At 61.9% G+C, this 230195-nt stretch carries 208 protein-coding genes and 1 pseudogene (1 of these 209 cut by a window edge); 109 read left to right on the top strand and 100 right to left on the bottom strand.

From position 1 onward, the window contains the following. A protein-coding gene (gene tcuC, locus JMY24_RS10590) for an MFS transporter (protein WP_128590048.1) crosses the window boundary here: on the top strand, window positions 1–713 show its 3' portion. It extends 586 nt beyond the left edge of the window; 713 of the gene's 1299 nt are visible here — the last part of the coding sequence; the start codon falls outside the window, past its left edge; it ends in the stop codon at window positions 711–713. Between the two features lie 52 nt (window positions 714–765). After that, complete coding sequence (locus JMY24_RS10595; protein WP_128597046.1) at window positions 766–1548, top strand: substrate-binding domain-containing protein; 783 nt, start codon at window positions 766–768, stop codon at window positions 1546–1548. 41 nt (window positions 1549–1589) lie between these two features. On the opposite strand, the gene dctA is transcribed toward JMY24_RS10595, so the two are convergent. The 10 genes and pseudogenes from dctA to JMY24_RS10640 form a co-directional block, all read right to left on the bottom strand. Next, a complete protein-coding gene (gene dctA, locus JMY24_RS10600; RefSeq protein ID WP_128597047.1) occupies window positions 1590–2918 on the bottom strand; it encodes a C4-dicarboxylate transporter DctA in 1329 nt (442 codons plus the stop codon). Further along, window positions 2915–3883 (bottom strand): LysR family transcriptional regulator, encoded by a 969-nt coding sequence (locus JMY24_RS10605; RefSeq protein ID WP_128597048.1) that lies wholly within the window; start codon window positions 3881–3883, stop codon window positions 2915–2917. The genes dctA and JMY24_RS10605 overlap by 4 nt, the downstream gene beginning before the upstream one ends. A gap of 341 nt (window positions 3884–4224) precedes the next feature. Continuing rightward, window positions 4225–5250, bottom strand: coding sequence for an anthranilate 1,2-dioxygenase electron transfer component AntC (gene antC, locus JMY24_RS10610; RefSeq protein WP_128597049.1), 1026 nt, complete (start codon window positions 5248–5250; stop codon window positions 4225–4227). A gap of 14 nt (window positions 5251–5264) precedes the next feature. After that, window positions 5265–5753 carry an anthranilate 1,2-dioxygenase small subunit gene (antB, locus tag JMY24_RS10615; RefSeq protein WP_128597050.1) on the bottom strand — a complete coding sequence of 163 codons (489 nt, stop codon included), beginning with the start codon at window positions 5751–5753 and terminating at the stop codon, window positions 5265–5267. 4 nt (window positions 5754–5757) lie between these two features. After that, window positions 5758–6357 (bottom strand): annotated as a pseudogene (locus JMY24_RS10620) (anthranilate 1,2-dioxygenase large subunit); the annotation flags it as partial. 319 nt (window positions 6358–6676) lie between these two features. Next, complete coding sequence (locus tag JMY24_RS10625) at window positions 6677–7012, bottom strand: hypothetical protein (protein ID WP_128597051.1); 336 nt, start codon at window positions 7010–7012, stop codon at window positions 6677–6679. Window positions 7013–7104: 92 nt separating this feature from the next. Next, a complete protein-coding gene (locus tag JMY24_RS10630) occupies window positions 7105–7413 on the bottom strand; it encodes a hypothetical protein (protein ID WP_128588858.1) in 309 nt (102 codons plus the stop codon). Window positions 7414–8042: 629 nt separating this feature from the next. Then, entirely contained in the window at window positions 8043–9074 is a 1032-nt protein-coding gene (locus tag JMY24_RS10635; RefSeq protein ID WP_128597052.1) for an MBL fold metallo-hydrolase, read from the bottom strand. A 162-nt stretch (window positions 9075–9236) separates the two neighbouring features. Further along, a complete protein-coding gene (locus JMY24_RS39355; RefSeq protein ID WP_328809181.1) occupies window positions 9237–9416 on the bottom strand; it encodes a carboxymuconolactone decarboxylase family protein in 180 nt (59 codons plus the stop codon). Beyond that, window positions 9401–9769 (bottom strand): carboxymuconolactone decarboxylase family protein, encoded by a 369-nt coding sequence (locus JMY24_RS10640; RefSeq protein ID WP_328809182.1) that lies wholly within the window; start codon window positions 9767–9769, stop codon window positions 9401–9403. The genes JMY24_RS39355 and JMY24_RS10640 overlap by 16 nt, the downstream gene beginning before the upstream one ends. Before the next feature lie 98 nt (window positions 9770–9867). Between JMY24_RS10640 and JMY24_RS10645 the strand changes: the two genes are divergently transcribed. The 5 genes from JMY24_RS10645 (at window position 9868) to JMY24_RS10665 (ending at window position 14123) form a co-directional block, all read left to right on the top strand. Continuing rightward, on the top strand, window positions 9868–10752 hold the full coding sequence (locus JMY24_RS10645; protein ID WP_128597053.1) for a LysR family transcriptional regulator: 885 nt from the start codon (window positions 9868–9870) through the stop codon (window positions 10750–10752). Between the two features lie 921 nt (window positions 10753–11673). Then, window positions 11674–11862 (top strand): hypothetical protein, encoded by a 189-nt coding sequence (locus JMY24_RS10650; RefSeq protein WP_128588854.1) that lies wholly within the window; start codon window positions 11674–11676, stop codon window positions 11860–11862. Between the two features lie 854 nt (window positions 11863–12716). Further along, the gene (locus JMY24_RS10655) at window positions 12717–13070 is read left to right on the top strand and encodes a DUF1428 domain-containing protein (protein WP_201702002.1); all 354 of its coding nucleotides are present in this window, start codon (window positions 12717–12719) and stop codon (window positions 13068–13070) included. Window positions 13071–13198: 128 nt separating this feature from the next. Further along, complete coding sequence (locus tag JMY24_RS10660; RefSeq protein ID WP_128597055.1) at window positions 13199–13576, top strand: nuclear transport factor 2 family protein; 378 nt, start codon at window positions 13199–13201, stop codon at window positions 13574–13576. Between the two features lie 253 nt (window positions 13577–13829). Next, a complete protein-coding gene (locus JMY24_RS10665) occupies window positions 13830–14123 on the top strand; it encodes a barstar family protein (protein ID WP_128588851.1) in 294 nt (97 codons plus the stop codon). Between the two features lie 335 nt (window positions 14124–14458). Here the strand turns inward: JMY24_RS10665 and JMY24_RS10670 are convergent, their stop codons facing one another. Beyond that, window positions 14459–15295, bottom strand: coding sequence for a hypothetical protein (locus JMY24_RS10670; protein ID WP_128597056.1), 837 nt, complete (start codon window positions 15293–15295; stop codon window positions 14459–14461). A 169-nt stretch (window positions 15296–15464) separates the two neighbouring features. Here JMY24_RS10670 and JMY24_RS10675 point away from each other — a divergent pair, with 169 nt between their 5' ends. The 9 genes from JMY24_RS10675 to JMY24_RS10715 all read left to right on the top strand — a co-directional run bounded on the left by JMY24_RS10675 (window position 15465) and on the right by JMY24_RS10715 (window position 30538). After that, window positions 15465–16385, top strand: coding sequence for a LysR family transcriptional regulator (locus JMY24_RS10675; protein ID WP_201702003.1), 921 nt, complete (start codon window positions 15465–15467; stop codon window positions 16383–16385). A 94-nt stretch (window positions 16386–16479) separates the two neighbouring features. Then, a complete protein-coding gene (gene tcuA / locus JMY24_RS10680) occupies window positions 16480–17889 on the top strand; it encodes an FAD-dependent tricarballylate dehydrogenase TcuA (RefSeq protein WP_201702004.1) in 1410 nt (469 codons plus the stop codon). After that, on the top strand, window positions 17876–19090 hold the full coding sequence (gene tcuB, locus JMY24_RS10685) for a tricarballylate utilization 4Fe-4S protein TcuB (RefSeq protein WP_201702012.1): 1215 nt from the start codon (window positions 17876–17878) through the stop codon (window positions 19088–19090). Before tcuA ends, tcuB begins: the two co-directional genes overlap by 14 nt. Before the next feature lie 66 nt (window positions 19091–19156). Continuing rightward, the gene (gene tcuC / locus JMY24_RS10690) at window positions 19157–20473 is read left to right on the top strand and encodes an MFS transporter (protein ID WP_128597342.1); all 1317 of its coding nucleotides are present in this window, start codon (window positions 19157–19159) and stop codon (window positions 20471–20473) included. Between the two features lie 426 nt (window positions 20474–20899). Beyond that, a complete protein-coding gene (locus JMY24_RS10695; protein ID WP_201702014.1) occupies window positions 20900–22198 on the top strand; it encodes an ATP citrate lyase citrate-binding domain-containing protein in 1299 nt (432 codons plus the stop codon). Between the two features lie 10 nt (window positions 22199–22208). Then, complete coding sequence (locus JMY24_RS10700; protein WP_128597343.1) at window positions 22209–24908, top strand: CoA-binding protein; 2700 nt, start codon at window positions 22209–22211, stop codon at window positions 24906–24908. Window positions 24909–25848: 940 nt separating this feature from the next. Then, window positions 25849–28014 (top strand): TonB-dependent receptor, encoded by a 2166-nt coding sequence (locus tag JMY24_RS10705; RefSeq protein ID WP_236597382.1) that lies wholly within the window; start codon window positions 25849–25851, stop codon window positions 28012–28014. A 1051-nt stretch (window positions 28015–29065) separates the two neighbouring features. After that, a complete protein-coding gene (locus tag JMY24_RS10710) occupies window positions 29066–29383 on the top strand; it encodes an ArsR/SmtB family transcription factor (RefSeq protein ID WP_128591859.1) in 318 nt (105 codons plus the stop codon). Window positions 29384–29476: 93 nt separating this feature from the next. After that, complete coding sequence (locus tag JMY24_RS10715; protein ID WP_128597346.1) at window positions 29477–30538, top strand: alkene reductase; 1062 nt, start codon at window positions 29477–29479, stop codon at window positions 30536–30538. Window positions 30539–30682: 144 nt separating this feature from the next. On the opposite strand, the gene JMY24_RS10720 is transcribed toward JMY24_RS10715, so the two are convergent. After that, window positions 30683–31210, bottom strand: a complete 528-nt coding sequence (locus JMY24_RS10720) for a GNAT family N-acetyltransferase (protein WP_128597347.1) — start codon at window positions 31208–31210, stop codon at window positions 30683–30685. Window positions 31211–31342: 132 nt separating this feature from the next. On the opposite strand from JMY24_RS10720, the gene JMY24_RS10725 reads away from it, so the two are divergent. Beyond that, window positions 31343–31990: a VTT domain-containing protein gene (locus tag JMY24_RS10725; RefSeq protein ID WP_128597348.1), complete on the top strand. Its 648-nt coding sequence runs from the start codon at window positions 31343–31345 to the stop codon at window positions 31988–31990. A gap of 83 nt (window positions 31991–32073) precedes the next feature. On the opposite strand, the gene JMY24_RS10730 is transcribed toward JMY24_RS10725, so the two are convergent. Continuing rightward, window positions 32074–32535 (bottom strand): VOC family protein, encoded by a 462-nt coding sequence (locus JMY24_RS10730; RefSeq protein WP_128591865.1) that lies wholly within the window; start codon window positions 32533–32535, stop codon window positions 32074–32076. A 79-nt stretch (window positions 32536–32614) separates the two neighbouring features. Continuing rightward, window positions 32615–32872: a hypothetical protein gene (locus tag JMY24_RS10735; RefSeq protein WP_201702016.1), complete on the bottom strand. Its 258-nt coding sequence runs from the start codon at window positions 32870–32872 to the stop codon at window positions 32615–32617. A 193-nt stretch (window positions 32873–33065) separates the two neighbouring features. On the opposite strand from JMY24_RS10735, the gene JMY24_RS10740 reads away from it, so the two are divergent. Then, window positions 33066–33485, top strand: a complete 420-nt coding sequence (locus tag JMY24_RS10740; protein ID WP_128595085.1) for a hypothetical protein — start codon at window positions 33066–33068, stop codon at window positions 33483–33485. Between the two features lie 143 nt (window positions 33486–33628). Here JMY24_RS10740 and JMY24_RS10745 read toward each other — a convergent pair whose 3' ends face one another. Further along, on the bottom strand, window positions 33629–33850 hold the full coding sequence (locus JMY24_RS10745) for a DUF2795 domain-containing protein (protein ID WP_128587413.1): 222 nt from the start codon (window positions 33848–33850) through the stop codon (window positions 33629–33631). A gap of 211 nt (window positions 33851–34061) precedes the next feature. On the opposite strand from JMY24_RS10745, the gene JMY24_RS10750 reads away from it, so the two are divergent. The 3 genes from JMY24_RS10750 (at window position 34062) to JMY24_RS10760 (ending at window position 37123) form a co-directional block, all read left to right on the top strand. Beyond that, entirely contained in the window at window positions 34062–36230 is a 2169-nt protein-coding gene (locus JMY24_RS10750; RefSeq protein WP_201702018.1) for a response regulator, read from the top strand. Between the two features lie 63 nt (window positions 36231–36293). Continuing rightward, entirely contained in the window at window positions 36294–36509 is a 216-nt protein-coding gene (locus JMY24_RS10755) for an FmdB family zinc ribbon protein (RefSeq protein WP_128587410.1), read from the top strand. An 86-nt stretch (window positions 36510–36595) separates the two neighbouring features. Then, entirely contained in the window at window positions 36596–37123 is a 528-nt protein-coding gene (locus JMY24_RS10760; protein WP_201702020.1) for a low affinity iron permease family protein, read from the top strand. On the opposite strand, the gene JMY24_RS10765 is transcribed toward JMY24_RS10760, so the two are convergent. The 5 genes from JMY24_RS10765 to JMY24_RS10780 form a co-directional block, all read right to left on the bottom strand. After that, window positions 37120–37755, bottom strand: a complete 636-nt coding sequence (locus tag JMY24_RS10765) for a ParB-like protein (RefSeq protein WP_128595087.1) — start codon at window positions 37753–37755, stop codon at window positions 37120–37122. The two genes, JMY24_RS10760 and JMY24_RS10765, sit on opposite strands and share 4 nt — an antisense overlap. Before the next feature lie 53 nt (window positions 37756–37808). Beyond that, window positions 37809–38102 (bottom strand): DUF6723 family protein, encoded by a 294-nt coding sequence (locus JMY24_RS10770; RefSeq protein ID WP_128587406.1) that lies wholly within the window; start codon window positions 38100–38102, stop codon window positions 37809–37811. A gap of 166 nt (window positions 38103–38268) precedes the next feature. Next, the gene (locus JMY24_RS39240) at window positions 38269–38394 is read right to left on the bottom strand and encodes a hypothetical protein (protein WP_013591865.1); all 126 of its coding nucleotides are present in this window, start codon (window positions 38392–38394) and stop codon (window positions 38269–38271) included. A 58-nt stretch (window positions 38395–38452) separates the two neighbouring features. Further along, window positions 38453–38890, bottom strand: a complete 438-nt coding sequence (locus JMY24_RS10775; RefSeq protein ID WP_128595088.1) for a GFA family protein — start codon at window positions 38888–38890, stop codon at window positions 38453–38455. Between the two features lie 217 nt (window positions 38891–39107). Beyond that, window positions 39108–39653, bottom strand: a complete 546-nt coding sequence (locus tag JMY24_RS10780; protein WP_128587402.1) for a DUF4142 domain-containing protein — start codon at window positions 39651–39653, stop codon at window positions 39108–39110. A 295-nt stretch (window positions 39654–39948) separates the two neighbouring features. On the opposite strand from JMY24_RS10780, the gene JMY24_RS10785 reads away from it, so the two are divergent. Next, window positions 39949–40122, top strand: a complete 174-nt coding sequence (locus tag JMY24_RS10785; RefSeq protein WP_164853500.1) for a hypothetical protein — start codon at window positions 39949–39951, stop codon at window positions 40120–40122. A 73-nt stretch (window positions 40123–40195) separates the two neighbouring features. Beyond that, window positions 40196–41281: a glycosyltransferase family 4 protein gene (locus JMY24_RS10790; protein WP_128595090.1), complete on the top strand. Its 1086-nt coding sequence runs from the start codon at window positions 40196–40198 to the stop codon at window positions 41279–41281. 57 nt (window positions 41282–41338) lie between these two features. Here the strand turns inward: JMY24_RS10790 and JMY24_RS10795 are convergent, their stop codons facing one another. Further along, a complete protein-coding gene (locus JMY24_RS10795) occupies window positions 41339–41746 on the bottom strand; it encodes an Hsp20/alpha crystallin family protein (RefSeq protein ID WP_128587398.1) in 408 nt (135 codons plus the stop codon). Window positions 41747–41769: 23 nt separating this feature from the next. After that, window positions 41770–42210, bottom strand: coding sequence for an Hsp20/alpha crystallin family protein (locus JMY24_RS10800; protein ID WP_128587396.1), 441 nt, complete (start codon window positions 42208–42210; stop codon window positions 41770–41772). Window positions 42211–42460: 250 nt separating this feature from the next. On the opposite strand from JMY24_RS10800, the gene JMY24_RS10805 reads away from it, so the two are divergent. After that, window positions 42461–42940, top strand: coding sequence for a hypothetical protein (locus tag JMY24_RS10805; protein WP_128587393.1), 480 nt, complete (start codon window positions 42461–42463; stop codon window positions 42938–42940). Window positions 42941–43089: 149 nt separating this feature from the next. On the opposite strand, the gene JMY24_RS10810 is transcribed toward JMY24_RS10805, so the two are convergent. Beyond that, window positions 43090–43320: a hypothetical protein gene (locus JMY24_RS10810; protein ID WP_201702021.1), complete on the bottom strand. Its 231-nt coding sequence runs from the start codon at window positions 43318–43320 to the stop codon at window positions 43090–43092. Between the two features lie 53 nt (window positions 43321–43373). After that, window positions 43374–45722 (bottom strand): hybrid sensor histidine kinase/response regulator, encoded by a 2349-nt coding sequence (locus JMY24_RS10815; protein ID WP_201702022.1) that lies wholly within the window; start codon window positions 45720–45722, stop codon window positions 43374–43376. 323 nt (window positions 45723–46045) lie between these two features. Here JMY24_RS10815 and coxB point away from each other — a divergent pair, with 323 nt between their 5' ends. From coxB to JMY24_RS10845, 6 genes are read left to right on the top strand one after another with little or no spacing between them, the layout of a single operon-like run. Further along, window positions 46046–47131, top strand: coding sequence for a cytochrome c oxidase subunit II (gene coxB / locus JMY24_RS10820; protein WP_201702023.1), 1086 nt, complete (start codon window positions 46046–46048; stop codon window positions 47129–47131). Further along, a complete protein-coding gene (gene ctaD, locus JMY24_RS10825; RefSeq protein ID WP_128596893.1) occupies window positions 47128–49077 on the top strand; it encodes a cytochrome c oxidase subunit I in 1950 nt (649 codons plus the stop codon). The genes coxB and ctaD overlap by 4 nt, the downstream gene beginning before the upstream one ends. Further along, window positions 49074–49724, top strand: coding sequence for a cytochrome c oxidase subunit 3 (locus JMY24_RS10830; protein ID WP_201702024.1), 651 nt, complete (start codon window positions 49074–49076; stop codon window positions 49722–49724). Before ctaD ends, JMY24_RS10830 begins: the two co-directional genes overlap by 4 nt. Window positions 49725–49736: 12 nt before the next feature. Beyond that, window positions 49737–50069, top strand: a complete 333-nt coding sequence (locus JMY24_RS10835; RefSeq protein WP_128586286.1) for a hypothetical protein — start codon at window positions 49737–49739, stop codon at window positions 50067–50069. Next, window positions 50042–51010, top strand: coding sequence for a cytochrome c oxidase assembly protein (locus JMY24_RS10840; protein WP_201702025.1), 969 nt, complete (start codon window positions 50042–50044; stop codon window positions 51008–51010). The genes JMY24_RS10835 and JMY24_RS10840 overlap by 28 nt, the downstream gene beginning before the upstream one ends. Then, window positions 51007–52311, top strand: a complete 1305-nt coding sequence (locus JMY24_RS10845; RefSeq protein ID WP_128596894.1) for a c-type cytochrome — start codon at window positions 51007–51009, stop codon at window positions 52309–52311. Before JMY24_RS10840 ends, JMY24_RS10845 begins: the two co-directional genes overlap by 4 nt. 45 nt (window positions 52312–52356) lie before the next feature. Here the strand turns inward: JMY24_RS10845 and JMY24_RS10850 are convergent, their stop codons facing one another. After that, entirely contained in the window at window positions 52357–52866 is a 510-nt protein-coding gene (locus tag JMY24_RS10850; RefSeq protein WP_128596892.1) for a GNAT family N-acetyltransferase, read from the bottom strand. Window positions 52867–53191: 325 nt separating this feature from the next. Here JMY24_RS10850 and JMY24_RS10855 point away from each other — a divergent pair, with 325 nt between their 5' ends. The 3 genes from JMY24_RS10855 to JMY24_RS10865 all read left to right on the top strand — a co-directional run bounded on the left by JMY24_RS10855 (window position 53192) and on the right by JMY24_RS10865 (window position 56602). After that, window positions 53192–53725 (top strand): CinA family protein, encoded by a 534-nt coding sequence (locus tag JMY24_RS10855; protein WP_128596891.1) that lies wholly within the window; start codon window positions 53192–53194, stop codon window positions 53723–53725. A 92-nt stretch (window positions 53726–53817) separates the two neighbouring features. After that, entirely contained in the window at window positions 53818–55866 is a 2049-nt protein-coding gene (locus tag JMY24_RS10860) for an NAD(+) synthase (protein WP_128596890.1), read from the top strand. A 148-nt stretch (window positions 55867–56014) separates the two neighbouring features. Next, window positions 56015–56602, top strand: a complete 588-nt coding sequence (locus tag JMY24_RS10865; protein WP_128596889.1) for a hemerythrin domain-containing protein — start codon at window positions 56015–56017, stop codon at window positions 56600–56602. Window positions 56603–56656: 54 nt separating this feature from the next. Here the strand turns inward: JMY24_RS10865 and JMY24_RS10870 are convergent, their stop codons facing one another. Continuing rightward, entirely contained in the window at window positions 56657–58963 is a 2307-nt protein-coding gene (locus JMY24_RS10870) for an FdhF/YdeP family oxidoreductase (protein ID WP_201702026.1), read from the bottom strand. Between the two features lie 227 nt (window positions 58964–59190). Here JMY24_RS10870 and JMY24_RS10875 point away from each other — a divergent pair, with 227 nt between their 5' ends. Together JMY24_RS10875 and cydB are read left to right on the top strand one after the other, a co-directional pair. Further along, entirely contained in the window at window positions 59191–60642 is a 1452-nt protein-coding gene (locus JMY24_RS10875; RefSeq protein ID WP_128596888.1) for a cytochrome ubiquinol oxidase subunit I, read from the top strand. Beyond that, a complete protein-coding gene (gene cydB, locus JMY24_RS10880) occupies window positions 60623–61639 on the top strand; it encodes a cytochrome d ubiquinol oxidase subunit II (RefSeq protein WP_128596887.1) in 1017 nt (338 codons plus the stop codon). The genes JMY24_RS10875 and cydB overlap by 20 nt, the downstream gene beginning before the upstream one ends. Window positions 61640–61949: 310 nt before the next feature. Here cydB and JMY24_RS10885 read toward each other — a convergent pair whose 3' ends face one another. Continuing rightward, the gene (locus JMY24_RS10885) at window positions 61950–64598 is read right to left on the bottom strand and encodes a glucose/quinate/shikimate family membrane-bound PQQ-dependent dehydrogenase (protein WP_201702028.1); all 2649 of its coding nucleotides are present in this window, start codon (window positions 64596–64598) and stop codon (window positions 61950–61952) included. A gap of 170 nt (window positions 64599–64768) precedes the next feature. Here JMY24_RS10885 and JMY24_RS10890 point away from each other — a divergent pair, with 170 nt between their 5' ends. The 4 genes from JMY24_RS10890 (at window position 64769) to JMY24_RS10905 (ending at window position 66641) form a co-directional block, all read left to right on the top strand. Then, a complete protein-coding gene (locus tag JMY24_RS10890; protein ID WP_128595095.1) occupies window positions 64769–65176 on the top strand; it encodes an NUDIX hydrolase in 408 nt (135 codons plus the stop codon). A 71-nt stretch (window positions 65177–65247) separates the two neighbouring features. Continuing rightward, the gene (locus JMY24_RS10895; RefSeq protein WP_128595094.1) at window positions 65248–65475 is read left to right on the top strand and encodes a hypothetical protein; all 228 of its coding nucleotides are present in this window, start codon (window positions 65248–65250) and stop codon (window positions 65473–65475) included. Between the two features lie 48 nt (window positions 65476–65523). Next, window positions 65524–66051 (top strand): hypothetical protein, encoded by a 528-nt coding sequence (locus tag JMY24_RS10900; RefSeq protein WP_128595093.1) that lies wholly within the window; start codon window positions 65524–65526, stop codon window positions 66049–66051. 77 nt (window positions 66052–66128) lie between these two features. Next, window positions 66129–66641, top strand: a complete 513-nt coding sequence (locus JMY24_RS10905) for a hemerythrin domain-containing protein (protein WP_128586358.1) — start codon at window positions 66129–66131, stop codon at window positions 66639–66641. A gap of 132 nt (window positions 66642–66773) precedes the next feature. On the opposite strand, the gene JMY24_RS10910 is transcribed toward JMY24_RS10905, so the two are convergent. Beyond that, complete coding sequence (locus tag JMY24_RS10910; RefSeq protein ID WP_128595092.1) at window positions 66774–67274, bottom strand: YciE/YciF ferroxidase family protein; 501 nt, start codon at window positions 67272–67274, stop codon at window positions 66774–66776. A gap of 160 nt (window positions 67275–67434) precedes the next feature. Between JMY24_RS10910 and JMY24_RS10915 the strand changes: the two genes are divergently transcribed. The 3 genes from JMY24_RS10915 (at window position 67435) to JMY24_RS10925 (ending at window position 70415) form a co-directional block, all read left to right on the top strand. Then, window positions 67435–68310, top strand: coding sequence for a manganese catalase family protein (locus JMY24_RS10915; protein ID WP_128586356.1), 876 nt, complete (start codon window positions 67435–67437; stop codon window positions 68308–68310). A gap of 220 nt (window positions 68311–68530) precedes the next feature. After that, complete coding sequence (locus tag JMY24_RS10920) at window positions 68531–69403, top strand: PIG-L deacetylase family protein (RefSeq protein WP_236597383.1); 873 nt, start codon at window positions 68531–68533, stop codon at window positions 69401–69403. Between the two features lie 64 nt (window positions 69404–69467). After that, a complete protein-coding gene (locus JMY24_RS10925) occupies window positions 69468–70415 on the top strand; it encodes a glycosyltransferase family 2 protein (RefSeq protein WP_201702029.1) in 948 nt (315 codons plus the stop codon). A gap of 66 nt (window positions 70416–70481) precedes the next feature. Here JMY24_RS10925 and JMY24_RS10930 read toward each other — a convergent pair whose 3' ends face one another. Continuing rightward, window positions 70482–73169 (bottom strand): ATP-binding cassette domain-containing protein, encoded by a 2688-nt coding sequence (locus JMY24_RS10930; RefSeq protein WP_128598592.1) that lies wholly within the window; start codon window positions 73167–73169, stop codon window positions 70482–70484. Between the two features lie 480 nt (window positions 73170–73649). On the opposite strand from JMY24_RS10930, the gene JMY24_RS10935 reads away from it, so the two are divergent. The 8 genes from JMY24_RS10935 (at window position 73650) to JMY24_RS10970 (ending at window position 82937) form a co-directional block, all read left to right on the top strand. Further along, on the top strand, window positions 73650–74945 hold the full coding sequence (locus tag JMY24_RS10935; protein ID WP_128598591.1) for a glycosyltransferase family 4 protein: 1296 nt from the start codon (window positions 73650–73652) through the stop codon (window positions 74943–74945). A 110-nt stretch (window positions 74946–75055) separates the two neighbouring features. Beyond that, complete coding sequence (locus tag JMY24_RS10940; RefSeq protein ID WP_128598590.1) at window positions 75056–75661, top strand: D-glycero-alpha-D-manno-heptose-1,7-bisphosphate 7-phosphatase; 606 nt, start codon at window positions 75056–75058, stop codon at window positions 75659–75661. Then, entirely contained in the window at window positions 75658–76932 is a 1275-nt protein-coding gene (gene waaF, locus JMY24_RS10945; RefSeq protein ID WP_201702030.1) for a lipopolysaccharide heptosyltransferase II, read from the top strand. The genes JMY24_RS10940 and waaF overlap by 4 nt, the downstream gene beginning before the upstream one ends. Before the next feature lie 24 nt (window positions 76933–76956). Then, window positions 76957–78702: a carbamoyltransferase family protein gene (locus JMY24_RS10950; RefSeq protein ID WP_201702031.1), complete on the top strand. Its 1746-nt coding sequence runs from the start codon at window positions 76957–76959 to the stop codon at window positions 78700–78702. Beyond that, window positions 78699–79778, top strand: a complete 1080-nt coding sequence (locus JMY24_RS10955; RefSeq protein WP_201702032.1) for a glycosyltransferase family 2 protein — start codon at window positions 78699–78701, stop codon at window positions 79776–79778. Before JMY24_RS10950 ends, JMY24_RS10955 begins: the two co-directional genes overlap by 4 nt. Further along, complete coding sequence (locus JMY24_RS10960) at window positions 79775–80914, top strand: glycosyltransferase family 9 protein (protein ID WP_201702033.1); 1140 nt, start codon at window positions 79775–79777, stop codon at window positions 80912–80914. The genes JMY24_RS10955 and JMY24_RS10960 overlap by 4 nt, the downstream gene beginning before the upstream one ends. After that, window positions 80904–81860, top strand: a complete 957-nt coding sequence (locus JMY24_RS10965) for a glycosyltransferase family 4 protein (RefSeq protein WP_128596525.1) — start codon at window positions 80904–80906, stop codon at window positions 81858–81860. The genes JMY24_RS10960 and JMY24_RS10965 overlap by 11 nt, the downstream gene beginning before the upstream one ends. A gap of 57 nt (window positions 81861–81917) precedes the next feature. Beyond that, entirely contained in the window at window positions 81918–82937 is a 1020-nt protein-coding gene (locus tag JMY24_RS10970) for a UDP-glucuronic acid decarboxylase family protein (RefSeq protein ID WP_128596524.1), read from the top strand. On the opposite strand, the gene JMY24_RS10975 is transcribed toward JMY24_RS10970, so the two are convergent. Further along, entirely contained in the window at window positions 82916–84664 is a 1749-nt protein-coding gene (locus tag JMY24_RS10975; RefSeq protein ID WP_128596523.1) for a RecQ family ATP-dependent DNA helicase, read from the bottom strand. The two genes, JMY24_RS10970 and JMY24_RS10975, sit on opposite strands and share 22 nt — an antisense overlap. Before the next feature lie 316 nt (window positions 84665–84980). Here JMY24_RS10975 and JMY24_RS10980 point away from each other — a divergent pair, with 316 nt between their 5' ends. Then, entirely contained in the window at window positions 84981–85238 is a 258-nt protein-coding gene (locus tag JMY24_RS10980; RefSeq protein ID WP_128596522.1) for a hypothetical protein, read from the top strand. A 152-nt stretch (window positions 85239–85390) separates the two neighbouring features. Here the strand turns inward: JMY24_RS10980 and JMY24_RS10985 are convergent, their stop codons facing one another. The 6 genes from JMY24_RS10985 to JMY24_RS11010 all read right to left on the bottom strand — a co-directional run bounded on the left by JMY24_RS10985 (window position 85391) and on the right by JMY24_RS11010 (window position 89044). Further along, window positions 85391–86002: a hypothetical protein gene (locus tag JMY24_RS10985; RefSeq protein WP_128596521.1), complete on the bottom strand. Its 612-nt coding sequence runs from the start codon at window positions 86000–86002 to the stop codon at window positions 85391–85393. Between the two features lie 91 nt (window positions 86003–86093). Then, entirely contained in the window at window positions 86094–87263 is a 1170-nt protein-coding gene (locus JMY24_RS10990; RefSeq protein WP_128596520.1) for a zinc-dependent alcohol dehydrogenase, read from the bottom strand. A 146-nt stretch (window positions 87264–87409) separates the two neighbouring features. After that, entirely contained in the window at window positions 87410–87712 is a 303-nt protein-coding gene (locus tag JMY24_RS10995; protein ID WP_128586567.1) for a hypothetical protein, read from the bottom strand. Beyond that, a complete protein-coding gene (locus JMY24_RS11000) occupies window positions 87709–88083 on the bottom strand; it encodes a phage holin family protein (protein ID WP_128596526.1) in 375 nt (124 codons plus the stop codon). The genes JMY24_RS10995 and JMY24_RS11000 overlap by 4 nt, the downstream gene beginning before the upstream one ends. A 108-nt stretch (window positions 88084–88191) precedes the next feature. Beyond that, window positions 88192–88476, bottom strand: coding sequence for a CsbD family protein (locus JMY24_RS11005; RefSeq protein WP_128586569.1), 285 nt, complete (start codon window positions 88474–88476; stop codon window positions 88192–88194). A gap of 367 nt (window positions 88477–88843) precedes the next feature. After that, window positions 88844–89044 (bottom strand): hypothetical protein, encoded by a 201-nt coding sequence (locus tag JMY24_RS11010; protein WP_128586570.1) that lies wholly within the window; start codon window positions 89042–89044, stop codon window positions 88844–88846. On the opposite strand from JMY24_RS11010, the gene JMY24_RS11015 reads away from it, so the two are divergent. The 7 genes from JMY24_RS11015 (at window position 89021) to JMY24_RS11045 (ending at window position 96463) form a co-directional block, all read left to right on the top strand. Then, window positions 89021–89392, top strand: coding sequence for a hypothetical protein (locus JMY24_RS11015; RefSeq protein ID WP_128596519.1), 372 nt, complete (start codon window positions 89021–89023; stop codon window positions 89390–89392). The genes JMY24_RS11010 and JMY24_RS11015 overlap by 24 nt on opposite strands. Before the next feature lie 40 nt (window positions 89393–89432). Further along, entirely contained in the window at window positions 89433–91472 is a 2040-nt protein-coding gene (locus tag JMY24_RS11020; RefSeq protein WP_128596518.1) for a TonB-dependent receptor plug domain-containing protein, read from the top strand. Window position 91473: 1 nt separating this feature from the next. Next, window positions 91474–92004, top strand: coding sequence for a YfiR family protein (locus JMY24_RS11025; protein WP_128596517.1), 531 nt, complete (start codon window positions 91474–91476; stop codon window positions 92002–92004). Next, the gene (locus tag JMY24_RS11030; RefSeq protein WP_201702035.1) at window positions 92001–93935 is read left to right on the top strand and encodes a putative bifunctional diguanylate cyclase/phosphodiesterase; all 1935 of its coding nucleotides are present in this window, start codon (window positions 92001–92003) and stop codon (window positions 93933–93935) included. The genes JMY24_RS11025 and JMY24_RS11030 overlap by 4 nt, the downstream gene beginning before the upstream one ends. Before the next feature lie 89 nt (window positions 93936–94024). Next, a complete protein-coding gene (locus JMY24_RS11035; RefSeq protein ID WP_128586575.1) occupies window positions 94025–94477 on the top strand; it encodes a MarR family winged helix-turn-helix transcriptional regulator in 453 nt (150 codons plus the stop codon). A gap of 29 nt (window positions 94478–94506) precedes the next feature. After that, window positions 94507–95070 carry an isochorismatase family protein gene (locus JMY24_RS11040; protein ID WP_128586576.1) on the top strand — a complete coding sequence of 188 codons (564 nt, stop codon included), beginning with the start codon at window positions 94507–94509 and terminating at the stop codon, window positions 95068–95070. A 52-nt stretch (window positions 95071–95122) separates the two neighbouring features. Then, on the top strand, window positions 95123–96463 hold the full coding sequence (locus JMY24_RS11045; RefSeq protein ID WP_201702036.1) for an MFS transporter: 1341 nt from the start codon (window positions 95123–95125) through the stop codon (window positions 96461–96463). A gap of 6 nt (window positions 96464–96469) precedes the next feature. Here the strand turns inward: JMY24_RS11045 and JMY24_RS11050 are convergent, their stop codons facing one another. Continuing rightward, a complete protein-coding gene (locus JMY24_RS11050; RefSeq protein WP_128596514.1) occupies window positions 96470–97993 on the bottom strand; it encodes a CoA-acylating methylmalonate-semialdehyde dehydrogenase in 1524 nt (507 codons plus the stop codon). A gap of 323 nt (window positions 97994–98316) precedes the next feature. Between JMY24_RS11050 and JMY24_RS11055 the strand changes: the two genes are divergently transcribed. After that, a complete protein-coding gene (locus JMY24_RS11055) occupies window positions 98317–99726 on the top strand; it encodes an MFS transporter (RefSeq protein ID WP_201702038.1) in 1410 nt (469 codons plus the stop codon). 19 nt (window positions 99727–99745) lie between these two features. On the opposite strand, the gene JMY24_RS11060 is transcribed toward JMY24_RS11055, so the two are convergent. After that, entirely contained in the window at window positions 99746–100816 is a 1071-nt protein-coding gene (locus tag JMY24_RS11060; RefSeq protein WP_128596513.1) for a hypothetical protein, read from the bottom strand. Window positions 100817–100987: 171 nt separating this feature from the next. Here JMY24_RS11060 and JMY24_RS11065 point away from each other — a divergent pair, with 171 nt between their 5' ends. Together JMY24_RS11065 and JMY24_RS11070 are read left to right on the top strand one after the other, a co-directional pair. Further along, window positions 100988–101899 (top strand): LysR family transcriptional regulator, encoded by a 912-nt coding sequence (locus tag JMY24_RS11065; RefSeq protein WP_128596512.1) that lies wholly within the window; start codon window positions 100988–100990, stop codon window positions 101897–101899. 132 nt (window positions 101900–102031) lie between these two features. Continuing rightward, on the top strand, window positions 102032–103174 hold the full coding sequence (locus JMY24_RS11070) for a DSD1 family PLP-dependent enzyme (RefSeq protein WP_128596511.1): 1143 nt from the start codon (window positions 102032–102034) through the stop codon (window positions 103172–103174). A gap of 18 nt (window positions 103175–103192) precedes the next feature. Here JMY24_RS11070 and hpaR read toward each other — a convergent pair whose 3' ends face one another. Beyond that, window positions 103193–103600: a homoprotocatechuate degradation operon regulator HpaR gene (hpaR, locus tag JMY24_RS11075; protein ID WP_042277081.1), complete on the bottom strand. Its 408-nt coding sequence runs from the start codon at window positions 103598–103600 to the stop codon at window positions 103193–103195. A gap of 192 nt (window positions 103601–103792) precedes the next feature. On the opposite strand from hpaR, the gene JMY24_RS11080 reads away from it, so the two are divergent. From JMY24_RS11080 to JMY24_RS11125, 10 genes are all read left to right on the top strand, one after another. Then, the gene (locus tag JMY24_RS11080) at window positions 103793–104566 is read left to right on the top strand and encodes a fumarylacetoacetate hydrolase family protein (RefSeq protein ID WP_128596510.1); all 774 of its coding nucleotides are present in this window, start codon (window positions 103793–103795) and stop codon (window positions 104564–104566) included. Further along, window positions 104563–105321, top strand: coding sequence for a fumarylacetoacetate hydrolase family protein (locus JMY24_RS11085; protein ID WP_201702046.1), 759 nt, complete (start codon window positions 104563–104565; stop codon window positions 105319–105321). The genes JMY24_RS11080 and JMY24_RS11085 overlap by 4 nt, the downstream gene beginning before the upstream one ends. A gap of 28 nt (window positions 105322–105349) precedes the next feature. After that, window positions 105350–106807, top strand: coding sequence for a 5-carboxymethyl-2-hydroxymuconate semialdehyde dehydrogenase (gene hpaE / locus JMY24_RS11090; protein WP_128596509.1), 1458 nt, complete (start codon window positions 105350–105352; stop codon window positions 106805–106807). 62 nt (window positions 106808–106869) lie between these two features. After that, the gene (hpaD, locus tag JMY24_RS11095) at window positions 106870–107733 is read left to right on the top strand and encodes a 3,4-dihydroxyphenylacetate 2,3-dioxygenase (RefSeq protein WP_128596508.1); all 864 of its coding nucleotides are present in this window, start codon (window positions 106870–106872) and stop codon (window positions 107731–107733) included. A gap of 20 nt (window positions 107734–107753) precedes the next feature. Then, window positions 107754–108155 (top strand): 5-carboxymethyl-2-hydroxymuconate Delta-isomerase, encoded by a 402-nt coding sequence (locus JMY24_RS11100; protein WP_128596507.1) that lies wholly within the window; start codon window positions 107754–107756, stop codon window positions 108153–108155. Between the two features lie 42 nt (window positions 108156–108197). Then, a complete protein-coding gene (gene hpaH, locus JMY24_RS11105) occupies window positions 108198–109001 on the top strand; it encodes a 2-oxo-hept-4-ene-1,7-dioate hydratase (protein ID WP_020068294.1) in 804 nt (267 codons plus the stop codon). Window positions 109002–109009: 8 nt separating this feature from the next. Next, entirely contained in the window at window positions 109010–109813 is an 804-nt protein-coding gene (gene hpaI, locus JMY24_RS11110) for a 4-hydroxy-2-oxoheptanedioate aldolase (protein WP_128596506.1), read from the top strand. Window positions 109814–109899: 86 nt separating this feature from the next. After that, entirely contained in the window at window positions 109900–110235 is a 336-nt protein-coding gene (locus tag JMY24_RS11115) for an ArsR/SmtB family transcription factor (protein ID WP_128585939.1), read from the top strand. Beyond that, a complete protein-coding gene (locus tag JMY24_RS11120; RefSeq protein ID WP_128596505.1) occupies window positions 110232–110759 on the top strand; it encodes an SRPBCC family protein in 528 nt (175 codons plus the stop codon). Before JMY24_RS11115 ends, JMY24_RS11120 begins: the two co-directional genes overlap by 4 nt. Before the next feature lie 24 nt (window positions 110760–110783). After that, the gene (locus tag JMY24_RS11125; protein ID WP_128596504.1) at window positions 110784–111200 is read left to right on the top strand and encodes a DUF1801 domain-containing protein; all 417 of its coding nucleotides are present in this window, start codon (window positions 110784–110786) and stop codon (window positions 111198–111200) included. A 56-nt stretch (window positions 111201–111256) separates the two neighbouring features. On the opposite strand, the gene JMY24_RS11130 is transcribed toward JMY24_RS11125, so the two are convergent. Next, window positions 111257–113407 carry a tetratricopeptide repeat protein gene (locus JMY24_RS11130; protein ID WP_128596503.1) on the bottom strand — a complete coding sequence of 717 codons (2151 nt, stop codon included), beginning with the start codon at window positions 113405–113407 and terminating at the stop codon, window positions 111257–111259. Window positions 113408–113619: 212 nt separating this feature from the next. Here JMY24_RS11130 and JMY24_RS11135 point away from each other — a divergent pair, with 212 nt between their 5' ends. The 3 genes from JMY24_RS11135 (at window position 113620) to JMY24_RS11145 (ending at window position 118126) form a co-directional block, all read left to right on the top strand. Further along, window positions 113620–114021 carry a DUF2946 domain-containing protein gene (locus JMY24_RS11135; RefSeq protein WP_128596502.1) on the top strand — a complete coding sequence of 134 codons (402 nt, stop codon included), beginning with the start codon at window positions 113620–113622 and terminating at the stop codon, window positions 114019–114021. Between the two features lie 91 nt (window positions 114022–114112). After that, a complete protein-coding gene (locus tag JMY24_RS11140) occupies window positions 114113–116551 on the top strand; it encodes a TonB-dependent receptor (protein ID WP_128596501.1) in 2439 nt (812 codons plus the stop codon). Window positions 116552–116608: 57 nt separating this feature from the next. Beyond that, the gene (locus JMY24_RS11145; RefSeq protein WP_201702048.1) at window positions 116609–118126 is read left to right on the top strand and encodes a PepSY-associated TM helix domain-containing protein; all 1518 of its coding nucleotides are present in this window, start codon (window positions 116609–116611) and stop codon (window positions 118124–118126) included. Between the two features lie 43 nt (window positions 118127–118169). Here JMY24_RS11145 and JMY24_RS11150 read toward each other — a convergent pair whose 3' ends face one another. The 4 genes from JMY24_RS11150 to JMY24_RS11165 all read right to left on the bottom strand — a co-directional run bounded on the left by JMY24_RS11150 (window position 118170) and on the right by JMY24_RS11165 (window position 122339). Beyond that, complete coding sequence (locus JMY24_RS11150) at window positions 118170–118502, bottom strand: DUF2322 family protein (RefSeq protein WP_128596500.1); 333 nt, start codon at window positions 118500–118502, stop codon at window positions 118170–118172. A gap of 80 nt (window positions 118503–118582) precedes the next feature. Next, window positions 118583–120499, bottom strand: coding sequence for an SMP-30/gluconolactonase/LRE family protein (locus JMY24_RS11155; RefSeq protein WP_128596499.1), 1917 nt, complete (start codon window positions 120497–120499; stop codon window positions 118583–118585). An 81-nt stretch (window positions 120500–120580) separates the two neighbouring features. Further along, the gene (locus tag JMY24_RS11160) at window positions 120581–121222 is read right to left on the bottom strand and encodes a DsbA family oxidoreductase (RefSeq protein WP_128596498.1); all 642 of its coding nucleotides are present in this window, start codon (window positions 121220–121222) and stop codon (window positions 120581–120583) included. 118 nt (window positions 121223–121340) lie between these two features. Then, window positions 121341–122339: an SDR family oxidoreductase gene (locus tag JMY24_RS11165; protein WP_128596497.1), complete on the bottom strand. Its 999-nt coding sequence runs from the start codon at window positions 122337–122339 to the stop codon at window positions 121341–121343. A gap of 173 nt (window positions 122340–122512) precedes the next feature. On the opposite strand from JMY24_RS11165, the gene JMY24_RS11170 reads away from it, so the two are divergent. Then, window positions 122513–124348 carry a thiamine pyrophosphate-requiring protein gene (locus tag JMY24_RS11170; RefSeq protein WP_128596496.1) on the top strand — a complete coding sequence of 612 codons (1836 nt, stop codon included), beginning with the start codon at window positions 122513–122515 and terminating at the stop codon, window positions 124346–124348. A 153-nt stretch (window positions 124349–124501) separates the two neighbouring features. Next, entirely contained in the window at window positions 124502–125086 is a 585-nt protein-coding gene (locus tag JMY24_RS11175; protein WP_128596495.1) for a glutathione binding-like protein, read from the top strand. A 208-nt stretch (window positions 125087–125294) separates the two neighbouring features. On the opposite strand, the gene JMY24_RS11180 is transcribed toward JMY24_RS11175, so the two are convergent. After that, window positions 125295–126395, bottom strand: a complete 1101-nt coding sequence (locus JMY24_RS11180; RefSeq protein ID WP_128596494.1) for a lactonase family protein — start codon at window positions 126393–126395, stop codon at window positions 125295–125297. A gap of 43 nt (window positions 126396–126438) precedes the next feature. Beyond that, window positions 126439–127989, bottom strand: coding sequence for a methyl-accepting chemotaxis protein (locus JMY24_RS11185; RefSeq protein WP_201702050.1), 1551 nt, complete (start codon window positions 127987–127989; stop codon window positions 126439–126441). 288 nt (window positions 127990–128277) lie between these two features. Here JMY24_RS11185 and JMY24_RS11190 point away from each other — a divergent pair, with 288 nt between their 5' ends. Then, window positions 128278–129951, top strand: coding sequence for an FAD-dependent oxidoreductase (locus JMY24_RS11190; protein ID WP_128596492.1), 1674 nt, complete (start codon window positions 128278–128280; stop codon window positions 129949–129951). Window positions 129952–129954: 3 nt separating this feature from the next. Here the strand turns inward: JMY24_RS11190 and JMY24_RS11195 are convergent, their stop codons facing one another. From JMY24_RS11195 to JMY24_RS11230, 8 genes are all read right to left on the bottom strand, one after another. After that, window positions 129955–130647, bottom strand: a complete 693-nt coding sequence (locus tag JMY24_RS11195; protein WP_128586253.1) for an OmpA family protein — start codon at window positions 130645–130647, stop codon at window positions 129955–129957. 45 nt (window positions 130648–130692) lie between these two features. Further along, window positions 130693–131457: a flagellar motor protein gene (locus JMY24_RS11200; protein ID WP_128586254.1), complete on the bottom strand. Its 765-nt coding sequence runs from the start codon at window positions 131455–131457 to the stop codon at window positions 130693–130695. Between the two features lie 89 nt (window positions 131458–131546). After that, complete coding sequence (locus JMY24_RS11205; RefSeq protein WP_128596491.1) at window positions 131547–132782, bottom strand: Crp/Fnr family transcriptional regulator; 1236 nt, start codon at window positions 132780–132782, stop codon at window positions 131547–131549. 233 nt (window positions 132783–133015) lie between these two features. Next, the gene (locus JMY24_RS11210) at window positions 133016–133867 is read right to left on the bottom strand and encodes a carbohydrate ABC transporter permease (RefSeq protein ID WP_020068273.1); all 852 of its coding nucleotides are present in this window, start codon (window positions 133865–133867) and stop codon (window positions 133016–133018) included. 10 nt (window positions 133868–133877) lie between these two features. Next, window positions 133878–134864: a carbohydrate ABC transporter permease gene (locus tag JMY24_RS11215; protein ID WP_201702052.1), complete on the bottom strand. Its 987-nt coding sequence runs from the start codon at window positions 134862–134864 to the stop codon at window positions 133878–133880. A 246-nt stretch (window positions 134865–135110) separates the two neighbouring features. Then, window positions 135111–136364 carry an ABC transporter substrate-binding protein gene (locus JMY24_RS11220; RefSeq protein WP_128596490.1) on the bottom strand — a complete coding sequence of 418 codons (1254 nt, stop codon included), beginning with the start codon at window positions 136362–136364 and terminating at the stop codon, window positions 135111–135113. Between the two features lie 89 nt (window positions 136365–136453). Then, on the bottom strand, window positions 136454–138439 hold the full coding sequence (locus JMY24_RS11225) for a beta-galactosidase (RefSeq protein ID WP_128596489.1): 1986 nt from the start codon (window positions 138437–138439) through the stop codon (window positions 136454–136456). Between the two features lie 11 nt (window positions 138440–138450). Continuing rightward, complete coding sequence (locus JMY24_RS11230; RefSeq protein ID WP_128596488.1) at window positions 138451–139602, bottom strand: ABC transporter ATP-binding protein; 1152 nt, start codon at window positions 139600–139602, stop codon at window positions 138451–138453. A gap of 190 nt (window positions 139603–139792) precedes the next feature. Between JMY24_RS11230 and JMY24_RS11235 the strand changes: the two genes are divergently transcribed. The 5 genes from JMY24_RS11235 (at window position 139793) to JMY24_RS11255 (ending at window position 145459) form a co-directional block, all read left to right on the top strand. Then, a complete protein-coding gene (locus tag JMY24_RS11235; protein ID WP_128596487.1) occupies window positions 139793–140824 on the top strand; it encodes a LacI family DNA-binding transcriptional regulator in 1032 nt (343 codons plus the stop codon). A 429-nt stretch (window positions 140825–141253) separates the two neighbouring features. Continuing rightward, window positions 141254–142258 carry a sugar ABC transporter substrate-binding protein gene (locus JMY24_RS11240; RefSeq protein WP_020068267.1) on the top strand — a complete coding sequence of 335 codons (1005 nt, stop codon included), beginning with the start codon at window positions 141254–141256 and terminating at the stop codon, window positions 142256–142258. 86 nt (window positions 142259–142344) lie between these two features. Further along, entirely contained in the window at window positions 142345–143331 is a 987-nt protein-coding gene (locus tag JMY24_RS11245) for an ABC transporter permease (protein WP_128586413.1), read from the top strand. 73 nt (window positions 143332–143404) lie between these two features. Further along, entirely contained in the window at window positions 143405–144202 is a 798-nt protein-coding gene (locus tag JMY24_RS11250; RefSeq protein ID WP_128586414.1) for an ATP-binding cassette domain-containing protein, read from the top strand. 24 nt (window positions 144203–144226) lie between these two features. Continuing rightward, entirely contained in the window at window positions 144227–145459 is a 1233-nt protein-coding gene (locus JMY24_RS11255; protein ID WP_413231243.1) for an ROK family transcriptional regulator, read from the top strand. Between the two features lie 15 nt (window positions 145460–145474). Here JMY24_RS11255 and JMY24_RS11260 read toward each other — a convergent pair whose 3' ends face one another. Next, the gene (locus JMY24_RS11260) at window positions 145475–148573 is read right to left on the bottom strand and encodes a transglycosylase domain-containing protein (protein ID WP_128596486.1); all 3099 of its coding nucleotides are present in this window, start codon (window positions 148571–148573) and stop codon (window positions 145475–145477) included. A 193-nt stretch (window positions 148574–148766) separates the two neighbouring features. Further along, window positions 148767–149816, bottom strand: coding sequence for a LysR family transcriptional regulator (locus JMY24_RS11265; RefSeq protein ID WP_201702054.1), 1050 nt, complete (start codon window positions 149814–149816; stop codon window positions 148767–148769). A 200-nt stretch (window positions 149817–150016) separates the two neighbouring features. On the opposite strand from JMY24_RS11265, the gene JMY24_RS11270 reads away from it, so the two are divergent. From JMY24_RS11270 to JMY24_RS11280, 3 genes are all read left to right on the top strand, one after another. Next, window positions 150017–150949: a dihydrodipicolinate synthase family protein gene (locus tag JMY24_RS11270; RefSeq protein WP_128596485.1), complete on the top strand. Its 933-nt coding sequence runs from the start codon at window positions 150017–150019 to the stop codon at window positions 150947–150949. 102 nt (window positions 150950–151051) lie between these two features. Next, window positions 151052–152341, top strand: coding sequence for an NAD(P)/FAD-dependent oxidoreductase (locus JMY24_RS11275; RefSeq protein WP_128596484.1), 1290 nt, complete (start codon window positions 151052–151054; stop codon window positions 152339–152341). Window positions 152342–152564: 223 nt separating this feature from the next. Next, entirely contained in the window at window positions 152565–153275 is a 711-nt protein-coding gene (locus tag JMY24_RS11280) for a TetR family transcriptional regulator (RefSeq protein ID WP_128591996.1), read from the top strand. Between the two features lie 88 nt (window positions 153276–153363). On the opposite strand, the gene JMY24_RS11285 is transcribed toward JMY24_RS11280, so the two are convergent. The 3 genes from JMY24_RS11285 to aroQ are packed head-to-tail and all read right to left on the bottom strand — an operon-like array spanning window position 153364 to window position 156145. Then, entirely contained in the window at window positions 153364–154731 is a 1368-nt protein-coding gene (locus JMY24_RS11285; protein ID WP_128596483.1) for an MFS transporter, read from the bottom strand. A 59-nt stretch (window positions 154732–154790) separates the two neighbouring features. After that, the gene (locus tag JMY24_RS11290) at window positions 154791–155681 is read right to left on the bottom strand and encodes a shikimate dehydrogenase (protein ID WP_236597384.1); all 891 of its coding nucleotides are present in this window, start codon (window positions 155679–155681) and stop codon (window positions 154791–154793) included. Between the two features lie 8 nt (window positions 155682–155689). Beyond that, window positions 155690–156145 carry a type II 3-dehydroquinate dehydratase gene (gene aroQ / locus JMY24_RS11295; protein WP_128591049.1) on the bottom strand — a complete coding sequence of 152 codons (456 nt, stop codon included), beginning with the start codon at window positions 156143–156145 and terminating at the stop codon, window positions 155690–155692. A gap of 376 nt (window positions 156146–156521) precedes the next feature. Here aroQ and JMY24_RS11300 point away from each other — a divergent pair, with 376 nt between their 5' ends. The 3 genes from JMY24_RS11300 (at window position 156522) to JMY24_RS11310 (ending at window position 159482) form a co-directional block, all read left to right on the top strand. Next, entirely contained in the window at window positions 156522–158405 is a 1884-nt protein-coding gene (locus JMY24_RS11300) for a bifunctional sugar phosphate isomerase/epimerase/4-hydroxyphenylpyruvate dioxygenase family protein (protein WP_128596481.1), read from the top strand. 322 nt (window positions 158406–158727) lie between these two features. Further along, on the top strand, window positions 158728–159060 hold the full coding sequence (locus JMY24_RS11305; RefSeq protein ID WP_027777613.1) for a hypothetical protein: 333 nt from the start codon (window positions 158728–158730) through the stop codon (window positions 159058–159060). A gap of 164 nt (window positions 159061–159224) precedes the next feature. Further along, the gene (locus JMY24_RS11310; protein ID WP_128596480.1) at window positions 159225–159482 is read left to right on the top strand and encodes a hypothetical protein; all 258 of its coding nucleotides are present in this window, start codon (window positions 159225–159227) and stop codon (window positions 159480–159482) included. A gap of 8 nt (window positions 159483–159490) precedes the next feature. Here JMY24_RS11310 and JMY24_RS11315 read toward each other — a convergent pair whose 3' ends face one another. From JMY24_RS11315 to JMY24_RS11340, 6 genes are all read right to left on the bottom strand, one after another. After that, a complete protein-coding gene (locus JMY24_RS11315; RefSeq protein ID WP_027777611.1) occupies window positions 159491–159820 on the bottom strand; it encodes a hypothetical protein in 330 nt (109 codons plus the stop codon). A gap of 10 nt (window positions 159821–159830) precedes the next feature. Next, a complete protein-coding gene (locus JMY24_RS11320) occupies window positions 159831–160598 on the bottom strand; it encodes an AraC family transcriptional regulator (RefSeq protein WP_128591046.1) in 768 nt (255 codons plus the stop codon). Between the two features lie 158 nt (window positions 160599–160756). Then, window positions 160757–162037: an FAD-dependent oxidoreductase gene (locus tag JMY24_RS11325; RefSeq protein WP_201702058.1), complete on the bottom strand. Its 1281-nt coding sequence runs from the start codon at window positions 162035–162037 to the stop codon at window positions 160757–160759. A gap of 13 nt (window positions 162038–162050) precedes the next feature. Continuing rightward, window positions 162051–162344 (bottom strand): 2Fe-2S iron-sulfur cluster-binding protein, encoded by a 294-nt coding sequence (locus JMY24_RS11330; protein WP_128596478.1) that lies wholly within the window; start codon window positions 162342–162344, stop codon window positions 162051–162053. Continuing rightward, window positions 162337–163470, bottom strand: coding sequence for an NAD(P)/FAD-dependent oxidoreductase (locus tag JMY24_RS11335; protein WP_201702169.1), 1134 nt, complete (start codon window positions 163468–163470; stop codon window positions 162337–162339). Before JMY24_RS11335 ends, JMY24_RS11330 begins: the two co-directional genes overlap by 8 nt. Further along, the gene (locus JMY24_RS11340; RefSeq protein WP_128596477.1) at window positions 163467–164528 is read right to left on the bottom strand and encodes a proline racemase family protein; all 1062 of its coding nucleotides are present in this window, start codon (window positions 164526–164528) and stop codon (window positions 163467–163469) included. Before JMY24_RS11340 ends, JMY24_RS11335 begins: the two co-directional genes overlap by 4 nt. A 369-nt stretch (window positions 164529–164897) precedes the next feature. On the opposite strand from JMY24_RS11340, the gene JMY24_RS11345 reads away from it, so the two are divergent. Next, entirely contained in the window at window positions 164898–165803 is a 906-nt protein-coding gene (locus JMY24_RS11345) for a dihydrodipicolinate synthase family protein (protein ID WP_128596476.1), read from the top strand. Between the two features lie 15 nt (window positions 165804–165818). On the opposite strand, the gene JMY24_RS11350 is transcribed toward JMY24_RS11345, so the two are convergent. Further along, window positions 165819–166541, bottom strand: a complete 723-nt coding sequence (locus JMY24_RS11350) for a response regulator transcription factor (RefSeq protein ID WP_128590900.1) — start codon at window positions 166539–166541, stop codon at window positions 165819–165821. Between the two features lie 395 nt (window positions 166542–166936). Between JMY24_RS11350 and JMY24_RS11355 the strand changes: the two genes are divergently transcribed. Together JMY24_RS11355 and JMY24_RS11360 are read left to right on the top strand one after the other, a co-directional pair. Beyond that, window positions 166937–168238: an MFS transporter gene (locus tag JMY24_RS11355; RefSeq protein ID WP_128596475.1), complete on the top strand. Its 1302-nt coding sequence runs from the start codon at window positions 166937–166939 to the stop codon at window positions 168236–168238. A 202-nt stretch (window positions 168239–168440) separates the two neighbouring features. Further along, on the top strand, window positions 168441–169952 hold the full coding sequence (locus JMY24_RS11360) for an MFS transporter (protein ID WP_201702059.1): 1512 nt from the start codon (window positions 168441–168443) through the stop codon (window positions 169950–169952). A gap of 136 nt (window positions 169953–170088) precedes the next feature. Here the strand turns inward: JMY24_RS11360 and JMY24_RS11365 are convergent, their stop codons facing one another. The 5 genes from JMY24_RS11365 to JMY24_RS11385 all read right to left on the bottom strand — a co-directional run bounded on the left by JMY24_RS11365 (window position 170089) and on the right by JMY24_RS11385 (window position 172247). Next, on the bottom strand, window positions 170089–170361 hold the full coding sequence (locus JMY24_RS11365; protein ID WP_020068246.1) for a hypothetical protein: 273 nt from the start codon (window positions 170359–170361) through the stop codon (window positions 170089–170091). 73 nt (window positions 170362–170434) lie between these two features. Next, a complete protein-coding gene (locus JMY24_RS11370; RefSeq protein WP_128591804.1) occupies window positions 170435–170866 on the bottom strand; it encodes a DoxX family protein in 432 nt (143 codons plus the stop codon). 139 nt (window positions 170867–171005) lie between these two features. Next, window positions 171006–171470, bottom strand: a complete 465-nt coding sequence (locus JMY24_RS11375) for an RbsD/FucU family protein (RefSeq protein ID WP_128596472.1) — start codon at window positions 171468–171470, stop codon at window positions 171006–171008. Window positions 171471–171496: 26 nt separating this feature from the next. Beyond that, a complete protein-coding gene (locus JMY24_RS11380) occupies window positions 171497–171829 on the bottom strand; it encodes a hypothetical protein (RefSeq protein ID WP_201702061.1) in 333 nt (110 codons plus the stop codon). A 49-nt stretch (window positions 171830–171878) separates the two neighbouring features. Beyond that, window positions 171879–172247 (bottom strand): nuclear transport factor 2 family protein, encoded by a 369-nt coding sequence (locus JMY24_RS11385; protein ID WP_128596471.1) that lies wholly within the window; start codon window positions 172245–172247, stop codon window positions 171879–171881. A 221-nt stretch (window positions 172248–172468) separates the two neighbouring features. On the opposite strand from JMY24_RS11385, the gene JMY24_RS11390 reads away from it, so the two are divergent. The 4 genes from JMY24_RS11390 to flhC all read left to right on the top strand — a co-directional run bounded on the left by JMY24_RS11390 (window position 172469) and on the right by flhC (window position 176180). Then, window positions 172469–173347 carry a helix-turn-helix domain-containing protein gene (locus JMY24_RS11390; RefSeq protein ID WP_236597385.1) on the top strand — a complete coding sequence of 293 codons (879 nt, stop codon included), beginning with the start codon at window positions 172469–172471 and terminating at the stop codon, window positions 173345–173347. A gap of 177 nt (window positions 173348–173524) precedes the next feature. Next, window positions 173525–174748: a YeeE/YedE family protein gene (locus tag JMY24_RS11395; protein WP_201702063.1), complete on the top strand. Its 1224-nt coding sequence runs from the start codon at window positions 173525–173527 to the stop codon at window positions 174746–174748. A gap of 528 nt (window positions 174749–175276) precedes the next feature. Then, window positions 175277–175597 carry a flagellar transcriptional regulator FlhD gene (flhD, locus tag JMY24_RS11400; protein WP_006052742.1) on the top strand — a complete coding sequence of 107 codons (321 nt, stop codon included), beginning with the start codon at window positions 175277–175279 and terminating at the stop codon, window positions 175595–175597. 13 nt (window positions 175598–175610) lie between these two features. After that, the gene (gene flhC, locus JMY24_RS11405; protein WP_128592026.1) at window positions 175611–176180 is read left to right on the top strand and encodes a flagellar transcriptional regulator FlhC; all 570 of its coding nucleotides are present in this window, start codon (window positions 175611–175613) and stop codon (window positions 176178–176180) included. A 159-nt stretch (window positions 176181–176339) separates the two neighbouring features. Here flhC and JMY24_RS11410 read toward each other — a convergent pair whose 3' ends face one another. The 10 genes from JMY24_RS11410 to JMY24_RS11455 all read right to left on the bottom strand — a co-directional run bounded on the left by JMY24_RS11410 (window position 176340) and on the right by JMY24_RS11455 (window position 190444). Beyond that, the gene (locus tag JMY24_RS11410) at window positions 176340–177671 is read right to left on the bottom strand and encodes an Nramp family divalent metal transporter (protein ID WP_128596469.1); all 1332 of its coding nucleotides are present in this window, start codon (window positions 177669–177671) and stop codon (window positions 176340–176342) included. 61 nt (window positions 177672–177732) lie between these two features. Next, window positions 177733–178935, bottom strand: coding sequence for an acyl-CoA dehydrogenase family protein (locus JMY24_RS11415; RefSeq protein WP_236597386.1), 1203 nt, complete (start codon window positions 178933–178935; stop codon window positions 177733–177735). A 199-nt stretch (window positions 178936–179134) separates the two neighbouring features. Further along, entirely contained in the window at window positions 179135–179791 is a 657-nt protein-coding gene (locus JMY24_RS11420) for a methionine ABC transporter permease (protein ID WP_128596467.1), read from the bottom strand. After that, window positions 179784–180944, bottom strand: a complete 1161-nt coding sequence (locus tag JMY24_RS11425; protein WP_128596466.1) for a methionine ABC transporter ATP-binding protein — start codon at window positions 180942–180944, stop codon at window positions 179784–179786. The genes JMY24_RS11420 and JMY24_RS11425 overlap by 8 nt, the downstream gene beginning before the upstream one ends. 13 nt (window positions 180945–180957) lie before the next feature. Beyond that, window positions 180958–182364, bottom strand: coding sequence for an LLM class flavin-dependent oxidoreductase (locus JMY24_RS11430; RefSeq protein WP_128596465.1), 1407 nt, complete (start codon window positions 182362–182364; stop codon window positions 180958–180960). A 42-nt stretch (window positions 182365–182406) separates the two neighbouring features. Then, window positions 182407–183246, bottom strand: coding sequence for a MetQ/NlpA family ABC transporter substrate-binding protein (locus tag JMY24_RS11435; protein ID WP_128596464.1), 840 nt, complete (start codon window positions 183244–183246; stop codon window positions 182407–182409). Between the two features lie 224 nt (window positions 183247–183470). Further along, entirely contained in the window at window positions 183471–185066 is a 1596-nt protein-coding gene (locus JMY24_RS11440) for an efflux transporter outer membrane subunit (protein WP_128596463.1), read from the bottom strand. A gap of 13 nt (window positions 185067–185079) precedes the next feature. After that, entirely contained in the window at window positions 185080–188265 is a 3186-nt protein-coding gene (locus JMY24_RS11445; protein ID WP_128596462.1) for an efflux RND transporter permease subunit, read from the bottom strand. A 70-nt stretch (window positions 188266–188335) separates the two neighbouring features. After that, window positions 188336–189544, bottom strand: coding sequence for an efflux RND transporter periplasmic adaptor subunit (locus tag JMY24_RS11450; protein ID WP_128585748.1), 1209 nt, complete (start codon window positions 189542–189544; stop codon window positions 188336–188338). Between the two features lie 45 nt (window positions 189545–189589). Then, a complete protein-coding gene (locus tag JMY24_RS11455) occupies window positions 189590–190444 on the bottom strand; it encodes an alpha/beta hydrolase (RefSeq protein WP_128585749.1) in 855 nt (284 codons plus the stop codon). Between the two features lie 172 nt (window positions 190445–190616). Between JMY24_RS11455 and JMY24_RS11460 the strand changes: the two genes are divergently transcribed. Continuing rightward, window positions 190617–191621: a LysR family transcriptional regulator gene (locus tag JMY24_RS11460; protein ID WP_128585750.1), complete on the top strand. Its 1005-nt coding sequence runs from the start codon at window positions 190617–190619 to the stop codon at window positions 191619–191621. Between the two features lie 223 nt (window positions 191622–191844). After that, entirely contained in the window at window positions 191845–192159 is a 315-nt protein-coding gene (locus JMY24_RS11465) for a DUF4148 domain-containing protein (RefSeq protein ID WP_128585751.1), read from the top strand. Between the two features lie 257 nt (window positions 192160–192416). Here the strand turns inward: JMY24_RS11465 and JMY24_RS11470 are convergent, their stop codons facing one another. The 5 genes from JMY24_RS11470 to JMY24_RS11490 form a co-directional block, all read right to left on the bottom strand. Continuing rightward, window positions 192417–193490, bottom strand: coding sequence for a purine-nucleoside phosphorylase (locus JMY24_RS11470; protein WP_128596460.1), 1074 nt, complete (start codon window positions 193488–193490; stop codon window positions 192417–192419). A gap of 156 nt (window positions 193491–193646) precedes the next feature. Continuing rightward, on the bottom strand, window positions 193647–194552 hold the full coding sequence (locus tag JMY24_RS11475) for a cation diffusion facilitator family transporter (protein ID WP_128596459.1): 906 nt from the start codon (window positions 194550–194552) through the stop codon (window positions 193647–193649). A 157-nt stretch (window positions 194553–194709) separates the two neighbouring features. Continuing rightward, on the bottom strand, window positions 194710–199563 hold the full coding sequence (locus JMY24_RS11480; RefSeq protein WP_128596458.1) for an NAD-glutamate dehydrogenase: 4854 nt from the start codon (window positions 199561–199563) through the stop codon (window positions 194710–194712). Between the two features lie 155 nt (window positions 199564–199718). Next, window positions 199719–200555: an alpha/beta fold hydrolase gene (locus JMY24_RS11485; protein WP_128596457.1), complete on the bottom strand. Its 837-nt coding sequence runs from the start codon at window positions 200553–200555 to the stop codon at window positions 199719–199721. Further along, complete coding sequence (locus tag JMY24_RS11490; protein ID WP_201702065.1) at window positions 200552–201586, bottom strand: M14 family zinc carboxypeptidase; 1035 nt, start codon at window positions 201584–201586, stop codon at window positions 200552–200554. The genes JMY24_RS11485 and JMY24_RS11490 overlap by 4 nt, the downstream gene beginning before the upstream one ends. A gap of 299 nt (window positions 201587–201885) precedes the next feature. Between JMY24_RS11490 and JMY24_RS11495 the strand changes: the two genes are divergently transcribed. The 3 genes from JMY24_RS11495 (at window position 201886) to gabD (ending at window position 205729) form a co-directional block, all read left to right on the top strand. Next, window positions 201886–202722 carry a DMT family transporter gene (locus JMY24_RS11495; RefSeq protein ID WP_128596455.1) on the top strand — a complete coding sequence of 279 codons (837 nt, stop codon included), beginning with the start codon at window positions 201886–201888 and terminating at the stop codon, window positions 202720–202722. Window positions 202723–202967: 245 nt separating this feature from the next. Then, on the top strand, window positions 202968–204257 hold the full coding sequence (locus tag JMY24_RS11500; protein ID WP_201702067.1) for a 4-aminobutyrate--2-oxoglutarate transaminase: 1290 nt from the start codon (window positions 202968–202970) through the stop codon (window positions 204255–204257). Between the two features lie 11 nt (window positions 204258–204268). After that, a complete protein-coding gene (gene gabD, locus JMY24_RS11505) occupies window positions 204269–205729 on the top strand; it encodes an NADP-dependent succinate-semialdehyde dehydrogenase (RefSeq protein ID WP_201702069.1) in 1461 nt (486 codons plus the stop codon). A gap of 69 nt (window positions 205730–205798) precedes the next feature. On the opposite strand, the gene JMY24_RS11510 is transcribed toward gabD, so the two are convergent. Together JMY24_RS11510 and JMY24_RS11515 are read right to left on the bottom strand one after the other, a co-directional pair. Further along, entirely contained in the window at window positions 205799–206122 is a 324-nt protein-coding gene (locus tag JMY24_RS11510) for a DUF4148 domain-containing protein (RefSeq protein WP_128596452.1), read from the bottom strand. A 110-nt stretch (window positions 206123–206232) separates the two neighbouring features. After that, entirely contained in the window at window positions 206233–207243 is a 1011-nt protein-coding gene (locus JMY24_RS11515) for a GlxA family transcriptional regulator (RefSeq protein ID WP_201702071.1), read from the bottom strand. 406 nt (window positions 207244–207649) lie between these two features. On the opposite strand from JMY24_RS11515, the gene JMY24_RS11520 reads away from it, so the two are divergent. The 6 genes from JMY24_RS11520 (at window position 207650) to JMY24_RS11545 (ending at window position 213022) form a co-directional block, all read left to right on the top strand. Next, window positions 207650–208615: a choline ABC transporter substrate-binding protein gene (locus JMY24_RS11520; protein WP_128586599.1), complete on the top strand. Its 966-nt coding sequence runs from the start codon at window positions 207650–207652 to the stop codon at window positions 208613–208615. A gap of 46 nt (window positions 208616–208661) precedes the next feature. Beyond that, window positions 208662–209591 carry a beta-keto acid cleavage family enzyme gene (locus JMY24_RS11525; RefSeq protein WP_128596451.1) on the top strand — a complete coding sequence of 310 codons (930 nt, stop codon included), beginning with the start codon at window positions 208662–208664 and terminating at the stop codon, window positions 209589–209591. Between the two features lie 74 nt (window positions 209592–209665). Continuing rightward, window positions 209666–210631 (top strand): L-carnitine dehydrogenase, encoded by a 966-nt coding sequence (locus JMY24_RS11530; RefSeq protein ID WP_201702073.1) that lies wholly within the window; start codon window positions 209666–209668, stop codon window positions 210629–210631. Window positions 210632–210711: 80 nt separating this feature from the next. Further along, the gene (locus tag JMY24_RS11535; RefSeq protein ID WP_201702075.1) at window positions 210712–211221 is read left to right on the top strand and encodes a thioesterase family protein; all 510 of its coding nucleotides are present in this window, start codon (window positions 210712–210714) and stop codon (window positions 211219–211221) included. Continuing rightward, entirely contained in the window at window positions 211214–212161 is a 948-nt protein-coding gene (locus JMY24_RS11540; protein ID WP_128596448.1) for an alpha/beta hydrolase, read from the top strand. Before JMY24_RS11535 ends, JMY24_RS11540 begins: the two co-directional genes overlap by 8 nt. 363 nt (window positions 212162–212524) lie before the next feature. Continuing rightward, window positions 212525–213022 carry an acyl-CoA thioesterase gene (locus JMY24_RS11545; RefSeq protein WP_128586595.1) on the top strand — a complete coding sequence of 166 codons (498 nt, stop codon included), beginning with the start codon at window positions 212525–212527 and terminating at the stop codon, window positions 213020–213022. 23 nt (window positions 213023–213045) lie between these two features. Here JMY24_RS11545 and JMY24_RS11550 read toward each other — a convergent pair whose 3' ends face one another. From JMY24_RS11550 to JMY24_RS11585, 8 genes are all read right to left on the bottom strand, one after another. Continuing rightward, entirely contained in the window at window positions 213046–214476 is a 1431-nt protein-coding gene (locus JMY24_RS11550; RefSeq protein ID WP_128596447.1) for a sensor histidine kinase, read from the bottom strand. A gap of 23 nt (window positions 214477–214499) precedes the next feature. Then, on the bottom strand, window positions 214500–215471 hold the full coding sequence (locus tag JMY24_RS11555) for a response regulator (protein WP_128596446.1): 972 nt from the start codon (window positions 215469–215471) through the stop codon (window positions 214500–214502). 300 nt (window positions 215472–215771) lie between these two features. Then, window positions 215772–216446, bottom strand: a complete 675-nt coding sequence (locus tag JMY24_RS11560) for an HAD family hydrolase (RefSeq protein ID WP_128586593.1) — start codon at window positions 216444–216446, stop codon at window positions 215772–215774. 58 nt (window positions 216447–216504) lie between these two features. Continuing rightward, window positions 216505–217107, bottom strand: coding sequence for a DUF2894 domain-containing protein (locus tag JMY24_RS11565; RefSeq protein WP_201702171.1), 603 nt, complete (start codon window positions 217105–217107; stop codon window positions 216505–216507). A gap of 226 nt (window positions 217108–217333) precedes the next feature. Continuing rightward, complete coding sequence (locus tag JMY24_RS11570) at window positions 217334–217981, bottom strand: OmpA family protein (protein ID WP_128586604.1); 648 nt, start codon at window positions 217979–217981, stop codon at window positions 217334–217336. 5 nt (window positions 217982–217986) lie between these two features. After that, entirely contained in the window at window positions 217987–220518 is a 2532-nt protein-coding gene (locus tag JMY24_RS11575; RefSeq protein WP_128596425.1) for a DUF802 domain-containing protein, read from the bottom strand. Between the two features lie 10 nt (window positions 220519–220528). Further along, window positions 220529–221428 (bottom strand): DUF3348 domain-containing protein, encoded by a 900-nt coding sequence (locus tag JMY24_RS11580; protein WP_201702076.1) that lies wholly within the window; start codon window positions 221426–221428, stop codon window positions 220529–220531. Between the two features lie 177 nt (window positions 221429–221605). Next, complete coding sequence (locus tag JMY24_RS11585; RefSeq protein ID WP_128586392.1) at window positions 221606–222253, bottom strand: helix-turn-helix domain-containing protein; 648 nt, start codon at window positions 222251–222253, stop codon at window positions 221606–221608. 106 nt (window positions 222254–222359) lie between these two features. Between JMY24_RS11585 and JMY24_RS11590 the strand changes: the two genes are divergently transcribed. Both JMY24_RS11590 and JMY24_RS11595 read left to right on the top strand, forming a co-directional pair. Then, window positions 222360–223646, top strand: a complete 1287-nt coding sequence (locus JMY24_RS11590) for an MFS transporter (protein WP_128596421.1) — start codon at window positions 222360–222362, stop codon at window positions 223644–223646. Between the two features lie 222 nt (window positions 223647–223868). Continuing rightward, window positions 223869–225101 (top strand): NAD(P)/FAD-dependent oxidoreductase, encoded by a 1233-nt coding sequence (locus JMY24_RS11595; protein ID WP_128596423.1) that lies wholly within the window; start codon window positions 223869–223871, stop codon window positions 225099–225101. 64 nt (window positions 225102–225165) lie between these two features. Here JMY24_RS11595 and JMY24_RS11600 read toward each other — a convergent pair whose 3' ends face one another. Both JMY24_RS11600 and JMY24_RS11605 read right to left on the bottom strand, forming a co-directional pair. Continuing rightward, window positions 225166–225438 carry a hypothetical protein gene (locus JMY24_RS11600; RefSeq protein ID WP_128586389.1) on the bottom strand — a complete coding sequence of 91 codons (273 nt, stop codon included), beginning with the start codon at window positions 225436–225438 and terminating at the stop codon, window positions 225166–225168. Window positions 225439–225550: 112 nt separating this feature from the next. Then, window positions 225551–226996 carry a putative bifunctional diguanylate cyclase/phosphodiesterase gene (locus JMY24_RS11605; protein ID WP_128596419.1) on the bottom strand — a complete coding sequence of 482 codons (1446 nt, stop codon included), beginning with the start codon at window positions 226994–226996 and terminating at the stop codon, window positions 225551–225553. 256 nt (window positions 226997–227252) lie between these two features. Between JMY24_RS11605 and JMY24_RS11610 the strand changes: the two genes are divergently transcribed. After that, window positions 227253–228203 carry a LysR substrate-binding domain-containing protein gene (locus JMY24_RS11610; RefSeq protein WP_128596418.1) on the top strand — a complete coding sequence of 317 codons (951 nt, stop codon included), beginning with the start codon at window positions 227253–227255 and terminating at the stop codon, window positions 228201–228203. 99 nt (window positions 228204–228302) lie between these two features. On the opposite strand, the gene mctP is transcribed toward JMY24_RS11610, so the two are convergent. Next, on the bottom strand, window positions 228303–229784 hold the full coding sequence (mctP, locus tag JMY24_RS11615) for a monocarboxylate uptake permease MctP (protein WP_128586386.1): 1482 nt from the start codon (window positions 229782–229784) through the stop codon (window positions 228303–228305). After that, window positions 229781–229978, bottom strand: coding sequence for a DUF3311 domain-containing protein (locus JMY24_RS11620; protein ID WP_020068194.1), 198 nt, complete (start codon window positions 229976–229978; stop codon window positions 229781–229783). Before JMY24_RS11620 ends, mctP begins: the two co-directional genes overlap by 4 nt. Between the last annotated feature and the right edge of the window lie 217 nt (window positions 229979–230195).

A 230195-nucleotide genomic window follows, 5' to 3' on the forward strand; every position in this document is an offset into this window, starting at 1 on the left:
TCGTCGGCTGCATGATCGTGCCGTTCATCTTCATGCTGCGTCGTAATCTGCAGGAGACCGAGGAGTTCAAGGCGCGTCAGCATCGTCCGAGCATGAAGGAGGTTTTCCGCACGCTGGTCCAGAACTGGACCGTGGTGATCGCAGGCATGATGCTGGTGGCGATGACCACCGCTAGCTTCTATCTCATCACGGTCTACGCGCCGACTTTCGGCAAGACGGTTCTGCACTTGAGCACCGCCGACAGTCTGCTCGTGACGCTGTGTGTCGCCGTGTCGAACTTCGTGTGGCTGCCTATCGGCGGTGCCCTCTCCGACAGGATCGGTCGCCGGCCGCTTCTCGTCGCGATGACGGTGCTCGCCATCGCGACTGCGCACCCGGCACTGTCGCTGCTCGCTCACGCGCCGAGCTTCCTCAACATGCTGCTCGCCCTCCTCTGGCTCTCGTTCATGTACGGCATCTATAACGGCGCGATGGTCGTCGCATTGACCGAAGTGATGCCGGCACAAGTACGCGTCGCGGGCTTCTCGCTTGCCTATAGCCTCGCGACGGCGGTATTCGGCGGCTTCACGCCGGCGATCTCGACGGCACTCATTCACATGACCGGCGACAAGGCCGCACCCGGCTACTGGATGAGCTTCGCCGCTGCGTGCGCCCTCATGGCAACGTTCGCACTCTATCGCCGCCGCGCAGCGACGCTGACTCCGGCGCACTGATCCGGTCTCGCTCCGCAAACAGCTACACACACAATCCGACACGACTACGATCATGAGAAACCTGCTTCTGAAACTGTGCGCCGCCGCACTCGTTGCAACCTCGGCCGCCGCTGCGAACGTGCAAGCCGCCGATCTGCACGTCATGAGTTCCGGCGGCTTCACCGCGGCATACAAGGTGCTCGGCCCGAAATTCTCAACCGAGACGGGCAACACGCTCGATACCGCGCTCGGTCCGTCCATGGGCAAATCGCCCGAAGCGATCCCCAACCGGCTGGAACGTGGCGAGCCGGCGGACGCCGTCATCATGGTCGGATATGCGCTTGACGATCTGATCCAGAAAGGCAAGGTCATCCCCGGATCGCGGGTCGAGCTGGCCGATTCGCGCATCGGCATGGTCGTGCGCGAAGGCGCGACGAAGCCCGATATCAGTTCCGTAGACGGGCTCCGGCAGACCCTGCTGCATGCGAAGTCGATCGCCTATTCGGACAGCGCCAGCGGTGTCTATATCGAGCGGGAGTTGTTCAAGAAGCTCGGCATCGAGGATCAGGTCAAAGCGAAGGCCAAAATGGTCCCGCGCATCCCGGTGGCCTCGGTCGTGGCGAACGGCGACTACGAAATCGGCTTCCAGCAGGTGAGCGAGTTGCTGCCCGTCAAGGGCGCGACCTTCGTCGGCAAGATTCCCGAATCGCTGCAGTCAGTCACTCGTTTCGCCGCCGGCGTTCCGGTCAGTGCACAGCATCCGAAGGAAGCGAAAGCGCTCCTCGACTATCTCGCTTCGCCCGGCGTCCAGCCAGAAGTGACATCCACCGGGCTCGATACCGTTTCCGCTCATTGACGCAAATCTGACGGAAGGCTTGCTTCGATGCGGCCTTCCTGTCAGGTCCCCGGGGTTCGTCTCGCTGAGTCCTCGGAACCGTCCGCGCCGCCTGGCGCTGCCGCTGCCGCTGCCGCTGCCGCCCCGAGCATCCGGGCGAGACGCGCCCGATCGCACGCACCTTCCCACATAGAAACGAAGATCACTGCGCAGGCGTTGCTGATCACGCTCGTCAGGGCGCGCGCCTCGGACATGAAGCGGTCGATGCCCACCAGTAGCGCCACACCGGCTACGGGCAGATCCGGGATCACCGTCAGCGTGGCGACAAGCGCCACCAGTCCGCTACCCGACACGCCGGCCGCCCCCTTTGACGTGAGCAGCATAACCGCGAGCATCATCGCGATCTGCGGCGCGGAAAGTGGCACGTCGCACGCCTGTGCAATGAACACCGAAGCGAGCGTCAAATAGATCGCGGTGCCGTCCAGATTGAACGAATATCCGGCGGGCAGCACGAGCCCCACGACTCCCTTGTCGCAACCGAGCGCCTCGAGCTTCACGATCAGGCGCGGCAGCACAGGCTCCGTGGAAGATGTCGCGAGAACGATGAGCAACTCCTCGCGCATGTAGCGCAAGAGCCGCCAAAGCGCGAAACCATGCAGCCGCGCGAGCGGAGCGAGCACCAGCGCAATAAACAATAGGCATGCCACGTAGAAGGACACCATCAACATGCCGAGGGAGCCGACCGAGCGGATGCCGAAACGGCCCACCGTGAACGCCATCGCGCCGAATGCGCCGAGCGGTGCAAGTCGCATGATCATCGCGAGGATGCGAAAGAGGATCTGAGCGATGCCGTCGATCAGCGCGAGCACTGGCCGGCCGGCCTTCGGACAGGAATTCAGCGAAAAGCCGAAGAGCAGCGAGAGCAGCAGCACTGGCAGCACTTCGCCCTTGTCGAAGGCGCCGAGCATCGTCTCTGGGATGACGCTCAGCGCGAATGCGACCAGGCCGCCCGGCTGTGCGTGCTTCACATATTGCGCGAGGATGCTCGCGTCCAGACGGTGCGCGTCGATGTGCATACCCGCGCCCGGTCGCAGAACGAAGGCGGTCACGAGCCCGAGCGCTAGCGCCACGGCGGTGAGCAAATAGAAGAGCGCCAGCGCCTGAAAGATCGTGCGCCCGATCGCCTTACCGCTCGCAAGCGACGTGATCCCCAGGACGATCGTACAGAAGACGATCGGCGCGATCATCATCCTCACAAGGCCGACGAAGCCATCGCTGAAGGGCTTGAGCAGCGCGCCCGCTTGCGGCAGGAAATGACCGATCGCGACGCCGAGCACCATGCCCAGCAGCACCTGCACATAGAGCGAACGAAGCGGTCTTGCCAACCTCACGATGCGGTTTTCCTGGCTGGTCGTTCTTTCGCGGACGTGTTGACGTCGGAACCATCGCCTCCCTCGACGCCGCCCTGCCTCATCTCGACAATCGTTCTGTGAAACTCCTGCGCGGCCGGAGTAAGCGGACGCCCCCGGCGCCTCACGATTCCCACGCGCCGCTTCACCACAGGTTCGACAAGCGGCACGCTCGTAAGGATGGGATGATCGCGGCCGGGCATGGCCATCGACGGCACAGCGGCGACACCGAGCCCCGCTTCAACGAGGCCAAGCATGGTCGTGACGTGACGGGTCTCACACACGCTCGGCGCGCGCGGCGCCACCGCCGAGAGTGCCTGATCGAGCAGCAGACGGTTCCCGGAAGTCTTGTCCACCGAGACGTATTCATGCTCGTAAAGCTCGTTCCAGGTGACGCGCTTCTTGCGCGCGAGCGGATGATCGCGACGGCAGGCGGCAACGAAGCGCTCCTGCAGCAACACCTTGAACTCGACCTCGGACTCCTGGCTACCCATGAAACTCACGCCGAAATCGGCCTCACCGCTGATGACAGCGCCAAGCACCTCATTCGCGCTCGAATCCAGCAGCTTCACCCTGATGCGCGGAAAACGGCGATGGTAGCTTGCGACGACGTTTGGCAGAAAATAGTACGCCACCGAAGGCACGCAGGCGATGGTCACATGACCCAGCCGGCTAGACGATACATCGCGGATGCCGAGCAACGCGACGTCGAGATCGTCGAGCAGTTGTTCGGCGCTCGGGGCGAACACGCGGCCAACGGTCGTGAGCGTAACGCTGCGCGTGGTGCGCTCGAAGAGACGCACGCCGAGCGCTTCCTCGAGTTTCTCAATGCGACGGCTCAAGGCCGGCTGGGAGATGCTGACAGCCTCGGCGGCCTTGCGGAAGCTCCCCAGTTCCACCACCGCGCGAAACGCCTGCAAGTCGTTCAAATCGAAATTGACGCCCACGAGTCACTCTCCACATCCTAGATGTGCTCATTTTGCATGACGCGGCGGCGGTTTTTGTATGTCGATAAGTCTCTGTGCGTACAAAAAACTACGCACTTCGCTTTCTAGTGGCGACGCCGGTGGGCGCCCACGACTTCTCGTTGGCAAACCGGCAAAACTGCACACTTAGCCAGCCAATCTCAATAGGCTGATGTCGTCTTCGGAACACAAGTTCGCACCCGCCGCGCCTAGCACCGCCCCGAGCAATGCGATTATTTGGGGGCTAATCATGCGGGCAATCTGGACTCTCCATGATGGTCGTCAAGGAAGCGCGCAATCCTGCCGGTACGAAAAGCATCCGTCTAACCTCCGGTGCTCGCGAACTTTTCAAAATGCAGCTGAAAATCTTGAAGGCCGGAGATCGCCGACCACTTCCTGATCGCTTCGACCATCGGGGGCGGACCGCATACGTACATGTCGAAAGGTCGCGCAGCTAGTGCCTTCGCGTCGAAATGATCCGGAATGTACCCTGTCTTTCCCCTCCAATCGGGCGACGAATTCACGACCACCGGCACGTATGAGAACCCCTCAATACGATCGATATACCCTTTCAACCGTTCAGACTCGCACAGATCGCCGACGTTGTTCACCCCGTAGTACAGCGTGACGGGCTGACGGCAGCCACCACGCGAAGCCATCTCATCCAGCATGCCGAGGAACGCCGAAAGGCCCGTTCCGCCCGCGACCATCACAAGCGGACGCTCGACGTGTCGCAGGTAGAAAGTCCCAAACGGCGCTTCGATGTCGATTGACTGACCGGGCGTACAGCGTTCGCGCAGGTAATTGCTCATGGCGCCATCAGGCAGCAGCAGGATAAGAAACTGCAACTGATTGTCATGATTGGGCTGATTCGCGAACGAATAGGAACGCCACGCGTCAGTCTCCGGTACGAGGAGGCGAGCATACTGCCCCGGCAGAAAGTCCAGACGCCTGCTCACGGCACCTGCGTCGAGATGCAGAATGGCCGTCGAGTCGGACACTTTCTGCACGCGGGTGACGGTCGCCGTCATGCGACCTGTATCCTCGGTACGGCATAGCGTCGAGTCAAAGTCAAAGAAGAACGAGGCATCCGATCTGACTCTGGTCTGGCACGACAGCATATTGCGTTGCGCAAGGTCCTCTGCAGAGAGCGCTTCATCGTCCACATAGTCCTGTGCATATTCGCCCGATTCACAGCGTCCCTTGCACGTGCTACAGACGCCTTCGCGGCAGTCGAATGGGATCTTCACGCCATTGCGCAATGCCGCGTCCAGCAAGATCTCGTTTGCGCCGACATCGAAGAACAATGTCTTTCCATCGGCAAAACTGAAGGCCACCTTGTGATTCATCTCGATGCCCTCGATTACAGATGGTAAAAGTCGAGGACCGCGTTGATGCGGTCATTGAGCAGCAGTGCGTGTTTGCTCACGATCTTCCAGCTATCGCCGTCGGCACGCAGTTGGTAAGTCCCGTGGCCGAAATAGTGCTCCGACACGCCATGACGCGCGTAAAACGTTGCCCAGTTGACCTTTGCTTCCGTCAACCCGCCCGGCCCGCCAGAAACACGTACATTGCTGATTTGATGGAGGGTACGCGGTAACGGTGTCGACGCGGCCGATTTGCCGGTGCGCAGTCGAAACACACGATCTTCCAGTCCGGAGCGGTTCGCATAGTAGATCAGTGACAGACCACGCCGGGGATCTGTCGTGTACTCGAATTCCGAATCCCACTGCGGCACGTGGAATTCGCATTGCTCGTCAAAGAGGGCGAGGTAAGCATCCCAGTCCCGCGCATCGCAAAGTTCGGATTTGCGATAAAAGAATTGTTCAATCGAATGCTGCAACGGGTTCATGATCTCAGACCTCCTTGACGCTCAATGACTTCTGCCGCAACCCTTTCAGCAATAGCGCCTGCCATGCGCCGTGCTGGTTCACATACAAACCTTCATGCGTGAACTCGGAACCTGTTAGTGCGGGTGAAATGCCCAACAACGTGCTGTTAGGTGTTTCCTGTTCGATCCATTTGTGATGGCCCCGCGAAATGTCGCTCCAGCGCTCAAGGCGCGCCTGAAAGCCCCGCTGCGCTTCACGAAACTCCACAAGATCGTCCGGTGTGCCCATGCCCGACACATTGAAGAAATCCTCGAACTGGCGGATGCGGCTCTCACGATCCTTATCCGACTCGCCTTTCACGCCGATGCACTGGCTGATCACCTCGGTCTTATTCCACGCGACTGGACGCACGATGCGCAACTGCGAGCTGATCTGGTCCATGAAGAAAAGACTCGGATATACGTTCAGGTTGCGCAGCCGATGCATCATCCATTCAGCGCGCTGCGTGCCGTACTCCTGAACGAGGCGCGGCATCACACTCGCATAGCCGGGTCGCACCTCCGGATTTGGCATGTCACTGAATAGCACCGAATGCCCATTACGGAACGAGAACCAGCCGTCGTCGACGGCTTGCCCCAGTGGCTTCACTCATCCTGCGGTCAAGGGCATCTACCCCCGGTTTTTGCCCGCAGTCGAGCTGCTAGTGAAAGGTCACGTCAGTCTTATCGATTGACAATGCAAGACTACCGGGGCCCGCTACGTCGGCATTGGCGATCGGCGTGCCTTCAGCGACTGTTCGTCTCAACTGTTCGCTTGAATGACCACCTTCCCTCGGACATGACCTGCCGTACTTTTTGCGAGTGCTTCATCCGCACCTTCACCTTTCGCAGAAGGTCGCCAGGTTGCTGACCGGTCTTTAGCCTTTTATGGCGCCCTCGTTCCATCACTTCCCCGTTTTCCTATGGTTCAGTCGAGAAGGCGAGTGGCGAGCGTCTGCCGGCCGCTGTCTTCCCCGCTTAATCAACTCCGCGTGATTCATTCCAGCGAAGCTTACTGTGCCTTCTTCCAATGACTCACCGAGCGCGCGCGGCAGTTCGCGCTCGTCATCAAACTGCGGATCGTTCTCGTAACGATAGGCCCGCAGTCCACCAACGTTCACGAGGATCAAATCCAGTTTGCGATGAACATCCCGCAAGAGCGTGTTGAGACACCAACCGTGCGCAAACCAGAGGACGATTGCAGACCCGATGATGGTCCTCTCCATACCAGAGTCGAACATCTTGCAATCCTCAGTAGGCAGAGGACATTTTCCTGGTTGCCACTGTTTATGTGTCGATACTGCTTGCCCTATCGGTATGCACTTCGATACGGTCAGCCCGCGGGCGCCTCATCCGCGCTCTCGGAACTGTCGCGCGCCATCCGTCGATTCGATGGAGTCGACAGGACGGAATCGATGAACGTATGCGCTCGGCTCTCCCCATACCTGGAGGCCTGCTCCTCCGAAAGAAACTCCAGTTGCTCTGGGAAACTTACCAGGTCGCACTCCGGATGACGGGTTGACGCGACCTGCCAGGACACGCGGTAGCGCCGGGATATACCGCCGAATGCACGACAGTTGGACGGGGTGACGTGAACTTCGATGTAGCAATCGCGGTACGGCGCATACGTCTGGGTGGACATGACTTTTCTCCCTGAAGAACACATAGCGCAAGTCAATGAGCCGGCCGCATCCAATGTGCCTGCCGAACAGGCTCAGGGAACTACCTGCCCGCAAAGATCGTACAAATCAGGAGTCAAAGCCATGAGCAATACACAACAGGAAACGCCAAGCGCCAAGCGCGCGATCGAGGCCAGGCAACCCGCCGCTCATGAAGCTGCCCCGCTGAATTCTGACGAGAAAGCCGAGTGGCAAGAATTCCAAGATTGGGCGTGGAAAAAAGAAGGTGACCCGGTAGGGCAAATGGAATGCCGGTCATTCGGACACGTGTCGGTCCACAACAGAAACCGTCCTTCTGCCCCTAGTGCGGCGGCAGGATCGTGGTCAAAACGGGAGAGACGACGTGACGCTCGCCGGCGTTCCCGTCAATCCATTTGGTCGCCCACTCGACCGCACGGTCAATTGCGACCTTTCGATCACTGAAGGCGCCGAGATCGTCCGCGTCTGCAACAGACCTTTGCGCATGAGTATCCGTGATGCGCTCCAGAACGCGAGCGCGTTTTCGGTGCGTCTCCGGACGTGGGGTCATCCGTCACTCTGGCGTGCGCCGCGGCCGTCATAGCACCTCCCATCAAGGCTACCCTGTCATGAACTAACCCGCTCCAAGACCGGCATAGACCATTTTCGTGAACTGATCGCCGTTGAACACGAAATTCCCCCATCTGGCATCAAAGGCGGCTGTCGGCTTTGCGGCGATAATTTCGTCAAGCGCCTTGCCTTGCTGCTTCAACGCTGCGACGTTATTGCGTACAGTGACCAGCATGTCACGGAACGCGATCAGGTCAGTTCGCGTGCCTATCGGGCCATGCCCTGGGACCACTATCGTATGATCGCTTGTACGAGCGACTGCTTCGTTGGCCCAATGGATTGCCCCATCGATGCTGCCACCGTCTTCATTGTCGATGTACGGATAAATACCATTCCAGAACGTGTCGCCAAGCGCCAGCACATCGGCCTCCTGGAAATACACCCACAAGTCGCCATCCGTATGGCCGCCTCCGAAATGTTGCACTTCGATCCTGCTTCCCGCGAAGGAAAACGTCTTTTCGTTATCGACCAGGCACGTGGGGCGCGCATCCGCCGGGACCGGTTCAAACGTCCAGTTCCACGCGTCGACATGCGTCGTTTCGGTCAAATGCTTCAAGGTGTTCTTGTGGGCGACGATAATGGCCCCAGCCTCGTGCATCCAGGCATTTCCGTCGGTATGGTCCCAGTGCCAATGTGTGTTCACTACATATTTCAGTGGCCCCGGACCGATGTGATCCAGCGCTGCGCGCAACTTTTGTCGGGACTTGCTAATGCCTGCGTCGACTAGAAATTTTCCATCCTTGCCCGACAGGGCTGTAATGTTGCCGCCGGATCCTATTAACACTGTAAGATTTTTGCGTAGGGGTACTACGATGATATCCATGTCGGCTCGGCGCAGATATCGTGCGCCCGCACCGGTATGGAAGTAATCGTCCGGAGTAGCGGCCTTGCTTGTCGTACGCTCACTGGCGGAGTCCGCAAAAGCGGCACCGGACCCAATCAGTAAGGTAGCGCCGATGGAAACAAACAAAAGCACTAGCTTGAACAAGCGATCCGCGATTTTGATCGCGGCTTCCAGTTTGCAAGATTCCTTCATTTTTGAGATTCCTGAAAAACAGCGCAGACACGAGAATGCAGTGGATGCGAACCACACACCGACGGGATCTGAGTCGCTACATTTTGCCCCACGGCACATTTGAACAGCCGAAATGCAATAACGGCAGGGACGGAACAGTCTACCGGTGTGCCGCTCGTCGCATTAGCCCGCAGCCGGGAAGTCAAGCGTCGTGTCGTTGATACGGTTAAACAAATTGGTGAATGCAATGCTAGCTACTGCCATCGTGACATCAACGATTTGCGCATCGGTGAACTCGGCCTGTTTGATCGCAGTCACCACATCGGCATGAACGGTACCGGTCGTTGTTATGAGGTGCAGCACGAAACTGCCAACGCGTCGCAGCGCGCGTCACCCGACGGTCGGGCGTGACGCAACGCCAGAATGGCTTCCCGGTCAAAACCTATCTTCTGGCTTAACAGCGCGTGTGCGGCAAGGCAATAGTCGCATCCCGTCGTCTCGCTGACGACCAGTTTCACGACCTCGATATCCCGCGAACTCAGGCTGCTCTTTTTGAGCGATGCCTCAAGACTCAGCACCGCCTCCAGCGCGACCGGACTATTACCGCCGATGCCGACGTAAGAATTTGGAACCTTACCGACGGTTCGTTTTACATCACGGAACAATTCGGCGGTGCGGCCTGTGGCTTCGGACACTGGGTGCATGGAAATGCTCATCAGAAATACCCCTACCGTTGGCACACTTCGATGATAGGGATCTCCGACCTATGAGAATATTCCCCAGATCTGCAACCCATACTTGCGTAAATGCACCGATGTTCGATTGGGAAGATGTTCGATATTTCCTGGCTGTCGCTCGCATCGGAACGATGTCGGGCGCCGCCCGAAGCCTCCACGTAGATCACGCGACCGTGAGTCGACGCTTAAGCGCACTAGAAAGTGAGATCAGGACTTCCTTGATCGATCGGCAGCCCAGGACTTGCAGGCTCACGGCGATCGGCCAGCGCGTGTTCGAATTGGCGCAGGAAATGGAAGAAAGCGCGTACGCTGTTGAGCGACTCCTCGACGCCAGCCGGTCGCCGCTGAGAGGCAAGGTCACGCTCAGCGCTCCACCCGTACTCGTCGCCAATTTTCTCGTAAAGCATCTGGCGGACTTTCGTCGCACAAATCCGGACTTACAGCTGTCCGTTTTGTGCGAAGCTCGGCAGCTTTCCCTCAGCCGTAGGGAGGCAGATGTTGTCCTGAGACTGACCCGGCCTGAGGAGCCCACGAGCGTCGTGCGGAAGCTGGGACGCATGTCGTTTGGCCTATACGCGAGCAAGGACTACCCGCATCTACACGATCCGTCCGCATGGGAGTTCATTGGCTATGACGCCGGCTTCGTGGGTGTGTCGCAGCAGAAGTGGTTAATGAGCGTTGCGGGGAAAAGACCTATTGCTTGCGAAATCAGTGATATCAATGGCCATGTGGTAGCGGCCAGGGCAGGCGCTGGCGTTGCGGGTCTGCCTGACTTCCTAGTAGATAGTGACGCGAAGCTGCAACGCGTCCCGCATGCTGGCCACGCGTTCTCGCGGGACATCTGGATGGCTGTTCACCGAGACCTGCGCCGTTCGCTGCAAATACGGGCAGTCATGGATTTTCTGGTGAAAATCGTAGCCGACAACCCCGCTTTTGCAGAACCAGACGCGACTCGAGATTGACGCGCTGCGGTGTATGCTTTCCCAGTGGTGCCGTGAGCTCACATGTGCCATCAGCGCGCGCCAGCAATTCAGTCCTGAACAGAGGACTCGGACGCCTGGCTGCGCGTAAGCGCAGCGAAGTACCGCGCCGGAGGAAGGCCGAGTGCTTTCTTGAACATGGTAATGAACGCCGCAACCGATTCATAGCCGTATGAGCGAAGTCAAGTCGTCACCGAAAACGAAGTAAATTTGTCAACACGGATTTTTCGTATTAACTGAGTCTTTGAGCGCGATTCATCGAAAGCTTCGCTGCAACCCCTCTGCAGCGCTACGCGCCCGCTTAGGCACCGCAATTGTCACCTCCAAGGTTGAATCTGCCTGCCATGCGATCGTAGAAATGTCGAGCGATGGCAATACGATGTTCCTTGCGCATCGCCGATGTTTTGGCGAAAGCAGGAGGAGACCGGCTCGAGTAAAGGCCACCGCATTGCGCACGGCGATACGGCGAGCCGGCAAGACTTAGCCGAGTGCCGGAGTCAGTCGTCGCCCATCGAGGCTGAGAATCGGAAAACGCGCAGCAAGAACAAGGGCGCCTCCCTACGCGTGAATAAGCACACGACCGGTTGCATGGCGCGACTGGACATAGCCGGAGCAGCGCACCGCATGAGCCCATAACGATGGGCCAGGGCAATATCCCGGAGCATCCCTGAGTTCACTATCCTTGAGTACGACTTCGACGGCCCGTGCAAAGGATTCCATCGGGATCCTTGATTGATTCGAGGAAAGCGGTGACCTCCTCGCGACTCAGGACCACCGATAGTGTGCGTGGCTGAGGTCGCGACGGGCCGATATCACGCTCGCGAGGTATTGCTGGCATTTCTGATTGACTCCGCCGGAAACGGGATCAGGTCTTGCTTCCCAGTTTGTGCACGGGAGATGATCATGCTCAGACTTTTCGGCATTTTGGCGATGGTGGCCGCCGTCTCGGGATGTGTTGCTGCCCCGCCCTACGGTTACAGCGAACCCGCGTATGGTCCTGGCTACTACTCGCCGGGCCCCAGCATAGGCGTGGGCGTGGGAGGCGGCAGCCTCGGCGGTGGGGTAGGCGTCGGTGTAGGTGTCGGATTCTGAGCAACTGCGCGCGCGGCTGACTCGGTTGCCCGGACCGCTTCCATTTTCCGCGCAATCGCGGACGTCGCCGCAGCTCGCCATGGCGCATAGCCGACATATTGCGACGATGTCGCGCGCCAGCGCGTCCATATGTCCACCGTCACCGCGACCCGCTCCGACCGTTCCGCTTCCATCTCCGTTGGATTCATGCCTCCGGATACCCGCGCGGGCCATCGCGTTAGACCGTATCAATTTTGCCACGTCGCGACAATAGTTTGTCAATCGGCGGTCATGCAATGCGTCATCGCCCCAGGAGCCATGCTGCATGAGGATTCGACGGACCGAAATAAAATGTTAACAGTCTGCGCGGATGTGATGCAGCGCCCGTCCGGTACGCGGCACCCGTCGCCAAGGGCAGTCGGCTCGGCTCATGCCCCGAGACCGGGCGCCGGACTTCCAAGTTCGGCCACTTCCTGCCGTTCGTCGTCCGCGCTCCGAAGGCCGCTCACGCGGGACGAGCCGCTCTTCGACTGGGAAGAATGGTACGGCGAGCGTCGCCCGCTGGTTTGCTAAAACTTCCGTTACTCGTCCCGGAGGCTTTGCTTGGATTTGCCCGGGTCGATCGCAAGCAGGAGGCTAAAGAGTGTTGTGAAGTTGACTCAGAGACCACCGAAACGCACGGCTCCGCACCTTAGTATGGTCAGATGCGTTCCCCCGCAAGTGCAAGTTTCCGAGGACCTCGAAATATATCGTGAGCTTTGTCGATTTCCTCAAGCGTCGTTCGTCGTCCGTATAGGGCTGCGGGATTTGGGGCAATGCGGTCCCGACGTCGCTTTTGCGCCCCTATTCATCATTAACGCGAACGGAGATCGTTCATGACTTACATAGATGGATTTGTCGCCGCGGTGCCCACGGCCAATCGTGAAACGTACAGGAAGCATGCCGAATTGGCAGCGGCTGTCTTCAAGGAGCACGGCGCATTGAAGGTGGTCGAGTGCTGGGGAGATGACGTCCCGGAAGGGAAGGTGACGTCTTTTCCGATGGCGGTCAAACGGCAGCCTGACGAGGCGGTGGTGTTCTCCTGGGTTGTCTGGCCTTCGCGTCAGGCACGAGACGATGGAATGAAAGCGGTGATGGCTGACCCACGGCTGCAGCCTGACACGAATCCGATGCCTTTCGACGGCAAGCGGCTGATCTACGGCGGGTTTGAAGTGATCGTGGACGCATGAGGGGCCAAAGAAGGCGGCGCCGGTCGACAATGGCCAGGAGCCTGCGATTCACCTGAATTTTCTTCAGGTCCACCTGCAGGAACAAGCCGTTGAGGCGCTTCTTGAAACATTCAATGGAGACGACGTATATGCAGCAAGATCCTGCCGACATCGCCCGTGAGAGTTATCTCGCCTATGTACGTAAGGACCGCGCCGCCATCGAGGCTCTGATCGGCGAAGACTTCCATTTCACCAGCCCTCTGGATAACCGCCTGGATCGCAACACCTACTTCACGCGTTGTTGGCCCAACAGCGAGACGATCACCGACGTTCAGTTCGTCGATGTCGTTGTTCATGGCGAACAGGTCTTCGTCGTTTACGAAGGAACGAGTGTTCGCAGTCGACGGTTCCGCAATACGGAGAGGCTAACCGTCCGCGGTGGCAAGATCGTCGAGGCAGAGGTCTATTTTGGCTGGTCCCTTCCGCACGACGCGCCCGATGGCGGATATGTGACGTCAGGCGCCTAGCAACTCATTGGATGCCACAAGAGCGTTTTTGCGCGGTTGTCGCTAATGGCCGCATCGGATGACCTGGCCGCGATACTCGAGCGTCTGCCTTGTGATTGCGCTACGGACGTCCACCGGCGCAGTGCGACAGGCGGTTCAGGGCCCCTGAACGACCAGTCGCCTTTCTCGAAAGCAGTCGGTCATATAGACGAGCAAGCATTCGCGTGTTTCACTTTAGCGCGTACACTTGCCAGCTTTGATTGTCGAGACAGCAATGGCACGCGACTCTCTTGTGGAAATTGAACTCGGCGACCTCACCTCCGTAGAGCAGCTGCACGAAAGGTTGATGAGGCAGTTGAAATTTCCCGGCTGGTACGGAAAGAACTGGGACGCGTTTTGGGACGCTATCACCAAACTTGTGGACATGCCGCTCGTTCTCCGCTTGAAAAACTGGTCGGGTTTCGAGATTCGATTTCCCCGCGATGCGGCATTGATGTCAGACTGTCTAGAACGTATGGCGAGGCAGTATCCATACCTCGCGCCGCGTGTTGAGCATTCGGAACCGTGACTACATCGGACGTCATTGCTGCTGCGACGGCATTTGTGGACTGGACACAACCTTGGACTTTTATTGAGACGGTGAAGGCGAACCGAGCACTTACGGCATCGGATCGTGCCGTCATTGAAATGATCTGGGTGGAGGCATGTTTTGCCCAAACATTGGCAGCGTGCCGACCTCAATCAATGCCGCGCAACCGCCGACCACGGGCTCTCGGTTGCTTTTCCCTGGCTATCCGATGAGGTCCGCGCACAATTTGTGCGGGCGGCCGCGTATCAATGGAGATGAGTTCACAGCGCGGTATTGTGATGGCGACCGACCGTATAACCGCTCACCGCTCATTCCTATCGCTGCAAGGTGCGATCCGTTCGTGACGTTGGCAAATGGCAGTCGAACATTCGCTTTGGAGTACACAACTCTTCCATCAACGGGGCTTCTCGAAGAGCCGTTTCATTAACTTCAATTTCGAGCGTGGACTCGATTATCGGGATCGCGGAGTCGACGAGTTGCTCGTATTGGCGCCTTGCATTTATCGGAACGAGGTTTCCCGCCTGCGCCGAGGTTCCGGCCAGCAGTTTGCCGTTCTCGTCGGTGTCCGTCCCACGCGAGGCCGCTTCGTTGTAGAGCTGCGCGGCGCCACGTAGTCTGGTCAGCGCTTTATCTAGATCTTCGGTTGCGGGCGGACGGACGAGAATGCCGCCTACGAATACCACTTGCGATAGGCCGAGAATTTGCAGCATGGTCGGCGGAATTTCGAACGTCACGAGGTGAGCGGCGCCGTCGATGACTAGCGCAACGGCGACGGCGACGCTGAAGACGGCGGTCTGAAGCTTGTAGACATCGAACTCCCGGTTGCTCAGCACGAGGTCCTTCCATTGCGGTCCTCGCTCCTCCTGGTTCTTCAATACGCCGTGCGCCTGCAGCCAGGCCCAGTTCTCGAAGCTCAGGCGTGTTTTCGGGGTGTACGTGATCTGCGAGACGGCAGCGCCGATGCCGGAAATGCCCAGCAGTGCAACGACGGTCCCGGACAGGTCAGTCAGCGCACCCGTTCTCATGACGAGGGAGAGCACGAGACTGCCGACGATGAACGCGAAGATCAGCACCTGGAACTTCTGCACGCTCGCCTGATTAAATGCGTTCGCGGTGAGCTGGATTGGATTGCGGTACTTCTGGACAGCCACTCGCCGGCTAACTATGGAGACGAACTTGAAAAACGGCTTGCAAAGGCTGTCTTTGCCGAGCCGTAAAATGGGGATTCGGGCAACATGCGCCGCAATGCGAGCGCGCTGGCCGGTTCGAGCCCGAATCACCTCGAGTTAAGTTCCGGGACCGCCAACACTGAGACCTTCAATGGAACTTCGACAATTACGATATTTCGTCAGCGTCGTTGAGCATGGCAGCATGGGCAAAGCCGCGCTTGAGTTGGGCGTCGTCACGTCGGCGCTCAGCCAGCAAATCAGCCGACTGGAAAGCGAGCTCTCGACCCGCCTACTACAGCGAACCTCGAGCGGCGTCGTGCCCACCGATGCAGGACTCGCCTTCTGGCGTCAGGCGCAACTCGCGCTGCGCCACATCGACGATGCCGCGGTTGCCGCGCGCCAGGCTCGCCTATCCGGCCACGTCAGCGTGGGACTCGCACCGAGCACGACAGGCGTGCTTGGACTGGCATTCATGCAGGCGATGCGCGAGCGCTATCCGGACGTACGGCTGCGCATGGTCGAAAGCCTGTCCGGGTATCTGGGCGCAATGCTTGGCGCACGGCAAATCGATCTGGCGATCCTGTTCCGCGAAGAACCCGCACAACGCTGGAGCGTCATCCCTTTGCTGGACGAGCGCCTGTTCGTGATCGGCGCTTCGACACTGCCCGACATGCCTAGGCAATCTCGGACATCAATCGCAAAACTGGGCGCTCTTCCCCTGATCCTGCCTAGCGGGTCGCATGGCCTTCGCGCGCTGCTCGACGCCGCGTTCAAGCGTGCCGGCTACGCCCCGCGTATTGCCGCCGAGGTCGACGGCCTCGCCATGCTCATGGACGCCGTACGCGGTGGGCTCGGCGCAACGATCCAGCCGGGAGCGGCACTCGCACGCGCGGAGAATGCGTCCCTGACGAGCATCCCGCTCGTGGAGGCATACGCAACGAGGCCGAACCTGATCGCGAGCGTCTCGGACGACGAACTGTCGCCCGCCGGGCTTGCCGCACGCGTCGTGCTGGCCGACGTCGCGCGCGACACCGTCAACGCGGACCGCTGGCCCGGCGCCGCGCTTCGTTAACCCACCCTTCACGAAACCTGAAGACCCGTTGCCGCCTCCCTGATGGCGGCGCCGACCGCTGCTTCTTATAGTTGTCTCAAAGGAGACAACTCAGATGGTCGACGTTCTTGTAATCGGCGGAGGCAACGCCGCGCTGTGCGCCGCTTTGATGGCGCGCGAAGCGGGCGCCTCGGTCCTGCTTCTCGAATCGGCACCACGCGAATGGCGGGGCGGAAATTCCCAGCACACCCGCAATCTGCGCTGCATGCACGACGCACCGCAAGACGTGCTAGTCGACGCTTATCCGGAAGAGGAATATTGGCAAGACCTGCTCAAGGTGACCGGCGGCATCACGAATGAGGCGCTCGCGCGGCTCGTGATCCGGGCATCATCGACTTGCCGTCCGTGGATGCGCAAGCACGGCGTGCGCTTTCAGCCGCCGCTTTCTGGCGCGCTGCATGTCGCGCGGACCAACGCGTTCTTCATGGGCGGCGGGAAGGCACTTGTGAACGCCTACTATCGCAGCGCCGAAGCGCTCGGGGTGCAAATCCGCTACGACACGCCTGTCGACGCAATTGAACTCGATGCCGGCCGATTCATCGCAGCGCACAGCGGCGGACAACGCTTCGAAGCCCGCGCCTGTGTGCTCGCGGCCGGCGGATTTGAATCGAATCGGGAATGGCTGCGTGAAGCGTGGGGACAAAACGAGCGCGGTGAATGGCCCGCCGACAATTTCCTCATTCGCGGTACGCGCTTCAATCAGGGCGTGCTGCTCAAGCACATGATCGACTCCGGCGCCGATGCCATCGGCGATCCGTCGCAGTCGCATTGCGTTGCCATCGACGCCCGCGCGCCGCTTTATGACGGCGGCATCTGTACGCGTATCGACTGCGTGTCGCTCGGCGTCGTCGTCAATCGCGATGCACGCCGCTTTTACGACGAAGGTGAAGATTTTTGGCCGAAACGCTATGCGATATGGGGGCGGCTCGTCGCACAGCAGCCTGACCAGATCGGCTACTCGATTATCGACGCGAAGGCGATCGGCCGTTTCATGCCACCAGTTTTTCCGGGCACCAAGGCCGATTCGATACCCGAGCTGGCGCGCCAACTGGAACTGCCGGAAGCGACGTTCGTCGAGACGATCCGTGCCTACAACGCTGCCTGCCGCGCCGGCACCTTCGATCATACCGCGCTCGACGACTGCCGCACTGAAGGCCTCACGCCAGCGAAAACCCACTGGGCACGGCCCATCGATACCCCGCCCTTCTTTGGTTATGCGTTGCGGCCGGGCATCACGTTCACATACCTGGGGCTCAAGGTTAATGACCACGCCCAGGTGCATTTCGGCGGACGCCCGAGCGAAAACCTTTTCGTAGCGGGAGAAATGATGGCCGGCAACGTGCTCGGCAAAGGTTATACGGCCGGCGTCGGTATGTCGATCGGCACCGCATTCGGCCGCATCGCCGGAACACAGGCCGCGATGGCGGCCGCTCATCAAACTGGAGCTCAACGTGCAGAAGCTTGAAGCACTTGCCCGCGAGGCGCGCGAACTTGCCTCTCCTTCCATCGCCGCTCGCAACGGCGTCACGAGCGAGCCCGCGGCGTCAATCATCCGCGTGCTCCCGCTCACGCAGAATGAAGCGGAAGTCGCGCGGCAAATGCAAATCTGCAATGCGTGCCGTTACTGCGAAGGATTCTGCGCGGTCTTTCCCGCGATGACACGGCGCCTCGAATTCGCCAAGGCGGACGTCAATTACCTCGCCAACCTGTGCCACAACTGCGGCGCGTGCTATCACGCCTGCCAGTATGCGCCGCCACATGAGTTCGCCGTGAACGTGCCGAAGGCGATGGCCAAAGTCCGCCTGGAAACCTATGCCGAATATGCGTGGCCCGCGCCGATGGGCGCGCTATACAAGCGCAATGGATTGACCGTCGCGCTTGCGCTCGCGATCGGACTTGCCCTCTTTCTGGCGCTTGGTATCGGCTTGAAGGGGTCGCTGTCCGCGGGCGCATTGGGCGGCAACTTCTACGCGATTTTCCCGCATAACCTGCTCGCGGCGATGTTCGGCGCGGTCTTCGGCTTCGCGATGCTCGCGCTCGGCGTCGGTGTATTGCGATTCTGGCGTGCCGTGTCGGCGGGAACAGCCAGCGCGCCGGCCATCGCAGAGGCAGCGAAGCACGCGCTCACCCTGAAGTATCTCGACGGGGGCCATGGCGACGGCTGCAACGAGTCGAATGATGCCTTCACGCTCGCTCGGCGGCGTTTCCATCATTTGACTTTCTATGGCTTCATGCTGTGCTTCGCGGCAACGGTGGTGGCCACCTTCTATCACTATGCGCTCAACCTGCACGCGCCTTACCCGGTTCTGAGCCTCCCCGTGCTGCTCGGCACGATCGGTGGAGCCGGTTTGCTCGTGGGGCCGGCCGGCCTGCTCTGGCTCAACCTGCGTCGCGATCCTGGCCGGGGCGATCCGAAACAGCGCCCGATGGACCGCGGATTCATCGCGTTGCTGCTCCTGACTAGCGCTTCAGGCCTCGCGCTCCTCGCATGGCGCGACACTGCTGCGATGGCGTGGCTCCTCGCTTTCCACCTCGGTGTCGTGATGGCGCTCTTCGCCACGCTGCCCTACGGCAAGTTCGCCCACGGGATCTATCGCTGTGCGGCGCTCCTCAAGTCATCGATCGAAAAGCGGCAGGCCAGCCGTCTGCAACTCGGCTCGGATTGAGGTCGGTCGTAACGACAACGCCTCCGATCGGCGGGCACTCACATAACACATCCATGGAGACAACTCATGCATCCCTCATCAGTCAACGCCGAGGATAGCGCGCACCGTCGAACCTCGAAGGCTGGCGCCGTCCTGCGCGTAACCAGCGGCAACTTCCTGGAGCAGTTCGACTTCTTTCTTTTCGGCTTCTATGCGACCTACATCTCTCGCATCTTCTTTCCGTCTACGAGCGAGTTCGCCTCGCTGATGCTCACCTTCGCCGTGTTCGGCGCCGGTTTCCTGATGCGTCCGCTGGGGGCGATCGTGCTCGGCGCGTACATCGATGAAGTGGGCCGCCGCAAAGGGTTGATCGTCACACTTTCGATCATGGCGAGCGGCACGATCCTGATCGCTTGCGTACCCGGATACGCGACAATCGGAATTCTGGGGCCCGCCCTCGTGCTGCTCGGGCGCTTGCTGCAAGGCTTTTCCGCCGGCGCCGAGCTTGGCGGCGTCTCTGTCTATCTGGCGGAAATGGCGACGCCGGGACAGAAGGGCTTCTATACGAGCTGGCAGTCCGCGAGCCAGCAGGTCGCAATCGTGGTCGCGGCCGCCCTCGGGTATCTGCTCAATGACCTGTTGACGGCCAGCGAAATCGGCGCATGGGGATGGCGGATTCCATTCTTCGTCGGTTGTGCGATCGTGCCGGTTATTTTTCTGCTGCGACGCACGCTGCAGGAAACTGATGAATTCAAGGCGCGCACCCACCATCCGCGTGCACGTGAAGTATTCGCCACCATGCTGCAAAACTGGCGCACGGTGCTCGCGGGCATGCTGCTCGTGGCCATGACCACTACCACGTTCTATCTCATCACGGTCTACACGCCGACCTTCGGCAAATCTGTGCTGAAGCTCACCACTGCGGATAGCCTGATCGTCACACTCTGCGTGGGCCTCTCGAACTTCGTCTGGTTACCGATCGGAGGCGCGCTCTCGGACCGCATCGGGCGCAAGCCAATTCTCATTGCCATCACCGTGCTCGCCATCTGCACCTCGTATCCGGCGCTCTCCTGGCTGTCATCCGCGCCGAGTTTCGGCCGCATGCTGATCGTGCTTCTGTGGCTCTCGTTTTTCTTCGGCATGTACAACGGCGCGATGGTCGTAGCGCTCACTGAAGTCATGCCCGCCGAGGTCCGCGTGGCTGGATTCTCGCTCGCGTTCAGTCTCGCCACCGCGGTTTTTGGAGGCTTCACGCCCGCCGTCTCGACGTATCTCATTGAGATCACCGGCGACAAGGCCGCGCCCGGCTACTGGCTGAGTTTCGCCGCCGCATGCGGGCTTGGCGCGACCCTCGCGCTGTATCGCCGGGGCGCCACAGCCAAGCGGTCCGCATCGCTTACCTGAAGGTTGCTCCTGCGTCTGCTGCCCGCAAGCGCGGTCGCGGCGCCGATGCTTTCGCGTCGTGGCGCCGTCCTTCCATTCAGCATTGATAACTGCTGAACATCAATGCTTCAGAAAATTGCACTTCCCGTTTCGGACGGCTTGACCAAATATCGATACTCAAGACGTTCATCAACGCATCGACAGAGAACGCGTCGGAGACAGGCGCGAAGCGCAGCACCGCGTTTCGCCGCATCCCAGTGCCGATTATGGCTGCCGCCTACCCCACCGACGCGCGTCTCGCCTGCTCCACCTCGCTAGGAGAATCCTGCCGCTGCTTTCGCAGCGTACCCAGGGCAGCGGTGCGTCTCGCACCTACCGCAGTGAGCTGACCGAACACCCAGTATTCGCTTCATTCGTCATTGCCTTGAAATTCAGGAGACACTTCACATGCAGATCACCGGAATGTTGCACGGCGCGCGCCTGTTGCAATTCGTCGGCTTTCCGTCCAGCGAGGTGCTGGGCCCCGGCGCCAGCGAGGAAGAGATCAAGTCGCTCATCGATCGATACGGTCAGATATTCATCAAACCGGTGTTCAAGGGCGGCGTGGGCAAGAAAGGCAAGGCCGGCCTGCTCGGCCGTGCGACTGATCTCAAGACCGCGCTGGCGGAAAAAGAGCGGCTCTACTTTGCCGAGCACGTCGTGGGTCATGTCAGGGCCAAGGCAAACGGCGTGACATTCGAAGCGGGTGTTCCCGCCAAACAAGAAGTGTACTTTTCGATTACCGATTCCACCCGCTTTCGCGCTCCCACAATGACGCTGTCGCACATGGGCGGAATGGACATCGAGGAGGTCGATCCCAAGCAGGTCGCGATGGTGCCGTTCGATGCACTGACCGGGCTAAAGGCGTTTGTCGTTGCGAATGCGCTGAGCGAAATCGGCGCGCCGCGCGAGATCATCTCGCCACTCGTGCAACAGTTGCCGAAGCTCTGGGAGCTCTTTCATGACTTCGGCATGACGACGCTCGAATTGAATCCCATCCGTATGCGCGAGGACAAGAAGGGCCGGCTCATACCCGTCGCCTGCGACTTCAAGTGCGGCTTCGATCGCGACGATCCGCGTTTCTCGCGGCTTGGACTGCCTCCGCATCTGTTCGCCGCCGATTACTCGGATTTCGAGCAGGAGATCAACCAGCTTCGCACGCACCAGGGACAAAGCGATGTCTACGTGATCAACGAGCGCGGCACCATCCTCGCGCCCACCTTCGGCGGTGGCGCGAACTCGCTCGTCACGGAAATGCTGGGCGATGCGGCCATCATCTCGTCGGACTTCGGTGGCAATCCACCATACCAAAAGATGAAAGAGGTGGCGCGCATCTGCTTCCGGCACTGGCTCAAGCAGTCCAACGTACTCTTTATTATCGGCGGCAAGTCGAACAACACTGATATTTACGAAACCCTGCGCGCGATGGCCGATGCTCTACGCGAGCACTTCAGTGAGCATGGTCCGACGCCGCTCTACGTCGTGCTCGGGCGCGGCGGTCCCAACCTGGTGCGAGGCATGTCCACACTGCGCGACACCTGCGATTCGCTCGGCCTGCCTTACCGCATCTTCGGTTTCGACTCCGACATCAGCGAAGTAATCCAGTACGCGCGCAAGGCCGATGCATGGATGCAGGCGGGCGGACGCTCGCAGGTCGCGGCGCGCATCGGTGCCCGCGACGCTCAATCGCAAATGGCATCGGCCTGAGGAGATCGACATGCACAAGCAAGGCAATAGCCACTTCAAATACTTCGTCGGGATTCAGTCGCTGGCAGATATCGCCACGCGCGAAGATCGCGTCTGCGTGCTCAACATCCTCGGCGGCGAGTCGTCCGATGTGACGCCGGTGAGTCACGCCTTCTCGGGCGCGAATGTGGTGTTCGGCACGGCGCCCGGCAAAGGCGGACAGGTGCTCGCGACGCCCGCGGGCGACATTCCTGTCTTCAACAATGTGCGAGAGGGTCTGGAAGCCGGCCATCGGTTCAATTCCGGCGTCGTGTATCTGCCGCCTTCGGCCGCGCGCGACGGCGTGGCCGAGCTGATCCGCGTGAATGCGGACCTGCGCAAGATTTTCATCATCACGGAGAAGATTGCCGTGCACGACGCGCGTGAGATCCGCGCGATGGGACAGCAGGCGGGCATCGACATCTTCGGCGCAAACGGGCTGGGCGTCGCGGATTCGTGGCAGCGCGTTCGGATCGGCGGCGCGCTCGGGGGTGACGATCCGGGCGCCACACTGCGCCAGGGATCGATCGCGATCTTCTCGAACTCCGGCGGCTTCAGCACCACGATCGCTCAGTATCTGCGCATGAGCGGCTGGGGCACATCGACGGTCATTTCAAGCGGAAAGGATGTCTACATCCACTATGCCGCGCCAGAATTCGCCTTTGCCCTTGCCAACGACGCGCGCAGCAAGGCCGCCGTGCTGTACTGCGAGCCCGGCGGATACTACGAGGCCGACGCGCACTTCAACAAGCCCGTAGTCGCGTGCGTGGTGGGCCGGTGGAAAAGCCGTCTCACGCGCGCAGTCGGACATGCGGGCGCGATGGCGGGTGGCGCCGACGATGCGCTCGCGAAGGAACGCTGGTTCAAGGAAAAGTTCGGCGTCGAACGGCTCTTCACGCCCGACGATCCGTGCTGCTCGGCGATGGGCGCCGTGGTGACGAACATCGCCCATATCCCTGCCGCGCTCACGGCGGTGATGCGCGCGAATGCAACGATGCCCGACTTCGAGCCCGAAGGCAGCCTCGCGCTCAAGCCGTGGTTCGGCTCGGATCAGGGGCTCGATCTGCCCGGCGATCTCGCGCTTGCAGTCGTGAGAGCGGTAGCCCCCTATGACGAACAGGTCGCGCGGGTGAATGACCAGGTCGGCGCGATTCCGCCTCGGCAGCCGTTGAAAGACGCCTCGGGTGCCTCGCAGATGGATGCAAAGACTCAGGTCAGCAGCCTGCACGGCGTATCGATGCTCGAAGCGGCGACGCATTCCTTCGAAGCGAACGTGTGCCTCGCACTGTTGCACGAGTTCGGCGGCGCAAACGACGAGAAGCTGATCGACGTCGCGGTCGGCGCGGCAGTGAACCTGTACGGCACGCCTGAACTGGCGGCGGCGCAAGCGGCACGAGAAGCGGGTAACGCACCCAACGCGGTGCTTGCCGCCGCAGCGGCAATCGTCGGGCCGAACCGCCAGCGCGCGGCGCGCGAGGCAGCGAGGCTGATGATTGACCGCTTCGCGGCAGCAAAACTCGTGGACGCGTTCGATCGCGATTTCGACGTCGACGCGATAGACACCGAGGGCAGCGCGGCGCTCTTCTCCGACCATCCCGATCCGGCGGCTGAAGCCATGCTCGCGGGGCTGGCCGCACGCAATGTGAGTTCAGCATTCGTGCGATGGCTCACGAACGGCCCGGGACATCCACGCGCGGACGCCGTGCTCGCCGCTATCACGACAACCCTTGCCTGGGGCCCGCTCATGCGCAAGCGCATCTCGCGTCTGACGGCGGAGAACCTGCCCTGGTGGATGAAGCTCTTCGGCACGCTGATCGGCGCCTCGGCGGACGCGTCGCGCCACCAGCCCGACAGCTTTTGCGAGTTTTCCACCGAGGCACTGCTCGGCGAGCGCTCGCTGACGGAAGTGGCTTTCGCAGCGCTGCTCGGCGTGAAGCCATCCGCAGACGATCTGTTCGCATTCAGAACGTTGACGGGACTGCTGCTCACCAACGGACCGGGTGCGATCTCGGCGCAAGGCGCGAAGGGCGCGGTATCGGCGGACGGTCCCGAGTCCCCGGAACGCGTGCAGTTGAACAAGGCGCTGATGGGTTTTCTCACGCACTCGGGATACACGCACGGCGGCAACGGATATGAAGGTATCGCGTTTCTCAACGACGCGTTTCGCGACAGCGGCCTCGACGATCCCGCCGACGCGCATCACGGCGTCGATCTCGAAGCGCTCGCGCGCCGCTCCGTCGAGCGCTACGCGCAGTACAAGGCGCGTCAGAAGCAAGCTGGCAGCCTCGATATCGTCAAGCTGCCGGGCGTGAACCACCCGGTCTTCAAGGACAAGCCGGTAAATCACGATCCGCGTGAGGTCTTCATCGCCGGGCTTTATGAGGCGCGCGGCGAATACAACGTGTTTCACGCGTACTACCGCGCGCTGGTGCAGGCCTTGTTCGACGCGGGCGTGTCGCGTACCGTCTACTGCGTCAATGTCGATGCCGTGATCGCCGCGTTGCTGCTGAAGATGCTGTGGCAGCCGCTCAAACGCGGGGAGTTCAGCGAAGCGGACCTCGAAACCGCGGCTTTCACGATCTTTCTCTATCCGCGCATGCTCGGCTGCGCCGCGGAAATCGACGATCACCTCAACCGCGGCCGCAACATGGACACGCGCACACCCGCTTCACAGTGTCGTTTTGTTGCCTGACCCACTGGCCTCTGATCGTCGCCGCCACGCTGGCGCAGCCACGCACGGCGGCGCCTAACGGGCGTCGATTGACACTGCGCCGGTACCGGCTCCGTCGACGATGTCGCCAGAACGATTAGCCGGGTGTAGTGACCGTCCACGGCGTCTCACGATTCACACTGAGTGATTGCGTCCGGGCATGGCCATCGACGGCGCAGCGGCCACACCGAGCCTCGTTTCCAATACACGCAAAATCCGCCCGTGTTACTCGGCCGTCCGGCGGCACTGCAGACGTTAGGCGCGACGGGCCGGTTTCGCGGACTCAGCCGTCATTCACGTGAGAGACGCGCGCGTCGTTTTCTGGCCGCTTGCTGCCTTCCGGCGTTCAAGGCGGGACCGCATCGCCACCGAGGATCTGCATCAAGGTCTTGGCGTTGCGCTGCCCTTGGTCCTCCCAATTGTTGTTCTCTACACCGATAACCGTTACCGGCGAAGGCGAAAGGCCGGGGACGGGCCATGAGCGGTCACTGGCCTATGCAGAGACGTTGTCATTCAAATGTCGGCTATGCGCCCAGTAGGAGTCCCGTATTTCTGCGACTTTGATCGAACTTTGATTGCGCGACGCCGTCGCGCAGCTTTGGCGAACCGGTTGCCGGGCGTGTGACCAGCGTTGCCTTCTGTACCGTGCAGGGCACGCTTGCACCGAAGGACCAGTTCGAGGTCGCGCTCCTCGTGAGCACGAGGACTCAGCGTCTTGCAGAACCTGGTTGCGCCGGCCTTCGGCCGCGCCACCAAGCGCGTGCTTCGGTTTCGTCGTCAGCCTCCATTCGCGTCGGTTCGCCCGAGTTCGGTGTGGCTACACGGTTCCCTTTACGTCCACAATGGTATGTTATAACATTGCTGTCGTTTTCTCCTGTCCCTTTTTCTCCGGCCATCTTTTCAAACTGCGCACCGGCACACGATGCGATGGATATCGTTGCACCGCTGGTGTGACATCGAGATGCGCCGACTACACCGCAAAACTATTGTGACCAAGACCACTACGCGTGTTTCGCCCTGCATCTCTGCCAACTTCCCACGTCTGTCTCCCATAGCGCTGGCCCTCGTCGCACTCGCAGTTCAGGCGCAGGAGTCGACCGCCTCATCGGCCCCAGGCATTCCGGGCGGCTCCCTTGCGCCCGTGTTCGTGACCGCGAATCCGCTCGGCGACACCGATCTCATTGCGCCCGCTACGGCGATATACGGCGACGCGTTGACGCTCAGGCAGACGAACTCGCTGGGGCAGACGCTGAATGGCCTACCCGGAGTGTCGACGACAACATATGGACCGATGGTCGGCCGTCCGATCATTCGCGGCATGGATGGCGACCGGATCCGGCTTCTGCAAAACGGCGTGGCAGCGTGGGACGCTTCGTCGCTCTCCTATGATCACGCCGTGCCGCAGGAGCCTCTGACCATTGAGCGCGTCGAGATCGTGCGTGGGCCCGCGGCGCTGCTTTATGGCGGCAACGCGATCGGCGGCGTCGTCAATACTATTGACAACCGCATTCCGCGCGAGCCGGTGAACGGCGTGATCGGCGCGGTCGACGCGAGCTATGGCGGCGCCAACGAAGCGCGCGCCGGCGCAGCCATGGTGGAAGGCGGCAACGGCAGGTTCGCTTTCCACGTCGACGCGTTCGATCGCGACACGAGCAACGAGCGCATCCCTGGCTTCGCGCATTCGGACGGGCGGCGCGCGCTCGACGGCCCGGACGCCTCCCAGGCGTACGGCAGCATTCCTAACAGTGACGGTCGCTGGCATGGCGGCGCCGTGGGGACGTCGTACACATGGGCAGACGGTTACGCGGGACTCTCGTACAACGGCTATCAGGCGGACTACGGCTCCGTCGCGGAAGACGACGTGCGCCTGCGCATGCATCAGGATCACGTGGCATTCGCATCCGAAGTCCGCAATCTGCAAGGTCCATTCTCGCAAGTGAAATTCGATTTCGGCTACACGGACTACGAACATCGCGAAATCGACGACGGCGTGACGGGCACCACATTCCGCAATCACGGCTACGAAGCGCGTATCGAAGCGCGGCACCGCAAGATCGGTCCGTTCGAAGGTGCGATCGGCGTACAGATTAGTCAGAACACCTTCTCCGCGCTTGGCGACGAAGCGCTGGTGCCGACCACGCAGACCACCAACGTCGCGCTGTTCGGCCTCGAAGAATGGAACGTGACCGACGCGTTCAAGCTGAGCGCGGGCGCCCGCTACGAACACGTCAAACAGGATCCGACGACCGCAGGCAACGACAAATTCGCGAACGCCGCGGACCGCGATTTCAATGCGGTGAGCGCGTCGCTCGGCGCATTCTACAAACTCACGCCCGCATGGGCGGTGGCGGGCAATATCGCCTACACGGAACGCGCGCCCGCCCTGTACGAACTGTTCGCGAACGGTCCGCACGATGCAACCGGCCAGTACCTGATCGGCAATCCGGATGCGCAGAAAGAGAAAGCGGTGTCGGCCGACCTGTCGCTGCGTTTCACGAGCGGTCCGAACAAAGGCAGCGTTGGCGCGTTTTATAGCCGCTTCAAAAACTATCTGACGGAGTACAACACGGGTCGTCTCGTGAACGACGACGATGAAGTCGTCCCGCCTGGCACCGACGGCGCACTGAACGAAGCCGTTTATCGTGGCGTTCGCGCCGAATTTTACGGCCTCGAATTCGACAGCAAATGGCGCGTGTACCAGCACGGGGCGCATCAGGTGGATGTGTCGCTTGTGGGCGATTACACGCACGCCCGCAACATGGACAACGGTCAGCCATTGCCGCGCATCGCGCCGTTGCGTGCGACGCTCGCGGTGGATTACGGCTACGGTCCGTTCGGCGCGCGCGCCGAAGTGCAGCACGCGTGGGCGCAACATCGCGTGCCCGACGACGATCTGCCGACCGGGAGCTACACGAAGCTCGGCCTTATGTTGATCTACAAATTCCATGTCGGCACGACCAGCTGGCTCGCCTACGTACGCGGCGACAACCTGACGAACCAGGAGATTCGCTATGCCAGTTCCGTCGTGCGCGATATCGCGCCGGAAGGCGGGCGCAGCGTCATGGTCGGTTTGCGCACGACGTTCTGACGCGAAGCATGTGCGCGTGCGCCGTCAAGAATCGTGTGGCGCACGCACAGCGCGGCCGGGACAACGTAGTGTCCATGAGATCGGCGGCTCCATGCACCGGGTCCATGACCGAAGAGGCGATAGAGCGACCACTCTGACGGCGGCAAACTGCCATGACGAGAAATCGCAACGCTGGCCTTTCGATAGATCGAATTCCCGGTGTCGTTCGTCTGGCTGAAACTGCGACTCACGGACGGCCGTTGGACCGCGGCAGCGGCCCTCGTAGCGACTCCGGGGCGACCGGCACAAGTGGGTCGAAACGGTGAGTTGGTGGATGCCAGAAGCGGCCGTCCCGCTGCGCGGCGCCGTCACCGTCGGCAACCCTCCATATTGCTGACGTCCAAGGGAATCTCGTCCAACGTCGGCTATGGCCGACATGCGGACTCGGACGATGCTAGCCATTTGTCACCGCTGGCACTCGTCTATCGAAACCGAATGAACTCAGTCTCGGCGAGCGTGGCAAGCGTCAAACCATAGGGCACTCGCCCTCTCTGCGAAACTGCGAAAAGCTGCTGGACAGTTTATCAACGCCAATGCTCTAGAGGCGGTAATTCCGCTCGCTCGCGAATTCCGGTTCCATCTCGATCGCCGTTATGCGCCGCAACCGATCACTCCGCAAGTAACCATCCGATTCTCCAGGCGAAGTTGAAGGGAAATTGAAATACTCCGCTAGCGGCTCGCGACGAGCGGCAGGTGCGCTCTTTACTTTCGGAGTCCATACTAACTTCTCTCTGGAAAGCCACTTTTCCGGCACAATCCAGGCCCGCGACACAGTAATCGAGTCGTGAGAATACCTTCATCAAAACAATGATTTATAGACATTTGTCATGATGCGGGATGAAAAGTGCGGACCTTTTTGTGCGTCGATAAAATCTTTCCCCTACCGCCAGTAATGCCTCCATGCATATCGTTAAATTCCGATATATACTTCGTTCTGTAGCGATGCAGTTCTGTGTTCTGTGGGCACAATCCGCCCACGCCTGACCATTGAAGCAGTTCTGGTAGTTGACGAATGAAACGAACTCCCACCGCGCCGGACATCGACGCGATACACAAGGCGCTCGCCAATCCGGTGCGTCGCGAGATTCTTGGCTGGCTGCGCGAGCCGTATGCGCACTTCGCCGATCAGGAACTTCCGCTCGACCATGGCGTATGCGCGGGCAAGATCGACGCGCGCTGCGGACTCTCGCAGTCCACCGTGTCGGCCCACCTCGCGGCGTTGCAGCGCGCGGGGCTCGTCACGTCGAAACGTGTGGGGCAATGGGTGTTCTTCAAACGCAATGAGCCGGTGATTCAGGCGTTCCTCGAGCATATGAACTCGAAGCTCTGACCGGTCTTGCATCGCCGCTTCCCTTCGCTCTTTCGTTGCAATGCAACTATTTTGGGCTCAAGGCGTCCGCGCCTCAGCCAAAGGTGAACATTTATGCCGACTCTTTTCGATCCGCTGCAAATTGGCGACCTGACGCTGTCGAACCGCATCATCATGGCGCCGCTCACGCGTCAGCGCGCCGAGGAAATCCGCGTGCCGAACGCGCTGATGGCAAAGTACTACGCTGAACGCGCAACGGCGGGCCTCATCATCAGCGAAGCCACTTCCGTGACGCCGCAGGGCGTCGGTTATGCCGAGACGCCGGGCATCTGGTCGCAGGAACAGGTGGAAGGCTGGAAGCTCGTCACCAACGCAGTGCATGCCGCGGGTGGGAAGATCTTCCTGCAACTATGGCACGTGGGCCGCATTTCCGATCCGCTGTTTCTCGATGGCGAATTGCCGGTCGCGCCGAGCGCGCTCGCTCCGAAAGGCCACGTGAGCCTCGTGCGTCCGGAGCGCCCGTATGTCACGCCTCGCGCACTCGAACTCGACGAAATCGCCAGCGTCGTGCAGGCGTTCCGCAAAGGTGCGGAAAACGCGAAAGCGGCAGGCTTCGACGGCGTTGAAGTGCACGGCGCAAACGGCTATCTGCTCGACCAGTTCCTGCAGGACAGCACCAACAAGCGCACTGACGCCTATGGCGGCCCGATCGAAAATCGCGCGCGTCTGCTGCTCGAAATCACCGACGCGTGTATCGACGTGTGGGGCGCAAATCGCGTCGGCGTGCATCTCGCGCCGCGCCGCGACTCGCACGACATGGGCGACTCGGATCCGGCCGCAACCTTCGGCTATGTGGCTCGCGAGCTCGGCAAGCGCAAGATCGCGTTCATCGCCGCGCGCGAAGCATTGGGTGAAGACCGTCTTGGCCCGCAGCTGAAGAAGGAGTTCGGCGGCCCGTACATCGCGAACGAGAAGTTCACGAAGGAAACCGCGCAGCAAGTACTCGACGCAGGCGAAGCGGACGCGGTAGCGTGGGGCCAGTTGTTCATCGCGAATCCGGACCTCGTGCGCCGTTTTGCGACCAATGCGCCGTTGAACAAGCCGAATCCCGCCACGTACTACGCACGTGGCGAGACGGGTTACATCGATTACCCGGCGCTTGAAACGGTGGAGTAAGCGCAAACACGCGGCCGTGAAAACAGCCGTAATGCGGCTGTAAAACGCAGCGAAAAGCGGCGGGCGTCGGCGGAGAATGAATCTCCGGCGGCGCCCGCCGCTTATTTTCGTCTGCGGCGGCGCTCGCCTCTGGACGGCAAACCGTCAGCCAAGATCGCGCCGCATGAACACGCGTTTCGACTCGTCGAGACCTCGTGCGATATGTGCATCGCGCCGTGCGAGCAGACCCGCATCGAGTTCAGCTTCTTCTATATCGCGGAAACCGAGACGCCGGTAATACGGTGCATTCCAGGGCACTTCGCGATACGTCGACAAGACCAGTTGCATCATCTGCCGCGAGCGCGCGAGTTGCGCGACCTGCTCGATCAGCGCCGCGCCGATGCGTCGACCGGCATGCGACGTCAGTACATCGAGCTCCTGGATGTAGATGCGCGCGGGCTGCGGTTCGAACATCACGAATCCGACGCATGTTCCGCCGGCATTCACCGCCACGATCAACTCCCGTGCCGCGATCTTCCGTTCCACGAGAGCGAGACTCATTGGCGGCGCATCCGCGATACCCGACATGCCGACGCTGACAAAGCGCAAGCTTGCCTCGAATTCGATCGTGCGAACCGTTTCGGCATCGTGGGGCGCGGCAAGACGGAAGGTCACATCGGCTAACTGTTGCATGGTGTCTGACGGTTGATGTTCGGCTCGTTCACGGATGCGACACGCGATATTGACATCCACGCGGCCAAATACACAAGTATCCGCGCGGCCGCGGGACTACACTGCTGAACATCCGACAACCATGGGGCCGGCATGCAACTCATGCAAATGCTGCAAATCGCTCTGCACTTCGATCAGCACCTGAGCAGCCTGATCGTGCAATACGGCACAGCCGTGTACGCCATGCTGTTTATCGTCGTGTTCGTCGAGATCGGTTTTCTGCCGCTATTTTTTCTGCCGGGCGACCCGCTTATTTTCATTTGCGGCGGTCTGTCAGCCACCGGCGCGTTGAACGTCTGGCTCGTGATTCCAGTGCTATTCGCGGCTACGGTGGCGGGAAGCATCGTCGACTATGCGATTGGGCGCGCCATCGGCGAAAAGGTTTATACGGCCAACTACCGCTGGCTCGACAAGAATGCGCTGCGCCGCGCGCATGCCTTCTATGAAGCTCGCGGCGGACTGACTTTTCTGTTATCGCCATTCATCGCCGTGGTGCGCACTTTCGCGCCGTTCGTCGCCGGCGTTTCGCGCATGACGTTCGCGCGATTTGTGTCGTTCGTGACCGCGGGCGCGGCGTTGTGGATCGGCTCTCTCGTCGCGGCCGGCTACCTGTTCGGCAATGTGCCGCTCGTGCGCGATCACATGAGTTCGATTGTGCTGCTAGGCGTCGCGCTCGGCGTCGGATCGTTGATCGCAAGCGCGCTGTGGCGACTCGTCAACGGCCGCTCGCGGGTTCAGTGAGCGAGTGCATTCAGATTACTTCCTGTGCTTCTTTTCTAAACTCACGGGATTTGCCGCTCCACCGTTCATCCCCCCGTTCATCGCTATATCCAGCCTTCGATTTTCAGCCCGCTCGCGCGTTCGGCTTCTTCCCGCGATACAGCGCGCACGGTTTGTCCGAAACTCCAGATATGCCCCTCCGGATCCCGCGCCGCATAAACCCGGTCGCCGTAAAACTGATCCGCGGGTTCGCGGGTAATGACCGCGCCCGCGGCACGCGCGCGAGCACAATGTTGGTCGATACCATCGCGTAGCTGCACATGCACGGACTGTGTATTTTTCCCGCTCACAGACACCGGACTCACGGAGTCTGCCGACCATTCACGGCTGATCATCACGTAGCTGTCGCCGAAACGCATTTCGGAGTGTGCGAGTTGCCCGGCGTCGTCGGTAATCACGAGTTGCCGGGTGAAGCCGAAAGCCCGTTCGAGCCAATCAAGAGCGGCCAGCGGGTCTTTGTAATAGAGCGCCGCGCCGAGTGACGGTCGATGCAAAGATTCGCTCATGACATCCCCTTGCAGGCTCAGCAAACGCAATTTGAATGACCGCGGACTCGAACCGCGCACGCACTCGAACGCTCGAGCGCTATTGACTGGCGGAGGCTGCGGGCGCCGCGCTGGTGGGCTGGCTCGTGCCGCCCGCGGCTGCGGCATCGCTCGCGCGCTTGGCGGCGTCGCTTTGGCCACTGGTTCCGTTCGCGCCCGCCGAATTGCTCATCACGCCGCTGCTCGCGGAACTCATCGTGTCCTTGCTGGTATTGTCCTCTTTCTTGCAGCCAGATGCGCCTACGGCCAGCGCCGCAATGGATATGGCGAGTAACGCGCTCTTCGGATTGCAATGCATGATGGCACCCGTTTGGTTTCGATTCGTCGTGGCGCGAGGCGCGGCATGACTTGATCCATAGCAGAACGGCGCCGCATCGCCTGTGCCTGGCGAAACTATCGCAACTATCGGCTCGCCCCACGCGGCGAGGCAAGCGGTTTGCTTCAATACTAGTCATAGGCAAAACGAAACACACACCGAAGGAGAACCAATCATGCTACTTAGCGAAGAAGAACTTGCGCGCCTTGACGGCGTTGCGCCGTTTCTCGAGAGCGAGGCGAAAACTTCGCTCAACTTCGCACCGAAATACGAAGTGACGGCTGAATTCGAGGCGCATTTGCAACCCGGATTGCGCATCCGCGCCCCAGCGCCGGAGGCGGCGTCTGAGGACCCCGAAGCGCCGCCGTATCCGTTGAACCTCTTCGTCGGCTTGCCGCTCGACGAGTTGCGCAACCTCGCCTACGCGGACGACATGGCGCGCGAGACGATGATTGCACGCTTCGGCGCGTCGTTTACTCCGCGCCTGCTGCGCGCAATCGAAAAAGAAACGCCGGGGGCGATCAATCTCGATGCAGGTGTTCAAAACGATTCGGGCACGCTGGCGGTGATGCTCGGCGAGCCTGAGCCAGCGTGATCGCGCGCATGCCCGAGATGCGCCCGCAGATTCCTTGACTAATGCCTTGGCAATATGCGGACAAATACGTGTATTTACTTCCCCGACGCTTGCACATTTGACAGCGGATGCCGCGCGTGGCGCGCGGGTTCGTCTGCAGAGCGCTATTCGTTGCCCACGCCTTTCGACACCTCCGCGGGACTGCCGTACTGCTGCTCCGGCAAGCGTTCGAGCGCATCGAGCACCTCGTCGTCGGCGCCATTGCCTTTCGCGGTGTCCAGCAAGCTCGCCTTGTCGGCGGGATACGACGCACCCTTCAGCGCCTTCTGGACATCGATGAATTTGCGGATCGAACCGCCATTCGAACTTGAATTTGACGTCGCCATGTGACTCTCCTTGATTTGCCATGCCGCGGCTAAGCATTCAGCATCGCGCGTTCCTCGCGGGCGCCCGGTGCCTGGCGTATTTCGCTGGCGCAATGCACGAGGTTCGTCTACCCACGTAGCAGGAATGAATCTGGCTCGACAGTTGCATCGGAAGGGCCGCCGCAATCGGGGCGGCCCACTTTCTTCACCATAGCAAGCAAGGGATCTTGCCGTGAGCACAGCGGACCGCGAAGCCATTCTCTTCAACCAGCAAGCGATTCTGGCCGAATTCGGCGAACTTGCGCTTCGCTCCGACGACCTCGACGAAATACTGTGCGAAGCGTGTCGGCTCGTTGCTCAAGCGCTGCAAACGGACATGGCGAAGGTCATGGAATTGCAGCCCGACCGCATTACGCTTCTCGTGCGTGCCGGCGTCGGCTGGCCACCGGGTGTGGTGGGTCATGCCACGGCGCGAGCGGAGCGCGGCTCGTCCGAGGGTTATGCGCTGCAAACGGGCAAGCCCGCCATTTCGCCCGACATCGCCAATGAAAAGCGCTTCCGCTATTCGCAGTTCATCGTCGATGCGGGGGTGAAGGCGCTGATCAACGTCGTCATTCTCGGCGGAAAAGAACGGCCTGCATACGGCGTGTTGCAAGTAGACAGCCGTAGGCCGCGCGACTTCAACGACCTCGACACCGAATTCCTGCGCTCCTATGCGAACCTGCTCGCCGCCGCGGTCGAACGGCTTCGAATCGCTGCCGAGACGCGCAAGCACGCGGTTTCGCTGCGCGAGAGCGAAGAACGCTACCGCATGCTTGCCACGCAGATACCGCAACTGGTGTTCACATGCCGGATTACCGGCGAGCGCACGTGGGGCAGTCCGCAGTGGATCGAATACAGCGGCATTTCGGAGCAGGACAGCCTCGGCTTCGGATGGCTCGATGCGGTTCATCACGGCGATCGCGAGGCGACCATGGCAGCATGGAACATCTGCGGGGAGAAAGGAGAATATGCAGTCGAGCACCGCATCCGCCGCGCGTCCGATGGCACGTACCGCTGGTTCCAGACCCGTGCGAAGCCGGTGCGCGCCGAAGGCGGCATCGTGGCATGGCTCGGCACATCGACCGATATCGAGGACCAGGTTCGCGCACGCGAAGCGCTCGAACGCGGCAGCGAGGAGCTCGAAAGACGTGTATCCGAACGCACCGCGGAATTGCAGCGGGCGGTGGATACGCTTCATCGTGAAAGCCGCGAACGATCGCGCGCCGAAGAACGTTTGCGCCACAGCGAGAAACTCAAGGCGATCGGCCAACTCACCGGTGGCATCGCCCACGACTTCAACAATATGCTGCAGGCCATCATGAGTTGCCTGAGCTTGATCCGGGTGCGCATGCAGCAGGGCCGGCCGACCGACGTCGTCACGCTCGTCGAGCGGGCGGAAAAAGGCGCAAGCCGCGCGGCGACATTGACACACAGGCTGCTCGCGTTCGGACGCCAACAAACGCTCGAGCCGCGTCTCGTGAGCCTGGATGCGATTGCGCACGACATGGAGGACATGATCCGCCGCGTCGTTGGCTCGGGCATCAACCTTGAACTGAAACTCGGCGACGGGACGTGGCTAGTACTGTGCGACCCGAACCAGATGGAAAGCGCGCTCGTCAATCTGTGCGTGAATGCGCGCGACGCGATGCCGGATGGCGGATGGCTGACCATCAGCACGAGCGAAGTCATATTGACCGACACAGAGGTTGCCGGATTCGAGGACGCCCAGCCCGGACGTTACTGCTGCATTGCGGTGTCGGACACCGGCACCGGCATGTCACCGAAAATCATGGAGCACGCGTTCGAGCCGTTCTTCACGACAAAGCCGTCGGGCCAGGGCGTCGGTCTCGGGCTAAGCCAGATCTACGGCTTTGTCCGGCAGTCCGGCGGAATCGTGCAGATGGAAACCGCCCTCGGCAAAGGAACGACCGTACGCCTGTGCCTACCCGCCTCCGTGCAGAAGGAAGATATGGGAGACGAGTACAAGGATCCCGCAAAAACCATCGTACTTGTCGAGGACGAAGAAATCGTGCGGGAAGTCACAGCGGAGCAATTGAGGGAACAGGGCTACCGGGTACTGGAAGCGGACAGCGGCGCCGCTGCACTGCGGCTCTTGCATGCAGGCGCGCGTTTCGATCTGCTCATCACCGACGTCGCTCTGCCCGGCACGATCAACGGCCGGCAAATCGCGGAGGCCGTGAGGCAACGGTATCCGTCGATGCCGGTTATTCTCGTCACCGGCTATGCGCCAGGCGATGCGCTCTCCGACATGGAAGTGATCCGCAAACCCTTTTCTCCCGAAGTGCTCGCCGATCGCGTGCGCGCAAAGCTCGAGCAGTTGCGCACCGATGCGGACTAAACTGTTTACTTCAACCCGCGGTCAGTAGACTCGACGGACTACTGACACCACAGGTCCCACGCCATGCCAGTTTATGACTATGAGTGCGCCGAATGCGGCGGTTTCGAAACGGTGCGCCGCATTGCGGAGCGTGATGAACCTGTGGCGTGCCCTCGGTGCGGAGCTACAGCTGCACGAGTGGTGATTGGCGCACCTTCGCTCGGCGCCGGCTCAGCAGATGCCCGCGAGGAAACCGGAGGCTATGGCATGCGGCACATCGGCGGGTGTTCCTGCTGCTGAAAACCGGTCCAAAAATACTGTCTACCTCCGAGAGGTCGGCATGCAATGTGCTACTACCTGGTCAACAGCAATTCCCGGAGGAAAAGATGCGACCAGGAGAAGCCCGCTCAAGCGCGGATAGCATGGACACCGTTCCGCCGACGTCCAGCCCTGCCTACGCAGCGCGCAATCCCGTCACGCGCGCGTTCGACAACTTCGCGAGTTCGGTTACGCGGCTTGCCGGATCGCCGATTGCATTCGGCATCGCGGTCATCACGGTCATCGTTTGGGCGGTCACGGGACCGCTCTTTCACTATTCCGACGCCTGGCAACTCGTCATCAACACCGGCACCACCATCATCACTTTCCTGATGGTCTTCATGATCCAGCAGAGTCAGAACAAGGACAGTGTGGCGATGCATCTGAAGCTCAACGAATTACTGGCTTCGCATCGCGCGGCGAACAATCAGTTGATCGGTATTGAAGACGCATCCGAAGACGATCTTCGCCGTTTGGCCGAAGCATATCTACGGTTGGCAAGCCGGGTCGGCACACAAGGCGAGCACACCGTCGACGTGGACGCCTGCGTGGAAAAAACCACTACCGGGAAGGCGAAAGAGAACGAACGCGCTTAAACCTCCGGCTCGCCGGACTTGGTCGCGGCGCCGTGTTCATTATCGGCGGGATCGATATAGCCGGGCAGGCCGAGCGCCGCCTGGCTTTTCGCCAGTTCAACCGCTCGTTGCACCAGTGCATCGTATTCCGAGTCGTTTGCGGGAAGCGGGAGCCTCTGGCGAAACAGATCCGCCCAACGGAATTCCGCCAAAGGCACATTCGTTTGCTGATAACCGCCGGCATCGCGCACCGAAGCGGCGAGGCTGCGAAACTCGTCGTCGATCATGTCCCAGACGTGCGGCGGCATGTCTGCAAAAGACACCCGCTGGCCTCGCTGATCGTACGGATACGTCCAACCGTTGTTCTCGAGCGTGAGCCAGAATTCGGCCGGCGAATACGTGGACAGATCTCTAACCAGCACGACGGGTACCGACTTGATGTCAGCCTGCCAAAGAGCCCCGGCGACGTGGTGATGATCGATCGCGTACGATTCACCCCGAGGCCCGAGGACGATCGGGACGGGTTTCCCGGCAATGGCCATGTCGAGGTCGTGACCGGACAGCGATTGATAGAAGCGCATTTTTTCCTCGACCTCACGCAATCCGCGCGTGACTTGCGTGGGGCGCAAACGCTCGATGTCCAGCGTCTTCATTCACGTCTCCATTGTTTTTGTCGGAACGGCATGAGCTCTGGCCGCTTAGCGGCTCAGTATTCCGGGTTCAGAAGGTCCGCCGCGACGACTTCCGCGCCTTTGAGCGCAGCGGCCTCACGCGCTTCCAGCGCGGTTTCGAACGGACCTATCATCGGCGCGCCGTCGTACGGAAATATCAGCCGGTCATCCGTTGTGCGTACGACCTTCAGGTCGCCGGTGAACGTGCCGGTCACGGTGCGCCGATACGTCGGGTAGATTCTGTAATCGCTGGCGGTAATGGCTATACCGTCAGGCGATGCCGGATGCCGCATCGAACTATTGTGAAAGTGCAACTTCCTTCTCACCATCTCGATTCCTGCAATTGCGAGTCGACTGTTTCAGGGGCCAAGGAAAGAGCGCGTAGGGATGCCTCAAACGCAGGCGCGGCGCACATCGAATGCGCGCCGCGCCCTCTCCCGCCGAACGGGACATCAGCGCCTGAAATGAGGCGCCGGTGAAACGTTCAGCAGCCGATCAGGGCTGACGTTGGCCGCCCTGGTGCTGCGGCGTCTTCTGCTGATTCTGCTGTTGCTGCCCGTTCTGCTTACCCGCATTCTTCGGATTACCCGGTTGTGCATTGGATTGCTTCGGATCGCTCATTTTCCGCTCCTTCATTCACGAAAGTAGTTCATCGAGGTACTGCCCACTGCTTGCAAGGCTACTCGGGACTCTCTTCCTCATATTCAGTGCGAACGCCCTGCGGCAGCCAGGGTTCTTTATGACAGCACCATAATTCGTAGGTCGGCTCATAAAGGCCGACGCTATCGAACGCGCCTAGCGGTATGTCGAGTTCATCGCTTCCCACGTACTCCATGAACGCGACCGACCCGCAGGTTGGACAGAAATATCGTCTGCCTTCTGGCGAGCTTTGCCACACCTGGACCGGCCCGGAGAATTCAACGGCGTCGCGCGCGAACATCGCATACGCGCCGAAGGCGCTGCCATGCACGCGACGGCAGGTCATGCAATGACACAGAGATACGCGCCTCGGCTCTGCGCTAACGTGAAATCGCACGGCTCCGCATGCGCACCCACCGGTCTGCGCGGTCTGCCCGGCCTGCCCGCCCGGTGAGCGCTGTACGCCTTGAGTGTCCATGTCGCTCTCCCAACACGATGTTGCGATAGCCTTTGATTACGGTACTTCTTGCCCCTTCTGCGAATGTTCTCGCCAGACTCGCGGCCCCAATCGAACGCAGTGGCGGCCGCCTGCCTGGAAAGGCGCAGCACGCCACGTGCCACGCGCCGTAACGCCCGCTTAACAATCGGGCGCGACTCGGATGCTCATGTCGAGCCCGAGTCGCGGGATAGCAACATTACTGCTGGGTCACGCCCTTCTTGGCCGCAAGTTGTTGAGCACGCTGGTAGTGCTCCTTGATGGTCGGCAACGCCTTTTGCGCAGCCTTCTTCAGATCGGCGTTCTGGCCTTCGGCAATTTCCTTTTCGAAGGCAGCAATGGCTTTCTTGTGTCCTTCAAGACCGACCTTCTGGATATACGCCTGATCGAATTCTTTGCCCTTTAGGGGCTTCAATGCGTCGAGGACACTCGTGTCCGAATTGTCCTTCGGTACTTCTACGCCATGCGGCGCGGCCATCTTCAACTGGACGGTCAGCTTGGTGTGATCGAGCATCATGTGATGCGCAAACGATTTCACATCCTTGTCGCTGGAGTTGCTAGTCGCGAGTTTTGCCGCGTCGATCTCCGTCGACGAAGACATCGAAGCGGCCTGAACGAAGTCCTTGTCCACCTGTGCGAGCGGGTTGGCGGCGGTAGTGGAAGCGGCTTCTGTCTGCGCGTTGGCGGCGACCGGAAGCAGGCTGAAACAACCGCACGCTACTGCAATTACTGTCATCTTTTTCATGCGTTTCCTCACTGATTTTCGAACGGGGTAGCCAAAGTGGCGCAATGCTCGTTGCGACATCGGTGAGCAGCAACCGCCATGCCGCTCCGCTGCCACGAGGCGTTTTTATTTGCTGGTGCATTAACGCTTTCCCGCGACGGCTTCATTGCCAGATGAACAAATTTCGCGGCTTTCTCGCAGCGATTACAAGTGCGCTCGACGAAAGGCGCCCCAGTCTCATGACCTCGCCGATGCTAGTCGGGAGCGACCCTTGCTCGACACCCGTTGCCTTCCAACCAACCCACGGGAGAATGCAATGGCGACGAAACCGAATAGTCCGGACGACACTGCACCAGGCGAGAGTGCCGATCAATCTGGCGAAGGAACATTTGAAACCGATGTGTCCGAAACCGGCGACGACGGCACCACGGTCCGGCAAGCGGAAGTCAAGGAGGACGACCTGTCGGAAGTAAAGAAGGACCAATCCTGAAGCCGTCAACAATGGCCGCGTTCGCATGTGCCGTGAACGCGGCCGCAACCCAACCTCAGGACACGACTGCCCCGTGAGAATCGCTCAAGTCGCCCCTCTTTACGAATGCGTCCCACCCTTTGCGTACGGCGCCACCGAGCGCGTAGTTTCCTACCTCACTGAAGAACTCGTTCGGCGAGGCCACGATGTCACGCTGTTCGCCACTGCCGACTCGAGCACGGCTGCACGCCTGGTTCCGATCTGCGAGCGCGGACTATGGCGCGATACGGCCGTGTGGGACACGCTTACGCACCACGTGAGGCAACTGGCGCGTGTCGCGGATCTCGCGAATGAGTTCGACGTCGTGCATTTTCATGGCGATCCGCTGCACTTTCCGCTCGCACGGTCGTTACCGTGCAAGTCGCTTACCACGCTGCACGGGCAATTGCTGCCTGTCGATCACGGGCCGCTCTTTCGCGAATTCGCGTCTGCGCCGCTCGTGTCGATTTCGGACGACCAGCGCAAGCCGGTGCCGTCCGCCAATTGGCAAGCAACCATCTATCACGGTCTGCCGCTCGACGAATTCGAGTTTCAGCCGGAGCCCGCGCCGTATCTGCTTTTTCTCGGCCGTTTCATGCCCGGCAAGCGGCCCGACCTCGCCGTCGAAATCGCAAGGCGCGCCGGACTGCCGTTGAAAATGGCCGGCAAGATCCACCCCGGCGAGCGGGAGTACTTCGCACAGCAGATCGAACCGCTGCTCGCATGTTCGCGCGACTTCACCGACTATCTCGGCGAAGTCGGCGGTGAACTACGCAGGCAACTCATCGCCAATGCGCGGGCGCTGCTGTTTCCGGTGGAATGGGCGGAGCCGTTCGGCATGGTGATGATCGAGGCAATGGCATGCGGCACGCCGGTGGTTGCATTTGGACGCGGCGCGGTGCCCGAAGTGCTAACGCATGGCGTGAACGGCTTTATCGTCGATAACGTCGAGCAGGCTGTCAGCGCGGTCGCGCGCATCGGCGAAATAGATCGCGCGCAATGCCGCCGTTCGTTCGAGCAGCGCTTCACGGCTGAACGCATGGCCGGCGACTATCTGCGCGTCTATGAACAACTCCTCGCAGGAACGCGCGCGGCGCCGCCCGCATCCGATACCGGTGCGGGTGCGCAACTCTTCGGCTAGGAAGCTGCCGGGCCGAATCAGGGAGCCACGACCCTGGGCGGGCCGTGGCAAGCACCGTTAGCCGACGTTCACTTCAATACGGCGTGGCCGCGCTTCTTCGCGGCGCGGAATGACGAGCTTCAGCACACCGTCCTGAAGATTTGCCTCGATCTTCGACGTATCGAATTCCGCACCCAGCGTGAACGAACGCGAGAAATGCGGCGCGCGGATTTCCGCATGTTGCAGGCGCAAGCCGGCGCGCGTCGGCACGCTCGCTTCAGCCTCGATGTGAAGATTGCCGTCGTGCACGCGCACCTCCAGCTTCTCTTTCGACACACCCGGCAGATCCGCCCACAGCGTGACACCGTGCGCGTTTTCGATCACGTCGACGGGCGGCGTCAGCGTCGCGCGCTGCTCAGCCGGCTCGCGCTCGCCGCGCGCCGCGGGTTGTTGCTCCTTCTGAACAACTTCGGTCGTATCGCTCATGATTCGCTCCATCATCGGTGAGATCATTGAATGGTGATTGCACGCGGCCTGGACGATTCGCGCTTGCCGACGCTAATCGACAGGCAGCCGTTCGTGTAGCGCGCCTCGACCTTGTCGGGGTCGGCCTGCTGCGGCAACTCGATCACACGGCGGAAAGAGCCTGTAAAACGCTCCTGCGCGTATTGGCGCGTGGACTCGTCCGCCTCCGGCGCGACGCGCTTGCGCTCGCCGGCAATCGTCAGCAAGCCCTTGTCGATCGACACATCGAGTTGCGACACGTCGATACCGGGCGCGAACGCGACGATCTCGATCGAGTCGTCGGTGGTGCCGATATTGATTTGCGGAAAGGCCGACAGACGGCCGGAGCGGATGCTCGAAGGAAAACCGCCGAACACCGCCGACATCTGCTGCTGCAGACGGTCGAGCTGGCTGAACAGGTCGGTCGCGAAGTAAAGGTCACTCATGATCGTTTCCTCCTCGGTAGTACCGGGGCAAGGAGACGGACGGGCCTACGCGCTCCAGTCCGCCTGCCCGCACCCGCTGACAGACAAATCGAAACACGCAGCGCGCCGCCGGAACGGCGCGTCTGCCTGAGCGGAATCTAAAATAGATCTCGCCACGACGATTTCAAGACCCCTTTGCGCAAATTTTTGACCTTGAAAAACACAACTGAAACCACATAGTCGTGCGAGATCAAGTGTCGGAGAAAAAGGCATGGAATTCGATTCGGACTGGCTGACTCTTGGGCGGCATCGAGTCTGTCTGCGCTCGCCAGGAGGCTTTCCCACGGAAGGCATGAGGACCGCCGTGGACGTCATACGCATTGCGATAGAGAACAATATGAGCGCCCGCGCGCGGCTCGTGGATGTCGCGGTGCGAGAGGAAAAATCGTACGACGTATCGGTCGGAACAACGTTCGCCGAGGACCGGCTTTGCGCCCCGCAACTAGAAGCGGCGATTGCCACGGTTCTCGGTTTGATGCCCTCGCAAGTGCGGATCTTCGTGACAGTAGTCACGCAGGAGGAGGTGGACTTGCACTTCGGCGTGTACGAGAGAATGCTGGCCGAGAAGATCAGTGGATTGGCGCCTATCAGGCGCACTGAGCAGAACAGCGCGCGGCTTTGCGCACAGTCATCAGCGCAAGGTGCTCCGGAGTTGCCCGACACGCCTAACGCTTTACGCAACAAAGGCTAAGCACGTTGGCCGCAAAAAGTACTGCCTTAAGATTTCCTTCAGGTTTGGGCGATAAATTCAATGAAAGCTTTTTACCACGCGACACCGGCGAGCGACGCTCGCCGAACATCGAATAAAAATACTAGAGAACCCTCATGCCGAAGGCAAATTCAGGCGCCGCCGCCGCGACTGCACGCCTTACTTACGCGGTTGAACTCGCGCGCGGCTCTTCGCACATCAGCAGTACATTGACTCCAGAGACCGAAAGGCGAGCAATCGTCGAAACGGTCGCCGAGTTTTGCGAACTGTACGGCGAAACGAACTTGCCCCTGTTCCAGAAGCTCCTCGCAGAAGAAGTGCAACAGCGCGGCAAGAACGAAGCCGCTCTTGCGGTCGCTCAATTCAAGTTCGCGTGCAATTGTTCTCTGCGCTGACGCGTGGCACCCACTCCGAGCTACTTGTCGAAACCGCGCAGCATCGCGCTGAGTTCGTCCATGCTATAGGGCTTGCGCAGCGCTCCCCAGCGAAACGGCAGCTTGTTCACCGACGGCATCTCGTGACCCGAAGCAAAAATCACACGTAACGTGGGCCGTACTTGAGTAGCCCGTTGCGCGAGTTCGAGACCGGACATGACCGGCATGGACAGATCCGTGATCAGCACGTCGAACGGTTGTTCTTCCAGGAGCTGCAATGCTTCTTGCGGCGAGGCGGTGACAGCGGGGTCGTGGCCCAGCAGCTTCAGCAACTCGCCGATGGCCTCGGACGTATCCAGATCGTCGTCGACCAGCAGCAGGCGCAGACCCGAGTCAGCCGCGCCCCCCTGGATTTCGACTGCGTCGCCGCTACGGGCGAGCGGAGGAACGCCGAGTATCTGCCGGATCTTGTACGCCAATTGTTCGCGGCTGTACGGTTTGCTCAGCAGTTCAACGCCGGGATCGAGCCGCCCGCCATGCACGATCGCGTTCTGCGTATAGCCGGAGGTGAAGAGCACCTTCATACGCGGCAACAACTGCACCGCCATAGCGACCATGGCGGGGCTGCGCAGCGGGCCGGGCATCACCACGTCGGTAAAGAGAAGGTCGATATGCACGCCGCTGCGCACCACCGCGAGCGCCTGCTCGGCGTCGTTCGCCTTCAGCACGCTATAGCCGAGCCCCGAAAGCGTGTCGACCACCGTCGACTGCACCTCCTGGTCGTCCTCGACGACAAGGATGGTTTCCGTCCCGCCAAGCAGCGTCAGCGTGACCGGGGGCGAGGTCGGCGGCGCGACCGCGTCTTCCATCGAGCGAGGCAGATAGATCTTCACCGTCGTGCCGTGTCCGACTTCGCTGTAAATCCTGATGTGGCCGCCGCTCTGCTTGACGAAGCCATAGGCCATGCTCAGGCCGAGGCCGGTGCCCTCGCCTTCGGGCTTGGTCGTGAAAAACGGATCGAACGCGCGCTGCACGATTTCGGCCGGCATGCCCGTACCGGTGTCGGTTACGGCGAGCATCACGTACTGGCCGGCGGGCACGTCTGGAAAGCCCGCAACGTACTGATCGTCGAGCATGGCGTTCGACACTTCCATCGTGAGCTTGCCGCCCTCCTTCATCGCGTCGCGTGCATTGATCGCGAGATTGAGGATCACGTTCTCCATCTGATGCACGTCGACGAGGGAATTCCACAGTCCACCCGACACGACGGTCTCGATCTCGACCGTTTCGCCGAGCGCGCGGCGCAGCAGGTCGTCCATGCCCCGAACTGCGGCGGCAAGATTGATCACGATAGGCCGCAACGGCTGCTGGCGGCCGAACGCGAGCAATTGCGACGCGAGCTTCGCGCCGCGCTCTACTGCGTCGATCGCCTTGTCGAGGCGCTCGCGCGTCCAGCCGTCGCGTTTATGGCGGCTTTCGAGCAATTCGAGGTTGCCGCGCAAAATCTGCATGACGTTGTTGAAATCGTGCGCGACACCGCCCGTCAGCTTGCCGATGGCTTCCATCTTCTGCGACTGCACGAGCGCGATGCGTGTCTCTTCCAGCAGACGATTCGCTTCCATGCGCTCGGTGATGTCGCGGGTGATCTTCGCAAAGCCGACCAGCGCGCCGCCGTCGCGGATCGCGTCGATCACGACGTGCGCCCAGAAGCGCGAGCCGTCCTTGCGCACGCGCCAGCCTTCCGCCTCGAAACGGCCGTCGCGTGCGGCGGCCGCGAGGCCGCGCTGCGGCAGTCCGCTGCCGGCGTCTTCGGGCGTATAGAAGCGCGAAAAATGCGAGCCGATGATTTCACTGGCCGTATAGCCCTTGATGCGGCGCGCACCCGAATTCCAGTTGGTCACCATGCCTTCCGGCGACAGCATGAAGATCGCGTAATCGGTCACGCCGTCGACGAGCAGCCGAAAACGGCGCTCGCTTTCGAGCACTGCGTCGTGCACCGTCTTTTTATCGGTCATGTCGCGCACGATCTCGCCGTAGCCGAGAAGCACGCCGTCTGGCGAGCGCAGCGCCGTGAGCACGACGCTCGCCCAGAATGCCTTACCGTCCTTGCGCAGGCGCCAGCCTTCACCCTCGAAGCGCCCTTCGCGACGCGCCGTGTCGAGCGCCGCTTGCGGCGAACCCTTCGCGCGCTCTTCGGCGGTGTAGAAGATATCCAGCGGCTTGCCAACGACCTCGTCTTCGCGAAAGCCGTGAATGGCTTCACCGCCCACATTCCACGAGCGGATGTGGCCGTCTTCGGATAGACCGATCACCGCGTAGTCGCGCAGAGATTGAACCCAGATGTTGGCCCAGTTCTGAACGATGTCATCGGGCTCGTATGCATGCGCCATTAACCTGCTCCATCGAGAATAGGCCGACGACCTAATCTGCTTTTAGCGCGCCACTGACGGCGCACCGTGTGTTGTCTTCTACTTTTCTCTCTTGTTTCGCACGTAAAGCCTCAGGCAAGCCGGTCCTTTTGCGGCTTTATGCGCATTCGACATTTTATTAGCGAACGCCTGCGATATGAAGAGTGTTTCCGTAAGACTGCCACGGCTGGTGTAAGCGGGTGTAAGCGGCTCCAAGCCGCTCATAGTACTGCCAATCCCGACCCGGCGCGGTACAGAGATTGCTATACCCACTCACAAACGCCCCACGAGCCACCGCGCCAAGCATGAAAACAGGCCAAGCACCCCGAAAAGATCTGCAGGGCGCTGCAGCCAGGCCGCCGCGCCGACTGATTCCGCTTCGGGCATCAGCCGCACTATGCGGCGGCCTCGCGTTCGAAGCACAGGCCGTCCCCGCTCATGATGCGCTCAGTCCAGCGGGCGTGCAGGCCTCGCACATTTTCTCTCTCTGGACCGTCACGCTGACCGTCTGCTCGCTCGTGTTCGCGGCTGTGCTGATCGCGCTGCTGCTCGCCATGGCGCGCGCGCCGCGTGCCAGCCGCGACGCGAGCCCGGACCTCGGCTCGCTCGAGCGTCCGGAGAGACGCGTGCGCCGCGTGGTGAGCGCGGCGTCGATTGCGTCGGTGGTATTGCTCTTCGGGCTGCTGCTCGCCGACATCATGACCGATCGCGCGCTGTCGCGACTGCCCGTCGCCGACGCGGTTCATCTGGAGATGACCGGGCATCAATGGTGGTGGGAAGCGCGCTACGCGGACGACACACCCGGCAGCGGATTCGCGGTTGCGAACGAACTGCACGTGCCGGTGGGGCGGCCCGTCGTCATTTCGCTCAAAGCCGACGACGTAATCCATACGTTCTGGGTGCCGAATCTGCACGGCAAGAAGGACATGATTCCCGGCCGGGAGTCGACGATCGAATTCCGCGCCGACCGCGCCGGCACGTATCGCGGACAGTGCGCCGAATTCTGCGGCCTCGAACACGCGCTGATGGCATTCACGGTGGTCGCCGAGCCGCCCGCCCAGTACGACGCATGGGTCGCGCGTCAACGGACGCCCGCGCCGCAGCCGCTCAACGCGCTACAGGCGCAAGGCGAGCGCCTCTTCACGACCGGGAACTGCGCCGGCTGCCATACCGTGCGGGGCACCTCCGCAAACGGGGTGCTCGGACCCGACCTCACCCACGTGATGAGCCGCCCGATGCTCGCCGCCGAAACGTTCGAAAACACGCCCGCCAACCTCGAGTCCTGGATCAAGGCGCCCGGCAGCATGAAGCCCGGCACCACGATGCCGGCGAGCCAGTTGTCGGCGCAGGACCTGAGTGCCCTTGTCGCATGGATCAGAACCCTTCAATGAGCGAACGTCAATCCACATCGGGGCGGCCGGCCGAGCATCTGGTGGACGGTCCCGCCGCCGGGCAGCAGGTCGCCGAAGCGCTTGCGCGCACCTGGAGCGATAGCCCGGGCTGGCTGGGCCGGCTCTCCGCTGTCAATCACAAGACCGTGGCGCGGCGCTTCGTGATCACCACGTTCGTTTTCTTTCTGCTGGGCGGCCTGCTCGCGCTCGCCATGAGACTGCAGCTCGCGCGCCCCGGCAATCGTCTCGTCGGCCCGGAGCTGTACAACCAGCTCTTCACGATTCACGGCACGACGATGATGTTCCTGTTCGCCGTGCCGATCATGCAGGCAATCGCGACATGGCTCGTGCCGCTGATGATCGGCGCGCGCAGCGTCGCCTTCCCGCGGATGAACGCCTACGCCTACTGGGTCTTTCTGTTCGGCGGCGCGACGCTTTACGTGGCGTTCGTGCTCGGCGCCGGACCGGATGCAGGCTGGTTCAGTTATGTGCCGCTCGCCGGGCCTGATTATTCGACGGGCAAAGGCGTCGACATCTGGGCGCAGATGATCACCTTCACGGAGCTTGCCTCGCTGCTCGAAGCGGTCGTGCTCATTACGACGATCTTCAAGATGCGTGCGCCCGGCATGTCGCTCAACCGCATGCCGCTATTCGTGTGGGCTACGCTGATCACGCAATTCATGGTGCTGTTCGCGATGCCGGCGGTGATGCTCGGCAGCACCGCGCTGATTCTCGATCGTCTGGTCGGTACGCATTTTTACAACCCGGCGCGCGGCGGCGACGTGTTGTTGTGGCAGCACCTTTTCTGGTTCTTCGGGCATCCCGAGGTGTACCTGATCTTCATTCCGCCGCTCGGCTTTCTTTCGTCGATCATTCCAACCTTCGCGCGCCGCCCGATTTTCGGCTACCCGGTCATGGTGCTCGCGCTGATCATGACGGCCTTTCTCGCGTTCGGTCTATGGGTGCATCACATGTTCGCGACGAGCATTCCGGCGCTCGGCAAGAACTTCTTTACAGCCGCCAGTCTGATGATCGCCATCCCGTCCGGCGTGCAGATCTTCTGCTGGATCGCTACGCTGTGGACCGGCCGCCTCAACCTGAAGACGCCGCTATGGTTTGCGCTCGGCTTCTTCTTCATTCTGGTGCTGGGCGGCATGACCGGCGTGATGCTCGGTTCGGTGGCGCTCGACTTGCAGGTACATGACACCTACTTCGTGGTCGCGCATCTGCATTACGTATTGCTCGGCGGTGCGGTATTTCCGCTGTTCGGCGCGTTCTACTACTGGTATCCGAAAGCGACTGGCCGGCTGATGAACGAGACGCTGGGACGTCTGCAATTCTGGCTGTTCTTTATCGGCTTTAACGTGGCGTTCTTTCCGATGCACGTGCTCGGTCTGCACGGCATGCCGCGCCGCGTGTGGACCTATCCGCACGGCATGGGCTGGGACGGCATGAACCTGGCCGCCACGATAGGCGCGGTGACGATAGGCGTCAGCGTGCTGGTGTTCATCGTCAATGCGGTGCGCAGCTACCGGCATGGCGAAGTGGCGGGCGCCGATCCGTGGGGCGCGGGCACGCTCGAATGGAGCACCGCGAGTCCGCCGCCGCCGCACAACTTCGACGCGCTGCCCGTGGTTCACGGACGCGACCCATTGTGGGAGCCCTCCGCGCAACCGGCATATGTGAGCGGCCTTGCTGCCGAATCGCGTGAAGTGTTGTCTACCACCGCGCTCGACGCGCTGCCCGATCTGCGTCTGCTGTTTCCATCGCCCTCGATCTGGCCGTTTATCAGCGCAGTGGCGACCACCGTGTTGTTCATCGGCTCGATCTTTTCGCCGTGGGCTGTCGTGTGGGGTTCGGTCCCGGTCACGATCGCGTTGATCGGCTGGTTCTGGCCCAATCGCGGCCAGAACCAGCGTGCGGTCCAACTGGAGCAACGGCCATGACGGAATTGCGCAAAGTGCCGGTAAACGCTGTGTCAAACGACGCGGGCGCCACTCCAGCGTTGATGCTGAACGTGCGCCATCTGCCGAGCTTCGCCTTCGGGCATCGCAGTCTGATGTGGTGGAGCACCGTGTGTCTGATGCTGATCGAGGGCACCGTTTTTGCCATCGCGGCAATGACGTACTTCTATCTGCGCGGTCTCACCGCGAGGTGGCCGCTCAACGCCGCGCCGCCCGACCTGCTGTGGGGCACCGCAAACACCGCGATTCTGCTCGTGAGCATGTGGCCGAACCAGCTTGCGAAGCGCGCTGCCGACCGCCAGCAGCGCGCCCGCGCGCGTCTGTGGCTCTGCGTATGCCTGCTTTTCGCCGTGGCCTTTCTCGTGGTGCGCGGCGTCGAGTTTGCCGCACTGAATGTGAGCTGGTACACGAACGCCTACGGCTCGGTCGTATGGCTGCTGCTCGGCCTGCACACCACGCACCTCATTACTGACACCCTGGACACGGCGGTGCTGGCCGTGCTGCTGTTCACCGGCCCGTTTGAAGGGAAACGTTTCGTCGACGTGAGCGAGAACGCGCTGTACTGGTACTTCGTCGTACTCAGCTGGTTGCCGATCTATGCGGTGATCTACCTCGCTCCCCGCTTGTGATGGAGGTTTGCCATGCGAACCTGGCTCGCGCTCCTCGGCGCGCCTTCCGCGGTACTGGCCGCGCTGGGCGCCGACTATGCACTCGTCACGACCTCCTGTGCGTGGCGAACGATTCTGCCTCTAGGCAGCGTCACCGGCACTGCGCTGCTGTTCTCGATGATCGCCACGCTGCTTGCCTGGCACCGCTGGCGCGAGGCCGGCATGATCGCCCCCGCGAATGCGACCGCACTGCCCGCGCGTCCCGCAATGCTCGCGTGCGCGGCCACGTGGGTCGGCATGCTTTCGACGCTCGCACTCGTCGCAATGTGGATACCGCAATGGCTCATATCCCCCTGCGTGCAATGAACACATCAATGCGCTGCGCACTCGCGTTTGCCGCGGCGTGCATTCCGCCCGGCGTACACGCGCATGTGCTGACTGCCGCGGAAAGAAGCGCGCCGCCCGTGCTGAGCTGGACCTTCGCACCATGGGTCGTCGCATTGCTGGTCGTGAGCCTCGGCCTCTATGCGGCCGGCTACCGGCGTCTGCGCGCGCGCAGCCGACGCGGGCGCGGCATTCGCACGCGGCAACTGTGCGCGTTCGTAGCCGGATGGCTTGCGCTCGTCGCCGCGCTCAATTCGCCACTCGATGCATTGAGCGCGGCGCTATTTTCCGCGCATATGGTTCAGCACGAATTGATGATGATCGTGGCCGCTCCGCTGCTCGTGCTGGGCCGACCGCTCGCGGTATGGCTGTGGGCCTTTCCTCCGGCGGCACGGCACGCGATAGCGGCGGCAGTCCGCACACCGGTGCTGAACGGGCTGTGGCGCGCGCTGTGTGCGCCGACCGTCGCGTGGCTGCTGCATGCCGCCGCGCTGTGGGCGTGGCATATGCCGCGTTTTTTCGAAGCCGCGCTCGCGTCGGCCGGTATTCATACGCTCCAGCACGCGAGCTTCCTGCTAAGCGCGTTGTTGTTCTGGTGGGTCGTTTTCGGCGAAGGCGCGCGGCGCGATCAAAGCGGCTATGCAATGTTGTCGCTCTTCACGACGATGGTTCACACCGGCGCGCTGGGCGCATTGCTCACGCTCGCGCCAGGGCTCTGGTACCCCGCGTACATAGAGCCGACAACGGCGCTCGGCTTCGACCCGCTGCAGGATCAGCAACTCGGCGGTCTCGTGATGTGGGTGCCTGGCGGTCTGGCGTATCTGATCGCCGCGCTTCTGACAGGCGCGCGCTGGTTGATGCACCGCGCGCCAGTGACGCTCATGCCCAACACGCTGGCCGCGCGCCGCGATACCACCTCATGATGCGGCGCTTCAAACTGATCGTGCTGGCCGGCACGGCGTTTCTTGCCGCATTCACGGCTGCCCGCGTCACGGCCCAGCCCTCCGGTGCAGCGGATCAGGAGCTTGCGGCCCTTGTGGCGCGCGGAGAGTATCTTGCGAAAGCGTCGGACTGCGCGGGTTGCCACACCGCCGTCGGCGGACAAGCCTATGGCGGCGGCCTCGGACTAACCTCGCCGTTCGGCACGATCATGAGCAGCAACATCACGCCGGACCGCCGGTACGGCATTGGCGCATACAGTTACGAGGATTTCGCGCGGTCCGTGCGCGAGGGCGTGTCGCCGGGCAGCAAGCGGCTCTATCCGGCCATGCCGTATACGTCGTTTTCAAAAATGTCCGACGACGACATGCGGGCGCTCTACGCGTATTTCATGCACGCCGTAAAACCGGCGCCCGAGCCGGCTCCGCCCACCAAGCTGCCGTTCCCGTTCAATCAGCGCTGGGTGCTCTATTTCTGGCAACTCGTGTTCGCACCGAAAGAACCATATCAACCGAAGGCCGGACGCGACGCACAGTGGAATCGCGGGGCGTTTCTCGTGCAAGGTCCAGGTCATTGCGGCGCATGTCATACACCTCGTGGGCCGGGCTTTCAGGAACGCGGCTACGACGAGTCGTCGCCGACGTATTTGACTGGCGGAGTCAATGACAACTGGTTCGGGCCGAATCTCACTGGCGATCCGGGCTCGGGACTCGGACGTATCGGCGAAAAAGATCTCGCTGCATTCCTGAAGACGGGACACGGCGCGGGTCTCGCCGCATTCGGTTCGATGGTCGAGCAAGTGGAAGACAGCACCCAATATCTGACCGACGAAGATGCGCTCGCAATGGCGCACTACCTGAAGTCGCTGCCCGCGCAAAAGCCGTCCGGGGGCTACGAGCCGCACGCGCAGCCCGACTTGCCGGCGCGCAATGGCAATCGTGTCGATGCGCCTCAATCGGTGGGTGCGCGAGTCTATATCTCGTTCTGCGCGCAGTGCCACGGTGTGCAAGGTGCGGGCGTGCCCAATGTGTTTCCGCGGCTGGCTGGCAATCCGGCAGTAATCACAGAAGATACGACCTCGCTGATTCGCTTGATGGTGGAAGGCGGCAACAGTGCCGCGACTATCAGTGGACCACCGCGTCAACCAATGCCGGGCTTCGCTCAAACGCTCACGAATGCGCAAATGGCGAATGTGCTTTCATGGATTCGCGCCTCATGGGGTAACGACGCGCGGCCTGTGACCGCCAACGACATTCAGTCGTTGCGCGAGAAAATTCACAAGTAGCGCGGCCCATAGCCCGCGCGATTCGACGCATTACGTTCGGCTCGATTACGCTCGGCGCATGGTTGCCTGGCGCTGGCTGTCGGGCGCCTGTCCGTCGAGGCGCTTTTCGAAGCAGCACGAATCGTCTTTGCTCACATGCGGCCCATACGGTGCGATGCGATGGAACCCGTGCTTCTCGTAGAACTCGATCGCCCGACGATTGTTCACGTGCGTGCCGAGCCATAACGCCTGATAGCCTAGTTCTGCCGCTTCTTTCTCGAGCCGCGCGAGAATTGCACTGCCTGCACCGTCCGCACCGGGGCGTGCATAGAGGCGCTTGATCTCGGCAATGTGCTCGCCTAGCGGACGAAACGCGCCACAACCAAGCGGCGTTGAAGAACCGCTCCTCGCAACCAGAAAGCGTGAGCGCTCGAGTGCGACGTCGTGAATGGAAAAGCGCTTCTGTCCGCCGTCGCCGGTAAACAAAGCCAACGTGGCGCTCAATTCGTCGAGCAATGTTTGCGAGTCAGTCGAGGACGGGTCCTCGCGGTTGATAACGATTGTCGGAAACATCATGAGCGTCGCCTCCTTTGCCGTCGCACGCGAAACAGAAAGAGCAAGCGCTGTACCGATGCTAAAGCGGCGCGCAAATGCATAGCGCATGCAGCGCAAAAAAGAGGCTCGCCATCTGGCGAGCCTAACCGAACAAACAACCATGGCGTCCCGGTGAAGGGACAGCCGTATCGAGCAATCGCTGTGCCGCCCGCGGAAGCTTAACCTGCGACGGGTATTGCACTTGCTCGCTGACAACTGACTGGCTTATCGTGAACAGACGAGCCTGGTTAGAGCAGCTTGATAAACCAGCTTGCGTAAGCGAGATCGGATAAACGAGGACGCAAAAATGAACATTCCCCGCAGCGTGGTTGGATTTCTCTCGTCGCGCGGTCTTGTGATCGCCACCGCCGAATCGTGCACCGGCGGTCTCATTGCATCGCTGCTCGCGAACGTGCCGGGCAGCGGCGCATGCCTCGACGTGGGCCTCGTCGTGTACTCGCCAACGGGTAAATGCGGTGTACTGAAGGTGCGGTCGCAGACCATCGAAGAGCATGGCTTGACGAGCGAGGCAGTCGCCCAGGAGATGGCCACCGGCGTACTCGCGCTCGAAGGGTGCTCGGCCAATATCGCCGTCTCCAATACGGGGCTCGCCGGTCCGCCGCCGAAAGGCACGGATTTGCCGGCAGGCACGCAGTGCTTCGCGTGGCGCTACAAGTGCCGGGACGGTGAGTTCATGTTTACCGAGACGCGAGTTTTCGACGGAGACCGCACCACCATCCGGAAAAACGCGGCGCTTTACGCGCTTTCGCGAGTCGAGTATTACTACAATCAGTTGCCGAATGTACGAAACGGGAGACCCGGCTCGCCGCAATCCGTCTGAGCGCGTTGCGAACGTTGCATCGGGCTGTGTTCAACACCGGCCGGAGCGGAGAAGCTTCCGCGTCCGAGCCGCTACTCAAGGCGCTGCACACCATGACGCGATCATTCTTCAATTTGTACAGTCACGACTTTGCGCGTGTCGCGGTTGCGGTTCCGGTGTGCCGCGTGGCCGATCCGCTATTCAACGCCCAGGAAACGCTGCAACTGGCCCGCGAAGCCGCGCAAAAAGGCGCGCTACTGGTGGTGTTTCCCGAGCTCGGCATATCGGCCTATACGTGCGACGACCTCTTTCATCAGCGAGCACTGCTCGACGCGTGCGAGGCCGCAATCGGCGAGATCGTTGCGGCCTCTACGAGTATTCCCGCGGTACTGGTGATCGGCGCACCACTGAAGATCGAGCATAAGCTGTTCAATTGCGCATTGGTGATTTCGAACGGCAAGCTGTGCGGTGTGGTCCCCAAAAGCTACCTGCCGAACTACGGCGAGTTCTACGAAGCCCGCCAGTTCAGTGCGGCGGAGAACGCATCGACCGCCGAAGTGACGTTATGCGGACAGCACGCGCCCTTCGACGCGTCATTGTTGTTCGACGTGCCGCACGCGCCGCTCTTTCGCTTCCACGTTGAAATATGCGAGGACGTATGGGTTCCCGTGCCACCGTCGTCGTTTGCGGCGCTCGCGGGCGCAACGGTGCTCGTCAATCTTTCGGCATCCAACATCGTGATCGGCAAATCCGGCTATCGGCATCAACTGGTCGGTCAGCAATCCGCGCGATGCCTGTCTGCCTATCTGTATTCGTCTGCGGGCCGCGGCGAATCCACGACCGACCTCGCATGGGACGGCCAGGCGCTGATCTATGAAAACGGCGAATTGCTCGCGGAATCCGAGCGTTTTGTCGATACGTCCCATGTGATTTACGGCGACGTCGACCTCGAACGGCTGTCGCGCGAACGGATGCGGCAAACTACTTTTGGCCAGTCCACGCGCCGCCACGCGAACGAGGTCGGAAAATTCCAGGTGGTCAGCGTGCCGGCTTCGCTCCCCGATGCGGAGCATTTGCCGCTCATGCGTTCAATCAACCGTTTCCCCTATGTGCCGTCAAATCCCGCGACACGCGATGAACGCTGCGCCGAGGTCTACAACATTCAGGTGCAGGGGCTGCTGCAAAGACTCGGCGCGGCCGGAATTTCAAAAGTGGTGATTGGTGTGTCCGGCGGGCTCGATTCCACGCAGGCGCTGCTCGTGTGCGCAAAAGCCATGGACCGGTTGAAGCTGCCGCGCTCGAATATCCTCGGTTACACGATGCCGGGCTTCGCGACCAGCAGCCGCACGCTCCAACAGGCGAAGGATCTGATGCAAGCCGTGGGCTGCTCGATGGAGGAAATCGACATACGTCCGAGCTGCATGCAAATGCTTCAGGACTTGCACCATCCGTTTGCGTCCGGTGAAAAACAATACGACGTCACGTTCGAAAACGTTCAGGCGGGCGAACGCACCAGCCATCTTTTCAGGCTCGCCAATTTCCATCAGGCAATCGTGATCGGCACGGGCGACCTGAGCGAACTGGCGCTTGGATGGTGCACCTATGGCGTTGGCGATCACATGTCGCATTACAGCGTGAACGCAAGCGTGCCGAAGACGCTGATTACACATCTGGTGCGCTGGGTCGCCGAATCCGGCCAGGTCGGCGACGCGGGCTCGCATGTGCTGGAGCAGATACTGGCGACCGAGATCAGCCCGGAACTCGTGCCTGGCAAAGTCGAAAAAGTCATCGACCAAAAGACCGAAAGCATTATCGGTCCGTATGAATTGCAGGACTTCAACCTCTATTACCTGTTGCGCTTCGGCTTTTCACCGTCGAAGGTCGCCTTCCTCGCGCATTGCGCATGGGCCGACCGCGAGCGCGGCGTCTGGCCGGCGGGTCGAAATGTGGCGCGCAACGAATACACGCTTGGCGACATCAAGCGCAATCTGGCGATCTTCGCCGAACGCTTTTTCCACACGAGCCAGTTCAAGCGCTCCTGTGTTCCCAATGCTCCCAAGGTTGGATCGGGCGGCTCCTTGTCTCCACGCGGCGACTGGCGTGCTCCGAGCGACAGCGAGGCAACGGTCTGGCTGCGAGACATCGAAAAGATTCCCGGTTAGCGGGGCGTTGCAGGTATGGCGAATGCGGTACGTGGCGCATCCGCGAGCGCCCGCATGCGGATTCGCGTGCTCATTGCGCATGTCGACTTCGCGTGCAGGCAATCCCCACAAACCGACGCGCGGCGCCGCGTCATTCTGGAGAACTGCCATGCCCGAGACCAATTCGTCGATGTCCCCCACCATTACCGCGATGATCCGGCTTGATCATATGCATGTACTCGCCGCGTTTCATCGCTATCACGCAGACAGTCCATGGTGGCGCAAGCGCGCAATCGTCAATTCGGTCTGCGCGGCACTTGAAATACACGCGCAACTCGAAGAGGAAATCTTTTATCCGGCATTGGCCGGTGTAATGAGCGAGGATAAGACGCTCGAAAAGAGCCAGCCGGAACACGATGAAATGCGCGCCACGATCGCAAAGCTACGCGCAAGCGGACCCGAGGATGCAGCGTACGACGGTCTCTTCCAGCAATTGATGCGCGAGGTTATGCATCATGTGGCCGATGAAGAAACCGTGCTACTGCCCACGGCTGAGCGGGCATTGAAAAGCGAGCTGCGCTCACTCGGCTCGAAAATGACGCGCCGCAGAATGCAGCTCCTAGGTGAGCGTCCGCGCGAAATTGCAGTGAACACTGCAGGCACATTCCCGATTGCCACCTTCCTGCTCGGGTCTCTGCTGGTGATCGGCGCCACGCATTGCTTGCCGAAGTCGCGCAGAACGCGTTACGCCGATTGAGCGCGCCTGAAGGAAGCTCCGGAATCCGCCGGGCAATCCGGCCCGGCGGGTCTGTCATACAGAAGGCTGAACCCCCGGTTTGTCGACAATCCGCACAGGAATAGACTTGGCGCCAGGCACTTTACTTTCTTCGGCGCAGTGCCAGAGCGGCAGTAGCGGATTGCATTCCGGGTAATAGCCGGCAATGCAGCCACGGGGAATGTCGTAAGCCTTGACGGTGAGGCCGCTTACGCGCCGGTCGAAGCCGTCGTCGGAAATGGTTTGCAAGCCAATTTTGTCGCCTTCCGACAGACCGCTCGCCGCCATATCGTCCTCATTCATCAGCACAATCATGCGGTTGCCCTTGACGCCGCGAAAGCGATCGTCCAGCGAGTAGATCGTCGTATTGAACTGACTGTCGGAGCGCAGGGTCATCAGTCGGAGCGCGTCTGTTTCGCGCTCGGGCATGTCGGGATCTTCGCCGAGTGCTTTCGGTACCTGAAATTCTGCCTTGCCGCTTTTCGTCTTCCATTGCCGCTCGCGCGCCGGGAGTGGTTTGTGAAATCCGCCCGGCGTCCACATACGCTGGTTGAAATCGCGGAATATGTCGGGATACGTCTTTTCTATTTCGTCGCGCACCACCGAGTAATCGTCTCGCCATGCGTCCCAATTGACGTTGAAGCGAGCGCCCAAGGTCGCTTTCGCGATTCCCGCGACGATGTAAGGCTCCGAGCGAATGTTGTCGCTGGCCGGTTCCGCCACGCCACGCGAGCCATGCATGCAGGCGGTGCTGTCTTCCATTGAAACAGCCTGGTCACCACTCGCCTGCCGGTCGATTTCGATGCGGCTCAAACACGGCAAAATGTATGAGATTTCACCGTGTACGAGGTGACTTCGATTGAGCTTGGTCGCGACGTTCACATTGAGGCGCAAACCTCTCCATGCAGGTTCTATCCGCAAGCGGTCCGGCACAGAACGTACGAGATTGCCGCCGAGGTTGAATACGCCCTTTACCTCTCCTTTGAGCATCGCTTCAAACGCTTCGACGGTATTCAGGCCTTTTTTTCGGGGCGGCTCGAAGGAGAACTGGCTTGCCAGCTTATCGAGCGGCGCCAGTTCGGGCTTCTCCGTAATGCCGACTGTGCGCTGCCCCTGCACGTTGGAATGACCGCGCACAGGTGAAGGCCCCGCACCGGGCTTGCCCACGTTGCCCCGCAGAAACAGCAGGTTGCACACCATGCGGACGTTTTGCACGCCGAGTCGGTGCTGCGTCAGTCCCATGCCGTAATGGACAATTACCGCATTCGCCTTCATGTACTCGTCTGCCGCAGCCTGTATCGCGTCGCGAGTCAGGCCACTGACGTTTTCGATGTCCTCCCACGACGCCTCTCGTGCATAGTTCGCGAATGCTTCGTAACCGGTCGTATGATCGCGGATGAAGTCCGCATCGACGACACGCGGCGCACCTTGCTGGACGGCCAGATCGTCCGCGGCAATCACCGCCTTGCAGATGCCGAGAATCGCAGCGGTATCGCCGCCGGTCTTGAGTTGATGATATTGCGTACTGATCTGCGTGTTGTCGGGCGTGAGCATCTGCAACGGCGACTGCGGATTTGCAAAACGCACGAGCCCCGGCTCGCGAAGCGGATTGAACGTGATGATCGGCACACCGCGTTTGCGCGCGTCCTGCAATTGATGAAGCATGCGCGGACTATTGGTGCCCACGTTCTGGCCAAAGAAGAACATCAGGTCAGTCTTCTCGAAGTCTTCGAGCGTAATGGTGCCGACGCCCACCCCGATCGCTTCCTTGAGCCCGACACTGGTGCTTTCGTGACACATGTTCGAGCTGTCGGGCAAATTGTTCGTGCCGTACATGCGCGCGAAAAGCTGGTACATGTACGACGTTTCGAGCGACGCGCGGCCCGACGCATAGAACACCACACTGTCTGGCTCCAGCTTGTTGAGTTCGCGGCCGATTTCGTCGAATGCCTGTTGCCATTCCACTTGCACGTATTTGTCGGTGGCGGGATCGTAGCGCATAGGCGCTGTGAGCCGCCCCGCTTCCTCCAGGTCATGGTCGTGCCACGACAGCAATTCGGTCACGGTATGCAGTTGAAAGAACTCGGGCGTCATTCGCTTCGACGTGAGATCCCAGGCGGTAGCCTTCGCACCGCTCTCACAGAACTCGAACACGTGCGGGTCGGCCGGCTTGGCCCACGAACAGCTCACGCACATGAAGCCGTCCGGTTTATTCTGCTTCGCAAGCACCGCACCATCTTTCAGGCCAACGTGCTCCTGTACCAGGATTGACGTGACCGCCTTCAGCGATCCCCATCCGCCCGATGCATAGGGGTAGTCTCGTGTCGTGTCCTTCTCTTTCATTGCTGTCTCCGCGCGAACGTCAGTACAAAAAGAGAGCAAAGTGTGTACCTGTCGACGGAAAGAGCGCATGCTCCTGACAATAGGATTACGAGCCTTTCGTGGCGCCCACGCTCTGTCGGCGCGGCACGATCAGGCCACCCGTTTGCTCGGATGCAGAAGCACGTTGCAGCGCAAAAAATGCGGTTCCGTCCTTTAGTTCAGCCACGTTCATTACTCGAGGTACCGTAATGCCACCCCCGGCCGACGCTCTATTCCTTGCCCGAACGCAGTTCGGTTTCACCATCGCCTTTCACATCATTTTCCCGGCCATGTCCATCGGGCTTGCGAGCTATCTTGCAGTGCTGGAGGGCGCATGGCTGTTCACCGGCAAGCCGGTATACCTGGCCGTATTCCGCTACTGGCTGACGATTTTCGCGGTGGTATTCGGCGTTGGCGTGGTGTCGGGCCTTGTCATGTCGTATGAGTTCGGCACCAACTGGGCGGGCTTTGCCTATCGGGCAGGACCTGTCGTCGGCCCGCTTATGGGCTACGAGGTACTGACAGCGTTCTTTCTGGAATCCGGCTTTCTTGGCGTGATGCTGTTTGGCATGACCCGCGTCGGTCCCAAGCTGCATTTTCTCGCCACGGTGCTCGTTGGCATCGGCACTTTGATCAGCGCCTTCTGGATTCTGGCCGCCAATTCATGGATGCAAACGCCGCAAGGATTCGCGCTGGTCGACGGCCGCTTCTTTCCCACCGACTGGCTCAGCATCATCTTCAATCCGTCGTTTCCTTACCGGCTCGTGCATATGGTGCTCGCGGCTTATCTGAGCGTGGCGTTCATCGTCGGCGCGGTGGGCGCATGGCACTTGCTGCGCGATTCCCGCAACGAGCCGGCGCGCCTGATGGCTTCCATGGCGCTATGGATGGCGTGCATCGTCGCGCCGATCCAGATTCTCGCCGGCGACGCGCACGGCGTAAACACGCTGAAACATCAGCCCGCAAAAATCGCCGCACTCGAAGGCGACTGGGAGTCGAAACCAGGCCAGCCGCTGATTTTGTTCGGCATGCCAAATATGAAGACCGAAACGACCGACTACGCCGTCGAAATTCCGCACCTGGGCGCGCTGATTCTCACGCATACATGGAACGGCTCGATCAGAGGGCTCAAGGAATTCGCGCGAGAGGACCGCCCCTTTTCGCCGCTTATTTTCTGGACCTTTCGCATCATGGTGGGCCTTGGCGTGCTGATGGCGCTGACCGGTTTCGCGAGTCTGGCACTTCGGGCGCGTCATTCGCTCTATCGCGCGCGCTGGCTGCACAGGCTCATGGTTGCAATGGGACCTTCCGGTCTCATTGCGCTGCTATGCGGCTGGACCGTGACCGAGGTGGGCCGTCAACCCTACACCGTGTATGGCCACTTGCGCACTGCCGACAGCGTGTCGCCCATCGCCGCCCCAGGCGTCGCGACGTCGCTTGCGGCCTTTGGTGTGGTGTATCTGATCGTATTCGGCGCGGCGATGGTGTTTCTATTGCGGCTCATGGCGAGGCCGCCATCGCTCGCGACAGAAGGACCCGCGAAAGACAAGCCGCATCGCAGCGCGGGCATCACGCCCGGGCCGGCGCAACGGCAGCCCACTTCCGCCACCACAGGCAACAATTCCCCACGGGACGATCGTCATGACAGCCGCCACGATTGATCTGCCGCTCGTATGGGCGGGTATCCTCGCGTTCGCCGTGCTTGCCTACGTCCTGCTCGACGGGTTTGATCTCGGCGTGGGCATCCTGTTCGCCGTCGAGCGAAGCCGGGACGATCGCGACCTGATGGTGAACACCATCGCGCCCGTATGGGACGGCAATGAAACATGGCTCGTGCTCGGCGGCGGCGGACTTTTCGCCGTGTTTCCGCTCGCATATTCGATCATCCTGCCCGCGCTCTATCCGCCAATCATCGCAATGCTGCTCGCACTCGTGTTTCGCGGCGTGGCTTTCGAATTCCGTTTTCGCGCGACAGGTTCCGGCCGTGCGTGGTGGGATGTCGCTTTCTTCTCGGGTTCCACCATGGCCGCTCTGTGCCAGGGACTTGTGCTGGGCGGGCTGCTCCAGGGCATCCACGTCAAGGGAGTATCGTATTCCGGCGGCTGGTGGGACTGGCTTACCGGCTTCACCGTGCTGTGCGGCCTCGCCGTCGTCGTCGGCTATACATTGCTCGGATCATGCTGGCTGATCTGGCGCACCGAAGGGCCGCTGCACGAGCGCTGCCGGCGGTATGCGCGCACCACGGCAGTCGCGGTGCTTGCGCTGATCGTCGTGGTCACGCTGTGGACGCCGATGCTGCAAGGCTCGCTCGCTGCGCGCTGGTTCCGCTGGCCGGACATTGCGTTCACCGCCGCCGTGCCGGTATTGCTCATTCTTCTCGCGGCCGGCTTCTGGCGCAGCCTTTCGGCGCGGCGCCAGGCGCTGCCTTTGCTCTTCGCCTACGGCATTTTCATTCTTTGCTATGCGGGTCTTCTGATCAGTCTGTATCCGTATCTCGTGCCGCCCGCGATTTCTTTCCGCGATGCGGCCGCGCCCCGCGCAAGCCTGTTATTCCTTCTGGTGGGCGCCGTGATTACCGTTCCGATGATTCTCGGCTACACGGCTTATGCCTATTCGGTCTTCAAAGGCAAAATGCGTCCCGGCGAGGGATATCACTGACATGTGGCGACGATTCGCATGGTTTGTCGGCTTGTGGATGCTGGGCGTTGCAACGGTTGCCCTCGTGGCAGGCATATTGAAAGCTGTATTACATGCAGCTACGCATTGAGCGATCTTTGACGCCCTGCGCGCGTCACGCCGGCTGGAATGTTTGCGCACTGACGCGTAACGATTTCAACCGTGTGCACAATGACGTGCATCCGCTCACTTACCGCAGAAACTTGCGCGCCTGTTGCAAGCCCGCGGCGGGCCCGAACTGCAATGTTCCTGTTGGCACCCGCTCGCCCGCAATCCTGAGGAACGCTGTCCCTCAGGGTAGCGTGTACGCGATCACATAATCGCCTTGCTTCGTGCCAAGCGAGCCGTGACCGCCCGCGGTGACGAGTACATACTGCTTGCCGTTGCTGTCGGCGTAGGTCATTGGGGTTGCCTGCCCGCCTGCCGGCAAGCGGGCCTGCCACAACCGGTCGCCGTTACGTACATCGTAAGCGCGCAGATAGTAGTCGAGCGTACCGGAGAGGAACGCCACGCCGCCGGCAGTCGTGATCATCCCGCCGAGACTCGGCACGCCGAGCGGCATGGGAATGGGCAACGGCGCGCTGTCGCGGATCGTGCCGTTCTTGTGTTCCCACACAATGTGGTTCGTGCGCAGATCGACGCCCGCCACGTATCCCCAAGGCGGCGCCTGGCACGGAATGCCAAGCGGCGAGAGGAACGCATTCAGTTCGAAACCGTATGGCGTGCCGCGCGCGAGCTTGATGCCGCTTGTTTCACTGCCCTTCTTGTCCCCGCTCTCCGACGGAATCTGCGAGCGCGGTACCAGCTTTGAAGTGAAAGCCATGTAGCTCGGGTTCGCGATCAGTATTTGCCGAACCGGGTCGACCGCAATGCCGCCCCAATCGAATACGCCGAAATTACCCGGAAATACGAGCGATCCCTGCTCCGACGGCGGCGTAAACATCCCGTCATATCGCAGCGATTTGAACTTGACGCGGCACCACAGCTGATCGAAAGGATTGGTGCCCCACATGTCGCGCTCGCGTACATTCGGCGGCTTGAAGTTGAGTGCGGAAAACGGTTGCGTAGGCGACGTGTGATCGCCGGTTCCCGCGCCCTGCGGCACCGGTTCTTCCGTGATCGGCACGATCGGCTTGCCAGTCTCGCGATTCAGCACGTACAGACTGCCCTGTTTCGTCGATGCGATCAGCGCTGGCTGCACGCCGCTGGGTGTCTGCAGATCGATCAGCGAAGGCTGACCGCCTACGTCCATATCCCACAGGTCGTGGTGAGTGAATTGGTAATTCCAGCGCATCTTGCCGGTTGCGAGATCCAGTGCAACGACGCCCGCCGCGACCTTCTCCGAAGCCGGCGTGCGCACGCCGCCCCACTGGTCGGGTGTTTGATTGCCGAGCGGCAAATACACCATGCCGAGCTTTTCATCCACGCTGAACACCGACCACATGTTCGGCGAATTGCGAACGTAGGTCTGGTTGCCGGTAATCGGCTGCGTCTCGTCTGGATTGCCCGCATCCCAGTTCCACACCAGATGACCGTCGTGCACGTCGAACGCGCGCGTGACGCCCGAGGGCTCGTTGGTCGATTCGTTATCGGAGACGTGACCGCTGATAATGACCAGATCGCGAGTCACTGCGGGCGGCGACGTCGAGTAATAACCGCCCGGCGTGAAAGGACCGATATTCGTGCGCAGGTCGATTTGACCGTTATTGCCGAAGTGCGTGCACGGCTGGCCTGTATCGGCATTGAGCGCGATCAGACGCGCGTCGGCGGTTGGCAGGAAGATGCGGCGCGGGCATTCGGCGCTCACCGCTGCGGTGGCCGTCTGCTGGGCGGCCGCCGACGAATCGCTGGCGGCCGTGACCGCGGATGCCGATTGCGCCGCGCCGGGCGCTGCGGAAGCGCCGTTGGCCACGTCGGTACTTGCCGATGCGGCATCCGCCGCAGGCGCCGAAGCCGATGCCTGGGTATTCGAAGCGGCAGCGCCGGACCCTGCGCTCGCACTCGCATCCGTGCTTGCAGCCGCGCTTGCAGTCGGAGCCGAGGCCGCCGTCGCGTTATCCGTCGCCGCTACCGCGGCATTTGCCGGATACAGGGCGTCGTCGTGATAGGACACGCCGCGGCAAGTCATATGCTCCCAGTGCTTGAAGCCAACGGGGCTCTGAATATGCGGATCGTATCTCCAGAGCTCCTTGCCCGACGCCGGATCGAGTGCGATCACGATGCTGTGCGGCGTGCAAAGGAAAAGCTTGTTGCCGACCTTGATCGGCGTGTTCTCATCGGTGGTTTCAGTGGGGTCGCCGGGGCCCGGCTTGTCGCCTGTTTCAAATTGCCAGGCCACTTTCAATTGCCCCGCATTGTCCGGCGTGATCTGTGTGAGCGGCGAATAGCGCTGACCGAACGGTGAGCCGCCGTAGTCGGTCCAGTCGCCCGCCTGCCGGTTCGCGTCGCCGGCAATCGGTGTAGAAGGCGTAGCCGCAGTCGAGGCCAGCGTGCCCGCGCGATCATATGGATGATTGAACGCTGTGACGAGGCCCAGTAGTACGGTCAACACCACGGCGGCAGTCAACGGCACCACGCCCTCGCGATGCGCGGCCGGTGGCCCGAACACCAGTTTGCGCGTGACGGGCGGCAGCAATAGCCACAAAGCAAGCACAAGCCACACCCAGAGGCGCGGTAGCAATTGCCAGAAGTCGAAGCGCGCTTCCACCACGGCCCAGATCGTCGAACCGAACAGGATCAGCGCGAACAACCATAGAGCCGAACGTCGGCGAATGCTGAGCAGCACACCGGTCAGCGCAATTGCGATCCCCGTCACCACGTAATACCACGAACCACCCAGCGAAACGAGCCGGGCTCCACCCGCGGCTAGCGCCAAGCCGATAACGATGAAGACGACAGCGGGAACCGCAAGTGCGGGAGGAAACCGATGCGGCTTCGACATATTCACCACCTCTACAGACAAAGATTCGGACTGGATTACATACGGAAAGCCAGCAGCTAAGCCAAAGGCGCCGTTGTGCAAGTAGCATTTACGGTTCCCGGTCGACTCATCGGCAAGGCATGCAACATGCGACGTGCGCGAGACGTCGCCCTGAATTTTCCTGACACGCCATGAAGCATCGAGCCACCGTCCTTTGCCTGCGCGCTAATCGCATCCTGCTCGTCGCTCGATCCAACGGTCGATGGGCGCTGCCCGGCGGTCGATGCAAGGCCGGCGAGCCCGTGTCCGCCGCGGCCGCTCGTGAGCTTCTTGAAGAAACTCGAATGACCGACATCGCGCTTCGGTACATTTTCGAGTTCTGGGGCATTCGCACCCGCCACTATGTATTTGCCGCGCATATTCCCGACGATGTCGAGCCGATCCCGGACAATGAGATCAGCCGATGCCGATGGGTCAGCGTGACAGACATCCATTCGGCATGGGTCAGCGTGTCGACTCGCGGCATCGTTCAGATATTGCTCGAAGAAAGCAGTCCGGTCGGGCCCGCGCGCAGGTCAAGTCCATTGCGGGTGTTTTGAGCGCACCGGAACGCGTGGCACGAGCGTTGCATGACGACGCTTGTCGCTGACTCACCCTATGGAGTTTCACTATGGCAGGAGATAACTCGTTCAAGCCCGGCGAAATCGTCAAGACGTCCGGCATCTATTCAGTCGTTCACGAGGACGGCAAAAACACTTTCGAAGTAACGTGCGTGGAGGGAGAGCATTTCCCACCGACGCGCAGCGGTAAAGGCGCGCACTTTGAACTCAAATACGCGGCCACGCATGCCCATCGGCACGGCGAGTTGAAGGGCAGCGAAGCGAGGCAAAACGTCTGACCGACGGAAACTCGCCGAACCAGCGCGCCCGGCGAGGAGGTGAAAACAATGCCCAAAACTTCCGCAACGCCGTTCGCTCTCGCCGAGCGCGTAATCATCAGTCTGTATGACGGCGGCGTGCTGTCGCCCGCTGTCCTCGAACGGCTTCTGGCAGCTTTCGCGCAAGAGAAGGCCGACTGGGACACGGAACCGGCTCAACGCACCGTCGACGGACGCTCACTTCACGAAGTTGTCGTTCTCACCATGCTGCCTGGCGAATCGTTACGCTCGGCGCGCAAATCATTCATGTCAGTAGTCGAGCACATTGCCAACGCATCGCGAACAAAAAAGAAAGCGCCCGGGTCGAGCAAAGCCGAGGAAGCCGAAGATGTAGACGAACCCGCGGAAGAAGAATCCGCAGCCGAAGATGAAGATAGCCAGGAGCTGGCAAAGCAATTGTCCGGCAGTGCTCGCCCTGCGCGGCGCGGCCGTGCCGCGAAAACCAAAGACTCCGAACCACCCACGCGGCAACCGGCCGGGACCGCAGCATTCAATCCGCTTCTGAACGCTGCGGCACCGCGCAAGAGTAAAAGCTAGGCTGCAACGGATAGGCACAGTGCTTGCGGTACTCCGTCCAAACCTGCCGCCAAGCGGCGTTCAACATGGAGAGCGACATGCCAGAAAAACAACCGAACCCCAACACAGACGATGCACTCGAACTACTGATCGCAGATCATCGCGCGGTCGAACGGCTATTCACCGCGTTCAAAGAAGCCAAAGAAGACGACCTGGAAGCCAAAGCCACGTTGGCACAACGTGCGTGCGAAGAGCTCACCATTCACACCATCATCGAAGAAGAACTTCTTTACCCGGCTGCGGCTGAAGCACTGCCGTCAGGCGATGTGGTCGACGTGGAAGAAGCGTACGTCGAACACTTTCTCGTGAAGACGCTAATCAGCAAATTCGAAACGCTTAAGGCGGGGGATAAAGGCTTCGACGCGACTTTCAAGGTGATGAGCGAAATGGTTCAACATCACGTGGAAGAAGAAGAGAACGAGCTGTTTCCGGAATTGCGAAAGGCCAACCTCAACGTGAAGGGACTCGGTCAGAAGATCGCGCAGCGCAAGATGGAACTGCAGGGCAAGCTCGACGCAGTCGGCAGCCGTGCCGTGGGCGACAGAACCTGACGCGTGAAGTTGGTGCGGGCTAATGCAGCGCGCGTGGCCCGCAAAAAAATCCCGCCCTGAACGGGCGGGATCACGACATCAACACCGCTGCATCAGTCCCGCTTCGTTGTTCACTCGGCGGGACTTTCCCACTTACTTCTGCTGCTTCGCCTTTTCGTTGCCGGCTCGCTCGGCGAATTCGGACAGCTTCAAATCCGTTGCCTTTTCTTCTTCCAGCGTTTCCTTCAGCAGATTGACGGCTTCAGTGAAGCCCAACTGCTTGCCGATCGCACAGAGGCTGCCATACGCGGCGATTTCGTAGTGCTCCACCTTTTGCGCGGCGGCGACCAGACCTGCATCGAGCACTGCGCCTTTTTCGATTTCGTCGATCAGCTCCTGCCCTTCCTCGATCAAGCCTTCCATCGCGACGCACTTCATTCTTTTCAACTTCACGCCACTCGTTTCTACAACCTTATCGATTCTTTCCACCTGTCCTTGCGTTTCCTCCAGATGCATCTTGAACGCCTCGCTCAATTGCGGATCGGACGCAGCACGCGAGAGTTTCGCCAATGCTTTGGTCAACTGCTTCTCGGCGCTGTAGATATCCGACAGCATGTGAACGAACAGATCGTCGATGGTCTTCCGCTGTGTCATATGCAACTCCCAAGATAAGTGGTTAGGAGCCCTGCGATCCGCAACGGGTGTGCCAGGCCATCGACACGCGCACCACGCCCGTTGAACCGGCTCGGGTATGCGGCATGCGCAGGCAAGCGTGCAGTCCATAGTTTCCTAACCATACTCAACGGAGAAGCCAATGTTCGTTCACAACAAGCGACTTCAATATACGGTGCGTGTAGCCGCCCCTAATCCGGGGCTCGCCAACCTGATGCTCGAGCAATTCGGCGGGCCTCAAGGCGAACTGGCAGCCGCGTGCCGGTATTTCACTCAGGCCGTCGCAGAAGACGACCCGGGTCGCAAGGATTTGCTGTTCGACATCGCTACTGAAGAACTGAGTCACCTTGAAGTAATCGGCTCCATCGTCGCTATGTTGAACAAGGGTGCGAAGGGCCAGCTCGCCGAAGGTGTCGAGCAGGAGGCGGAGCTGTATCGCTCATTGACGGGCGGCGGCAACGACTCGCACACAACGGCGCTGCTGTATGGCGGCGGGCCTGCGCTCACGAACTCTGCGGGCGTACCGTGGACGGCTGCGTATATCGACACGATTGGCGAACCGACCGCCGACCTGCGTTCGAACATCGCTGCTGAAGCGCGCGCAAAGATCGTCTATGAGCGACTGCTGAACCTCACGGACGACCCAGGCATCAAGGAAGCACTCGGTTTTCTGATGACGCGCGAGATCGCTCACCAGAAGTCTTTCGAGAAAGCGCTGCACTCGATCCAGCCGAACTTCCCGCAAGGCAAACTGCCGGGCGTTCCGGAATTTACAAACGTGTACTACAACATGTCGGCGGGTGAAGGCGACGCACGCGGTCCGTGGAACGAGGGCCCGGAATGGGAATTCGTCGAAACGCCGCAGCCGGCAGTGGATGGCGGTGACGGTCTGCCATCCGTCAACGTGACGCAAGCGGATGTGGAAGTGCTAGGCGCGCTGGCCGCGCGGACCGCATCGGATACGGCAACGGATCCGGTAACGGGCGCCGATCTTGGATCGGGTAAGCAGCCGGGCTAAGCGTGTATTCACGGCGGGCTGTCCCGCCGTCGATAACGGCGCGGCATTCGATACCATGTTTGCTGCCGCCGGAGTTGCGTGTCAGTAGAAAAATGCCGCGAAGCGCACTGCGCTTCGCGGCATTCGAACATCGGTGCTAGGCTCGTTGAAAAATCAGCGGTGACCGCATCCGCGTTACCTCGCGGTCGCAATGTGCGTATTCACCTTGACGGGCGGCCGGTTGTCGAAAGGAGGTTGCAGAACGAAACTGCTGATCACGCTCATCCGAAAACAATACGGCTATGGCTTCACAAAGCCCATTCTGTTTAGCCCTCGGCCATGCGTTCGCGCGCCAGGCCCGCTGTTTGCAAGCCAGCGTGTTCCAGTTGCCATTCAAAAACAACTCCATCACAAAATGATGCAATCGCGCGCCCGTCTGCTCGTCGTTTCTCCGCATCTCGACGATGCCGTTTTCAGTTGCGGGCTGTTGCTCGCAGCTAACCCATCCGCCACTGTCTGCACGGTGTTCACCGCGCCACCATCGGAGAACATGTCCACTGATTGGGATCGTCAATCCGGTTTTACGGACGCGTTCCAGGCAATGCACGCCCGCAAGCAGGAGGACATTCGGGCGCTGGAAAAGCTCGGCGCGCAGGCGATACACTTGCCCTTCTGCGACGCGCAATATCTTCTGACTCCGAGTCCCGACGATTTGACAGAAGCGCTTCACCGCACGCTCAACGAACACAGTCCTGACAACGTGCTCTTCCCACTCGGCCTCTTCCATTCCGACCACACTCTAGTGTCGAACGCATGCCTCGCACTCATCGCCGATATGCCCGCCACGGTATTTCACGCTTATGAAGATGTGCCATATAGACAGATGCGAGAAGCCGTTTCGAACCGCATTGAAGAACTGACCAAAAAACACGGCTACGCGTTGACCCACGCCACTGACGCGGCAGTCTCGGTCAATGAATCCAACGCGCATGAGCAAACCAAGCGAGAAGCTATCGCCGCATACGTGAGCCAGTTGCGCGCGTTCGGCCCGCAGGGGCAAAGCACGCTTTATTCGACCGAAAAGTACTGGCGGCTGCAAAGCGCCTCAAGCTAGTTGAAAGCGGACGGCACATGGTTTGCTTGACCGGGGCATCGCCTCGTCAAGAATAAAGAACCGCATGGAAAAAAAATCGCTTTCCCGGCGCATTTCGGTCGTCGTTCTGACACACAACCGCGCCGATGAGCTTGTGGCCACCCTCGAGCGCCTACTCGCCCTTCCGGAAAACCCGCCCATTTTTGTCGCGGACAACGGCTCAAGCGATAACACCGTCTCGCTCGTGAAGGCGCTGTTTCCGACTGTATGCATCGTCGAATGCGGGGCGAATCTCGGCGCGGCCGGGCGTAATCGAGCCGCTTCCTATGTGGGCACCGACTACGTGGCCTTCTGCGACGACGACACATGGTGGGAGCCAGGCTCCCTCGATCGCGCAGTGCAACTGCTCGATGCGTGGCCGAACGCAGGCGTACTGAGCGCGCGCGTGGTGGTGGGCGAAGATAACGTCACAGACCCGACCTGTACGGTGATGCGCGCAAGCCCGCTCGGCAGCGACGGGCTGCCAGGCCCCGCGTTGATCGGCTATATGGCAGGCGCATGTGTGTTCCGCACGTCGCTGTTTCGTCAACTGGGCGGCTACGAGCCGCGCCTTTTCATCGGCGGAGAAGAAGAACTGGTCGCGCTGGACGTGCTCGCAACCGGGCACTCGATTGTCTATTGCGATCAGTTGACCGTACATCATCATCCGTCGCCGTCACGCGATAGCGGCTTGCGGCGCCGCACGCTCGCGCGCAACGCGGCGTGGATCGCGTGGCTGCGCCTGCCTTGGTCCGAAGCGAGCCGCGCAACCATGCATGCGCTCGCGACGTTCTCACGTGAAGGCACGCTCGCGCGCGACGGCGTTCCGCTGGTGCGCGGGCTCGCATGGGCATTGAGACGCCGCAAGCTAGTGCCGTCTCAGGTGCTGAGCCTGCGCGAACGGGTACGCACGGGCGAGCGTCAAATGGCAGCCCCGGCGCCGGCCACCGCCCGCGCGAAGCCAACGGTAACCAAGGTCGACGCGCGCACCTGAGCCGTCGAGCGTCGAGCGTCGGGAGGCACACGCGCGCGCGGCGAACGCGCACTGCCTCTACCTTTTCTATGCGCCCGTACGTGCGGAAGCCATGGCGAGGTTGCGAATTTCGCCTATCAGTTTTTCCGGCGCAACCGGCTTTGTCAGATGCGCCTGGAAACCGGCCATCTTCGCTCTCATACGGTCTTCGCCCTGAGCGTAGCCAGTTATTGCAATCGCCGGCACGCGGTCCTGCAGCGGCAGTTGCCGATCGGCTTCGAGGCGTCGCAAACGGCGCAGCACGTCGTAACCGTCTTCGTCAGCGAGCACGATGTCGCATAGCAACGCATGTGGCCATTGCGTGGTCGGTGTCCCCGCGAACCACTCCAGGGCCTCCTTGCCCGACGACGCGGTACGCACGCGCGCGCCGCTCGATGTAAGCACCGCTTCCAATGCGTCGAGCGCATCTTCCTGGTCGTCGATGGCCATGACAAAGAGACCTTCTAGCGGCGCCGCGCCGTCCACCTCCGATGTCAACGGCAACGCCGCCGAACCCGATCCGGAATCCGCGTCGGCCACCGGACGCAACGGCAGCATGGCCACATACGCGAGCCGGCCGTTGAGCGGCATCAGCGTGAAGTTGCCGCCCGCGGCAGCCAGCGCCTCCTCCATATAGCGCGCGGCCGCTTGCGACAGTTCAGCGGGCTTCTCGCCCATGCCGAGCACCGTGACCCACACCTGATTGTTATGCCGCTCGACGCGAAGCTCGATGCGCTGCCCCGGCCTCGCGTGCACGATCTCGTTGCGGCACAGCTCGGCGATCAGCGGTTGCAGCACGCTCGGGTCGCCGGTCACGCGCAGATCGTTGTCGCCGATCTGCGGGTACAGCGTCACCCGATGCGCGGCAATTTCGTCGTGCAACGCGTCGATTACGCCGGCCATTAGCGCCGCGAGGCTGACAGACTGCGCGGTGAGCTTGCGCTGCGCGTGCTCGAGTTCGCCCTGCTGCCATTGCAGGGACCACATCTTCGCGTACACGCCGTCACGCGTGAGCAACTCGCGGTGCGTGCCCTGCTCGACCACGCGGCCATGTTCCATCACCAGAATCCAGTCGGCGTCGACCACGGTCGATAGCCGGTGCGCAATCACGATCGACGTGCGGCCTTGCGCGAGCCGCGTCAACTCGGTCTGGATTGCGCGCTCCGAACGCGTGTCGAGCGCGGACGTTGCCTCGTCGAACACGATGATGCGCGGGTCCTTCAGAATGGCGCGCGCAATTGCAATGCGTTGGCGCTCGCCGCCCGAGAGCCGCACACCGCGCTCGCCGACGCGTGTGTCGTAATGATCGGGCAGACGTTCGATAAATTCATCGAGTTGCGCCGCGCGCGCCGCCCGCACCACGTCCGCGCGCGTTGCCGAAGGCCTACCATACGCGATGTTATAGGCAATGGTCTCGTTGAATAGCACGGTATCTTGCGGCACGATGCCGATTGCTTCGCGCAGGCTCTTTTGCGTGACCTGACCGATGTCCTGTCCGTCTATGAGGATCTTGCCGCTGTTTGGCTGATAAAGACGAAAGAGCAGCTTCACGAGTGTCGACTTGCCCGACCCGCTGCCGCCGACAATCGCCAGCGTCTTGCCCGGATAAGCATGAAAGTCCACGTCGCGCAGAATCTGCCGGGCAGGGTCGTAGCCGAAGTCCACGTGCTCGAACGAGATCTGCCCTGCGCTGACTACCAACGGTTTCGCGGCCGGCTCGTCGATATCTTCGCCAACGCGCCCACGCGCGGCGAGTATTTCGAACATGCGCTCGACGTTGACCATCGCGTCGTTGGTCTCACGAAATACGAAGCCGAGCGTATTCAACGGCATGCAAATCTGGATGATGTACGCATTCACCAGAATCAGATCGCCGACGCTCATGCTTCCGGCCACGACGTGCTGCGCCGCGAGCAGCATGATCGCGCCAATGCCGAACGCGATCACCGCGCTCTGCCCCACGTGCAGCGCGGTCAACGCGCGCTGATTCGCGGTTCTGGCGTGCACCCACTTGTCGAGCACGACCGACAGCCGGCGCGTTTCGGTATCTTCGGTGGCGAAGTATTTGACCGTGTCGTAGTTGAGAAGACTGTCGACGAGCCGGCCATCCGATTGCGCCTCCAGAGCATTCACCGCGCGCTGGAATGCAACGCGCCGACGCGTGAAGACAAACGTATACGCCGCATAGCAAAAGAAGGTTGCCGCAATCGCGATCATGAATTCGCGCGCGTAATTGTGAACCATGATTGCCACGATCGTCGCGATCTCGAACGCGGTCGGCACGATCGTAAATAGCGCGACGCCGAGCAGAAAGCCGATACCGTCGGCGCCCTTTTGCACGTCGCGCACTATTGCGCCGGTCTCGCGCTTCGTGTGAAAGCGCGCACTCATGCGATGCAGATGCGCGAAAGTCCGCTCGGTAAATGCGGCAACGGTGCGCTGCGTGACGATGCTGAATACCACGTCGCGCGCTTCGTTCAGCGCATCGCCGAGAAAACGCAGTAATGCATACGCCAACACGAGGAACACCGGGAACAGCGCCTGCGCGACCGGATGCCCCAGTTCGTCCACCACATGCTTGAGCACGAGCGGGATCAGAACGGTGGACATCTTCGCCGCCACCATTAGCAGCAAGGCAACGACGGTCTGGCTGCGATAACGCCAGACTGCTCGCATCAGGTCGGCGGCAATGCGGCGGGTCAACTGGGAACGGGGCAGCGTTGCGGAGTTCGGCATGGTGTCCTGAGAAGGCCGCTGCAGCGCGTGAACTGCAAGCCGGCATTAGATTCCACAAAGCGGATTCGCAAAGCGGCGCGACGAGAACATGCATAGCGGGCAGATGCGCCAAGGCCGGGATCGAGCAAATCGCGCGCCCGCCGCCGGACAAAACTTAGCATAGACGACACATCAGCGGCACGCGTTGCTAATAGCATCGCAAAGAAAAAAATTCGCCATTCGTCGGGCATTCTGATCGAACTTACATGGCAGCTTGTAGAAAAAGGGAACGCCACACCGTTTCCCAGCCCGATAAAAGGGAACGCTATAGCGCTTCTCCGCAGCCAACACCGCATTGCGCTTCTTGCGTCCCTTGTGGCGCATGGGCACAGCACATGCTCATGCCGGGTAACAGCGTGGTATTGCGTGAAATTGCATAAGAGTGCTCAGCAAAACGCGCCATGAACTCCCTGCCAATGCCTATCTCGCGAAGGAATGTCAATGAAGATCGCCCTCATCAGTGAGCACGCCTCGCCCCTCGCCATCGCCGGCGGCGTCGACAGCGGAGGACAAAACATCTACGTCGCGAATGTCGCGCGTGAACTGACCGAGATGGGCCATCAAGTGGACGTGTTCACGCGGCGCGACCGCGCGTTGCTGCCGCTCATATCCGACATGGAAGGCGTCCGCGTGATCCACGTTCCCGCAGGGCCGCCGATGCAGTTGCCGAAGGAACTGCTGCTGCCCTTCATGGATGAGTTCGCCGCGTTCCTGATCGAATTCTTCCGCCGCGAGAAAACCCCGTACGACGTGATGCACGCGAACTTCTTCATGTCGGGCCTAGCCGCAATGAAGGTCAAAGCGGCGCTCGGCGTGCCGCTCGTCACGACGTTTCATGCGCTCGGCCGTGTACGGCGGATTCATCAAGGCGCGAGCGACGGCTTTCCAGACGAGCGCTTTGCAATCGAGGACGATCTCGTCGCGCAGTCCGACGTCGTGGTCGCGGAATGCCCGCAGGACGAAGCAGACCTGATTGAGCATTACCAGGCCGACCCCGCCCGCATCGAGATCGTGCCGTGCGGTTTCGACGCCGACGAGTTTCATCCGATGGACCGCGCCGCCGCCCGTGACGCACTCGGCTGGCAGCAGAACCAGTTCACCGTGCTGCAACTCGGACGCCTCGTGCAGCGCAAGGGCATCGACAACGTGGTTCGCGGCGTCGGAGTTCTGAAGAAAGCCTTCAGGACCTCCGCCCAACTCTACGTGGTGGGCGGCAACTCGGACGCGCCGAACGAAAAGGCCACGCCGGAAATCGCGCGCCTTCGCGGCATTGCGCGTGAATGCGGCGTGGTTGAACAGACGAATTTCGTGGGACGGCGCGGGCGCGCGCAATTGCGCTACTACTACAGCGCCGCGGACGTGTTCGTGACGACGCCGTGGTACGAGCCGTTCGGTATCACACCGGTCGAGGCGATGGCATGCGGCACGCCGGTGATCGGCGCCGATGTCGGCGGTATCCGCTATTCGGTGGCGGACGGCATCACCGGCTTTCTCGTGCCGCCGCGCGATCCGGCCGCGCTCGCCGCGCGCCTGAACCAGTTGCGGCGCGATCCCGCGCTCGCACGCAGGATGGGCGAAGCAGGCGTCGAACGTGCGCGCAAGGAATTCACATGGCGCGGCGTGGGCGAATCGCTCGCGCAAATCTATATGCGCACCGCGCGGCTCGTGCCCGCCAAAGCCGCGGAAGATCGCGTGGAAGTTCCGCTGCGAGCAGCGGCCGGCGCATCGTTCCGTTAGGCGCCACGCAGCATTGCAGCGCTGATAGCGCAGCCAGTTGTGTCGAGCCGGAGCGGACGCATGGTCCGCTTGTGGCGATTCCGCTCACATTTCTCTGCACCGCCTTTGTCATGCTGCGACCCGCTGTATTTCTCGACAAAGACGGCACGTTGCTCGAGGACGTGCCCTACAACATCGACCCTTCGCTGATGCGCCTCGCACCGGGCGCGCGCGAAGCGTTGACGCTGCTCGCGGCCCAGCCGTTCGCGCTGTTCGTGATCAGCAATCAGTCTGGCGTCGCACTCGGCAAATTCACGCGCGCGGCGTTAAAGAACGTGGAAGCCGAACTCACGCGCATGTTCACCGAATCCGGCGCGACGCTCTCTGGCGCGTACTGGTGCCCGCATCATCCGGACGGCACCATAGCCCCTTATGCGACCGCCTGCGATTGCCGCAAGCCGGCGCCAGGCCTGTTGCTGCGCGCAGCCCGTGAGCATCGGCTCGATCTCGCGCGCAGCTGGTTCATCGGCGACATTCTCGACGATGTCGAAGCGGGCAATCGTGCCGGATGCCGCACAATTCTGCTCGACAACGGCCACGAGACCGAGTGGATCGAAGGACCGCAGCGCGTTCCCACCGCGCGCGCCGCGGACCTGCACGAGGCTGCCCGGATCGTCGCAAACGCTGTGGAAGCAGCGGCACCGCCCGCGCCCGCCGGCGAGGAAACCGCTCAATGAATGCGCCGCTGCCGATCACTCAACCGACACTCGCTCACGCTCGCGTGCCCGACGGCCCGCAGCTTGCGCCTTGGGGCGATGAGATCAAGCGCATTCTGTGCGTGCGGCTCGACAATCTCGGCGATGTGCTGATGACCACGCCCGCGCTGCACGCACTGCGCCAGTCCGCACCGGGCCGTCACATCACGCTGCTTGCATCGCGCAGCGGCGTCGCACTCGCGCCGTTTCTCGACGATGTCGACGACGTGATCGAATACGAAGCGCCGTGGGTCGCGAATCCGCCGACGAGCGCCCGTTCGCTCGCCGACGACCAGCGCATGCAGGAACGTTTGCGGCGCGGCGGCTTCGATGCCGCCGTGATTTTCACGGTCTATAGCCAGAGCCCGTTGCCCGCGGCAATGCTGTGCCATCTAGCGGGCATTCCGCGGCGGCTCGCGCATTGCCGCGAGAACCCGTATGCGTTGTTGACGGACTGGCTGCGCGAACCAGAGCCGCAGCAGCGCACCCGTCATGAGGTGGAACGGCAACTGGACCTCGTGCGCCAGGTCGGCGCAGAAGCGCCCGACACGCGCATGCACTTCACGGTGCAGGACGCGGACCGGCGAACGCTTGCGGATCAGTTAGCCGCGAGAGGCGTGCACAGCGGCGCAAACGCCGACACGCCGTGGATCGTGTTGCACCCCGGTGCAACCGCCGCTTCGCGGCGCTATCCGCCCGAGCGCTTCGGCCAGGTTGCGACGCGCCTCGCAACCGAGACCGGAGCGCCGCTCCTGATCACCGGCAGTGCAAGCGAGCGCCCGCTCGTCGATGCGGTGATCGCCGCCGCCGCGCCTCGCGTTCGCGCGCAACTGCACGATATGAGCGGCGCGCTCACGCTCGGCGAACTGGCCGCGCTGATCGAACAAGCGAGCGTGCTGGTGTCGAACAACAGCGGGCCGGTGCATCTCGCGTCGGCGCTCGGCACGCCGGTCGTCGACCTGTATGCGTTGACCAATCCGCAGCACACGCCGTGGCAAACGCCGAATCGCGTGCTGTTTCGCGATGTCGAATGCCGCTGGTGCTACCGCAGCGTGTGTCCGCAGCATCACCATGCGTGCCTGCTTGGCGTGACGCCGGGCGAGGTCGTGACAGCGGCGCTCAAGTTACTCGCCGAAGCACAAGCGCGCGCAGCGTCCGTCGACTCCGATGCGCGCCGCCCGATCGCTATCCAATCCAACGCCCACCACAGCGACGCGGCGCCGCCGCTCGCCGATGAACCGGTGGCTCCCTGAAACCCACTCCTACTGCGAACGCCCATGTACACACTCGGAATCAATGCCGTCTATCACGACAGCGCCGCAGCCCTGCTGCGCGACGGTGTGGTGCTCGCCGCCGCCGAAGACGAACGCTTCACGCACGTCAAACATGCGAAGCGCCCCGTGCCCTTCTCGACCTGGCAACTGCCGTTCGACGCGATCGACTACTGCCTGAAAGCCGCCGGCATCACGCTTGCCGACGTCGATCATGTGGCGTATTCGTACGATCCGAGCCTCTTCAGCGGCATGCCGAAACGTCCCGGCGCGACTATCGAGTTGCCATTCGATCCGGCCAACACGCGTCTGTCCGACCCGTCCGCATCGCCGTGGGACCCGCTCTTTCTCAGCTACATCTCGAACGCCAAGGGCCAATTGCTGGACGGCGCGCCGCATCATCTGCGCAAGCGCTTTCAGGGCGTGGACCGCGACCACGGCTTCAAGTGGCATTTCGTCGAACATCACCTCGCGCACGAGGCCAGCGCATTTCTCGCCGCCCCTTACGAAGATACGGCCGTGCTCACCATGGACGGCCGCGGCGAAGGCGTGACGACCAGCATGGGCCAGTTCGTCGGCGGGAAATACACGCGGCTCAAGCAGGTCGAACTGCCGCACTCGCTCGGCCTGCTTTATGAAGCGGTAACCGACTGGCTCGGCTTCCTGCATTCATCCGACGAGTACAAGGTGATGGCGCTGGCGTCGTACGGCAAGCCGGAGTATCTCGACGTGTTTCGCGATATCGTGCGTTACCGCGGCGACGGCAGCTATACGGTCGACGCCCCGCGCCTCGTCAAACGCTTCGGCCCCGCGCGCGAACGCGGCGGCCCGCTGGAACAGCGCCACTTCGATATCGCCCATTCGTTGCAGCGCGTACTCGAGGAAACCGTGCTGCAACTCGCGGGCTGGCTGCATGAGAAAACCCGCTTGAGCAAGCTCAGCATGGCAGGCGGCGTCGCATTGAACTGCGTGATGAATTCGAAGCTGCGCGACGCCGGTCCGTTCGACGAAGTATGGGTCCAGCCTGCCGCGGGCGACGCGGGCACCGCGCTTGGCGCAGCACTTTGGATCGACTCTCGCGAACGCAGTGAGCGCGGCGATCGCAAGCGTCATTGGGTGATGGATCACGCGTACCTGGGTCCCGAATATCCGGAACAGGAAATCGAACAGTTCCTGCAATGGTCGAAGGTACCGTACCGGCGGCTCAACGACATTGCCGGCGAGACCGCCGACCTGCTCGCGAGCGGCAAGGTGATCGGCTGGTATCAGGGCCGCACCGAGTTCGGTCCGCGGGCACTCGGGGCGCGTTCGATCCTCGCGTCGCCAGTCGATCCGCACATGCAGGCGAAGCTCAACGAGATCAAGGATCGCGAGGACTTCCGCCCGGTCGCGCCAGTCGTCATGGAAGAACATGCGAGCGAATGGTTCGTGAACGGCCACGTAGCGCCGTTCATGCTGTTCGTGTTCGACGTGCGCGCCGACAAGGCCGCGCGCATTCCGGCAGTGCGTCACGTGGACGGCACCGCGCGAGTGCAGACCGTAAACCGCTCGCAGCACCCGCTTTACTACGATCTCCTGTCCGCGTTCAACCAGCGCACCGGCGTGCCGATTCTCGTAAACACATCGTTCAATACGCGCGGCGAGCCGATGGTGAATTCGCCGCGCGATGCGGTGGAGTCGTTCTGGACTTCGCCGCTCGACGCGCTCGTGATCGGCCCCTTCGCCGTCGAGAAATCGCGGAGCGGCGCATGAGTCCATCCGCTACGGGACCGATCGACGTACGAGGCAGCTTCGGCAATCCGCATAGCGAAGCCGAGCCGATTGCGGCCGGGTATCCGGGCGTGCTGCTAGCCCACCTCGATGTGTCGGTGGTCGTGCCGACCTTTCGGCGGCCCGACATGCTGGCGTCATGTCTTCGCGCGTTGACGGAACAGGACTTTCCCCCAGACCGCTACGAGATCGTGGTCTGCGACGACGGTCCCGACGAAGCGACTCGCGCATGCGTCGCGCGCATCGCCGGCGAGCAGGCGGAGCGCGGCCTCGCCGTGCGCTACGTGCCGGTGACTCGCACGCAAGGCCCGGCGGGCGCGCGCAATGCCGGTTGGCAACAGGCGCGCTCGCCGGTAATCGCCTTTACCGACGACGACACGCTGCCCGATCCGCAATGGCTGCAAGAAGGGCTTGCGGCGATTCGCCAGGGAGCGGCAGCCGCAGCGGGCCGAATCGTCGTGCCGCTACCGGCTTCGCCGACCGATTACGAGGCGGACGCGAGCGGCCTCGAGCGCGCCGAATTCGCGACCGCGAACGTATTCGTAGCGCGCAGCTTTCTGACGATGACCGGGGGCTTCGACGAGCGTTTCACCTCGGCGTGGCGCGAAGACTCCGATTTGCAGTTCACGCTGCTGCAAGCGGGCGGCAAGATCGTGCGTGCGCGCGATGCGGTGGTCGTGCACCCGGTGCGCCCCGCGCGTTGGGGCGTCAGCATCTCGCAGCAGAAGAAGAGCCAGTTCGACGCGTTGCTCTACAAGAAGCACCCCGAACTATTCAAAACGCGGATTCGCTCGTCGCCTCCCTTGCTGTACTACTTCATTCTCTGCGCCGCATTGGCCGCGCTGATCGGCGTTTTCGTGGGCGATGCCACCACCGTGACGCTCGCATTGTTCGCATGGTTCGCACTGACGGCGTATTTCTGCGCAATGCGTTTGCGTGGCCGGGACCGCAGCTTGCGGCACATTGCCGAAATGGCATGGACGTCCATTCCGATTCCGTTCCTTTCGATCTACTGGCGGCTCTACGGCGCTATACGCTACAAGGTGCTTTTCTTATGAATGCAGGCTCGTTCCTCGCCTCAGCCGCACCGCGCCGCATCGCGATCTTCCGTGCACTGCAACTCGGCGACATGCTCTGTTCCGTGCCCGCGCTGCGGGCGCTGCGCGCAGCCTCGCCGCAAGCGCATATCGCGCTGATCGGCTTGCCGTGGGCGCAGTCGTTTGTCGAGCGTTACGCCGATCTCGTCGACGAACTGATCGTGTTTCCGGGAGCCGAAGGCTTTCCCGAGCAGCGCGAATCGGACGAAGGGCTGCCCGCATTCCGTGAGTGGATGCGCGCTCAACGCTTCGATCTCGCAATCCAGTTGCATGGCAGCGGAGGCATCGCAAACGATCTGCTGCTTCAGTTCGGCGCAAGCGCTCACGCAGGCTTCGTGCAGCCTCACGAGCGGCCGCGCGACGGCGTGTTTATCGACTGGCCCGATGACCTGCCCGAACCCGAGCGCTACCTTGCATTGATGAGCGCGCTCGGCGCCGAAACCACCGACCGGCGTTTGTCGTTTCCTCTCTGCGAGCGGGATGGCGACGAATACGCTTCGCTCGTGGCCGCGCATGGCATCGAAGCACAGCGTCTGGTGCTGGTGCATCCCGGTGCGCAATTGCCCTCGCGCCGCTGGCCGGCCGAGCGTTTCGCCGAAGTCGCGGACCGCCTGGCCGCCGACGGGTGGCAGATCGCCATCACCGGCACTGCGGCGGAAGCGTCGCTGACCGGCGCAGTGCTCGGCGCGATGACCGCGCCCGCGTTGCACCTCGCCGGTTCGACATCGCTCGGCGGACTGGCCGCGCTGGTTGCGCACGCGCAGCTCGTCGTCTGCAACGACACGGGTATTTCGCATATCGCCGCGGCCATGGCGACCGCGTCCGTCGTGGTCGCGTCGGGCAGCGACACGCAACGTTGGGCGCCGCTCGATCACGTGCGGCACCGCGTGCTTGCCGACTATCCGCCGTGCCGGCCGTGCATGTTCCGCGAGTGTCCTTACGGGCACCCTTGCGCGCTCAACATCGGCGTGGATCGCGTAGTCGAGACGGCGTGCGCGCAACTGGCCGAACTTCGCGGCGCGCATCCGGCCGGTCCCTGCGCATTGCATACCCCTGCTGAAACCGGACCCTTCGAGGAGTTGCACCATGCTGCGTAACTGCCGCCGTCTCCGTGTGCTGACATGGCACGTGCACGGCAACTACCTGTACTACCTGACACAGGCGCCGCACGATTTCTATCTGGTGACGAAGCCCGGTCATCCGCCCGGCTATGCGGGCAAAGTGGGCGTGCTGCCGTGGGGCGACAACGTCCACGAAATCAATGCGGACGACGTGCCGGATCAGGAATTCGACGTGATCCTGTATCAGCACAAGACGCATTGGGAATATGACCGCGAGCATGTGTTGAGCGACGCGCAGCGCCGCTTGCCGCGCGTGTATATCGAACACGATCCGCCCCAGGAGAACCCGTTCCAGCAATGGCATTGGGTCGACGACCCGAACACGCTGCTGGTTCACGTCACGCACTTTAACCAGTTGATGTGGGATTGCGGCGTCACGCCGACGCGAGTAATCGAACATGGGGTGGTGGTGCCCGAAGGCGTGCGCTATAGCGGCGAACTCGAACGCGGCATTGTAGTCGTGAATCATCTCGCTCAGCGCGGCCGGCGCCTCGGCGCCGACGTATTCGCCGATGTGCGCACGCGCGTGCCGCTCGATCTGGTTGGCATGGACGCGGAGCGGTTAGACGGCATCGGCGAAGTCGGCAATCTGGATCTGGCCGCGTTCACCGCGCGCTATCGCTTCTTCTTCAATCCGATTCGCTGGACCAGTCTCGGCCTTGCCATCGTAGAGGCGATGACGATCGGCATGCCGATCGTGGGCCTTGCTACTACCGAACTCGCGACGGTGATCCGCAACGGCGAAAACGGCTTCGTGCATACAGACATGAATGCGCTTGTCGACGCAATGCACGAACTGCTTCGCGATCCTGCAGAAGCGCGGCGCCTCGGTGAAGGCGCGCGACGCACGGCGCTGGAGCGGTTTCACATCGACCGTTTTGCGCAGGACTGGCACGACGCACTGCTGCAAGTGACCGCGTAGGCCACAGATCGGCGCGGCTTGCGCCGAACAAACGTAAGACGACTAGGACCACGCAACATGAAAGAACTTACCCGCAAGCGGATTCTGGTCACAGGCGGTGCCGGCTTTCTCGGCTCACACCTGTGCGAGCGGCTCGTGACGCAAGGCCACGACGTGCTGTGCGTCGACAACTTCTATACGGGCACGAAAGACAACATCGCGCATCTTCTCGATTGCGCGAACTTCGAGCTGATGCGTCACGACGTGACATTTCCGCTGTACGTGGAAGTCGACGAGATCTACAACCTCGCCTGCCCTGCGTCGCCGATTCACTATCAGCATGATCCGGTACAAACCACCAAGACGAGCGTGCACGGTGCGATCAACATGCTCGGACTCGCCAAGCGCGTGAAGGCGAGAATCTTCCAGGCGTCGACGAGCGAAGTGTACGGCGATGCGCTCGTGCATCCGCAGAAAGAAGACTACTGGGGCCATGTGAATCCGATCGGACCGCGCTCGTGCTACGACGAAGGCAAGCGCTGCGCGGAAACGCTCTTCATGGACTACCGCCGTCAACATGGGCTTTCCATTCGCATTGCGCGGATCTTCAATACGTATGGGCCGCGCATGCATCCCGCCGATGGCCGCGTGGTGTCGAATTTCATGATGCAGGCGTTGCGCGGCGAGCCGATCACGCTATATGGCGACGGCTCCCAAACGCGTTCGTTCTGCTACGTGGACGACATGATCGACGCGTTCATCCGTTTAATGAACACCGCCGAAGATCCCGGCGGGCCGGTCAATCTCGGCAATCCGCACGAAGTCAGCATGCGCGAGATCGCGCAACGGATCGTCGCGATCACGGGCTCAAGTTCGCCGCTCGAACTGCATCCGCTGCCGACCGACGACCCGTGGCATCGTCAGCCGGACATTTCGCGCGCGCGCGAGTTGCTCGGCTGGCAGCCGAAAACATCGCTCGACGATGGCCTTAAAGAGACCGCGCGCTACTTCCGCGCGCGGATCGAAGCAACGTCGGAAGCGACTGCCGACGTTGCCTCCATTCGAGCGCACGCGGATCATCGCCCCGCCCTCACATAACTCGCCAGAAACGTGCGGGTGCTGCCGTCGGGGAACTGCACGGCCACCTGCTCGCCGCTCGCCAGCGCAACTTCACCCGCGCCGTAACGCGGCACGCGCACCGCATCGCCCGGAGCCCAGACGCGTGGTTTTCGCGACTGCTCGCGCTTGCGCTGTGCGGCTGCATCCGCGTGCGTTTCTGCTGCAACGATAGCGTCGGGCGCCATGTCGATTTGCGGCGGATTCACGCAGTTGTCGCAGACACCGCAGCGCTCGGCGGCAGGCGAGTCGCCGTAATAGTCGAGGATCGCGCGCCAGCGGCATTGACCCGTTTGCGCGTAGTCGATCATCTGCTGCAGCGTTTCCCTGTCGTTCGCGCTCATCTGCTCGAATTGCGCCGCGGCATTTGCAACCGCGTCGCGCGCGGACTCCTGAGCGCCCTCACGGCTTCGCAGACGATAGCGGCGCTGCCGGTCGCGGCCGGCCACGCGAGCGTCGACCAGCATGTTCAACGCGACTTCCAGCTTGCCTGCACCGACATCCGGCAATGCTTCCTTGAGCGCGGCCAGCGTGACGCCCTTGGGTTCGTCGGCAATATGCGAGGCCAGCGTGTCGTAAACACGCTGCGCGAGTTCGACACTCGGATAGCGTCCCGCGAGAAAGAACTGCTGGATGCGCCGGTCGTTCAGATCGAACAGCAGCACACAATCGGCAGGCTCGCCGTCACGGCCCGCGCGGCCCGTTTCCTGATAGTAAGCGTCGAGACTGCCGGGAATCTGGTAATGGATCACGAAGCGTATGTCCGCCTTGTCGATGCCCATGCCGAACGCGTTGGTCGCGATCATCAAGCGGGTGGCGCCCGACATGAACTGCTCCTGCGCTTCTTCGCGAGCGTCAGCCCCCAGCCGACCGTGATAGCGCGACACCGACTCGCCTGCCTCCGTGAGCCAGCCGTAAATACGATCGACGTCGCGCACAGTCGCCGCGTAGACGATGCCCGTGCCGCTGAGCGATGCAATCAGCTTCGACAATTGCTCGCGCTTGGCGGTCTCGGCGCGCGCTGCGCCGTCCTTGCCCCCCGCCGTGCTGACCTGCACGACGCGATAGCGCAGATTCTCGCGATACGTGCCCGTGCGAACCACACGCGGCTCGCGCAATGCAAGCGAGTGCACGATGTCGTCGATCACGCGCGGCGTCGCCGTGGCAGTCAACGCGAGCACTGGCGGTTGTCCCAGCGACTTCACCGCAGCCGCGATCTGCAGAAACGCGGGACGAAAGTCGTGTCCCCATTGCGATACGCAGTGCGCCTCGTCGACAACCACTAGTCCGACACGGTTTTCCGGGCGCGCGCGCAACGTCTCGATGAAGGCCGGTTGCGCAAGGCGCTCCGGCGTCACGAACACAATGCCGCTCTCGCCCGCCGCGATCCGCTGCAGCGCTTCGCGCTCGGCGCGACTGCGCAGCGTGCTGTTCACGAGTGTGCAGTCGATTCCGGCGGCAAGCAGCTTGTCGGCCTGGTCTTTCATTAGCGCGATCAGCGGCGACACGACGAGCGTGGTGCCCTCAAGATGCAGCGCCGGCAACTGATAGCAAAGCGACTTGCCCGCGCCGGTCGGCATCGTGGCAAGCGTGTCCTGGTGTTGCAATACGCTGCGGATAATGTCCTCCTGACCGGCGCGCAAACGCACGATACCGAACATGTCACGCATGGTCTTGCGCATGCTGCGAAGCCGTTGGTCGACTGTCATAGTTGAAAACAAGCGTCCTTGCGGGCGTTCCCGCCCGCGGTTGGATTGAGATGAGCGTGAAGACGAATTCCCGCGCGCAATACCGTGACCCGCCACTCACGGCTGCATGCGCAGATCGGTGCCGCAAATCGCGCTGGACGTGAGACGCACCAGCGCGTCGGCAGGTCGAGCCTGCGTTGAATTCGCGGGCCTTGTCACCGCATAGCAATTCGCGTGCAACGCTTCACCCGAACCACCGTCGGCGAGGCGGGTATCGCGTTTGCTCGAATCTCGATGTGCGTGCACGAAGCGTCAATCAACCTGAGAGGAGAAAAGCATGAACCAGGAACCGTCCGATCCCGTCGAACGCGCGGACCAGCGGCGCGAAAAGTTGGGTGATGGAGACGTCAAGATCAAGTCCGACGGCACAGTGGAAGAGCGGGAACATGGAAGCGTCGACCCGACGCTAGTTCCGAAGGGAAAAGACCATCCGTCTGAAGGGCCGTACACCCCGGAGCATGATCACGTGGATCCCGATCTCGAACCGGGTGGCGCCGAAGGCCATCCAACCAGTAAAGGCGATCTGTCAGCGTGACGCGGTACGCGTGGTTCAAGGCGACGCAGTTCGCCTTGACCAGACGTTCCGCAAAGACAGCGAGCAAGACAACCTGAAATAGCGCGCAAATTGAAGGCTAAATTGAAGCGTACCCGCCATCTGGAAGGTACGCTTTTTCGCTTATGCACCGCCTATGCGGCGCTCGTCGCGCTCCCCGCACGCATGCGCTCACCCGTCGCCGCCGACTGTTTGTTGCGCGTGTACGGCGCAAGCGCATCCGGCGTGCGCATGTCGCGTGGCGTTTCGAAGTCCGCGAGCGCGGCGCCACGCATCTGCTCCGGCGAACTGGAAAAGCCGGTGCGGTCGCTATAGTCCGCCGACGGCAAACGCGGCGCATTCTCCGCGCAATTTGCGGCATACATGTCGAGCGCTGTGACGCAGACAACGTTCATGGCCGCAACCGTCGCCCGTTGCCGGTCGCGTGCGCTCAACTTGTTCGACGACAGCGCGAGTGTGCCAAGGTCGAGCGCATCGCCGCCTACGCGCGCCCATAAGAATGGCCGCGGATCGCGCGACACCAGTATCCCGACGCCGCACGCAAGTTCGCGCAATCCATAGAAACGCATGGCGCCGGCACCTGTCTCGACACCGGCTGCGCGGGCCATCATGCGCGGCGCGACCAGTTCCGCAAGGCCGAGCGCAATGCTGTACCAGCCAAGGCCGCGCGCAATCGAATCCGGCTGCGGCAGTCGTTCCTTCAGAGCGCGAGCGCCCTCCTGCTTCGGTTCAGTACGAGAATCCATTTACATCACCTTCATTCTGGGGAGCCACGTCAACGCAGCTCGCGTGAAATAACAGACAGCGCCTGTGCCGCGATCGCAACTGCTCAACGCTTTAAGGCTTGAGCACGACCTTGATGCAGCCGTCTTCCTTGTCGCGGAACGTCTTGTACATGCGCGGGCCTTCATTGAGCGAAACCGTGTGCGTGATAACGAACGACGGGTCGATCTGCCCTTCCTGGATTCGCCGCAGCAGATCGTCGGTCCAGCGGTTGACGTGCGTTTGTCCCATGCGCCATGTCAGGCCCTTGTTCATCGACGCACCGAACGGGATCTTGTCTACCAGACCGCCGTACACGCCCGGCACCGACAACGTTCCGGCGGGTCGGCAAACGTAGATCATTTCGCGCAGCACATGCGGCCGGTCGGTTTCGAGCATCACGGCCTGCTTTGCGCGGTCGTACATTGAGTCAACCGAACGCGTTGCGTGCGATTCCATGCCGACAGCGTCGATGCATTTCTCCGGGCCCTTGCCGCCCGTCAGTTCCTTCAATCGTTCGAGGACGCTCTCTTCCTTGAAGTCGATCGTGACGGCGCCGCCCGCGCGCGCCATCGAAAGACGCTCGGGTACGCAGTCGATCGCAATCACCTGCTTTGCGCCGAGCAGCACGGCGCTGCGAATCGCCATTTGCCCGACCGGGCCCGCGCCCCAGATCGCGACCGTATCGGTGGACTCGATATCGCATTGCACCGCGGCCTGCCAGCCGGTCGGAAAAATGTCGCCGAGGAAAAGCACCTGCTCGTCGCTCAGACCGTCCGGTATCTTCACATGCGTTTTATCCGCGAACGGCACGCGTACGAACTCGGCCTGCCCGCCCGGATAACCGCCCGTCAGATGCGTGTAGCCGAACAGGCCCGCCGTGGTGTGGCCGAACATCTTGTCGGCGATGTCCTTGTTGCGGTTACTCCGTTCGCACACAGAGAAGTTGCCGCGCTTGCATTGATCGCATTCGCCGCAGATTATGGTGAACGGCACGACGACGCGGTCACCGACCTTCAGCGCACTGTTCTCCTTGCCGACTTCCACCACCTCGCCCATAAACTCGTGGCCCATGATGTCGCCGGACTCCATGCCGGGCATGAAGCCATCGTAGAGATGCAGATCGGAACCGCATATCGCGCAACTCGACACCTTGATGATCGCGTCGCGCGGATGTTCGATCTTCGGATCCGGCACGGTGTCGCAGCGGATGTCTTTCTTGCCATGCCATCTAAGCGCCTTCATATAACCTCCACACTGAACGGTTCGACTACTCGCGGATGTAACGCGAACACCTGTGCATCCGGCGTGCCGCGCGGTGTCGCATCGCGCGATTAGTCGCTCATTGCATGTGTGGATTCATGGCGCCGGCATGGAAGCGTCAAATCGCGCTAGCGCTGAAACACACTTCGCGCGGTCCTCGTGAGCCACGCCATCACGCTTGTGCGTGCCAGCGTTCCAATCGCCTTGCGCGGCCCGAGAAGCACAGCCGCAAGACCGGCCGCCAGCACGAGTGCGAGGTAAGGCGTGTCGGCGAGAGAACTCATTGCGTTGACGGCAGGCACACCCGCTATCGTGGTGCGCCGAGGCGTATGCAGCGCCAGGTTTGCAGACAGCAAGCGCGCACGCGAGGCGGCCATGCGCTGAAGAATCGCCGCGCGGCGTTCCTGATGCCAGGCTCGATCGTGTTTCATTTCAGGGCATCCTTCAGGGCTTCCAGGTCGTGGGACACTTCGTCGCGCAGCACATGCAACGGCTCGACGGGCTTCTGGGTCTTCATCATCGCGAAGGTGGCGATCGATATGACGAGCCACGCGGCAGCGACGCCCCACGCCACTGCAATGACGTACGGCGTATTCCATGCCGTCACGATGATGGCCACGCACAGAAAAGAGAGGGTGAACATGGCAGCGACCGCCAGCACGACCATCGCGATGACTTCGCGCACCAATCGCCCTTTCGCCTCCTCCAGTTCAAGCGCCAGAAGTTCGGCGTAGTCCACCGCTCGACTGGAACAGAAACGCGCCACGTTGCGCCACTGGCTCACTTTGGTATGTATCGACATCCTGTATCTCCCGCCAGCAATTGCCGTCACGGGCGCTCGCCACCGGATGCGTCAACCGGCGACGAGCGCTTCACCCGAACGATGCAATCGACTCTGTGTCAACCGTATCTACCGGTAATCCCTGTCGCCACGAACATCGCGTGCGGTTGTCGAGCGCAGCGCGCCGAGAATGAAGCCCGCAGCCGCCGCAATCGCGAGCGCGGTGAACGGCCGCTCGGTGGTCGTCTCGCGCACGACGTCCGTGAGATCCGCCCACACCTGTTGAGCCTTGCCGCTCAATTCACGGGCGGTGCCGGCCATCTGGGTCCCGGTGTCGCCGAGCATCTCGCCCGCCGCTTCCTGCACCTTGCCGCCTATTTCCTTCACTGCCCCTTCCACTTTTCCTGTTTCCATGTTTGCTCTCCGTGGTTTGCGCGCACGAGGGTGCACTGCACTGGCCGCGCAGCCGGAGCCCCGGCATGCGTTGTCGTGACGCCGCAAGAAGCGCGCCGCATGAGCGCCCTGAGAAAACGCATCGGCAATAGACGGGAGCGCGCCGAGCGGAGCCAGCGCGAGCGAGAGACGGATAGAGGAGAGGACGGCGGATCGGGAGAGAGAAACGGCGGATGCAAGCGAAGCACGACTTGCGCATCGAGCGTGTCGAGCACACGCCGAACGTCAACACTGTGCCGCTACATGGATGCGCGCATTCGCGCAACCAGGGCAAGTCATGACGCGCGCCTCGCTTCGAAGGCGCGCGCTTCACTGTCAGACGAGTGGACTAACCCTGCGGCAATGCGCCGTTGAGCAGGCGCTGCAGTGTGTCGATCTTACGAAGATGCACGCCCCACAGTTGCCCGTCGTCCTTGATACGACGCAGGCGCTCGTGCCAGTAGCTGGGTGGAAAAGCCGAATGGTCGCGGGCACTTGCATGGGAGCGCACCAGGACCTGTTCGATATGGGCAAGATCGCGTTCGATCATCGCCTGTCGCATGGAGCCGAAAGTTCTGGAATTGAAAGTTTGTTGCATGACGGTGGAGGCAGCGGTAAAAACGGCTTTTACAGCAAGCCCCGTGCCGCGACTCGCCAGCGACTTCGCTCGATACCGACGAAATCCATGCGCGACGCGCTATTCGACGATTCGCAAAATGCTATGCATGCAGCATCCCCCTTCGGTTTTTCGTGCCATGTGTGGCACAAAACGGTGGATACCCGTACCCCTTTTTACAACTGGGGCCTAACGAATGCCGCTGTGAAATCAGCCGCCGCACAACGCCGCGGCTCGCGTCGATTCAAGCTTCCCCGCCTCGCGCCGATAACAAACAGGTGACGATCCACTTTGAAGGAGCGTTTCCGATTAACCGGCTGTCATGGTTCCCACTACGCGCGCTTCGTCTTTCCTCTCTCAACGCCTGGTCGTTTGTTCGGTGGCAGGGCTGGCAACGCTCTGTTCGCCGGCAGCTTTCGCCGATAACGAGCCTCGTGCGAGCGCCGCTTCGGCCCCGGACCCAACCAAGTTGGCCGCGATGCCATTGGAGGCGCTGATGCAGGTCACCGTCAGTACCGCGTCGCGTTTCGATCAGTCGGTTACCGACGCACCAGCCGCAGTAGTCGTTCTTACCGCCGAAGACATCAGTCAGTTCGGCTGGCGGACACTTGCCGATGCGCTCGCGTCGCTGCCGGGCCTCTACGTGACGAACGATCGCTCATACGAATACCTCGGCTCGCGCGGCTTTCAGCGTCCCGGCGACTACAACAGCCGGTTCCTGCTGCTGATCGACGGCATGCCTACGAACGACGGCGTGTTCGGTCAGGCGCCGATAGGCACGGACTTCCCGCTCGACATGGATCTGGTCAAGCGCATCGAGTATGTGCCGGGCCCCGGTTCGTCGATGTACGGCGCGAACGCGCTGTTCGGCGTAATCAACGTGATCACCAAAACCGGCAGCGATCTGGCGGGCGCGGAAGCCGCCGTCGCGGTGGGAAGTTTCGGCGAGAAAAAGGCTCGTGCGTCATACGGCTGGCATGGCGCGCACGGCGCCGACATTCTTGTTTCCGCGACGTCGTATGGTCGCAGCGGTCAGGATCTTTACTACCCGGCGTTCGACACGCCCGAGCAGAACAACGGCGTCGCGAACCGGCTCGACTACGACCGCGCGCAGGACTTCCTCGGCAAGGCCGCGTATGGCGATTTCCGGCTGACGTTCATTTACGGGAACCGCACCAAGGGTGTACCCGATGCGCCGTACGGCGCGGTTTTCAATGCGCCGTTCAGCGTGACGGACACGCGAAGCTATCTGGATCTCTCGTACCAGCATTTGCTTTCCGAGGGCGTCACGCTGGCATCGCAGGTGTACTGGGGCCGCTACGACTATCGGATGCCGTCGGTCTACGGTCCGCAACCCTATGTGGTCAACGTCGACGGCAGCCACGCGCTCTGGTACGGCGCCGATGTGCACGCGACCCTGACGTCGATCGACAAACATCGCATCGTGATCGGTACGGACTTCGCGAGAGACGCGCGCCTGAACCAGTACAACTACAACGTCGACCCGTACTCGCAAATGCTCGACGACCATCACAGCGGCAACCGCGCCGGTGTCTATATCGAGGATGAAATCACGTTGCCCGCCAATTTCACGCTGAATGCGGGCTTGCGTTACGACCAGCAGACGGCCTCGGGCGGCAACTGGAGTCCGCGTATCGGGCTCGTCTACAAGCTGACCCCGCGCGATACGTTCAAGCTGTTGTACGGCCAGGCCTATCGCGCGCCGAACGCTTACGAGATGTACTACGCGGTAGGCGGCGTCGACGGCCAGTTGGGTAATCCATCGCTCAAGGCGGAGCACATCGCGACCACTGAGCTTGTATATGAACGAGCCGTGTCCGCCATGGCCCGCGCGACACTCTCGCTGTTCCAGTACACCGCGCGCGAGCTGATCGCAACGACACAGGACCCTTCCGGCCTTTTTATCTTCCGCAATGTCAATCGCGCCACCGCGCGAGGCGCAGAACTGGCGTATGAGCAGCAAATGGCAGGCACGCGCGTGCGGGCGAGCTATTCGTACCAGATAGCTCACGACTCCACCACCGGGGCCGCGCTGCAAAATTCGCCGAGGCATCTCGCGAAAGCCAATGTGGCGGTGCCCTTCTTCGCGAATGCGTTGATATCGGGGATCGAAGTGCAATGCACGTCCACGCGACTGGCCGCGGTCGGCGAAACCGGCGGCTTCTGTCTCGCGAACCTCACGCTGAGTTCGCGCCGACTGGTTCGCGGTGCCGACCTGTCGTTTTCAATTTATAACCTCACCGATAAACGGTACGCCGACCCAGTGGGTCCAGGCTTCACCCAGGAGACTGTTGCGCAGCAAAGCCGGACCTTCCTGTTCAAGGCCGTCTACGGGTTCTGACATGAATCGCGATCGCATCAGGACCATCGCGGCGTGTTTCGTGTTCGCCTCGCCACTGATCGTGCAGACATCCGTCGACGCGCAGGTGGACCTGTCCGCGCTAGAGGCGGCCTACATCTTCAACTTCGCACAGTTCACCGACTGGCCGCCGGGAGGCCCGTCGGAGAGCACTCTCTCGGTGTGTGTGGATCAGGACAGCACGCTCGGCCAGGCGCTCGCCAAGCTCGACGGCAAGCATGTGGGCAAGCAGGGATGGCGCGTTCGTCCGTTGCCGCGCACGGAAAAAGCCGCCGATTGCCACCTCGCCGTGTTGACCGCGAGCACTGCATTGAGCGCGGCGGTCAAGGCGCTGCTGGCTTCCGACGCGCCCGTCGTGATCGTGAGCGAGGCCGACACCGCCGAGCAGGGCTGGGTGATTCGCCTCGTGCGCGACGGCGATCATCTGAAGTTCGATATCAACGTTAGCGAGGCTTCGCGCCGGCGCATCACGCTCAGTTCGAAACTCATGCGCCTCGCGAGGAAGGTTCTATGAAAAGTTTCTCCGCATGGTCACGGCTTGCATGGCCACGCGAGCATGTGAATCTGGTCGGCGTGGCGATCGCGCTGCTGATTTCGAGTGTCGTGCTGCTGATCTATCAGGCGCTTTCGCTACGCGCGTCGCTAACCGACGACGTCAGCATGCAGGCATCGGTGCTCGCGGAAAATCTCACCGCCTCGGCCATGTTCCGCGACCGTGACTCGACTGCCGAAGTACTCGGCTCGCTGCGCAAGGTCCCGCATGTCGCAAGCGCAACCGTGTATACGCCAGATGGCGAACTGTTCGTGCGCTATGCGCGACCCGGGCTCAGCCGCGTCGAATACGAAGAAGGCACGCTCGCGAACGTGGGCGGCTCGCGCCGTCTTTCGCTCGAAGACATCTTCGTCGCGGCACCCATCGTTCATAACGACCGGTTGCTCGGCAGCATCGTGGTCGTGGCGACAACGGACGCGATAAAAATGCAGCTCGCCCAGTACGGCTGCTTTCTCGTCGGCGCGTCGCTGTGTTCGGTGTGGATCGCATCGCTCGTCATGAAGCGCATGCGCGAACGTGTGTCGCGCGTGGAGAAAGACCTCGAATATCTTGCCTCGACTGATCCGCTGACGGACCTGCCGAACCGCCGCGCGTTCTACGATGAACTGAAGGTGCGCCTGCACAAGGCAAGCGCCGCGAATAAACGCGTCGCGCTGATGATGGTGGACCTCGACAACTTCAAGACCGTCAACGATACGCTCGGCCACGGCGCGGGCGACGAACTGCTCAAGCAGGTCGCCGAGGCGTTGCGCAACGTGGTCCGGCCTCAAGACCTCGTGAGCCGGATCGGCGGCGACGAATTCGCTGTGGTGCTCGGCCCCGATGCAAGCCGCGTTCGTGCACGCGCGACCGCGGGCCGCGTCGCGCGCAACCTGTCACGCCCATTCATTCTGCACGGCATTGATTCGGCAGTAACGGCAAGCGTGGGGTTCAGCGTTTATCCCGAGGACACCGCCGAAATGGCGGAACTGGTCAGCAATGCGGACATCGCGCTGTATTCGGCGAAAAGCAGGGGCAAGAGCATTGCCGTCGAGTTTCAGAGCGAGATGACCGCCGAGGCGCAACGGCGCGCGCGCATCGAAGCCGAACTGCGCAAGGCGCTCGATCAGGACGGGCTCGAGATCGTATATCAGCCGCAATTCGACTGCCTGTCCGGCCGCTTGCTCGGCGCGGAGGCGCTGGTTCGTTGGACGCATCCGTCGGAAGGCCCTATTTTGCCGGCTGAATTCGTTCCAATTGCCGAGAACAGCGATCTGATCGTCGCGCTCGGCCGCTGGGTCTTGTGGCGCGCGTGCCGCGACGCGGCGAGTTGGAATGCCGGCACGAATGCAAGCGTGCATGTGGCTGTGAACATTTCCGCGCGCCAATTGCGAGCCGACGGCTTCACGGACGAAGTCTGCACGGCGCTGAAAAAAAGCGGCCTGCCGGCTTCGCTGCTCGAACTCGAACTGACCGAGAGCCAGTTAATGTCCAATATGTCGGTGGGCATTCAGGCAATGCAGGAATTGCGCGCCGCCGGCGTGCGCCTGTCGCTCGACGACTTCGGCACCGGCTACTCGTCGCTGTCGTACCTGCAATCTTTTCCGGTGCACAGCATCAAGATCGACCGCAGTTTCATCTGTCCATTGCCCAATGGCGGTCAACCCATCGTCACTGCGATCATTTCGATGGCGCATAGCTTCGGCCTGCTGGTCGTCGCGGAAGGCGTCGAGTATCCGGCGCAACTCGAATGGCTGTGCGACGCGCGCTGCGATGTGGTTCAAGGCTTCCTGACCGGCCGTCCGATGCGCCTCGACCAACTGCTCGCGATCATTCGCGCAGAAGAAGAACAAAAAGACACGCGCGGCAGAACGCCGGTCGCGCCGCGGCCGCACCGCGCGCCAACAGCCTGAAAGTCCAAGAGCCTGCTTGACCTGTGCCATATATGAAGGTAGCCTACACAGGTTACCTTCATATATTTGTCTGGCACTTTCCGGCACACATGGGCAAGAACGATCCTCCGCTCGACTCCGATTCGCTCCACGCACTCGCCGAAGATCTGCGCGTGCTGACCGGCAAGCTGCGCCGCCGCCTGCGCGAAGAGGCCCATCTCGGCGATTTCACTCCTTCGCAGATACAGGTTCTCGGCCTGCTCGAGCGCGACGGGCCTGCAACGGTCACCGAACTCGCGCGCACACAGGGCATGCGTCCGCAATCCATGGGCGAGACGCTTTCTGTTTTGAAAGCCGCTGGCCTCGTGAGCGGCGCCCCTGATCCGAACGACGGCCGGCAAACCGTTCTTTCGCTCACGCCCGCCTTCCGCAAGAAGATCAAGGCAAGTCGCGCCGCACGCGAAGACTGGCTGTTCCGAACTATCCAGACGCGCTTTTCGGTAGCCGAGCAGCAGCAACTTGCCGCGGGCGTCGAATTGCTCAAACGCCTGACCGAGTCGTAATTCTCACGCAAACCAAAACAGGAGCTCACATGGCACTGACTACGCTCGACGCAAAGACCGCACTGGTGGTGATCGACCTGCAGCAAGGCATCGTTGCAATGCCCACCGCTCATTCCACTGCGGAAGTCGTCACGCGCGCGGCCCAATTAGCCGACGCGTTTCGCCGCCACGGTCTGCCCGTCGTACTCGTCAACGTGGCGGGCGGCGCACCGGGGCGCGCGGAGCAGGCGCGTCCTACCGGCAACTTCCCCGCGGGATTTGCCGAGCTCGTGCCCGAACTGAACCGGCAGGCGACGGATCATCTGGTGACGAAACACACGTGGGGCGCGTTCACGAATACCGATCTCGAAGCGTATCTGCGCGAGCAAGGTGTGACGCAAATCGTGCTGGCGGGTGTGTCGACCAGCGTCGGCATTGAATCAACGGCGCGTTTCGCACACGAGCTAGGCCTGAACATCGCGTTTGCTGTCGACGCAATGACCGACCTGCATCTGGACGCTCACACGAACAGCCTCACGCGAATCTTCCCGCGGCTCGGCGAGACCGGTACCACGCAGGAAGTGCTCGCCATGCTGGAACAAACGCGCGCATAAGCATGCGCTGCCGGCAAGACATCAACCAGATATTCGAAGGAGAGGAACTCAGGTGAGCAGTACGTTCCGTTCGCTGCGCAACTTCAATTACCGGGTGTGGGCGAGTGGCGCGATCGTCTCCAATGTCGGTACATGGATGCAACGCACCGCGCAGGACTGGCTCGTCCTCACGGAACTCACGCAACACAATGCGACTTCCGTGGGTATCGTGATGTCGCTGCAGTTCGGGCCGCAAATGCTTCTACTGCCGCTCACCGGTTATGCGGCCGATCATTTCGACCGCCGCAAGCTCCTGTTCGTCACGCAGGCGGCCATGGGCAGTCTCGCGCTCGGCCTTGGGCTGCTTACGATTACAGGCCTCGTGCAACTCTGGCAGGTCTACGTTTTCGCGGGACTGCTCGGCTGCGTAACTGCATTCGATTCGCCCGCGCGTCAGACTTTCGTGTCGGACCTCGTCGGCGAAAGCGATCTTTCCAATGCGGTCGCGCTCAACTCCACGTCGTTCAATGCCGCGCGAATGATCGGTCCGGCGGTTGCGGGCTTGCTGATCGCATCGGTCGGAACAGGCTGGGTGTTTCTGATCAACGCGCTCTCTTTTATCGCCGTACTCGGCGCTTTGCGCATGTTGCGCGCTCGCGAGCTACATGCGAAGCCTCCCGCGCTGCGCTCGCGCGGCAGCTTCGTAGAAGGCTTCAGATATGTATGGAAGCGCCCCGATCTGAAGGCAGCGCTTCTCATGCAATTCCTGATCGGCACATTCGGCCTTAACTTCCCCATTTTTATTTCGACGATGTCGGTCAGCGCATTTCATGCGGGCGCGGGCGAATACGGCGTGTTGAGCTCGACCATGGCGATCGGTTCCGTCACGGGCGCGCTGCTTGCCGCGCGCCGCGCGCAACCGCGCATGGCTTTGCTGCTCGGTGCGGCGGCAGTGTTCGGCGTGGGCTGCACGGCAGCTTCGCTGATGCCGAACTATGTGCTCTTCGGCGTCATGCTCGCCTTCATCGGCGTGTCGACGCAAACCTTCAACACGTCCACCAACAGTCTCGTGCAACTCTCCACGGAGCCCGCCATGCGTGGCCGCGTGATCGCGATTCTGCTCGCCATCGCGCTCGGGGGCACACCGCTTGGCGCGCCCGTGGTGGGTTGGGTCGCGGACCGTTTCGGCCCGCGCTGGGCGCTTGGCGTCGGCGCGGCGTCGGGCTTCGCCGCCGCGCTCGTGGGCTTGATGTACCTCGTCAAATACCGGGGCTTGCGCGTGTATGTCGACGCAGGACGTCTGCGCTACAGCATTGACGAGCCCCGCCAGGCGCCGCCTTATGTGAGCCCGGCGATAGCCGTGCAAAACGCCGTCCTGGATGAAGCGGAAGAGGAAACTTCATCAGGTGTGTAGCGCGCGTTACTTCGCAACGGGCATCGTGAACTCAGCACCCTTGGCGATGCTATCCGGCCAGCGCTGCATGATGCTCTTGTACCGCGTATAAAAGCGCACGCCTTCTTCGCCATACGCATGATGATCGCCGAATAGCGACTTCTTCCATCCGCCGAACGAGTGCCACGCCATTGGCACCGGAATGGGCACATTGATGCCCACCATGCCCACCTGAATCTGCCGGCCGAAAGCGCGTGCCACGCCGCCGTCGGACGTGAAAAGCGACACGCCGTTACCAAACTCATGCGCGTTGATGAGTTCCACCGCGCTTGCGAAATCGGGCACCCGCACCACGGCAAGCACTGGGCCGAAGATCTCTTCCTTATAGATCTTCATTTGCGTGCCGACATTGTCGAACAGCGTTCCGCCAATGAAGAATCCCGCCTCGTTGGCGACCGGATGCGCGCGGCCGTCCACGACGAGCGTCGCGCCCTCTTCTTCGCCCGATGCGATATAACCCGCGACTTTCGCCTTGTGCTCGGCGGTCACGAGCGGGCCCATTTCAGCGTCGAGGTTCTCCCCGTTCTTGATCACGAGCGACTTGACGCGCGGCACCAGTTTTTCGATCAGCTTATCGGCGACGTTACCCACTGCCACCGCCACCGAAATCGCCATGCAGCGCTCGCCGGCCGATCCGTATGCGGCGCCGATCAGCGCGTCGACGGCCTGGTCTAGATCAGCGTCGGGCATCACCACGAGGTGATTCTTGGCGCCGCCGAGAGCCTGCACGCGCTTGCCGCGTTTCGATGCCTCCGTATGGATGTACTCGGCGATCGGGGTCGAACCGACGAACGACAGTGCCGCGACATCCGGATGGTCGATGAGCGCATCGACGGCCACCTTGTCGCCGTTGACCACATTGAACACGCCGTCCGGCAAACCCGCTTCTTTCAACAGTTCCGCAATACGCAGCGACGCCGAAGGATCGCGTTCTGACGGCTTCAGCACGAAGGTGTTGCCACAAGCCAGAGCGACAGGGAACATCCACATAGGCACCATGACCGGGAAATTGAACGGCGTGATGCCCGCGACCACGCCGAGCGCCTGGCGCAGATTCCAGTTGTCGATGCCGCCGCCGATCTGGTCGGTGAAATCGGTCTTCAGCAGGTTCGGAATGCCGCATGCGAACTCGACCACTTCAATGCCACGCACGACCTCGCCTTGCGCGTCCGTGAACACCTTGCCGTGCTCGCGCGTAATGAGCATGGCGAGTTCGTCGTGATGCTTATTGAGCAGTTCTTTGAACTTGAACAGAATGCGTGCGCGCTTGAGCGGCGCGGTTTCGCTCCACGCGGCAAAGGCGGCTTTCGCGGATTGCACTGCAGCATCCACTTCCTCGACCGACGCAAGCGCGACCGCTCCCGTCACTTGACCCGTCGCGGGATTGAACACTTCCTTGAAGCGGCCGCTGGTGGGGTCAATCGCGGCCCCGCCTATATAGTGGCCGATCTGCTGCGCCGAAAGCTTCGCTTGTTCGTTTGCTGCGTTCATTTCATACCTCGGATTCGGAATGGGCCGCGGCTTCGCACCGGGCTGACAGGCGGATTGGAGTCCGTCAACTGTATCGACGCTACGCCGCTTATTCCCTATACAGCAAAACAGAACCGCGCCTCACTGTATTGTTTTTTGCGCGACAACTGTACTGGGAGCGCCGCTGATAACCGGCCATGCTCGCGATCTCCCGCATCGCAGCATGCGCTCGCCGCGAAGTCCGGTCCGCCGTACAAATCCTGGCTTGCATAGTCGGCGCGCCGGACGCCAAATGAGGCAGCCGCAGAAGCTGGCCACCCAAAAATCAGGTGAGGAGGCGCAACATGGCAACGAACGCATCGGTGGAGGACCGCAAGCATCGCGGGCAGGCCCGGAAGGCAACCGCCAGTGGCTGGATCGGCTCGGCACTCGAATACTACGATTTCTTCATTTACGCGCAGGCAGCGGCACTGATTTTTCCCCAGCTGTTTTTTCCCTCCGGAAATCCGAAGATCGCGATCGTCGCTTCGCTCGCGACTTACGGCGTGGGCTACGTCGCGCGGCCAATCGGCGCGTTCGTGCTCGGACATTGGGGCGACACGCATGGCCGCAAGAACGTTCTGCTGCTCTGCATGTTCCTGATGGGCATTTCGACGATGGCAGTGGGCCTGCTGCCCACCTATCAGCATGTCGGCTTGCTTGCACCGGCCCTGCTCGTCGTGCTTCGTCTGATTCAGGGCTTTGCGGTCGCCGGTGAAATCTCGGGCGCGAGTTCGATGATTCTCGAACATGCGCCGTTCGGACGACGCGGCTATTACGCCAGTTTCACGCTGCAAGGCGTGCAGGCCGGACAGATTCTCGCTGCTGCCGTGTTTCTGCCGCTCGCCTATTACATGGACGAGAGTTCGTTCAATTCGTGGGGCTGGCGCATTCCATTTCTACTGAGTGCTGTGGTGCTGGTGGCCGGCTACATCATCAGGCGCGAGGTCGAGGAAACGCCCGCTTTCGCGAAAGAAGACGCGAGCGGCGGCGTGCCGAAGTCGCCGATTGCCGAGGCGTTCCGCTACAACTGGGTGGACATGCTGCGCGTGGTCGGCTGCTCGCTGATGAACGTGATTCCCGTGGTCGCGACGATTTTCGGTGCCGCATATGCGGTGCAGCCCGCGTACGGTATCGGCTTTTCAAAAAGCGTCTATTTATGGATTCCGGTGATCGGCAACATTGTCGCGGTGCTCGTGATCCCGTACGTGGGCAATCTGTCGGACCGGATCGGCCGGCGCCTGCCGATTATCGTCGGCGCACTCGGCGCGGGGCTTCTCTCGTTTGCGTACCTGTATGCGATCAGTATTCACAACGTGGCGCTCGCGATCGTCATGTCGATCCTCATGTGGGGCATCATCTACCAAGGCTATAACGCCACATTCCCGAGCTTCTATCCAGAACTTTTCCCAACCCGTTCGCGCGTCTCCGCGATGGCGATCGGGCAGAACATCGGGACGACGATTACGGCGCTGCTGCCCGCATTGTTCGCTTACGTCGCGCCGCCGGGATCGCACAACGTTCCGCTGATGATTGGAGCGATCACGTTCGGCATCACGATCATCGCGGCGGTGACAGCATGGAGCGCACGAGAGAACTATCGGGTCAAACTGTCCGATCTGGGCCAGCCGGGCGCGGTGCCGCTCGACAAGACGAGCTATGACCGGCTGAGGGCGGAAACAATGGCGGAATCGAAAAAGGCCGTGACTTCATAGGCCAGACAAGCGATGCGATTTAGCGCCATTGCGCAGTCAACTCGTTGGCGAGGACCATTTGCTCGCGCACCTGTTCGATGAAGGCTGCCTCGATACCGCTTTGCGCCTTGAGAAATTTTAGCGCCGCGGAATGCACCGAGCGCATCGACCCGCCGTCTATTGCGCCGATCCGCGCCGCATTGCGGCGCGTTTCCTCGACCAGATCGCGGGCGCTGCTGAAATCAGGGGACAAGCCGCTCTGCGCTTCGAAGCTGGCCCGCACACGAGCTGCGTAGTCGCGCGACTGCCCAAGCTGGTCCATGTCGATGAGCAGATCGACCCCTTGCCCCATTCGCCACGCGCAAAGAATCCACAGCGCGACGAACGCTCGATACGCATTATTGCCTTCCGCGCTGCGTGCGTACTGTTCGCAGGCCATTGCGTAGGCGTCGTCGGAAGCCGGCGTGGCGGGCGGCAACTTCACATCGCACATGTCGATGACCTGCTTCACCACGGGTTCCGCACGATTCAATCCGAGCACACGAAAAGGCGCGGCCACGAAGAACGGATTGCGCCATTGCTGGTTGAGCAGCCACCCAGAAGCAAATTGCGAGGCAGGATTGCGCAACACACCGACGTGCATCGCATCGGGAAAGGCGTGTCTGAGCCACGGCAACCTTCCCGACGACCGACAGAACTTGAACACCGGCACGCTGCCCTGCAGGGTCGAGTGCTCGACCAGATTGCGTAAATACGCTTGCAGCGCGTGAAATTCGGCATCCGGCACGCCGCCGAAACGGTCGACGCCGAATTGTCTTCGGTAGCCGGCCACACCGCGCGCGCCTTCATGCAGAAACGGCTTGTACTCGTTGAAGTAAGGGGCATCGAGCGGCGGATGTCCGGAGGTCAGCGTGGGACGGCTTGCGGCAACGTCGGCGAGGCTCAAATCCGCCAGTACATTGCTGAGCGGCTCGTAAAAGCCGGTCACAGCGTTGAGCGCCCGAAGACGGGACCACACCCAGGTGCCTGCGCTTCGCCACCCAGTGTGCAGAAATACGCCCTGTTTCAGGGCACTTTTCGGCGCGGCGTCAGCCTCATGTGACAACGGCATCGGACTTCTCTTCGAATGAAAGCATTGGGAAATCATGCTACGCGTACTGTAGCGTTTCGACCTGTCGTCTGCGTTACAGGAGCATCACATTACCTTGCATGGTGCACCGGCACTGGAAGCGCGCCGGCAAACGCATTAAGCTCCAGGGTCCAAGACTGAAAACAGCCCCTCATGAACGATTCCGCCGATATACGCTTCCTGCTGACCATACGCGAAAGTGGCAGCCTTGTCGCCGCGGCGCGAAAGTTGGGGCTGTCACCTTCGGCGATCACTCAGCGTCTGCAACAACTGGAAAAGAAGCTCGGCGCTCAACTGCTGAACCGCAGCGCGCGCCGCCTTCAATTCACTGAAGAAGGCACGCTGCTCTGCGAACGCGGCGCGGAACTGGTTCAGCAATTCGACACGCTGTTCGAAGATCTGCAGATGCGCCGCGGCGGCCTGGTCGGCACACTGAAAGTCAACGCGCCACTCGGTTTCGGGCGGCGTTACGTGGCGCCCGCGATTGCCGACTTTCAGCAGCAGCATCCGGATATCGACGTCGCGTTGACTCTGTCGGATCAGCCGCTCATGGAAACGGCTGAACGCTTCGACATCGTCGTGCATATCGGCGACCTGCCGATATCCAACCGCGTGGGTTACACGATCGCGCCCAACGCGCGCTTCGTATGCGCGGCGCCCGCGCTCGTCAAACGTCTGGGCGCGCCCGAGTCGCCCGACGAACTTGCCGCGCTGCCCTGTATCGTGCTGCGCGAGAATAACGAGGACGTCACGCTCTGGCAGTTCAGCCGCGGCCGCACACGCCGCAGCGTACGCGTTTCATCGCACTTGAGCTGCAACGACGGCGACGTGATCCGCCAATGGGCATGCGAAGGCCGCGGCGTGATCCTGCGTTCCGAATGGGATGTGGCGGACGACATCGCGAAAGGAAGGCTCGTCCGCTTGCTGCCCGCGTGGAAAACTCCGGACGCGAATGTCATCGCGCTCACCCATCAGCGTGCGGGCTTACCCGCTCGCACACGAACTTTCATGCAGCACTTGCAGGCGAGATTCCGACCGCTGCCACCGTGGCGAATCTCACATTAAGCCTGGCTGAATCTATGAATTCGAGCAGTTGAAGATTCTCGCCGCATGCCGACTTTATAATTGGCGCCTGGTGTCCCGTTCCTGCGGGCTCGAGCCGTATCCTCCGAATCCCGCCCACTTCCCGGGGAAAGTATGAAACTCGAACAGATCGACACGCCCGCGGCCCTGATCGACATTGCCCGGATGCAGAAGAACATTGCGCGTATGCAGGCGCATATGAACACGCTCGGCGTCGCGTTCCGTCCGCATGTAAAGACCACCAAGTGTATCGACGTAGTGCGAGCGCAAATTGCGGCCGGCGCGCGCGGCATTACTGTCTCCACGCTAAAGGAAGCCGAAGCGTTCCATGCCGCCGGCGTGAATGACATTCTTTACGCGGTCAGCATCGCGCCTTCGAAACTGCCGCGAGCATTGGCGCTGCGCCGCCAGGGCTGCAATCTCAAGCTGGTGGTGGACAACCCCACCGCGGCAGCGGCCATCGCCGCGTTTGGCGATCAGCATGGCGCAACGTTCGAGGTATGGATCGAAGTAGACACCGACGGGCACCGCTCCGGCATCACGCCGGAGCACGAGAGCCTGCTCGACGTCGGCCGCATTCTGCACGAGAACGGCATGACGGTCGGCGGTGTGATGACGCACGCAGGCTCCAGTTACGAACTCGACACGCCCGAAGCGCTCGCCGCGCTGGCGGAACAGGAACGCGCCGGCTGTGTTCGCGCGGCGCAGCGCTTGCGCGATGCCGGCGTTCCTTGTCCGGAGGTCAGTGTCGGTTCCACGCCCACGGCGCTCGCAGCCACACAGCTGAATGGCGTGACCGAGGTGCGTGCGGGCGTCTATGTTTTCTTCGACCTCGTCATGTACAACATCGGCGTTTGTGCGCTCGAGGACATTGCGCTAAGCGTGCTCGCCACCGTGATCGGCCATCAGTCCGAGAAAGGCTCGGCCATTCTCGACGCAGGATGGATGGCTCTCAGCCGCGATCGCGGCACGTCGAAGCAGGCGCACGATTTCGGCTACGGCCAGCCGTGTCTGCTCAACGGCACTCCGCTTGCCGGCTATGTGGTGAGCGGCGCGAACCAGGAGCACGGCATTCTTTCGCCGACCGAAGAAGGCGCACATAAAGCTAACGGCGACATTACGCAACGCTTTCCAATCGGCATGAAACTGCGCATTCTGCCGAACCATGCGTGCGCTACCGGCGCGCAGTTCCCCGAGTACCACGCCGTTGCGCCGGACGGCCAGAGCGTGCCCTGGATGCGTTTTCAGGGCTGGTAAGCAACGCCGCCTGCCCGGTCACTCGTCTTCTTCCTCCAGCCCCGCCAGCAGATCGTCCACGGCGCGATAAACCCGCTCGACGATCTCCGGCCCGACCTTGCGCTCCAGCTCGCGATAGTGCGCCTCCAGATCCTTCGAGATCACGCGCACCAGTTCGACGCTCGTGTCGGTTAGCGACACCAGCACACGGCGCTGATCTTCAGCGAAACGCTCCTTCGTCACCAGTTCCATGCTCTCCATGCGCGCGAGCACGCCCGCCATGCTCGGGCTCGAAATCGTGCAGATGTCGGAGATATGGCGCGGCTCCATCGGACCGTGCTCGTTGAGCGCGCGAATCACACGCCATTGCTGCTCAGTCAAACCATGCGCGGTAATCAACGGGCGAAAACGCTCCATCATTTTTTCTCTGGCGCGCAGCAATAGCATCGGCAGGTTGCGGTGCAAAACTCGTGTGGAAGCGGACGAAGACATAGTGGACGATAGTTGGAAGCAGCCGTCGAAACTTAAGGGAAAACCCGCGATCAGCCGACTGGCTATTGACCCTGGATCATATCAAGCGCAATACTACTAACATGTTAGTGTTTATGCAAAGTATCTATCCAGAGGCACAGCCAGGTCATGTTTGCACTTGCCGATCATCTGCTGCACCCCGAAGGCGACGCGCTGCCTCACGATGTAGATGCGCATGCAGCGGCGGCGCTGCTCGCGCGCGGCATCGCCTGCCGTCCGCCGGTTCGCGGCGCGATCTACGGAACATTGCTCAATGACCGTGCCGCGCTGGAGGCGCTAGGCGATGCAATGCACGCGGCGCCGTACAAGTCACCGCCGAAAGCGCCGGTTCTCTACCTGAAGCCGCGCAACACACTCGCGGGGCATCGCGCGCAAATCGTCATACCCGACGATACTTTAGGCGTCGAAGTAGGCGCGTCGCTTGGCATCGTGATTGGGCGCACCGCAACGCGGGTCAGCGCGGCGCATGCGTTCAACTACATTGCGGGCTATACGGTCGTGGCCGATCTCAGCGTGCCGCATGCGAGCGTCTACAGACCGTCGGTACGCTTTCGCGCCCGCGACGGTTTCTGCGTGATCGGTCCCGCGGTTGTTGCGGCGCGCCACGTTGCGAATCCCGACGAGTTGGCCATCGCAGTATCGCTCAATGGTGCCGATGCTTTTGCGGCGACCACCGCTTCGTCGGTACGACATGTGGCGCGGCTGCTTGCCGACGTCACCGACTTCATGACGCTCGCGGCGGGCGACGTCATCACGCTCGGCGTTCCGCATGGCTCGCCGATCGCGCATATCGGCGACGCGGCGACCTTGTCGATCGGCGCGCTGCCGCCGCTTCACGTGTCGTTCGTCGGCTCAAAAGAATCAGACGGAGAACAGCAATGATGCGCGGCCGTGTTGCGTATGCCGGCGCGATTCACGACGCCTATCCGCATTCAGAAGGTGTGCTGCTTGCAGACGGACGCGTGTGTCGCGAAGATCAGGTCGTCTGGCTCTCTCCCATTGAAGTCGGCACCATCTTCGCGCTCGGCCTGAATTACGCCGAGCACGCGAAGGAGTTGCAATTCAACAAGCAGGAAGAGCCACTCGTTTTCCTGAAGGGACCGGGCACGGTTCTCGGTCATCGGGGCTTTACGCGCCGCCCGGCCGACGTCGCCTTCATGCACTACGAGTGCGAACTCGCTGTCGTAATCGGCCAGGTCGCGCGCCATGTGACGCGCGACAATGCGATGCAACACGTGGCCGGCTATACGATCGCCAACGACTACGCGATCCGCGACTACCTTGAAAACTACTACCGCCCCAACCTGCGCGTGAAGAATCGCGACGGCGGCACGGTGCTCGGCCCATGGTTCGTCGACGCAGCCGACGTTGAAGACGTCTCGCAACTGGAGTTGCGCACGTTCGTCAACGGCACGCTGCAACAGCGCGGCAACACGCGCGATCTCGTGACCGATATTCCCGCGTTGATCGAATATCTGAGCAGCTTCATGACGCTCGCGCCCGGCGACGTGATCCTGACAGGCACGCCGGAGGGCATCGTCAACGTGAATGCGGGAGACGAAGTGGTGTGCGAAATAGAAGGCCTCGGCCGTCTCGTCAATACGATTGCATCCGACGCGGACTTCGGCCGCGCCTGACCGCCAGAAAAAAGCAAAGGACAACGCAATGCGAATCGAACATCTGATCAACGGCAAAGCAGGCAGCGCGAAAGACTACTTCGAAACGGTCAATCCGGCGACGCAAGAAGTACTTGCCGAGGTGGCCCGCGGCGGAGAGGCGGAAGTCGGCGCCGCGGTGCGAGCCGCAAAGGAAGCGTTCCCCGCATGGGCAGGCAAGCCCGCAGCGGAACGCGCAAAGCTGATTCGCAAGCTTGGCGAGTTGATTGCGAAGAACGTGCCCGAGATATCGGAAACCGAAACGAAGGACACGGGCCAGACCATTTCTCAGACGCGCAAGCAACTCGTGCCGCGCGCCGCCGACAACTTCAGCTACTTCGCCGAAATGTGTACGCGCGTGGATGGCCATACGTACCCCACCGACACGCATCTGAACTACACGCTATTTCATCCGGTCGGCGTGTGTGCGCTCATTTCGCCGTGGAATGTACCGTTCATGACAGCCACGTGGAAAGTCGCGCCGTGTCTCGCGTTCGGTAATACCGCAGTTCTGAAGATGAGCGAGCTCTCGCCGCTTACCGCGTCGATGCTCGGCAATCTCGCGCTCGAAGCGGGGATCCCGGCCGGCGTGCTGAACGTCGTGCATGGTTTCGGCAAGGAAACGGGCGAGCCGCTCGTCGCGCATCCGGACGTGCACGCGGTTTCCTTCACCGGATCGACTGCGACGGGCAACCGGATCGTGCAGAGCGCCGGGCTCAAGAAGTTTTCGATGGAACTCGGCGGCAAGTCGCCGTTCGTGATTTTCGACGACGCGGATTTCGAACGCGCGCTGGATGCCGCCGTATTCATGATCTTCTCGAACAACGGCGAACGCTGTACCGCCGGCTCGCGCATTCTCGTGCAGAAGTCCATTTACGCGAAATTCGCTGAACGTTTTGTCGAACGTGCGAAGCGTCTCACGGTTGGCGATCCGCTTGCCGACAGCACGATCATTGGACCGATGATCAGCCAGGGGCATCTGGCGAAAGTGCGCAGCTATATCGAACTCGGGCCGAAAGAAGGCGCAACGCTTGCCTGCGGCGGTCTCGACATGCCCGAGTTGCCCGACTCGATGCGCCAGGGCAACTTCGTGATGCCCACGGTATTCGTCGACGTAGACAACCGCATGCGTATAGCGCAGGAAGAAATCTTCGGCCCGGTTGCATGCCTGATCCCATTCGACGACGAAGCCGACGCGATCAGACTCGCGAACGACATCTCATACGGTCTGTCGAGCTACATCTGGACGGAGAACACGGGGCGCGCGCATCGTGTCGCGGCCGCCGTCGAAGCCGGCATGTGCTTCGTCAACAGCCAGAACGTGCGCGACCTGCGTCAGCCGTTCGGCGGCACGAAGGCATCGGGCGTGGGGCGCGAAGGCGGTACGTGGAGCTATGAAGTGTTCCTCGAACCGAAGAACGTTTGCGTGTCGCTCGGTTCGCATCACATCCCACGCTGGGGCGTCTGACACGCCGGCATGTCGACCGCGAGGCGCACTGCGTTTCGCGACATAAACAAGAGGAGACCGCGATGGGCAAACTCGCGCTGGCAGCAAAAGTGACACACGTGCCGTCGTTATATCTGTCCGAGCTCGACGGTCCGCACAAGGGTTGCCGTCAGCCCGCAATCGACGGCCATCGTGAAATCGGCCGGCGTTGCCGCGAACTGGGCGTGGATACGATCGTCGTATTCGACGTGCATTGGCTCGTCAACAGCGAGTACCACATCAATTGCGCGCCGAAGTTCGAAGGCATCTACACGAGCAACGAACTACCGCATTTCATCAAGAACATGCCCTACGCGTACCCGGGCAACGTGGACCTCGGCAATCTGATTGCGGAAGTGGCCAACGAAATGGGTGTGAAAAGCCGCGCGCATAGCGAGACCACGCTCGAACTCGAATACGGCACGCTGGTGCCGATGCGCTATATGAATGGCGATCAGCACTTCAAGGCAGTGTCGGTAGCCGGCTGGTGCATGTGGCATGACCTTGAAACAAGCGCGCGCTTCGGTCTCGCGGTGCGCAAGGCGATCGAAGAGCGTTACGACGGCACCGTTGCGATCCTGGCAAGCGGTTCGCTTAGTCACCATTTTGCCAACAACGGCACCGCCGAGCAGTTCATGCATAAGGTCTGGAGTCCGTTTCTCGAACAGATGGACCGCCGGGTTGTCGAGTTGTGGGAAGCCGGCGACTGGAAGACTTTCTGCGAAATGCTGCCGCTTTACAACGAGAAATGCTGGGGCGAAGGCGGCATGCACGACACGGCGATGCTGCTAGGCGCGCTCGGCTGGGACCGCTATGACGGCAAGGTGGAAGTCGTCACGCCGTATTTCGGCAGTTCGGGTACCGGACAGATCAATGCGATCTTTCCGGTGACTCCGCTAATCGCCTGACTTGCGTAAAGGAGACTGACGTGCCGCATCTGACACTCGAGTACAGCGCGAATCTCGCTGACGCAGAAAGTATGAGCCGCCTGTGCAATACGCTCGCTCAATGCCTCGCCGAACAGCGCGATAACGAACAGCGTGTCTATCCGCCTGGCGGCATTCGCGTCCGCGCATTGCGGTGTGAACACTATTGCATCGCAGACGGACGCGCCGACGCAGCATTTCTCCACGCAAACCTGAAGATTGCCGCGGGCCGCTCCGATGCCATAAAGAAGGCAACGGGCGACGCGCTATTCGCGCTCATCAAGCAACACTTTGCCAATGAGTTTGAACAAAGCGGGCTAGCGTTGTCGCTGGAGATCAACGAATTCAGCGAAGCCGGCACCTGGAAGCATAACAACCTGCACGCGCGGCTCAAAGCGCAGTAGCGAGCCGGAACACACTGTCAGCGGCTCAATAGAGAACCCATCATGCTAGACCAACAAACCATTCGCGAGCTCGCCGCGCAACTCGACAACGCAGAGAAAACGCGCACCCAATTGCGCCACTTTTCCGCGGCGTATCCGCAGATGACTGTCGAAGACGGTTACGCGATTCAGCGCGAATGGGTGAACCTCAAGCTTGCCGAAGGACATGTGATCAAGGGGCGCAAGATCGGCCTCACGTCGCGCGCTATGCAGCGTTCTTCGCAGATCGACGAGCCGGACTATGCGCCGCTGCTCGACAGCATGTTCATCGAAAACGGTCAGGACATTCGCGCGGACCGCTTCATTGCGCCGCGCGTCGAAGTCGAACTTGCGTTTGTGCTGAGCAGGCCCCTGAAAGGCCCAGGCGTCACGCTGTTCGATGTGCTCGATGCAACGGCTTATGTGACGCCCGCCGTGGAAATCATCGACGCGCGCATCGAGCAGTTCGACCGGGAAACGCGTGCCCCGCGTAAGGTCTACGACACCATCTCCGACTTCGCAGCCAATGCGGGCATCGTGCTGGGCGGGCGTCCGGTGCGTCCGCTCGATGTCGATCTTCGCTGGGTCGGCGCGTTGCTTTACAAAAACGGCGCCGTCGAAGAAAGCGGGCTCGCAGCGGCGGTGTTGAATCATCCGGCTACGGGCGTCGCGTGGCTCGCGAACAAGATCGCCCCATACGACGAAATGCTGAATGCGAACGACGTGATTCTGAGCGGTTCATTCACGAGCCCGATTCCCGCCAGAGCGGGCGACACTTTCCATGTCGATTACGGTCCGCTTGGCGGCATCGGTTTGAACTTCATTTGAGCACGCACATGTCCCTGCCGCAAAACGCATTCAAACGCGCACTGCATGAAGGTACGCCGCAATTCGGCTTGTGGGCGGCGCTGGCCGACGCCTACGTTACCGAGTTGCTCGCCACCGCCGGTTTCGACTGGCTGCTGATCGACAACGAGCACGCACCGAACGACCTGCGCAGCACGCTCGCGCAGTTGCAGGCGGTGGCGGCTTATACGTCGCATCCGGTGGTACGTCCCGTGCGAAGCGATAGCGCATTGATCAAACAGTTGCTCGACATCGGCGCGCAGACGCTATTGCTGCCGATGATCGACACCGCCGACCAGGCGGCCGACGCGGTGGCGGCAACGCGCTATCCGCCGCAAGGCATTCGCGGCGTGGGCAGCGCATTGGCGCGCGCGTCGCGTTGGAACCGCATTCCCGACTACCTGAACCGGGCCGCAGACGAACTATGTGTACTGGTGCAGGTGGAGACCGTGGAAGGCATGAATAACCTGCCGGCGATTGCCGCTATCGACGGCGTCGATGGCGTGTTTTTCGGACCAGCAGATCTGAGTGCGTCGATGGGCCTGCTCGGCAAACCCGGCGACGCCAGCGTGCGCGAGGCGATTCGCGGTGGCATCGAAAGCGTACGGCGTGCGGGCAAGGCAGCGGGCGTGCTCGCGCCGGATCGGGCGATCGCCGAAGAATATCTCGCGGCCGGCGCGACGTTTGTCGCTGTGGGAACGGATACGGGATTGCTGAGCCGCGCGGCAGCAGATCTGGCGGCTTCGTATAAGAACGCTGCGGGATCGCACGTCACCGAGCGGGGCGGGTACTAAAGGCCGCGATCAAGGCCCGAAGGCAATGGCGTTTCCTCATGCCTCGCGGCTTGACATTTATATACTCCGTGAGGTATATAAGCACCATGGACTCAACATTCGCCATCATCGCCGAGCCGAGCCGCCGCGCTATCCTCAGTCTGCTTGCATCGTCCGAGCAATCCGTGGGCGATATCGAGGAGCAGCTCAAGCTCTCGCAGCCCTCTGTTTCAAAGCATTTACGAGTGCTTCGAGACGCCGGCTTCGTGGAGTCGCGTGTCGACGCGCAGCGGCGTGTGTATCGGATCAAACCCGAGCCGCTCATGGAAATCGACGCCTGGCTCGCTCCGTTTCGCCGTTTCTGGTCGGTTCATCTCGACGCGCTCGAGCGTCATCTCGATCAGACCCATCCCGCACCGCCCCGCAAGGAGAAGAAGCGATGAGCAATCGCGAGTCTTACAGGCCCGGTCCCGCAGCCGGGGCCAAAGTTCAGAAAGACGGAGACCGGTGGACACTCGTCCTCGTGCGTGAGCTGCGCCATTCGCCGGATAAAGTGTGGCAAGCGCTGACGGATCCCGCCAGCCTGCGCGAATGGGCACCGTTCGACGCCGACCACAGCCTCGCCTCGGTCGGTCCAGTGAAGCTCTCCACGGTGGGTACGCCCACACCGCAAGTGTCCGAAACCCAGGTGACGCGCGCCGACCCGCCCAACCTGCTCGAGTATCGCTGGGGCGAGAACGATCTTCGCTGGCAACTCGAAGCGCTCGGCGACGGCACGCGTCTCACGCTGTGGCACAACATCGATCGCAACTTCATATCGATGGGTGCAGCCGGCTGGCACATCTGCCTCGACGTGCTCGACCGTTTGCTTGCCGACGATCCAATTGGACGTATCGTCGCCGGCGAAGCAATGAAATTCGAGTGGCCGCGCCTGAATACCGAATACGCAAAGCAGTTCGCCCTTTGAACCGGTAAAGCCGAGGAAAACGATATGAACCGCTCCGCTTCCACAGAAACCCAGTCGGCCTCCGAACTGATCGACCAAAGAATCGCGGACCTCGGAGACTGGCGCGGGACTACCCTGAGCGCAATGCGCAAGCTCATCAAGCAGGCGGATCCGGATGTGGTGGAAGAATGGAAGTGGATGGGCACGCCTGTGTGGTCGCATGACGGAATCATCTGCACAGGCGAGTCTTACAAGTCGGTCGTGAAACTGACGTTCGCAAAGGGAGCATCGTTAGAAGACCCGGCGAAGCTTTTCAACTCGAGTCTCGACGGAAACGTGCGGCGCGCAATCGACATCCATGAGGGGGAAGAACTCGACGCGAATGCGTTCAAGGCCCTCATTCGAGCCGCAATCGCGCTCAACACGTCCAGCAAAAAGCCAAAGCCGAAGCGGGCGAAGTAGCTCGCGGCTCGAAGCCGCATTGCCGGCGAGTAGTGGCCGGCTTGCATTCCTCCCGACTAATTACGCACGCCGAATCGCGCCACGCACGCCTGCCTCACTCTTTCGACGGCCACGGCCCACTCCTCCCCTCGCTCGCGGCGAAATAGCCGCAGCGTGTGCGGATACCACGGCGAATCGCTACGCTCGTGCATCCAGCGCCAGTCGACATCTTTTTCCGGCAGCATCACCCAGCACGGTTTGCCTAGCGACGCAGCGAGATGCGCGATTGACGTATCCACGCAAATCACCAGATCGAGCTGCCCGATGATCGCAGCGCTGTCGGCCAGATCGGTCACCATCGAGCCAACGTGAAGCAACGGCTGAGCGGCAGACGGGTTTCGTGCTTCGTCCTCGCCCTGCCCCTTTTGCAGACTCACGAAACTCACGCCGGCCACGCTCCACAGCGGCGCGAGCGTCGCGAGCGACGGAATCGAGCGGTTTGCGTCGTTATGATGCTTCGCGTTGCCCTTCCATACGAGGCCGATCCTGCGACCCGGCGGCAGCGCGTCGAGCACGGTCCGCCACCGTTCGACGAGCGACGGTTCCGCCGCAAGCCGAACCGGTCGAGGGATTGTGTCGACAGTCGTGCGCAGATGCAGAGGCGCACTCAGCAGACTCGTCCAGCAGTCGTAAGCGGACGCGCGCGCGGTGGCCGTGTCGTGGTCGAGCACGGCGTCAACGCCGTCTACGCGAGCCATCAGCCTCTGCAGCGCAGGCGCGCATGCGAACGCGATATGCGCTGCGCCCTGCGCTTTTAGCAAGGCAAAATAACGGCTGAATTGCAGCATATCGCCAAGACCGTCTTCCTGCCAGACGAGCAGCGAACGCCCCGACAGCGCGTCGCCCTGCCACTGCGGGCAACTCAGTCTCTGAGCAGTGTGCCGATGCACGAAACCGGCTTGTTGATAGCGGCATTCGTATAGCCGCCACCCTTCCTCGAAGCGCCCCATGCCGAGCAGCAACGTGGCGAGCCCGAAGCGCGCGTCGCCGTAATCGGCGCGTAAGTCGAGCGCGCGACGATACGCACTCTCCGCTTCGGGCAAGCGCTTCAGCTGTGCGAGCGTAGCACCGAGGTTGTAATGCGCTTCCGCGAGATCGGGATGAATGCACAGCGCCTGCTCGAAGCACTCGACAGCTTCGGGCAAACAGTCGAGCAGCCGCAGCACGCAGCCGAGGTTGTTGTGCGCGGGCGCAATGCCGGGACGCAGGCGAACCGCTTCGCGGTAAGCAGCTGCGGCCTCGGTCAGACGTTCGAGCTTGAAGAGTGTAATGCCGAGGTTGTAGTAAGCCTCGGCGTAATCGGCACGAAGCGCGATTGCCTTGCGGTAGGCCGCCTCGGCCTCGGGCAGACGCTGAAGATCGGTCAACGTCGCACCGAGATTCACGTGGGCTTCCGCGTAATCGGGGCGCATTGTCAACGCAAGCCGGCACGCGAGTTCTGCCTCCGTCAGGCGCTGCGCCGCCTTGAGTGCGCCCGCAAGGTTATTCAATGCCTCTGGATATTGCGGCCTGATCGTTAGCGCCTCGCGATAAGCAGCGTCCGCTTGCGCGACGCGGCCAAGATCCATCAATACGTTGCCCAGGTTGTTGTGCGCTTCCACATGCGCCGGCAATCGGACGAGCGTCTCGCGATAAGCCGCTTCGGCCTCATGCGGGCGTTGCAGCGCGTGCAGCACGACGCCGTGGTTATAGTGCGCTTCTGCATGATCCGGGCGAAGCGCGAGCGCCCTGCGGTACGACACTTCCGCATCCTCGTGATAGCCCTGTGCATAAAGCACTGCGCCTAACTGATTGTGAGCATCTGCATGTCCGGGCTGCAGAACGATAAGTTGCCGGTAGATTGCCTTTGCCGCCGACAGACGTCCTCGCGCTTTCAGCAGCGCGCCCAGGCTTTCATATACCTCGACGTAGCGGGGCATCATGCGCAGACATCGGCGCCAATAACGCTCGGCATCGTCTGGCTCACCGAGACGGCACGAAGAAGCGCCGGCAATGTTGAGCGCGTCGGCCATTGCATGAATCGTGTCGTCGTCCAGCACGCTGTCGTCGCGCTCGATCACCGGCATGACGGTCGATAATGCCGCGGCAAACTCATCCGCGGAATAAAGTGCCATGGCCTGCTGGTTCAGTTCGGCGATAGAAGAGGCGAGCGTCTGCGTGAGAGTCATGAGTCGGGTTACGTTGCGGGTCTGGCGTTCGCGCACGGGATCGCCCATGTTGCGCGAAAGCGAACATGTACCACGCAGATTAAGCGATGCGGAGCGATTGTAACGGCCCGAAATGAGCGGTCTTACACCGTTAATCCGCTGCTATTGCCGGGATCACGCAGAAAAAAGCGGCGCGCAATGCTAGAATCGCCCGCGTTTCCTTGCTCATCGCCATGACTCCACGTTCCCGCAACCGCCTGACAGCCTGGCTTGGCCTCGTCGCCATGTGGCTCGTCGTGTTCGCGCCCGTCGTGAGTCAGATGCTGGTATCCAACCGCGCGCACGAGCCGATCGCCGCGCTGTGTTCCGCGCTGCAAACGGTCCAGCCCGGCGCGGCGGTTCAAGCAGGCCATGCCGATGCAATGGCGGTCCATCTCAGCCACGACGACGCATTCGGCGCTTGCGGGTACTGCCATCTCCTGCAACATCACGTGGCAATGCCTACGGTTGCCGCAACGCATGCGCCGCTAGCCGTCGTGGTTGCAGGCACTGCACCGCCTACTCTCTCCACCCGCTTCACACCACTCGGCGCGTTTCCTTCCGGCCGCCCCAGAGCCCCGCCCGTCGTTTCCTGATTGTCGTTGTTCCTGGTCGCGCATTGACCGCATTCGTCGCATCCGTCGACGGTGCGCGCGATCGTCCGTTCAATGCATCAAGGAAACTGTCATGTTCATCTTCGCATTGCGAAGGCTGTCCGCTCGCGTGCGCTTCGAGCGCTGCGCCGGCGCTCGTGCGGTACGCGCCTATCGCGGTTTTACATTCGCGCGATTGCATCGCGCTTCATTTCCGTCGTATTTGCACGCATTGTTCCCGGCTACTTTGACGGGCCTCGCAGGGTTCGCGGCGTTGTCAGCGTCGCCGGCTCGCGCCGATACAGTCAGCGCCGATACCACGCTGCCCACTGTGAGCGTGAGTGCGAATAACGCCGCCTACGAGAGCGCCGCGACACGTGCGGTCGATCCAGATCTGCCCGCCACGGTCGAAACCGTTACGCGCGATCAATTTTCCAATTGGAATGTCGTCAACACAGAAGACGTGTTGAAGTACATGCCGAACCTCGCGGTCCGCAAGCGTTTTATCGGCGATCTGAATTCGATCATCGCGGTGCGCGGCACCAGCAACACGCAGAGCGCACGCGGTCTCGTCTATGCCGACGGCCTGCTGCTCAGCAATCTGCTCGGCAACAGCTATTCTTTTCCGCCGCGCTGGTCGATGGTATCTCCCGACGAGATCCAGCAAGTCGACGTGATTTACGGCCCCTATTCCGCGCTATATCCGGGAAATTCGCTCGGCGCAACCGTACTGATCACCACGCGCATGCCGAAGAAATTCGAAGCCGAAGCCGACGTGAAAGCCTTCACTCAGCATTTCAATCTGTACGGCGTGAATCGCAACTTCAACGGCAGTGAAGCGAGTGCTTCGCTTGGCGACCGGATCGGCAAGTTCTCATATTCGCTAGGCGTGAACCATCTGGAGAACACGAGCCAGCCGCTGCAATTCGCAACGCTCGCCAAGTCGAGCACGCCTGCGCGAGCCGGCGACACGCCCGTGACGGGCGCCTACTTCTACAACAACCAGACCAATACGCCGACGGCCATACTGGGCATCAACGGCGAAGGCATTGAACACACGGTGCAAGACCAGTTCAAGCTGAAGATGCAGTACGACTTCACGCCGACACTGCAAGGCGGTTTCACGCTGGGCTATTGGCACCAAACGTATAACAGCCAGACGTCGAGCTTCCTGCGCGACGCAAACGGCAACGCCGTGTATAGCGGAAAGGTAGCCATTGACGGATACGAGTACACCGTTCCAGCAGCCGCGTTCGCACCTAGCCTCGGATATAGCGAGAACTGGCTGTACGGCGTGTCGCTGAAAACGCGCAATGCGACGGGCTGGAATGGCGAGGCGATCGCATCGTATTACGACGTGGGCGATAGCGTCGCGCGTCTAGCGAATTCCGGAGCGCCAGGCAATGGCCCGGGCACCGTCACTTTCGGCGACGGTACCGGCTGGAAAACGCTCGATCTGCGAACCACCTACACACCGGCGTCGACGCAGGCGGGGCTGGCCAATCACGCGCTGAGCTTCGGCTATCACTTCGACAATTACTTTCTCGACAACGAAAGCTATTCGACGCTCAACTGGCGCGATGGCTCAGCCGCTACGTTTGCCAATTCATTCGCCGGCAAGACGCAAACTCAGGCGCTCTACGCGCAAGATGCATGGCGCTTCCTGCCGCGCTGGAAATTCGTGTATGGCATGCGTTACGAAGACTGGCATGCGTACGACGGATCGCAGGCCCTGCCCGGTACCGCGATTGCGCTGAGCGACGCAAATCAGCGCCACTTTTCGCCAAAGGCTTCGCTTTCGTTCGACGTGAGCGACGACCTGACGTTGCGCGCTTCGATTGGTCGCGCGTATCGCTTCCCGACTGTCAGCGAATTGTTCCAGGGGCAAATCAATGGCTCGTCAATCGTCAATAACAATCCTAATCTGCAACCGGAAGACGATCTCGCAAAAGAACTGACAGCCGAATGGGCGCACTGGAATGGCATCTTCCGCTTCTCGCTGTTTCAGGACGACGTTAAGAACACGATCTTCAGCCAGACGGACACGACCGTGATTCCAAGCGTGACGAACTTCCAGAACATCGGCAAGGTGCGCTCGCGAGGTGTCGAAACAAGTTATGTGGGCGAGAACGTATTCATGCGTGGGCTGGATCTGCTTGCGAGCGTCGCTTATACGCAGTCGAAGATCATTGCCAATGCGCAAAACCCCGCGAGCGTCGGCAAGTACTTTTATCGCATTCCACTGTGGCGCGCGAACATTGCAGCGACCTATCGCTTCGACGAACGCGCGGCACTGACGCTTGCCGCACGCTATTCAGGCCGCCAATACAACACGCTCACCAACACCGACACGAATCCGGACGTATTCGGCGGCACGAGTTCATACACAGTGGCGGACGCGAAGTTCACGTTCAAGCCCACGAGGCTCAGCGAAGTGGGCATTGGCGTAGATAACATTTTCGATGCGCGCTACTTCGTCTATCACCCCTATCCGGGTCGCACCTTCTACGTGGAAGCGAAGCTGCGCATGTAATGCGTAGCGCCGTGCAAAGCCGGAAGAACCAGACAATTTTTGCTTCAGAAGGATTCCATGTCCACCACCGTTCAACATGACGCCGCATCGGGCACGACGACCAACGGTAACGGCTATCGCACGCTGTGGCGATGGCATTTCTATGCTGGACTGTTCGTGATGCCGTTCCTCGTCGTACTAGCAATTACGGGCACGCTGTACTGCTTTCAACCCCAGATCGAACCGCTGCTTTATCCGCAGCTTCTTGTTGTCGAATCTCAAACCGCGCCGCGTATGCCAGCCGACGTGCTGCTTGCGCGAGCGCGGGCTGCGATGCCGACCGATGCCGCCGCCGTGACCACCGTTATCCCGGACTCTTCTGGGCGCAGCATGGAATTCATCTTCCGTCTCGCGGATGGAGAAAAGCAGAGCGTTTATCTGAATCCGTATAACGCAAAAGTACTCGGCAGGCTGAGCGTCGAGCATCGCTTCATGCAGATCGACCGCATGCTCCATCGCAAGCTGTTGCTGGGCAAGCCGGGCGAGTTGCTGATGGAACTCGCCGCATGCTGGACACTCGTGATGATCGGCACTGGCGTTGCGCTGTGGTGGCCACGTGGAGCGACCCGGGCACGCGATGCGCTGGTTCCACGCCTCACGCTGAAAGGCCGCCCGCTGTGGAAAAGCGTTCACGCGGTCATGGGCATCTGGCTCGCACTCGGCGCGCTGGCATTCGTGTTGACGGGTCTTCCGTGGTCCGGCTCATGGGGCAAGCAGTTCAAGGCACTCGCGAGCGCCGCCAATCTCGGCGCGCCGCCCGGCGCCTGGGGCGGCTTGCCGTTGCGCTCCGTGCTGCCCATCGCGGCGCGCGGCGAGGCAACAGCGAACGCAACCGAAACACAAGCTCATGCAACGCACGCCGGGCACGACGCACAGGCCGCGCAGCATGACTCGATGCCCGGCATGGTAATGGACGACTTGCCGCTGCCGCAAACGCCGTGGGCGGTCGGCAATGCACCGGTGCCCTCTTCCGCCGATGAAAAGACAGCGCCCCCGCTGCCGCTCGGGCGCATCGTCTCGCAAGCGGCGGCGCTCGGCGTGACGAGCGGCTACAACATCGCGTTGCCCACGTCGGCAACGGGCGTGTACACCGTGTCGTACTTCCCAGCCGATCCGCAACAGGAACGCACCATCTATATCGACCAGTACAGCGGCACGGTGCTCAAGGACATTCGCTATGCGGATTACGGCGCGATATCGAAAGCGGTTTCCTACGGCACGTCATTGCATATGGGCCGCTATTTCGGCGTTGCCAACCAGATCTTGTGCGCGACGATCTCGCTCGGTCTTGCGATGATGGCCGTGACCGGCTGTGTAATGTGGTGGAAGCGCAGGCCGCAGCGCACGCTCGGAGCGCCTTCGCGAGAAAGAGCCGCACCGCCGATGCGCGGCTGGAAAACCGGCCTCGTCATGCTCGGCATCGTCTTTCCGTTGATGGGCGCCACGCTGATCCTAGTGTGGCTAGGCGACCTCGCACTATTCGGCCGTGCGTCGCGGCGCGAGCGAGTTACAGCATATGAGTCGGCGGAACGATGAGACGGTGCGCCTGAAAATGCTTTCAAGCGCACCGTAAGCGAGTTCAGCCCGCCTGAATAACGTCGATGCGCAAAGCCGGCGCTCCCGCTGCAATCGCGAGAAGAAGATCGACATTCGGATGCGCGCCGGGCCGGTTGCGCGCGTCGGCGGTATGTTCGCCGAATACCGCGAGACCATGCTCGGCCGCTTTGGCGTCGAGCGCGCCGAATGTCTGCTGCAAATAGTTGTACACCGCGAGCGAGCCCTGCTTGCCCGGCTTGTTCTCGATGCTTGCCACCACCGTGCCTAGCGCGTCGATCAAATCGATGCGCGCGATACCTTCGATCGCGGGCATTTGCGCAAGGTTCTCCTTGAACACGTTACTCGGCTGAATCACTGAAACCACTCCTTTTAAGCAGGAAAATTGCCACGAGGGCCGTATCTTATCCGATAGCCCTATCGCAGCAGCGCGCCCGCTCACGGCGTCCAGCGATAAACAATAACGCTCGACCCGTTGTAGTTGTCTTTTGTGATCACGTACTCACCGCTCGCCCGCACGAACGCGCGAAGACCGTACATCGAATCGACATCGTTGCCGACATCCACCGTACCGGGACTGTTGTTGACTAACGTAGTGTCGAGTTGGCCCGTGGTGAGATTGAACGCGTCGATGTTCGGCACCGTATGCACGTACCCGACGAAAAGATAATTGCCCGCTGCCGTAATCGACTTTGGATTGGCGCCTGTGAGTTTAATCACCGGCTGTGGCCGCGTAGTATTGCCCGCACTCCAGCCGTGATAAACCTCGATGCGCGATTGAATCGCTGTCCAGTCCCAACTGCCAGCAACGCCTTGCGCAAGAATCATCGTGTCGCTCTCCGGCAGATAGATGATGCGCGTCAACGGCCGGATACTCATCGGAATGGAGATCGTGATTGCCGGTCCCCACAACGGTTTGCCGTTTCCGTCGAAACCTGTGAGCGGGTAGTGATAGATATGATTGGTCCTGTCGAGACCCGCCCACACATCGCCACGGCTATCGATGCAAAAGCCCCCCGTCACCTTCACCGTGGTGTTGAACGCGGTCCCCGGAAGCGATCCGTCCGGTATCGCAATGTAGCCGCTCGCCGCGTTGAAATGATAGAAGTTGAAGGTATCGGGATTCTGACCTGACGCGACGAGTATTCGGTTTCCGCCTACGCTGACGAGTTGACCGAAGTGCTGCCCGCGTTGCGTGTCGTTTATATTCAGTCGCGGGTCCGACGGATACGTGAACGGATCGACAGTGTTCGCAACGAAGGCGCCGCCCGCGCTGCCCGTATAAATGTGCGCGCCGCTGTAAAACGAGGCACCGTCTGTCATGGGATCGGGCGCCGCGACTGCTTCGAAGTTCAGTGCCTGTAATTTCCATTTCAGATTGCCGGCGCTGTCGTATGCATGCAGATCCGTTGGGCCGTTGCGGCCGAGATCCCAGCCGCCGCCCCACGGATTGTTCAGCACATACAGATTGCCTGCCGCGTCTTTGCCAATGCCCGCCACACGCGTGAAGCGCTTGTCGCCAACCTGTCCTTTGATCCCCGTGGTCGTGTCCAGATAGCCGCCCTGAATGCCGAACGTGCCGGCCAATGTGGGCGTGCCCGCCACGTTGTAGATCTTGATGTTCATGTCGGGCCCTTCGTCGCCGATCATGAGTTGTCCCGTCGACACGTCGAAATAGAGCGTCGACGGCCGCGATGCAGCGGGCATCTGGATCGTATTCAAGGGCGCACCGCCCGCGCTGAATTCGGCTACGGCGCCCGCACTTTTTCGCGCGACCCACAAATTGCCCGCACTATCGAGCGCAAGCGCGCCCGGACCAGATACGCTAATGTCCTGCTGCCAGACGCCGTCGGTCGTATAGACGCGAACACGATTACCGTAAAAGTCGCTGACATAAAGCAGCGTGCCTGCAGTGGCGAGCCCGGTGATGACATCGGCGTGAGGTATGCCGGTCCACACGCTGACGGGAATACGAAGCTCGAGCGCTTTCGTCGCACGGTTATAGCGCCCCACCGAGCCGCTGCCGAACGACCTGTTGTACTGCAACGCGGTAAAGATCGATGTCGCATTGCCTGTTATCGCGCTGCCCTGAAAGTCAGCGTGGGTGCCGATCGAGCCGATGCTCTGGCCATTCTGGTAAATCGCCACACCGCCCTCGTTCTCGTCCCACAACGACGACGTATAAATGACGCCCTCAGGTGCAACCCACATCGAGCGCGCGCCGTTGCCGACGTGTGCCGCGAGCGTGCCGTAAGTATTGGCAAGCCAGTCGGTCGTGTATTGCGCATGACACACGCAGGCGAGCGCCATCAGCGCGAAGCCGAACAACGTGGCACCGATCCGTTTCGTGATCATCGACGATTGCCTCCAGCGGTACTTCGTTTGCGTCACAGCGTGCATGATTGCGCGCGGACGTTTCAATTCGGGAGTGCCGGATTACGCCTCGGCGAGAATCTGCTGGATGACCTGCTCGAAGGTCTCGACAGGTTGGCCGCCGCTCACCAGGTAGCGGCGATTGAAGATGATCGCAGGTACCGACTGGATGCCATGCGATTGAAATTCCTGTTCTTCAGCGCGGACCTCGTCGGCGTAGTCGCCGTTTTGCAACACGTTGCGCGCCGCGTTGGCGTCCAGTCCCACCGTCTGGGCTGCTTCGACGAGCACGTCATGATTGCTCGGGTCCCGGCCCTCGGAATGATAGGCGCGCAGCAATTCAAGTTTGAGCGGCAACTGCTTGCCTTCAAGACCGGCCCAATGCAGCAGGCGGTGTGCATCGAAAGTGTTGTAGACATGCGTGCGCGGCCCGAAGTTGAAACCGACGCTTGCGCCGCGCTCGCGAATCATTGCTTGCGTCTGCGCAATCTGCTCGGGTGTGTACCCATACTTCTTACCCAGATAGTCGACAATCGCCTCACCCTCGGACCTCATCTGCGGATTCAGTTCGAACGGATGCATGACGATCTGTGCATCCACGGCGTCCCCCAGGCGCGCCAACGCAAGTTGCAGCGACGAAAGGCCGATGGCGCACCAGGGGCATGCGATATCGGAGACGAAATCAATTGTGAGCGGTTGGGACATGGCTTTCCTTTGGGCGATGGGGTAACAGGTGGAGACAGTCGGAGACAGGCGTATTGTTACCGATCCCGGCTACTCTCGCCTCCCAGCGCGGCAAGGAGGACCGCTGCGCAATTGCCCGCTATGCGCCGCGGGTCTTTCTGATCAGCAGACCGATGCCGCCGGCGATCCCGATACCGGCCAAAGCGCATAAAACGCCGCGGTGCCGAACCGCTAACATTTCCAGGCTCGCCGGTTTCGACTCGCTGTCAAAGCGTCCGTGGGCGCCATAATCGCCGGGGACCGGATCGAAGAGATTGCTAGGCGCGTCGGGGCTGAGCGGTTCATCGGTGAGTTGTCCCTCGTAACCCGCCTTTGCCAGATATCTGTCGAGCAATCCCGGCGCGATGCGGTTTGCAAGAATCGCTTTGGCCGTCGGAAAACCCACCCATACCTCGCGCCGTTTATGTGTTGCGGCGAAATAGATGGCCCGTGCAGCCACTTCCGGTTGGAAAATCGGCGCGACGGGTTTTGCTTTCCTACCCATCTTGTTGAGCGCCCAGTCGAACTGCGGCGTATTCAGAGCCGGTAGATTGACCATAGTCAAATGCACATTGAGCCGGTCGTGAATGATCTCGGAACGCAGCGCGTCGGTGAAGCCGCGGACCGCGAACTTTGCTCCGCAATAGATCGACTGTAGCGGCACCGAACGATAGCCCAGCGCGGAACCCACGTTGACAATCGTGCCGCGATTGCGCGTACGCATCCGCGATAGCGCGGCCATCGTGCCATGCACCTGGCCGAGATAGGTCACCTTCGTACCCCGCTCGAATTCCTGCGCGGTGAGTTTCGACACCGGCGCGAAGACGGTGGCCATTGCAACATTGACCCATACGTCGATAGGGCCAAGTTCCGCTTCTGTGCGCGTGGCGGCTTCTTCTACACGCTCCGCATCGGCGACATCGGTCGGAATGGCTAGCGCGCGCACGCCGTATGCGCGTTGGATCTCGTCGGCGGCGCGCGCGAGCCGCGCCGTGTCGCGCGAAAGCAATGCGACATCGTTGCCATGCCGCGCAAATTCCTCCGCAGCCGCGCGCCCAACTCCCGCACCCGCTCCGGTCACAACGACAACTTTATTCATGGCGAAATCCCTCTGCACCGCGTGCGCATCGCACTTTTGTACAGCGCACCAGCAAAAAGCGAGCCCACTTCATTCGGACGGCACAGTTGATTCTTTCTGCATGAAAGAACGCGGAACGCGCTTTGCAACCCTGTCTGGATCTACATCAAGATTATTTTTGCGAGGAGCTGTCCATGTCCATCACCGTCGGCGACTTTATTATCGAGCGACTCCAGGCGTGGGGTGTGCGCCGGATCTTTGGGTACCCTGGCGACGGCATCAATGGCGTGTTCGGCGCGTTGAATCGCGCACAAACGGAAGCCAAAAAGCATCGTAAGAACACGGATCAACCGGAGCCGATCGAATTCATTCAGGTTCGTCATGAGGAAATGGCGGCCTTCATGGCATCGGCCCATGCGAAATTCACCGGTGAACTCGGAGTTTGCATCGCGACGTCCGGGCCAGGCGCATCGCACCTCGTCACGGGACTCTACGACGCCCGGATGGACCACATGCCCGTGCTGGCGATAACGGGTCAGCAGGCACGTTCGGCACTCGGCGGTCATTATCAGCAGGAGGTTGATCTCGTCTCGCTGTTCAAGGATGTCGCAGGGGCTTTCGTCCAGCAGGCCTCGGTGCCCGCGCAAGTGCGCCATCTCGTGGATCGCGCGATACGTACCGCACTTTCCGAGCGCAAGGTGACCGCGCTCGTACTGCCCAACGACTTGCAGGACTTGCCTTACGAGCCGCCCGCGCGCAAGCATGGCACGTTGCATTCGGGTGTCGGCTATCGCGCGCCGCGTCTCGTTCCACAAGCGGAAGATCTTCAACAGGCCGCGGACGTACTCAACGCCGGCAAGAAAGTCGCGATACTCGTCGGCGCTGGCGCATTGCACGCAACCGACGAAGTCATCGCCGTCGCTGAAAAGCTGGGCGCGGGCGTCGCGAAGGCGCTGCTCGGCAAAGCCGCGCTACCCGACGATCTGCCGTGGGTCACCGGCTCGATCGGTCTGCTCGGCACCAAGCCGAGCTACGACCTCATGACCGAGTGCGATACGTTGCTGATGATCGGCTCGGGCTTTCCATACTCGGAGTTTCTGCCCAAGGAAGGCGCGGCGCGCGGTGTACAGATCGACCTGAAGGCCGACATGCTGAGTCTGCGTTATCCGATGGAAGTGAATCTTGTCGGCGATAGCGTGGAAACGCTGCGCGAGTTGCTGCCGTTGCTCGAACATAAGCAGGACCGTGCATGGCGCAAAACGATCGAAGGCTGGACTGCCGACTGGTGGAAGACGCTCGACAAGCGCGCGCACGAGCCAGGCAAGGACGCAGTCAATCCGCAACGCACCGTATGGGAACTGTCGCCACGCGTTCCGTCGAACGCCATTGTGACGAGCGATTCGGGCTCCTGCGCGAACTGGTATGCGCGCGATCTCAAAGTGCAGCGCGGCATGATGTGCTCGCTGTCCGGAGGACTTGCGTCGATGGGCGCGGCTGTACCCTATGCGATTGCCGCGAAGTTTGCCTATCCCGAGCGCCCCGTAATCGCATTGGTCGGCGACGGCGCGATGCAAATGAACAACATGGCGGAACTCATCACCGTATCGAAGTACTGGAAAGGCTGGGCCGATCCGCGCTGGATCTGCATGGTGCTGAACAATCAGGACCTGAATCAGGTCACGTGGGAACAGCGCGTGATGGAAGGCGATCCGAAATTCGAGGCTTCACAGGACATTCCTTCCGTGCCGTATCACAAGTTCGCGGAATTGATCGGCCTGAAAGGCATTTATGTCGACGACGCGGAGCAGATGGGCGCCGCATGGGACACAGCGCTTGCCGCTGATCGTCCCGTCGTGATCGAGGTGAAGGCCGACCCGAACATTGCGCCGTTGCCGCCGCATATCACGCTGGCACAGGCAAAGGCATTTGCATCGACCCTGCTAAAGGGCGATCCGGACGAAGGCAACGTAATCGTGCAGACCGCCAAGCAGGTGCTTGGCGCAGTGCTGCCGGGTCATCACGACGAGTAAGCGTGCGGCGCTGGCAATTCAGCCATTACATGCAGGACGGTAAATCGCATAGCCGACCCGCTGTGCGCTAAGAATTGGAAGTGTCATTTCGGAAGGCATGCCGAATGCTGCCCGAAAGAAATCGTCAACTACTCTTAGAAGGAGGGCCGAATCGTGAAGCTTTATTATTCACCAGGCGCGTGCAGTCTGGCCGATCACATTGCCATGCACGAAGCAGGTATGGATTTCGACCGCGTGCGCGTCGACCTCAAAACGAAAACAACGGAGACGGGTCAAGATTTCAATGAAATCAACCCGAAGAGCTATGTGCCGACAGTCGAATTCGACGACGGTCAACGTCTCACAGAAAACGTCGCAATCCTTTCATGGGTCGCCCAACGCAAGCCGTCACTGTCACCGTCGGGCGAGTTAGGCGCGACACGTCTGGTGGAGATGCTGGCCTTTATTTCAACGGAATTGCACAAGCAATTCGGCCGCGTATTCAAACCCGCGTCGGATGAAGAAGCGAGCGCCGCGAGAGAGAAACTGGGCCAGCGTTTTCAGCTCATTTCTACCATGCTGAAGGGCGACTATCTGTTCGGTGCAGAAGCGAGCGTGGCGGACGCGTACCTGTTCACAATGCTTCTATGGGCCAAGAAAGTGAACATCGAGGTGCCGCAGAAACTCGCGGACTTCGCACAACGCATGCGGACGCGACCTGCGGTACAACTCGCGTTGAAACACGAGGGGATCGAATAAGGCGCATGCCAGCGTTCGGGCGGCGAACCCGCCCTTTTCGGGCTGGCTGCGAAAACGTAGCCGTTGCCGATCGCCTATATCGTCACGCTGTTCGCGCTGATTCTGGTTTTCGAACTGCTGCCGTATTTCAAAGAACTATGGCGCGGCTTGCGCAGCCGCCGACGCGGTCTTGCATCGGCGGATGCGAGCGGTCACAGCTCGCCGTTATCTACTCGGCGTTCGAACCGTCAAACTGCACGATCTCGATCCAGTTGGCGCCCTTACCCACCGGGTATTGCCCCAGCGCGCTCAACGCGCCGGTCTTCCGGTCGATCCTGTATGCGCTCAGGTTGGTCGACAGTTGTCCGACCGCGAGCAGATAATTCCCCGACGGATCGACGTTGAAGCCGCGCGGCTGCTTTTCGGTGGCGTAGGTGCCGATACGTGTCAGCTTGCCCGACGCACGCTCCACGCGATAGGCAGCGAGCGTGCTCGAAGTGCGTTCCGACGCGTACACGAAGCGGCCATCCGGCGTGATGTGAACATCGGCGCCCCACGGCTTATCGCCGGAAAAATTGGGCGGCAGAATGGAAATGGTCTGCACCGGCTTAACCGAATCGCGCCGATTGTCGAATGCGAGCACGTGCAGCTTGCCGTCGAGTTCGTCGATCAGATAAACAAAACGCTGATCCGGCGAGAACACGAAATGGCGTGGTCCCGATTTGGCGGCAAGCGAATACGCGGGCGCGGCGTCTTCGGTCAGTGAACCCTTCGACGGATCGAACTTCAGGCGCAACCAGGCGTCGGAACCGAGCACCGACGCAAATACATAACGGTTATCGGGCGCGTTGCGAATAGCATGCGCCATTGGGCCTGTCTTTATGATCTGCTGAACGTCTTGCGCCACACCATTCGAGTCGATGCTGTTCACGGCCAGCAGATTGCCGCCGTACGAAGCGGAGAACAGGTAGCGGCCGCTCGCATCGGTCGACACGTAGGCCATGCTGTCCGCGAGGGGCGCCTTGCCGAGTTCGCTGAGGCGGCCGTCGAGCGGATTGATCGCGAAGCTCACCACGCGATAAGGTTTCGAACGCACACCTGCGTAAAGCCGCAAATGGTCCGGCGAGAAAGCCATCGGCATGACAGTGCCGGCCAGGCCCACCGTTTCCACGGGCTTCAGTACGCCATTCGATGTGTCGAGGCTGAACACCGAAATGTCCTGACTGTCCGCGTTCGACACATACGCATACGTTGCCGCATGCGTAGCGGCGGACATCGCCACACCGGCTAACAGGATTGCGACTGCACGCGAGACGGCTTTAATGCCCATGTTTATTTTCCGATCGAGTTGGATATGATTGGTCGACACCGGGTTAGCGAAGGCGGAATGCCGACACGGCATCCGTCATCGACTGAGCCTGATGCTCGAGAGCACTCGCAGCGGCCGCAGCCTCTTCGACGAGGGCTGCATTCTGTTGCGTCACCTGATCCATCTGGCTCACGGCTTTGCCGACCTGCTCGATGCCCGCGGTTTGCTCGACAGTCGCCGATGTGATCTCCGCCATGATAGTCGCAACGCCTTGAACCGCCCCGACGATTTCGCTCATCGTATGGCCGGCCTGCGTGACGAGTTCATTACCGTGGCGCACGTCATCCACCGAAGCGGAGATGAGCGACTTGATTTCCTGCGCGGCACTCGCGCTGCGTTGAGCGAGCGTGCGCACTTCGCCGGCAACGACAGCGAAGCCGCGGCCCTGCTCGCCGGCGCGCGCCGATTCCACCGCGGCATTGAGCGCCAGAATGTTGGTCTGGAACGCGATGCTGTCGATCATGCCGGTGATCTCCGCGATCTTCTGCGAGCTAGCGGTGATGGCGGTCATAGTCTGCACCGCGCGCTGCACGACGTCGCCGCCACGCTGCGCCACGTCGGCAGCGCTTGCCGCGAGCGTGCTCGCCTGGCGAGCATTGTCCGCGTTCTGCTTCACGGTGGAGGTGAGCTCCTCCATGCTGGCCGCCGTTTCTTCGAGCGATGCGGACTGTTCCTCGGTGCGGCTCGACAAGTCGAGGTTGCCCGCGGCAATCTCGCGCGCGCCGCCGTGAATCGCCTCGCAATTGACACGGACGTTCGACACCGTTTGCGCGAGTCCGGCCTGCATGCGCGACATCGCCATGAACAACTGGCCGATTTCGCTCTTGCTGCCTGGAGGAATAGAGGTGGTCAAATCATTGCCGGCAATCCGGTCGAGCAGTTTGGACGCCTGCTGTAGCGGACGGATCACAATCTTACGCAACGCGAAATGCGTGGCAACGATCAATGCGAGAGCAAGTGCGACGCCCGTGACGACCATCATGAAAATCCAGCCGTATTCCCGTTCGTTTCTCGCCGCGGACTCCTTCGCGAGCGCACCGGCAAGGTTCTGAAACTTCTCTACGTTCGCCGAATAGACCTGACCCGCAAGCGTAATATCGCGGTCGTTGATTGCAACATAGGCGTCCGTGTCGCCACGCTGTAGCGCGTCGAACGACTTCTTCAGTGTTGCCGCCAGCGCATTCGACGAGTCGACGAGCTGCTGTTTCAGCGCATCGTCCTGTCCCACGAATCTAGGTGCCGACGCGAAAGCACGCGTTTCGGCGTCAGCGCGATCGAAGGTTCGCTGCGCGCTAGCGAGCGCCGAATCGCGAGTGGCGAGATCGTTGCGCTCCTTCAGCGCCGCGTAAGCGCGAGTAAGGGCAGCCCGGGTACGGGTGCTGTCTTTATAGCCGTCGTTGGCGAGTATCTCCTGAGTGGCAATCTCCTGAAGCCGCTGCGCGTTCTCGTTCGAGCGGCCAAGCGCGAACACACCGACCACGCCGCCAAACGTGATCATCGCGGCAAACAGGACCAGTACTGCGAGTAAGCTGTTTTTTACTGTGAAATCGCGCATGCTCTCCAAACCCGTTCGTTGTCTGTTGCTCTTTAATTATTAACGGCAAGAGATGCGCGAACTTGAATGTGGCCAGCCCCGCGCGGCGTCGCATCGGCACCTCGCTGCATGTGCCGCCTTGCCCTGTCCGGCTTGATGCCGCGCTTTACTGGCGGACCGACTCTGGCGCACAATTCAGCCGAAACGGCTGCCCACCGACATTTCCGTGCTGCCGATTATTCGCAGCCTCGTGCCAATCCGGCAGCGTAGCGACGTGCTGCACCGTGCGTCTTTCTAATCGGACACCTCATGAGCGACAAAACCTCTGGTAAGCGTGAAGATCTGCTGGCTGGCGGCAGCCGTCACCACCAGATCTTTCCCAGGCTGAACGACGCGCAGTTTGCGGTACTGGAACGATACGGCGAGCGGCGCAAGCTGAACGCCGGCGAGGTACTGTTCACCGAAGGCGATCGCCACATTCCGATGTTTGCGATTGTGTCAGGCACTATCGAAGCGACGCGCGGCAGCGGCGAGAACCTGCATTTTCTCGGTACTCACGGGCCCGGCAGCTTTACCGGCGAAGTCGGCACGCTTGCGGGGCGCGGTGCCGTGGCGTCTGCACGCGCAACGAGCGATTGCGAGGTCATCGTGATCGACGAGGAGTCGCTGCGCGCACTCGTGGTTGCCGAAGCGGAACTGAGCGAGACGATCATGCGCGCCTATATCCTGCGCCGCGTCGCGTACATTCAGGATCAAAACGGCGGCGTAGTCGTAATCGGCAGTTCCGGCTCTTTCCCGACACTCGTATTGCGGCACTTCCTGAGCCGCAACGCGCAACCGTCGGCATACTTCGACATTGCCGAGCATGAAGAGGCCAGAGCATTGCTCGACCGCTACGGCGCGACCGACGAAGATCTGCCGGTACTCGTCACATTGCAGGGCATTGTCCTGAAGCGACCAACGAATCGCGCCGTTGCGGACGCGATTGGCCTGAGCCCCGACAGATTGAATGGCGAGCGATTCGACGTGGTGGTGGTCGGCGCGGGACCCGCCGGTCTTGCGGCGGCCGTGTATGCGGCGTCGGAAGGGCTGAGGGTTGCGGTTCTAGACACCAAGGCGCCCGGTGGCCAGGCGGGCACCAGCTCGAAGATCGAGAATTACTTCGGCTTTCCGACCGGCATCTCCGGTCAGGCACTTGCGGGACGCGGCCTGTCGCAATGCCGGAAGTTCGGTGCGGAAGTAGGCGTGCCGATCGAGGCACTCGGTATCGAATGCGACAAAGGACAGCCTTTTCATATTCGCCTGAATTACGACGAGCATGTTTATGCCCGCGCCGTTGTGATCGCGACCGGCGCGCGTTATCGCAAGCCGGAGCTTGCACGCCTCGAGGATTTCCAGGGTCGCGGCGTCTATTACAGCGCGACGTTTATGGAAGCCGCTTTTTGCGGGAATGAAGAACTCGTGATTGTGGGCGGAGGCAATTCGGCGGGACAGGCAGCGGTCTTTCTCTCCGGATTTGCCCGCCACGTGCATATCGTGATTCGCGGCGAAGGACTCAACGCGAGTATGTCCAACTACCTGATCCGGCGGATCGAAGCGGCGCCGAACATCACGGTTCACGTGCGGACGCAAATCGTCGCGCTGAATGGTGAAGAACATCTCGAGTCCATTCAGTGGAACCAGCAGGGGCGAATCGAGGAAAAGGCTATCCGGCACGTGTTCCTGTTTCTCGGCGCGCAGCCAAGCACTGGCTGGCTTGGCGACTGCGTCGAACTGGACAAGAATGGCTTTGTGCTGACCGGTCCTGATGTCGCTCACAAGTGGACGTCGGAACGCCCCGCGCATTTCCTCGAAACCAGCAGGCCGGGCATTTTCGCAGTGGGCGACGTGCGCAGCGGTTCGGTGAAGAGAGTCGCGGCGGCCGTGGGGGAAGGCGCAGCCGCAATTCAGTCCTTACACCAGTACCTTGCGCTCGACCCGTGACGTTCAATATTCCACGAGTATCGTAACGCGGCGATTCGCAGCATTGGCCGCCGCGTCGTTGCCGATAACCAGCGGAAAATTGTCGGCCCGGCCGATTGCGGCCATACGGTGCGCTTCAATGCCCTTGTCGGCGAAGAAGCGCACGACAGCCCCCGCACGAGCAGAAGACAGTTCCCAATTGGATTCGTATTTCGCCGTCGATATCGGCAAACTGTCCGTGTGCCCTTCAACCAGAACGTTGTTTCTTGCACGCTCACGCAGTACCGTGGCGATCCGGTCCAGCACAGCGAACGATTCGGGTAAAAGGCGGGCATCGCCGGAATTGAACAGTACTTTCGCGTTAATCGCAATTTCGACGCCTTGAGGCGTGTGCGAAATCGTGATCTGGCGGTTGTCCTGCAACGGTTCCAGCAATGAGAGAAGTTGCTTCTTCGCAGCTTCTTTTGCATCCGGTGCGGTAACGGGCGGCTGCACGTCGACAGCCTCCTTCACCGGGTGATGCTGCAGCGTTTTTATTTGCAGCTCGCTGTTTTTAGCGAGTTGCAAAACATACAGCGCAAGAAAGAGCACCATGAGCGTGGTGATCAGATCGGCGTACGAAAGCAGCCAGCGGTCCGACTGCTCGCCGCTATCGTGACCGTCGTGATGCCCTGTCTTGTCCGTCGGGAGACGCTTGCTGCCAGTGGATGTGCTCATACACGTGAGTCCGCCATGAATTGATGCTCGAGCATTGCCGAGCCACTAGCCGAGCAGTTCGGCGGATCGTTCGCGCACGTCACCCGCCAGGCGCGTTTCGATGGTGTGCGGCGATTCCTTGCGCGAGATGGCGAGCAGGCCGTCGAGGTACAAACGCCTGAAGCGCAATTCGCTGTCCACCTGCGCGCGGATCTTTCCATATAGCGGCAGAAACACGAGGTTGGCCAAGGCCAGGCCATACAGCGTTGCAACGAACGCGACCGCAATGCCCTGCCCCAGTTGCGACGGTTCCAGCATATGCCCCGTCACCTGAATGAGGCCCAGCACCGCGCCGAGAATGCCGAAGGTCGGCGCATAACCGCCCGCCTGCTGCCAGATTCGCGCGGCCGCCGTGTGATTGCGCTCATAGGCATCGACCTCGCGTTGCAACGCATCTTCGAGCACTGCGGTCGATACGCCGTTTGCCAGCAACTCGAGACCTCGCTTGGCAAATGGGCTAATCCCGTTCGCGTCGATCGACTCGAACACCAGCATGCCGTTGAGTTTTGCCTGATCGCCCCATTCGAGCAGAACGGAGAGGCTCTCGCGATCCACTTGCCGCGCTTTGACAAAAGCAAAGCGCAATTGCTTCACGCCGTCATAGAACCGCGCCCACGTGTTCTGGATCATCACGGCCCCGAAGGTGCCGCCAAGCACGATGACAAACGCCTCCAACTGAAAGAGCGACGTGAAGTTTCCGCCCTCGAGCGAGAAGCCCGCGACGATCGCCGTCAGGCCGAACACTACGCCAAATATCGTCAAAAGATCCATACGTCCTCGCGACCGGCTACAGGAGCCTGCGAATTACAGTTAAACGTTGAGACACTGCGCCCGGTCTTGCGGACCGGGCGCCGCAGGCGTCAGGACTCAGCCGGCGCAGTATTCGGCACGGGCGACTTCAGCGCTCGCACCGTGTCGAGGAACCGTTGCTCGATTTCGATGATCTCGACCGGGTCGATCTTGATCTCTCGACGCATGACCCACGACACCTCTTTCTTTCTCGCTTCCGTCATCACGGATTGCAGGCGCTCGTCAATCGGCTGTCCTGCCGACGCGGATAGCAGTTTCGCGAGGTCATAGGTATCGAAAGCACTCACCGCTTCGAATAACGTGCGCTGATCGACGAACTCCAGGTCGTCGAGCGATTTCAACTCGCCTGCGCCACGCGCGCTGCGGCGCGAGAAGTAACTGAGACCCTTTTCCTCGACGTAGTTGAGTACCTTGGTCTTGCGGAAAGCGAAGATGTCCTCGGCGATCTCCGCGTGAGAGAGCTTGTTCAGAATCACTTTCCGGTCGACGCCGATCAGGGCCTCCAGATCGTCGAGTTCGATCAGTTCGAGTTCGCTGCTGATCGAAACGTCGAGATCGTGATCCGCCACCTGCTGCGCGCGTTCGGTAATTTTCACCGGGTCGAACGTGATGAGCTGCCGGCCCGTTGCGCCGTCACTCGCGGAATAGCGACCAGACGTATTGTTCAGCCGCTCCGAGCGCCCCGCTTCAATGGATACGAGATTGAGCTTCTCCATGCGCTTGAGCATTGCCATCACATGCGGACGCGAATGGCCGGCAATCGCGTTGCATTTCTTGATGACTTCCGGAAGCGGAATCGAGATCTCCTCGTTTTGAGGACGGCGCGCGCGTCCATCGAATCTGTCGTTCGATTCGGCTCCGGCCATCAAGGAAAGAACGTGCGCGTAGGAGAGAACGCCGGGTAGGAAATCGGCATGTGTATTGGTCGCGAGAATATCGTCTTTCTTTTTGACGCGACGGATCATCGTGCGCACGATATGGCGCAGCAGCGGCGAGACACGCTCGAGTTCTTCTTCGACAATGCCGCCCGCGATGGCGGTGAGTTGACAGAAGCTTAGTGCCTTTGCGGTGTGTGCTCGCGGCTCGGGCGGCAACAACGCCGCTTCGCCGAAGAATTCGCCTTTGCCGAGCGTAGCCAGAATGACCTTTTTTTCGTCGCACTGGGTGGAGATTTCGACTTTGCCATCCGCAATGACGTAGATGACTGCGTCACCCAGGAAGCCTTCTGAATAGATGACTTCCCCCGGAGCCGCCGTGCGCGTCCATGGCGTGCGTTGTTGGTTCAAGATTGGTACCCCCGATGAGCTTTTTTGTCCAGCGCGTGCCTTCTTCAAGCACGAGTCAGTTTGACGGTCTGACATATTTCACTAGATAACGACAAGCCCATCCCAATCTTTAGTGAGGGCAAACGTGACGGCAATCGCGCAAACGTTTGCCGTTCGTACTGTCGGGCCCGATACGCGCTGCTGGATTTTCTATTTCTTCAGGCACGCGCCTGCAACGTCATCGGGTGGCCGCTCTAGCCCTTCGTCGCGCCGAATGTCAAGCCTGCGACGAAGTGCTTCTGCATCGCGAAGAACATCGCGACGGAAGGCAGTGCAGCGAGGATCGAGCCGGCGGAAACGAGGTTCCATGCGGTCGTCCATTGCCCCTTCAACGCCGCCACACCGACAGTGATCGGCGCGGCGTCGTCGCCTTGCGTCAGGCACAGCGCCCAGAAATAGTCGTTCCAAACGAAGGTGAACACGAGAATCGCCAATGCGGCGAGCGCGGGCCGTATCAGCGGAAGCACGATTCTGAAGAACACCGTCCACTCGTTCGCACCTTCGATCCGCGCCGCCTCGACCAGTTCGAACGGCAACTGCTTGATGAAGTTGCGCAGAAAGAGCGCGCAAAAACCCGTCTGAAACGACACGTGAAAAAGGATCAGAGCGCTCACCGTGTTGAACACGCCGAGTTGCAACGACAGATCGCGCACCGGGATCATCAATACCTGCACAGGCACGAAGTTGCCTGCGACAAAAGTAGCGAACAGCGAGGAATTACCGCGAAAACGGTAAATCGCGAGTGCAAAGCCGGCCATTGCGGCGAGTGCAATTGAACCGATTACTGCGGGCACGGTAATCAGCACGCTATTCCAGAAGTAATGCAACATCGGCGAAGTAGTCAGCGCCTCGCGATAATTGTCGAACAGCGCAAAATGCTTCGGCCATCCCCAGTAGTTGCCCTCGCTGAGTTCTTCACTCGAGCGTATCGACGTGACGAGCACTGCGATCATCGGTAGAAGCCAGATCAGCAATGCGATCGGCAGCGTCAGTTTGTAGACGCGGCGCGTTGCCGGTTTCCACTTGTCGATTGGAATTGGAAACATGGTTGGCTCCTTATTGCTCGGCGCGCAGCATCCGCCGCAAGTGATAAACGATGTACACCAGCATGATGCCGAACAGCACGACAGCCACCGCCGCCGAATAGCCGATGCGGTAGTACTTGATTGCCTGGTCGTACATGTAATAAGCGAGCACGGTCGAGCTTTCGAAAGGACCGCCGCCTGTCATCACCGAGATCAGATCGAAACTACGCAATGCGCCGATGATCGTGACGACGATCGCCATAAAGGTGGTGGGCCGCAATTGCGGCAAGATCACATGCCACAGCATTGACCAGCCGCGCGCGCCTTCCATGCGCGCCGCCTCGATCTGCTCCGCGTTCAGCGAAGTAAGACCGGTCAGATAAAGGATCATGCAATAGGCCGTTTGCGGCCATAGTGCCGCGAACACGATGCCGAGAGTCGCATAGCGCGGATCGCCGAGTACTGGCACGCCGTGGCCGAGAATCACCGCGAGCAGGCCGAATGTCGGATCGTAGAACCACGAGAAGATCAGCCCGACCACCACACCGGACAATACGAACGGCGCAAAGAAGAGCGACTTGACAATCCGGATGCCGGCCACTGCCTGATTCAGATACAAGGCGACGGCGAGTCCCATCGGCGGTGCGAGCAGAAACAGCAAGAGCCAGATAAGGTTGTTCTTCAGCGCCGTATAGAACGTCTGCGTATGGAACAACTCGGTGTAATTGGCGAGGCCGACGAAAGTCGGCTCCGTCATGCCGTCCCAGTTGAAGAAGCTCAGGCGTATGGTCGACAGAATCGGCCAGATCACATAAATGGCCACCATCACACAAGCGGGCGCGAGAAACAGAAAAGCTGCGCGTCGTTGACGCCGTGCAGTAGGCGAAGGACGGCGCCCGCGCGCCCGCATGTTCGGCGCGTGGCCACGCGTTGTGCCGCCGGGCGCAGGCAGCGACGAGCCGCCCGGATCAGCGGGGCCGCCCACAGTGTGACGAGTGACGGACTGCGACAAAATCATTCTCCTGTCGACCAGAGTTAGTGCTTTAGCACTTACTCTGGTCCCATGCAGAGCGGTCGACCAGAGTTAGTGCTTTAGCACTTACTCTGGTCCCATGCACAGCGGTCGACCAGAGTTAGTGCTTTAGCACTTACTCTGGTCCCATGCACAGCGGTCGACCAGAGTTGAAGCCTCAGCACTTACTCTGGTTCCATGCACAGCGGTCGACCAGTGTTGGTGCTTCAGCACTTACTCTGGTCCCATGCACTACTTCTTGTAAATGCGCTTGCGCGTCTGCTCGAGTTGCGCGAGTACGCTGTCGAGCTTCGACGGATCGGAGACGAACTGCTGCATCCCCTTCATGCCTTCATCCGCCATTTCCTTCGTCATGTCGCGATCGTAGAACTGTGCAATGCCGCCTTTCGTATTAGCAAGAATCTGGAAGCCGATCTTGGAGATCGGATCTTCCGGCTCGGGCGACTTGCTGTTCGCCGACAGCGAACCCAGACCGGCAGCAAGCTTCGCGCCGATTTCAGGCGTCTCGACAAACGCGAGGAACGTGTGAGCGTCCGCCTTGTTCTTCGCCTTCGACGGAATATGCAGCGATTCGACCGGACCGTCTTCGGCGGTCGGCACGTTGGCGTCGATGATCGGGAACTGGAAGTAGCCCATTTCCGGCTTCACATTCGGCGGGAAGCCTGCGGTGATGAAGGTGCCCATCAGCATCATCGCGGCCTTGCCCTGAAACAGGAACGGCTGCACCGAATCGAGATCGTAGGACAGGGAGTTGTCGATGAAATAGCCCGCGTCGATCAACTGCTTCCACGTCGTATAGACCTTCTTCACACGCGGATCGGTGTACGCAATTTCACCCGCCATCAGCTTCTGATGAAACGCATTACCATTCAGCCGAAGATCGAGATAGTCGAACCAGCCGGCGAGCGTCCATGCATCGCGGCCCGCTACGGCAATCGGCGTAATGCCGGCGGCTTTCAGCTTCTTGCAGTCGTCGAGAAACTGATCCCACGTTTTCGGTTCGCCGGAGATGCCGGCCTTCTGGAACAGATCCTTGCGATAGAACATGCCCCACGAGTAATAGACCGTAGGCGCCGCATATTGCTTGCCTTTATACGACGACGCTTCCTTCGTCGATGCATACATGTCGTTCCAGCCGTTCTTCGCCCAGTCGCCGCTCAGGTCTTCAAAAAGGCCGCGCTGTGCGTAATACGCCATGCGCTCGCCGTCATGCCAGTTGACGATATCGGGCGCGACAGTAGAGAGCCAGCCGGGCAATTGCACTTTGTACGCTTCTTCGTCGATAAACGAGACTTTCACGTCAATGCCGGGATGCGTCTTCTTGAATTCGTCCACAACAAATTGCCAGACCGCGCGCTGACTCGCGCCCTTGAACGCGATATTCGCGGTCAGCGTTCCGGCCTGCGCGGTGCTGACGACAGAAGTTCCGAGAGCCGCCGCAGCGACCGCGAGTGCCAGCAGAACCTTGCGTGGTTTCATTTTCATGCTACCTGTCTCCTTGATTCCTTGATTTTGCGTCGTTGTCGTTACTTCATGGAATTCCGGCTTGCACATCGTCCCGCTACCTGTACCCGTCATCCGGCTCTATACACTGCCACGCCTTGTGGGTCTACAACACATGAGCCGATCACGAATGCGTCGTCTGCCACACCGTTAATCGTGTGCGCGGTGTCACCGTAGTTGAACAGATAGGTCAGCGCGCCGCGCCGGCTAATGCGGACGCTTTCGCCGAGCTGCATCGTTTCGACGCCTGCGCGTTGCGCGATCTGCTCGAAGAGCCGGACCGTCAGCGCATCGTCGAACAGGCTGGCGAGGTAATGGAACGCACCGCTACGTATATACGCGGGGTGGCCGTCGGCGAAACGCGCCAGTACGTCAAAAGCATTCGTTTCATTGCTTTCGATGAAATCGCGCCAGTGACGCGCGGCGCCGTCCTCTGCACTCGCGTCTTGCGTACCGGCAAGCCGCACGGGCTCCGTCACGTTCGGCCGCATCGATTCGACGCGCCACACACGCAGCGGCAACACGTCGGCGAGCGTACCCGGCGGCAGATTTGCGGGAATCTGCAAGTCCTGAGTCTTCGAGCCGGTGCGCGGCCCAAGCACGACCTGCGCGCCCGAGCTGGCAAGACGCGCGGCCAGATCCGCCGGCACGACCGGCAGCGGCGGCACGACGATCAGACTGTAGCCGTCGAGCGATGCATCCACCGGCACGACGTCGACATCGAGACCTAATGCACGCAATGCCGAGTAGTACTCGAATGCAAAGCGTGGATAGTGAAAGTCCGCACCCTGCGGATGAATCTCGAACAGCCACTTCGCTTCATAGTCGTAGACGAGCGCCACTTTCGAACGGACCGCGGCATCGGCATGCGCATTAGCCGCGAGCACCGTGCGAATTTCCGAGGCGACTTGCGCGGCCTCGCTACCGCCGACGTCGAGGCGGTTATCCGGGGTATTCAGGCCCGCGTGCATCTGCTCCTGCGCGAACGGTGCCTGACGCCAGCGGAAATACGACACGCAGCCCGCGCCGTGCGCGAACGCTTCCCAGCTCCACAGCCGTACCATGCCCGGCAACGGCGCCGGATTCCACAGCGCCCAGTTCACAGGACCCGGTTGCTGCTCCATCACCCAGAACGGCAGCTTCGACATGCCGCGATACACGTCGTGATTGAACGACGCGAAATCCGGATGACCGCTGCGCAGCCAGCGCGCTTTCACATCGGGCGCAAACCATTGTTCTTCTAGCGCGCCGAGCGGATAACTGTCCCACGCGGCAACGTCGAGATCGGCAGCAACCTTGTAGTGATCGAACTCGGTGAAGAGCTGCATGAAGTTATGCGCAACCGGCCGCCCCGGAGAATGCGCACGGATGATCTCGACCTGCATGCGGTTATAGCGCGCGACTTCGTCGGAGGCGAAGCGTCGGTAATCGAGCCGATGCGAAGGATGCGCCTCAGTCACAGTCGCCACGGGAGCGTCAATTTCGTCGAAGCTGCGGTACTCCATGCTCCAGAACACCGTGCCCCACGCGCGGTTTAATTCGTCGATCGTTTTGTAGCGTGCCTTCAGCCACTCGCGAAAACGCGCCACTGCTGCCGGCGAATAACTCACCACCGTGTGATGACAGCCGAACTCGTTGTCGGTCTGCCAGTACGCAACGGCCGGATGTTGACCGTAACGCTCCGCAATCGCTGTGCAAATCTTCTGCGAGGCCGCGAAATACGACGGCGAAGAAAAGTCATAGTGACGGCGCGAGCCGAACGCGCGCGGCCGGCCATCCGCGCCAATCGGCAGGATATCCGGATGGCGGTCGATCAGCCACTTCGGCGGTGTGGCGGTGGGCGTGCACATCACGACTTGCAAGCCTGCGGCGCCGAGTACTTCGATTGCCCGATCGAGCCAAGCCCAATCGTATTCGCCAGGCGTCGGCTCGATGCGGCTCCACGCAAACTCGGCGATTCGCACCTGCTCGATACCGAGCGCTTCCATCCGGCGCGCGTCGTCTTCCCACATCGACTCGGGCCAGTGTTCCGGGTAATAACAGACTCCAAGGCGCATCCGAATGTCCTTTATGCGTAGTGTTCGACGGATTCAAGCGAAGGGGCGGCGAAGCCGTCTTCGGTAAACAAGTGGGTGGCGTGGCGCGGTACGCGCAGGTTCGCGCGATCGCCTGGCGCGAGTCGCGTATCGCCCGGCGCTTTCGCGATCAGCGCGGCGCCGCCGGGTTGATCGAGGTGCACATAGCTATGCTCGCCCAGTTGTTCGACGAGTGAGACGGTGCGCGAAAGAACGGCGTCGTCGTGAGACGATGACGTGTCGATGAATTCGAGGTGTTCAGGACGCACGCCGAGCGTCACCGCTTGCGACACTTTCAGCGCGGCACCGTCCACCGGCACGCGGACGTTTTCGTGCGTATGGTCGAGCGTCACGGTAACGCCTTGCGCGTCGACAGAAGCGATACGTCCCGGCAAAAAGTTCATGCGCGGCGAACCGATGAACCCGGCGACAAAGCGGCTCCTGGGGCGGTGATACAACTCGAGCGGCGCGCCGATTTGCGCGATGCTGCCGTAACGTTCGGTGTCTTTCCCGGCATGCAGCAAGACGATCTTGTCGGCGAGGGTCATCGCCTCGATCTGATCGTGCGTCACATAGACCACGCTCGCCTTCGCGAACTGCTTGTGCAGCCGCGCGATTTCAATACGCGTCTGGCCACGCAGCGTAGCGTCGAGATTGGAGAGCGGTTCGTCGAAGAGAAACACCCCAGGCTGGCGCACAATCGCGCGGCCAATTGCAACGCGCTGACGTTGACCGCCTGACAATGCTTTGGGCCTGCGCTCGAGCAGCGCCTCCAGTTGCAGAATGCGCGCGGCTTCGCGCACCTTGCGGTCGATTTCATCTTTTGGGGTTTTGGCGAGCTTCAGTCCAAACGCCATGTTCTCGAACACGGTCATATGTGGAAAGAGCGCGTAGCTTTGAAACACCATCGCTACGCCGCGCTGCGCCGCCGGCACGTCGTTCATGACCTCGCCGCCGATGAAGAGATCGCCGTCGGTGAGATCTTCGAGCCCTGCGATCATGCGCAGCAACGTGGACTTGCCGCAGCCCGAGGGGCCGAGAAAGACGCAGAACTCGTTCTCGCCGATCTCGAGATCGACGTCGCGAATCACCGGCGCACCGTCGCCATATGCTTTCTGCACGCCTCTTAACGAAATGCTCGCCATCGCCTCGACTCCGTGATTTAATCGGCTCGACCGCGGAGATTAAGCGCTTAATCAGCAGGGCCTAAAAAATCGATCGCTTGGGATCGTCGGGCCTGCCTGTCTCCGCTATCGTTTTGTCTGTGCGACAGATGGTGCCGCGCCTTGCCCGCCGATGCAAATGTCGGGCAACCATCCCAAATAATGAAGAGACATGCCCACACTTAGCGAAGTCGCGCGTCATGCCGGTGTCACGCCCGCCACCGTATCGAATGTGCTGCGCAATCGCGGGCGCGTCGGCGAGAGCACGCGTCAACGCGTTCTCGAAGCCGTCGACGCGCTCGGCTACCGGCCGCACCTCGCCGCTCGCGCGCTAGCCGAAGGCCGCGCCCCGACGCTCGCTTTGATGGTGTCGAGCATCGCCAATCCGTTCTATCCCGAGTTCGCGCTGGCCGTCGAACGCGCGGCGCGCACGAGTGGGCATTTCGTTATCATTTGCAATACTAACGAAGATCCGCTGACGGGCCGCGCGTACCTCGACCAGATAGCCGGCACGCTTTCGGAGGGCGTACTCGTGACCAACGCGAACCTGCAATTTGCGGACCTTCACGTGACGGAATCGCGCGGCACGCCCGTGGTTTTGTGCATGTGGGAGCGGCCGAACGAGCCACCGGGCCTGCCCTGCGTTGCAGTGGATTTTCGTCTGGCCGGCGAGCTTGCCGGACAGCATCTGCTCGAATTGGGACATCGGCGGATAGGCGCGATTGTCGGCAGCAAGGCTTCCGGCATTCACGCGGCCCGCTATGAAGGGTTCGTCGACGCGCTACGCGCGGCCGGCGTGCGCAAAAGCCGCGTCAAACATGCTGCGGATACGATCCAGGGTGGCTACAGCGCGGCGCGCGCGTTGCTCGAGGCCGATCCGCAACTCACTGCGATCTTCGCGACCAACGACCTGCCGGCGCTCGGCGCGATGCATGCAGCTGCCGACCTGGGCCTCGCCGTTCCTGCTGATCTTTCCGTGGTGGGCATCACCGACATCCAGCTCGCGCGCGAGTCGCGCCCCGCATTGACCACAGTGGCCGTGCCGACCGTCGAAGTCGCCGGGCTCGCGGTTTCGTTGCTGCGCGAGCTGATCGAATCGTCGTATGGGCAGGCGGGCCTCGGCGAGGCCAATGTGCCGATGCGGGTTTCGTCGGCGCCGAAACTCGTGGTGCGTGCGTCCACTGGCACACCGCGCTCCGGCTGACCGCGAAAATAAAGCTATGAACGTAGGCGACGCGAGCCGTTCAGGCGTCCGCTTCTGACGTGCGCTTAAGACGTCCACCCTGCCGCCAAAAGGCATGAATCTGCTTTCTGTTTGCTTTCAGCCCAGCCAGGACTTTCCCCAATCCGCTCGCGGGGACGCTGCGTTGCACCATCGGCCCAAACTCCCGCCACGTAAGGCTTTTCTGGCCTGCACAAGGTGCATCGCGGTCAGTCTCACTCCAACGGGATTCCTTGACGCGCGCCTCTCCGCCTGCTGTACTAAATCAACCAAAGTGATTTAGGCGAGATCTTTCGGCCGTACATCGACCGATCAGACGCGCCGCATTCCAGGTTGCGCCCGCGCAGCGTTCGCATGTGCAACCGCCAGCAGTTCCAAGAACGTCATTGCCAATAACCGGAGGAGCGTCCCATGAATCTGAATTCCCGCAGGCTTCCTGTCGCCAGGAAGATCGTCTCGATGTGCGTCGCGGCGTCGGCGGTCTGGTGCGCGAGCGCAAGTCAGGCAGCCGACCAGCCGGTCGTCGGCCTCATTACCAAGACCGACACCAATCCGTTCTTCGTGAAGATGAAGCAAGGCGCGGAGGCCGCAGCGTCGAAAGACGGCGCAAAGCTGATTACCGCAGCCGGCAGATTCGACGGCGATAACGCGAGCCAGGTGACGGCAATCGAGAACATGATGACGGCCGGCGCGAAAGCGATTCTGATCACTCCGAGCGATACGAAGGCGATCGTGCCGAGCATCAAGAAAGCGCGCGCCGCCGGCGTGATGGTGGTCGCGCTCGACACGCCGACGGATCCGCAGGACGCCACCGACGCCCTCTTTGCGACCGACAACTTTAAAGCCGGCGTGCTGATCGGCAAATACGCGAAGGCGGCGTTGAACGGCAAGCCCGCGAAGATCGCCACGCTCGACCTCGCACCCGGCGTTTCGGTGGGCGTGCTGCGTCATAACGGCTTTCTGGAAGGCTTCGGCGTGAAGCAAGGCGACCCTTCGATCGTATGCAGCCAGGACACGCGCGGCGATCAGGCGAAAGGCCAGACGGCGATGGAAAACTGCTTGCAGAAATCGCCGGATATCAACGTGGTCTACACGATCAACGAACCAGCGGCCGCGGGCGCGTATCGCGCGCTGAAAGCAGCAGGCAAGGACAAGAGCGTGATGATCGTCTCGATCGACGGCGGCTGTGAAGGCGTGCGCAACGTCAAGGCCGGTTCTATCGCCGCCACCTCGCAGCAGTACCCGCTGAAGATGGCCGCGCTCGGCGTAACAGCAGGCGTCGATTATGCGAAGACCGGCAAGAAGGTTTCCGGCTACCAGGACACGGGCGTGACGCTGATCACCGACAAGCCGATGTCCGGCATCGACAGCAAGGATACGACCTTCGGCCTCGACAACTGCTGGGGCAACAAGTAACACGCACTGTACGGCGGCCCGCGAGCGGGCCGCCGGATGATTCGCCGCGCGGCGCACGCCACGCTCATGTTTCGAGGACATCCATCATGTCGACTCCTTCCGCCCCTGCGGGCCATCCGCGCCATTTCTCCGACCGTCTGCCGTCGCTTGCCGAAGTCGGGCCGCTCATTGCGCTCGTGCTGGCCTGCGCTTTCTTCATTTCGCAGAGCAGCCGTTTCCTGTCGTTCCAGAACCTCTCGCTGATCCTTCAACAGACGATGGTCGTCGCAGTGATCGCAATCGGCCAGACGCTCATTGTGCTGACGGGCGGCATCGATCTCTCCTGCGGAATGGTGATGGCGTTCGGCTCCATCATCATGACGAAGTTCGCGGTGACGCTGGGCCTGCCGCCCGCACTCGCGATTCTGTGCGGTATCGGCGCGAGCACATTGTTCGGCATGCTTAACGGCGTGCTCATTACGCGCATCAAATTGCCGGCGTTCATCGTCACGCTCGGCACGCTGAACATTGCGTTCGCGCTCACGCAGATCTATTCGAATGCGGAAAGCGTGTCGAATCTGCCGGACGCAATCATGTTCTTCGGCAACACATTCAGGCTCGGACCCGCCGACGTCACCTACGGCACCGTCCTCACGTTGCTGATGTACCTGGCCACATGGTTCGTCTTGCGCGACACGGTTCCCGGCCGCCATCTGTATGCGCTCGGCAATAACGCCGAGGCCGCGCGGCTGATGGGTTTGTCGTCGCAGAAGATCCTGCTGACCGTCTACACGCTGGCCGGCGCGATGTATGGCATTGCTGCGCTGTTGTCGGTGTCGCGCACCGGCGTGGGCGATCCGCAAGCGGGCCAAACCGAGAACCTCGATAGCATCACGGCGGTCGTGCTCGGCGGCACGAGTCTCTTCGGCGGACGCGGGTCTATTGCGGGAACGCTGCTCGGCGCGCTGATTGTCGGCGTGTTCCGCAACGGCTTGACCCTGATCGGCGTTTCTTCGGTCTACCAGGTATTGATCACCGGCATGCTGGTGATTCTCGCGGTGGCCGCGGACAAACTCTCTCATCGCCGCGGTTGAGCACTCAATCGCAACCTTATTGCATGGAGCCTGAGTGAGCGCTTTCGCTAACTCAGGCCGACAGGAGCCCGTCATGTCGACACCTACTTCCGCTTCCGCCGCGATGCCCGTACTGCAGGCGCGTGGCCTCGTCAAACGTTATGGCAATGTGACCGCGCTCGACGGCTGCGACTTCGAAGTGCTGCCCGGCGAGATTCTCGCAGTGATCGGCGACAACGGCGCCGGGAAATCCTCGTTGATCAAGGCACTTTCCGGCGCGACGGTGCCGGACGAAGGCGAGATTCTGCTCGACGGCAAGCCCGTCAAATTCCGCAGTCCGCTGGATGCGCGCGCGCAAGGCATCGAGACCGTATATCAGGAACTGGCGGTCGCGCCGGCCATGAGCATCGCCGAAAATCTGTTTCTCGCACGCGAGTTGGTCAAGCCCGGCTGGCGCGGCTCGATCTTCAAGATGATCGACAAGCGCCGCATGCTGGAAGAAGCGACCGCTCACATGAAGGACCTGCAAATCGGCATTCGCTCGATGCGTCAGGCGGTCGAGACGCTCTCCGGCGGTCAGCGCCAAGGGGTTGCCGTCGCGCGCAGCGCGGCATTCGCGCGGCATGTGGTGATTCTCGACGAGCCCACCGCCGCGCTCGGCGTGAAGGAAGGCAACATGGTGCTCGAACTGATTCGCCGCGTGCGCGACCGCGGACTGCCGGTGATTCTCATCAGCCATAACATGCCGCACGTATTCGAAGTGGCGGACCGCATCCATATTCAGCGGCTTGGCCGGCGCGCCGCGCTCGTCAATACGAAAGACGTGCATATGTCGGAGGCCGTTGCGATCATGACTGGCGCAAAAGAGGCCGACGTCAAGGCGATTGCATGATGCAATCACATCGCTGAGGGGCTCATGAGCTTGGACACCACAGGCGTGCGCCCGCCCCTCAAACGCACTGTCGGCTCGAACCAGGGCGGCATGCGGCAATTCAACGAGCGCATCGTGCTGCAGACAATCCGTCTGCATGGACCGTTGCCGAAGGCCGACGTGGGCCGTCTCACGCGTCTTTCAATGCAGACGGTGTCGATGATCGTCGATCGTCTGATCGACGATGGCCTGCTCGAAAAGCAGGCTCGAGTGCGCGGCAGGATCGGCCAGCCGTCGGTGCCGATCGCGTTGCGCGCGGACGGCGCATATACGATCGGCATCAAGGTAGGCCGCCGCAGTCTCGACGTACTGGCAATGGATTTCGCCGGCCGCGTGGTATGTCGCGATGTGTTCGAGTATCCGTACCCGGATCCGCGCACGCTGTTTCCCGCGCTCGAAAGCAAACTCGCGCGCGTGAATCAGGCGCTCGGCGCGAACGCGAGCAAAGTGGTCGGCGTGGGCGTGGCTGCGCCGTTGTGGCTCGGCGGCTGGCGCGACTTTCTCGGCGCGCCGCCCGACGCGCTCGACGCGTGGCACGAGATCGACTTGCGCTCGCGCATCGCGACCATGACGGGGCTACCGGTTGAATTCGCGAAGGACACCACAGCCGCGTGCGCCGCAGAACTCGTGATGGGCCAGGGGCGCGGCATTCACAACTTCCTGTACCTGTTCGTCGGCACGTTCATTGGCGGCGGGCTCGTTATCGACGGCCGCCTGCACGGCGGGCCGCACGACAACGCCGGCGCGGTCGGCTCTATTCCGCTGCGCGACGGCGGAGCGCGCAAACCCGCGCGGCAACTGTTGCACGCGGCCTCCGGTTTCGTACTCGAACGCCTCTTGAGCGATGCGGGAAAACCGGCAGCCGCCGCGCACGATCATCGCGCGCTGTCGCCTGAAATGTGGCGGCATACCGAGGAATGGCTCGATAGCGCGTGCCCTGCGATCGCCAACGCGCTCACCAACGCCGCTGCGTTGCTGGACCTCGAAGCGGTCGTGATCGACGGCGAACTGGACCGGCAAATGGTGCGCGAAATCATTCGTCGCACGGAGCGCGTGCTGGACCGGTTCGAATGGGAAGGCATGGTGCGCCCGCAACTGTTGGAAGGCGCAATTGGTGCCGACGCGCGTGCAATGGGCGGAGCAATCCTGCCGCTCTATGCGCACTTCGCGCCGGTGCACGAACTGTTTCTCAAACCTGCGACGGAAGCCGCATATTGATGTGCCACGGCTGCTTCAGTGCGCGGCGACCTTCTCCACAGAAACAGAAGCAGAAGCAGAAGCGGTCTTTGCAGGCGCAGATTCGAGCAAGGGCTGCAACGCCGGCGCCATCGACTTCAGCAGTTGCACCGAAAGCGCACTGGTGAATTCATAGTGGGCCGCGTAAGGTTCGTGCACCCACGCGGTCAGCGTGCCGTAAAAGCGGTCGCCGATGGCGAATACAAACGTCGCGCTGCGGTTCACCTTTCGCGATTCAATCAGACGCGCGCCCTTGGCGAATACGTTGAAGCGCTGATCGCCCGTACCTGTCTTGCCGTACACCTCCATGGTCCGGCCGTCCGGGAATGTAATGCCCTGCGCGAGACGCCGCGCCGTGCCGCCCGTCACGACATCGCGCAACATGCCTTTGACGATCCCCGCAATTTCAGGCGAAAGCTGCTGTTGCGGAGTGACTGCCGCGCGTCGGAAATGCGTTTCGTACGGCGTGTCTTTCGCAAAGTCCAGTTGCGTGAGGCTCTCAGTCGGCACCTTGTTGCCGTCGTTTGCGATCAGTCCGATCAGTTGTGCAAGCGCTGCGGGTCTGTCACCGGATGCGCCGATTGCAGCGGCATACGAAGGCGTAAGCGTTGCAAACGGATAGCCGAGCGCCTGCCACGACTTGCCGATTGTGTCGTACGCGCGCAGTTCGACCATGCGTTTGATGCGGCGATCCTGCGTCGCGTGATAGCGCGTCTTGAAGAGCCACGAATAGGTCGAGAGACGCACATCGCTGCTTGCGTTCTGAATGTCGTTGAGCGTGGCGTTCGGATGTTCGCGCAGATAGTTGAGCGTCCATAGTTCGAGCGGATGCACACTCGCGATATAGCCGCGATCGTTCAGATTGAAGCGGTCGATTCCGTACTTCGCGTAAAGGTTCGCGAGGTCTTCGTCGTCGAGCACCGAAGCGGCCGGCGTATTTTTCAGCGCGGCGCGCATCTTCTCGTTAAACCATGCGTTGGACTCGTCGGGCGCGACGCTGCGCAATACCGTGGCGACCTTTGGCGGCGCTTTGCGCACACCGAGCAGCAACAGCGCCAATGCCTGCTCGCGGGTTTTGCCGTGATACTTCGTGTAGAAACGATTCATGTACACGCGGCTTTCCTGATCGGCGAAACGCGTCAAGTACATCTTGCGGATCGCCGGATCGCCGAGCCATTGCGACGACGGTCCAGTGGTTTGCACCATCTCGTAGTGGACGATGTCGCGCATCAGCCGCACGAATACCAGATTCACCGAATGCTGGAACGCGCGATGAATCGTAAGAATGCGGCCGTTGTCGTCGGATTCGAAGTTGTTGAAGGTCTGCGCGCCGCCGCCTGTGTAGAAGGTTTCGCCGGGACTCGCGGAGTACTTGCGCTCAACGGCCGCATCGAGCATGGATTGCAGCGAGCGATCCTTGGTGTGCGAGAGATAGTCCAGCGCCCAGCGCGTCAATTGATCGCTCGGATCGGGCTTGATGGCTTTTAGCTCCGCCGCGCTGCGAGCAGCGTAACGCGCATGCAACTGGGACACGATCTGCAAATACGTCACGACCGTACGCAGTTTTGCAGTGGACCCGAGATTTAAACGCGCACCGGAATTGATGTCGAACGGCTGGTTCACGCTGTCGGTTTGCACACGCACGAGATTCGCTCCGTCGCGCCGCTCGAATAGCGTAAAGCTGTAGGCGATTTTCGACGGATCATCAGATGCGCGCAGCATTTCGAAGCCGACTAGGCCCGCGGCCTTCGCGCCGTCGCGTGTCGCGGCAGCGGCAAGCCGTTCGCTCACGGCCTGCTGCACCGCATTGTTCAGCGTGCCGGTGGCTTGCAGATCCAGCCGGTCGAGTTCGTAAAAGCTCGGAATGTCGAGCGCCGCGAGCAGGTTCGAGCGCATCGACGTGACGGCTTTGCGCGACACGAACGAGCCGGCGTTTTCAGCCGGTTTGCCCGCGCGGTGCAAATCGACCGTTGCAGAAAGCGCCGCATCGCGCAACGCGACGGAAATCACACCGCCGTTCGCGAGCAGCCGCAGATAGCTGTCGGTCAATCGTTCGAGTTCGGCATAACCGCGATGCAGGAAGTGCGACGGCGCGCGCTGGGCGATCATCAGAGAAAGCACCTGACGGAATGCCTCGCCTTGCTGCGGCAAGGTCTCTGTGGTTGAAGGCGCGTTCAGTATGCGGTTCACATCAGCGAAATCGCGGCCGTACCACGCGGCGAGACCGTCGCCCATGCCGCTGATTTCACCGACGCCGGGTTGCGCCGCGAGCGGCACCGAGTTCAGGTAGTGCACGACGATCTGCCGACGCGCAGGCATGGTCTGCGGCCCGTTCAGATAGGCACGTACCGAAGCGGACGCAATCTGCCGCAGCTTCTCCGGCGGCGTCGCGGTGCGGCCGCCCGCGGAGTGGCGGAATTTTTCGATCTGCGTGGCGAGCGTGCTGCCGCCGGGCGCCGCCTGGTGATGGTTGAATACGCGCGCGCCCTGATCAGCCAGCGCGCGGCTAAAGCGACCCCAATCAATGGCCGGATTGCGGTTCGGTTGATCCGGATCGAGCAGATAGCGGTCTTCAATAAACAGAAGCGAGTTGACGATGACAGGCGGGATCGCCTCGAAGCTGTCGTACACGCGCCCCGGAAAACTCGCGCTAAAAAGAGGCGCGCCGGTGCCGTCGAACAGTTGCAAGCCAGCTTGGTCTTTCTCGGCATAAGGCAAGAAAAGGCTTCTATCCGCGAGCGAAAGCATGCGCTCCGAATCACGCGCCTGAGCGGTGACTTCGAAGCCGCGCTGCAGCAAGCGCTGCTGCATTGACGGCAGCAATGCGTAGCCCAGCCGGGTGTCGTACGGACCTTTATCCGCCTCGGGAAAACGGATGGAATGGCTCGGACCATCGTCGACAGAAAAGCCGACGTCGCGTGTGAGTTCGGAGAGGTAGTGGGCCTGCAGGCGGGAAGTTTCTATTTCCAGCTGGCACAAGCGCACAACCCACGCCAACCCTAACAACAACGCCGCCGCCAACGCCCATTTGAACCACTTTCGGACCGAAGCGGTGCCGGTGGCGCGAAGCGGAAACCGAACCGATGGCCGATTCATGACTGCTCTCCCCGAACGGGCGCCAGCCTTTTCACTCCGACGCCCCTCAAAGCAGTGTAGCGCGCGGGCGCACGTGCAATTGGTGCGGATTTACCCCCAGTGTCGCCGCTACAACACCCCGCTCAAGAACATAGCAAAGCGCGAATTGCCGTGCGATATTCGACGTCTACACGTGTTCTGAAAAACCGCTGACTCAGGCAAGTTTTCGCTTTGCGGCTGCATGGGTGTGTTTGCGCTTTGGCGTTGGCGCATGAGTAGGCGCCGACATCGGCTCGCGTTTTGCCGTGCGGGCTTTTTCCGGCACGTTCTCCTGCACTCGCGTCTGCTGCCGCAGCAATTCGACGAAGCGCTCCGCCGGCGGCGAGAGCACGCCGCCTTTACGCGTCACGACCCCGAACGTTTGCGAAGGCGACTTAAGCTCGACCGGCACGAGGCGCAGCATTTTTTGCCGAATAAACATGTCGGCAATGGCGGTCGGCAACAACGACACCAGATCCGCACTGCTTTGCAGCAGCGCGACGGTGACGAAAGTGGATGCAGTGGAGATCGGGTTATCGGGCATAGCCAGCCCCGCCAGATCCATTTCGCGTTCGAGCAGCGCATGCAACGGCATATGAGATGGATACACCACCCAACGGTGATCCGCCAGGTCGCCCAGTTGCACTTTCTTTCGCGGCAGCGCTGGATGACCGTACCCGACCACGACGGACAACGGCTCGTCGGCGAGCGGACGATACTGGTATTTCGACGGATCCGCAGCCACGGCGGCCCGGCCGATCACGAGATCGAGGCGGCCGTCGTCGAGTTGGGCCAGCATGCGCGCACTCGTGTCCTCCACCACTTCGATAGAAAGGTTCGGCTGCCGCGCATGCAGTTGGTTGATGGCCGGAATCACGCATTCGGGAATCGCGCCCATGATCGCGCCGATAGCGAGGCGCCCGCCGTGCCCCGAGCGAATTTCGGCGACGTCCTGACACAGCGCGGCGAGATCCGTCGCCACGAGGCGCGCATAGCGGATCACGCAATGGCCGAGCTGGTTCGGGATCATGCCGCTTTTCGAGCGCTCGAAAAGCGGCGCTTCGAACATGGATTCGAGTTCCTGCAATGCTTTGCTTGCGGCCGATTGGGTCATGGGCATGATGCCCGCCGCTTTGTGCAACGACTTCTGGTCGTCGAGCGCGATCAGCAATTGCAGTTGCTTCATGCGCAGTTTGCCCAGCAAAACGTTCAACGTATTTTTCATGAAAACGTCGGGTGAGTCGTAAAAGCGATCATGGGATGGAAACAATTCAATATACCTGCGCGCCGCGCAGCCGTATAGTCGGCGGCAATAAGCACCATGAGACCGCTTAACGTGCTTAACGTGCTCAAGGCGCTTGAAGCGCGAATTACGATCGACAGAGACACTCCCACCGCCTCATTACTTCCCAGAGCGCCCACATTATGACTCGACCCGTTAATACCGCGGCAATGCGCGGCGTGTTCCCCGTTGCGCCCACCATTTTCGACGACGCCGGTCAGCTCGACCTGGAAGGCCAGAAGCGCTGCATCGACTTCATGATCGACGCGGGCTCGAACGGTCTGTGCATTCTCGCGAACTTCTCCGAACAGTTCGCTCTTTCCGACGAAGAGCGTGAGACGCTGATGCACGTGGTGCTCGAACATGTTGCAGGCCGCGTACCCGTTATCGTCACGACCACGCATTTCAGTTCGTATCAATGCGCGGAACGCAGCCGCCGCGCGCAAGCAGCGGGCGCCGCGATGGTCATGATCATGCCGCCGTATCACGGCGCAACGATCCGCATCGGCGAGCGTGGCATTGAAGAGTTTTACCGCACGGTGTCCGACGCGATCGATATTCCAATCATGATCCAGGACGCGCCGGTCAGCGGCACGCCGTTGTCCGCGCCGTTTCTCGCCCGCATGGCCAATGAGATCGAACACGTGTCGTACTTCAAGATCGAAGTGCCGCAGGCGGCGAACAAGCTGCGCGAGCTCATTCAGTTAGGCGGCGACGCGATCGTGGGACCGTGGGACGGTGAGGAAGCAATTACGCTGATGGCCGATCTCGATGCAGGCGCAACCGGTTCGATGACAGGCGGCGGTTATGCCGACGGTATCCGGCTGATCGTCGACGCCTATGCGGCCGGCGACACCGAAGCCGCCGCCGCTCACTATCAGCAGTGGCTGCCGCTGATCAACTACGAGAACCGCCAGGGCGGCCTCGCATCGTGCAAGGCGCTGATGAAGGAAGGCGGCGTGATTCGCTCCGACGCGGTACGTCATCCGTTGCCGGCAATGCATCCGGCCACGCGTGAGGGATTGCTGAAAGTCGCGCGACGGCTCGATCCGCTGGTGCTGCGCTGGGCTCACTAGAGACAATAGCGAGGGCAATAGCGAAGGCAATAGCGGCGCGATAGAGCGCCGAAGCGGCGCGCGGCTGGACGCGGACATGCGATTGCCGCTACGCTATCCGCCATGGAAAGTTTTTACGAAGCCACCGTGACACGCTCGTCTGCCTATGCGCCGCTCGCCGGGCGACATAGTGCGAACGTGTGCATTGTCGGCGGCGGACTGGCGGGGCTGTCGACGGCGCTAGGTCTCGCTGAGCGAGGCGTGAAGAACGTCGCCGTGCTCGAAGCGCGGCAGGTCGGCTATGGTGCGTCCGGGCGCAACGGCGGCTTCGTGTTCGGCGGCTACAGCCTCGATTGTGCCGATCTGCTGAAAACGCTCGGCGCGGCTCGCGCGCGCGAGCTCTACGCGCTCACCACCAACGCCGTCGATCTGATGCGGGCGCGTATCGCGCGTTACCGCATAGATTGCGATGTCACCGACGCCGGCGTAATCCTCGCGAACTGGTTCGACGAACCCGAGCGGCTCGAAGCTCAGCGGCGTCTGATGCTTGAATCATTCGGCGTCGACTGGGAACCGGTGGCAGCCGAACAACTTGCATCGCAATTGAAAACGCGCCGCTATCACGGCGGCCTCTTCGAGCGCAATGCGTTTCACTTTCATCCGCTGAAATACGTGCTTGGCGTGGCCGATGCAGCGGCCAGCGCGGGCGTGAGGATTCACGAGCAGTCGCCCGTCGTGCGTTTGCAGCGCGACGGCGCGGGCTTTATCCTGCACACGCCGCAAGGCGTCGTCGACGCGCGGCACGTCGTGATGGCGGGCGGCGGATACGCACGCAACGTCTACGCGAAGGTGGAGCGCGCGGTGCTGCCCATCGCCACGTATGTGATGGCAACCGAGCCACTCGGCGCGCGACTTCACGATGCGATCGGCACGCGCGCGGCCGTCTACGACACCCGTTTCGCGTTCGACTATTACCGGCCGCTGCCCGACACGCGGATTCTCTGGGGCGGACGCATCTCGGTGCGCGACCGCGCGCCGGAGGTCATCGCCCGATTACTGAGGCGCGATCTGCTGAAGGTTTATCCGCAATTGCACGACGTGCGGGTCGACTACGCGTGGGGCGGCCTCATGAGCTATGCGCGGCACAAGATGCCGCAGATCGGTCGCAGCGCGGACGGCGTCTGGCATGCGGTCGGCTTTGGCGGACATGGCATGGCACCGACCACCGTGTCCGGCGAGCTGCTGGCCGCGGCAATTGCGGGCGAGCGTCCGGTTCCGGAGGCATTCGCCGAGTTCGGCCTGACGCCCGCCTATGGCGCACTCGGTCTCGCCGCCGCGCAACTGACGTACACCGCGATGCAAACGCGCGACGTATTCGCCGCGCGCCGCAGGCGGGCTCGCGGCTCAGTCTGAAAAGACATCGCATCGGCGGCGAGCGCGCGCCTATGTCTGTACAGCTTACGGCGCCGCCGGTGCGGCGGGCGGAGGCGGCCCCGCGTCGATGCGGCCGGCTTCCAGGTACCTGCCCGAAACGCCGCCAGACCACTACGATATGCCGCCTGTTACGCGTAGAACCCCGCGCCAGAGGCCATTTTCGCCATGCTAGAATGCGCGGTCACTGCCGCTCGAATACACAATGAAAAAGGGAAGCAAGGCCGCCGAGCCCGATACCAACGGCATCCCGTCCGAAGCGCCGCGCAAGGACGCCCGACGTAGCGACGCCCGACGCAAGTACGATCCCGAGCAGACGAAGCGCAATATCCTCGACGTCGCGACCCAGGAGTTCTCCGCGATGGGACTGACGGGCGCGCGCGTCGATGCAATCGCGGAACGCACCAACACCACCAAGCGCATGCTGTACTACTACTTCGGCAGCAAGGAAGGGTTGTACCAGGCGGTGCTGGAGAAGGTGTACGGCGACATTCGCGAGCTCGAACAGGATCTGCATGTCAGCGAACTCGACCCCGTCGAGGGCATGCGCGCGCTGGTCGAATTCACGTTCGACTACCACGACCGCCAGCGCGATTTCGTGCGTCTAGTCACGATCGAGAACATCAACGGCGCGAAGTATGTCGAGCAGGTCAAGAGCTTCAAAGGCCGCAACGTCACCGTCATTCATACAATCGAAGACCTGCTTGCGCGCGGTGTCGCCGCGGGCAAGTTTCGCAGCGACGTCGACGCGATCGACCTGCATCTGTTGATCAGTTCGCTGTGCTTTCATCGCGTCGGCAATCGTCATACGTTCGGCACGGCGTTTGGGCGCGATCCGTCACATCCCAGGTTGCGCGCGCGTCACCGCGCAATGATCGTCGATGCAGTGCTGCGTTTCGTGCGCAAGGAAGATTGACGAGCCTCTTACAGTCCACTTCGCGGACCAATGAAAAAAGGGACGTGGCCTGCGCCACGTCCCTTTTTTTTCGCACTCGAACCAGCGCTCAATCCACCAGCACGATCCGCTTGATGTCGCCGACGATAAAGATGTACGACAGCGCGCCAATCAATGCGATCACGCCGATGAACACCAGCGCGCCGACGAACGATCCTGTCGCCGCGACGATAAAGCCGACCACGAGCGGCGTTACGATGCCGGCCAGATTCGCCGCGAAGTTGAAGATGCCGCCGGTCACGCCGAGCAGCCCATCGGGCGCGATATCCGACACCAGCGTCCAGCCAAGCGCAGCCATGCCCTGCGCGAAAAATGCGACTGACAGGATGGCGATCACCGCGACGTTGCTCTCCACATAATTAGCCAGAATGATCGTCGAGGCCAGCAGCAGGCCGGCGATGATCGGCAGCTTGCGCGCGACGTTCGCGGACTTGCCGCGGCGCAGCAGCCAGTCGGAGAAGAGTCCGCCGAACATTACGCCAATCGACGCCGCGATGAACGGCATGATCGCGAAGAAGCCGATCTTCAGCCAGCCCATATGACGTTCGGTGGCAAGGTAGGTCGGGAACCACGTGAGAAAGAACACGAGCGTCGAGTTGCCGGCGAACTGGCCAAGACAGATACCCGTCAATTGACGGTGCTTGAGCAGGCGGCCAATGGTGCGCCATTCAAAGCCGCTTTTCGCGGGCGCCGCTGCGGCGCCGCTATCCTTGTGACGATGCGTGAGGCCACCGCCTGCTTCGATATAGTCGAGCTCCGCCTGATTCGCGGACGGATGATCGCGCGGTTCGCGATACATGAGCCACCAGATCGCGCCGAACACGATACCCACGCCGCCCACCACATAGAACAGCGAACGCCAGCCGAATGCGCCCATCAGCATGAACAGGAACGGGCTGAAAAACGCGAGGCCGATATATTCGCCGACGGTGTAAGTGCCCGTTGCCATCGCGCGTTCGCTCTGCGGGAACCATGTCGCGACCACGCGGCTATTGGTCGGAAAGCACGGCGCTTCCGAGACGCCGAGGCCGAGGCGAAACACGAACAGTCCGGCGATGCCGTGCACGAGCCCTTGCGCGAGCGTGCACAGGGACCAGAAGGTCATCGAGAGAAAGTAAGTGAGTTTGCTGCCGAAACGGTCCAGGAAGAGGCCGCCCGGAATCTGGGAGGCAACGTAGCTCCACGAGAACACCGAGAACAGCAGCCCCATCATCGCGGCGTTGATGCCGAGTTCTTTGGTCAACTGCGGCGCGGCAATGCCGAGCACCGTGCGGTCGAGATAGTTGATCATTGTGCCGACGGCCAGCAACCCCAGTATCTGGTAACGCGCGTTCGAGCGGCGCGCGGTGCTGGCACTTGTGCTTGAGCCGGCCTGACGCGTGGCGTCGGCCGATCTGGTTTGAGTCGATTGCGGCATGGGGTTGTAGTCTCCTCTCACTGATCATCTGGTCGTCATTTGCCGGTGTGCGCTACCGGTTAGCGTTCCAGCAACGACTGGAAATGCGTGTAGACGCGCTCGGCGTCGGGTTCGAGTCCGGTGAAAATGCGCATCGCGTCGACTGCCTGGTACACCGCCATGCCGCCGCCGCTCAGCGTGCGGCAGCCGAGCGCTTCGGCCGCCTGCAACAGCGCGGTGCGAATCGGGAAATAGACGATGTCGGCCACCCACAGACCGCTATGCAGCAATTCGGCAGGCAACGGTAGTCCCGGCAATTTGGCCATGCCGGTCGGCGTCGCGTGAATCAGCCCGTTGGCGGCCGCGAGCGTTTCGCCGAGCGACGTGCCGGCAGTGACCGTCCGATCTGCAAAGCGCTTTTGCAATTCGGCTGCGAGCGACGCGGCGCGAGCGGCGTCGACATCGAACAGCGTGAGCGTTTGCGCGCCCATTGCGAGGGCTGCGTGAGCGACCGCCGCGCCCGCGCCGCCCGCGCCCAGTTGCACCACCCGGTCAAGCGCCACGTCCGGCAAACCGCGGCGGAACGCGCGGGCAAAACCGGACCAGTCCGTGTTGTGTCCGATCCGTTTGCCGTCCTTCAAGAGCACGGTGTTGACTGCGCCCAGCGCGCGCGCGTCGTCGGACAATTCGTCGAGTAGCGGAATGACGGCCTGCTTGCACGGATACGTTATGTTCAAACCGTTGAAGCCCATGCGTTCGGCCGCGACCAGCAGATCGGGCAGCGCTGCTACGTCGAGCTTCAACGCTTCCAGATCGATGCGGCGGTACACGTAATGCAAGCCGAGCTTGCCGCCCTCTTCCTCGTGCATCGCCGGACTCAGCGAGCCGCCGATACCCGATCCGATCAGACCGACCAGATAAGAATTTGCACTGGCCTGTGCGCTCGTTTTTGCATTCGCTTGTTCATTCATTGGCACGTTCATTTCGCCGCCCTATTCTTAAGGATGGTGGCCATCCGCTCCAGCGCGAGCACGTATCCCTGCGTGCCGCAACCGACGATGATTGCATCCGCCACCGCCGACACATACGAGTGATGACGGAACGGTTCACGGCGATGCACGTTTGAAATATGCACTTCGATGACGGGCTTTTCGATTGCGCTGAGCGCGTCGGCAATTGCCACCGACGTGTGCGTGTACGCAGCCGGATTGATGACGATGCCGTCGACCTTGGTGCGCGCCGCGTGGAGCCAGTCGATCAGTTGATGTTCCGCGTTCGACTGGCAGAAGTCGATTGAGAGATCGAGGCGCTCACCGGCGTCGCGGCAAAGTTTCGCGACGTCGTCGAGTGTCTCGGAGCCATAGATGGCCGGCTCGCGTGTGCCGAGCAGGTTGAGGTTGGGTCCATTGAGGACCAGTACGGAAGCAAAACTCATGACATCGTCTCCTGTCGGCAAAGCTGTAGGCGGGAGTTAGCGCTTCAGCGCTTACTCCCGCCCCATCCAACGCAGTTGCAACAAACTCGAACAATGAAGCGGATCGCGGCAAGCGCAATACGCTCCTCAACGTAAAGCGAAGTGTGCTCGCATGAGCCGCTTCCGTCATTCGGGGTTTATACGAATTTGTACCATCTAGTTAGTTTGTATAGACTGTCGGAAAATGCGCTTATTATGGACAGTTGCGGCCTGTCGCTTGCTGCAGGAGTAACGAACTAGCCCATTTTGCGCACCGCAACATCGCAGCGGCATGGCGCGTTCGTTCCAACGGCACGCGCTCGCAATTGCCGTCCGACTGTTTTTGCAGGAGCTGTTCATGCAACGTTCGATTGCCACCGTGTCGATCAGCGGTACCCTCGTAGAGAAGCTGACCGCGATCCAGGCGGCCGGCTTCGAGGGCGTCGAGATCTTCGAGAACGACCTGCTCTATTTCGACGGGTCTCCCGCCGACGTGCGGCGTATCGCCGAAGATCTCGGTCTGAAAATCATGCTGTTTCAGCCATTCCGCGATTTCGACGGCGTGAGCGCCGAGCGTCTCGCGCGCAATCTGGACCGCGCGAAACGCAAATTCGACGTGATGCATGAACTCGGCACCGACCGCATTCTGGTATGCAGCAACGTGTCGCCGGACACCATCTGCGACGATGCGCTAATGACCGACCAGCTCGGCGCGCTCGCGGAAGCTGCGGAGGCGGCGGGCGTTATCGCCGGTTATGAAGCGCTCGCGTGGGGTCGGCACGTCAAGACGTATCGGCACGCCTGGAAGCTCGTGAACGCGGTGAATCACCGCAATCTCGGACTCGTGCTCGACAGCTTTCACACGTTGTCGCTCAACGATACGGTGGACGCGATCGCCGAAATTCCGGGCGAGCGCATCGCGTTCGTGCAGATTGCGGACGCGCCCAAGCTCGCCATGGACGTGCTGGAATGGAGCCGCCATTACCGCTGCTTTCCGGGCCAGGGCGATTTCGACGTCGCCAGCTTCACCGCGCAAGTCGTGAAGACGGGCTACAAGGGCCCGCTTTCGCTGGAGATTTTCAACGACGGCTTTCGCGCCGCGCCCACCAGCATCACGGCCGCGGACGGCCATCGCTCGCTGCTGTTTCTCGAGGAACAGACGCGTGCGTTGCTGCAAGCCGCGCGGCAGCCGGTCGGCGAGTTGTACGAATCGCCCGCGGCTCCCGCGCACGTCGGCTATCAGTTCCTGGAATTCGCAGTTGACGACACCACGCGCGCGCATCTCGCCGACTGGCTCGGCAAGCTGCGCTTTCGCCAGGCAGGCCAGCATCGTTCGAAAGATGTGACGCTGTATCAGCACGGTGCCGCTTCGATCGTGCTGAACGCCGAACCGGATTCGTTCGCCAATGCGTTCTTCCAGCAGCACGGCTTGTCGTTGTGCGCGTCGGCGTTTCGTGTGAATGACGCGAATCAGGCTTTCGAGCGCGCCGCCGGCTTCGGCTATGCGCCGTTCTCCGGCCAGATCGGCCCCAACGAACGCGTGCTTCCCGCCGTGCAGGCGCCAGACGGCAGCCTGAATTATTTCGTCGACGAAACGCCCGATCAGCCCACGCTGTTCGAAGCCGACTTCGTTCTCACGGACGTCAACGGCCCGACAGAAGTGGGGCCGCTGACACGCATCGATCACGTGTGCCTCGCCGTGCCGGCGACTTCGCTCGATACATGGGTGTTGTTCCTGCGCACCGCCTTTGGCTTTCAAGCGGAGCCGGGCGTGCTCGTGCCCGATCCTTATGGCCTTGTGCGCAGCCGCGCGCTGCGCAGCCGCGACGGCTCGGTCCGCGTGGTGCTGAACGCTTCAGTCGATCACCATACGGCGGTGGCCGAGGCGCTGCATACTTATCACGGCTCGGGTTTGAATCACGTTGCGTTCAGCACGAGCGACATCTTCAGCGCGATTCCGGAATTCGTCGCCGATGGCTTGCCAGTGCTGCGCATCCCGCGTAATTACTACGACGATCTCGCCGCCCGCTACGCGCTGCCGGACGACATGCTGGAGGCGCTGCGCGAGCACAATATCCTCTATGACCGCGATGAACGCGGGGGCGAATTTTTCCACGCTTACACGGAACAACTCGATCAGCGCTTCTTCATGGAGATCGTCGAGCGGCGCGGCGGTTACGACGGCTACGGCGCGGGCAACGCGGCGGTGCGGCTCGCCGCGCAAGCGCAGCGGCGCAAATAGGCGGCACTCGCTGGCGTGTTGCGCGGACCTCGAACCCGAATCGGGGAACGTCGCGTCGCATCTACTGCAATGCGGATTGTGGCGGCGCTGGCACGCGTCGTGCGGCATCCTCCGGGAGGGCGCCATCGCCCCGATATAATGGCGCCTTGAGTCACGGTCCGCGCCGCGCGGCCGCGTCGACACTTGGGTCGGGCGGTTCAAGCGGGTTCACGCGGGTTCAAGCGGGTCGGCTGGGCCGGCGGCTACGCCAGAGCAGCGCGCTCGCGACGCCTTTAGCCCGAACCCGCGCCCACCGCCGGCCGAATGAAACGCCAGGAGAGATATGAAGAAGTTTGCCGTAGTCCTTTCAGTTCCCCTGCTTCTCAGCGCTTGCGCCTACTTTCAGAAGAACCCGGATGCCGGCGAGCCGGTCACGGACACCAATACGCAGCGCTCGGTCAACGATGTCGTCGCCTGCCTGACGCAATTGGCTTCGAACCATAATGCCGCGTTCAAATCCACGTCGATCCCGCAAGGCCAGATGCTGGACTTCGGCGATTCGAACATCATCAAGGTGCGCAGCGACAACGGAGCGACCACTTACCGTTTCTATGCGGGCAAGCGCCACGTGAACAATCTGTGGATCGAAACGGCGGGGAAAACCTGCGCGCCGTAAGCCGAGGCTGCGCGCGGTCGGCCGAAAAGCGCCGCCGTTAAGCGTTGGTAAGGTGCGCCGGTGCCATCTTCGTGTCACGGTGTTACAGGACAATGGGTCTTAAGAATCGTTTAAGACTTCGTCCGCATGATGCCTCGGACACTACCCCGCGCGAGGTGCGCACCATGAACCAGCCCGAACCGAATACTAACGACACGCCCGCGCCAAGGCGTCCGACCATCCTGCGGCGTCTGCTGAGCCATCACGAACTGGCGACGTTGCTGCTTCTGCTGCACGCGCCTATCGACGCGTCGGCCAAACCCGAGATTCCGCAACTGCACGAAGCCGGCCTGATCGAAACGATCTCGAACGAAGCGGGCGGCTCGCGCATCCGCCTCACGCCCGAAGGTAACGCCGTGCTACGCGGGCTGGGCGTCAAGTAGCGCACGCTTTACGCCTGCCATACGCCGTACCCTGCTTCGCGTAATCCAATCGCCAGTTCCACTTCCATTTCCTGTGCGCCGCGATACGGCATGGGATTGAACACTTCATACAACTCGGGCACGAGTCGCAGGCCATAGTCGCGCACATAGCGATTTGCCTGAATGCCGGCTTTATGCCGGTCGAAGCGCAGATCGGGATCGAGCCCGGTCATCCCCACATACACGCACGGCTTGTCGAACCGGTAATCCGGATTCGCGCGGCGAAAGCGCGCCTCGTTCCAGACCTTGTCGTCGAGTGCGACGACGTACACATAGTAATGATGCTTACGGCGAACCATATGCCGACGCTCAACTCCGCGAAGTGCCGTGCAGCAGCATCCGGTATTCGGTCGGCGTAACGCCGACGGTAGCCTTGAACTGACGCGTGAAGGCGCTGTGGTCCGTGTAGCCGCATAGCGCGGCAACATCGGTGACCTTGTCGTGCGAGACCAGCAGTGCCGTGGCGGCGTCAAGCCGTGTCTTGAGCAAAACCTGGCGCGGAGTCAGATGAAACACCTTGTGAAAATAGCGCTCCAACTGCGCGACGGACATGTCCGCCATCACCGCCAACTGCTTGAGATTCAACGGCTGCACATAGTTTTCCTGGATGAACTGCACCACCGCGGCGAGCCTGCTATACGCCGGATGGCTGCTTTCGTCCGCTCTGAGATCGCGTGAAATGCCGGCAAGCCCGACGATCACGCCCGCGGCGTCGCGCAACGGCTGCTTGGTGGTCAGACACCAGCCCGGCTGACGGCCTGGATAAAGATGTAGTTCCAGCTGATCGATCATCTGATTGCCGACATGAATCACTCCCTCGTCCTGCGCCGTGTAGATGCGGCCGAAGCGGCGTGGGAATACATCCTCCGCGGTCTTGCCCAACAACGCGGCCTTCTCCTTGAAACCGCAACGCGAGGCCAGCGTGCGGTTGACCAGCGCATAGCGCGCGTCAGCGTCTTTGACAAAGAAAACGACGTCGGGCAGCGCGTCGAACACGGGCTCCAACTGCCTGAAGTGCGACAGCATGCCGGACAACGTTGCTTCGTCAGGTGAAAACTGATGAGCCAGCGTGTTCATCGTGCGGGTCCCGTGGGTCCGAGCCGTTTATGAGAGCACAGGCGTAAGCGCTGCATGCCGGGCGGTTGGCTTGCGGTCGATTCGCGGTGCATGCGCGGTCGATTATAAAGCGGCACGTTGGCCGACAATATCCGCTTGCCGGCGACGCGCGGTGCGAGTCATTCCACCTGCGGCGGCTGCGCGCCCGCCGCGATCAGCGTACCGACTTGCGCGGGACTAAAGGGCGGCCGCGGCGTCGCCGACGGCCAGCCGAAGTACACGCTCGCGGCGAGCCCGCATATCTTTCCCTGGCACGCGCCCATCCCGCAGCGGGTATGCAGCTTCGCGTCGCGCCAATTGTGGAACACACGCACTTCTCCGACACTCACGTCCTCGCAGCGGCACAGCAGCGTGTCGTCGGCGGGCGGCGTCCGAGCGGGCGGCTGCAATGCAAAGGCGGTTTCGATGCGCGCCGCAAAGCGGCGCCACCGCTCGCGCTGCACGTGCAGTGCGCTGCGATCCGGCGTCGCGCCGCTCGCGGTCAGACCCGCGAGTTCGCCTTCGACTGCCGCCAGTTCCGCGCCGCCAACGCCGGTGCATTCGCCGGCCGCGAGCACGCCGTCGACCGACGTGCGCTGCGCGGCATCGACGACAATGCCGCCCGCTTCATCGATTGCACAACCGAGCGCCTGAGCAAGCGTGACATTCGGCGCCAGTCCATAGCCGCACGCGATGCGTTCGCAATCGAGCGTCGCGCTGCTACGTCCGCGCCGGATCGTCACCTGTTGGACGCGGCCCTCCCCGTGCGCCGCCTCCACCATGCTGCCGGTCCAGTAAGGCACGCCGGCAAAGCCGCGCGACATGCTCAAGGCTTGCCGCAGCTTGGCGGGTTCGCGTATCAGCGACGCGCCAAAGCGCAGCACATCGACGCTGGACGCCTGCTCGACAACCGCGAGCACCCGTGCGCCCGCCGCGCGCGCCGTGGCTAACGCCGCGATCAGCAGCGGGCCGCTGCCGGCGATCACGACGCGCTCGCTGCGCACCGGCATGCCGCCTTTGATCAGCGCTTGCAGCGCACCTGCGCCGGTCACGCCGGGCAAGGTCCAGCCCTCGAATGGCAGCAAGCGCTCGCGCGCACCGGTCGCGAGAATCAGGCGCCCGTATGTCAGACACAGACCGCCCTGTTCCGCCGACTCGACCAGCAGCCCGCGCGGCGGGAGCGGCGCGACGACGCGCGTCGATGGGAAATGCATGACGTTGCTGCGGCGACTGAGATCGGCGAGCAGATTTTGCAGCGGCGCATGCTGCGAATGGCCCGGACCTTGACGCCAGATCTGGCCGCCGGCGCGCGGGTTGTCGTCGAGCAACGCGACACTCGCTCCTTCGCGCGCCGATGCAAGCGCCGCGTGGAGACCGGCCGGACCGGCGCCGATCACGATGACGTCGAAATGCTGGGTCACGATGCGTCAGCCTTTACGTTGTGCTCGCCGAGTCATCGAGCGCCCTCGTCTGCGTGCGCACGGTCTGACCGTCGCGGCACAACGTCTGACATGCGAGCGCATGCGCGCGGCCGTCTATCGTCACGCGGCATTCCTGGCAGACGCCCATGCCGCAGAACGCGGCTCGCGGCTCGCCGCCTACGGACACGCGCGTTCCGCTTTTCGCACCGGCGAGGACGAGCGCCGCAGCCACCGTGGTGCCGGCGTCCACCTCGATAGCGACGCCGTCGATATTCAAGCGAATGCGCGTCTCGCCGCCGTCAGTCATGCGCCACCTCATGCACGAAAACGAAACGGCTCGGCAGATACGGCTCGACCGGAATGGCCGGCGCGTTTCCGACGATTTGCGCCCCGAGCAACTTCGCAGTCGCCAGCGAAGTCGTCACGCCCAGACCTTCGTGACCGACGGCGAGCCACACGCCAGGCGCGTGCTTGCCGGCGGGACCGATCAGCGGCAGCCCATCCGGCGATGCCGCGCGAAAGCCGGTCCATGCGCGAATGCCGTTCAGTTGCGGCAGCATCGGCAGATAGTGCGCGGCACGTTGCAGCATTTGCGCGAGCACCGGCATCTCGACCGCCGGGTCGGTCGTGTGAAACTGACGGGACGAGCCGATCAGCACTTGCCCCGTAGGCCGCGGTTGCGCATTGAACGCGACGGACGTGCCGGTCGCATGATGCGCGCTCTTGATATACCCGAGTTCCAGCAACTGATGATGGATCAGTTCGGGATAGCGGTCGGTGATCAACAGGTGGCCTTTCTTCGGTTGCAGCGGCAGCCCCGGTATCAACTCCTGAGCGCCGAGGCCGTTCGCAACGATCACGTGCGCCGCGCTGCGCCGCTCGCCGTTCGCAAGGATCACGCCGGCAGCATCGACCGAAATAACCCGCGCGCCGAGCCGCACGCTGATACTCGCGGACGCCGGCGATTGCGTCAGCAGCCACTGCGCCGCGGTCGGCGCGTAGACAATGCAGTCGTGCTCGATACGCAAGCCCCCGACGAGCGACGAAGCAACCGCCGGTTCACACGCACGCAATGCGCTCGCGTCGAGCAGTTCCGCCGAAACGCCTTGCGCTTCGTAGGCGGCGTGCATTGCGCGGGCGGCCTGGAACTCTTCTTCGTCGGCGGCGAGCCAGAGCGTGCCGCAGCGCGCGAACGCATCGCGCGCACGCAACTGCGGCGCGAGGTGCAGCCACAGTTCGCGCGAGTAGCGCGACAGCGCGAACTCAGCAGGCGAGTCGTTCATCACGACGATATGGCCCATGCCCGCAGCCGTCGCGCCACCGCCGATGCCTTGCGCGTCGAGCACCTCGACCCGCATGCCGAGCGCGGCGAGTTCGGCCGCGCACGCCGCGCCCACAATGCCGGCGCCGACGATCAACGCGTCCGCCGTCATACCGTGCGGATGCCCCACGCGAACGGATCGCGCTCGTCGAAGCAAAGCCGGCCTTCCGCCGTGATATGCGCGTGGCCGGTGATGGTGGGGATCACGGGTGCGCCGTCGGTTGAAATTGCTGGGGCGCCGTCGTGTGCAGAAAGCGCGGGCGCGCCGCCGCGGGTTGGAACAACTGGCACGCCGTCGTCGCCAGGATTCGCGGATGCGCCCTCGCCGGCATAGCGATAACTCGCCTCGAACACGCTGCCGATAATGCTCTCCTGCCGCCAGACAGCGCCTTCGGCGAGCTTGCCGTCTGCCGCGAGACACGCGACTTTCGCGCTCGTGCCCGTGCCGCACGGCGAGCGGTCGTACGCATTGCCCGGGCACAGTACGAAGCTGCGGCTGTCGATGCCGTCGCGCGAGCCAGGCCCGAAGAGTTCGATATGGTCGATCAGCGCACCGTCCGCGCCGGTGATGCGCTGCGCGATCAGCGCGTCCCGGATTGCTGCGCTGAAGGCGGTCAACTCAGGGATGCGCGCAGCTTCCAGCGAATGGCCATGCTCCGCGACGAGAAAGAACCAGTTGCCGCCCCAGCCGATGTCGCCCGTCAGGACGCCATGTCCCGGCACATCGACCTGAACCGCCTTGCGATAACGATAGGCGGGCACGTTGCGCACCGCGACGCTGCCGTCGTCATTGAGCGACGCTTCCACAACGCCGACCGGCGTCTCGATCCGATGGCGCCCGGGTCCGATTCGCCCCATATGCGCGAGCGAAACGACGAGGCCGATCGTGCCGTGACCGCACATGCCGAGATAGCCGACGTTGTTGAAGAAGATCACGCCGGCCGCGCATGAAGGGTCGTCGGGTTCGCACAGCAACGCGCCGACCACCACGTCCGAGCCGCGAGGCTCGGTGACAATGCCCGCGCGCCAGTCGTCGAAACGCGTGCGAAATACGTCGAGCCGTTGTGCCAGCGTTCCGCCGCCGAGTTCCGGGCCACCCGACACCACGAGGCGGGTCGGTTCACCGCCGGTGTGCGAGTCGATGATATTGAGCGTTTTCATGACGCACATGGTAGGAACGGCGAACGCGGCAGTCTTGGTGAGCCTGCGCGTGGATTGTGACGATTTCGGCATAACGCCTGTCGACCACAGCACGAAATATGCGCGAAAGCACGCCGCTTTAAAACGGCGACTCTGGCGCATCGGCGGCGCCGCGATCAGGGGCGCGGCTCGCTTGCCGCGCGTCCCCATGCTCACAGGTCCGCCTTAGCGCACGGGCTGCCGAACCCGCGGAAAACGTGCCGCCGATTAGCCTCCTCGCGCGCAAAATGAAACTTTCGTTGTGCCGAAATCGTCATTCGCCACGCGCGATTGACGCAAGACGTCAGCGTTTTCGCTGCTTACACTGCGCTTGAACTCATCACATTCAGGAGAGCAGTCGTGGCGCATATCTGGGAAGGCGTATTGCCCGCAGTCACCACCAAGTTCAACGCGGATTTCAGCATAGACCGTGCATGGACCGGCAAGAATATCGAAGCGCAGATCGACGCGGGCGTGGACGGCATCATCGTGTGCGGATCGCTCGGCGAAGCCTCGACGCTCTCGCTCGACGAAAAGCTCCAGGTGCTCGACATCGCAGTGGAAGCGTCGCGCGGCCGCGTGCCGGTGCTTCTGACCATTGCGGAAAACAGCACGCTCGACGCCTGCCGCCAGGCCGAAGCTGGCGGCCGCCGCGGCGCCAACGGTTTCATGGTGCTGCCGGGACTGCGATATCTTTCGGACCGGCGCGAGACGCTGCACCATTTCCGCAGCGTCGCCGATGCAAGCGCGCTCCCGCTGATGATCTATAACAATCCGCTCGCGTACGGCGTCGACATGACGCCCGACATGTTCGCGGAAATCGCCGACGAAAAGAAAATCGTCGCCATCAAGGAATCGTGCGGCGACGTACGGCGCGTGACCGATCTGATCAACGCGGTCGGCGACCGCTTCGCCATTCTGTGCGGCGTCGACAATCTGGCGATGGAAGCCATATTGATGGGCGCGCATGGCTGGGTGGCCGGTCTCGTGTGCGCGTTTCCGCACGAGACGGTGGCGATCTACAAACTGCTGAAAGCGGGACGGCTTGAAGAAGCGCGGACGATCTACCGCTGGTTCGCCCCGCTGCTCGCGCTCGACGTCTCGCACAAGCTGGTTCAGAACATCAAGCTCGCCGAAACGATGGTCGGCCTCGGCACGGAACCGGTGCGCCCGCCGCGCCTCCCTCTTGCTGGCGACGAGCGCGCGGCGGTGGAAGCACTGATTCGGAAGGCCCTTGAAACGCGGCCGGAATTGCCGCGCCTTTGAGCCCAACCGCAAAGTTCAAGCGGCCTGCTTCTGCTCATGCACTGCCTCTTCCTGACGCAGATGCAGCAGCCTGTAGCCGCTCTTGTAAACAGGCTGCAAGCGGAACTCGTTTTGCGGCTCGATTTCGAGCAACAGGCGCAGCCGCGACACATGGCTGTCGATCGTGCGCGTGAACTCGCGGAACTCACGGCCCCATACCATCGCGAAGATGTGATCGCGCGACATCACGCGGCCAATGTTCGAGAAGAACAGCGAAGCCAGCCGGTATTGCGTGCCGGATAACGACACCGGCTGACCGCGCAGCATGACGATCTGGCGATGAGTGTCGAAGCGGTACGGACCCACGTCGAAGCTCGAGGTGCTGAAGCGGTCCGGATAGGCACGCCGCAGCAAGGCTGCGACGCGCTCGCGAAACTCCGCCGGCCGCACCGGAAGCGCGGCGTAGTCGTCGGCGCCGTTGACGAACGCGCGCACCATGCTTTCTTCCGACGTGTCTCTCGACACGAAGATCACCGGCACGCGGTCGCCGCCGACCGCACGCGCCGTCCTCAACACCTCGGTGCCCGACAGACGGGTGCCGTGCCAGTCCAGCACGAGCAGATCCACGGTGGACCGGGCGAGCGTTTTCGACATGGTGAGACCGTCGTCGTAGCCCGCGCAGGTATGGCCGGCACCCGTCAGGATCTTTTCAATCGACTGACGCATGACGGGATCACGTTGAAGGATGGCAATGCGCATGGGATTTACTCTCAACAGATGGCGTGGACGCGATTCTCGAAGGCGCCTGGCCCCTATCCCATAGGATCAATCCGAATTTAACGCGCGCTCGGACGAATCGCTTCGGCGAATGGCCGACGGACTACAACCGCCTTCGCATGACTCGCGCGGCTCGCCCCAAGATCCGGAAAATTGCGGCATCGACGGAACTTTTCCCAATCTAATTAAGCACTTCCCGAAGCGAATCGCTTTCATCCTGTAAAATCCCGCGCTGGCTTCTTTCGTCATCGCGCCGCCCTACCCGGGCCGGCGCGTCGGTGTCCCGCGCTCTACCCAGCCGTTGCCACACTTCTCGCCCGACGACCGCCGCTTTTCCACGCGACGCGTGGTTTCCAATTCAAGACAACGACATAGCAATGCAAGCGACAAATCTGGGTGGAGCGCAGGCTGTCACCCCACGCCCTCTTGGGCGCAGCGACTATAAGACGCTCGGCCTCGCCGCTCTCGGCGGAGCGCTCGAGTTCTACGACTTCATCATTTTCGTGTTCTTCGCGCCGGCGATCGGCCAGTTGTTCTTCCCGGCTGCGATGCCGGACTGGCTGCGGCAGGTGCAGACCTTCGGCATCTTCGCCGCGGGCTACCTCGCGCGGCCGCTCGGCGGCATCATCATGGCGCACTTCGGCGATCTGTTCGGCCGCAAGCGCATGTTCACGCTGAGCGTGCTGCTCATGTCCGTGCCGACCCTGATGATGGGCCTGTTGCCCACCTACGCGAGCATCGGCGTGATGGCGCCGGTCCTGCTGCTGCTGTTTCGCGTGATGCAAGGCGCGGCGGTCGGCGGAGAAGTGCCGGGCGCGTGGGTGTTCGTCTCCGAGCACGTGCCGCAGCGGCACATCGGCTATGCGTGCGGCACGCTGACGGCGGGCCTCACGGCAGGCATCCTGCTCGGCTCGCTGATCGCGTCGGCGGTCAATCGCAACTTCGCTCCCGCCGAAATCGCGGATTACGCGTGGCGCATTCCGTTTCTGATCGGCGGCGTATTCGGCATGTTCTCCGTCTACCTGCGCCGCTGGCTGCACGAGACGCCGGTCTTCGCGGAACTGAAGCAGCGCAAGGCGATTGCCGCCGAAGTGCCGCTCAAGGCCGTGCTGCGTGACCACGGCCGCGCGGTGATCGTCTCGATGCTGCTCACGTGGATGCTGTCCGCCGCCATCGTCGTCGTGATTCTGATGACGCCGACGCTGCTGCAAAAGCAGTTTCACATTGCGCCGGCCACCGCTCTGCTGGCCAACTGTGTGGCGACGCTCTGCCTGACCATCGGCTGTGTGATGGCGGGCTCGATCGCCGGCCGCATCGGCGCGGGACGCACGATTTTCATCGGCGGCCTTGCGCTGGCGGTGACCTACTACGTGATGTTCCAGCAACTCTCCGTCGACGCCTCGGCGCTCGTGCCGCTGTATGGCGTGACCGGGCTGCTCGTCGGCGTGATCGGCGCGATTCCGTTCGTGATGGTGAAAGCCTTCCCGCCGGTCGTGCGCTTTTCTGGCATCTCGTTTTCGTACAACGTCGCCTATGCGATCTTCGGCGGCCTCACGCCAATCGCCGTGTCGCTGATGATGAAGTCCAACCCGATGGCCGCGCCGCTGTATGTCGGCGCGATCTGCGTGGTCGGTGCACTGACCACGCTGTTCATCAAGGATGCGCCGCAGAAGCGCTGATCCAGCGCTCACGGTGGTGAAGCGAACGGCGCGCCTTCGGGTGCGCCGTTTTTATTTGCAGCGGAGTTTCCTGTTCGCCTGTAGACAACGTCAAGCTCGTCACTCCATTCTGAAGACCGCGACACTCGCAGTTTTCCGTCGACATCGACACTTCACGCCGCCCCGAAACATGGTGCGTCGCATCGCGCCTACGATGTAGCGCATGAACTCCACAAAACCTACCGTTTCGCCCGCCCTCGGCCGCGTGCTCGCGACCGTCAGCGTGGGCTTCGTCGTCACGCAACTCGACGTGACCATCGTCAATATTGCGCTGCCCGAGATCGCCGCGAATCTGCACGCCAATGTCGCGGGCCTGCAATGGGTCGTCGACGCCTACACGCTCGCCTTCGCGGTGCTGATGCTGTCGGCCGGCGCGCTCGGCGACCGCTTCGGCGCGCGCCGGCTGTACGCGGCGGGTATCGTGCTGTTCGCGCTGGCGTCGCTTGCTTGCGGCGTCGCGCTCGACGCCCCGATGCTGGTCGCCGCGCGAGCGTTGCAAGGCATTGGCGCCGCCGCGATGCTGCCGAACTCGCTCGCGCTACTGAATCAGTCGTACGGACACGACCCGAAACTGCGGGCTCGCGCGGTCGGGCTGTGGACGGCGGCGGGCGCGATCTCCATTGCGGCCGGCCCGGTGGCAGGCGGCGTGCTGATCGCGGCCTTCGGCTGGCGCAGCATTTTTCTTGTCAATCTGCCGATCTGCGCTGCCGGTTTTCTAGCGACCCTGCTGTGGGTGCCACGGCCTGAAGCCCTTCGCCCTGAAGCCCTGCGCCCGGAAATCGCTCGTCCTGAAGCCGCTCGCTCGACCCCTAGCGACGCGGCGACAGCACATGCAGCTTCACGCGGCATCGATCTAAGCGGCCAGTCGCTCGCCATCGTCGCGTTGACCGCCTTCGTCGCCGCAGTGATCGAATGGCGGCCGCTCGGCCTCAGCCATCCGCTCGTCGCGGGCGGTTTCGTGCTCGCGGCGCTCGCCGGCAGCGCGTTTGTGGCGGTCGAAGCGCGTACGAGCGCGCCGATGCTGCCGCTTTCGCTCTTCGCCGGGCGCAGCTTCAGCGCGGCCGTGCTGTTCGGCATCTGCGTGAACATGACCTATTACGGGATGGTGTTCGTGCTGAGCCTCTACCTGCAACGGGTGCGCGGCTATACGGCGCTTCAGGCGGGCCTCGCATTTTTGCCGTTGACGGGCGGCTTCCTGCTCTCGAATGTCGCGAGCGGCTGGGTGGTGGGCCGCTTCGGCGTGCGGGTGCCGATGATCGCCGGCGCGGTCACCGCCGGACTCGGCTACGGCCTGCTGCATCTGGTCGACGCGAGCACGCCGCTGATCGGCTTGCTGCTGCCGTTCCTGCTGATTCCGTCAGGCATGGGACTCGCCGTGCCCGCGATGACGACTGCCGTGCTGGCGTCGGCGGAAGCGGGGCGCGCGGGAACGGCATCGGCGGTACTGAACACGGCCCGGCAGGCGGGTGGCGCGGTGGGCGTCGCCGCATTCGGCGCGCTCGCCAGCGGAACGGCGGCCACGCAAATCGTCTCGGGGATGCAAGCGGCGACCGCGATCTCAGTAGGCCTGCTGGCGTCCGCCGGCGTGATGAGTTGTCTCGTGCATCCGCAGCCGCATTCGTCGTCGCAGGCGCGGCACGAGGCGGATTCTGCGCCGGTCGGCAATTCGCGCTGACGTCGCGTGTCTCGTCTGGCGGGACCGGCTTCGCGGCCGGCACAAGAAAAAGACCCCTGCGGCTCGGGCGCCTTGGGGGTCGTCAGCAGAATTGTCAGCGGTGGATAAGACCGTACGAGTAAAGCAGCGAGGCGCGCTACAGCGACGCCTCCTGAATCGTTCCGGTATTGATCGCGGCTTCGATCAGCCCTTCGCTTTGCGCCTTGCTGATGGCGTCGGCGATCAGTTTTTCCGGCTCCTCGATCTCGGCCTTGATTGCGCTCAGGAACCCGGACGCATCCAGCACCACGAGTGTTTTTGCGGACTCGGCGAGGCTGATGATCACGCGATGCGGCGTGGGCCCTTCTCCAAGACTCGCGCACAACTGCAACACCTTGCCGCCAATTGATTGCTCGAAACTTTGAATCATATTTACTCCCTTGATTGCAGCCGGAATACGTCAGTCAGGCAAAACCACCGGGGGATCGCTCAGCGTGGTTCGCTCAAAGACCCAACCCGCTGCGCGGCGCTCGCGCACCGTCGATACTGATACGCCCCGCGCCGGTCACGAACAGCAGCAGGAAACCGCCGGCGATACCAATGTTTTTCCAGAAATGGATCACCATGTCGCGCTGCAAGGCGGCGTCCGTCACGTTCCAGAAGTCGTGGCCGAGGACCGCCGTGGCCACCGTATAAACCGCCATGATGAGCGCGAGCGGGCGCACCTTGAAGCCGACTATCAGCAGCAGCCCGCCCAATGCCTCGACCGCCGTGGCGATCGGCGCGGCGATCTGCACGAAGGGCACGCCCTTTGAGTGCAGGTAGCCGACAAAGCCCGCATAGCCCAGCAGTTTCATCACACCGCCCCACAAAAACAGAATAGCGAGCGCAATGCGTGCGACGAGAATAACGCTGGAATCGACGGGACGCGTCATGGGGGACTCCTCTAGATGAATAAGCAGCAGACCCGACTCGAAGGCCGCAGTTCCCTACTTTGCCTCTGAGCATATGTGCATTGCCCGCGCTTTCCAAGCGGGCAAGCGTTTGAACGACGCAAAGCGGCAGGCTTGGCGACTATGAGCGAGGGGCGTCCGGCGCGAGCAAAACGCCTTTTGTGAAGACGAAGCAGCCATAGCCGCGCTCCTCGCCCGTGGCGATCACGCAATACGCCTTGCGCGCGCGCTCATAAAACGCGAACCGTTCGATGGACGCGAACGGCACGTCGCGCCCTTCGGCCGCATTGACCTCGGCCTGTGCCTCGCGCTGCACGGCCGGAATGGTATGCGGCTCGCCGACGACTTCCATGCGCGATGCGGGTTGGTCGATGAATGTATCGAGAGGCATCACCGAGAGCACGGCGCGGACCGCACGCGGCGCGCTGACGCCATCGAGATGAAGCAGCTTGCCGAGCACCGAGGAACGCGCGACGGAGCTGCCCGGAAAGTTGGCGTCGCAAATGACGAGTTCGTCGCCGTGGCCCATTGAGCGTAGGGCATGCAGTATGTCGGCGTTGAGCAGAGGATCGAGATTCTTAAGCACTGTGTCTCCATGCAAGTTGCTTGCGGTTATTCGAATGGCTCGCATTGCGGCAATCGATTGTAGCAAGCAACGTTGCGCGTTTCGGGGAGATTCCAATGTAGAGCGCAAGAGGTGCCGCCCACGCGCCGCGGCGCGCCGCAGCAACGCCACCGCAACCATCCGACGACCGCAAGCAGCATCAGCCCGGCGCCGCCCAGCACCGGTTCGCGCCAGCCGAGCAACGCGGTGAACATGAACGCGCGGGTGCCCGCGAGCAGCGCGAAGCCCGCGATCGCGCCGCACAGCGCGTCGATGGCGTGTGCGAATCGCGCAAATTCGATGACGGGCGAATGAGCCGTCGCGGTAACGGGCTCGTGCATGATCGTCTCCACGGAAGATGACGGTAGCGAAGCTGCGGGCGCTATGCGCTCAAGCGCCCGCGGGCACCTGATCGAGAAAGCCGGTCACTGCCTGAAGACGGCCGTGCGCGTCGACCACGCCGAAGTCAGAGCCCTTGACGATCGCCTCGCCGCCCGGCGTGACGAGTTCCCACGAAAAGCGCAGGCGGTTGCCGAAACCGTCCACGTCGGTCGAGCGGCGAAACGTGTGATGCGCAAAGCGCTCCTGCACCGCACGGATCATCGCGTCGATGCCGTCGTGGCCCGAGCCGGCCATCAGCGGGTCGCGGTAGTCGGCGTCGGTCGCCCACGCCGCGGCGATCAGCTGGCGACGGCGCGCGCCATCGGTCTCGTTCCATGCGTCGAAATAACGGTCGATCAGATCGGTATGCGCGTTCATTTGCAACTCCTCGATTGGCAATGACTGAGCGCTACGCTCGGCATACAGGTCGTATGCGGCGGGCTCGGAGTGAAGATTCGCGGTTAGCGGCCTGCGCGTCGATTACGTCGCAGGTAATCGCCGCGCGGCGGGTGCCCGGCACATGCAGTGCGCGGCAACGCGTCGAGCGCATTACCTCGGAGGTAATGGATCGGCGCGGCGCTTTGGCTATCATCGGTGGCATGAACACACTTTCTCTTGCGCAAAGCGCCCCGTCGACATCGCCCGCGACCAGCCGCACCGTCGGCGATCTGCTGCGTGAATGGCGGCAGCGGCGACGGATGAGTCAGTTGCTGCTCGCCGCCGAAGCCGACATCTCGACACGCCATCTGAGCTTCGTCGAATCCGGCCGCGCGATGCCGAGCCGCGAGATGGTGATGCATCTTGCCGAGCGCCTCGACGTGCCGCTGCGCGCACGCAATGCGCTGCTCGTCGCGGCCGGTTACGCGCCGTTGTTTCGCGAGCGTCCGCTATCGGACCCGCAATTGAGCGCCGCGCGCGAAGCCGTCGAACTGGTGCTGAAGGGCCACGAGCCGTATCCGGCGCTCGCCGTCGACCGGCACTGGACCATCGTCGCCACGAACAATGCGCTCGCGCCGCTCCTTTCGGGCGCAAGTCCCGATCTGCTGAAGCCGCCCGTGAATGCGCTACGCCTGAGCCTGCATCCGGATGGCATTGCTTCGTCCATCGTCAACTGGCATGCGTGGCGGGAGCATGTGCTCGCGCGGCTGCAACGGCAGATCGACGTGAGCGCCGACGAAACGCTAAGTGCGTTGCGCGACGAACTGGCGGCTTATCCGACGCCGCCCGGAGCGCAGCCGCCCGAGGCCGGCGACAGCCCGCTCAATCAGATAGCGGTGCCGCTGCGTCTGCGCACGCCGCTTGGCGTGCTGTCGTTTTTCAGCACGACGACGGTGTTCGGTACGCCGGTGGACGTGACCTTGTCGGAACTCGCGATTGAAGCTTTCTTTCCGGCCGATCCGCAGACCGCGGCGGCATTGCGCGACTTCGCCGACAACCAGCGCTCAGGCGGCGTGCACGGGACGACCGCTGGCGCGTGAAAAACTTGGGTTGAGGCGGGCGCGGCAGCCGCGAACAGCGACGCGCCCCTCGCCTGCGCGGATAAGCGCTACGTGCTATCTTTTTCGATCCTCATTGCGCTTTCGCTCGACTGCCAACAACGCCCGCCAGCCGCCCGCCGGGCCGCCGGCGCGCGTGCGTTGTCGGTCAATATCATCATGTCCGAACTTTCTACCGCTCTTTCTCCCGCGCCCCGCCGTTTCGACCTCAACCCGAAACCGCTTGCCGCGGCTCTCCTTCTCATCGCGCTCGGTGCCGTGTATCTGGCCCAGACCGTCAGCGGCCGCCAGGCCGCCCTATATATAGTCGGCGCACTGCTCGGCATGTCGCTCTATCACGCGGCGTTCGGTTTCACGTCGGCCTGGCGGGTATTTATCGCCGACGGCCGCGGCGCCGGGCTTCGCGCGCAAATGCTGATGCTCGCCGTGGGCGTCGTGCTGTTCTTCCCAGTGCTTGCGTCGGGGAGCCTGTTCGGCCATCCGGTGGTGGGGCTCGTCGCGCCCGCCGGCACGTCCGTGCTCGTGGGGGCCTTCATGTTCGGCATCGGCATGCAGTTGGGCGGCGGCTGCGCGTCGGGTACGCTGTACACCGTCGGCGGCGGCAGCACGCGGATGATCGTCACGCTCGCGGCATTTGTAACCGGCTCGGTGGTGGCGACCGCGCACATGCCCTTCTGGAGCGCCCTGCCTGCCCTCAAGCCGCTGTCGATAGTCAACGCGCTCGGCGCGGGCGCCGCCATTGCGCTGAACCTGGTGATTTTCGCGGCGATCGCGGCGCTGACCGTCTTCGTCGAACGGCGGCGCCATGGGCGCCTCGTCAACGAGCCGGCGCGTGCGCCGCGCGCATCGCCGTGGCTGCAAGGGCCGTGGCCGCTCTTCGTCGGCGCGCTTGCGCTCGTGCTGCTCAACTTCGCGACGCTCGCGCTGTCGGGCCGTCCTTGGGGCGTGACCTCGGCGTTCGCGCTATGGGGCGCGAAGCTTTTTGCCGCGCTGGGCGTGGACGTGGCCAGCTGGCCGTACTGGGCGACCCGCGCTAACGCGGGCGCGCTGGCAGCGCCTGTTACACATGACGTCACCACGGTGATGGACGTTGGCATCATTCTCGGCGCCATGGCCGCTGCCGCGCTCGCCGGCCGCTACGCTCCCGTCTGGAAAGTACCGGCTCGCTCGCTGATCGCAGCCGTGGTGGGCGGCCTCTTGCTGGGCTACGGCGCCCGCCTCGCCTATGGCTGTAACATCGGCGCCTACTTCAGCGGCATCGTTTCAGGCAGCCTCCACGGTTGGCTCTGGCTTGTCGCCGCCTTCGTCGGAAACGTGCTCGGCACTCGCCTGCGGCCCGCGTTCGGGCTCGAAGTCGAGCGGGTTCGCCCAACGGGCTGCTAATTCTTACCGATGAAGTTACAAACTCGCCGAGTTTGTAACCGGGGCGCCATCTTTTCGTTACAAAATCGGTCCGTCCCCGAAACGGCAAATCGGAAGGTAGTAATTACACGACTTGGCGCCGGCTTTTCGCTTCAATTCCATTCAGTCTTAATTACCGGTTCTCCCGAGCCGACCTCCGGTGTTGCGCGGAAGACACGGTCTATCCCCCGCCACACAAGGGTTTTCATGGATCTGAAGAAAGCTGGGCAAGCCGCAAAAGGCAGCCAGCACCGCTCATTACAGATCCGTGAAATTGTTACCGAAATTTGATGCACCTTTTTGAGATATTTTTTTGAGAAGGGATTGATTTCCTGTTTTGCCCTTCATACAATTCGTCCCAAGCTGTTACGAAATGTAACGCGATGTATCAAAAGGTCGCCATGTGTATCAGGGACGACCTGTAGCCGAAGGACAACGTTTTCGGCGAGGCATAAAAGACATAACGGCAAAAAGCCGACATAGTAATTCGGGGCTTCGGAAACACAAAAAATGGACCGTAGCAGCGAGACGCTGGACTCAATCCGCGAGATTAACCTGTCGTACATCATGCTCGCGCAACGTATGTTGCGTGAGGACAAACCGGTCGGCATGTTCCGTCTGGGTTTGTCGTCGGAACTGGCTGATCTGCTTGCCGGGCTGTCGCTCGCACAGATCGTCAAGCTGGCCTCTTCCGATCAGCTTTTGTGTTTCTTCCGCTTCAACGACCACTCGATGCTGTCGGCGTTGACGCAAACGACGAAGCACACCGCAGTTGCACCGACTCACGCGGCTATCCTGCTTGCAGGCCAGCCCGCTGAGCAATTTGCCTGATAGGGTGACTGCGATGCTCAAGCGTAGCCTGACGGAAGATGCACAAGAAGTGTTTCGTGCGATCGCGTTGATCGAACTCGGCGCACGCATGCAGGTGCTCGAGAGCGAGTTGACGCTCTCGCGTGACCGCATGATCCGCCTGTACCGCGAGGTGAAGGGCGTATCGCCGCCCAAGGGCATGCTGCCGTTCTCGGCGGACTGGTACATGACGTGGCTTGCGAACATTCACGCGTCGCTGTTCTACAACACGTACCTGTTCCTGAAGAACGAAGCGCGTTGCTCGCATCTCGATGCGCTGACCAAAGGTTATCGGCTGTATCTCGAACACTGCAAGCACAGCGAAACCGAACCGGTGCTCGACTTGACGCGCGCCTGGACGCTGGTGCGTTTCTTCGACGCCGACATTCTGCAGTTGACGAAGTGCTGCCGTTGCACCGGCAAGTTCGTCGCGCACAAGCACGATCTGCAGCACAACGTCGTGTGCGGTGCATGCCAGCCGCCGTCGCGTGCCGGCAAGACCAAGAAAGCCGCAGCCGCGCGCCAGGAAGCACTCGAAGCCGCGCAGGTCGCCGAGGCGGCCTGAGCCACGCCACTTGCCAGACTGATCTTCGATGACGGCTGGTCCGCCCGATTCGAAACCGAAGCCTCAAAATAAAAGGTCCGCCAATTGCGCGGACCTTTTTTGTTCGACGTTCACGTTTTCACGCGGCAACGCAGCGATGCAACAAGACGCGCCGCCCCGTCACTCCCCAACGAGTCCCACCGTCTGCACGACGAGCCACAGATTCGCCGCGGTAATCACCGCGAACAGCGTCCACGCGACAATCCGCGTGAGCAGCGTATTCGCGAACTCGCCCATCAGCGAGCGGTCGCCCGTCATGCGGATCAGCGGGTAAAGCGCGAACGGCAACTGCAGACTCAGCACTACCTGACTTGCGACGAGCAGCTTGCCGACTGCGCCGTTGCCCATCATCTGCACGCCGATCAACGCAGGAATCAACGCAAGTGCGCGCGTGATGAAACGCCGCTGCCAGCACGGAATTTTCAGCTTGAGGAAGCCTTCCATGATGACCTGCCCCGCAACCGTGCCGGTGAAGGTCGAACTTTGTCCCGACGCGAGCAGCGTGATCGCGAACAACACAGCCGCGAAGCCGGTGCCGACAATCGGCGCGAGCAGCTTGTAGGCGTCTTCGATTTCGGTGACCTGATTGTGGCCGGTCGCATGAAACGCGGCGGCCGCGAGAATCAGAATCGCCATGTTGATCATCAGCGCGAGCAGCAACGACACAATGGTATCGATGCGCGACATGCCGATCGCGGAGCCGATGCTCGCCGGATCGCGCTTCACCGCGCGCGTTTGCACGATCGACGAATGCAGATACAGGTTATGCGGCATTACCGTTGCGCCGAGAATGCCGATCGCGAGATACACCGGCTCGCGTGAGCTCAAAGCCTGCCACGACGGAATCAGTCCTTGCGCGACCGACGGCCAATGCGGCTTCACGAGCGCGAGTTCGACGATGTACCCGACGCCGATCGTCGCGATCAGTCCAAGCATGATCGCTTCCAGATCGCGGAAGTTCTTGCCCTTCAGGCCGAGCACGATCAACGTGTCGAACGCGGTCAGCAGCACGCCCGTAGTAAGCGAACACTTGAACAGCAGATGGAAAGCGAGCGCGCCTCCAAGCACTTCCGCGAGATCGCACGCGACGATCGAAAGCTCGGCAAGAAACCACTGCCCTCGCGCGACCGCGGGCGAATAACGGGCCCTCGACAATTCGGCCAGATCGCGCCCGGTGACGATACCCAGGCGCATGCTCAGACATTGCAACGCCATCGCCGCGAGACTCGACAGCAAGACGACGAACAGCAGGCTGTAGCCGTAACGCGAGCCGGCTTCAATGTCGGTCGCCCAGTTGCCCGGGTCCATATAGCCGATGGAAACGAGCAGGCCGGGGCCGGCGAACTGCAGGATCTTCTTCCAGAAAGGCGCGCCTTGCGAGACGGCGACCGAGCCTTGCACTTCAGACGGGCAAAACGGCGCTGTTGCCGTAGTCGGTAATTTGAACTGCAATCCGGAGATCTCTTGAGAAGGGATAAAACCGCGGCGCAGACTGGCTGCACCGCGGACCGCCTCAAGTGTACAAAGAAACCTCCGGCAATGTCCCGCTGAGTGCATAACGGCCGACGTCGCGCACGCGATAGTCGAGCGGATCGTGCAGCGTGTGCACGCGGGCGTTGCGCCAGAAACGATCGAGCGCGAGCGGCGCATGCGTGGCGCGCGCGCCGCAGGCATCGAACAGTTTTTCGCTGACGTCGAGCGCCGCGCGATGCGCGACGATCTTCGCTTCGGAAGTAGCGAGCGCAACGTGCGCCCGCGCTTCGGCGGAAAGCGACGGACCTTCGCGCCACGCGGCGTCGAGCGCTTGCGCGGCGCGCACGGCCAGCGCTTCGGCGCTCACCGCCTGAATACGCATTTCGCCGAAACGCTGGATCAGATAGGGATCGTCGGTGGCTTTCGTCACGCCCGAAGTCATCCACGGCTTGCCGTATTGCGTGACGTAGGCACGCGCTTCGTCGAGCGCGCCTTGTGCAATGCCCACGAACAGATTGGTCATGACCTGTTGCGATACCAGCGTGCGCAAACTCGCGTACGGCGTGTCGGCGCGTTGCAGGACTTCTTCCGGCTCGACCCGGACCTGGGCAAAAGACACGCTGCCGCTGTCGGTCTGCCGCTGCCCGATCGGATTCCAGTCTTCGTTGACGGTGATGCCCTCGCGCGTGGTCGGCACGACTGCGAACATCGTGCTGCCGGTCTGCGGGTCGTGCCCGGAAACCGTCATCATCTGCGAGCCGCGCGTGCCCGAGCAAAAGCCTTTCTCGCCATTCAGAAGATAGCCGCCGTCACCGGTTGCATTGGCAACGAGCCGGGTGTCGAGCGGGTTCACCGCATTGCCCCACCACCAGCGCTCTTTTACCGTGCCGCTCAGGTAGCGGGCACGCTGCTCCGCATTGCACCACACATAGACACTGACCTCCTGCAAGAACGTGAACCCGAGCAGATGCGCGAGCGCGCTGTCCACCTGGGCGATCTTGCGAATGGTGTCGTAGATCTCCGGCCAGGAAGCGCCCTCGCCGCCGAATTCGCGCGGGACGGCAAGCGTGAGCAAGCCAGCGTCCGCGATCCACTGCTTTTCCTGCGCGGCATGGCCGCCGGCAAGGTCGCGCTCTGCGGCGCTCGCATGCAGTGCAGCGATCAGGCCGGCGAGATCGCGCACCGCTGGTGCGGCGGACGCCTCGCGCGTTTGCAGCGCCGCGGTCTGGCGATGATCATTCATGCTATTTCCACTTGATGATGTTCTGGAGGCGAACCTGCAGTGCAGGTGGAACGGGCTCACGAGAGGCTCGCGGCACGTCCCGGCAGCTTTCATGATAGGCGGTGAGATTCGCGACCGATAGGGCCTACGTCATTCGTCATGCGAATGTACTACGTCGACAGGCCGACGCGAAATCCGGCGACAACGGTGCGTTTGCCCGTTACGCGCGCTGCGCGAGTCGCCGAACGAAGCGATCGCCCACCAGTTGCACCGTAGTCACGATCGCGATCAGCAACACGATCACCGTCACCATCACCGTCGTATCGAAACGCTGATAGCCGTAGCGGATCGCGAGATCGCCGAGGCCGCCAGCGCCGACCGCACCGGCCATCGCGGACGATCCGATCATCGCGACTACGGTGATCGTGAAGCCGCCCACAATGCCTGGCAGAGCTTCAGGCAACAGCACATGCCAGATGATATGCCTGCGTTGTGCGCCCATTGCCTGCGCTGCTTCTATCAGGCCGCGGTCCACTTCGCGCAGGCTCACTTCGGCTACGCGTGCGAGGAACGGAATGGCGGCAATGCTGAGCGGCACGATTGCCGCCCATACGCCGATGGTCGTGCCGATCAGCAAGCGCGTGAGCGGCAGTAGCGCGACCAGCAGAATGATGAACGGCGTCGAGCGAAATGCATTGACGAGCGCGCCAAGCGTGCTGTTCACCGCGCGCTTTTCGAAGATGCCGCCGCGCGTGGTCGTGACCAGCACTAGCGCCAACGGAATGCCGATCAGTGCTGCGATTACCGCGGACACGCCGACCATCACAACCGTATCGCGTATCGCACCGACGAGTTCCGAAAGCCAGAGATCAGACATAACCTAATACCTCGACATGGTTAGCGTGGCCGCGTGCGCGTTCGAGCAACGCGGCGACCTGCGCATGCACCGTGGCGCCCTCTTTCGCACGAACCTGCGCGGATACGATGAGGCGCCCTTGCGCATGCCCTTGAATGCGGTCGATTCCGCCATGCACGAAGCTCACGCCGCCTCCCTCGATGCTCAGCGCGGAAGTCAGACCGGCGAGGTCGGGGTCGCGTGCATTGCCGCCAGTAAAGCGCACGTCGAGCAGAACGCGCGCGTCGGTTTGCGCGATCCCGGCAAGCGGCTTCACGCGATCCGCTAGATCCGCAGGCAAGTCGTGAACCAGCGTGCGCAGCAACGCCCGCGTTGCATCGTGCTGCGGCTCGCCGAACACACGCCACACCGGGCCCGTTTCCACTACGCGGCCACGCTCGATCACGGCGACCGTATCGCACACTTCACGAATCACCTGCATTTCATGCGTGATCAGAACGACAGTCAGGTCTAGCCGCCGGTTGATGTCGCGCAGCAGCGCGAGAATCGCTTGTGTCGTTTCGGGATCGAGTGCGGAGGTCGCTTCGTCACACAGCAGGATGTCGGGGTCCGTGACGAGTGCGCGCGCAATGCCAACGCGCTGTTTCTGTCCGCCCGACAAGCTCGCTGGATAAGCGTCGCGCTTTGCCGCGAGGTCGACGAGATCGAGCAGCGCATCGACCTTCCTGTCGATCGCCGCTTTCGGCACACCGGCGATTTTCAGCGGCAACGCAATGTTCTCGCGCACGGTCTTCGCGGAGAGCAGATTGAAGTGCTGAAACACCATGCCGATGCGACGGCGCAGCGTCACGAGTCCGCGTTCGCCGAGTTCGCCGACATTGACTCCATTCACGCGCACAGCGCCCGAACTCGGCTTTTCCAGTCCGTTCACAAGGCGCAGCAACGTCGACTTCCCTGCGCCGCTGCGACCGATAATGCCAAACACTTCGCCGCGTGCAACGTTCAACGTCACCTCTGCAAGCGCCGCAGTCGCAGCACCGTTGGACCCGGCAAATACTTTGCCGACGTTGTCGAATACAACGGCCGCCTGCGCCGGCGCCGCGTTCGCACGATGATCGGCCGCGAGAGACGGTGCGTCTTCAATGAACTGCGGCACGTCGAAAAGATTAGCCATCGCTTCGCTCCTCTCAGGCTTCCACGGTTTGTTTGATGCCGCTTTGCGGCGCTCGCCGATGCTGCGCGCCGACATGCACGTCCGGTAAACGCGCGCGGCCGCCGCCGAAAAGCTTCTCGCGCAAAGTAGGCGCGGGATCGTAGTCTTCCTTGTAGACGCCGCGGTTCTGCAACTCAGGCACGACGAGATCCACGAAGTCCTCGAACGATTCCGGCATCACCGTGCGGGTCAGATTGAAACCGTCTACGCCCGCTTCGTCGATCCATGACACCAGTTCGTCCGCGATCTGCTGGGGCGAGCCCACCACCGGTTTTGCGCGGCCGCCGAGCGTCATCTGTTCGAGTACCTTGCGCTTGGTCCAGACGCCGCTCACGCTCTTCTTCGAAATGGCTTCGACCGCCGATTGCATGGATTCCGTCTTCACATACGAGATCGGCTCATCCAGCTCGTATTGCGAAAAGTCGATACCTGTCGAACTGGAAAAATGCGCGATACCGCCTTCAGCACTCGCATAGCGCCGGTACTCTTCGAACTTTTCCTGTGCGGCTCGTTCGGTCTCGCCGACCACCACCGTAATGCCCGCGAAGATCTTGATGTCGTCTGGCGCGCGCCCAAAGCTCACGGCTCGTGCGCGAATGTCGTCGACGATTGAACGCGTCAACTGCTTGTTCTGTCCGCCGACAAACACGCACTCCGCATGACGCGCCGCGAAATCGACGCCGCGACTCGACGAACCGGCCTGATACAACACCGGTGTGCGTTGCGGCGATGGCTCGCTCAAGTGAATGGCGTCGATCGAATAGAAAGGACCGTCGTGTTTCACGCGATGCACCTTGCCCGGTTGCGTGAAGATGCGCGAAGCGCGGTCGCGCACCACCGCGTCGTCTTCCCAGCTTTGCTCCCACAGCTTGTAGACGACATCCATATAGTCGTCGGCGCGGTCATAGCGGTCGTCGTGACTGATCTGCTGCGCGAGACCCATTCCGCGGGCGGCACTATCCAGATAGCCGGTGACGATATTCCAGCCGACCCGTCCTTTGGTCAGATGGTCGAGCGTCGACATGCGCCGCGCGAACAGATACGGCGGCTCATACGTCAGATTCGACGTCACGCCGAAACCGATATGCCGCGTCACGTGCGCCATCGCGGGCACAATCAGCGAGGGATCGTTGATTGGAATCTGCACGGCTTCGCGCAACGGCGTTTCGGGGCCGCCCTGATAAACGTCGTATACGCCGACAATATCCGCGAGAAAAATACCGTCGAACTTGCCGCGTTCGAGCGTTTGCGCAAGACTCGTCCAGTAGTCGAGATCGGTGTAATGCGCCGAACGATCCCGCGGATGCGTCCACAAACCGTGATTGATGTGGCCCACAGCATTCATGTTGAATGCGTTCAGCAGAATCTTCTTCTTCGGCATCGCGTCACTCCTGTTATGTCTGTTCAGCGCGGAATGCGCCGCTTACCAGGCGACCGCGTACAGATTGCCGAATGCCTTGTCGAGCGCGGCGCGCACCGCCGGCGAATGCTGATAGATCGAAATGAACTTGCGAATGCGCGGATCGTTCACGCTTTCCGGACGCACGACCCACTGAATCGCGTAGTTCCTGTTCTCCAGGCCGTCGAACAGAAGCGCGCTATTCGGATCCGTCGTACCCGCGAGTTTGATGAAGCTCGGATAGCCCTGTGCAAGATCGACATCGTCGAGCGAACGGGCCAGTTGCGACGCTTCGAGCTGAACGATCTTCAGATGCCTGGGGTTGTCGACAATGTCGAGCGTGCTTGCGCGATAGTCGATACCGGGCGTCAGCTTGATGAGCCCCGCGCGTTGCAGCAGCAACAAGCCGCGCCCGCCATTCACAGGATCGTTGGCGATCGCCACGGTCGCGCCGTCTTTCAATTCGTCGAAGCGTTTGATCTTCTTCGAGTACAGACCGATCTTCATGATCGTGCCGGGGGCAATTGCGACAAAGTTATAGCCGCCCTGCTTCTTCGCGTTGTCGAGAAACGGAATGTGCTGGAAGTAATTGACGTCGATATCCTTATTCGCGAGTGCCGCGTTCGGCGTGTTCCAGTCGGTGAATTCGATTACCTTCACGTCGAGCCCCTGCTCTTTCGCCTCGCGCACGGCTACTTTGAGCGCCTCGATTTGCGGACTCGTGGCCGTGCCTATTTTCAGCGTCGGCGCGTCCGCTGCGAATGCGGGCGCTGCGGGCAGAGCCAGTGCGAAGCCGAAGGCGCTGACAAGCGCGAGCGTCGGCGCGCGAAAAAAACGCCGCACGTTTAAAGCGAAATTGCGCATGGTGGACTCTTGTAGTTGATACGTGATGTAGTTCGCGGCGAGCCTGTTCGACGGCCCACGCCAAGATGCGAATCATCATAGAGGCCACGATAGCAATGGGTCTACGAACGGATTTTCGAAAGGAAAGTGCTAAAAAAGATTTGCGCAAAAAAAAGCCGGACCGCGCTTGGTCGCGCGATCCGGCTTGTTTCCAGCACTCAGGTCCAGCCTCGGCAATAAAACCCCTAGCGCTTGGCCACCTGTTCGCCAGGCGCCGCTGAAGAAGCCGGTGTTGCAGCCGGTGCAGCCGGTGCAGCAGAACCCACTGCGGTGTCGGACGCAGCCACATCGCCCCAGCCGCCGCCCAGAGCGCGAATCAGGTTGACGGTCGCGACAGCCTGCGTGCCCTGCAAGTGGCTCGCCTGCAGTTGCGTATTCAATACCTGCCGCTCGCCGTCGATCACGTCCAGATAGCTGACCGCGCCTTCGGTGTACTGCGTGCGCGACAGACGCGCAGCGCGCTGCGAGGCCTGCACTGCATCGTTCTGCTCGCGCATCTGGTCGTCGAGCAGGCGCAGGTCGGCCAGGTTGTCCTCGACTTCGCGGAACGCCACCAGAACCTGCTGGCGATACTGCGCGACGTCCTCGTCGTATTTCGCACGAGCCTGCGCGAGATTCGCCTTGCGCCGACCGCCGTCGAACAGAGGCAACGTCAATGCAGTGCCGGCAAACGGCCCGAGAATGAACGCACGGCTCGACCACATGAACAGATTGCCCAAGGTCGCCGACTCATAGCCGAATGCGCCAGTGATATCGAGCTTCGGGAAAAACGCCGACTTCGCGAGACCGACGCGCGCGTTTGCCGCCGCCATCGCGCGCTCGGCTGCCGAAACATCCGGCCGCCGTTCGAGCAGCGCCGAAGGCAAGCCCGGCGGCACACGTGCCGCTACCGGCACAAGCGGCGCTTCCGCGAATGAGAAGTCTGCCGGCGGCTTGCCGAGCAGAATCGCGAGACTATGCTCCGACGCCGCGCGCTGACGTGCGACGCCCACGGCATCCGCCCGCGCGCTCGCAAGTTCGTTGCGGGCGCGAGAAACATCGAGCTCGCTGATGTCGCCTTCCTTGAAACGACGCTCGACGAGCTTCAATGTATCTTCACGCAATGCCACTGTGCGGCGGTACAGGTCCTGATCCGTATCGAGTTCGCGCAACTGGAAATAGTTTTGCGCGACGTCGGCCTGCAACGACAACTGCACCGAACGGAACAGCGCCTCGCTTTGCTGCTCGTCCGCGCGCGACGCATTGACGTTAGAGCCGACGCGACCGAACAGATCCGCCTCATACGACGCGCCGACCTGCGCGCGCCAGATGGTGCCAGTCGTGCCGCCCACGCTATCCGGCTGAAACTGCGACGCTGCCGACGCACGTTCGCGGGTCGGGCCGAAGCCCGCATCGATCTTCGGGAACCAGTCCGACTTCGCTGCGCGCGTCACGGCACGCGCCTGCTGTACGCGCGCTGCTGCCGCCTTCAGGTCCTGATTCGCGGCGGCCGCCTGCTCTTCGAGCGCGTCGAGCTGCGCGTCGCCGAAAATCTTCCACCATTCGCCGCGATGCGCGTCGTCGGCGGGTTGCGCCGTCTTCCACGTGCCGGCGTCCGGCGCCGATGCGGCCGAGGTCGCCGAAGCACCCGATGCCGCTACCGGCGCTTCCTTGAACGCGGTGGGCGTATCCACTTCCGGCCGCTTATAGGTGGGCTCCACCGAGCAGGCGGCGAGCAGCGCGAGCAGCAAACCGCTGGCTGCCGCCCGGCCCCATCCACTCAAACTTTCAAAGCGTTTCATTGTTGTTTTCTCCTCAGGCGTCCGTGACCGGTGCGCCAATGCGCGGCGAATCCTTCTGCGCGACGTGAACCGTCCCGCCGGCCAACGTACGCAGCACCACATAGAACACCGGCGTGAGCATCAGCCCGAACAGCGTGACGCCGAGCATGCCGAAGAACACCGCGATACCCATTGCATGACGCATTTCCGAACCGGCTCCGGTCGACAACACCAGCGGCACCACACCCATGATGAACGCGATCGACGTCATCAGAATCGGCCGCAGACGCAGGCGGCTCGCCTCAATTGCCGCCGACAGCGGTGTATGTCCGTCGTGTTCGAGCTCGCGAGCAAACTCCACAATCAGAATCGCGTTCTTCGCCGACAAGCCCACCAGTACCATCAAGCCGATCTGCGTAAAGATGTTGTTGTCGCCGCCCGTGAGCCACACGCCGGTCAGCGCGGACAGCACGCTCATCGGCACAATCAGGATCACGGCGAGCGGCAGCGTCAGGCTTTCATACAGTGCGGCGAGCACGAGGAACACGAGCAGCACGCTGATCGGGAACACCCACAAGCCCGCATTGCCGGCGAGAATCTGCTGATACGTCAGGTCGGTCCATTCGAGCTTCACGCCACGTGGCAGAACTTCGGCCGCCACGCGCTCAGCCGCGGCTTGCGCCTGGCCGGACGAGAAGCCCGGCGCCGGTCCACCGTTGATGTCCGCTGCCGTATAGCCGTTGTAACGCACCACCATTTCCGGACCGAAAGTCGGCGTGACCGACACCAGCGACGACAACGGCACCATGTCGCCCGCCGCATTGCGCGTCTTCAGTTGCAGGATGTCGTCGGCGCGTTGACGGAACGGCGCGTCTGCCTGCACCCGCACCTGGTACACGCGGCCAAAGCGGTTGAAGTCGTTCACATACAGCGAGCCCAGATAGATCTGCATCGTATTGAACACGTCGGTGACCGGCACGCCGAGTTGCTTTGCCTTCACGCGATCGAGGTCCACGTTCAATTGCGGCACGTTGATCTGATAGCTGGAGAAGGTCGGGCCCAGTTCAGGCGTTTGCGCCGCCTTCTTCACGAATGCTTCCGCTGCCTTGTTCAATTCCGCGTAACCGAGCGCGCCGTGATCCTCCAGTTGCATCTTGAAACCGCCGAGCGTGCCGAGACCGAGCACGGGTGGCGGCGGAAACACCGCGACGAACGAATCCTTGAGCGCGCCGTATTGCTGGTTCAACGCGCCCGCAATCGCACCCGCCGAAAGCTTCTTGTCGCCGCGTTCCTTGAACGGCTTGAGCGTGACGAACACAATGCCCGCGCTCGAACTATTCGTGAAGCCGTTCACCGACAAACCCGGGAACGCCACCGCGCTTTCCACACCCTTCTGCTTGAGCGCAATCGCGCTCATGTCGCGGATCACTTTTTCCGTACGATCCAGCGATGCGCCGTTCGGCAACTGCGCGAACGCAATCAGATACTCCTTGTCCTGCGCGGGCACGAAGCCGCCCGGCACGACACGCGAGATCAGCACCGTTGCGCCGAGCAGAATTGCGTACACCGCGAGCATCGCACCCTTGCGGCGCAGCACGCCCGTCACCCCGCGGCCGTATTCCGTAGAGCCGCGATGAAACACCTTGTTGAAGCCCTTGAAGAAGCGGCCCAGCACGCGGTTCATCACACGCGTCAGGAAGTCTTCCTTTGCGCCGTGGCCGCGCAGCAGCATTGCGGACAACGCCGGCGACAGCGTCAACGAGTTGAACGCCGAGATCACCGTGGAGATCGCGATGGTCATCGCGAACTGCTTGTAGAACTGACCCGTGAGGCCCGTCATGAACGCGAGCGGCACGAACACGGCAACGAGCGTGAGCGCGATGGCGATAATCGGCCCGCTCACTTCCTGCATCGCCTTGTAGGTCGCCTCGCGAGCACTGAGCCCGCTTTCGATATTCCGTTCGACGTTCTCCACCACCACGATCGCATCGTCCACCACGATCCCGATGGCGAGCACCATGCCGAACAACGACAACGCATTGATCGAGAAACCGAAGGCAAGCAACAGCGAGAACGTGCCGACAATCGACACCGGCACGGCGATCAACGGAATGATCGACGCGCGCCACGTCTGCAGGAACACGATCACGACGATCACCACCAGCGCGATTGCTTCGAGCAGCGTATGCACGACCGCCTCGATACTCGAGCGCACGAACTGCGTCGGGTCGTAGACGATCTTGTATTCGACGCCCGCGGGCATGTCTTGCGCGAGTTCCTTCATCGCGGAGCGGACTTCGTCGGAAATCGCGAGCGAGTTCGCGCCTGGCGCCTGGTTGATCGCGAGCGCAACCGCCGGCTTATTGTCGAGCAACGAACGCAGACCGTATTCCGACGCGGCCAGTTCGACACGGGAGATGTCACGCAGATAGGTCACGCCGCCATCGGGCGCGGTCTTCACGATGATGTCGCCGAATTCGCCCTCGGTCTTCAAACGGCCGCGCGCATTGACCGACAACTGCAATTGCGTGCCGGGCACCGAAGGCGATGCGCCGATCACGCCGGCCGCCACCTGAATGTTCTGCTCGCGAATTGCGTTGGCCACTTCGGTCGCCGTCAAACCGCGTTGCGCCACCTTCTGCGGATCGAGCCACACACGCATTGCGTAGTCGCCCGAGCCCCACAATTGCACCTGGCCGACGCCCTGAATACGCGCGAGCCGGTCCTTGACGTTCAGCAGCGCGTAGTTGCGCAGATACGTCATGTCGTAGCGGTTATTCGGCGAGATCAGGTGGACCACCATGGTCAGCGTGGGCGAGCTCTTGATCGTAGTCACGCCGAGCCGTTGCACGTCTTCCGGCAGACGCGGCAGTGCCTGGTTCACGCGGTTCTGCACCAGTTGCGTCGCGAGGTCCGGGTTCGTGCCGAGCTTGAACGTGACCGTCAGCGTGAGGTTGCCGTCGCTATTTGCTTGCGACTGCATATACAGCATGTTCTCGACGCCGTTGATCTGCTCTTCGAGCGGCGAAGCGACGGCTTCAGCGATCACTTTCGGATTTGCGCCAGGATACTGCGCGTGCACCACGACCGACGGCGGTACCACTTCGGGGTACTCGGAGATCGGCAGCTTGAAGAGCGAGATAATGCCCGCCAGCAGAACCAATACCGATAGCACGCCCGCAAAGATCGGCCGATCGATGAAGAATTTGGATATGTTCATTGGAAGCTCTTGATGTTGGAGCAAGCGGTTGGAGCAAGGCGCCGCGCGTTCAATGCCGCGGCGGCGACGCTCACGAATTCTTGTCCGCTTTGGCGCGCGTCTGTGCAAGCGGCGCGCTGTTCGGGTCCTGGTCGGTCGTCATGGGCACCATATGCGCGCGCACTGCGTCGCCCGGACGCACACGCTGAATGCCGTTGACGACGATCCGGTCGCCCGCCTTCAGGCCGCCCTTCACGACGCGCAGATTGCCCTGCATATCGCCGACGGAGATCTCGCGGTAGGCGACGTGGTTGTTCTGATCGACCACCAGCACGAACTTCTTGTCCTGATCGGTGCCCACCGCGGCGTCGTCGATCAGCAGTGCGGGGTGCGGCTCGCTGCCGCCCACTTTCACGCGTGCGTAGAGACCCGGAATCAATGTGCCGTCCTGGTTATCGAAACGCGCGCGAACGCGGATCGTGCCCGACGACGTATCGAGCCGGTTGTCCACCGACTCGATAATGCCGTTGCGGGAGTAGCCGCTTTCATCTGCGAGACCGAGTTCAACCGGCACCTTGCCGCCGTCTTTCGCGCGACGCAGGTACTGCAGATAGGTTTGTTCGTCTGCGTCGAACGATGCGTAGATCGGCGAAACCGACACGAGCGTGGTGAGCGGCGTCGAGCTCGCGCCCGCCGACACCACGTTGCCCACTGTGATTTCCGCGCGCGACACACGACCTGAAACCGGCGCGACAATCTTCGTGTAGCCGAGATTGATGCGTGCGGTTTCGAGTGCGGCTTGCGCGGCCTTCAGGTTCGCGCTCGCTTCGCGCGCGGCATTCTGCTTCTCGTCGTAATCGCGCTTGGCGATTGCGTTGTCGGCGATCAGGCGCTGCGCGCGCTCCCAGTCGCTTTGCGTGTAGCCGGTGCGCGCCTGCGCGGCCGCGAGCTGCGCTTCTGCGCGATCCACTTCCGCCGCGTACGGGCGCGGGTCGATCACGAACAGCGTGTCGCCTTTCTTCACGAGCGCGCCGTCCTTAAAGTTGACCGACACGATCGTGCCAGGCACCTGCGAACGGACGTCCACTTTTTCGACCGCTTCGAGGCGGCCCGAATAGCTCTGCCAGTCGGTAATCGTTTTTTGCACCACAGTGGCGACATCGACTTCCGGCACGATGGTCGGCGCGGCAGGCGAACTCGCGTCGACACGAATCGCGCCGAACGTGCCCAGTCCGGCTACGACGATCACGGCTAGCGCGGCTATCGCCACACGGCGACGGGAAAGAGGAAGGATGGTCATTTGAAGCTCCCGGTATCGTTGATTGAAGTTCTGCTTATTTGTGTTTCATCGATGGGCGCGCGCATCGAAGCGCCACTGAAAAAATCGCACCGCTTCCTGCAAGGCGGGCGGATGATCGGCCAACGCCGCATGCGAGACGGCCGGATAGCGGACCACCTGGGTCAGCACACCTGCGTCGATCAGGCTGCTCGCGTATTTCTCCGCTTCGACATGCAGCACGTCGTTTTGCGCCGTCGCGATTAGCGTGGCCGGCAAGCCCGCGAGCCGCGACGATTCGAGCGGCGCCGCATACGGATGCATGCGTTGCGACGCTTGCGGCAAGTACGCGCGGTAACAGGCCGCACACTCTCTTGCCGTAATGTCCGAGCCGAGGCGCTTTTCGTCGCCAAGGCGGGTGAGGCTCGGGTCCAGCATCGGCCCGAACAAAGCCTGCGCGGCGATCTGCACGTCGCCGCGATCCCGCGCGATAAACGCGAGGCAATTGGCCAATTGACCGCCGGCGTCATGACCCGCCACGCCCACCTTTCTGCTGTTGCCGCCAAAAGCGCGCGCCCGCGTCTGTACCCACAATGCCGCCCGATGCGCGTCTTCCGGCGCGGCGGGAAACGGAAACGCCGGCGCAAGCGAATAGCCGACCGACACCACCAATGCCGGTAAATGCTCTGCGAAATAACGCGAGGCGAAGTCGGCCTGATCGATAGATCCCTTCGTAAAGCCGCCGCCGTGAAAATAAAGCAGTACAGGCAGTGCGGTTTTCTTTCCCTGCCGGTACAAACGCAATGTGATGTCCTGCGCGTGCCCTTCTATCTGCACGTCGGTGACTTCGAGAGCCGTGCTGTCGGCCTCTACCGGCGCACTGCCGGTGGGCACAAAGGAGTACGGCGGTTTAAATGCTTGCATGTCGAGCCGCGCAATGCGCAAAGAACTTCAATGGTGCGAATTGTGGGTTCGGCAGACTCGTAAATAAATGCCTATAATCCGGCAACACAATTCGGCGCCCCTGAACAATCAAATCGATTGCTCCGCGGATTCGAATCCTGCTCAGTACGCCTGCCCCTTCTGGAGGTTTGCAATGGACCGGCTTCAGGCCATGCAAGTGTTCACACGCGTTGTCGACACCAACAGCTTTACCCGTGCGGCGGAAACGCTCGACCTGCCCCGCGCATCGGTTACCACGATTATTCAGAACCTCGAAGCGTTCCTCGGCACACGGCTCATGCACCGCACCACGCGGCGCCTGTCGCTCACGCCGGACGGCGCCGCGTATTACGAGCGCTGCGTGCGCATTCTCGCGGACGTCGAAGAGACCGAGGCCAGTTTTCAGAGCGGCAATAAGAAGCCGCATGGCAAGCTGCGCATCGACATGCCGGGCTCGATTGGCCGCTTACTGGTGATTCCTCAACTATGTGAATTCCACACGCGCTACCCGGACATCGACCTGCAACTCGGCTTGTCGGACAGACAGGTCGACCTTTTGCAGGAAGGCGTGGATTGCGTGGTGCGCGTCGGCGCACTCCAGGATTCTTCGCTGGTGGCGCGGCGTATTGGCCTATTCGAGGGCGTGACGTGCGCGGCCCCGGAATACATTGAACGGGCCGGCATGCCGACCTCGCTCGACGACCTGGAAAATCACAAAGCAGTCAATTACTTCTCGAGCCGTACGGGACGCACGCTCGACTGGGCGTTCATGGTTGATGGCAAAGAGGTTGAAGTAAAAATGAAGGGCATTGTGTCGGTCAACGACGCCGATGCCTACGTGACCTGCGGGCTGGAAGGTTTTGGCCTGATTCAGCCGGCTCGTTTCATGGTGCTGCCGCATCTGCGTTCAGGCCAGCTGGTTGAAGTACTGCCCGAACTCAAGCCTTTGCCGATGCCGATTTCCGCAGTCTATCCGCACAGTCGGCATCTGTCGCCTAAAGTCCGTGTTTTCGTAGACTGGATCGCCGAGGTATTCGATCGCTGCCCATTGCTGAGCGGTCGTGGTGCGCTCGATGCAACATGCTCGCAGCGCACGCTCGAAGAACGCGAGTCGGCTCCGACACTCGACACACCGGTGATTTCCGAATGGGTCGCGTAATTCAGTTAGATTGAAGTACAAAAACTGGAACAGTGAATTCCAACCGCGGCGCTAATGCCGCGGTTGTTCCTTGTGCCCGCGTTTAAAGGGGTCCTCACGCGATTGTTCCGAAATCGCGACAATTCATTTCGCGAAAGCGCGATTTATCGACGTCCACTCGAAGTCTACATTTCACCCTGTCGCAGCGCCCCTCGTGCTGCAAACGAATCGACAGGAGTGAATCATGAAACGCAATCTTCTCGCAGGTCTTGCTCTCTCGCTGCTCGCCAGCGCGCCGGTATTTGCACAAAGCAACGGCGGCGGCAACGGCATCGGCCACGCTGGTACTTACCAGACTCAACCGACCTCGACGACAAGCGGAAAAACACGCGCCGAAGTGCAGGCCGAAGTGGTCGCCGCATATCGTGACGGTTCGCTGCCTTCGCTCAATCGCACGAGCTACCCGAACAAAGGTCTGATCGGCCAGACGCAAGCCGCACGAATCGCGTTGCAGGAAGGCGCGAACGGCGACGTCACGCGTGTGGCTAATGGGCAGTAACAGGTACTAAGCGGGCACTAAGCGGGGCACTGAGCACAGAGGAAAGCGGACGCCAGAACCGTTAGTTTTCCGGAATAAATGCGAATCGCCGCGATAGCTTTCCACTCTTCACAAAGGAGTACATCATGACACCATCGGAACTGGATCATTGGAATACGGACGCCGCCGTCTGGACACCGTATCGCGCACCGCAACGTTAAGTGTGGCGCGCCATTGCAGTGCGGGCCGCACGAAGCGGCCCGCTTGCAACAAGCCGGTTAGCGCCTGGGCACGCCTTCGCGCCATTCGCTCCAGTGCGTGACAATGTCCTGCACGAGCGGATTACCCGAGCGGTATAGATTTTCGAGAGCAATCGTGAAGCCGCCTTGCGCGGAGTAGTTCAGCAGATTGTCGGCGCTGGTCTGTCCGTCGTAAGGACGGTCGAAATCAGAGCCCGCACGCACCACGGCAACGCGGTTCAAATCGACCTTATGCACCGAAGCCGCGCGTTTTAGCGCTTCATACGTGGCATTGTCTTCCTGCTGCGTGGTGCAATACACGCCCTTTTCATCCGTCAAGATCTTGGTCCAGTCGCGAGCCCGTTGCCCCAGCAGCGTGCCCGACCACCACGTATCGCCGGCGAGCGTATCGCATTGAATGACGGTCGGCGATTGATTAGCCGGCGGGTACGAATACTTGGCACGCGCGGCCTGCGCCTGCGCGTTGTCGGAAAGCACCACGTTGCGCGACAAGGCGAATGCAGTATCGGCGAGTCGCGTATTGAGCTTGAACACTTCGGTCCGGTAATCGAGCGGCGGCTTTTCTGAAGGGCTTTTTGTGTTGATCCCAAGATAGCCGGTATTCCAGCCGGCCGGAATCTCGCGCCCGTCGATCTCCCATTGAATGCCGAAGTCGACAAGGTACTTGGCCCACGCAGCGGATCCGACCGTGCCCCGTTGAGGATCGATGCCGGCAATACCCGCCACCATAAAATACGTATGCCGCAAATCGAAACGCGGTGAGAACGTCAATGCCATGATCGACGCCGCGGCGTTCGTGTGGCCCATGCCGGTCGTCATCACGCATACATCCTGACGGTTGCAATGCACTGCCGGGTAATCGGGCGACAGGCCGTCCACCGGAATATCGCGCCATGGCCCGAGCTTATCCAGCCACACCTGGCCCTCCGGACCGAACATCGAAATGATCATCACCTTGACTGGCCGCCCGCGCGAGCCGCCGCCGTCATGCGAGAAATCGTCGTTGTCGTCCGCGCTTGCCGGCCCGGAGGTAAAGGCCGCGCATGCCGCGAGTGCAATGACGGAGAGAGCGCCTAATGTGCGAGTCAGCATCGTGATCTTCCTTTTGCTTGTGATGCAGTTTGGGAGAGTGCCGCCTTCAAGCCGAAGGAAGTATAGATGCGAAGAAATTATTTTCCACTACATGAAGCGCGGGTTGCGTGACTCGCGCAAAGACCTTCGCGAGTCACGTGCGCAGAAAAGGCATGGTTAGGCGCGCGGCACGTCTGGTTCAAAAAACACCCAGCGCACCTGCGGAAATGCGGCTTGCAAATCTGCCTCGATCACGTTGATCGCGTCGACCATCGCGCGGCCGCTCGCGTAGTCGATCATTTCAGCCTGCACGGCGACCACCACATGACGTCCCCATTGCAGAGTAATCATATTGATGATGCTGCGAATCTCACCGCGTGCGCGCAAATGCGCCTCGATTGCGCGGCGCACTTCGGGGCTTGCCGATTCGCCGACGATCATCGACTTCACCTCGCGCGCCACGAGCCATGCGATCACCATCAGCAGCAAACCAACGGCTATGGAACCAAGCGCGTCATAGACGGCATTGCCGGTCACCAAAGTGAGCAGCACGGCGGCGAAGGCCATCGCCAAGCCGGCCAGCGCGGCAATATCCTCGCCCGCGACGACCAGCAACTCGGACTCGCGGGTTTCCCGGAACCAGCGCCAGAGCGCTTTCTCCGGGTGCACCCTGCGGATCTCCTTCATCGCGCCCCACAGCGAGAACGCCTCCAGCACCACGGAAACGCCGAGCACGACAAGCGCGACATACGCATACTGCAGAGGCTCCCGCGCGACCAGCCGATGCACGCCTTCGTACACTGAAAACGCGCCGCCGACAAAGAACAGCAGCAGCGCGACCAGCAGCGAATAAAAGTTGATCTCACGGCCCCCGCCCATCGGATGCAACGGGCTTGCCGGCCGGCGCGCCTGGCGCAGGCCGAAGAGCAGCAGCAATTGATTACCGCAGTCGGCGGTGGAGTGAATAGCTTCCGCGAACATCGAACCGGAACCGGTGAACGAGGCAGCGGCGAACTTGCAGACGGCAATGCCGAAGTTGGCAGCAAGCGCGTAAATAATGGCTTTCGGCGATTCTTCTTTCATCGTCGTGGAGGGCGTTAGTCAATTTTCAAAAGGCTTTCAACTGCCGGGAATCCGTATTATGGACATGCCGGGCAGCGTGCGTCCAACCGCGGCGCTCTGCGCACCGCGCGCTTGGACCTTCAACCAGCCTTTCTTTACCGCTTCCTCCACGCAATGCTCATGCCCTCTCGAGCGCAGCCATTTCCCGGACGATCACCAGCAGCATCGACAGGCTTGCTCCGCCGGTGGCCCTGAGGTCGGCAAGCAGCCGAGCATAGCGCTCGAGTTGCATAGCGCGCTTGTCGCGCCATGCTTGAACCAGCGCGTCGGGCGTGGCTGCGTCGTCGGCGCCGGCGAGCGCACTCATCGTAAGCGCGCGTTTGAGGCGCGCGAGTTCGGCCAATGCGGATGCGCGCGCCAGCATGTCCCAGTGCGACGGCGCAGGCAGCGCAGCCGCGCGTTCGCTGATCCAGTTGTAGTTGAGCAGCGTGCCGAGCGCGAAGTAGACGCCCGCCACCAGTTCGAGCTTGCGCTCGCACGTGGACGCCACTTCGGCGATATCGAGCAGCGACGCTGAAATCTCGCCGCTCGCAATGCGCACCGCGAGTTCACTATCGACGCCCGCGTCGACGAGCACACGTTGGCGTTCGGATAGCGCTTCGAGATCGGCAGCCGGCAGCAAAGCGGGCCACTGCGGCGCGAGACGCTGCGCGGCCTCACGGCAACGCGCGAGCAGACCGGTCACGTCGTCGCTGTTCACGCTCGGCGACGACAGATGCCGCAGGAACCACAACGCCGAACGTTCGACAAGCCGTGCAACTTCGACGAACATGCGCGCCTGCACGTCGTCGGCGACGCGGTTATCCAGCGCGTCGATGCTGCGCCATACATCGTCGAGATCGAAGACATCGCGGGCCATGATGCAGGCCCGCACGATGTCGCCGGGCTGCGCATCGGTTTCCTCCATCAGCCGATGCACGAACTCGCAGCCCACGCGGTTTACCAACGCGTTGGTCAGATACGTCGCAAGGATTTCGCGGCGCAGCGGATGACGCTGCATCGGCTCGCTGAAGCGCTGGCGTAAAGGCTTCGGGAAATACTCGATCAACATGTCGCTGACGAGCGGGTCTTCGGGCACTGAAGAATCGAGCAGCGCGTCGTACAGCCACATCTTGCTGTACGCGAGCAGCACCGCGCGCTCGGGCGTGGTGAGCCCTTGTTTCGCAGCCTGCCGCTCGGCCACTTCTTCGTCGTTCGGTAGAAACTCGATTGCACGATTCAGGCGACCCGCGCGTTCCAGATAGCGCATCAGGCGCGTTTCAGCGTCGAGCAGTTCGACGCCATAGCGGCCCGCAATCGAAAGCGCCTGAGTCTGGTAATAGTTGTCCGTCAACACGAGCAGGCCGACTTCGTCGGTCATTTCCGCGAGCAGCGCGTTGCGCTGCTTGCCGGTCATCTCGCCGTCGGCCACCACGAGTCCCAGCAGAATCTTGATGTTGACCTCATGGTCGGAACAGTCGACACCTGCCGAGTTGTCTATTGCATCGGTATTGATGCGACCGCCGCGCTGCGCGAATTCAATGCGGCCGAGTTGCGTGAGCCCCAGATTGCCGCCTTCGGCTACAACCTTGCAGCGCAAGTCCGCCCCGTTCACACGGATCGCATCGTTCGCGCGGTCGCCCACCTGCAGGTGCGTTTCACGCGAGGCCTTCACATAAGTGCCGATGCCGCCGTTGTAGAGCAGGTCGACGGGCGCCTGCAGAATTGCGCGCATCAGTTCGGCCGGCGAGAGCGCCGCCGCGCTGATGCCGAGTACCGACTGCACGGCCGGCGACAGGGCAATGGTCTTCGCCGTGCGCGGAAACACGCCGCCGCCCGCTGAAATCAGCGAAGGGTCGTAGTCGGCCCAACTCGATCGATCGAGAAGAAAGAGACGTCCACGCTCGGCAAGACTGGACGCCGGATCGGGATTCGGGTCCAGGAAAATATGCCGATGATCGAACGCGGCCACGAGCCTGATATGCGGCGACAACAGCATGCCATTACCGAACACGTCACCGGACATATCGCCGATACCGACCACCGTGAAGTCCATCGTCTGCGTATCGACGCCCATTTCGCGGAAATGCCGCTTGACGGACTCCCAGGCGCCGCGCGCCGTGATCGCCATTTTCTTGTGGTCGTAGCCGACCGAGCCGCCCGACGCAAACGCGTCGTCGAGCCAGAAACCGTATTCCTGCGAGATCGCGTTGGCGTAGTCGGAGAACGTGGCCGTGCCTTTGTCGGCGGCGACCACCAGATACGGATCATCGGGATCGTGCCGTACCACGTCGCGCGGAGGCACGACTGTCGTGCCCGCGAGGTTGTCGGTCAGATCGAGCAAACCACGCAGGAACGTTTGATAGCACGCAATGCCTTCGCGCATCCATGTGTCGCGTTCCGTTTGCGGCGGGGGGTTCTTCACGACGAAGCCGCCCTTCGAGCCGACCGGCACGATCACGACGTTCTTCACCATTTGCGCCTTCATCAGACCCAGCACTTCAGTGCGGAAGTCCTCGCGACGGTCCGACCAGCGCAAGCCGCCGCGCGCCACACGTCCACCACGCAAATGCACGCCTTCGACGCGCGGCGAGTAGACCCATATCTCGAACATCGGCTTCGGCTCGGGCAAACCGGGCACTTGCGCCGGGTTGAACTTGAACGATAGATACGGCTTCGGCTTTCCGTCCGCATCGAACACGTAATAGTTGGTGCGCTGCGTGGCCTTGATCACACCGAGAAACTGCCGCAGTATCCGATCCTCGTCGAGATTCGGCACCTGGTCGAGCGCGCTGTCGATTGTCTTCAGCAAACCCTCCACGCGCGCCTCACGCGTGTCGCCCAATGACGGATCGAAGCGCGCGACGAAGAGTTCGACCAGCATGCGCGCAATCGCGGGATTTCCGGTCACCGCACGCTCGATATACGCATCGCTGAATGTGGAGCCCACCTGCCGCAGATACTTCGCATACGCACGCAGTATCGTCACTTCGCGCGCGCTCAATTGCGCGCGCAGAACGAGACGGTTGAAGTCGTCGCTTTCTATCGCGCCGGTCCACACCTGCTCGAACGCATCTTCGAAAAGATCCTTCACGCGCTCGATGTCGAACTCGGCGTCGTCGGCAAGTTCGAGCCCGAAGTCGTGAATCCACGCAGGCGTCGCGCCGAGCGCTTCGATCAGATACGGCCGCTCTTCATCGACACGCACGCCCAGGTGTTCGAGCATCGGCAAACTGCGCGACAACGCGATCGGCATTCCCGCCCGATAGACCTTGAAGCGGAATGCGCGCGGCCCTGCTTCGATTGGACGATACAGGTTCATCGCGAGGCGCTCGCTGCCCTGCACGCGCTCGATCAGTTCGATGTCGCGTACCGCCGTGCGCGCGGCATAGTCGTCGCGATAGCCGGGCGGAAACGAATCCGCGTAGTGCTGTAGCAGACGGTTGCCCTGCTCTTCACCGAACGCGTCGAGCAACGCATCGGCGAGATCGTCCTGCCAGCGGCGCGCGACCTGCACGAGACGCGCTTCGAGTTCGCGCGTATCGACATCCGGCATGCCGCCCGGCTTCGCATGCACGACGAAGTGAATGCGCGCGAGCGTCGATTCGGAAAGCAGCGGCGTGAACTCGACGCTCGCTCCGTTGAATGCGTCGGTGAGCAGATTGGCGATACGTTGCCGCAAATCGGTGTTGTATTTGTCACGCGGCACGAACACGAGGCACGACACGAAGCGGTCGAAGCGGTCGCGCCGCACAAAAAGGCGCGTGCGCTGATGCTCCTGCAAACGGAGCACGCCGAGCGCAATATCGTAGAGCTGGTTCTCGTCGGCCTGGAACAGTTCGTCGCGCGGATACGTTTCCAGCACCGTCACGAGCGATTTCGCCAGATGACCTTTCGGCAAGAATCCGGCCCTCCTCACGATGTTCGCGCATTTGCGCCGAACGATCGGAATTTCGGCCGCCGACAGAAAATAAGCGGTCGACGTGTAGAGGCCGATGAAGCGCCGCTCGCCGACCACCTTGCCGTCAGCGCCGGTCAGTTTGATGCCGACATAATCCAGATAGCCGGGCCGATGCACGGTTGCCCGCGAGTTGGCCTTGGTCAGGAAGATCGGCGAGGCGCTCGAAATGATTTCGGCTGCGGCCGGTGGCAAGACCGTCACTTCTGCAGTCGCTGCGGCTCCATCCACGGTCCGCAGTTCGTCGCGCATGATGCCGAGGCCCGAGCCCGGCACCGCGCGCAATCCGTAGCCCGTGCCCTGCTGCACGAGTTCGTAGTCGCGGTGGCCGAGAAAGGTGAAATGATCGGCGACCATCCATTCGAGAAACGCGCGCGCTTCCATTGCATCCGGCCCGCTCTCGCCGGCCTTCATGGTTTTGATCGTGACGCGCGCGAGCTCCACTATCTTCGGCCAGTCTTCAACCGCGGCGCGCACGTCGCGCAGTACTTTCGCGATGTCGTCGCGCAGCGCGTCCAGTTTCGCCGCGTCGCCGCAACGGTCGACTTCGAAGTGAATGAACGAGGCCAATTGCGAGCGCGTGTCGGCGGCCTCTTCCGCGCCCTGCGTGACACGCGCGATGTCGCCGTCGGCAGCGCGCCAGATGCGAAACACTGGATGCACGACCGAATGCAGCGCGAGCCCTTGCCGGTTGACCGCCATCGAAACGGAATCGACCAGAAACGGCATGTCGTCGTTGACGATTTCGATCACCGTGTGATCGGAATGCCAGCCATGCTGTTCGAGAATCGGGTTGTAGACGCGCAGTCTTTCCTTGCCGGGGACGAAGCGCTGGGCGGTCTGCCAGTGCGCGAGCGCGGCGCCGTACAGATCGGGAATGGAGCGGCTTTGCAGATCGTCGGCGTCGACGAAATCGTAGTAGTGCCGCAGAAAGGGCTCGACGATGTGAAACGTCGGCTCGGGCAAACGCCCTCGTGCAAACTCGACGACATCGTTCAGCAAGTGCGTGACGGCTTCTTCGTTCTTTGCTTGCATGATGAACTCCCCGGCTGGCGGCAATGGCGAGAATCGCCCGGATCGCATGCATCGTCTGAAGGAGGATTATGCGCCTGCACGCCGCAATGCGACCGCCGCGGCGACTTAGGTTATACCCGCTGCCCGGCCGTATGCTGCAAGCGCGCAATCGCCATTTACCGCATGCGTTCCGTTTCGACTGCTTCGTGCGCAAGCCATGCGCTCACCTGTCCGCCGACCCACGCGGGATCGTCGTGCGGCAGATCGTGGCCCGCCCATGCATGCTCGCGATGATGCGCGCCCCACGCTGCGGCTAGCTTCGTGGAACAAACCGGATCGACGAGCCGGTCGTCATGCGAAGAGAGAATCAGCAGCGGACAAGCCGGTTTCGCTGCGCCTGCGGTAAAGCGCGCCGCCGCCCATAACTGGCGCAACGCATTGCCGCGGCTCACCGGCGCGCTGCGTCGAATCATGCTCCATGATTGAAGATCGGCTTCAAGGGTATCGACGTTGTTGCACGTCAATCGATGAATGCCGCTCTCGGCGCGCACGGCGTCGCTCCAATGCATGGCGATTGTCAAAAGACCCGGCCATGCGGACGGACGCAGCCGCTCATGCACGCGGCTGAACGGACGCATGCTCGTGTTGATCAACACAAGCCGCCCGATTTCGGCGGGGTACTGTTGCGCCCAGGAGGTCGCGACCATGCCGCCGAGCGACATCGCCAGCACGTTGAATGGGCCGGGCGAGATTATGTCGGTTGGGCCGGTGCGCGCCACGCCTATACCGGCCGCGCCTAAGCCGGCCGCGCCTCCTTGCACAGCAGCAATGCGTACGAAGTCGACCATGTCAGCGACCGTCGCGGGCGCACGCAGATGCGCGAATTCGCCGTTGCCCGGCAAGTCGATCAAGCTCACGCCCGAAGCGCCCGTGGCTTCCCGTAACACATCAGGCAAACGGCCCCAGTGACGTGTCTCGCGTGTCAGTCCGCGCAGCAGAATCCACGTGCTCATGCGCTATCCGGCCTGTACCAGTGATCGATCGCGCTTTGCAGCAATTGCTCGCGGCGATTGCCTTGAGGCAACCAGCGCTGCGCCGAAAAAACGGCGCGAGCCAGAAAATCGAGCAGGTTCGCGTGCCGCCGCAACACGCGCGCCGTGCGATGCGCCTTCACCGGATTGAACATCCCTTGACGCGAGAACAATTGCCGTGGGTTCTTCTTGATCCATAGCCACGAACCGAGTTCGAGCGTCATCGGCAGAAAGACGTTGGGTGCGGGCGCGCGGTCGTACGCGTAGTCCCACAGATCGCCATGCAGCAGATACTGATGGCTCTGCGGCTCGAACGTATACCCATGATGCGGATGCGAACGCTCGAACATGGTTTTCAGCACGTACATTTCCGGCAGATGCGGCATCAGCTTGCGCGTGCGCGCGTACGGAAACCAGATGCTGTCGTTCCAGCCGTAACCCGAATGGCAATCGAGCGCGATGCTCAAGGGCCGCGCGGCCAGTTCCGTTTCAACTACCTGCAGCAGCGCGGCGGCCTCGGCTTCCATCGGAGCGCCGAGGCGTCCGCGATACCACGGCAGCCACGCGCCGACGCGCTGGCCGCCCGCCAGCAGCGGCACGCGCTCGTCCGCGTTTTGCGGCGCGTTGCGCATCAGGTCGACGCCGTTCGGATTGGCTCGGGTGGCCGCCCACATGCCACCAGGATTGACTATCGGCACGAAGATAAGGCGAATCGACTGCAGTTGCCGGACCAGCAGTTCGTCCCATTCGAGCCGCGCAAGCAGCGCGCGCATGTAGTCGAGCACGAGTTGCGAGCCGATTCGCTCGAGTCCATGAATGCCGCCGAAGAAGCCGATGGCCGGCGCTTGCGGATCCGTCGAACCGATGCTCGCGGTATGCACGCCGAAACGCCGGCCGCGCACCGTCGTCTCGCAGAGCGTGCGGATCGCAAAGCTTGCGCTGCCCTGATCGAGGATCGCCCTGAGATCTTCGTACTCGGCAAAGCTGTCGGGAAGGAAGCTCAAAGGCTGCATGGGGGCGTCGCGAGGAGTGCTGGATGTCGGGGACGGCACGGCGAATGAAGCAATATAGCCTGGCCGCAGGCCGGCATGCATGACGGCTGCGCAGCGGCTGAACACTGACATACCGGCGTCATATATAAGTCATATGGACGTCATCATGACACCATCCGGCGCGCCACAAATCGCCTCCTTTCGCCCCATAAAGCCCCTGTACTTTAGTCGTCCACTCATCCATTTACGTCTCGTGCTGGAATAATCACGGGCTTGCGGCCGGCAGTCAGGCCAGCCAACCTAGCCTGCCCTCGCCTTCGATGGAAACCCTTGTCGTCTTGCTGGTCCTGCTGTCGGCGCTGTTGCACGCCACGTGGAACGCCTTCCTGCATTTGTCCGAAGACCGCGTCTGGCTGCTCGGCATGATGGCGATTCCCTATATCGCCGTGAGCGCGGTCGGTGTGATGGTCCTGCCGATGCCCGCGCCTGCCGCGTGGCCGTATATCTTCGCGTCGGTGGTGCTGGAGTTCGGCTATCTGCTGGCGCTGATCCGCGCTTATCGAAGCGGCGACTTCGGGCAGATCTATCCCATTGCGCGCGGTCTTTCGCCGATGCTGGTGTTCGTCGGCGCGCTCGTGTTCGCTCATGAATCGCTCAAGCCGCTCGCCGCGATCGGCGTCGCGCTGGTGTCGGTCGGGATCGTCTCGCTGGCGTTTCGCCGCGGCATGCGCTTCTCCGGCGAAAGTGTGCCGTTCGCGCTCCTGACCGGCTTTTTTATCGCGACATATTCGGTTGTCGACGGAATCGGCGCGCGCGTCGCGGGCAATGGCCTGAGCTACATCATGTGGGTCTATCTGATCTGGAACGTGCCGCAGTTTCTGCTCGCGTGGCATTGGCGCGGCGGCGCGAAGGGGCTGTTCATCGGCCGCTCGGTGGTGCTCAAAGGCATGGCCTCCGGCGCGCTCGCGCTCGTCGCGTATTGCCTGATCATCGAGGCATACCGTTATCTGCCCATCGCGATGGTCTCCGCGCTGCGCGAGTTGAGCTCGATCTTCGCGGTGCTGATCGGCTGGCTTTTCATGCGGGAAAAGCTCACTGCGCGGCGGGTCGTTGCATGTGCACTGGTCACGCTGGGTGCGGTGCTGATCCGGATTTGATGCGCGTGCGGCTGCGCCTGCCTTGCGTTGGCGAATTGCCGCTCGGCAACTGCGAACTGCGAAGTCCCAATTCAGAAGTTCGCCTGGCGTGTTCACGCGTGCGGCGCCTCTTCCTCCTCGGCCCCCGCCACAATTGGCTCCTACGTTTTCATTTAAATGGCTCTGAAGCTAAGAGCCAAATCTCACTATAGTCGTTGCATGTGCCGCGCGACGCGCGGCGTCCGCCGACACCGAGGAGCCACGCGATGAACCTGAAGAACGCAGAATTGAAGAGCCGTAAGGACGCAGCCACGCCGCGCGGCGTCGGCGTGATGTGCGATTTCTATGCAGAGCGTGCCGAAAACGCGGAGCTGTGGGATGTGGAGGGCCGCCGCTTCATTGACTTCGCAGCGGGAATCGCGGTGTGCAACACGGGCCATCGTCATCCAAAGATCGTAGCCGCCATTCGCGACCAGCTGGACCGTTTCACGCACACGGCGTATCAGATCGTGCCATACGCGTCGTATGTCGAACTCGCCGAAAAGCTCAACGAGCGCGCGCCCGGCGATCACCCGAAGAAGACCGCGTTTTTCACGACCGGCGCGGAAGCCGTCGAAAACGCGATCAAGATCGCGCGCGCCGCGACCGGCCGTCCGGGCGTGATCGCCTTCACCGGCGGCTTTCATGGCCGCACGCTGATGGGCATGGCGCTGACGGGCAAGGTCGCGCCGTACAAGGCGGGCTTCGGTCCGTTCCCGTCCGACGTGTTCCACGCTCCGTTCCCAAATCCCCTGCATGGCGTGAGCACGGCCGATTCGCTGAAGGCCATCGAATTCCTGTTCAAGGCCGACGTCGATCCGAAGCGGGTCGCCGCAATCATCTTCGAACCGGTTCAGGGTGAAGGCGGGTTCTATCCCGCGCCGGCCGAATTCGTGCGTGCGCTGCGCAAGCTGTGCAACGAGCACGGCATTCTGCTGATTGCCGATGAAGTGCAAACCGGCTTTGCGCGCACCGGCAAGCTGTTCGCCATGCATCACTACGACGTGGTGCCCGATCTGATGACGGTTGCCAAGAGCCTCGCGGGCGGCATGCCGCTGTCGGGCGTGATCGGCCGCGCCGACGTGATGGATGCGGCGGCGCCCGGCGGGCTCGGCGGCACATATGCGGGCAATCCGCTGGCGGTGGCCGCCGCGCTTGCGGTACTCGACATCATCGACGAAGAGAAGCTGTGCGAGCGCGCCACGATCCTCGGCGACCGCGTCAAGGCAAAGCTGATCGAACTGCAAAAGGACGCGCCGCAAATTGCCGACGTGCGCGGCCCCGGCGGTATGGTGGCCGTCGAGTTCTGCAAGCCTGGCAGCACGGAACCCGACGCGGAATTCACGAAACGCGTGCAGGCACGCGCACTCGAACGCGGCTTGCTGCTGCTCGTGTGCGGCGTCTATTCGAACGTGGTGCGCTTCCTGTTCCCGTTGACGATCGAGGACACGGTCTTCGAAGAGGCGCTTGCGATTCTCGAAGACGTCATCAAGGACAGCGTTGCTGTCGCAGCTTGAGGAAACGCCTGATGACCACGCTGACTCTGAAAGACCCGACTCTGCTGAAGACCCACGCCTATCTCGCGGGCGAATGGCAAGGCGCCGACGACGGTTCTACCTTCGAAGTCGCGAATCCCGCGACCGGCGAAGTCGTCGCAACGGTGCCGCGCATGGGCACCGCGGAAACGCGCCGCGCCATCGACGCCGCCAACGCAGCATGGCCCGCATGGCGCGCGGCCACCGCCAAGCAACGCGCGGTGATTTTGCGCAAGTGGCATGACCTGATGCTCGAGAACGCCGACGACCTCGCGCTCATTCTCACCACCGAACAAGGCAAGCCGCTTGCCGAGGCGAAGGGCGAAATCCAGTACGCGGCCTCGTTCCTCGAATGGTTCGCGGAAGAAGGCAAGCGCGTGAACGGCGACACCATTCCCACGCCGGCAAGCGACAAGCGCATTGTCGTGACGAAGGAGCCCGTTGGTGTTTGCGCGGCGATCACGCCGTGGAATTTTCCGGCCGCCATGATCACGCGCAAAGTCGGTCCGGCGCTTGCGGCGGGCTGTCCGATCATCGTCAAGCCGGCTGAAGCGACGCCGCTTTCCGCGCTCGCGCTCGCCGTGCTGGCCGAACGCGCGGGCGTGCCGCGCGGCGTGTTCAATGTGGTGACGGGCGAGCCGAAAGCGATCGGCGCGGAAATGACCGGCAATCCGATCGTGCGCAAGCTGTCGTTCACCGGCTCGACGCCCGTTGGCCGTCTGCTGATGGCGCAGTGCGCGCCGACCGTAAAAAAGGTGTCGCTCGAACTGGGCGGCAACGCACCGTTCATCGTTTTCGACGACGCCGATCTCGACGCCGCCGTGGCTGGCGCGATTGCATCGAAATATCGAAATAGCGGCCAGACCTGCGTTTGCACGAACCGCTTCTACGTGCATGACAAGGTATACGACGCGTTTGCAGAGAAGCTGCGCGCCGCCGTCGAGCAATTGGCGGTGGGCCGCGGCACCGAGGCAGGTGTCACGCAGGGGCCGCTCATCAATGAAGCGGCGGTGCTCAAGGTGGAGTCGCATATCGAAGACGCGCTCGCCAAAGGCGCGCGCGTCGTGACGGGCGGCAAGCGTCATGCGCTCGGTCACGGCTTCTTCGAGCCGACCATACTCGCGGATGTCACGCCCGACATGAAAGTGGCGCGCGACGAAACCTTCGGTCCGCTTGCGCCGCTGTTCCGGTTTTCATCGGACGAGGAAGTGATCGCACTTGCGAACGACACCGAGTTCGGTCTCGCGTCGTACTTCTACAGCCGCGACATCGGGCGCGTCTGGCGCGTCGCCGAAGCGCTCGAGTACGGCATGGTGGGCATCAACACAGGACTGATCTCGAACGAAGTCGCGCCATTCGGCGGCGTCAAGCAATCGGGCTTGGGGCGCGAAGGCTCGCACTATGGCATCGACGACTACGTGGTCATCAAGTACATGTGCGTGGGTGGCATCTGAACGCAAAAACGGCACGCAAAAGCGTGCCGTTTTTTTTCGCGCGGCGAAAGGCGCCGCGCCGCAATTCCGTTACTGTCCGACGTACACCGGAGCCGAATACGAGCTCGACGTCACTTCAGCGCGGTTGCCGGCTTGCGACGAGCCGTTCGTTGCCGAACCGTAGCCGCTCGTTTGAGCCGCACCGTTTTGCGCAGCGACGCGCGCTTCGGCAGCCTGGATGTTGGCCGGGTAATCGTAGTCGTTCGACGTTGCCGGGTTATAGCCCGCCTTCTCCAGCTGGATCAGTTCAGCGCGGACCTGAGCGCGGGTAACCGGCTGGTTCGATTGCGCGAAAGCGGCGAGCGGTGCAGAAATGAGAGCGGCGATAACAGCAGCTTCGATCAGGGATTTCATGATTACTACCTCCAGAGATTGTTTTGTGCTGTGCTGAAGGCGGTTCGTCTTCAGCAGATAGACACAGTTTAGGAGGCGAGGAACCTAGGGTAAACCCCAGATCAAAGAATTCACTGTTGTCGTATTTGTGATAATTCGGCGGCGTGCGCGCTGATTAGCGCTTTCGGCGACACGAAGCCGCCTGTCACCTGGCGGTCGCTGCGGGGGCTTGCGCCGAATCGGGCGCGATACGTCCGCGAGAAGTGCGACGGCGACTCGAAGCCGCACGCGACGCAAATCGACGTAATGGACATGTCGGTCTGTTGCAGCAACTCGCGCGCACGAGAAAGCCGTAATTGCAGATAAAAATGCGTCGGCGTGTCCTTCAGCGACGCGCAGAACAGCCGTTCGAGCTGCCGCCGTGTCACGCCGATTTCCTGCGCGAGCCGGTCGGGCGTCAACGGCTCTTCCATGTGCTGCTCCATCACGCCGATCACCTGAATCAGCTTGCGGTTGTGCACGCCGTAGCGCGCGGCGATCTCCATGCGTTGATGGTCGGAGCGCTGACGGATGCGACTCACCACGAACTGCTCCGACACCGCCGAAGCCAGCGCCGCGCCATGCTCGCGGCCGATCAGGTCGAGCATCATGTCGATCGACGCCGTCCCGCCCGCGCATGTGATGCGCCGCGCGCCGATTTCGAAGAGTTCCTGACTGGCGTTCAGCGACGGATAGCGCTCGCGAAACGCCGACAGCGCCTCCCAATGCACGGTCACGTTGTCCTCGTCGCCGAGCAGCCCCGCTTCGGCGAGAACAAAGCTGCCCGTATCTATCCCGCCGAGCGTCGCGCCGGCCCGTTCCAGGCGCTTGAGCCACACGGCCAGTTCGCGCGTGTAGCAAGCGAGCGGCTCGAAGCCCGCCACGACGAACAACAGCCGCGCATCGCTCACGCCGTCGATCGCGGCGTCGGCGTTGATCGAAATGCCGTTGCTGGCCGCGACCGGTGCGCCGTCGAGGCTCAGAATGCGCCAGCGGTAAAGCTCACCGCGAAAGCGATTGGCAACGCGTAACGGCTCGACCGCCGACATGAAGCCGATCGCCGAAAAACCCGGCAGCAGCAGGAACGATATCTCTTCAGGCATTTACGCGGGACCCGGTCAGATGCGAAGACGAAGGCGCGAGACGAAAGCGGCAAGCGCAAGCCGCCTCGCGGTTCCGGGCGAGCGTAGCAAGCGCTTCGCGGGCGGGCAAGGCGCGCCAAAAATCTCCCAGACGATTGCTGCGTTGCAATGGCGCGGCTAGGTCGGCGCATGCTGGTTTTCCCTTGTTGTCGCGTGGAAGCAAGAACGGGTCGCTGACGGTCGCTTTGGCGGCAATATGGGGCATTAACGTTAGGGCATCGAGGCAGGCGATTCTGTAAGTTTGCGGCTGTGCTTGCAGCCTTGCTTCGCAAGCCTTGTTTCGCAGCCTTGTTTCGCAGCCTTACCAGTAAGCGGTCCGTTCGACAACGCGCGGTCAAACGCGCATAAGCGTCAATAGGGGAGCGTCATGAAGTTACATATCAAAACGCGGCTGGCCCAGCTCGCGTGCCTCGCGGCCGCATTCGCCGCCGCCGTTACCGCGCTGCCTGCGTTCGCGCAGGACCCGGCCGCCTGCCGCGCCGTGCGTTTTGCGGACATTGGCTGGACTGACATCACGTCAACAACCGCGCTCGCGTCCACCGTTTTCGAAGGGCTCGGTTATCAGCCGGTCACCACCGTCGCTTCCGTGCCGATTTCGTTTGCGGGCTTGAAGAGCAAGCAACTCGACGTGTCGCTCGGCTACTGGTGGCCGGTGCAGGAGAAAGCCATCGCGCCGTTCGTCGAATCGAAGTCGATCGAAGTATTGCAGCCGCCCAATCTGACCGGCGCGAAGGCGACCTTCGCAGTGCCGGCCTATGCGTATGACGCGGGCCTCAAAACATTCGCGGACATCGCCAAACATCGCGATCAGCTCGACGGCAAGATCTACGGCATCGAACCCGGCAGCAGCGCGAACGCAGCCATCCAGAAAATGATCGCCACCAACCAGTTCGGCCTCGGCGGATTCAAGCTGATTGAATCGAGCGAAGCAGGCATGCTCGTTTCAGTGGACCGCGCGATCCGCGAAAAGAAATGGGTGGTGTTTCTCGGCTGGGAACCGCATCCGATGAACATTCAGATCGACATGAAATACCTGTCCGGCAGCGAGGGCGTGTTCGGTCCGAACGACGGCGAAGCGCGCGTTTATACGCTGACATCGCCCGCCTATCTGACGCGTTGCCCGAACGCGGGCAAGCTCGTGAGCAACCTGCGCTTTTCCACGCAACTGGAGAACCTGGTCATGCAATCGGTGATGAACAAGCAAAAGCCCGCCGATGCCGCGAAGGCGTATCTGAAGAAGAACCCGCAAGTACTCGACGCATGGCTCGCCGGCGTAAAAACCTACGACGGCAAGGACGGTTTGCCCGCGGTCAAAGCCTACCTCGGCCTTTGAGTCAGTGCGCGAGTCGTGACACTTTCATCTACAGGAATCAGCACGCATGAACCATGAAGTCATCGTGACCTGCGCGGTCACCGGCGCGGGCGACACAGTCGGCAAGCACCCCGCCATTCCTGTCACGCCGAAGCAGATCGCCGAGGCGGCGATCGAAGCGGCTAAAGCGGGCGCCACCGTCGCCCATTGCCATGTGCGCGATCCGAAAACCGGACGCGGCAGCCGCGATCCGCAGTTGTATCGCGAGGTAGTCGACCGGATTCGCTCGTCGGGTACGGACGTCATCATCAACCTGACGGCGGGCATGGGCGGCGATCTGGAAATCGGTCCCGGCGAAGACCCGATGCGCTTCGGCGCGAACACGGATCTGGTCGGCGGCCTGACGCGCCTTGCGCACGTCGAAGAGTTGCTGCCCGAGATCTGCACGCTCGATTGCGGCACGCTCAATTTCGGCGACGGCGACTACATCTACGTTTCGACGCCCGCGCAACTGCGTGCCGGAGCAGCGCGCATTCAGGAACTCGGCGTGAAGCCAGAACTGGAAATTTTCGACACCGGCCATTTGTGGTTCGCCAAACAATTGCTGAAGGAAGGCCTGCTCGACGCGCCGCCGCTATTCCAACTCTGCCTCGGCATTCCGTGGGGCGCGCCCGCCGATACCGCGACGATGAAAGCCATGGCCGACAACCTCCCGCCTGGCGCGCAATGGGCGGGCTTCGGCATCGGCCGCATGCAGATGCCGATGGTCGCGCAGGCCATGTTGCTCGGCGGCCATGTGCGAGTCGGCCTCGAAGACAACATCTGGCTCGATAAAGGCGTGCCCGCGACGAACGGTACGCTCGTGCAGCGCGCGGTGGAAATCATCGAACGCCTGGGCGGACGTGCGCTCACACCCGCTGAAGGACGACGCAAGCTCGGCCTGCCCGCGCGCGGAGAACGGCAACTCGAACGGCGCGTGGCCGGGGAATACGTTTGAGCGTGCGGCGCTGCATGTGCTTGCGAACCGCTACGGCATCGAAGAACTCATAGGCAAACAAGGAAACGTCAGCAATGGCAGTGATCGTCGATATCAAAACATTCGCCGCGATCGGCGCGGGCGTGATCGGCAGCGGCTGGGTGGCGCGCGCGCTCGCGCACGGGCTCGATGTGATCGCGTGGGACCCCGCACCGGGCGCGGAAAAGCAGCTGCGCGAGAACGTCGCTAATGCGTGGCCCGCGCTGGAGCGCGTCGGCCTTGCCGCGGGCGCGTCGCAGTCGAGGCTGCGCTTCGTCGATACGATCGAAGCGTGTGTCGCGCACGCGGACTTCATTCAGGAAAGCGCGCCCGAGCGCGAGGAACTGAAGCTCGCGTTGCACGAACAGATCAGCCGCGCCGCGAAGCCGGACGCGATCATCGCTTCGTCCACTTCGGGGCTATTGCCGAGCGACTTCTATGCGCGGGCTGTGAATCCGGAACGCTGCATCGTCGGGCATCCGTTCAATCCGGTGTATCTGCTGCCGCTCGTCGAGGTGCTCGGCGGGGAGAGCACGGCGCCTGAAACCATCGACGCCGCGCTGCACATTTACCGCTCGCTTTCAATGCGCCCGCTGCGGGTTCGCAAAGAGGTGCCCGGCTTTATCGCGGACCGGCTGCTGGAAGCGTTGTGGCGCGAAGCCCTGCATCTGGTCAACGAAGGGGTGGCGACCACCGGCGAGATCGACGACGCCATCCGCTTCGGCGCGGGCATCCGCTGGTCGTTCATGGGCACGTTCCTTACCTACACGCTTGCGGGCGGCGATGCGGGCATGCGCCACTTCATGCAGCAGTTCGGTCCCGCGCTGGAGCTGCCGTGGACTAAACTGATAGCCCCGAAGCTGACCGGCGAACTGATTGACCGCGTGGTGGACGGCACCGCCGAGCAGGTCGGCCCGCGCTCGATCAAACAGTTGGAGCGTTATCGCGACGACTGCATCACGAGTGTGCTGACCGCAATCGGCGAAGCCAAGGCGCGGCACGGACTGACGCCTGCGGATTGACGGGAGCCTGGCGATCCGCCGCACCGCGCACGCCGCAGAGCGCGAGGCGGGCGCCGAACCAGACAAGGAGACTCCGCACCATGCTGCAAACCGCTTCCCTGCCCTGCTATCGCGACACGGTGCGCGCCGAATGGGTCGATTACAACGGCCATTTACGCGACGCGTTCTACATGCTGATCTTCAGCTTCGCGACCGACGAACTGATCGACCAGATCGGTTTGCCAGACGCCGTGCGCAAGGAACGTGGCCGCTCGATCTACACACTCGAAGCGCATATCAACTATCTGCACGAGATCAAGGAAGGCACGCGCGTGCGTGTCGATATGCGCGTGCTCGGGTGCGACACCAAGCGGCTGCAGCTTTACCTGGAGATGTTCGCTGACGACGGCGGCACACCGGTCGCGGCGGGCGAGCAGATGCTGTTGCACGTCGACACGAGCGGGCCGCGCTCGGCCGCATTCGATGCCGACGTGGCCGCTCGCGTGCGGGAACTGGCCGACGCCCATGCCGCGTTACCGCCCGCGACCTACGCGGGCCGCATGATCGGCCTGCCCGCCGCCGCGCAACGTAGCCGGAGCCAACATGCTTGAGCCGCAGATGGCCGCATTTATCGCGCGAGCCGCCGCTATCTATCCGGGACATAGCACCTCGTTGACCCCGCGCGAGCAGCGCGAAATCTACGACCGCTACGCGGCCGCGCTCACTCCGCCCATGCCGGCAGAAGTCGTCACCGAAGACGCGCAATTCCCGGCCGCCGCAGGCCATTCGATTGCGCTAAGGCTTTATCGCAATCGTGCAAAGGCGGGCGCAATGCCGCGGGGCACCGTGCTGTATTTCCACGGCGGCGGCTTCGTGCTTGGATCGCTGGACAGTCATCAGGTCATCACGGCACGCCTTGCCGCGGACACGGGCCTCGATGTTCTCGCCGTGGATTACCGGCTCGCGCCCGAACATCGCGCACCGGCCGCGCATGACGACTGCATGGAGGTCACGCTCGCCGCTCTGCAACAGCGGCTGCAATTCGATTTGCCTGCCGGCGCCACGCTGCAACTCGCGGGCGATAGCGCCGGCGGCACGCTCGCTGCCAGCGTCGCGATGCGATTGCGCGACGAGGGCATCGAAGGAATAAGCGGTCTCGCGCTGGTTTATCCGATGCTCGGCACCGACCCGCAGCCGCCCGCACGCGATACCGAAGCGCAAGCGCCCATGCTGACGCTCACCGACGTCCACGCGTTTCGCGACATGTATTGGGGCGAAACGGCGCCATACCCCAAGTGGACCATCCCGCTCGACGCCACGCGTTATGACGACCTTCCGTCCACCCTTGCGATAGGCGCTGAACACGATCCGCTCAGAGACGACGCCCGTGTGTTCGCCGAACGCATTCAGGCTGCCGGCGGAGAAGCACACCTCGTGATCGGCACAGGGCTCGTGCATGGGTGCTGGCGCGCTATCGAATCGAGCCCGGGCGTGCAGGCGATGCATGGAGAAGTCTGCCGCTTTCTGTCCGCAAACGCCCGCGCCGCCTGAACAGCGAATTGCCGCGCGACTTTATGCGCTTTCAATAAAGGCCGTTTGTCAATCGGTCATTAAACTCGAAACGCGTTGCATAGCGGCTTTCCTTCCCGCTTATACCCATTCCCGCATTCCGCGTCGCAGTTCCATTTGTTCTGTTGGCTGACCCACTGAATAAAAGAATCGCTGCGTCAACACTGTCGTCGGACTGATGGTCCGCTCACCAAGGCCCCGTCGTGCGAGCCGCGCATGAATTGCACGGCTCTTGTCGCGCGAATAGCCATATCAGCCATTTCCCCAAGAGAATGGGATGTGCCCGCCGTGCTGGCAGGCATGTGTGGCTGCCACAAGCAGCCGTTCCTGCAAAAGGAAAATCGTATGTTGATGCGAGAAGCTATCCCTCACGCTCTGAATCGTGGCAATGCTCATCTTTCGGAGAGCCCGCTGGCAATGGATTCGCCGAAAACCTTCCAGCATTCGTTCGACATCTATCTAAAAGATTCGAATGCGTTCATGAACACGTATTTCGCCCGCTACTTCGAGTGGCAAGGCGTTTGCCGCGAGCGTTGGTTCCACGAGTGCATTCATGACAACCTGCTCGGGTCGGACGGCATGTTCGTGACCAAGCGCGCGCACCAGGAATACGTGCATGAGACCTTTCCGTTTCAGCGGGTAGATTGCTACTTGAACACGGTGCAAGTGAGGCAATGCTCGGCGTACTTGCTGTTCCGCTTTTGCGTCGATGGGCGCAAGGTGTCGCAAGGCTATCAGCAGATTCTGTATGCCGGGCGCGACCGGAAGATCCGGCGCTTTCCGGATGGGATCGTCGACCGTGTGAAGGAGTATGAGTTGCCGTTGTCGGCGCTGACGGAATAAGCCACAGCGCTCAAACCGAAGTCTTAACGCCGGCGCGCTTCGCGTACCGGCGACCTGGACAATGCCCTGTCCGCTGCCGAGCCCGGCAGCGGCAGCCGCACGATAAAAGTGGTGTGCGCACCGCGCACCGACGTGCATTCGATACTGCCGCCCAGCAACTCCGTCGCACGGCGGCAGAAGGCGAGTCCCATGCCGGCGCCGCTGCCGTGCCGCTTGGTCGAGAAGAACGCGTCGAAGATGTGCGGCAGAACGTCCGGCGCAATGCCTGGGCCCGTGTCGCGAAATTGCAGCATGCAGAAATTCTGGTCCTCCAGCGCGCTAATCGTAATCTGCCCTTCGCCGCTCACATGAATCGCATGCAACGCGTTTTTCAGCAGATTGAACAGCACGAAGACCACCACCGTATCGGAGCCGGAAAAGCGCAGCATTGGATCGATCGGCAAGATCGTGATGCGCTCGCGTTCGTCGGCGCGAAACGGATAACGTTCGAGCGCGGAGTCCACGCACTGCCGTACCGGATGCGCGCTGAAACGGCTACGGTCGAGCCGGTCGAGCGTGTACGAAGCGAGCGCCATTTCGACCATCGCGCTGGTGCCGGACACTTCGCGTCTGATCGCCGTGGCAAGCTGGCTGATGCGCTCGGACTGGCCTGAATGTTCGTCATCGTCATACAGGCCGTGCGTGACGGCGAGGCGATAACCTTTGAACACATGACTCCAGACGCTCGCGATCTCGTCGGCGTGCATGCCGATCGTGGCAAGCGGCGTGGCGATCTCGTGCGCGATGGTAGCCGCAAGCGCATACGGATGAATCAGGTGATAGCGCACGATCGTGATGGCAAGCAGCCCCAGACTCAGCGCGATGAACAACACGCCAGGCGGATAGAACGGATAGCCGTAGTTGACCGCATAGTCGACCGCTGCAAACGAGTAGAGGCCAAGCGCCGCGAGACATAGATCCAGACGCCGGCGCGCCTGCCCGCCCGCACTCTTTCGCGCGCCAAGCAAAAGCTGGCCGCTGCGCGCGGCAAGCAGCACCGTCTGCACGACATGCAGCGGATGCAGCGGCCCCGCAATCGGATAGTAGCCAAAGAAATAATGCCGATAACCGGCGACTACTTCATTGCCTGGCAGCAATACCGCGAGCACGAAACACAAACCATACGACGCAAGCAACAGCGGCCGCTCGCGGCGCCGTGCCGCGACTTCTGTCACGAAGTGATAGAACGTGGTAGGCAGAAAGAGAATGAACAGATAGCCGACGCGAACCAGCAAGCCGGCGATCTGCGCATCTTTGGTCTGGAACAGCAGCGTCCATGTGCCCTGCCATGCGAAAGTCGCCGCGCACATCAGCAGGAACGGCGCCGATAGCCGCGTAACCCCTTGCGTAATGACCACGTAGAGGCCGAACACGACGAACATGGCCGACACGAAGGCGGTTGGAATGGCGTACATGTGGCTCGACGTGCCGGCGCGCGTTAGCGTGCCCGGTTACTCCGCCACTGCGCATACGAGAGCGGCTTGACGCCGGCTTCGACCACTTCCGGCGTCTCAACCGGGCTCCAGCAATAGAAAGCGTCGCCCCAACCGGGAATGGGTTGCGGCTTGAGCATCCTGAATTCGACGCCCGACCGGTAGGCGAGATGCGGCCAGAAAAGCGGCATGACTTCGCGCACCGCCATCTGCTTCAGCAACTCGGCGGGGCCGCTTTCGTCTGCAACGATCTCGCCCTGAGATATCCAGTCGTGCTCCGCCCACGCGACGAAGACACTCGCCCTTCCCTCGCGATCGAACATGAGAATCGCATTCTGCTCGGGCCGCCAGTAATACTCGACGATGCCTTTGTCCTTCACCACTTCGTCCAGCACCTTGCGCGTGCGCGGATCGCAATACGTCATGCCGTTCTCGCCCAACGCGAGCCAGCCCGTTTCGGAGCAGTGGCGGTTCTTGGCGTCTTTGAGAAAGTGGACGAGCCGGTTCGCCGAATCGGCGTCGGTCTTGCGCAGATAGAGATCGACAATGCCGGCGTTGAATGCTTTCACTGCGACAGTTTCGTCCGCGACGCCCGTGAGCAGAATTTTCGCGCAATGCAGATTGGATATGGACGACAGAAACTCGACACCGCTCACACCCGGCATGTCGTAGTCCACCACGACGGCTGCCACTTCGGAGAAACGCGATTCGCGCGCGAGCACATCCCGCTGCGGCGATGTTTCGACGAAGCGTTCAAAACCTGTCTCGCTCAAGCAGGCCGAAGCCGGCGCGAATTCCAGCGAGTTCTCACGCGCATGCTGACGTATGAACGCGAGTCCCGCCTGGGGACGCGAGAAGAACAGATTCGTGGAAACGTCCGGAAAAAAGCGGCGCAGGGCGTCGAGGTAGTTGTCGTTGTCGTCGACGAAAACAACCGTTGTCGGATAGGAGACCGGTGGTCGAATAAACTTGTTCATGTTTTTAGCGTGGTTCGTCGGGCCGCCGCAGAGCGTTACTGTGACAGGCTCGCCGGCCACCGCATGCGCTTGTGGAACGCTTGTGGAACATACCGGCGCGCCGCCAGGTGCGTACACGCCGGTCAATCTGTCGCTCGTTGCAAGGCCGGCCCCGTTGCACCGTATAGTACAGGGCTCTTGGCGCGAACAGTACAAAGTTACGCGTGGTGGCGGCAGCCTATGCGCGTTGAATCAACCGATTGAGCGATGGTCGAACGAGCCGCCACGGCCGCGTTGATTGCGGCCGCGCCATGCTCGCAACTAGGGCCGCGAGGCGACTTCGTCGAGATGGTCCAATAGTGCCGCCGGGTCGTCGTAGACGCGCAGCGCGCCCGCGCGCTCCAGCTCTTCTGTGCCGTAGCCGCCCGACAGCAATCCGACACCGAGTGCGCGGCAGCGCCGCGCGGCGAGCATGTCCCAGATGCTGTCGCCTACTACGACCGAGTGTTCGATCTCGACGCCAAGGCGTTCGGCCGCCGCGAGGAAAAGGTCCGGGTCGGGCTTCGCATATTTAACGTCGTCGCGCGTTACGACGACCGCTTTTGCCGGATCGACGCCGAGCGCTTCGAGATTCACCGCCGCGGTTTCCATGCGCCCGCTGGTCGCCACGGCCCAAGGCGTGCCCGCTTGCGTCAAAGCATCGAGCAGTTCGCGCGCGCCCGGCAGCGGACATACTTGCGCCCGCAAGCTTTGATAGGCAGCCGCGTGAGCATGACGAAGACGCTCGCTGCGCTCGGCGCTGATCTCTCCGTGTGTCTCACGCAGAAGCTGATTGGTGAAGAGACCCCCGCTCATGCCGATCTTTCGGTGAATCCGCCAGACCGACAGTGGAATGCCTTCGCTGTCGAGCGCTTCTTTCCACGCCAGCACGTGTTGATAAACACTGTCGACGAGCGTGCCGTCGAGATCGAACAGAAATGACGTCTGGATTCGCATGGTGGGCTCCTTTCGATGGCTACCACCACCAATATGCCACGGCACACGCCGTCCGGCATCAGCGCGCCTTGTTGCGAGTGCCCTTGCCAGCCGCTCCGGCGCGCGGCGCGTCCTTGCTGGCCGGGGCGCCGCCGCTCAATTGCTCCATCCAGGACAGCGCGTCGACATACGACAAAAACTGTTTCAGATAGCCCGGCGACAACTCGCGCATCAGCGAGAGCGACCGGTGCACGAGGCTGCTCGAATTGAGCGGACCGGCATTGCCGGGCGCCGGCTGCAGCGACTGCCGCAACTGCTTCTCGGTGCGGACCTTGGCCCACGTCTCTCTGAAATAATCGAGAGCGGGAAGCTCGGGGTAGGGGGCGCGGTCGCCTTCATGGTGCCGCGGCTCGTTTTGCATGTAGCCGACGAGTTCGGCAAGCGCGCCGCGTGCAGGCTCATTCGCAGACGACGCATGACCGGCGGTGGCCGCCGCATGGCCGACTTGGCGCGCATATGTTTCGAGCAGAACGGCAAGCTTCTCGTCCAGCACGTGGCGCGCGGCGCCGGTGTGCGCGGCGGCGCGTCGCTCCAACGCGTCGATGAAAGCGAAACGAAGCGGATCGAGGCGGTCGGCGCCGCGCTCGCGCCACGCGTCGAGGGTGGCACGCGGGGTTTGCACGGCGGGATTCGTCGGCGTGGGCCCGGGTGTGTGCTTTGCCTCGGACGTGTGCTTTGCCTCGGACGTGTGCTTTGCCTCGGACGTGTGCTTTGCCTCGGACGTGTGCTTTGCCTCGGACGTGTGCGTGGTTTCGGTTGTGCGCGTGCTCTCGGCCGTCTGCACGTTTTCACCTGTGCATCCAGCCTGCGGTACATCCGACGCTGGCCTCGCGTCCACGTTCGCGCTGTTACTCATGGGGCTTGCCTGCCGCAGCCGACGGCCTCGGAACCGGCGCTATTTCCACGCGACGATTGCGTGCCCGCCCTGGCTCGTCGGCATTCGAGCTCACGGGTTGTCCGGAGCCGAACGCCGCGGCGAACACCGACGACGCCGGCACGCCCGCATCGATCAGCGCGCGGGTCACTGTCAACGCGCGCTGCGCCGACAGTTCCCAGTTGTCCGCGAAACGGCGGTTGCCTTCGCGCAGGCGCTGGTCGTCGGTGAAGCCGCTCACCATCAGGATCTCGTCGTTCGCGCGCAGATACGCAGACAACGGCCCGGCGAGGCTCTTCAACAGATCGCGCCCTTGCGGCTGCAACTGGTCGGAGTTGAGCGCGAACAGCACGTTGCCGCTGATGCCGATACGCCCGTTCACCAGCGTCACGCGGCCCGCCGCGAGCGGGCCCGCCAACGCCTGCTCGAGCGTCTTGCGGCGCTGCGTTTCAAGCTGACGCTGCTTGACCTCCTGGTCGAGCTTGTTCGACAGTTCCAGCTGCACGCCGATGACAGCCACCAGAATCAGCATGAAAGCGCCGAGCAGCACGGACATCAGGTCGCCGAACGCCGCCCAGATCGGCGCGCCCGGCTCCACGCCGCCGTCGATGTCCTCGCTCATCCCGCTCATACTGCCTCGGCTCCGTCCGCGGCGCGCTGGGCAGCGAGCTGCTGCAGATCTTCGACGATCTGCTTTTGCGACATCACGCTCAGATCGACCACCTCGCGCGCCTGCGCGACGTAGTACGCAAGCTGCTCGTCACTGCGCGCGAGCGACTTGTCGAGCGCGGCCTCGATTCTTTCCAGATGCGCGACGAGCTTGTCGTTCGACTCGCCGAAACGCTCCACGGCACCGCCGAACGCTTCGCCGAGGCTCGCCACTTCGACGGCGCCGCCGGTGATCTGCGCGGCAATCGCGCCGATCCTGTCCGCCTCGGCCTCGACCTTGTCGGTGAACCTCGTGCCGACGCGCTCGAGCAGATCCGCCGACGTCGCGACGAGCGCATCCACCGCCGTGCGCTGCTCCGTCGATGCATGGTTGACCGCATCGAGCAGCGTTTCGAGCGTCTCCATCAAGCGGCTGCGCTCCTGCAACATTGCGGTGTCGCGCACCATGCTGTCCGAGAGCTTCTGACGCAGTTCCGCGACCACTTCGGCGGCGGCCTTCGGCGCCTCCGACGCTGCCTGCACGAGCCGCGATATTTCCGCGATCGTCTCGCTGGCATGCGCCTGCGTTTGCGCAGAGATATCGCTCGCGGTCCGCGCGAGCGTTTCGCATATCTCCTGCTGACGGCTCGCTGTGCGCTCGCCTGCCTGTTGCCATTCCTTGCCGAGGGTGGCCGCCATCGAATCGAGCTTCGAAGTCCAGGCCGTCAACCGCTCTTCGCTGCGCTCGCCCACTTGCTCCCATTCCTTGCCGAGAGTGGCTGCTATCGAATCGAGTTTCGAGGTCCACGCCGTGAGCCGCTCTTCGCTGCGCTGGCCCACTTGCTCCCATTCCTTGCCGAGGGTGGCCGCCATCGAATCGAGCTTCGAAGTCCACGCCGTCAACTGCTCTTCGCTGCGCTGGCTTGCTTGCTCCCATTCCTTACCGAGGTTGGCCGCCATCGAATCGAGTTTCGAGGTCCACGCAGTCAACCGCTCTTCGCTGCGCTGGCCCACCTGCTCCCATTCCTTGCCGAGAGTGGCTGCCATCGAATCGAGCTTCGAGGTCCACGCCGTGAGCCGCTCTTCGCTGCGCTCGCTTGCTTGCTCCCATTCCTTGCCGAGATTGGCCGCCATCGAGGTCAGCGTCGCAGTCCACGCCGCGAGCCGCGCTTCGTCTTGAGAGGCCAGTTGGGTCTGCAAATCCGCATGCGACTGCCCGACGGCCCGCACCAACGATGCCGAACGCTCTTCGAAGCTTGCCGCCGCCGCAGCGAGCGCCTGCTCGTGCCGCACTGCAAGCGTCTCGCCAGCCTGCTCCTGACGTGAAAGCGCTTCCTTCCACGCCTGCGACACGTTGCCCGCCGCGGCTTCCAAACGCGCGGACACGCCGTCGACCAGACCGGCCGAGCGCTCGTCGAAAGTCTGTGTAAAGCGCTCCAGCGACGCGCGCAACTGCTGCGTCATTTCCTCGTTCGAGCGCTGCTGGCCCGCCAGCGCCTTGCCCCAGATGTCGGCGACCGTCGCAGTGGCTGATTCGAACCCGCTCGACAGGCCATCCAGTTGCCACTGAACCGCCTGCGCCACGCTCGCGTGCAACGCCGTGCTCTCGCGAGCGAGGCCGGCCATCGTTGCCTGCATGACGGGCTCGAGCGCCTCGCCGGCGGCGCGCGTGCTGTCCGCGACGCTCTGCTTGAGCGACTGCTCCACCGACGCCGCAAGCCGCGTATAGGCGACCTGTGCGTTGCTGTGGAATGCCTCCTGGCTCGCAAGCTGGCGCTCGTTGGAAGCAAGGCTGTGCTGCTCCAGCGCCGCCATCATCGTTTGCAGGCGGTCGACGAGCGTCGGCATCAATTCGGCCTGCGTTTGCAGGAGCCGGAAGCTTTCGTCGCGCTGATGAGCTTGCGAGTAGATACGCAAGCTCGTCGCGATCTTGACGTCGAGCCGTTGCGCCGCTTCGAGCCGCTCGCGGCGGCAAAGCGCCGACAACAAGCCGAGCATCGCCGAGCTTGCGACGCCCGCGATCGACGTGCCGAACGCGAAGCCAAGCCCCTTGACCGGCGCGGCCAGCGAAGCGCGGATCGCCGCGAGGTCGGTCGCGCTTTCGAGCGCCATGCCCGTGCCTCGCAGCGTCACGACCATGCCCAGCAGAGTGCCGAGCATGCCGAGCAGCACGAGCAAGCCGACCAGATAAGGCGTAAGTGCAGGCCCCGGCAACGCAACGCGCTCGCCTTCGATACGCAGCCGCGCGGCATTACGCAGACTCGGATGCAGCAATTCCAGCCATGCGCCTAGCCGCGGCGGCGGCTCGGACAAACCGGCCACGGCGCGCGCGAGCGTCCCCGTGGCCTGGCTATAGCGGCGCAATTCGAGCGCGCCCGCCAGATAGCAGGCGCCGATCAGCAGCGTGACCGCCAGCGCCAGCCAGTTCGAACCGACATAGCCGATGGCGATGCCGCACACCGCGGCGAGACCTGCCGCGAACACAACGAATTCAATACGAAATCTGGACATAGTGTCCCAGTTAGCGAGTACGAAGGGCGGCGAGCAGCCCTTCGACCGGTTGTAAACGAACATCCAGCTCAGCAAGCAACACGCTCTGCATGTCCTTGCGGAAAACGTCGAGCCAGGCACCGTGCGCGCCCGCCGGGGCGGGCGTCGGCGCTGCTTCAGGGGCGGGGGCTTGCGGCTGGGGCTGGGCCTGAGCCTGAACGCGGGCCTTGGCCTCGACACTAGCCTCAGCGCCACTGCCGGCTGCGGCTGCGGCTTTGCTTGCTGCCTCGCTTGCCGCGCGGCTCGCTGCGCTGTCCGCTTGTGCGCCGTCGTCCGCCGCATGTTCCGCGTCCTGCGCCTGCTGCGCGGCGTCGCGCAGCCGCTCGAAGTGCCCGGCGAGGAGCACGGGTACGCTCGCCAGCAGATTCCGCTCGCGCTCGCCGAGCGCGCGCTCCATCACGGCGTCCAGCAGCGCGAGGCGGCCCATTGCGGGAGTCTTCGCGGCGAGCAGCGCCCGCAGCCGGCCGCGCAAATTGCCGACACCCGTTTCCATCGATTGCTGCATGGTCTGGTAGCGTTGGCGAAACAACGCGTAGTCCACCGGCACGGCCTGCGGCTCGATGTACCCGGCACCGCGGCGCCTCGCGACGGCAAACGCGCTGTCGCCCGTAATGGTCTTGACGAGCGACGCACGCACGCGCGCGCACTCCGCCTCCTCCGCGCTGCCGAACGCTCGCGGGGCCACGGGCACCGAGGGCGGCGCGCCGGTGAGCGCCGAAGACAGCGCAATCGCGTCCGTCCAGCCGAGCCACTGGCTCAGCCTGTCGGACAGCGACTGCCGGGGTTCGGGGACATCGGAATCGGCGAAACGTGCCAGCAGGCGGATGAGCGCCGGGCCGCTGGGAGCTGTGCGCTGAAGGGCTTGCAACATACCACCGGATGCAAAAAAGTCAGCAGTTTACACGCTGACGCGGACGACGGCTTCTGTCCCCCGAAGATCGGTCCGCAACGCGAGCGTCTCGCGGCCCTGGATATTGTGTCCGGCAGAGCCCGCGCGTCTGACCGGCGGCCCCATGATCACGCGATGCATAAGCACGAACGCATTCGCTCAGATAGCCCCGCGCGGACGATGCTCGTCCGTATCGACGCAGCACACGAGCGCATCGGCGTCTTCGTCACCGACGCTCAGATAGATGTGCCCAACCGAGCTGTCGAAGTAAAGACTGTCGCCCGGCATCAGCTTGAACGACTTGCCGTTTTCGAAGCGCAGTTCGAGCTTGCCGCTCAGCAGGAAAACGAACTCTTCGCCCGAGTGCCGGATGTACTCCGGGAAGTCGGACACGGCGCGGGCGTGAATGTGCGCGCGCATCGGCATCATGCGTTTGCCGGTCAGACTGTTCGCCAGCATGCCGTACTCGTAGTTCGGCGTGTCGTAGATCTGCTGCTTGCCCGCCGCCGTGAAAGACGGCTTCATCGCACCGGCGGCCGGCTTGCGGCGCCGCCCGAAGATCGCGTCGAATTCTAGTTCCAGCGAATGCGCGAGCGCCGCGAACTTGTCGTAGGTCAGCGCGATGTCGCCGCGCTCGGCCTTCGAGATCGTCGACACCGCAATACCCGAACGCTCCGACAACTCGGCCAGCGTCAGCCCGCGCGCTTTGCGCGCCTGCCGCAAATGCGCGCCCACCAGCTTGTGATCGAGCGAGGGCGGCGCTTCATGTCCGGGCGCCTCCTGTTGTTTCACTACGGCTTTGGCCATCTCACCTGATTCCGCTTGCCATGAAAATTTCTCGTATGTGAGAACTTTATTTTTTCTCGTATATGATAACTCACGTCGATTCCACCTTCTTTGTGGGAACCCTATCGTGTCCACCCTTGCTCTCAGTAAGCCCGGTTTGACCAGGACTCGCGTCATTACTGCCACGACCATCGGCACGGCGCTCGAATTCTACGACTTCACGATCTACAGCTTCTTTGCTATCCAGATCGGGCAGTTGTTCTTTCCGGGCGCGTCGCCGGTCAACCAGTTCCTGCTGTCGATCGGCGTATTCGGCGTCGGCTTCGTGGTCCGGCCTCTGGGCGGCGTGGTGATCGGCGCCTATGCGGACCGCGCGGGGCGCAAGAACGCGATGGTCCTCACCATCATGCTAATGGCGCTCAGCTGCGCGATGATCGCGTGCGCGCCGACTTATGCGGTTGCGGGACTCGCCGCGCCGTTGATCGTGCTCGTGGCGCGCCTGATCCAGGGTTTCGCGGCGGGCGGCGAGTTCGGGCCGGGCACGACGCTGCTGGTCGAATACGCGACCGACGACACCCGCGCCTTCTTTGCAAGCTGGAACTTCGCCGCGACCGCCGCAGGGCTCGTGCTCGGCGCGCTCGTCGCGACGCTCGTCAACGTACTGCTGCCGAAGCAGGCAGTGCTCGAATGGGGCTGGCGTCTTCCGTTCGTGCTCGGCATCATCGCGGCACCGGCCGGTATGTTGATCCGCAGGCGGCTCGAAGAAACGCTGACCGGGCGCAAGCCCGGTGAACCGGCGCCGCGCGGCGCGCTGAAGGCCGCGCTGACCACGCACCTGAAGCTGACGATTCTCGGCACCTTCGCGGAATTGGGCGGCTCGGTTTCCGTCTATATCACCGCGTTTTTTCTGCCGAGCCATGCGGTGCGCACGCTGCATCTTTCTTCCACGTCCGCGGTGATCTCGGGTATCGTCAGTTCGCTCGCGCTCTTCGTGGCGGCGCCGCTCGCGGGCATGCTGGCCGATCGCTTCACCCGCAAGCGCGTGCTCGTGATTTCCCGTGTGGCGATGCTGTTGCTCGTGTATCCGGCGTTTGCATTTCTGAGTGCGCATCCGTCCATGACCGCGCTTTGCATAATTTCAGCGCTGCTCGCCGTGTTCGTGTCCGGGCAGATCGTGCCGGTGCTGGTGATGATTCCGGAACTGTTCCCGAAACATGTGCGCGCAACGGGAATTGCGTTGACGTATGTGGTGAGCGCTTCGTTCTTCGGCGGCTTCTCGCCGTTTATCGCAAGCTGGCTGGTCGCGCGCACCGGCAATCCGCTTGCGCCGGCCTGGTATGTCGCCGCTGCCTGCGCGATCTCGCTAGTGCCCGTGATCTGGCTGCAAGATCGTACCGGCGAAGCGCTCGGCTGAGAATGAATACGCAACAGGCAAGAACGCAATGCGCAAGAACTCAATGAGCGAGGAGACGATGAGTCCCGACAACCCATTGCTCAAGTGCAGAGCGGCTGAGTTGCGCCGCATGATCGGCGCGAAGGAAATCTCGCCGGTCGAACTGCTCGACGCGCACCTCCTCTTATCAACCGGTCCGGCTCGAACGGCTCGGGCCTCTCAGCGCTTTAACCGATGACTGCAATCAAATTCGATACCGTGGTGTTAGGCGCTGGCATTGTCGGCGTGTGCGTGGCCGTGCATCTGCAACAACGCGGCCGCCAGGTCGCGCTGGTCGATCGCAAACTGCCCGGCAACGAGACTTCGTTTGGCAACGCAGGCCTGATCCAGCGCGAAGGCGTCTATCCGTATGCATTCCCACGCGGACTCGGTGCCCTGCTTCGGTACGCGCGCAATCAGTCGCTCGACGTTCGCTACCATGGCGATGCGCTGTTCCATGCCGCGCCGTTTCTGTGGAAATACTGGCGTAATTCCGAGCCGGCGAAACACGCTGCAATCGCGAGGTCTTACTCCACGCTCATCGAACACTGCGTGAGCGAGCACCGCGCGTTGGCCGCAAACGCGGGCGCGAGTGCATTGCTTCGGCCCACCGGCTGGATCAAGGTGTTTCGCAGCACCGCGGCGCAAGACGCGGAAATACGCCTTGCGGAGCAATGGCGCCGCGAATATGGCGTTGAATTCGAAACGCTCGACGCCGCCCGCTTGCAGCAGGCCGAACCCGATCTCGACAAGGCATTGCAAGGTGGCCTGCGCTACACGCAAGCCGATTCGGTGAGCGATCCAAACGCGCTCGTCTCGGCCTACGCAAAGTACTTCGAGACACTCGGCGGACGCATCTTCACCGGCGATGCGAATACGCTTCGCAATGGCTGGGAGGTGACGACAAACGCGGGGACTATCGCGGCCTCTTCGGTGGTCGTGGCACTCGGGCCGTGGTCGGACGTTCTCAGTTCGAGACTCGGTTATCGCCTGCCGCTCGGCGTCAAGCGCGGCTATCACATGCACTATTCGCCGCGGGCTGGAGCACGCCTCAATCATCCGGTGCTCGACGTGGAAAATGGCTACCTGCTCGCGCCAATGGCACGCGGCATCCGCTTGACGACCGGCGCAGAGATTGCGCTGCGCGACTCGCCGAAAACGCCTACGCAACTCGCCGCTGTCGAACCGATTGCGCGCACGCTGTTTCCACTGGACCAACGTGTCGACGATCAACCGTGGATGGGCGCGCGGCCTTGCACGCCCGACATGATGCCGGTGATCGGGCGCGCCGAAAAACATCAGGGCTTATGGTTCGCCTTCGGCCACGCGCATCATGGACTCACGTTAGGGCCAGTGACAGGCCGCCTCATCGCCGAAATGATGACGGGTGAGCAAACGCTGGTGGATTCGCGACCGTTCAGAGTGGACCGGTTCTAACGGCGAGCGCGAGCGGCGTTAACGCCGCTCGCTTTTACCGACGTGGCCAGCGCGCTCGCCCGCTTCAATGCAGCGGTTGCAGTGCCGCCCAGCAGGTCCAGCCACCATCGCTCTCGGCCACGCTAACACGCAACGCGCGCGAGCCGTCGGCAAAAATCAACGACTCTGTACGGCAAGCGTTGCTACCGGGAATATCGCGTAAACGCACGAAGCCGCACTCATGTTTGAACATCAGGTTTCCCTCACGCAATATGCCGAGGTAAGACGGCTCCGGTTCGTCGAATGGCTGAAGTGTGCAACGGTTCAGCAGCACAGCAGCGACTTCTGCATCGCACATGGTCTCTCTCCTCATTTGCAGAACACCGTCCTTGCGAGGGGCACTCGATCTGGGCGTTTATATAAATTCATTCTAGAAAGCATCGCAGAAAACTCCACTTTTTTATTGAGGATCACTTATCTCTATAGCGGCTGTTCATTCTGATGGCACGGCGCGACAATGCGGCCGCGCATTCTGCAGCGCTGCATGGGCGGCTGAACAGATAGCCTTGCAGCGCGTCGCAGCCCATTTCGCGCAACGTAACTGCTTGCGCTTCGGTTTCCACGCCTTCCGCCGTTACGCGCATATGGCATGCGTGGGCCATTGTCACGAGCGCATGAGTGATGGCCACCGAATCGGCATCGCGTGGCAAGCCTGCAACGAATGACCGGTCGATCTTCAGGCTATCCAGCCGGAACCGTTTCAGGTACGACATCGACGCGTAACCGGTGCCGAAGTCGTCGATTGCCAGCTTGACGCCCAGCTTAGCAAGCGCCGCAGTGGTGGCGCGCACGGCCGTGTCATCCGGCAACAGCATGCCCTCGGTGATTTCCAGCTGCAGCGCCGATGGCTCGAGACCGCTGTTCTCGAGACATGCAGCGACGCGTCGCACGAGACGCTCGCTGAATTGCGCCGGCGAAATGTTCACGGAGACAGCGATGTCCGGCGCGATACTCCAGCGCCAGTCCGCAGCCTGCGCGCATGCCATCTCCAACACCCAATCGCCGATGCTTTCCATCAACCCTGCCTGTTCCGCAACCGGAATGAACTCGGCGGGTGGGACGTCGCCGAGTTCGTTGCTGGTCCACCGCACCAGCGCCTCGACGCCTATCGTCTCGCGTGATGCCGCATCCACTACCGCCTGATAGGCAAGTCTGAATTCGCGGCGGGCGAGTGCATGGTGCAATAGACCCTCGATCGCAAAGCGGCGCTGCACACCTTCCCGCATCTTGCCCGTAAAGAAGCGCACGGTGTCGCGGCCGCATCGCTTCGCATGGCGCATCGCCAACCCGGCATCACGCATCAGGGAAGCCGCATTGCACGCATCGCCGTTGGACAGCGCAACGCCCACCGACGCACTCACGCGATACTCGCGCCCCGCGATCACGAACGGCTCGCCGAACGACGCGAGCACTTGCTGCGCGAATGCGGTCAGCCTCGACGCATCGCCCAACATTTGCGCCACGATCACGAACTCGTCGCCACCGATTCGGGCGAGCACCTGGTCATCAGCGATCGAGCTTGCGAGCCGCTGCGCAACGCGGCGCAGGAGCCGGTCGCCGAGATCGTAGCCGGCAATGTCGTTGATTCTGCTAAAGCCGTCGAGGTTGACGACCAGCATCGCAACACCTACCGCCTTCGCAGATGCCAGCAACTCCCGAGCGCACCCGGTTGCGTAGGCGCGGTCGTACACGCCCGTGAGCAAATCGACAAACGATGCGCGTGCAACGTGTCCGTTAACTGGACCTTGCGCAATGGCCCCCGAACTGCGCGCATGCTGCGATGGTGCGCCGCGACGCGCGGAGCGCGAATGTGCATGCGAACGGCTTGCCGGCAACACGCAAACTTGCTGAGTCATCACTACACTCCTATGATAAGCATTACACATTAACCGCGCGTCAGCATGTTTTTATGCATTTACCGAATCGTCATCTACCTTAAGGACTACGTATATCAAAGCCTGATAAAGCGGGAGGACAGGCCGGCGTTGCAACGCTGCATCCGTGCCTCCAAGATATTCCGGCATAGCACTTCTGAGAATGGGGCGCGTTGGTGAACGCGTAAAGCAACGGCAAACGCTGCATCGCATCCCGCACGAACCGCTGGACAACATAATGAAAATTCATCAGCTACGCGCTCTCATTGCCGTTGCGGATGCGGGCAGTGTCAGGGGTGCCGCGCGAATGCTCGATTCATCGCCGGCTGCCGTCACGCAATGCATTCAACAACTGGAAGAAACGGTACGCATGCAACTCGTTGTGCGCACATCGTCCGGTGTGACGCTTACCGCATCAGGACAAACCCTCCTCGTGCACGCGCGCCTCGTGGCCGCGCAAATGACGCGTGCGCATCAAGCCATGAACGCAATACGCGGGGAGCCGGGTGGGCGTTTGTCCATCGCCGTGACTGCATGGGTCGCGCTGACCTTTCTGCCAGAAACAGTGGCGCGGTTTCGCGCGAAGATGCCGACGATTCAACTGGAACTGTTTGAAGGCTTATTGGCCATCGCGACACCGCGCCTACGCGACGGCAGTCTCGACATTTATGTGGGCCGCCAGGCGCCGGGCGCGACCAGTTGCGATTTCACCTACCAACCGCTATTCGCATCGAGCCGCGCAGTCGTGGCCCGGCAGCACCATCCGCGTGCGGAGTGCCGCTCGCTGGCGGAATTGCGCGACGCCGACTGGCTCGTTGCGCTAGATCCGGAAACCGACGCCCAGGCGCCTTATCAGATCTTCGGCCGCCGCGGGTTTCCCGTACCACGCAGTATTCACTTTCTGCACTCGCTGACTGTAGCGGTCGCGCTGCTCAAGCGCACGGACATGCTCAGCATTTTTCCCAGGCCTCTCGTCGAGCTGTGCGCGGCACGTGACGGTTTGTGTGCGATCCCGTTGCGGGACGAACTCGATGAATCCACCGTCGGCGTCATAGTGCGCACTGGCGAGCCGGCCGATGCCGCGTCGCGATGTTTTATCGATTGCCTGATCGAAACGATTCGCGACCAATCTTGGGCACGGACGGTGGACATTCGCCGGGCAATGCAATCGGTCGAAGTCCTGGTCTAGGGCATTTGATTCACGCTGCGCTGCGTTCTTGCAATAAAGCAAAACGCCGCGAGCCAAAAGGGCTCGCGGCGTCTGCAAAGCTGAACGAGAACCGGACGATCAGGCGCTAACAGCCACTCGGCGCGGCGACACGGCAGAGACGACAAACGTCACGGCAACGTTCACCACCAGTGCGATGAGGCCGATATAGATCGGGTACACAGCATCGCCGAGATGCAGAGCGAACACCGGCTTGAGCCCCTGTGAGATCGCGAGCGCCGTGCCGAGCACGATACCTACGAGCCACCCGGCGAACAGGCCCGGCGTGTTCAGACGCCGCGTGTACAACGAGAACACGATAGCCGGGAAGATCTGCAGGATCCACACGCCGCCGAGCAATTGCAGGTCGATTGCGTATTGCGTGGGCAGGAACACGATAAACAGCAGCGCGCCGAACTTCACCACCAGCGACACGATCTTCGCATTCGCCGCCTCAGCCGCCGGCGTGATGTTCGGAGACACCAGCGGACGCCACAAATTGCGCGTGAACAGATTGGCCGCACCGATCGACATGATTGCTGCCGGAACCAGCGCGCTGATCGCGATCGCCGCCGCCGCGAAGCCGACGAACCATGACGGGAACAAAGTGCCAAAGAGCGCCGGCACTATGTCTGAGGCCGACTTGACATGCACGCCGGCCGCAATCGCCATATAGCCGAGCAACGCAATCAGACCCAGCAGCAGCGTATAAGCCGGCAGGAAAATCGCATTCTTGCGGACCGTAGTCGCGGACGAAGAAGACAGCACTGCCGTCATCGTATGCGGATACATGAACGCGGCGAGCGCCGAACCCAACGCGAGCGATGCATAAGCGGTGAATTGCGTCGGCTTGAGAATGATGCCGGTCGCGCCGCCCTTCGCCTTGAAATACGTATCGGCCGCGTCGAACACATGCGCGTAGCCGCCGAGCTTCGCGGGAATCAGCCACACCGCCGCAATCACGACGATATAGATCATGATGTCCTTCACGAACGCAATCATCGCCGGGGCACGCAAGCCGCTTGCATACGTGTAAAGCGCGAGGATCACGAACGCGACGATCAGCGGCAATTCGCCGGTCACGCCAAGCCCCTTGATCACCACTTGCATGCCGACCAGTTGCAGCGCGATGTACGGCATGGTCGCGACAATGCCGGTCAGCGCGACAGCGGCGGGAAACCACTTGCCGCCGTATTCGCCCTGCACGTAGTCCGCGGCCGTGATGTGATTTTTCGCATGCGCGACTTTCCACAGTTTCGGCATGACAGCGAACACGAACGGGTAAACGATGATCGTGTACGGCAGCGCGAAGAAACCATACGCACCGACGGAGTACACGAGCGCCGGCACCGCGATCACCGTGTATGCGGTGTAGAAGTCGCCGCCCACCAAAAACCACGAAATCACTGTACCGAACTGCCGGCCGCCAAGCCCCCACTCGTGCAATTGCGTGAGGTCGCCGCGCTTCCAGCGCGCCGCGAAGAAGCCAATTACCGTAACGAGAACAAAGAACGCGATGAAGACGGTCATCGCCACCGGATTGACGGGATTCAGATCGCTCATTTGACACCTCGATACACGACGTAAATCAGTAGCGAGGTCAACGGCACCCACAAGAACTGATACCAGTAAAAGAACGGAAAGCCGGCGAACGACGGACGCGTGTCGTTATAGAACGGCAACCACAACAACGCGATGTACGGGAGCAAAAGAATGAGCCATAGCCATGACCGGCCGGCGGTGGGGGAGGTCTCCATGTACTTCTCCTAGATCTATTATTGACACCGCGCGTCCGGACTTGTGGTCCGGCACGCGGAAAGCCGGCACCAGGTATCTGATTGCAATACCCCGTGCCAAACCGGAATTTGCCTTTGCGCACTGTCGACGCCTGTCAGGCGCAGCATTAACAGGGCCCGGCTCGTATCGTTCATACGAAATGCGCGGCGGCATGACGGCGAAAGCGGTCCGCAAAGA

This window comes from Paraburkholderia kirstenboschensis (assembly GCF_904848585.1).
In the GTDB taxonomy this organism is placed as follows: domain Bacteria; phylum Pseudomonadota; class Gammaproteobacteria; order Burkholderiales; family Burkholderiaceae; genus Paraburkholderia; species Paraburkholderia kirstenboschensis.

Excerpts from the sequence above, each read along its gene's own strand:
- JMY24_RS10925 (WP_201702029.1), top strand. The coding sequence starts at position 69,468 with ATGGAAAAAAAATCGCTTTCCCGGCGCATTTCGGTCGTCGTTCTGACA.
- JMY24_RS10930 (WP_128598592.1), bottom strand. The coding sequence starts at position 73,169 with ATGCCGAACTCCGCAACGCTGCCCCGTTCCCAGTTGACCCGCCGCATT.
- JMY24_RS11215 (WP_201702052.1), bottom strand. The coding sequence starts at position 134,864 with ATGATTTTGTCGCAGTCCGTCACTCGTCACACTGTGGGCGGCCCCGCT.
- JMY24_RS11280 (WP_128591996.1), top strand. The coding sequence starts at position 152,565 with ATGAAAAAGGGAAGCAAGGCCGCCGAGCCCGATACCAACGGCATCCCG.
- JMY24_RS10630 (WP_128588858.1), bottom strand. The coding sequence starts at position 7,413 with ATGTCCACCCAGACGTATGCGCCGTACCGCGATTGCTACATCGAAGTT.
- JMY24_RS11425 (WP_128596466.1), bottom strand. The coding sequence starts at position 180,944 with ATGGCTAATCTTTTCGACGTGCCGCAGTTCATTGAAGACGCACCGTCT.
- aroQ (WP_128591049.1), bottom strand. The coding sequence starts at position 156,145 with ATGAGTTTTGCTTCCGTACTGGTCCTCAATGGACCCAACCTCAACCTG.
- JMY24_RS10970 (WP_128596524.1), top strand. The coding sequence starts at position 81,918 with ATGAAAGAACTTACCCGCAAGCGGATTCTGGTCACAGGCGGTGCCGGC.
- JMY24_RS39240 (WP_013591865.1), bottom strand. The coding sequence starts at position 38,394 with ATGAGCGATCCGAAGCAATCCAATGCACAACCGGGTAATCCGAAGAAT.
- JMY24_RS11220 (WP_128596490.1), bottom strand. The coding sequence starts at position 136,364 with ATGAAAATGAAACCACGCAAGGTTCTGCTGGCACTCGCGGTCGCTGCG.
- JMY24_RS11255 (WP_413231243.1), top strand. The coding sequence starts at position 144,227 with ATGAGCTTGGACACCACAGGCGTGCGCCCGCCCCTCAAACGCACTGTC.
- JMY24_RS11050 (WP_128596514.1), bottom strand. The coding sequence starts at position 97,993 with ATGAACGCAGCAAACGAACAAGCGAAGCTTTCGGCGCAGCAGATCGGC.
- JMY24_RS10700 (WP_128597343.1), top strand. The coding sequence starts at position 22,209 with ATGCACAAGCAAGGCAATAGCCACTTCAAATACTTCGTCGGGATTCAG.
- JMY24_RS10965 (WP_128596525.1), top strand. The coding sequence starts at position 80,904 with ATGCTGCGTAACTGCCGCCGTCTCCGTGTGCTGACATGGCACGTGCAC.
- JMY24_RS11480 (WP_128596458.1), bottom strand. The coding sequence starts at position 199,563 with ATGCAAGCAAAGAACGAAGAAGCCGTCACGCACTTGCTGAACGATGTC.
- JMY24_RS11320 (WP_128591046.1), bottom strand. The coding sequence starts at position 160,598 with ATGAACACGCTGGCTCATCAGTTTTCACCTGACGAAGCAACGTTGTCC.
- JMY24_RS11370 (WP_128591804.1), bottom strand. The coding sequence starts at position 170,866 with ATGACGCGTCCCGTCGATTCCAGCGTTATTCTCGTCGCACGCATTGCG.
- JMY24_RS11290 (WP_236597384.1), bottom strand. The coding sequence starts at position 155,681 with ATGAATGAACAAGCGAATGCAAAAACGAGCGCACAGGCCAGTGCAAAT.
- JMY24_RS11340 (WP_128596477.1), bottom strand. The coding sequence starts at position 164,528 with ATGTGCGTCATGAAAACGCTCAATATCATCGACTCGCACACCGGCGGT.
- JMY24_RS11140 (WP_128596501.1), top strand. The coding sequence starts at position 114,113 with ATGTTCATCTTCGCATTGCGAAGGCTGTCCGCTCGCGTGCGCTTCGAG.
- JMY24_RS11245 (WP_128586413.1), top strand. The coding sequence starts at position 142,345 with ATGTCGACTCCTTCCGCCCCTGCGGGCCATCCGCGCCATTTCTCCGAC.
- JMY24_RS11605 (WP_128596419.1), bottom strand. The coding sequence starts at position 226,996 with ATGACTCAGCAAGTTTGCGTGTTGCCGGCAAGCCGTTCGCATGCACAT.
- JMY24_RS11025 (WP_128596517.1), top strand. The coding sequence starts at position 91,474 with ATGAATCGCGATCGCATCAGGACCATCGCGGCGTGTTTCGTGTTCGCC.
- JMY24_RS11360 (WP_201702059.1), top strand. The coding sequence starts at position 168,441 with ATGAACTCCACAAAACCTACCGTTTCGCCCGCCCTCGGCCGCGTGCTC.
- JMY24_RS10665 (WP_128588851.1), top strand. The coding sequence starts at position 13,830 with ATGGCACGCGACTCTCTTGTGGAAATTGAACTCGGCGACCTCACCTCC.
- JMY24_RS11330 (WP_128596478.1), bottom strand. The coding sequence starts at position 162,344 with ATGACTGACGGCGGCGAGACGCGCATTCGCTTGAATATCGACGGCGTC.
- JMY24_RS11165 (WP_128596497.1), bottom strand. The coding sequence starts at position 122,339 with ATGAATAAAGTTGTCGTTGTGACCGGAGCGGGTGCGGGAGTTGGGCGC.
- JMY24_RS11180 (WP_128596494.1), bottom strand. The coding sequence starts at position 126,395 with ATGGGCATTAAAGCCGTCTCGCGTGCAGTCGCAATCCTGTTAGCCGGT.
- JMY24_RS10990 (WP_128596520.1), bottom strand. The coding sequence starts at position 87,263 with ATGAAGGCGCTTAGATGGCATGGCAAGAAAGACATCCGCTGCGACACC.
- JMY24_RS11135 (WP_128596502.1), top strand. The coding sequence starts at position 113,620 with ATGACTCCACGTTCCCGCAACCGCCTGACAGCCTGGCTTGGCCTCGTC.
- JMY24_RS11450 (WP_128585748.1), bottom strand. The coding sequence starts at position 189,544 with ATGACCATCCTTCCTCTTTCCCGTCGCCGTGTGGCGATAGCCGCGCTA.
- JMY24_RS10720 (WP_128597347.1), bottom strand. The coding sequence starts at position 31,210 with ATGCAACAGTTAGCCGATGTGACCTTCCGTCTTGCCGCGCCCCACGAT.
- JMY24_RS11585 (WP_128586392.1), bottom strand. The coding sequence starts at position 222,253 with ATGGCCAAAGCCGTAGTGAAACAACAGGAGGCGCCCGGACATGAAGCG.
- JMY24_RS11485 (WP_128596457.1), bottom strand. The coding sequence starts at position 200,555 with ATGAGCACGTGGATTCTGCTGCGCGGACTGACACGCGAGACACGTCAC.
- tcuC (WP_128597342.1), top strand. The coding sequence starts at position 19,157 with ATGCATCCCTCATCAGTCAACGCCGAGGATAGCGCGCACCGTCGAACC.
- JMY24_RS10635 (WP_128597052.1), bottom strand. The coding sequence starts at position 9,074 with ATGAAGGAATCTTGCAAACTGGAAGCCGCGATCAAAATCGCGGATCGC.
- JMY24_RS10800 (WP_128587396.1), bottom strand. The coding sequence starts at position 42,210 with ATGAGTGACCTTTACTTCGCGACCGACCTGTTCAGCCAGCTCGACCGT.
- JMY24_RS11250 (WP_128586414.1), top strand. The coding sequence starts at position 143,405 with ATGTCGACACCTACTTCCGCTTCCGCCGCGATGCCCGTACTGCAGGCG.
- JMY24_RS10650 (WP_128588854.1), top strand. The coding sequence starts at position 11,674 with ATGCTCAGACTTTTCGGCATTTTGGCGATGGTGGCCGCCGTCTCGGGA.
- JMY24_RS11465 (WP_128585751.1), top strand. The coding sequence starts at position 191,845 with ATGAAACGCAATCTTCTCGCAGGTCTTGCTCTCTCGCTGCTCGCCAGC.
- JMY24_RS11080 (WP_128596510.1), top strand. The coding sequence starts at position 103,793 with ATGTTTGCACTTGCCGATCATCTGCTGCACCCCGAAGGCGACGCGCTG.
- JMY24_RS10855 (WP_128596891.1), top strand. The coding sequence starts at position 53,192 with ATGAACATTCCCCGCAGCGTGGTTGGATTTCTCTCGTCGCGCGGTCTT.
- JMY24_RS10595 (WP_128597046.1), top strand. The coding sequence starts at position 766 with ATGAGAAACCTGCTTCTGAAACTGTGCGCCGCCGCACTCGTTGCAACC.
- JMY24_RS10770 (WP_128587406.1), bottom strand. The coding sequence starts at position 38,102 with ATGGTGAGAAGGAAGTTGCACTTTCACAATAGTTCGATGCGGCATCCG.
- JMY24_RS11115 (WP_128585939.1), top strand. The coding sequence starts at position 109,900 with ATGGACTCAACATTCGCCATCATCGCCGAGCCGAGCCGCCGCGCTATC.
- JMY24_RS11005 (WP_128586569.1), bottom strand. The coding sequence starts at position 88,476 with ATGGAAACAGGAAAAGTGGAAGGGGCAGTGAAGGAAATAGGCGGCAAG.
- JMY24_RS10985 (WP_128596521.1), bottom strand. The coding sequence starts at position 86,002 with ATGGATTCTCGTACTGAACCGAAGCAGGAGGGCGCTCGCGCTCTGAAG.
- JMY24_RS10725 (WP_128597348.1), top strand. The coding sequence starts at position 31,343 with ATGCAACTCATGCAAATGCTGCAAATCGCTCTGCACTTCGATCAGCAC.
- JMY24_RS11545 (WP_128586595.1), top strand. The coding sequence starts at position 212,525 with ATGTTGATGCGAGAAGCTATCCCTCACGCTCTGAATCGTGGCAATGCT.
- JMY24_RS10795 (WP_128587398.1), bottom strand. The coding sequence starts at position 41,746 with ATGAGCGATACGACCGAAGTTGTTCAGAAGGAGCAACAACCCGCGGCG.
- JMY24_RS10775 (WP_128595088.1), bottom strand. The coding sequence starts at position 38,890 with ATGGACACTCAAGGCGTACAGCGCTCACCGGGCGGGCAGGCCGGGCAG.
- JMY24_RS11190 (WP_128596492.1), top strand. The coding sequence starts at position 128,278 with ATGAGCGACAAAACCTCTGGTAAGCGTGAAGATCTGCTGGCTGGCGGC.
- JMY24_RS10710 (WP_128591859.1), top strand. The coding sequence starts at position 29,066 with ATGAAACGAACTCCCACCGCGCCGGACATCGACGCGATACACAAGGCG.
- JMY24_RS10910 (WP_128595092.1), bottom strand. The coding sequence starts at position 67,274 with ATGACACAGCGGAAGACCATCGACGATCTGTTCGTTCACATGCTGTCG.
- tcuA (WP_201702004.1), top strand. The coding sequence starts at position 16,480 with ATGGTCGACGTTCTTGTAATCGGCGGAGGCAACGCCGCGCTGTGCGCC.
- JMY24_RS11475 (WP_128596459.1), bottom strand. The coding sequence starts at position 194,552 with ATGAAAGAAGAATCGCCGAAAGCCATTATTTACGCGCTTGCTGCCAAC.
- JMY24_RS11470 (WP_128596460.1), bottom strand. The coding sequence starts at position 193,490 with ATGCTGACTCGCACATTAGGCGCTCTCTCCGTCATTGCACTCGCGGCA.
- JMY24_RS10885 (WP_201702028.1), bottom strand. The coding sequence starts at position 64,598 with ATGTCGAAGCCGCATCGGTTTCCTCCCGCACTTGCGGTTCCCGCTGTC.
- JMY24_RS10765 (WP_128595087.1), bottom strand. The coding sequence starts at position 37,755 with ATGAAGACGCTGGACATCGAGCGTTTGCGCCCCACGCAAGTCACGCGC.
- JMY24_RS10960 (WP_201702033.1), top strand. The coding sequence starts at position 79,775 with ATGAATGCAGGCTCGTTCCTCGCCTCAGCCGCACCGCGCCGCATCGCG.
- JMY24_RS11490 (WP_201702065.1), bottom strand. The coding sequence starts at position 201,586 with ATGCAGCCTTTGAGCTTCCTTCCCGACAGCTTTGCCGAGTACGAAGAT.
- JMY24_RS11240 (WP_020068267.1), top strand. The coding sequence starts at position 141,254 with ATGAATCTGAATTCCCGCAGGCTTCCTGTCGCCAGGAAGATCGTCTCG.
- JMY24_RS11275 (WP_128596484.1), top strand. The coding sequence starts at position 151,052 with ATGGAAAGTTTTTACGAAGCCACCGTGACACGCTCGTCTGCCTATGCG.
- JMY24_RS11265 (WP_201702054.1), bottom strand. The coding sequence starts at position 149,816 with ATGAAAAATACGTTGAACGTTTTGCTGGGCAAACTGCGCATGAAGCAA.
- JMY24_RS11460 (WP_128585750.1), top strand. The coding sequence starts at position 190,617 with ATGGACCGGCTTCAGGCCATGCAAGTGTTCACACGCGTTGTCGACACC.
- JMY24_RS11380 (WP_201702061.1), bottom strand. The coding sequence starts at position 171,829 with ATGCACGAGCCCGTTACCGCGACGGCTCATTCGCCCGTCATCGAATTT.
- JMY24_RS11355 (WP_128596475.1), top strand. The coding sequence starts at position 166,937 with ATGCAAGCGACAAATCTGGGTGGAGCGCAGGCTGTCACCCCACGCCCT.
- JMY24_RS10905 (WP_128586358.1), top strand. The coding sequence starts at position 66,129 with ATGCCAGAAAAACAACCGAACCCCAACACAGACGATGCACTCGAACTA.
- JMY24_RS11170 (WP_128596496.1), top strand. The coding sequence starts at position 122,513 with ATGTCCATCACCGTCGGCGACTTTATTATCGAGCGACTCCAGGCGTGG.
- JMY24_RS11210 (WP_020068273.1), bottom strand. The coding sequence starts at position 133,867 with ATGTTTCCAATTCCAATCGACAAGTGGAAACCGGCAACGCGCCGCGTC.
- hpaD (WP_128596508.1), top strand. The coding sequence starts at position 106,870 with ATGGGCAAACTCGCGCTGGCAGCAAAAGTGACACACGTGCCGTCGTTA.
- JMY24_RS10715 (WP_128597346.1), top strand. The coding sequence starts at position 29,477 with ATGCCGACTCTTTTCGATCCGCTGCAAATTGGCGACCTGACGCTGTCG.
- JMY24_RS10745 (WP_128587413.1), bottom strand. The coding sequence starts at position 33,850 with ATGGCGACGTCAAATTCAAGTTCGAATGGCGGTTCGATCCGCAAATTC.
- JMY24_RS10655 (WP_201702002.1), top strand. The coding sequence starts at position 12,717 with ATGACTTACATAGATGGATTTGTCGCCGCGGTGCCCACGGCCAATCGT.
- JMY24_RS10625 (WP_128597051.1), bottom strand. The coding sequence starts at position 7,012 with ATGTTCGACTCTGGTATGGAGAGGACCATCATCGGGTCTGCAATCGTC.
- JMY24_RS11200 (WP_128586254.1), bottom strand. The coding sequence starts at position 131,457 with ATGGATCTTTTGACGATATTTGGCGTAGTGTTCGGCCTGACGGCGATC.
- JMY24_RS11225 (WP_128596489.1), bottom strand. The coding sequence starts at position 138,439 with ATGCGCCTTGGAGTCTGTTATTACCCGGAACACTGGCCCGAGTCGATG.
- JMY24_RS11160 (WP_128596498.1), bottom strand. The coding sequence starts at position 121,222 with ATGTCCCAACCGCTCACAATTGATTTCGTCTCCGATATCGCATGCCCC.
- JMY24_RS11125 (WP_128596504.1), top strand. The coding sequence starts at position 110,784 with ATGAACCGCTCCGCTTCCACAGAAACCCAGTCGGCCTCCGAACTGATC.
- JMY24_RS10865 (WP_128596889.1), top strand. The coding sequence starts at position 56,015 with ATGCCCGAGACCAATTCGTCGATGTCCCCCACCATTACCGCGATGATC.
- JMY24_RS10805 (WP_128587393.1), top strand. The coding sequence starts at position 42,461 with ATGGAATTCGATTCGGACTGGCTGACTCTTGGGCGGCATCGAGTCTGT.
- ctaD (WP_128596893.1), top strand. The coding sequence starts at position 47,128 with ATGAGCGAACGTCAATCCACATCGGGGCGGCCGGCCGAGCATCTGGTG.
- JMY24_RS11030 (WP_201702035.1), top strand. The coding sequence starts at position 92,001 with ATGAAAAGTTTCTCCGCATGGTCACGGCTTGCATGGCCACGCGAGCAT.
- JMY24_RS11420 (WP_128596467.1), bottom strand. The coding sequence starts at position 179,791 with ATGTCTGATCTCTGGCTTTCGGAACTCGTCGGTGCGATACGCGATACG.
- JMY24_RS11305 (WP_027777613.1), top strand. The coding sequence starts at position 158,728 with ATGAAGAAGTTTGCCGTAGTCCTTTCAGTTCCCCTGCTTCTCAGCGCT.
- JMY24_RS11620 (WP_020068194.1), bottom strand. The coding sequence starts at position 229,978 with ATGGAGACCTCCCCCACCGCCGGCCGGTCATGGCTATGGCTCATTCTT.
- JMY24_RS10640 (WP_328809182.1), bottom strand. The coding sequence starts at position 9,769 with ATGAGCATTTCCATGCACCCAGTGTCCGAAGCCACAGGCCGCACCGCC.
- JMY24_RS10850 (WP_128596892.1), bottom strand. The coding sequence starts at position 52,866 with ATGATGTTTCCGACAATCGTTATCAACCGCGAGGACCCGTCCTCGACT.
- antB (WP_128597050.1), bottom strand. The coding sequence starts at position 5,753 with ATGAACCCGTTGCAGCATTCGATTGAACAATTCTTTTATCGCAAATCC.
- hpaE (WP_128596509.1), top strand. The coding sequence starts at position 105,350 with ATGCGAATCGAACATCTGATCAACGGCAAAGCAGGCAGCGCGAAAGAC.
- JMY24_RS10705 (WP_236597382.1), top strand. The coding sequence starts at position 25,849 with ATGCGATGGATATCGTTGCACCGCTGGTGTGACATCGAGATGCGCCGA.
- JMY24_RS11055 (WP_201702038.1), top strand. The coding sequence starts at position 98,317 with ATGGCAACGAACGCATCGGTGGAGGACCGCAAGCATCGCGGGCAGGCC.
- JMY24_RS11535 (WP_201702075.1), top strand. The coding sequence starts at position 210,712 with ATGCTGCAAACCGCTTCCCTGCCCTGCTATCGCGACACGGTGCGCGCC.
- hpaR (WP_042277081.1), bottom strand. The coding sequence starts at position 103,600 with ATGCTATTGCTGCGCGCCAGAGAAAAAATGATGGAGCGTTTTCGCCCG.
- JMY24_RS11395 (WP_201702063.1), top strand. The coding sequence starts at position 173,525 with ATGTCCGAACTTTCTACCGCTCTTTCTCCCGCGCCCCGCCGTTTCGAC.
- JMY24_RS11600 (WP_128586389.1), bottom strand. The coding sequence starts at position 225,438 with ATGTGCGATGCAGAAGTCGCTGCTGTGCTGCTGAACCGTTGCACACTT.
- JMY24_RS10940 (WP_128598590.1), top strand. The coding sequence starts at position 75,056 with ATGCTGCGACCCGCTGTATTTCTCGACAAAGACGGCACGTTGCTCGAG.
- JMY24_RS11570 (WP_128586604.1), bottom strand. The coding sequence starts at position 217,981 with ATGAGCGAGGACATCGACGGCGGCGTGGAGCCGGGCGCGCCGATCTGG.
- JMY24_RS10890 (WP_128595095.1), top strand. The coding sequence starts at position 64,769 with ATGAAGCATCGAGCCACCGTCCTTTGCCTGCGCGCTAATCGCATCCTG.
- JMY24_RS11575 (WP_128596425.1), bottom strand. The coding sequence starts at position 220,518 with ATGTCCAGATTTCGTATTGAATTCGTTGTGTTCGCGGCAGGTCTCGCC.
- JMY24_RS10730 (WP_128591865.1), bottom strand. The coding sequence starts at position 32,535 with ATGAGCGAATCTTTGCATCGACCGTCACTCGGCGCGGCGCTCTATTAC.
- JMY24_RS11270 (WP_128596485.1), top strand. The coding sequence starts at position 150,017 with ATGACTCGACCCGTTAATACCGCGGCAATGCGCGGCGTGTTCCCCGTT.
- JMY24_RS11130 (WP_128596503.1), bottom strand. The coding sequence starts at position 113,407 with ATGACTCTCACGCAGACGCTCGCCTCTTCTATCGCCGAACTGAACCAG.
- JMY24_RS11230 (WP_128596488.1), bottom strand. The coding sequence starts at position 139,602 with ATGGCGAGCATTTCGTTAAGAGGCGTGCAGAAAGCATATGGCGACGGT.
- waaF (WP_201702030.1), top strand. The coding sequence starts at position 75,658 with ATGAATGCGCCGCTGCCGATCACTCAACCGACACTCGCTCACGCTCGC.
- JMY24_RS11515 (WP_201702071.1), bottom strand. The coding sequence starts at position 207,243 with ATGCCTGAAGAGATATCGTTCCTGCTGCTGCCGGGTTTTTCGGCGATC.
- JMY24_RS11610 (WP_128596418.1), top strand. The coding sequence starts at position 227,253 with ATGAAAATTCATCAGCTACGCGCTCTCATTGCCGTTGCGGATGCGGGC.
- JMY24_RS10950 (WP_201702031.1), top strand. The coding sequence starts at position 76,957 with ATGTACACACTCGGAATCAATGCCGTCTATCACGACAGCGCCGCAGCC.
- JMY24_RS10740 (WP_128595085.1), top strand. The coding sequence starts at position 33,066 with ATGCTACTTAGCGAAGAAGAACTTGCGCGCCTTGACGGCGTTGCGCCG.
- JMY24_RS10975 (WP_128596523.1), bottom strand. The coding sequence starts at position 84,664 with ATGACAGTCGACCAACGGCTTCGCAGCATGCGCAAGACCATGCGTGAC.
- antC (WP_128597049.1), bottom strand. The coding sequence starts at position 5,250 with ATGAATCACAAGGTGGCCTTCAGTTTTGCCGATGGAAAGACATTGTTC.
- JMY24_RS11530 (WP_201702073.1), top strand. The coding sequence starts at position 209,666 with ATGGCAGTGATCGTCGATATCAAAACATTCGCCGCGATCGGCGCGGGC.
- JMY24_RS11415 (WP_236597386.1), bottom strand. The coding sequence starts at position 178,935 with ATGAATGATCATCGCCAGACCGCGGCGCTGCAAACGCGCGAGGCGTCC.
- JMY24_RS11120 (WP_128596505.1), top strand. The coding sequence starts at position 110,232 with ATGAGCAATCGCGAGTCTTACAGGCCCGGTCCCGCAGCCGGGGCCAAA.
- JMY24_RS11070 (WP_128596511.1), top strand. The coding sequence starts at position 102,032 with ATGAAACTCGAACAGATCGACACGCCCGCGGCCCTGATCGACATTGCC.
- JMY24_RS10675 (WP_201702003.1), top strand. The coding sequence starts at position 15,465 with ATGGAACTTCGACAATTACGATATTTCGTCAGCGTCGTTGAGCATGGC.
- mctP (WP_128586386.1), bottom strand. The coding sequence starts at position 229,784 with ATGAGCGATCTGAATCCCGTCAATCCGGTGGCGATGACCGTCTTCATC.
- JMY24_RS10995 (WP_128586567.1), bottom strand. The coding sequence starts at position 87,712 with ATGAAACACGATCGAGCCTGGCATCAGGAACGCCGCGCGGCGATTCTT.
- JMY24_RS11445 (WP_128596462.1), bottom strand. The coding sequence starts at position 188,265 with ATGAACATATCCAAATTCTTCATCGATCGGCCGATCTTTGCGGGCGTG.
- JMY24_RS11560 (WP_128586593.1), bottom strand. The coding sequence starts at position 216,446 with ATGCGAATCCAGACGTCATTTCTGTTCGATCTCGACGGCACGCTCGTC.
- JMY24_RS10900 (WP_128595093.1), top strand. The coding sequence starts at position 65,524 with ATGCCCAAAACTTCCGCAACGCCGTTCGCTCTCGCCGAGCGCGTAATC.
- JMY24_RS11335 (WP_201702169.1), bottom strand. The coding sequence starts at position 163,470 with ATGACGGCGGACGCGTTGATCGTCGGCGCCGGCATTGTGGGCGCGGCG.
- JMY24_RS11520 (WP_128586599.1), top strand. The coding sequence starts at position 207,650 with ATGAAGTTACATATCAAAACGCGGCTGGCCCAGCTCGCGTGCCTCGCG.
- JMY24_RS11495 (WP_128596455.1), top strand. The coding sequence starts at position 201,886 with ATGGAAACCCTTGTCGTCTTGCTGGTCCTGCTGTCGGCGCTGTTGCAC.
- JMY24_RS10860 (WP_128596890.1), top strand. The coding sequence starts at position 53,818 with ATGACGCGATCATTCTTCAATTTGTACAGTCACGACTTTGCGCGTGTC.
- JMY24_RS10780 (WP_128587402.1), bottom strand. The coding sequence starts at position 39,653 with ATGAAAAAGATGACAGTAATTGCAGTAGCGTGCGGTTGTTTCAGCCTG.
- JMY24_RS11525 (WP_128596451.1), top strand. The coding sequence starts at position 208,662 with ATGAACCATGAAGTCATCGTGACCTGCGCGGTCACCGGCGCGGGCGAC.
- JMY24_RS11065 (WP_128596512.1), top strand. The coding sequence starts at position 100,988 with ATGAACGATTCCGCCGATATACGCTTCCTGCTGACCATACGCGAAAGT.
- JMY24_RS11145 (WP_201702048.1), top strand. The coding sequence starts at position 116,609 with ATGTCCACCACCGTTCAACATGACGCCGCATCGGGCACGACGACCAAC.
- JMY24_RS10835 (WP_128586286.1), top strand. The coding sequence starts at position 49,737 with ATGCGAACCTGGCTCGCGCTCCTCGGCGCGCCTTCCGCGGTACTGGCC.
- JMY24_RS11580 (WP_201702076.1), bottom strand. The coding sequence starts at position 221,428 with ATGTTGCAAGCCCTTCAGCGCACAGCTCCCAGCGGCCCGGCGCTCATC.
- coxB (WP_201702023.1), top strand. The coding sequence starts at position 46,046 with ATGAAAACAGGCCAAGCACCCCGAAAAGATCTGCAGGGCGCTGCAGCC.
- JMY24_RS11300 (WP_128596481.1), top strand. The coding sequence starts at position 156,522 with ATGCAACGTTCGATTGCCACCGTGTCGATCAGCGGTACCCTCGTAGAG.
- JMY24_RS11015 (WP_128596519.1), top strand. The coding sequence starts at position 89,021 with ATGGGCAAGATCGCGTTCGATCATCGCCTGTCGCATGGAGCCGAAAGT.
- JMY24_RS10815 (WP_201702022.1), bottom strand. The coding sequence starts at position 45,722 with ATGGCGCATGCATACGAGCCCGATGACATCGTTCAGAACTGGGCCAAC.
- JMY24_RS10660 (WP_128597055.1), top strand. The coding sequence starts at position 13,199 with ATGCAGCAAGATCCTGCCGACATCGCCCGTGAGAGTTATCTCGCCTAT.
- JMY24_RS11235 (WP_128596487.1), top strand. The coding sequence starts at position 139,793 with ATGCCCACACTTAGCGAAGTCGCGCGTCATGCCGGTGTCACGCCCGCC.
- JMY24_RS11260 (WP_128596486.1), bottom strand. The coding sequence starts at position 148,573 with ATGAATCGGCCATCGGTTCGGTTTCCGCTTCGCGCCACCGGCACCGCT.
- JMY24_RS11365 (WP_020068246.1), bottom strand. The coding sequence starts at position 170,361 with ATGATTCAAAGTTTCGAGCAATCAATTGGCGGCAAGGTGTTGCAGTTG.
- JMY24_RS11195 (WP_128586253.1), bottom strand. The coding sequence starts at position 130,647 with ATGAGCACATCCACTGGCAGCAAGCGTCTCCCGACGGACAAGACAGGG.
- JMY24_RS11500 (WP_201702067.1), top strand. The coding sequence starts at position 202,968 with ATGAACCTGAAGAACGCAGAATTGAAGAGCCGTAAGGACGCAGCCACG.
- JMY24_RS10980 (WP_128596522.1), top strand. The coding sequence starts at position 84,981 with ATGAACCAGGAACCGTCCGATCCCGTCGAACGCGCGGACCAGCGGCGC.
- JMY24_RS10645 (WP_128597053.1), top strand. The coding sequence starts at position 9,868 with ATGTTCGATTGGGAAGATGTTCGATATTTCCTGGCTGTCGCTCGCATC.
- JMY24_RS11310 (WP_128596480.1), top strand. The coding sequence starts at position 159,225 with ATGAACCAGCCCGAACCGAATACTAACGACACGCCCGCGCCAAGGCGT.
- JMY24_RS11155 (WP_128596499.1), bottom strand. The coding sequence starts at position 120,499 with ATGATCACGAAACGGATCGGTGCCACGTTGTTCGGCTTCGCGCTGATG.
- JMY24_RS10875 (WP_128596888.1), top strand. The coding sequence starts at position 59,191 with ATGCCACCCCCGGCCGACGCTCTATTCCTTGCCCGAACGCAGTTCGGT.
- JMY24_RS11435 (WP_128596464.1), bottom strand. The coding sequence starts at position 183,246 with ATGCGCAATTTCGCTTTAAACGTGCGGCGTTTTTTTCGCGCGCCGACG.
- JMY24_RS11000 (WP_128596526.1), bottom strand. The coding sequence starts at position 88,083 with ATGTCGATACATACCAAAGTGAGCCAGTGGCGCAACGTGGCGCGTTTC.
- JMY24_RS11430 (WP_128596465.1), bottom strand. The coding sequence starts at position 182,364 with ATGCCGAAGAAGAAGATTCTGCTGAACGCATTCAACATGAATGCTGTG.
- JMY24_RS11550 (WP_128596447.1), bottom strand. The coding sequence starts at position 214,476 with ATGTACGCCATTCCAACCGCCTTCGTGTCGGCCATGTTCGTCGTGTTC.
- JMY24_RS11390 (WP_236597385.1), top strand. The coding sequence starts at position 172,469 with ATGAACACACTTTCTCTTGCGCAAAGCGCCCCGTCGACATCGCCCGCG.
- JMY24_RS10830 (WP_201702024.1), top strand. The coding sequence starts at position 49,074 with ATGACGGAATTGCGCAAAGTGCCGGTAAACGCTGTGTCAAACGACGCG.
- JMY24_RS10870 (WP_201702026.1), bottom strand. The coding sequence starts at position 58,963 with ATGAAAGAGAAGGACACGACACGAGACTACCCCTATGCATCGGGCGGA.
- JMY24_RS11185 (WP_201702050.1), bottom strand. The coding sequence starts at position 127,989 with ATGCGCGATTTCACAGTAAAAAACAGCTTACTCGCAGTACTGGTCCTG.
- hpaI (WP_128596506.1), top strand. The coding sequence starts at position 109,010 with ATGTCCCTGCCGCAAAACGCATTCAAACGCGCACTGCATGAAGGTACG.
- JMY24_RS11440 (WP_128596463.1), bottom strand. The coding sequence starts at position 185,066 with ATGAAACGCTTTGAAAGTTTGAGTGGATGGGGCCGGGCGGCAGCCAGC.
- JMY24_RS11350 (WP_128590900.1), bottom strand. The coding sequence starts at position 166,541 with ATGCGCATTGCCATCCTTCAACGTGATCCCGTCATGCGTCAGTCGATT.
- JMY24_RS11540 (WP_128596448.1), top strand. The coding sequence starts at position 211,214 with ATGCTTGAGCCGCAGATGGCCGCATTTATCGCGCGAGCCGCCGCTATC.
- JMY24_RS10895 (WP_128595094.1), top strand. The coding sequence starts at position 65,248 with ATGGCAGGAGATAACTCGTTCAAGCCCGGCGAAATCGTCAAGACGTCC.
- JMY24_RS10840 (WP_201702025.1), top strand. The coding sequence starts at position 50,042 with ATGGCTCATATCCCCCTGCGTGCAATGAACACATCAATGCGCTGCGCA.
- hpaH (WP_020068294.1), top strand. The coding sequence starts at position 108,198 with ATGCTAGACCAACAAACCATTCGCGAGCTCGCCGCGCAACTCGACAAC.
- JMY24_RS10695 (WP_201702014.1), top strand. The coding sequence starts at position 20,900 with ATGCAGATCACCGGAATGTTGCACGGCGCGCGCCTGTTGCAATTCGTC.
- JMY24_RS11060 (WP_128596513.1), bottom strand. The coding sequence starts at position 100,816 with ATGCCGTTGTCACATGAGGCTGACGCCGCGCCGAAAAGTGCCCTGAAA.
- JMY24_RS11085 (WP_201702046.1), top strand. The coding sequence starts at position 104,563 with ATGATGCGCGGCCGTGTTGCGTATGCCGGCGCGATTCACGACGCCTAT.
- JMY24_RS10935 (WP_128598591.1), top strand. The coding sequence starts at position 73,650 with ATGAAGATCGCCCTCATCAGTGAGCACGCCTCGCCCCTCGCCATCGCC.
- JMY24_RS11555 (WP_128596446.1), bottom strand. The coding sequence starts at position 215,471 with ATGAACAAGTTTATTCGACCACCGGTCTCCTATCCGACAACGGTTGTT.
- JMY24_RS10755 (WP_128587410.1), top strand. The coding sequence starts at position 36,294 with ATGCCAGTTTATGACTATGAGTGCGCCGAATGCGGCGGTTTCGAAACG.
- JMY24_RS11385 (WP_128596471.1), bottom strand. The coding sequence starts at position 172,247 with ATGAACGCGCATACCGATCTGATCGACCGTTATTTCGACGCATGGAAC.
- flhD (WP_006052742.1), top strand. The coding sequence starts at position 175,277 with ATGGACCGTAGCAGCGAGACGCTGGACTCAATCCGCGAGATTAACCTG.
- JMY24_RS10915 (WP_128586356.1), top strand. The coding sequence starts at position 67,435 with ATGTTCGTTCACAACAAGCGACTTCAATATACGGTGCGTGTAGCCGCC.
- JMY24_RS11010 (WP_128586570.1), bottom strand. The coding sequence starts at position 89,044 with ATGATCGAACGCGATCTTGCCCATATCGAACAGGTCCTGGTGCGCTCC.
- JMY24_RS11035 (WP_128586575.1), top strand. The coding sequence starts at position 94,025 with ATGGGCAAGAACGATCCTCCGCTCGACTCCGATTCGCTCCACGCACTC.
- JMY24_RS10845 (WP_128596894.1), top strand. The coding sequence starts at position 51,007 with ATGATGCGGCGCTTCAAACTGATCGTGCTGGCCGGCACGGCGTTTCTT.
- JMY24_RS10785 (WP_164853500.1), top strand. The coding sequence starts at position 39,949 with ATGGCGACGAAACCGAATAGTCCGGACGACACTGCACCAGGCGAGAGT.
- cydB (WP_128596887.1), top strand. The coding sequence starts at position 60,623 with ATGACAGCCGCCACGATTGATCTGCCGCTCGTATGGGCGGGTATCCTC.
- JMY24_RS11040 (WP_128586576.1), top strand. The coding sequence starts at position 94,507 with ATGGCACTGACTACGCTCGACGCAAAGACCGCACTGGTGGTGATCGAC.
- JMY24_RS10735 (WP_201702016.1), bottom strand. The coding sequence starts at position 32,872 with ATGCATTGCAATCCGAAGAGCGCGTTACTCGCCATATCCATTGCGGCG.
- flhC (WP_128592026.1), top strand. The coding sequence starts at position 175,611 with ATGCTCAAGCGTAGCCTGACGGAAGATGCACAAGAAGTGTTTCGTGCG.
- JMY24_RS11315 (WP_027777611.1), bottom strand. The coding sequence starts at position 159,820 with ATGGTTCGCCGTAAGCATCATTACTATGTGTACGTCGTCGCACTCGAC.
- JMY24_RS10760 (WP_201702020.1), top strand. The coding sequence starts at position 36,596 with ATGCGACCAGGAGAAGCCCGCTCAAGCGCGGATAGCATGGACACCGTT.
- JMY24_RS11455 (WP_128585749.1), bottom strand. The coding sequence starts at position 190,444 with ATGCAAGCATTTAAACCGCCGTACTCCTTTGTGCCCACCGGCAGTGCG.
- JMY24_RS10955 (WP_201702032.1), top strand. The coding sequence starts at position 78,699 with ATGAGTCCATCCGCTACGGGACCGATCGACGTACGAGGCAGCTTCGGC.
- gabD (WP_201702069.1), top strand. The coding sequence starts at position 204,269 with ATGACCACGCTGACTCTGAAAGACCCGACTCTGCTGAAGACCCACGCC.
- JMY24_RS11510 (WP_128596452.1), bottom strand. The coding sequence starts at position 206,122 with ATGAAATCCCTGATCGAAGCTGCTGTTATCGCCGCTCTCATTTCTGCA.
- JMY24_RS11020 (WP_128596518.1), top strand. The coding sequence starts at position 89,433 with ATGGTTCCCACTACGCGCGCTTCGTCTTTCCTCTCTCAACGCCTGGTC.
- JMY24_RS11285 (WP_128596483.1), bottom strand. The coding sequence starts at position 154,731 with ATGCCGCAATCGACTCAAACCAGATCGGCCGACGCCACGCGTCAGGCC.